The organism is Pseudomonas sp. Eqa60 (genome assembly GCF_018326405.1).
Taxonomy (GTDB): domain Bacteria; phylum Pseudomonadota; class Gammaproteobacteria; order Pseudomonadales; family Pseudomonadaceae; genus Aquipseudomonas; species Aquipseudomonas protegens.
The window spans coordinates 4495396-4721728 of record NZ_AP024342.1 but is presented as its reverse complement, the minus strand read 5'-3'; the positions used below and the strand labels follow the sequence as shown (position 1 = coordinate 4721728).

At 63.3% G+C, this 226333-nt stretch carries 210 protein-coding genes, 3 tRNA genes and 7 pseudogenes (2 of these 220 running past the window's edge); 124 read left to right on the top strand and 96 right to left on the bottom strand.

Annotation, left to right across the window (positions count from 1 at the left end):
* Together KI242_RS21315 and KI242_RS21310 are read right to left on the bottom strand one after the other, a co-directional pair.
* Window positions 1–1037, bottom strand: the 5' portion of a protein-coding gene (locus KI242_RS21315) for a MacB family efflux pump subunit (protein ID WP_212805545.1). 937 nt of this gene lie to the left of the window's left edge; only the first 1037 of its 1974 coding nucleotides appear in the window; the start codon lies at window positions 1035–1037; its stop codon lies beyond the left edge, outside the window.
* Window positions 1038–2210, bottom strand: a complete 1173-nt coding sequence (locus KI242_RS21310; RefSeq protein ID WP_015636412.1) for an efflux RND transporter periplasmic adaptor subunit — start codon at window positions 2208–2210, stop codon at window positions 1038–1040.
* Window positions 2211–2536: 326 nt separating this feature from the next.
* Here KI242_RS21310 and KI242_RS21305 point away from each other — a divergent pair, with 326 nt between their 5' ends.
* The 5 genes from KI242_RS21305 to KI242_RS21285 all read left to right on the top strand — a co-directional run bounded on the left by KI242_RS21305 (window position 2537) and on the right by KI242_RS21285 (window position 9514).
* Window positions 2537–3019 carry a sigma-70 family RNA polymerase sigma factor gene (locus KI242_RS21305; protein WP_026020154.1) on the top strand — a complete coding sequence of 161 codons (483 nt, stop codon included), beginning with the start codon at window positions 2537–2539 and terminating at the stop codon, window positions 3017–3019.
* A gap of 149 nt (window positions 3020–3168) precedes the next feature.
* Entirely contained in the window at window positions 3169–4506 is a 1338-nt protein-coding gene (locus KI242_RS21300) for a SidA/IucD/PvdA family monooxygenase (RefSeq protein WP_212805544.1), read from the top strand.
* Between the two features lie 548 nt (window positions 4507–5054).
* The gene (gene mgtA, locus KI242_RS21295; RefSeq protein ID WP_212805543.1) at window positions 5055–7820 is read left to right on the top strand and encodes a magnesium-translocating P-type ATPase; all 2766 of its coding nucleotides are present in this window, start codon (window positions 5055–5057) and stop codon (window positions 7818–7820) included.
* 204 nt (window positions 7821–8024) lie between these two features.
* Window positions 8025–8741 (top strand): MgtC/SapB family protein, encoded by a 717-nt coding sequence (locus KI242_RS21290; protein ID WP_015636409.1) that lies wholly within the window; start codon window positions 8025–8027, stop codon window positions 8739–8741.
* Between the two features lie 326 nt (window positions 8742–9067).
* Window positions 9068–9514 (top strand): response regulator, encoded by a 447-nt coding sequence (locus KI242_RS21285; protein ID WP_212805542.1) that lies wholly within the window; start codon window positions 9068–9070, stop codon window positions 9512–9514.
* A 76-nt stretch (window positions 9515–9590) separates the two neighbouring features.
* Here KI242_RS21285 and dkgB read toward each other — a convergent pair whose 3' ends face one another.
* Both dkgB and KI242_RS21275 read right to left on the bottom strand, forming a co-directional pair.
* Window positions 9591–10394 carry a 2,5-didehydrogluconate reductase DkgB gene (gene dkgB, locus KI242_RS21280; RefSeq protein ID WP_072444609.1) on the bottom strand — a complete coding sequence of 268 codons (804 nt, stop codon included), beginning with the start codon at window positions 10392–10394 and terminating at the stop codon, window positions 9591–9593.
* A gap of 221 nt (window positions 10395–10615) precedes the next feature.
* Window positions 10616–11524, bottom strand: a complete 909-nt coding sequence (locus KI242_RS21275; protein ID WP_026020155.1) for a LysR substrate-binding domain-containing protein — start codon at window positions 11522–11524, stop codon at window positions 10616–10618.
* Between the two features lie 97 nt (window positions 11525–11621).
* Here KI242_RS21275 and KI242_RS21270 point away from each other — a divergent pair, with 97 nt between their 5' ends.
* From KI242_RS21270 to KI242_RS21260, 3 genes and pseudogenes are all read left to right on the top strand, one after another.
* Window positions 11622–12497 carry a pirin family protein gene (locus KI242_RS21270; RefSeq protein ID WP_103290772.1) on the top strand — a complete coding sequence of 292 codons (876 nt, stop codon included), beginning with the start codon at window positions 11622–11624 and terminating at the stop codon, window positions 12495–12497.
* Window positions 12498–12643: 146 nt separating this feature from the next.
* Window positions 12644–13269: pseudogene (ycaC, locus tag KI242_RS21265) on the top strand (isochorismate family cysteine hydrolase YcaC).
* A gap of 133 nt (window positions 13270–13402) precedes the next feature.
* Window positions 13403–14845 (top strand): mechanosensitive ion channel family protein, encoded by a 1443-nt coding sequence (locus tag KI242_RS21260; protein WP_015636404.1) that lies wholly within the window; start codon window positions 13403–13405, stop codon window positions 14843–14845.
* A gap of 351 nt (window positions 14846–15196) precedes the next feature.
* Here the strand turns inward: KI242_RS21260 and KI242_RS21255 are convergent, their stop codons facing one another.
* Window positions 15197–15961, bottom strand: coding sequence for a helix-turn-helix transcriptional regulator (locus tag KI242_RS21255; RefSeq protein WP_041119235.1), 765 nt, complete (start codon window positions 15959–15961; stop codon window positions 15197–15199).
* 99 nt (window positions 15962–16060) lie between these two features.
* On the opposite strand from KI242_RS21255, the gene KI242_RS21250 reads away from it, so the two are divergent.
* The 3 genes from KI242_RS21250 (at window position 16061) to KI242_RS21240 (ending at window position 19421) form a co-directional block, all read left to right on the top strand.
* A complete protein-coding gene (locus tag KI242_RS21250) occupies window positions 16061–17194 on the top strand; it encodes an MFS transporter (protein ID WP_053152838.1) in 1134 nt (377 codons plus the stop codon).
* 149 nt (window positions 17195–17343) lie between these two features.
* Window positions 17344–18417 carry an NAD(P)-dependent alcohol dehydrogenase gene (locus KI242_RS21245; protein WP_053152835.1) on the top strand — a complete coding sequence of 358 codons (1074 nt, stop codon included), beginning with the start codon at window positions 17344–17346 and terminating at the stop codon, window positions 18415–18417.
* A 92-nt stretch (window positions 18418–18509) separates the two neighbouring features.
* Window positions 18510–19421 carry a universal stress protein gene (locus tag KI242_RS21240; RefSeq protein ID WP_011062349.1) on the top strand — a complete coding sequence of 304 codons (912 nt, stop codon included), beginning with the start codon at window positions 18510–18512 and terminating at the stop codon, window positions 19419–19421.
* Window positions 19422–19435: 14 nt separating this feature from the next.
* Here the strand turns inward: KI242_RS21240 and KI242_RS21235 are convergent, their stop codons facing one another.
* Together KI242_RS21235 and KI242_RS21230 are read right to left on the bottom strand one after the other, a co-directional pair.
* Window positions 19436–20173: a Crp/Fnr family transcriptional regulator gene (locus tag KI242_RS21235; protein WP_011062348.1), complete on the bottom strand. Its 738-nt coding sequence runs from the start codon at window positions 20171–20173 to the stop codon at window positions 19436–19438.
* Window positions 20174–20241: 68 nt separating this feature from the next.
* A pseudogene (locus KI242_RS21230) lies at window positions 20242–28927 on the bottom strand (glucoamylase family protein).
* 497 nt (window positions 28928–29424) lie between these two features.
* On the opposite strand from KI242_RS21230, the gene KI242_RS21225 reads away from it, so the two are divergent.
* The 4 genes from KI242_RS21225 (at window position 29425) to KI242_RS21210 (ending at window position 34292) form a co-directional block, all read left to right on the top strand.
* Window positions 29425–29808 (top strand): DUF2946 family protein, encoded by a 384-nt coding sequence (locus KI242_RS21225; RefSeq protein WP_053152829.1) that lies wholly within the window; start codon window positions 29425–29427, stop codon window positions 29806–29808.
* Window positions 29809–29926: 118 nt separating this feature from the next.
* Window positions 29927–32095 carry a TonB-dependent receptor gene (locus KI242_RS21220; protein WP_053159557.1) on the top strand — a complete coding sequence of 723 codons (2169 nt, stop codon included), beginning with the start codon at window positions 29927–29929 and terminating at the stop codon, window positions 32093–32095.
* Window positions 32096–32148: 53 nt separating this feature from the next.
* Window positions 32149–33627, top strand: coding sequence for a PepSY domain-containing protein (locus KI242_RS21215; RefSeq protein ID WP_212805541.1), 1479 nt, complete (start codon window positions 32149–32151; stop codon window positions 33625–33627).
* Between the two features lie 134 nt (window positions 33628–33761).
* Window positions 33762–34292 carry a DUF3087 domain-containing protein gene (locus KI242_RS21210; RefSeq protein ID WP_011062343.1) on the top strand — a complete coding sequence of 177 codons (531 nt, stop codon included), beginning with the start codon at window positions 33762–33764 and terminating at the stop codon, window positions 34290–34292.
* A 25-nt stretch (window positions 34293–34317) separates the two neighbouring features.
* On the opposite strand, the gene KI242_RS21205 is transcribed toward KI242_RS21210, so the two are convergent.
* Window positions 34318–36918 carry a hypothetical protein gene (locus KI242_RS21205; RefSeq protein WP_212805540.1) on the bottom strand — a complete coding sequence of 867 codons (2601 nt, stop codon included), beginning with the start codon at window positions 36916–36918 and terminating at the stop codon, window positions 34318–34320.
* A 332-nt stretch (window positions 36919–37250) separates the two neighbouring features.
* Between KI242_RS21205 and KI242_RS21200 the strand changes: the two genes are divergently transcribed.
* A complete protein-coding gene (locus KI242_RS21200; RefSeq protein ID WP_011062341.1) occupies window positions 37251–38033 on the top strand; it encodes a sulfite exporter TauE/SafE family protein in 783 nt (260 codons plus the stop codon).
* A gap of 16 nt (window positions 38034–38049) precedes the next feature.
* Here KI242_RS21200 and KI242_RS21195 read toward each other — a convergent pair whose 3' ends face one another.
* The gene (locus tag KI242_RS21195) at window positions 38050–38670 is read right to left on the bottom strand and encodes a LysE family translocator (RefSeq protein ID WP_015636393.1); all 621 of its coding nucleotides are present in this window, start codon (window positions 38668–38670) and stop codon (window positions 38050–38052) included.
* 203 nt (window positions 38671–38873) lie between these two features.
* On the opposite strand from KI242_RS21195, the gene KI242_RS21190 reads away from it, so the two are divergent.
* Window positions 38874–41321 (top strand): PAS domain-containing protein, encoded by a 2448-nt coding sequence (locus tag KI242_RS21190; protein ID WP_015636392.1) that lies wholly within the window; start codon window positions 38874–38876, stop codon window positions 41319–41321.
* A 9-nt stretch (window positions 41322–41330) separates the two neighbouring features.
* Here the strand turns inward: KI242_RS21190 and KI242_RS21185 are convergent, their stop codons facing one another.
* From KI242_RS21185 to ampC, 3 genes are all read right to left on the bottom strand, one after another.
* On the bottom strand, window positions 41331–42026 hold the full coding sequence (locus KI242_RS21185) for a hypothetical protein (protein ID WP_212805539.1): 696 nt from the start codon (window positions 42024–42026) through the stop codon (window positions 41331–41333).
* Window positions 42027–42155: 129 nt separating this feature from the next.
* Entirely contained in the window at window positions 42156–42872 is a 717-nt protein-coding gene (pcsA, locus tag KI242_RS21180) for a phosphatidylcholine synthase (RefSeq protein WP_011062338.1), read from the bottom strand.
* A gap of 296 nt (window positions 42873–43168) precedes the next feature.
* The gene (gene ampC, locus KI242_RS21175; protein ID WP_011062337.1) at window positions 43169–44341 is read right to left on the bottom strand and encodes a class C beta-lactamase; all 1173 of its coding nucleotides are present in this window, start codon (window positions 44339–44341) and stop codon (window positions 43169–43171) included.
* Between the two features lie 227 nt (window positions 44342–44568).
* Here ampC and gcvA point away from each other — a divergent pair, with 227 nt between their 5' ends.
* On the top strand, window positions 44569–45444 hold the full coding sequence (gcvA, locus tag KI242_RS21170; protein ID WP_011062336.1) for a transcriptional regulator GcvA: 876 nt from the start codon (window positions 44569–44571) through the stop codon (window positions 45442–45444).
* Between the two features lie 3 nt (window positions 45445–45447).
* On the opposite strand, the gene KI242_RS21165 is transcribed toward gcvA, so the two are convergent.
* The 5 genes from KI242_RS21165 to KI242_RS21145 all read right to left on the bottom strand — a co-directional run bounded on the left by KI242_RS21165 (window position 45448) and on the right by KI242_RS21145 (window position 47609).
* Entirely contained in the window at window positions 45448–45666 is a 219-nt protein-coding gene (locus KI242_RS21165) for a YXWGXW repeat-containing protein (RefSeq protein ID WP_011062335.1), read from the bottom strand.
* Between the two features lie 91 nt (window positions 45667–45757).
* On the bottom strand, window positions 45758–46237 hold the full coding sequence (locus KI242_RS21160; RefSeq protein ID WP_019094676.1) for a periplasmic heavy metal sensor: 480 nt from the start codon (window positions 46235–46237) through the stop codon (window positions 45758–45760).
* Window positions 46234–46665 (bottom strand): hypothetical protein, encoded by a 432-nt coding sequence (locus tag KI242_RS21155; protein ID WP_212805538.1) that lies wholly within the window; start codon window positions 46663–46665, stop codon window positions 46234–46236. Before KI242_RS21155 ends, KI242_RS21160 begins: the two co-directional genes overlap by 4 nt.
* Window positions 46662–47243: an RNA polymerase sigma factor gene (locus KI242_RS21150; protein WP_015636390.1), complete on the bottom strand. Its 582-nt coding sequence runs from the start codon at window positions 47241–47243 to the stop codon at window positions 46662–46664. Before KI242_RS21150 ends, KI242_RS21155 begins: the two co-directional genes overlap by 4 nt.
* A gap of 48 nt (window positions 47244–47291) precedes the next feature.
* Window positions 47292–47609, bottom strand: coding sequence for a YXWGXW repeat-containing protein (locus tag KI242_RS21145; protein WP_015636389.1), 318 nt, complete (start codon window positions 47607–47609; stop codon window positions 47292–47294).
* Window positions 47610–48149: 540 nt separating this feature from the next.
* On the opposite strand from KI242_RS21145, the gene KI242_RS21140 reads away from it, so the two are divergent.
* Both KI242_RS21140 and KI242_RS21135 read left to right on the top strand, forming a co-directional pair.
* Window positions 48150–48965 carry a helix-turn-helix transcriptional regulator gene (locus KI242_RS21140; protein ID WP_015636387.1) on the top strand — a complete coding sequence of 272 codons (816 nt, stop codon included), beginning with the start codon at window positions 48150–48152 and terminating at the stop codon, window positions 48963–48965.
* Window positions 48966–49167: 202 nt separating this feature from the next.
* Window positions 49168–49584 carry a hypothetical protein gene (locus tag KI242_RS21135; RefSeq protein ID WP_011062329.1) on the top strand — a complete coding sequence of 139 codons (417 nt, stop codon included), beginning with the start codon at window positions 49168–49170 and terminating at the stop codon, window positions 49582–49584.
* 17 nt (window positions 49585–49601) lie between these two features.
* Here KI242_RS21135 and KI242_RS21130 read toward each other — a convergent pair whose 3' ends face one another.
* From KI242_RS21130 to KI242_RS32015, 3 genes are all read right to left on the bottom strand, one after another.
* Window positions 49602–50048: a GNAT family acetyltransferase gene (locus KI242_RS21130; RefSeq protein ID WP_011062328.1), complete on the bottom strand. Its 447-nt coding sequence runs from the start codon at window positions 50046–50048 to the stop codon at window positions 49602–49604.
* A 41-nt stretch (window positions 50049–50089) separates the two neighbouring features.
* Window positions 50090–50536 carry a hypothetical protein gene (locus tag KI242_RS21125; RefSeq protein WP_015636386.1) on the bottom strand — a complete coding sequence of 149 codons (447 nt, stop codon included), beginning with the start codon at window positions 50534–50536 and terminating at the stop codon, window positions 50090–50092.
* Between the two features lie 69 nt (window positions 50537–50605).
* Entirely contained in the window at window positions 50606–51181 is a 576-nt protein-coding gene (locus tag KI242_RS32015) for an XRE family transcriptional regulator (protein ID WP_011062327.1), read from the bottom strand.
* 124 nt (window positions 51182–51305) lie between these two features.
* Between KI242_RS32015 and KI242_RS21115 the strand changes: the two genes are divergently transcribed.
* The 4 genes from KI242_RS21115 to KI242_RS21100 all read left to right on the top strand — a co-directional run bounded on the left by KI242_RS21115 (window position 51306) and on the right by KI242_RS21100 (window position 55617).
* Complete coding sequence (locus KI242_RS21115) at window positions 51306–51458, top strand: hypothetical protein (protein WP_011062326.1); 153 nt, start codon at window positions 51306–51308, stop codon at window positions 51456–51458.
* 92 nt (window positions 51459–51550) lie between these two features.
* A complete protein-coding gene (locus tag KI242_RS21110; protein WP_011062325.1) occupies window positions 51551–52051 on the top strand; it encodes a sigma-70 family RNA polymerase sigma factor in 501 nt (166 codons plus the stop codon).
* Between the two features lie 43 nt (window positions 52052–52094).
* Window positions 52095–53078: a FecR family protein gene (locus KI242_RS21105; RefSeq protein ID WP_053159534.1), complete on the top strand. Its 984-nt coding sequence runs from the start codon at window positions 52095–52097 to the stop codon at window positions 53076–53078.
* A 97-nt stretch (window positions 53079–53175) separates the two neighbouring features.
* The gene (locus KI242_RS21100; RefSeq protein WP_077934523.1) at window positions 53176–55617 is read left to right on the top strand and encodes a TonB-dependent receptor; all 2442 of its coding nucleotides are present in this window, start codon (window positions 53176–53178) and stop codon (window positions 55615–55617) included.
* 110 nt (window positions 55618–55727) lie between these two features.
* Here KI242_RS21100 and KI242_RS21095 read toward each other — a convergent pair whose 3' ends face one another.
* On the bottom strand, window positions 55728–56879 hold the full coding sequence (locus KI242_RS21095) for an MFS transporter (RefSeq protein WP_011062322.1): 1152 nt from the start codon (window positions 56877–56879) through the stop codon (window positions 55728–55730).
* Window positions 56880–57120: 241 nt separating this feature from the next.
* Between KI242_RS21095 and KI242_RS21090 the strand changes: the two genes are divergently transcribed.
* From KI242_RS21090 to KI242_RS21080, 3 genes are all read left to right on the top strand, one after another.
* Window positions 57121–57591 (top strand): Lrp/AsnC family transcriptional regulator, encoded by a 471-nt coding sequence (locus KI242_RS21090; protein WP_011062321.1) that lies wholly within the window; start codon window positions 57121–57123, stop codon window positions 57589–57591.
* 181 nt (window positions 57592–57772) lie between these two features.
* Window positions 57773–58768, top strand: a complete 996-nt coding sequence (locus KI242_RS21085) for a DeoR family transcriptional regulator (RefSeq protein WP_053152801.1) — start codon at window positions 57773–57775, stop codon at window positions 58766–58768.
* Between the two features lie 154 nt (window positions 58769–58922).
* Entirely contained in the window at window positions 58923–59537 is a 615-nt protein-coding gene (locus KI242_RS21080) for a hypothetical protein (RefSeq protein ID WP_041752426.1), read from the top strand.
* Window positions 59538–59550: 13 nt separating this feature from the next.
* Here the strand turns inward: KI242_RS21080 and codA are convergent, their stop codons facing one another.
* From codA to KI242_RS21000, 16 genes are all read right to left on the bottom strand, one after another.
* Window positions 59551–60807, bottom strand: coding sequence for a cytosine deaminase (gene codA / locus KI242_RS21075; RefSeq protein ID WP_053152795.1), 1257 nt, complete (start codon window positions 60805–60807; stop codon window positions 59551–59553).
* Between the two features lie 170 nt (window positions 60808–60977).
* Window positions 60978–62249, bottom strand: coding sequence for a cytosine permease (gene codB, locus KI242_RS21070; RefSeq protein WP_053159528.1), 1272 nt, complete (start codon window positions 62247–62249; stop codon window positions 60978–60980).
* A 172-nt stretch (window positions 62250–62421) separates the two neighbouring features.
* Window positions 62422–62619, bottom strand: a complete 198-nt coding sequence (locus KI242_RS21065) for a helix-turn-helix transcriptional regulator (protein WP_015636377.1) — start codon at window positions 62617–62619, stop codon at window positions 62422–62424.
* Window positions 62616–62990 carry a hypothetical protein gene (locus KI242_RS21060; protein ID WP_015636376.1) on the bottom strand — a complete coding sequence of 125 codons (375 nt, stop codon included), beginning with the start codon at window positions 62988–62990 and terminating at the stop codon, window positions 62616–62618. The genes KI242_RS21065 and KI242_RS21060 overlap by 4 nt, the downstream gene beginning before the upstream one ends.
* 86 nt (window positions 62991–63076) lie before the next feature.
* Window positions 63077–63700, bottom strand: coding sequence for an NUDIX hydrolase (locus tag KI242_RS21055; protein WP_053159526.1), 624 nt, complete (start codon window positions 63698–63700; stop codon window positions 63077–63079).
* 101 nt (window positions 63701–63801) lie between these two features.
* Window positions 63802–64773, bottom strand: coding sequence for an oligopeptide/dipeptide ABC transporter ATP-binding protein (locus KI242_RS21050; RefSeq protein ID WP_077934521.1), 972 nt, complete (start codon window positions 64771–64773; stop codon window positions 63802–63804).
* The gene (locus KI242_RS21045; RefSeq protein WP_011062311.1) at window positions 64770–65765 is read right to left on the bottom strand and encodes an ABC transporter ATP-binding protein; all 996 of its coding nucleotides are present in this window, start codon (window positions 65763–65765) and stop codon (window positions 64770–64772) included. Before KI242_RS21045 ends, KI242_RS21050 begins: the two co-directional genes overlap by 4 nt.
* On the bottom strand, window positions 65762–66661 hold the full coding sequence (ddpC, locus tag KI242_RS21040) for a D,D-dipeptide ABC transporter permease (protein WP_015636372.1): 900 nt from the start codon (window positions 66659–66661) through the stop codon (window positions 65762–65764). The genes KI242_RS21045 and ddpC overlap by 4 nt, the downstream gene beginning before the upstream one ends.
* A 1-nt stretch (window position 66662) precedes the next feature.
* The gene (locus KI242_RS21035) at window positions 66663–67679 is read right to left on the bottom strand and encodes an ABC transporter permease (protein WP_011062309.1); all 1017 of its coding nucleotides are present in this window, start codon (window positions 67677–67679) and stop codon (window positions 66663–66665) included.
* Between the two features lie 118 nt (window positions 67680–67797).
* The gene (locus KI242_RS21030; RefSeq protein ID WP_019095855.1) at window positions 67798–69372 is read right to left on the bottom strand and encodes an ABC transporter substrate-binding protein; all 1575 of its coding nucleotides are present in this window, start codon (window positions 69370–69372) and stop codon (window positions 67798–67800) included.
* A 148-nt stretch (window positions 69373–69520) separates the two neighbouring features.
* Window positions 69521–70078: a D-alanyl-D-alanine dipeptidase gene (ddpX, locus tag KI242_RS21025; RefSeq protein ID WP_015636370.1), complete on the bottom strand. Its 558-nt coding sequence runs from the start codon at window positions 70076–70078 to the stop codon at window positions 69521–69523.
* Window positions 70079–70110: 32 nt separating this feature from the next.
* The gene (locus KI242_RS21020) at window positions 70111–70971 is read right to left on the bottom strand and encodes a MurR/RpiR family transcriptional regulator (protein ID WP_015636369.1); all 861 of its coding nucleotides are present in this window, start codon (window positions 70969–70971) and stop codon (window positions 70111–70113) included.
* Window positions 70972–71111: 140 nt separating this feature from the next.
* Window positions 71112–71618, bottom strand: a complete 507-nt coding sequence (locus KI242_RS21015) for a nucleoside 2-deoxyribosyltransferase (protein ID WP_011062305.1) — start codon at window positions 71616–71618, stop codon at window positions 71112–71114.
* 17 nt (window positions 71619–71635) lie between these two features.
* The gene (locus KI242_RS21010; protein WP_015636367.1) at window positions 71636–72088 is read right to left on the bottom strand and encodes a GNAT family N-acetyltransferase; all 453 of its coding nucleotides are present in this window, start codon (window positions 72086–72088) and stop codon (window positions 71636–71638) included.
* Between the two features lie 83 nt (window positions 72089–72171).
* Window positions 72172–72528, bottom strand: a complete 357-nt coding sequence (gene queD, locus KI242_RS21005) for a 6-carboxytetrahydropterin synthase QueD (RefSeq protein ID WP_011062303.1) — start codon at window positions 72526–72528, stop codon at window positions 72172–72174.
* A gap of 129 nt (window positions 72529–72657) precedes the next feature.
* A complete protein-coding gene (locus KI242_RS21000) occupies window positions 72658–73737 on the bottom strand; it encodes a patatin-like phospholipase family protein (protein WP_212805537.1) in 1080 nt (359 codons plus the stop codon).
* A 161-nt stretch (window positions 73738–73898) separates the two neighbouring features.
* On the opposite strand from KI242_RS21000, the gene KI242_RS20995 reads away from it, so the two are divergent.
* From KI242_RS20995 to KI242_RS20980, 4 genes are read left to right on the top strand one after another with little or no spacing between them, the layout of a single operon-like run.
* Window positions 73899–74207, top strand: a complete 309-nt coding sequence (locus tag KI242_RS20995) for a PepSY domain-containing protein (RefSeq protein WP_011062301.1) — start codon at window positions 73899–73901, stop codon at window positions 74205–74207.
* Entirely contained in the window at window positions 74207–74524 is a 318-nt protein-coding gene (locus KI242_RS20990) for a PepSY domain-containing protein (protein ID WP_011062300.1), read from the top strand. Before KI242_RS20995 ends, KI242_RS20990 begins: the two co-directional genes overlap by 1 nt.
* A complete protein-coding gene (locus KI242_RS20985) occupies window positions 74524–75192 on the top strand; it encodes a response regulator transcription factor (RefSeq protein ID WP_041119167.1) in 669 nt (222 codons plus the stop codon). The genes KI242_RS20990 and KI242_RS20985 overlap by 1 nt, the downstream gene beginning before the upstream one ends.
* A complete protein-coding gene (locus tag KI242_RS20980) occupies window positions 75189–76502 on the top strand; it encodes a sensor histidine kinase (RefSeq protein ID WP_212805536.1) in 1314 nt (437 codons plus the stop codon). The genes KI242_RS20985 and KI242_RS20980 overlap by 4 nt, the downstream gene beginning before the upstream one ends.
* Before the next feature lie 58 nt (window positions 76503–76560).
* Here the strand turns inward: KI242_RS20980 and KI242_RS20975 are convergent, their stop codons facing one another.
* Complete coding sequence (locus tag KI242_RS20975; RefSeq protein WP_212805535.1) at window positions 76561–78708, bottom strand: methyl-accepting chemotaxis protein; 2148 nt, start codon at window positions 78706–78708, stop codon at window positions 76561–76563.
* Window positions 78709–79055: 347 nt separating this feature from the next.
* Between KI242_RS20975 and KI242_RS20970 the strand changes: the two genes are divergently transcribed.
* Both KI242_RS20970 and KI242_RS20965 read left to right on the top strand, forming a co-directional pair.
* Entirely contained in the window at window positions 79056–80372 is a 1317-nt protein-coding gene (locus KI242_RS20970) for a Na+/H+ antiporter NhaC family protein (protein ID WP_161466524.1), read from the top strand.
* Window positions 80373–80563: 191 nt separating this feature from the next.
* Window positions 80564–82243, top strand: coding sequence for a methyl-accepting chemotaxis protein (locus KI242_RS20965; RefSeq protein WP_011062295.1), 1680 nt, complete (start codon window positions 80564–80566; stop codon window positions 82241–82243).
* A gap of 149 nt (window positions 82244–82392) precedes the next feature.
* On the opposite strand, the gene yegQ is transcribed toward KI242_RS20965, so the two are convergent.
* Complete coding sequence (gene yegQ / locus KI242_RS20960) at window positions 82393–83718, bottom strand: tRNA 5-hydroxyuridine modification protein YegQ (RefSeq protein ID WP_125063513.1); 1326 nt, start codon at window positions 83716–83718, stop codon at window positions 82393–82395.
* Window positions 83719–83877: 159 nt separating this feature from the next.
* On the opposite strand from yegQ, the gene KI242_RS20955 reads away from it, so the two are divergent.
* The gene (locus tag KI242_RS20955; RefSeq protein WP_053152773.1) at window positions 83878–84939 is read left to right on the top strand and encodes an AI-2E family transporter; all 1062 of its coding nucleotides are present in this window, start codon (window positions 83878–83880) and stop codon (window positions 84937–84939) included.
* Here KI242_RS20955 and KI242_RS20950 read toward each other — a convergent pair.
* The 3 genes from KI242_RS20950 to KI242_RS20940 all read right to left on the bottom strand — a co-directional run bounded on the left by KI242_RS20950 (window position 84936) and on the right by KI242_RS20940 (window position 86037).
* Window positions 84936–85118, bottom strand: coding sequence for a hypothetical protein (locus tag KI242_RS20950; RefSeq protein WP_011062292.1), 183 nt, complete (start codon window positions 85116–85118; stop codon window positions 84936–84938). The two genes, KI242_RS20955 and KI242_RS20950, sit on opposite strands and share 4 nt — an antisense overlap.
* A 107-nt stretch (window positions 85119–85225) precedes the next feature.
* Window positions 85226–85420 carry a hypothetical protein gene (locus tag KI242_RS20945; protein WP_011062291.1) on the bottom strand — a complete coding sequence of 65 codons (195 nt, stop codon included), beginning with the start codon at window positions 85418–85420 and terminating at the stop codon, window positions 85226–85228.
* A gap of 248 nt (window positions 85421–85668) precedes the next feature.
* On the bottom strand, window positions 85669–86037 hold the full coding sequence (locus KI242_RS20940; RefSeq protein ID WP_015636359.1) for a hypothetical protein: 369 nt from the start codon (window positions 86035–86037) through the stop codon (window positions 85669–85671).
* A 249-nt stretch (window positions 86038–86286) separates the two neighbouring features.
* Here KI242_RS20940 and KI242_RS20935 point away from each other — a divergent pair, with 249 nt between their 5' ends.
* On the top strand, window positions 86287–87105 hold the full coding sequence (locus KI242_RS20935) for a shikimate 5-dehydrogenase (RefSeq protein ID WP_011062289.1): 819 nt from the start codon (window positions 86287–86289) through the stop codon (window positions 87103–87105).
* A 110-nt stretch (window positions 87106–87215) separates the two neighbouring features.
* On the opposite strand, the gene KI242_RS20930 is transcribed toward KI242_RS20935, so the two are convergent.
* Together KI242_RS20930 and KI242_RS20925 are read right to left on the bottom strand one after the other, a co-directional pair.
* Window positions 87216–87866 (bottom strand): DUF480 domain-containing protein, encoded by a 651-nt coding sequence (locus tag KI242_RS20930; RefSeq protein WP_212805534.1) that lies wholly within the window; start codon window positions 87864–87866, stop codon window positions 87216–87218.
* A gap of 220 nt (window positions 87867–88086) precedes the next feature.
* Window positions 88087–90513, bottom strand: a complete 2427-nt coding sequence (locus KI242_RS20925) for an alpha/beta hydrolase fold domain-containing protein (RefSeq protein WP_212805533.1) — start codon at window positions 90511–90513, stop codon at window positions 88087–88089.
* 269 nt (window positions 90514–90782) lie between these two features.
* On the opposite strand from KI242_RS20925, the gene KI242_RS20920 reads away from it, so the two are divergent.
* Together KI242_RS20920 and KI242_RS20915 are read left to right on the top strand one after the other, a co-directional pair.
* Complete coding sequence (locus KI242_RS20920; protein WP_019092847.1) at window positions 90783–91805, top strand: AraC family transcriptional regulator; 1023 nt, start codon at window positions 90783–90785, stop codon at window positions 91803–91805.
* A 72-nt stretch (window positions 91806–91877) separates the two neighbouring features.
* On the top strand, window positions 91878–92387 hold the full coding sequence (locus KI242_RS20915) for a DUF1993 domain-containing protein (protein WP_011062285.1): 510 nt from the start codon (window positions 91878–91880) through the stop codon (window positions 92385–92387).
* Window positions 92388–92469: 82 nt separating this feature from the next.
* Here the strand turns inward: KI242_RS20915 and sstT are convergent, their stop codons facing one another.
* Window positions 92470–93699 carry a serine/threonine transporter SstT gene (gene sstT, locus KI242_RS20910; protein ID WP_011062284.1) on the bottom strand — a complete coding sequence of 410 codons (1230 nt, stop codon included), beginning with the start codon at window positions 93697–93699 and terminating at the stop codon, window positions 92470–92472.
* 341 nt (window positions 93700–94040) lie between these two features.
* Here sstT and KI242_RS20905 point away from each other — a divergent pair, with 341 nt between their 5' ends.
* The gene (locus KI242_RS20905) at window positions 94041–95198 is read left to right on the top strand and encodes an MFS transporter (RefSeq protein WP_053152765.1); all 1158 of its coding nucleotides are present in this window, start codon (window positions 94041–94043) and stop codon (window positions 95196–95198) included.
* On the opposite strand, the gene nhaR is transcribed toward KI242_RS20905, so the two are convergent.
* Entirely contained in the window at window positions 95199–96104 is a 906-nt protein-coding gene (gene nhaR / locus KI242_RS20900) for a transcriptional activator NhaR (protein ID WP_011062282.1), read from the bottom strand.
* A gap of 134 nt (window positions 96105–96238) precedes the next feature.
* On the opposite strand from nhaR, the gene KI242_RS20895 reads away from it, so the two are divergent.
* Both KI242_RS20895 and KI242_RS20890 read left to right on the top strand, forming a co-directional pair.
* Window positions 96239–96490: a hypothetical protein gene (locus KI242_RS20895; protein WP_011062281.1), complete on the top strand. Its 252-nt coding sequence runs from the start codon at window positions 96239–96241 to the stop codon at window positions 96488–96490.
* 30 nt (window positions 96491–96520) lie between these two features.
* Window positions 96521–97276 carry a TerC family protein gene (locus KI242_RS20890; RefSeq protein ID WP_053159514.1) on the top strand — a complete coding sequence of 252 codons (756 nt, stop codon included), beginning with the start codon at window positions 96521–96523 and terminating at the stop codon, window positions 97274–97276.
* A gap of 79 nt (window positions 97277–97355) precedes the next feature.
* Here the strand turns inward: KI242_RS20890 and KI242_RS20885 are convergent, their stop codons facing one another.
* Window positions 97356–97526, bottom strand: coding sequence for a hypothetical protein (locus KI242_RS20885; RefSeq protein ID WP_015636351.1), 171 nt, complete (start codon window positions 97524–97526; stop codon window positions 97356–97358).
* Window positions 97527–97748: 222 nt separating this feature from the next.
* Between KI242_RS20885 and KI242_RS20880 the strand changes: the two genes are divergently transcribed.
* On the top strand, window positions 97749–98423 hold the full coding sequence (locus KI242_RS20880; RefSeq protein ID WP_053152763.1) for a peptidase C39 family protein: 675 nt from the start codon (window positions 97749–97751) through the stop codon (window positions 98421–98423).
* A gap of 53 nt (window positions 98424–98476) precedes the next feature.
* On the opposite strand, the gene pbpG is transcribed toward KI242_RS20880, so the two are convergent.
* The 3 genes from pbpG to KI242_RS20865 form a co-directional block, all read right to left on the bottom strand.
* Window positions 98477–99415, bottom strand: a complete 939-nt coding sequence (gene pbpG, locus KI242_RS20875) for a D-alanyl-D-alanine endopeptidase (RefSeq protein ID WP_011062277.1) — start codon at window positions 99413–99415, stop codon at window positions 98477–98479.
* Window positions 99416–99539: 124 nt separating this feature from the next.
* Entirely contained in the window at window positions 99540–100742 is a 1203-nt protein-coding gene (locus KI242_RS20870) for a tyrosine-type recombinase/integrase (RefSeq protein WP_183001691.1), read from the bottom strand.
* A 566-nt stretch (window positions 100743–101308) separates the two neighbouring features.
* On the bottom strand, window positions 101309–101896 hold the full coding sequence (locus KI242_RS20865; RefSeq protein ID WP_212805532.1) for a hypothetical protein: 588 nt from the start codon (window positions 101894–101896) through the stop codon (window positions 101309–101311).
* Between the two features lie 190 nt (window positions 101897–102086).
* Between KI242_RS20865 and KI242_RS20860 the strand changes: the two genes are divergently transcribed.
* Complete coding sequence (locus KI242_RS20860) at window positions 102087–102869, top strand: hypothetical protein (protein WP_212805531.1); 783 nt, start codon at window positions 102087–102089, stop codon at window positions 102867–102869.
* 8 nt (window positions 102870–102877) lie between these two features.
* Here KI242_RS20860 and KI242_RS20855 read toward each other — a convergent pair.
* The 3 genes and pseudogenes from KI242_RS20855 to KI242_RS20845 all read right to left on the bottom strand — a co-directional run bounded on the left by KI242_RS20855 (window position 102878) and on the right by KI242_RS20845 (window position 106211).
* Window positions 102878–104946: pseudogene (locus KI242_RS20855) on the bottom strand (DNA cytosine methyltransferase).
* 54 nt (window positions 104947–105000) lie between these two features.
* Window positions 105001–105177: a hypothetical protein gene (locus KI242_RS20850; protein ID WP_212805530.1), complete on the bottom strand. Its 177-nt coding sequence runs from the start codon at window positions 105175–105177 to the stop codon at window positions 105001–105003.
* A gap of 275 nt (window positions 105178–105452) precedes the next feature.
* Window positions 105453–106211 (bottom strand): hypothetical protein, encoded by a 759-nt coding sequence (locus tag KI242_RS20845; RefSeq protein ID WP_212805529.1) that lies wholly within the window; start codon window positions 106209–106211, stop codon window positions 105453–105455.
* A gap of 104 nt (window positions 106212–106315) precedes the next feature.
* On the opposite strand from KI242_RS20845, the gene KI242_RS20840 reads away from it, so the two are divergent.
* Window positions 106316–106576, top strand: a complete 261-nt coding sequence (locus tag KI242_RS20840) for a hypothetical protein (RefSeq protein ID WP_212805528.1) — start codon at window positions 106316–106318, stop codon at window positions 106574–106576.
* Here KI242_RS20840 and KI242_RS20835 read toward each other — a convergent pair.
* The 6 genes from KI242_RS20835 to KI242_RS32010 form a co-directional block, all read right to left on the bottom strand.
* Window positions 106573–106938: a hypothetical protein gene (locus KI242_RS20835; RefSeq protein WP_212805527.1), complete on the bottom strand. Its 366-nt coding sequence runs from the start codon at window positions 106936–106938 to the stop codon at window positions 106573–106575. The genes KI242_RS20840 and KI242_RS20835 overlap by 4 nt on opposite strands.
* Window positions 106939–107019: 81 nt before the next feature.
* Complete coding sequence (locus tag KI242_RS20830; protein WP_212805526.1) at window positions 107020–107334, bottom strand: hypothetical protein; 315 nt, start codon at window positions 107332–107334, stop codon at window positions 107020–107022.
* Window positions 107331–107603 carry a hypothetical protein gene (locus KI242_RS20825; RefSeq protein WP_244868151.1) on the bottom strand — a complete coding sequence of 91 codons (273 nt, stop codon included), beginning with the start codon at window positions 107601–107603 and terminating at the stop codon, window positions 107331–107333. Before KI242_RS20825 ends, KI242_RS20830 begins: the two co-directional genes overlap by 4 nt.
* 459 nt (window positions 107604–108062) lie before the next feature.
* On the bottom strand, window positions 108063–108371 hold the full coding sequence (locus KI242_RS20820) for a helix-turn-helix transcriptional regulator (RefSeq protein ID WP_212805525.1): 309 nt from the start codon (window positions 108369–108371) through the stop codon (window positions 108063–108065).
* A 62-nt stretch (window positions 108372–108433) separates the two neighbouring features.
* Window positions 108434–108709: a hypothetical protein gene (locus KI242_RS20815; protein WP_212805524.1), complete on the bottom strand. Its 276-nt coding sequence runs from the start codon at window positions 108707–108709 to the stop codon at window positions 108434–108436.
* A 359-nt stretch (window positions 108710–109068) separates the two neighbouring features.
* Window positions 109069–109833, bottom strand: a complete 765-nt coding sequence (locus KI242_RS32010) for a helix-turn-helix transcriptional regulator (protein WP_280517136.1) — start codon at window positions 109831–109833, stop codon at window positions 109069–109071.
* A 71-nt stretch (window positions 109834–109904) separates the two neighbouring features.
* Here KI242_RS32010 and KI242_RS20805 point away from each other — a divergent pair, with 71 nt between their 5' ends.
* The 38 genes from KI242_RS20805 to KI242_RS20620 all read left to right on the top strand — a co-directional run bounded on the left by KI242_RS20805 (window position 109905) and on the right by KI242_RS20620 (window position 137529).
* Complete coding sequence (locus tag KI242_RS20805) at window positions 109905–110159, top strand: Cro/CI family transcriptional regulator (protein WP_348532652.1); 255 nt, start codon at window positions 109905–109907, stop codon at window positions 110157–110159.
* A 252-nt stretch (window positions 110160–110411) separates the two neighbouring features.
* On the top strand, window positions 110412–111185 hold the full coding sequence (locus KI242_RS20800; protein WP_212806395.1) for a helix-turn-helix domain-containing protein: 774 nt from the start codon (window positions 110412–110414) through the stop codon (window positions 111183–111185).
* On the top strand, window positions 111185–111949 hold the full coding sequence (locus KI242_RS20795; protein ID WP_212805522.1) for a replication protein P: 765 nt from the start codon (window positions 111185–111187) through the stop codon (window positions 111947–111949). The genes KI242_RS20800 and KI242_RS20795 overlap by 1 nt, the downstream gene beginning before the upstream one ends.
* Window positions 111942–112151 (top strand): hypothetical protein, encoded by a 210-nt coding sequence (locus KI242_RS20790; RefSeq protein WP_212805521.1) that lies wholly within the window; start codon window positions 111942–111944, stop codon window positions 112149–112151. Before KI242_RS20795 ends, KI242_RS20790 begins: the two co-directional genes overlap by 8 nt.
* Window positions 112148–113446 carry a site-specific integrase gene (locus tag KI242_RS20785; protein WP_212805520.1) on the top strand — a complete coding sequence of 433 codons (1299 nt, stop codon included), beginning with the start codon at window positions 112148–112150 and terminating at the stop codon, window positions 113444–113446. The genes KI242_RS20790 and KI242_RS20785 overlap by 4 nt, the downstream gene beginning before the upstream one ends.
* 2 nt (window positions 113447–113448) lie before the next feature.
* Window positions 113449–113652, top strand: a complete 204-nt coding sequence (locus tag KI242_RS20780; protein WP_212805519.1) for a hypothetical protein — start codon at window positions 113449–113451, stop codon at window positions 113650–113652.
* A complete protein-coding gene (locus KI242_RS20775) occupies window positions 113649–113966 on the top strand; it encodes a hypothetical protein (protein WP_212805518.1) in 318 nt (105 codons plus the stop codon). Before KI242_RS20780 ends, KI242_RS20775 begins: the two co-directional genes overlap by 4 nt.
* 3 nt (window positions 113967–113969) lie before the next feature.
* A complete protein-coding gene (locus KI242_RS20770; protein WP_212805517.1) occupies window positions 113970–114353 on the top strand; it encodes an antiterminator Q family protein in 384 nt (127 codons plus the stop codon).
* A gap of 320 nt (window positions 114354–114673) precedes the next feature.
* Window positions 114674–114997 carry a phage holin, lambda family gene (locus tag KI242_RS20765; RefSeq protein WP_212805516.1) on the top strand — a complete coding sequence of 108 codons (324 nt, stop codon included), beginning with the start codon at window positions 114674–114676 and terminating at the stop codon, window positions 114995–114997.
* A 96-nt stretch (window positions 114998–115093) separates the two neighbouring features.
* Complete coding sequence (locus tag KI242_RS20760; protein ID WP_348532651.1) at window positions 115094–115453, top strand: HNH endonuclease signature motif containing protein; 360 nt, start codon at window positions 115094–115096, stop codon at window positions 115451–115453.
* A gap of 170 nt (window positions 115454–115623) precedes the next feature.
* A complete protein-coding gene (locus KI242_RS20755; RefSeq protein ID WP_212805515.1) occupies window positions 115624–116112 on the top strand; it encodes a terminase small subunit in 489 nt (162 codons plus the stop codon).
* A gap of 3 nt (window positions 116113–116115) precedes the next feature.
* Complete coding sequence (locus tag KI242_RS20750; protein WP_212805514.1) at window positions 116116–117795, top strand: terminase large subunit; 1680 nt, start codon at window positions 116116–116118, stop codon at window positions 117793–117795.
* A gap of 2 nt (window positions 117796–117797) precedes the next feature.
* A complete protein-coding gene (locus KI242_RS20745; RefSeq protein ID WP_212805513.1) occupies window positions 117798–119012 on the top strand; it encodes a phage portal protein in 1215 nt (404 codons plus the stop codon).
* Window positions 118999–119640, top strand: a complete 642-nt coding sequence (locus KI242_RS20740; RefSeq protein WP_110652689.1) for an HK97 family phage prohead protease — start codon at window positions 118999–119001, stop codon at window positions 119638–119640. Before KI242_RS20745 ends, KI242_RS20740 begins: the two co-directional genes overlap by 14 nt.
* Window positions 119637–120833 (top strand): phage major capsid protein, encoded by a 1197-nt coding sequence (locus KI242_RS20735; RefSeq protein ID WP_212805512.1) that lies wholly within the window; start codon window positions 119637–119639, stop codon window positions 120831–120833. The genes KI242_RS20740 and KI242_RS20735 overlap by 4 nt, the downstream gene beginning before the upstream one ends.
* A 64-nt stretch (window positions 120834–120897) precedes the next feature.
* Complete coding sequence (locus KI242_RS20730; RefSeq protein ID WP_212805511.1) at window positions 120898–121116, top strand: hypothetical protein; 219 nt, start codon at window positions 120898–120900, stop codon at window positions 121114–121116.
* Entirely contained in the window at window positions 121117–121413 is a 297-nt protein-coding gene (locus KI242_RS20725) for a head-tail connector protein (protein ID WP_212805510.1), read from the top strand.
* Window positions 121413–121754 carry a phage head closure protein gene (locus KI242_RS20720; protein WP_212805509.1) on the top strand — a complete coding sequence of 114 codons (342 nt, stop codon included), beginning with the start codon at window positions 121413–121415 and terminating at the stop codon, window positions 121752–121754. Before KI242_RS20725 ends, KI242_RS20720 begins: the two co-directional genes overlap by 1 nt.
* Window positions 121747–122193 (top strand): HK97-gp10 family putative phage morphogenesis protein, encoded by a 447-nt coding sequence (locus KI242_RS20715; protein ID WP_212805508.1) that lies wholly within the window; start codon window positions 121747–121749, stop codon window positions 122191–122193. The genes KI242_RS20720 and KI242_RS20715 overlap by 8 nt, the downstream gene beginning before the upstream one ends.
* Window positions 122190–122555, top strand: coding sequence for a DUF3168 domain-containing protein (locus tag KI242_RS20710; RefSeq protein ID WP_212805507.1), 366 nt, complete (start codon window positions 122190–122192; stop codon window positions 122553–122555). Before KI242_RS20715 ends, KI242_RS20710 begins: the two co-directional genes overlap by 4 nt.
* Before the next feature lie 87 nt (window positions 122556–122642).
* Complete coding sequence (locus tag KI242_RS20705) at window positions 122643–123383, top strand: phage tail tube protein (RefSeq protein ID WP_212805506.1); 741 nt, start codon at window positions 122643–122645, stop codon at window positions 123381–123383.
* A 9-nt stretch (window positions 123384–123392) separates the two neighbouring features.
* Window positions 123393–123752: a phage tail assembly chaperone family protein, TAC gene (locus KI242_RS20700; RefSeq protein ID WP_212805505.1), complete on the top strand. Its 360-nt coding sequence runs from the start codon at window positions 123393–123395 to the stop codon at window positions 123750–123752.
* 29 nt (window positions 123753–123781) lie between these two features.
* The gene (locus KI242_RS20695) at window positions 123782–124060 is read left to right on the top strand and encodes a hypothetical protein (RefSeq protein ID WP_244868150.1); all 279 of its coding nucleotides are present in this window, start codon (window positions 123782–123784) and stop codon (window positions 124058–124060) included.
* A 3-nt stretch (window positions 124061–124063) separates the two neighbouring features.
* Window positions 124064–126916: a phage tail tape measure protein gene (locus tag KI242_RS20690; protein ID WP_212805504.1), complete on the top strand. Its 2853-nt coding sequence runs from the start codon at window positions 124064–124066 to the stop codon at window positions 126914–126916.
* A 44-nt stretch (window positions 126917–126960) separates the two neighbouring features.
* Complete coding sequence (locus KI242_RS20685; protein ID WP_212805503.1) at window positions 126961–127299, top strand: phage tail protein; 339 nt, start codon at window positions 126961–126963, stop codon at window positions 127297–127299.
* Window positions 127296–128756: a hypothetical protein gene (locus tag KI242_RS20680; protein WP_212805502.1), complete on the top strand. Its 1461-nt coding sequence runs from the start codon at window positions 127296–127298 to the stop codon at window positions 128754–128756. Before KI242_RS20685 ends, KI242_RS20680 begins: the two co-directional genes overlap by 4 nt.
* A gap of 1 nt (window position 128757) precedes the next feature.
* The gene (locus KI242_RS20675; RefSeq protein ID WP_212805501.1) at window positions 128758–129144 is read left to right on the top strand and encodes a hypothetical protein; all 387 of its coding nucleotides are present in this window, start codon (window positions 128758–128760) and stop codon (window positions 129142–129144) included.
* The gene (locus KI242_RS20670; protein WP_183001645.1) at window positions 129110–129280 is read left to right on the top strand and encodes a hypothetical protein; all 171 of its coding nucleotides are present in this window, start codon (window positions 129110–129112) and stop codon (window positions 129278–129280) included. The genes KI242_RS20675 and KI242_RS20670 overlap by 35 nt, the downstream gene beginning before the upstream one ends.
* A 59-nt stretch (window positions 129281–129339) precedes the next feature.
* Entirely contained in the window at window positions 129340–130023 is a 684-nt protein-coding gene (locus tag KI242_RS20665) for a phage minor tail protein L (protein WP_072444339.1), read from the top strand.
* Window positions 130024–130025: 2 nt separating this feature from the next.
* Window positions 130026–130796, top strand: coding sequence for a Mov34/MPN/PAD-1 family protein (locus KI242_RS20660; RefSeq protein WP_212805500.1), 771 nt, complete (start codon window positions 130026–130028; stop codon window positions 130794–130796).
* A 42-nt stretch (window positions 130797–130838) separates the two neighbouring features.
* The gene (locus tag KI242_RS20655) at window positions 130839–131180 is read left to right on the top strand and encodes a hypothetical protein (RefSeq protein ID WP_212805499.1); all 342 of its coding nucleotides are present in this window, start codon (window positions 130839–130841) and stop codon (window positions 131178–131180) included.
* A 54-nt stretch (window positions 131181–131234) separates the two neighbouring features.
* Window positions 131235–131807 carry a tail assembly protein gene (locus KI242_RS20650; protein ID WP_212805498.1) on the top strand — a complete coding sequence of 191 codons (573 nt, stop codon included), beginning with the start codon at window positions 131235–131237 and terminating at the stop codon, window positions 131805–131807.
* 57 nt (window positions 131808–131864) lie between these two features.
* Window positions 131865–134954: a host specificity protein J gene (locus KI242_RS20645; protein WP_212805497.1), complete on the top strand. Its 3090-nt coding sequence runs from the start codon at window positions 131865–131867 to the stop codon at window positions 134952–134954.
* A gap of 564 nt (window positions 134955–135518) precedes the next feature.
* The gene (locus KI242_RS20640) at window positions 135519–135938 is read left to right on the top strand and encodes a hypothetical protein (protein ID WP_212805496.1); all 420 of its coding nucleotides are present in this window, start codon (window positions 135519–135521) and stop codon (window positions 135936–135938) included.
* Window positions 135939–136043: 105 nt separating this feature from the next.
* Entirely contained in the window at window positions 136044–136487 is a 444-nt protein-coding gene (locus KI242_RS20635; RefSeq protein ID WP_244868149.1) for a structural protein P5, read from the top strand.
* Complete coding sequence (locus tag KI242_RS20630; RefSeq protein WP_212805495.1) at window positions 136484–136858, top strand: hypothetical protein; 375 nt, start codon at window positions 136484–136486, stop codon at window positions 136856–136858. Before KI242_RS20635 ends, KI242_RS20630 begins: the two co-directional genes overlap by 4 nt.
* Window positions 136855–137142 (top strand): hypothetical protein, encoded by a 288-nt coding sequence (locus tag KI242_RS20625; RefSeq protein WP_212805494.1) that lies wholly within the window; start codon window positions 136855–136857, stop codon window positions 137140–137142. The genes KI242_RS20630 and KI242_RS20625 overlap by 4 nt, the downstream gene beginning before the upstream one ends.
* 168 nt (window positions 137143–137310) lie before the next feature.
* Window positions 137311–137529, top strand: coding sequence for a hypothetical protein (locus KI242_RS20620; RefSeq protein WP_212805493.1), 219 nt, complete (start codon window positions 137311–137313; stop codon window positions 137527–137529).
* Between the two features lie 153 nt (window positions 137530–137682).
* Here KI242_RS20620 and KI242_RS20615 read toward each other — a convergent pair whose 3' ends face one another.
* From KI242_RS20615 to folD, 3 genes are all read right to left on the bottom strand, one after another.
* A complete protein-coding gene (locus tag KI242_RS20615; RefSeq protein ID WP_212805492.1) occupies window positions 137683–138378 on the bottom strand; it encodes an SOS response-associated peptidase family protein in 696 nt (231 codons plus the stop codon).
* Window positions 138379–138411: 33 nt separating this feature from the next.
* Window positions 138412–138729 carry a hypothetical protein gene (locus KI242_RS20610; protein ID WP_212805491.1) on the bottom strand — a complete coding sequence of 106 codons (318 nt, stop codon included), beginning with the start codon at window positions 138727–138729 and terminating at the stop codon, window positions 138412–138414.
* Window positions 138730–139202: 473 nt separating this feature from the next.
* Window positions 139203–140057 (bottom strand): bifunctional methylenetetrahydrofolate dehydrogenase/methenyltetrahydrofolate cyclohydrolase FolD, encoded by an 855-nt coding sequence (gene folD / locus KI242_RS20605; protein ID WP_011062276.1) that lies wholly within the window; start codon window positions 140055–140057, stop codon window positions 139203–139205.
* Between the two features lie 280 nt (window positions 140058–140337).
* Here folD and KI242_RS20600 point away from each other — a divergent pair.
* The 9 genes from KI242_RS20600 (at window position 140338) to KI242_RS20560 (ending at window position 149588) form a co-directional block, all read left to right on the top strand.
* Window positions 140338–140414: transfer RNA gene (locus tag KI242_RS20600), tRNA-Arg, on the top strand.
* A gap of 32 nt (window positions 140415–140446) precedes the next feature.
* A tRNA-His gene (locus KI242_RS20595) sits at window positions 140447–140522 on the top strand.
* A gap of 57 nt (window positions 140523–140579) precedes the next feature.
* Window positions 140580–140664: transfer RNA gene (locus tag KI242_RS20590), tRNA-Leu, on the top strand.
* A 411-nt stretch (window positions 140665–141075) separates the two neighbouring features.
* Window positions 141076–142386: a trigger factor gene (tig, locus tag KI242_RS20585; protein WP_015636350.1), complete on the top strand. Its 1311-nt coding sequence runs from the start codon at window positions 141076–141078 to the stop codon at window positions 142384–142386.
* Between the two features lie 92 nt (window positions 142387–142478).
* Window positions 142479–143114 (top strand): ATP-dependent Clp endopeptidase proteolytic subunit ClpP, encoded by a 636-nt coding sequence (clpP, locus tag KI242_RS20580; protein ID WP_011062274.1) that lies wholly within the window; start codon window positions 142479–142481, stop codon window positions 143112–143114.
* A gap of 112 nt (window positions 143115–143226) precedes the next feature.
* The gene (gene clpX / locus KI242_RS20575) at window positions 143227–144510 is read left to right on the top strand and encodes an ATP-dependent Clp protease ATP-binding subunit ClpX (protein ID WP_011062273.1); all 1284 of its coding nucleotides are present in this window, start codon (window positions 143227–143229) and stop codon (window positions 144508–144510) included.
* Between the two features lie 162 nt (window positions 144511–144672).
* Window positions 144673–147069: an endopeptidase La gene (gene lon / locus KI242_RS20570; protein WP_011062272.1), complete on the top strand. Its 2397-nt coding sequence runs from the start codon at window positions 144673–144675 to the stop codon at window positions 147067–147069.
* Window positions 147070–147217: 148 nt separating this feature from the next.
* A complete protein-coding gene (locus KI242_RS20565) occupies window positions 147218–147490 on the top strand; it encodes an HU family DNA-binding protein (RefSeq protein WP_011062271.1) in 273 nt (90 codons plus the stop codon).
* A 226-nt stretch (window positions 147491–147716) separates the two neighbouring features.
* Window positions 147717–149588 (top strand): SurA N-terminal domain-containing protein, encoded by a 1872-nt coding sequence (locus KI242_RS20560; RefSeq protein WP_015636349.1) that lies wholly within the window; start codon window positions 147717–147719, stop codon window positions 149586–149588.
* Window positions 149589–149657: 69 nt separating this feature from the next.
* Here KI242_RS20560 and KI242_RS32055 read toward each other — a convergent pair.
* Window positions 149658–150621: pseudogene (locus KI242_RS32055) on the bottom strand (AraC family transcriptional regulator ligand-binding domain-containing protein).
* A 66-nt stretch (window positions 150622–150687) separates the two neighbouring features.
* Here KI242_RS32055 and KI242_RS20550 point away from each other — a divergent pair.
* Complete coding sequence (locus tag KI242_RS20550; protein ID WP_015636347.1) at window positions 150688–151566, top strand: sterol desaturase family protein; 879 nt, start codon at window positions 150688–150690, stop codon at window positions 151564–151566.
* A gap of 58 nt (window positions 151567–151624) precedes the next feature.
* Here KI242_RS20550 and KI242_RS20545 read toward each other — a convergent pair whose 3' ends face one another.
* Window positions 151625–152830 (bottom strand): MFS transporter, encoded by a 1206-nt coding sequence (locus KI242_RS20545; protein WP_015636346.1) that lies wholly within the window; start codon window positions 152828–152830, stop codon window positions 151625–151627.
* Window positions 152831–152954: 124 nt separating this feature from the next.
* On the opposite strand from KI242_RS20545, the gene KI242_RS20540 reads away from it, so the two are divergent.
* Together KI242_RS20540 and KI242_RS20535 are read left to right on the top strand one after the other, a co-directional pair.
* Window positions 152955–153854 (top strand): LysR family transcriptional regulator, encoded by a 900-nt coding sequence (locus KI242_RS20540; RefSeq protein ID WP_011062266.1) that lies wholly within the window; start codon window positions 152955–152957, stop codon window positions 153852–153854.
* A 92-nt stretch (window positions 153855–153946) separates the two neighbouring features.
* Window positions 153947–154792, top strand: coding sequence for a DUF2242 domain-containing protein (locus KI242_RS20535; protein WP_015636345.1), 846 nt, complete (start codon window positions 153947–153949; stop codon window positions 154790–154792).
* 5 nt (window positions 154793–154797) lie between these two features.
* Here KI242_RS20535 and aceE read toward each other — a convergent pair whose 3' ends face one another.
* Window positions 154798–157473: a pyruvate dehydrogenase (acetyl-transferring), homodimeric type gene (gene aceE, locus KI242_RS20530; RefSeq protein ID WP_077934514.1), complete on the bottom strand. Its 2676-nt coding sequence runs from the start codon at window positions 157471–157473 to the stop codon at window positions 154798–154800.
* 160 nt (window positions 157474–157633) lie between these two features.
* On the opposite strand from aceE, the gene KI242_RS20525 reads away from it, so the two are divergent.
* Window positions 157634–158104 carry a MarR family transcriptional regulator gene (locus KI242_RS20525; protein WP_053152753.1) on the top strand — a complete coding sequence of 157 codons (471 nt, stop codon included), beginning with the start codon at window positions 157634–157636 and terminating at the stop codon, window positions 158102–158104.
* Between the two features lie 11 nt (window positions 158105–158115).
* Here the strand turns inward: KI242_RS20525 and KI242_RS20520 are convergent, their stop codons facing one another.
* Complete coding sequence (locus KI242_RS20520; protein ID WP_065363211.1) at window positions 158116–159204, bottom strand: pyruvate dehydrogenase; 1089 nt, start codon at window positions 159202–159204, stop codon at window positions 158116–158118.
* 214 nt (window positions 159205–159418) lie between these two features.
* On the opposite strand from KI242_RS20520, the gene KI242_RS32005 reads away from it, so the two are divergent.
* Entirely contained in the window at window positions 159419–159544 is a 126-nt protein-coding gene (locus tag KI242_RS32005) for a hypothetical protein (protein ID WP_011062261.1), read from the top strand.
* Window positions 159545–159572: 28 nt separating this feature from the next.
* Here the strand turns inward: KI242_RS32005 and KI242_RS20515 are convergent, their stop codons facing one another.
* Together KI242_RS20515 and KI242_RS20510 are read right to left on the bottom strand one after the other, a co-directional pair.
* The gene (locus tag KI242_RS20515; RefSeq protein WP_212805490.1) at window positions 159573–160613 is read right to left on the bottom strand and encodes an AraC family transcriptional regulator; all 1041 of its coding nucleotides are present in this window, start codon (window positions 160611–160613) and stop codon (window positions 159573–159575) included.
* A gap of 4 nt (window positions 160614–160617) precedes the next feature.
* A complete protein-coding gene (locus KI242_RS20510; RefSeq protein WP_015636340.1) occupies window positions 160618–161748 on the bottom strand; it encodes a carbon-nitrogen hydrolase family protein in 1131 nt (376 codons plus the stop codon).
* Between the two features lie 509 nt (window positions 161749–162257).
* On the opposite strand from KI242_RS20510, the gene KI242_RS20505 reads away from it, so the two are divergent.
* The 4 genes from KI242_RS20505 to KI242_RS20490 all read left to right on the top strand — a co-directional run bounded on the left by KI242_RS20505 (window position 162258) and on the right by KI242_RS20490 (window position 167955).
* The gene (locus tag KI242_RS20505) at window positions 162258–163325 is read left to right on the top strand and encodes a fatty acid desaturase (protein WP_212805489.1); all 1068 of its coding nucleotides are present in this window, start codon (window positions 162258–162260) and stop codon (window positions 163323–163325) included.
* A gap of 148 nt (window positions 163326–163473) precedes the next feature.
* Window positions 163474–164619 carry an EstA family serine hydrolase gene (locus KI242_RS20500; RefSeq protein WP_011062257.1) on the top strand — a complete coding sequence of 382 codons (1146 nt, stop codon included), beginning with the start codon at window positions 163474–163476 and terminating at the stop codon, window positions 164617–164619.
* A 159-nt stretch (window positions 164620–164778) separates the two neighbouring features.
* Window positions 164779–166818, top strand: a complete 2040-nt coding sequence (locus KI242_RS20495; protein ID WP_011062256.1) for an NADPH-dependent 2,4-dienoyl-CoA reductase — start codon at window positions 164779–164781, stop codon at window positions 166816–166818.
* A 207-nt stretch (window positions 166819–167025) separates the two neighbouring features.
* Window positions 167026–167955 (top strand): pyridoxal-phosphate dependent enzyme, encoded by a 930-nt coding sequence (locus tag KI242_RS20490; protein ID WP_011062255.1) that lies wholly within the window; start codon window positions 167026–167028, stop codon window positions 167953–167955.
* On the opposite strand, the gene KI242_RS20485 is transcribed toward KI242_RS20490, so the two are convergent.
* From KI242_RS20485 to KI242_RS20475, 3 genes are all read right to left on the bottom strand, one after another.
* Window positions 167946–168500: a cytochrome b gene (locus tag KI242_RS20485; RefSeq protein WP_011062254.1), complete on the bottom strand. Its 555-nt coding sequence runs from the start codon at window positions 168498–168500 to the stop codon at window positions 167946–167948. The two genes, KI242_RS20490 and KI242_RS20485, sit on opposite strands and share 10 nt — an antisense overlap.
* Before the next feature lie 179 nt (window positions 168501–168679).
* Entirely contained in the window at window positions 168680–169528 is an 849-nt protein-coding gene (phnX, locus tag KI242_RS20480) for a phosphonoacetaldehyde hydrolase (RefSeq protein WP_212805488.1), read from the bottom strand.
* 101 nt (window positions 169529–169629) lie between these two features.
* On the bottom strand, window positions 169630–170739 hold the full coding sequence (locus KI242_RS20475) for a 2-aminoethylphosphonate--pyruvate transaminase (RefSeq protein ID WP_019095128.1): 1110 nt from the start codon (window positions 170737–170739) through the stop codon (window positions 169630–169632).
* A 110-nt stretch (window positions 170740–170849) separates the two neighbouring features.
* Here KI242_RS20475 and KI242_RS20470 point away from each other — a divergent pair, with 110 nt between their 5' ends.
* Complete coding sequence (locus tag KI242_RS20470) at window positions 170850–171710, top strand: LysR substrate-binding domain-containing protein (protein ID WP_161466494.1); 861 nt, start codon at window positions 170850–170852, stop codon at window positions 171708–171710.
* 170 nt (window positions 171711–171880) lie between these two features.
* Here KI242_RS20470 and KI242_RS20465 read toward each other — a convergent pair whose 3' ends face one another.
* Window positions 171881–172768, bottom strand: a complete 888-nt coding sequence (locus tag KI242_RS20465; protein ID WP_011062250.1) for a LysR substrate-binding domain-containing protein — start codon at window positions 172766–172768, stop codon at window positions 171881–171883.
* 286 nt (window positions 172769–173054) lie between these two features.
* Here KI242_RS20465 and KI242_RS20460 point away from each other — a divergent pair, with 286 nt between their 5' ends.
* From KI242_RS20460 to KI242_RS20450, 3 genes are all read left to right on the top strand, one after another.
* A complete protein-coding gene (locus KI242_RS20460; RefSeq protein WP_015636334.1) occupies window positions 173055–174380 on the top strand; it encodes an MFS transporter in 1326 nt (441 codons plus the stop codon).
* A 98-nt stretch (window positions 174381–174478) separates the two neighbouring features.
* On the top strand, window positions 174479–175870 hold the full coding sequence (locus KI242_RS20455) for an FAD-dependent oxidoreductase (RefSeq protein ID WP_011062248.1): 1392 nt from the start codon (window positions 174479–174481) through the stop codon (window positions 175868–175870).
* A gap of 108 nt (window positions 175871–175978) precedes the next feature.
* Entirely contained in the window at window positions 175979–176683 is a 705-nt protein-coding gene (locus tag KI242_RS20450; RefSeq protein WP_011062247.1) for a YebC/PmpR family DNA-binding transcriptional regulator, read from the top strand.
* 65 nt (window positions 176684–176748) lie between these two features.
* Here the strand turns inward: KI242_RS20450 and KI242_RS20445 are convergent, their stop codons facing one another.
* The 5 genes from KI242_RS20445 to zapE all read right to left on the bottom strand — a co-directional run bounded on the left by KI242_RS20445 (window position 176749) and on the right by zapE (window position 180247).
* Window positions 176749–178062 (bottom strand): leucine-rich repeat-containing protein kinase family protein, encoded by a 1314-nt coding sequence (locus KI242_RS20445; RefSeq protein ID WP_065363217.1) that lies wholly within the window; start codon window positions 178060–178062, stop codon window positions 176749–176751.
* An 89-nt stretch (window positions 178063–178151) separates the two neighbouring features.
* A complete protein-coding gene (locus KI242_RS20440; RefSeq protein ID WP_212805487.1) occupies window positions 178152–178520 on the bottom strand; it encodes a hypothetical protein in 369 nt (122 codons plus the stop codon).
* A complete protein-coding gene (locus KI242_RS20435; protein WP_212805486.1) occupies window positions 178507–178749 on the bottom strand; it encodes a hypothetical protein in 243 nt (80 codons plus the stop codon). The genes KI242_RS20440 and KI242_RS20435 overlap by 14 nt, the downstream gene beginning before the upstream one ends.
* A 98-nt stretch (window positions 178750–178847) precedes the next feature.
* Entirely contained in the window at window positions 178848–179120 is a 273-nt protein-coding gene (locus KI242_RS20430) for a hypothetical protein (protein ID WP_212805485.1), read from the bottom strand.
* Window positions 179117–180247, bottom strand: coding sequence for a cell division protein ZapE (gene zapE, locus KI242_RS20425; RefSeq protein ID WP_212805484.1), 1131 nt, complete (start codon window positions 180245–180247; stop codon window positions 179117–179119). Before zapE ends, KI242_RS20430 begins: the two co-directional genes overlap by 4 nt.
* Before the next feature lie 240 nt (window positions 180248–180487).
* Between zapE and KI242_RS20420 the strand changes: the two genes are divergently transcribed.
* From KI242_RS20420 to KI242_RS20390, 7 genes and pseudogenes are all read left to right on the top strand, one after another.
* The gene (locus KI242_RS20420; protein WP_015636329.1) at window positions 180488–180988 is read left to right on the top strand and encodes a spore coat U domain-containing protein; all 501 of its coding nucleotides are present in this window, start codon (window positions 180488–180490) and stop codon (window positions 180986–180988) included.
* A 102-nt stretch (window positions 180989–181090) separates the two neighbouring features.
* Complete coding sequence (locus tag KI242_RS20415) at window positions 181091–181627, top strand: spore coat U domain-containing protein (protein WP_011062241.1); 537 nt, start codon at window positions 181091–181093, stop codon at window positions 181625–181627.
* Between the two features lie 20 nt (window positions 181628–181647).
* Window positions 181648–182184: a spore coat protein U domain-containing protein gene (locus tag KI242_RS20410; RefSeq protein ID WP_015636327.1), complete on the top strand. Its 537-nt coding sequence runs from the start codon at window positions 181648–181650 to the stop codon at window positions 182182–182184.
* Window positions 182185–182188: 4 nt separating this feature from the next.
* Window positions 182189–182687, top strand: a pseudogene (locus KI242_RS20405) (spore coat U domain-containing protein).
* A 67-nt stretch (window positions 182688–182754) separates the two neighbouring features.
* A complete protein-coding gene (locus tag KI242_RS20400) occupies window positions 182755–183525 on the top strand; it encodes a molecular chaperone (RefSeq protein WP_227454130.1) in 771 nt (256 codons plus the stop codon).
* A 119-nt stretch (window positions 183526–183644) separates the two neighbouring features.
* Window positions 183645–186001: pseudogene (locus KI242_RS20395) on the top strand (fimbria/pilus outer membrane usher protein).
* 32 nt (window positions 186002–186033) lie between these two features.
* The gene (locus KI242_RS20390) at window positions 186034–187023 is read left to right on the top strand and encodes a spore coat U domain-containing protein (RefSeq protein ID WP_011062236.1); all 990 of its coding nucleotides are present in this window, start codon (window positions 186034–186036) and stop codon (window positions 187021–187023) included.
* A gap of 3 nt (window positions 187024–187026) precedes the next feature.
* On the opposite strand, the gene KI242_RS20385 is transcribed toward KI242_RS20390, so the two are convergent.
* Window positions 187027–187752, bottom strand: coding sequence for an anti-sigma factor (locus KI242_RS20385; RefSeq protein WP_077934504.1), 726 nt, complete (start codon window positions 187750–187752; stop codon window positions 187027–187029).
* On the bottom strand, window positions 187749–188255 hold the full coding sequence (locus tag KI242_RS20380; RefSeq protein WP_011062234.1) for an RNA polymerase sigma factor: 507 nt from the start codon (window positions 188253–188255) through the stop codon (window positions 187749–187751). The genes KI242_RS20385 and KI242_RS20380 overlap by 4 nt, the downstream gene beginning before the upstream one ends.
* 167 nt (window positions 188256–188422) lie before the next feature.
* On the opposite strand from KI242_RS20380, the gene KI242_RS20375 reads away from it, so the two are divergent.
* Together KI242_RS20375 and KI242_RS20370 are read left to right on the top strand one after the other, a co-directional pair.
* Window positions 188423–189508, top strand: a complete 1086-nt coding sequence (locus KI242_RS20375; protein WP_053152717.1) for a catalase family peroxidase — start codon at window positions 188423–188425, stop codon at window positions 189506–189508.
* The gene (locus tag KI242_RS20370) at window positions 189505–190044 is read left to right on the top strand and encodes a cytochrome b (protein ID WP_011062232.1); all 540 of its coding nucleotides are present in this window, start codon (window positions 189505–189507) and stop codon (window positions 190042–190044) included. Before KI242_RS20375 ends, KI242_RS20370 begins: the two co-directional genes overlap by 4 nt.
* Before the next feature lie 21 nt (window positions 190045–190065).
* On the opposite strand, the pseudogene KI242_RS20365 reads toward KI242_RS20370, so the two are convergent.
* Window positions 190066–191285 (bottom strand): annotated as a pseudogene (locus KI242_RS20365) (MFS transporter).
* A gap of 104 nt (window positions 191286–191389) precedes the next feature.
* Between KI242_RS20365 and KI242_RS20360 the strand changes: the two are divergent.
* Window positions 191390–191845 (top strand): helix-turn-helix domain-containing protein, encoded by a 456-nt coding sequence (locus KI242_RS20360; protein ID WP_011062230.1) that lies wholly within the window; start codon window positions 191390–191392, stop codon window positions 191843–191845.
* A gap of 36 nt (window positions 191846–191881) precedes the next feature.
* On the opposite strand, the gene KI242_RS20355 is transcribed toward KI242_RS20360, so the two are convergent.
* Both KI242_RS20355 and KI242_RS20350 read right to left on the bottom strand, forming a co-directional pair.
* Entirely contained in the window at window positions 191882–193036 is a 1155-nt protein-coding gene (locus tag KI242_RS20355) for a M14-type cytosolic carboxypeptidase (RefSeq protein ID WP_077934503.1), read from the bottom strand.
* Between the two features lie 488 nt (window positions 193037–193524).
* Window positions 193525–193872 (bottom strand): DUF3077 domain-containing protein, encoded by a 348-nt coding sequence (locus KI242_RS20350; RefSeq protein WP_015636319.1) that lies wholly within the window; start codon window positions 193870–193872, stop codon window positions 193525–193527.
* Window positions 193873–194003: 131 nt separating this feature from the next.
* On the opposite strand from KI242_RS20350, the gene KI242_RS20345 reads away from it, so the two are divergent.
* On the top strand, window positions 194004–194669 hold the full coding sequence (locus tag KI242_RS20345) for a LexA family transcriptional regulator (RefSeq protein WP_011062227.1): 666 nt from the start codon (window positions 194004–194006) through the stop codon (window positions 194667–194669).
* Window positions 194670–194722: 53 nt separating this feature from the next.
* Here KI242_RS20345 and KI242_RS20340 read toward each other — a convergent pair whose 3' ends face one another.
* Genes KI242_RS20340 through KI242_RS20325 form a run of 4 tightly spaced genes read right to left on the bottom strand, consistent with a single transcriptional unit; the run spans window position 194723 to window position 200284 of the window.
* A complete protein-coding gene (locus tag KI242_RS20340; RefSeq protein ID WP_212805483.1) occupies window positions 194723–196669 on the bottom strand; it encodes an acetyl/propionyl/methylcrotonyl-CoA carboxylase subunit alpha in 1947 nt (648 codons plus the stop codon).
* Entirely contained in the window at window positions 196669–197484 is an 816-nt protein-coding gene (locus tag KI242_RS20335) for a gamma-carboxygeranoyl-CoA hydratase (RefSeq protein WP_011062225.1), read from the bottom strand. The genes KI242_RS20340 and KI242_RS20335 overlap by 1 nt, the downstream gene beginning before the upstream one ends.
* A gap of 17 nt (window positions 197485–197501) precedes the next feature.
* Window positions 197502–199109 carry a carboxyl transferase domain-containing protein gene (locus tag KI242_RS20330; RefSeq protein WP_015636317.1) on the bottom strand — a complete coding sequence of 536 codons (1608 nt, stop codon included), beginning with the start codon at window positions 199107–199109 and terminating at the stop codon, window positions 197502–197504.
* Between the two features lie 11 nt (window positions 199110–199120).
* A complete protein-coding gene (locus KI242_RS20325; protein ID WP_015636316.1) occupies window positions 199121–200284 on the bottom strand; it encodes an isovaleryl-CoA dehydrogenase in 1164 nt (387 codons plus the stop codon).
* Between the two features lie 228 nt (window positions 200285–200512).
* On the opposite strand from KI242_RS20325, the gene KI242_RS20320 reads away from it, so the two are divergent.
* Complete coding sequence (locus tag KI242_RS20320) at window positions 200513–202216, top strand: AMP-binding protein (RefSeq protein WP_169893217.1); 1704 nt, start codon at window positions 200513–200515, stop codon at window positions 202214–202216.
* 6 nt (window positions 202217–202222) lie between these two features.
* Window positions 202223–202444: a hypothetical protein gene (locus KI242_RS20315; RefSeq protein WP_125062762.1), complete on the top strand. Its 222-nt coding sequence runs from the start codon at window positions 202223–202225 to the stop codon at window positions 202442–202444.
* A gap of 383 nt (window positions 202445–202827) precedes the next feature.
* On the opposite strand, the gene KI242_RS20310 is transcribed toward KI242_RS20315, so the two are convergent.
* The 3 genes from KI242_RS20310 to KI242_RS20300 all read right to left on the bottom strand — a co-directional run bounded on the left by KI242_RS20310 (window position 202828) and on the right by KI242_RS20300 (window position 205255).
* A complete protein-coding gene (locus KI242_RS20310) occupies window positions 202828–203727 on the bottom strand; it encodes a hydroxymethylglutaryl-CoA lyase (RefSeq protein ID WP_041119081.1) in 900 nt (299 codons plus the stop codon).
* Window positions 203728–203789: 62 nt separating this feature from the next.
* Window positions 203790–204194: a MerR family DNA-binding transcriptional regulator gene (locus tag KI242_RS20305; protein WP_011062220.1), complete on the bottom strand. Its 405-nt coding sequence runs from the start codon at window positions 204192–204194 to the stop codon at window positions 203790–203792.
* Window positions 204195–204319: 125 nt separating this feature from the next.
* Window positions 204320–205255, bottom strand: a complete 936-nt coding sequence (locus KI242_RS20300; protein WP_011062219.1) for a LysR family transcriptional regulator — start codon at window positions 205253–205255, stop codon at window positions 204320–204322.
* Window positions 205256–205434: 179 nt separating this feature from the next.
* Between KI242_RS20300 and KI242_RS20295 the strand changes: the two genes are divergently transcribed.
* The gene (locus KI242_RS20295) at window positions 205435–206664 is read left to right on the top strand and encodes an acyl-CoA dehydrogenase (protein ID WP_011062218.1); all 1230 of its coding nucleotides are present in this window, start codon (window positions 205435–205437) and stop codon (window positions 206662–206664) included.
* A gap of 42 nt (window positions 206665–206706) precedes the next feature.
* Here KI242_RS20295 and KI242_RS20290 read toward each other — a convergent pair whose 3' ends face one another.
* A complete protein-coding gene (locus KI242_RS20290) occupies window positions 206707–208089 on the bottom strand; it encodes a phosphate ABC transporter substrate-binding/OmpA family protein (RefSeq protein WP_011062217.1) in 1383 nt (460 codons plus the stop codon).
* A 294-nt stretch (window positions 208090–208383) separates the two neighbouring features.
* Here KI242_RS20290 and KI242_RS20285 point away from each other — a divergent pair, with 294 nt between their 5' ends.
* The gene (locus tag KI242_RS20285; protein WP_011062216.1) at window positions 208384–208716 is read left to right on the top strand and encodes a YegP family protein; all 333 of its coding nucleotides are present in this window, start codon (window positions 208384–208386) and stop codon (window positions 208714–208716) included.
* A gap of 48 nt (window positions 208717–208764) precedes the next feature.
* On the opposite strand, the gene xthA is transcribed toward KI242_RS20285, so the two are convergent.
* Window positions 208765–209577, bottom strand: coding sequence for an exodeoxyribonuclease III (gene xthA, locus KI242_RS20280; RefSeq protein WP_011062215.1), 813 nt, complete (start codon window positions 209575–209577; stop codon window positions 208765–208767).
* A gap of 176 nt (window positions 209578–209753) precedes the next feature.
* Here xthA and KI242_RS20275 point away from each other — a divergent pair, with 176 nt between their 5' ends.
* The 3 genes from KI242_RS20275 to KI242_RS20265 all read left to right on the top strand — a co-directional run bounded on the left by KI242_RS20275 (window position 209754) and on the right by KI242_RS20265 (window position 215871).
* The gene (locus KI242_RS20275; RefSeq protein ID WP_011062214.1) at window positions 209754–210404 is read left to right on the top strand and encodes a GNAT family N-acetyltransferase; all 651 of its coding nucleotides are present in this window, start codon (window positions 209754–209756) and stop codon (window positions 210402–210404) included.
* Between the two features lie 65 nt (window positions 210405–210469).
* Complete coding sequence (locus KI242_RS20270) at window positions 210470–212197, top strand: autotransporter assembly complex family protein (protein ID WP_015636311.1); 1728 nt, start codon at window positions 210470–210472, stop codon at window positions 212195–212197.
* Complete coding sequence (locus tag KI242_RS20265; RefSeq protein ID WP_212805482.1) at window positions 212194–215871, top strand: translocation/assembly module TamB domain-containing protein; 3678 nt, start codon at window positions 212194–212196, stop codon at window positions 215869–215871. Before KI242_RS20270 ends, KI242_RS20265 begins: the two co-directional genes overlap by 4 nt.
* A gap of 4 nt (window positions 215872–215875) precedes the next feature.
* Here the strand turns inward: KI242_RS20265 and KI242_RS20260 are convergent, their stop codons facing one another.
* The 5 genes from KI242_RS20260 to KI242_RS20240 all read right to left on the bottom strand — a co-directional run bounded on the left by KI242_RS20260 (window position 215876) and on the right by KI242_RS20240 (window position 223601).
* Window positions 215876–218365, bottom strand: a complete 2490-nt coding sequence (locus tag KI242_RS20260) for a fimbria/pilus outer membrane usher protein (RefSeq protein ID WP_212805481.1) — start codon at window positions 218363–218365, stop codon at window positions 215876–215878.
* An 85-nt stretch (window positions 218366–218450) separates the two neighbouring features.
* Complete coding sequence (locus tag KI242_RS20255; RefSeq protein ID WP_015636308.1) at window positions 218451–219200, bottom strand: molecular chaperone; 750 nt, start codon at window positions 219198–219200, stop codon at window positions 218451–218453.
* Window positions 219201–219272: 72 nt separating this feature from the next.
* The gene (locus KI242_RS20250) at window positions 219273–219887 is read right to left on the bottom strand and encodes a fimbrial protein (RefSeq protein ID WP_212805480.1); all 615 of its coding nucleotides are present in this window, start codon (window positions 219885–219887) and stop codon (window positions 219273–219275) included.
* A gap of 280 nt (window positions 219888–220167) precedes the next feature.
* Window positions 220168–220338 carry a hypothetical protein gene (locus tag KI242_RS20245; RefSeq protein WP_244868146.1) on the bottom strand — a complete coding sequence of 57 codons (171 nt, stop codon included), beginning with the start codon at window positions 220336–220338 and terminating at the stop codon, window positions 220168–220170.
* Between the two features lie 86 nt (window positions 220339–220424).
* Entirely contained in the window at window positions 220425–223601 is a 3177-nt protein-coding gene (locus tag KI242_RS20240) for a hybrid sensor histidine kinase/response regulator (protein WP_212805479.1), read from the bottom strand.
* 617 nt (window positions 223602–224218) lie between these two features.
* On the opposite strand from KI242_RS20240, the gene KI242_RS20235 reads away from it, so the two are divergent.
* The 3 genes in view from KI242_RS20235 to KI242_RS20225 are tightly spaced (at most 14 nt apart) and all read left to right on the top strand, a layout consistent with a single transcriptional unit that may run on beyond the window.
* Window positions 224219–224701 (top strand): MarR family transcriptional regulator, encoded by a 483-nt coding sequence (locus KI242_RS20235; RefSeq protein ID WP_011062206.1) that lies wholly within the window; start codon window positions 224219–224221, stop codon window positions 224699–224701.
* Window positions 224691–226160 (top strand): efflux transporter outer membrane subunit, encoded by a 1470-nt coding sequence (locus tag KI242_RS20230; RefSeq protein ID WP_053159455.1) that lies wholly within the window; start codon window positions 224691–224693, stop codon window positions 226158–226160. The genes KI242_RS20235 and KI242_RS20230 overlap by 11 nt, the downstream gene beginning before the upstream one ends.
* 14 nt (window positions 226161–226174) lie before the next feature.
* A protein-coding gene (locus tag KI242_RS20225; protein ID WP_077934493.1) for an HlyD family efflux transporter periplasmic adaptor subunit crosses the window boundary here: on the top strand, window positions 226175–226333 show its 5' portion. Its footprint extends 1044 nt past the window's final position; 159 of the gene's 1203 nt are visible here — the first part of the coding sequence; its start codon is at window positions 226175–226177; the stop codon falls past the right edge of the window.

The window sequence follows — 226333 nt, the reverse complement described above, 5'->3', positions numbered from 1 at the left end:
GCGACGTCATCCAGGGTGACGATGCCTTCCGGGGTGCGCGGGTTGGGCGAGTAGCCGCTCAGGTAAATGATGTTCGAGCCAAACGCCCCCATCTGCGCCATCACCTGGCGCTTGCTGCCTTCGCCCACCGCCAGCATCACCACCACCGAGGCCACGCCGATGATGATCCCCAGCAGGGTCAGGGCGGTGCGGAAGCGGTTGATCCACATCACCCGCCAGGCGGCCTGTATGGCTTCCAGCAGTTCGCCTTTCCAGGCACCGGTGGGCTCGCTGCCGTCGGCCAGGCGCTGGCGCAGGTCCACGGCTTGCAGGGCGCCGGCGTTGGCGCTCAATTGTACCGAGGGATCGCTGGTGGCGGTGTCGCTGATGATCTCGCCGTCGCGGATCTCGATGATGCGCTTGGCCCGTGCCGCCACTTCGCGGTCGTGGGTGATGAGGATCACCACGTGGCCCTGGCTGGCCAGTTCGTCCAGCAGGGCCATGACTTCGGCGCCGCTGTGGCTGTCCAGGGCGCCGGTGGGTTCGTCGGCGAGGATGATGTGGCCGCCGTTCATCAGGGCGCGGGCGATGGATACCCGTTGCTGCTGGCCACCGGACAATTGATGCGGGCGGTTGCCGCTGCGGCTGGCCAGGCCCAGGCGCTCCAGCAGGGCGGCGGCGCGGGCGTGGCGTTCGGCGGCCGGGGTGCCGGCGTAGATGGCCGGCATCTCGACGTTTTCCTGGGCCGAAGCCGAGGGGATCAGGTGGTAGCCCTGGAACACGAAGCCGAAGGCCTCGCGGCGCAGCCAGGCCAGTTCGTCGCTGTCCAGGTGAGCCACGTTCTCCCCGGCGAACAGGTACTCGCCCGAGGTCGGGCGGTCCAGGCAGCCGAGGATGTTCATCAGCGTCGACTTGCCGGAGCCCGAGGCGCCGACGATGGCGACGAACTCGCCGGCGTGGATCGACAGGTCGATGCCCCGCAGGACATCGACCTGCGGGCTGTCGCCGCCGCCGTAGGATTTGCGGATGTTCCTTAGGTCGATCAGAGGCGTCTGCATTCAACCCCCGCTGCTGTTGGCCGGGCCGATCAGCAGATGATCACCTTCGTTCAAGCCGTCGAGGATCTGGATGCGCAGGCGGTCGCTGATGCCGACCCGGACCTTGCGTTCGTCGATCGAGCCGTTCTTGGCCACTACCCGAGCCATCTGCAGGTCCGGCTCGGTACTGCCGTGCAGGGCGGCGATGGGGGCAGTGAGCACATTTTTTGCCTGATTGGCGACGAAGAACACCTGGGTGGTCATTTCCGCCATCAGGGCGTTGTCGGCGTTGTCCACGTCCAGCAGCACGGTGTAGAGCACCACCCGGCCGCTGCCGCTCTTGCTGGTGCTGTTGGGGCTGCCGCTGCCCTGGCTGGATTCGTTGAGGGGCTTGGGCGGGATCGGCAGGATCTGCCGCACAGTGCTGGTCCAGCGTCGGTTGCCGCCGCTCAGGGTGGTGAAGTAGGCGTGCATGCCGGGTTTGACGTGGCCGATATCGGCTTCCGAGACTTCGGCCCAGACGGTCATGGGCGAGAGCTTGGCGATGCGCAGGATCAACGGGGTCTGCTGTTGGGCGTTGAGGGTCTGGCCTTCGCGGGCGTCCACCGCGACCACGGTGCCGGACATGGGCGCATAGATGCGCGTGTAGCCCAGTTCGGCCTGGTCGCTGCGCAGGCTGGCCTGGGCCTGGCGGATCTGCGCCTTGTACATGTCGATCCGCGCCTGGGTGGCCTTGAGTTCGGCCTGGGCGGTCTGTACGTCTTCCTCGCGGGTGGCGCCGCCGGCCGCCAGGTTCTGCTGGCGCTGGTACTTCTGCCGGGCCAGCTGGTTCTGGGCGTACTGCTCCTGCAACTGGGCCTGCAGGTTCTCGATGGAGAAACGGCTGGCGTCGAGTTTCGCCTGCTGGGTGGAGGGGTCGATCTCCACCAGCAACTGGCCTTCCTTGACCTGATCACCGGATTCGACGTGGATCTTGCGGATCTGCCCGGACGCCTGGGCGCCCACATCCACGTAGCGTCGTGGCTGCAAGGTGCCCAGGGCGGTGACGCTGCTTTCTATATCGCCGCGGCTCACTTGCACGGTGGTGAACTGGTCACGGCCTGCCGGGATGAACTTCCAGGCAGCGATGGCAACAACGGGGATCACACACAGTGCGGCAAGCAGGGCGCGTCGGGTAGGGCGAGGACGTTTCATGCAGGGTTCCGGCCAGGGGATATCGGCCCGTCACAACGGCCAGCTGCACAAGGGGCAGCCAGGCTTGCGGCTGCCGCAGGAACGGCAGAGACGGGGAGCTGTCAGGTAAACGAGATGCCGGGGGGGGAATTTAACTGCCGACACATGGCGTTACAGCTGTCGGAACACTGAAAATAAACCCACCGCGGTGCTGCGCTACTTTAAATCTATATGAGAATTACTATAAATTACGCCGCTACTAAACAGCCATCACGAATTACCGGGTGCAATCGGCCATGGCCGGACTTGCTCAAGGACAGAACCGCCCCAGTGGGCGCTCGGGAGCCCTGTTGGAAAACTACTATCGCGAGCTGATGTGCTTCCTCAACGCCAAGCTGGGCAATCGCCAGGTGGCCGAGGATGTGGTGCATGACGCTTATGTGCGGGTCCTGGAGCGCTCCAGCGATACCCCCATCGAGCAGCCGCGGGCGTTTCTCTATCGCACGGCCCTGAACCTGGTGATCGACGGCCATCGGCGCAATGCCTTGCGCCAGTCCGAGCCCCTGGAGGTGCTGGACAACGAAGAGCGTTACTTCAACCCTTCGCCGCAGACCAGCCTGGATCACGGCCAGCGCCTGGAAATGCTGCAACGGGCCCTGGCCGAGCTGCCCCGGCTGTGTCGCGAGAGCTTCCTGCTGCGCAAGCTCGAAGGCCTGTCCCACCCGCAGATCGCCGAACAGCTGGGGATTTCCCGCAGCCTGGTGGAGAAACACATCGTCAATGCCATGAAGCATTGCCGGTCGCGCCTGCGCCAGTGGGATGCTCAATAACGCGTTGCCGTTGAGACGTATTTAGTTAAATTTTTTTTCATTGTCCTCGTCCCTACTCAACAGACGATCTGCTGTCCTGCATGGGCCAGTCGGGTCACCGTGACACTTTATCCCCCGCGTTGAGGCGGTTTATCCAGAGGACACTGGAAATGACACAGGCAATTGCATCGGCCCACGTTCACGATTTGATCGGTATCGGTTTCGGCCCCTCGAACCTGGCGCTGGCCATTGCGCTGGAGGAGCGCGGGCAGGAGCACGGTCCGCTGGACGCGTTGTTCCTCGACAAGCAGGCTGACTATCGCTGGCACGGCAACACCCTGGTAACCCAGAGCGAACTGCAGATTTCCTTCCTCAAGGACCTGGTGACCCTGCGCAACCCCACCAGCCCCTATTCCTTCGTCAACTACCTCAAGCACCACGGGCGCCTGGTGGACTTCATCAACCTGGGCACCTTCTATCCATGCCGCATGGAGTTCAACGACTACCTGCGCTGGGTGGCCGGGCATTTCCAGGAACACAGCCGCTACGGCGAAGAAGTGCTGGCCATCGAGCCAGTGCTGCACAACCAGCAGGTCGAGGCGTTGCGGGTGATTTCCCGGGATGCCCAGGGCAGCGAACTGGTGCGCACCACCCGTTCGGTGGTGGTCAGTGCCGGCGGCACGGCGCGGGTTCCGGAAACCTTCAAGGGGCTCAAGGGCGATGCGCGGGTGTTCCACCATTCCCAGTACCTGGAATGCATGGCCAGTCAGCCCTGTGTCAGTGGCAAACCGATGAACATCGCCATCATCGGCGGCGGGCAGAGCGCGGCAGAAGCCTTCATCGACCTCAACGACAGTTTCCCTTCGGTGCAGGCCGACATCATCATGCGCGGTTCGGCACTCAAGCCGGCGGATGACAGCCCGTTCGTCAACGAAGTGTTCTCCCCGGCCTTCACCGACCTGGTGTTCCAGCAGACCGGCAGTGAGCGCGAGCGCCTGGTCAGCGAATACCAGAACACCAACTACTCGGTGGTGGACATCGACCTGATCGAGCGCATCTACGGGATTTTCTACCGGCAGAAGGTTTCCGGCATCGCGCGCCATACCTTCCGCACCATGACCACGGTGGAGAAGGCCACCGCTACCGACCTGGGCATCGAGCTGATCCTGCGCAACAGTGCCAGCGGCGAGCGCGAAGTGCGTCACTACGATGCGGTGGTGCTGGCTACCGGCTACGAGCGGCAGATGCATCGTCAACTGCTGGCGCCGCTGCAGGCCTACCTGGGCGACTTCGAGGTGGACCGCAATTACCGCCTGGTGACCGACGAACGCTGCAAGGCCGGCGTCTACATGCAGGGCTTCAGCCAGGCCAGCCATGGCCTGAGCGACACCTTGCTGTCGGTGCTGCCGATCCGTGCCCAGGAGATTGCCGATTCGCTCTACGAACACGGCAAGAGCCGCGGTCACAGCCGTTCGGTGCGTGACATGCTGCTGGCCACCGCCAGCTGATCGGCGCCACCTCCGTTCTTGCGGACCTCTTCGCCGGCAAGCCGGCTCCTGCCATTCGGGGCTATCCCGGGTGTTTTTTGTAGGAGCCGGCTTGCCGGCGAAGGCATTCCTGAACCTTGGCTGAAGAACTTTTCGATTCCCTCTGCCAGGGTTTCCCTCCGGTTTACTCTGCAAATAGTGCGGCGTAAGCTGCGCGCGTTTTCAATCAGTGGAGGCCCAGTGTGGGTACTTGTTCGAGTGACAGGAGTCGGCCGGTTTCAGTAACCGGCGCAGTCCCGGCAAGATAGCGCGCAGCCTTTTTCCTGCCGCTGTCTCGCCGTCCAGCGAGATGCGGCATCCCGATCGCGAACTTCTGTGGTTCGCTTCCCGACGCCACTTCCTGGCGACTTCTATTTCCCCTTCGACCCGGCCGGCTGCCGTGTCGTGGTGGCATCGACGCGCAGGTCCAGGACCTGCGGATCAGGCATGCATGGAGGATTACCCTCCGGCAACGCCCGATCGTACCTGCCTGCGGTTTTCCCTACGCCGTTGCTGCAGGAGTCATCATCATGAAGCTCACCCTGTTGAAAGAGTTCTTTGCCGGCTTCCTGCGGACCCGGCATTTCGCCCGGCACTTCCGCCGCCTGGCACTGCTGGAAAGTTTCAGCGATGCCAGCGTCAGCCGCGACGTGCCGCCGACCCTGGCGCAAACCCTGGTGGCGGCGGCCAACAGCGATGCCGCGCAACTGCTGGACCAGCTCGGCAGCCACACCGACGGCCTGAGCACCGAGGAGGCCGATGCCCTGCGTGAGCGTCACGGCCTCAACGAGGTCGAGCACGAGCAGGCGCTGCCCTGGTGGACCCACCTGTGGCACTGCTACAAGAACCCCTTCAACCTGCTGCTGACCCTGCTGGCGGTGATTTCCTGGCTGACCGAAGACATGAAGGCGGCCACGGTGATCTTCTCCATGGTGGTGCTCTCGACCCTGCTGCGCTTCTGGCAGGAGGCCAAGTCGAACAAGGCCGCCGATGCCCTCAAGGCCATGGTCAGCAACACCGCCACGGTCATGCGCCCAGGGTCGGCGCCCCAGGCCGCGCCGATGCTCGGCCGCCTGCTGGGGGCCGCCGCCGAGGTCAAGGGCGCTCAGCGCATCGAGTTGCCGATCAAGCAACTGGTGCCCGGCGACCTGATCGTGCTCTCGGCCGGCGACATGATTCCCGCCGACTGCCGGGTGCTCAGCGCCAAGGACTTGTTCGTCAGCCAGGCGGCCATGACCGGCGAATCCATGCCGGTGGAGAAATTCCCCCGCCAGCAGGACGCCGACACCAGCAACCCCCTGGACCTGGACAACATCCTGTTCATGGGCACCAACGTGGTCTCCGGTTCCGCCACGGCAGTGATCCTGACCACCGGCAATAGCACCTATTTCGGCGCCCTGGCCCAGCGTGTCAGCGCCACCGACCGCGCGCCCACCTCGTTCCAGAGCGGGGTCAACAAGGTCAGCTGGCTGCTGATCCGCTTCATGTTCGTCATGGCGCCCCTGGTGCTGTTCATCAACGGCTTCACCAAGGGCGACTGGATGGAGGCGCTGCTGTTCGCACTGTCGATCGCCGTGGGCCTGACCCCGGAAATGCTGCCGATGATCGTCACCTCGACCCTGGCCAAGGGCGCGGTGTTCCTGTCGCGCAAGAAGGTCATCGTCAAGCGCCTGGACGCGATCCAGAACTTCGGCGCCATGGACGTGCTGTGCACCGACAAGACCGGCACCCTGACCCAGGACAAGATCTTCCTGGCGCGGCACGTGGACGTCTGGGGCGAGGATTCCGACGACGTGCTGGAAATGGCCTACCTCAACAGCTACTACCAGACCGGGCTGAAGAACCTGCTGGACGTGGCGGTACTGGAGCACGTCGAGGTGCACCGCGAGCTCAAGGTCGGCACGGCATTCCAGAAGGTCGATGAAATCCCCTTCGATTTCACCCGTCGGCGCATGTCGGTAGTGGTGGCGGAACAGGACCGGCCGCACCTGCTGATCTGCAAGGGGGCGGTGGAGGAAGTGCTGGCGGTGTGCCGCAACGTACGCCATGGCGAAGCCGAGGAAGCCCTGACCGAGAGCCTGCTGGCGCGGATCCGCCAGGTGACCGCCGACCTCAACGAAGAGGGGCTGCGGGTGGTGGCGGTGGCCGCGCGGCCGATGATCGACGGGCGCGATACCTACAGCCTGGCGGACGAGTGCGAGCTGACCCTGATCGGCTACGTGGCATTCCTCGACCCGCCCAAGGAAAGCACTGCGCCGGCCCTCAAGGCCCTGGCCGAACATGGCGTGGCGGTGAAAGTGCTGACCGGTGACAACGAGCTGGTGACGGCGAAGATCTGCCGCGAAGTGGGCCTGGAGCAGCAGGGCCTGCTGATGGGCAACGACATCGAGCGCATGAGCGACGAGCAACTGGCCAGGGCGGTGGAAACCACCAACGTGTTCGCCAAGCTGACCCCGAGCCACAAGGAGCGCATTGTCCGCCTGCTCAAGGCCAACGGCCACGTGGTGGGCTTCATGGGCGACGGCATCAACGATGCCCCGGCGCTGCGCACCGCCGACATCGGCATTTCCGTGGACAGCGCGGTGGACATCGCCAAGGAAGCGGCGGACATCATCCTCCTGGAAAAGAGCCTGATGGTGCTGGAGGAGGGCGTGCTGGAAGGGCGCCGGACCTTCGCCAACATGCTCAAGTACATCAAGATGACCGCCAGCTCGAACTTCGGCAACGTGTTCTCGGTGCTGGTGGCCAGTGCCTTCATTCCGTTCCTGCCGATGCTGCCGATGCACCTGCTGGTGCAGAACCTGCTGTACGACATTTCCCAGATCGCCATTCCCTTCGATAACGTCGATGAGGAAATGCTGAAAAAACCGCAGCGCTGGCAGCCGGCGGATGTGGGGCGGTTCATGCTGTTCTTCGGGCCTATCAGCTCGATCTTCGACATCACCACCTTTGCCCTGATGTGGTACGTGTTCGACGCCAATACCCCGGACCACCAGACGCTGTTCCAGTCCGGCTGGTTCGTGGTGGGGCTGCTGACCCAGACCCTGATCGTGCACATGATCCGCACGCCGAAGATTCCGTTTTTGCAGAGCCGCGCGGCCATGCCGTTGATGGTGATGACCGGCGTCATCATGGCGGTGGGGATCTTCCTGCCGATGGGCCCGCTGGCGCACTACTTCAAGCTGCAGGCGCTGCCGTCGCTGTACTTCGTGTTCCTGCCGCTGATCCTGCTGGCCTACATGGCCCTGACCCAGGCGGTGAAGGGCTTCTACGTGCGACGCTTCGGCTGGCAGTAATGCTGCCCTGTAGGAGCCAGCTCGCTGGCGAAGGCTGTGTTGCCAGCGAAAGCTCCCCGGCGGGCTAAGGCGCCCTTACGGGCCTCTTCGCTGGCAAGCCGGCTCCTACGGTCAGCCGTGCATCACGGCAGGCCATGAGACGTTCATGGACCGCTGCTAGAGTCCTCTGGTGCCATTCATGCCCTTCGCTCAAGGACAGTCGCCATGCAAGCCCTGCACAACATCAACCTGGACTCGCTGATCGATACCCTGGTCAGCCTCAGCGCCGCCTTTATCCTCGGGGGCCTGATCGGCTTCGAACGCCAGTACCGCCAGCGCACCGCGGGTTTGCGCACCAATGTGCTGGTGGCGGTGGGGGCCGCGATCTTCGTCGACATGGCCAACCGCCTGGGGGGCGCCGAAGGGGCGGTGCGGGTGGTGGCCTACGTGGTCTCCGGTATCGGCTTTCTCGGCGCCGGGGTGATCATGCGCGAGGAGGGTAATGTCCGTGGGCTGAATACCGCCGCCACCCTCTGGGCCTCGGCGGCGGTGGGGGCCTGCGCCGGTGCCGACCTGATCCTCGAGGCACTGCTGGGCACCCTGTTCGTGCTGGCCGCCAATACCCTGCTGCGGCCCATCGTCAACAACATCAACCGCCAGCCCCTGGACGTGGTGTCCGCCGAGGTCACCAATATCGTCTACGTGATCGCCCACCGCTCGAAGCAGAAGGCAGTGTTCGCCCTGCTGGAAGCGGAGCTGGCGCGCTGCAACTACCCCGCCAGCGACGTTGATGTGCACGCCTTCGGTACGGAGGATGTGGAGATCGAGGCGACCCTGGCGACCACCTCGGTGGACGGTGACGAACTGGATGCGCTGGTGGCCCGGCTGTCCACATCGCCCTGGGTGCAGCAGGCGTTCTGGAGCCCGAGCACCACCGAATGAGCATTTTTCGCCTCCGCCAGGGGAGGCATGAGATACGGCTCGGCTTTTCTCGGAAGGGGCTTACCGGACAACAAGACTTTTCCGCGGGCTGGCCCCTGCTAAAAACCGTGGCCGGTGGTTAGGGTAGGGCACGGTTGCACAGCGGGGCCGGAGGGCGAGCCGCGAGCGCCAGGCGGCCGGGGTCGAGCGCCGTCCGCCGGGGGGCCTTGGCAGCGACTTTCAGGTTGTTCCTAGAGCCAACTTCCACCCACTGGCTTAGCCTTCCAGCGGCCCGGGAGTAGGGCCGGTATTCGCAGTGCCGAAGTCTTGTCAGCAGGATCAGAAAAATGTCCAACAGAGCATTGCGCATATTGATTGCCGATGATCAGCACTTTCGTCGCATGCAGATCGAAAGACCCCTGAATCAACTGAACTATTACCGAGTGGCCCCGGTGCACAGGCTGGAGGAACTGCTGACGCTGGTGGAGTATTCCTGCGAGTCGTTCGACCTGCTGATCATCAACGCCAACCTGGCTGTCCGCAGCGATTTCGACCTGCTGGCTTTCTGCCTGGACCACCCGCATATCGAGCAAGCCCTGATCTACGGCAGCCAGCATCTTGCCGCCACTTCCGGCAGCCGGCGGTGCAAGGTGCATGTCAGCCCGGCCGAATGGCCGGACAGCGCGGCGATCAAGCGCCTGATGCTGTGGGTGGACCCGCCATTGCCCGATGCCTCCGGGCCTTCCCGGCAGCGGCTGGTGCAATCGCATGGCCATTGGGGCAGCCCGAACTGACCGAGGTTTGCACACCCCACGCCAAACGGCATCCCCAGGGATGCCGTTTGGCGTTTTTGTCAGCGCCGTTCGCGCTTCAGTCCCACTGCGGGGCAATGCCTGCCGGGCTGGTCAGGCGTTGGCCGCGCTCCAGGCCGGCGATGCTCTCAAGCTCCGCGCTGCTCAGGGTCAAGGCGCAGGCTGCGAGGTTGCCTTGCAGGTTGGCCCGGCGGGTGGAGGAGGGGATTACCGCATAGCCCGACTGCATGGCCCAGGCCAGCACCACCTGGGCCGGGGTGGCCTGGCGTGCCTGGGCGATCTGCAGGATCAGTGGGTCCTTGAGCACTTCGCCATAGGCCAGGGTCATGTAGGAGGTGATGTGAATGCCCTGGCTGCGGGCGAATTCCACCACCTTGCGGTTCTGCAGGTAGGGGTGCAATTCCACCTGGTGGCTGGCGATCTGCTCGGCCCCGACGGCATCAATGGCTTGCTGCAGCAAGGCATTGCTGAAGTTGGACACGCCGATCTGCCGGGTCAGGCCCTGGGTCTTGGCTTCCAGCAGGGCCTGCATGAACTCCGCCACCGGCACCTGGTTGTCTGGCGAGGGCCAGTGGATCAGGGTCAGGTCCAGGTAATCGGTGCGCAGCTTGTGCAGGCTTTCCTTGAGGCTGGGGATCAGGCGCTCCCGGGACAGGTTGGCGATCCAGATCTTGCTGGTGATGAACAGCTGGTCGCGGGGAATGCCACTGGCGGCCACCGCGGCGCCGACATCGGCTTCGTTGTCGTAGATCTGCGCGGTATCGATGGCGCGATAGCCCAGTTCCAGGGCGCTGCTCAGGGAATCGATGAGCACCTGGCCCTGAAGGCGGAAGGTGCCGAGGCCAAAGGCGGGTACAGACATGGGTCACTCCGGGCATTGCAGTGGGATTGGCCGGCAGTATCCGTACCTGCGTTGCCGAGAAAAACCGCCGCCGGCACAAAGGAATATTGCCCCGCGTTCACGAATCCACCTGCCCCTGTAGGAACCCGCTTGCCGGCGAATCGCGCAACCCAGGCACGAACCCCACAGGGAGGCTGCCCAACCGCCACCGCCTGGCCGCTCCAGGCGCTTGCTTCTGAGCCTCAGGCCATGTCGCTGTGGCTGAATTCCTCCCCGAGAAAGTCGATCAGGCTGCGTACCGAAGGCAGCAGCCCTCGGCGCGAGGGGAAGATCGCATGCACGATGCCGCACCTTGGCGCCCAGTCGGGCACCAGTTCCAGCAGTCGCCCGGCCTCCAGGTCTTCACGCACCACCACCTTGGGCAGGTGGGCGATGCCGATGCCCGCCAGCACTGCATGGCGCAGCGCCAGCAGGTCGTCGGTGACCATCCGCGGTCGGTGGCGGATCAGTGCCTCGGCGCCGTCCGGGCCCAGCAATTGCCATTGATATTCACGTTGCGCCGCACCCCAGTGCACGCTCGGCAAACCGCTGAGGTCGGCCGGTGTTGCCGGGCCCGACAGGCGCTGGAGAAAATCCGGGTGGCCCACCAGGCACTGGGTGCTGTTGCCCAGCACCTTCATCACCAGGTCGGTGTTTTCCAGGGGCGGGAAGCGCACCCGCAGGGCGATGTCGAAGCCCTCGTGGATCAGGTCGACCCGGCGGTTGGTGCTCTCGATGAACAGTTCCACCAGGGGGTACTTGAGCATGAAGCGGGTAAGCATCGGCCCCACCCAGGAATTGAGCAGGGCCGTGGGGCAAGCCACGCGTACCAGCCCCTGGGGTTCGGAGCGGTTGCGTTCTATGACCTCCGCCGCGCCCTCGGCTTCCACCCGCATTGCCAGGCAGCGCTGGTAGTACTCCTGGCCGATCTCGGTCAGCGAACAGTGGCGGCTGGTGCGATGGATCAGGCGCACTCCAAGGCGTTCCTCCAACTGGGAAATCCGCCGGCTGAGCTTGGACTTGGGCATGTCCAGGGCCCGTCCCGCGGCGGCAAAGCCACGGTGCTCCACCACCTGGGTGAAGTAGTAGAGGGTGTTCAGATCTTCCAAGATCGTTCTCCAGATAGAACGCTAAGGGTGATTTTTGCAGTCTAGCGCGGCAAAGGTCTGAGTTTTAAGGTGTGTCCATCAGATAGTTCTGGAGGACGACATGAAAAACATCATCGGCATCTACACCAGTCCACGGCCCCATTGGGTCGGTGACGGCTTCCCGGTCCGTACCCTGTTTTCCTACGACAACCTGGGCCAGCACATCAGTCCGTTCCTGCTGCTGGATCACGCCGGCCCCGCGCAGTTCAGCCCCACCAGCGCCCGACGCGGCGTCGGCCAGCACCCCCATCGCGGTTTCGAAACCGTGACCATCGTCTATGACGGCGAGGTGGAACACCGGGATTCCACCGGCAGCGGCGGCAAGATCGGCCCTGGCGATGTGCAGTGGATGACCGCGGCCTCGGGGATCCTCCATGAGGAGTTCCATTCCACGGACTTCGCCCGGCGTGGCGGCAACCTGGAAATGGTCCAGTTGTGGGTCAACCTGCCGGCGAAGGACAAGCTCGCGGCGCCCGGTTACCAGACCATCGTTGCGGCGGACATCCCGCAGGTCCCGCTGCCGGGCAATGCCGGCAGCCTGCGCCTGATCGCCGGCGAGTTCGATGGCCACCAGGGCCCTGCACGGACTTTCACCCCGATCGACGTCTGGGACATCCGCCTGCAAGCCGGCAAGCACCTGGACCTGCCTCTGCATTCGGGGCGTAACAGCGCCCTGGTGGTATTGCGCGGCACGGTGCAGGTCAATGGCCAGGAGCTGGTGCGCGAAGGTCAGCTGGCGCTGCTGGAGCGTGACGGCCAGGACATCAGCCTGGAGGCCAACAACGACGCGATCGTGCTGTTGCTCAGCGGCGAGCCCATCGACGAACCCATCGTCGGCCACGGCCCGTTCGTGATGAACAGCGAAGAAGAGATTCATCAGGCCTTCGTCGATTTCCAATCGGGACGCTTCGGCCAGATGGACGCAACCGGTCACTGACCGGTTGCACTGGCGCGGCGGGCATTGGCCACCAGGCTTTGCCAGTCGCGTGTTACTCCCCGACGCCCGCCGTTACCCCGGCGGAGCGTGCCACGGGTTTCATCCAAGCCGGGTCTTCCGGCATCGATCATTAGCGAGGACTTCACATGACCACTGCATACAAGCGTCTGGACAAGGATAACGCCGCCGTTCTGCTGGTAGACCACCAGGCCGGCCTGCTGTCGCTGGTCCGCGATATCGAGCCCGATCGTTTCAAGAACAACGTGCTGGCCCTAGCCGACCTGGCCAAGTACTTCAAGTTGCCGACCATCCTCACCACCAGTTTCGAAACCGGCCCCAACGGCCCCTGGTGCCGGAGCTCAAGGCGCTGTTCCCCGATGCGCCGTACATCGCCCGCCCGGGCCAGATCAATGCCTGGGACAACGAGGACTTCGTCAAGGCGATCAAGGCCACCGGCAAGAAGCAACTGATCATCGCCGGCGTGGTTACCGAAGTGTGCGTGGCGTTCCCGGCGCTCTCGGCCCTGGAAGAAGGCTTTGAAGTCTTCGTGGTTACCGACGCTTCCGGCACCTTCAATGCCCTGACTCGCGATTCGGCCTGGAACCGCATGTCCAATGCCGGCGCCCAGTTGATGACCTGGTTCGGCCTGGCCTGCGAGCTGCACCGCGACTGGCGCAACGACATCGAGGGCCTGGGCACCCTGTTCTCCAACCACATCCCCGACTACCGCAACCTGATGACCAGCTACAACACCCTGACCCAGGGCCAGTAATCCCTGAGTCGCGGCGGGCCCTGCGCCCGTCGCCCGATCCCGGCCCGGGGCGCACGCCCCGGGCTTTTCCAGCTATACCTGCTCCTGCGTCTTTCGTGCGATCGTGCCGTCTTCGTCATGCCGGAGTGCCTCGATGTCTTCCCTGTTCAGCGATCATCCGTTGTTGGCCGCGCTGTTCCTGCTGTTCCTGGATATGCTGCTCTGGCGCCTGATCGGCAGCCGTGGCGACTACTGGAAGCTGGCGGTACGGGTGCTGATCTTTTCCCTCTACAGCCTGATGCTGTTCAACCAGGGCATGAACCCGATGCAGGCCGCGCCCTGGCCCGACGACGTGCCCCTGCACCTGGCCGCCACCGGCCTGGAAATTGGCTGGTGGCTGTTTGGCGCGCGGACCCTGACGGTGTTGCTGGGCACCCTGATGATGCAGCGGGTGGGGCATACCGGGCGCCTGCTGCAGGACCTGATGGGCGCGGTGATCTTCCTCATCGCCATCATCGCCGCCCTGGCCTATGTGCTGGAACTGCCGGTCAAGGGCGTGCTGGCCACCTCCGGGGCCTTGGCGATCATCGTCGGCCTGGCCCTGCAAAGCACCCTCAGCGACCTGTTTTCCGGGATCGTCCTCAACACCACCAAGCCCTACCAGATCGATGACTGGATCGCCATCGACGGCACCGAGGGGCGGGTGCTGGACATCGACTGGCGCGCCACCCGGCTGCAGACCTCCCAGGGCAGCATGGTGGTGATCCCCAACTCTCTGGCGTCCAAGGCCAAGATCACCAACTTCAGCCGGCCGGTGGATGTTCATGGCCTGTCGGTGAGCGTGCAGGTCAGCCCCCACGCGCGCCCGCAGAAAGTCATCGAGGCCCTGGAACGGGCCACCCTGGGCTGCCGCCTGCTGTTGAGCACCCCGGCGGCCAGCGTGGCGATGAAGAGCACCAGCAGCAGTGGCGCGGAATACGAGATCAGCGGTTTTGTCGCCGACATGGGGCACAAGCGCGAGGTGCGCAACCAGCTGTTCGACCTGGCCTTCCGCCATTTGCAGGCCAGCGGCATCGGCCTGTTGTCCGCCAGCGAGACCAGCGGGCCTGCGCCCCTGTCGCGGCCCCGGGCGCTGCTGGACGCGTCGAGCATCTTCTCCACCCTGCGCCAGGATGAGAAGGACACCTTCAGCCAGAACATGCACCTGCAGACCTACCGTGCCGGCGAGACCATCCTGGCCCAGGGCGAGGTCAGCGATCACCTGTTCATCATCGAATCCGGAGTGGTTTCGGTGACCATGCAACGCGACGGCAAACCCTTCGAGGCCGGGCGCATGGGGCCGGGGGAGGTCATCGGCGAAGCCGGCGTGGTGGCCGATCAAGCCACAGTGGCGCAGTTTGCGGCCAAGACCTTCTGCAGCCTCTACCGCATCGACAACGAGTTCCTCAAGCCCTGCCTGGATGCGCGCCACGACATCAACGAGGCCATGAAGAACCTCCTGGATTTTCGCCGGCACATGGCCCAGACCCTGTCCCAGGCTGCGCCCAAGCCTGTGCCCAGGAAGGGTTTCCTGCAATGGCTGCGCAGCCGCACCTGAGGCGCCGGCCACCCCAAGCCCCGGCCCGGCCCGGGCCTGACAATGTCCCTGACATCGCCGCGTCTGCGCGCAGCCGTTCGCAGCCTGCGGCAGCGGCTACAAAAGTCGCCGAACGGCACTGGCCCTGTAGCCGCTGCTGAGCCTGCGAAGCTGCGCAAAGCCCGAAGGGCCTTGCCTGGCGATCTCCCGTCATGCCTCGCCAAGGCGCTGGGCCGCGACGGCATTGGTCTCCTCAAGTTCCCCGATAGCGGTCATGGGCCTGGGTGCGCGCGGCACGTAACGTAGCCCCACCTCGACCCGTGCTGTAGCGGTGGGCTTTCGCCACATCCCCCAGGAATGAAAGGTGCGGGCTTACTTGAAATACGCCCGCGGCGTGGTGCCGGTCATGGCCTTGAAGAAGGCGATGAAGATGCTGTCGCTGGCAAAGCCCAGTGCGCAGGCGCTGTAGCCGATGCCGCGGCCTGTGGCGAGCAGTTCGATGGCGCGCATCAGCCGCCACTGCTGGCGCCATTGCTGGTAGCTCAGGCCGGTTTCACGCTGGAAGATCCGGCCGATGGTGCGGCTGCTGGCGCCGACCCGGGTGGCCAGTACCTGCAATTGCGGTGGCAGTTGCTCCAGGTCCGCCAGCAGCGGTTGCAGGCGTTTGTCCCGGGGCAGGGGCAGCGACAGGGGCTGGTGCAGGGCCTGGCGGATTTCCTCGATGCACAGGCCCAGCAGGTGCGGGTAGCGGCCCTGGCTCCAGTCGCAGTCGAAGGCGGCCTGGGCCATGGGTTCCAGCACGGCCTGGAGCAGCGGGCTGACCTCGATCACCGCCACTTCGGCCGGCAGGCGCCGGCTCAGTTCGGCGCTGAAGTACAGCGAACGGTAGTCCACGCTCTGCTGCATTTGCGCGCGGTGCGTGACCCCCGGGGGAATCCACGCCGCCCGCGAGGGCGGCAGCAGGCACAGGCGATGGTCCAGGGTGATCCGCGTGCAGCCCTGGCGGGTGTACAGCAATTGCCCGCGGCGGTGGCGGTGCAGGCCGGAGTCGTGGTCGCCGAGGGTCGCGGCGATGCCCAGCAGGGGGGCGTCGAAGCGGTCGGGGTCGAAGAGTGCCTGTGGTTCGAGCCAGGCCATGATTGGCGTACTTCCGATGTTTGTTGGCAGGGTTGCGATAATACGCCAGGCGCCGCTGCCTAGAATCGCCGGCATGTTTTTTTTGCCGAGCACTGCCTGATGAATCCCCGTTCCCTGTTGCCCCTGGCCCTGGCCCTGCTGATGTTCCCGCAGCTCGCCCAGACCCTCTACAGCCCAGCCCTGGCCGATCTTGGCCGGGCCTTTGGCGTGGCCCCCGCGCAAGCGGCCCAGAGCCTTTCGGTGTTTGTCCTGGGGTTTGCCCCGGGGGTGCTGCTGTGGGGGCGCTTGAGCGATCTTTGGGGCCGGCGCCCGGCCTTGCTGGGTGGCCTGACGCTGTACGTCCTGGCCATCGGGCTGCAATTGCAGGTGCAGAGTTTTACCGCGCTGTTGCTGTGCCAGGCCCTCGCCGCCCTGGGCGTGGCGGCGGGCTCGGTGGTGACCCAGACCCTGCTGCGCGACCTGTTTCGCGGCAGTGAACTGGTGCGGGTGTTTTCCCTGGTGGGCATGGTCCTGGCGGCCAGCCCGGCCATTGGCCTGTTCAGTGGCGCCGGGCTGGTGCGGGCCTGGGGCTACCAGGGCGCGCTGGCCGGGTTGCTGGTGCTGGCCCTGGCCTTGCTCGGCTGGTGCGCCCGGGCCTTGCCGGAAACCCGTGCGCCGGCGCCGCACCTGGCGCCTCTGGCCGGGACCTTGTGGCAGATGCTCAGGGACCCGGGCATCTGGCGCTCGGCGCTGCTGGTGGCGCTGTTCAATGTGGCCTTGCTCAGCTACTACAGCCTCGGGCCGTTCCTGTTTCGCGACCTGGGGTGGGGCGAGCAGGGCTTTGGTTACAGCGGTGCGGGCCTGGCCCTGGCTTCGGGGCTGGGGGCCTGGCTCAATCGTCGGCTGCTGGGGCGGGGCTGGTCCGGTGACACCCTGCTGCGGCTGGCGGCCCTGGCGGTGACCCTGGGTGGCCTGGGGGTGACAGCGCTTGGGCACAGCCTGTGGTTGCTGCTGCCCATGCTCGGCGTGGTGCTGGGCTTCGGCCTGGCCATCCCCAATATCCTCGGCTCGGCGCTGGCGGCCTACAGCGACCGGCTGGGCAGCGCCGGGGCCGGGTTCGGCCTGTTCTACTACCTGCTGATTGGCGTCGGGTTGCTGCTGGTGGGCTGGGGCCAGGCCCTGGGGCCGACCCTGGGCCTGTGCGGGGTTGCGGCGCTGTTGTTGTGCCTGGTGCCGCGCCGGCAGCAGGGCTGAAGGGCGAGTTTGCGACACACGGTCGCCCCAGCGGCCGCCAAGGGGCCATTGTTTGACCATGATCAAGCCCTTCCCCGGGGTATCCGCGCAGTCTGTCAGCAGACCTGCGGATTCGCGCAGACCCCTTCCCGGCAATGGAGATCGGCAACATGGCCAAGATGAAAGCAGCGGTATTCGTGGAGAAGAACCGCATCGTGCTGGAAGACAAGGACATCCCCGAAATCGGTCCGCTGGACGCCCTGGTGCGGATCACCACCACCACCATCTGCGGCACCGACGTGCACATCCTGCGGGGTGAATACCCGGTGGCCAAGGGCCTGACCATCGGCCACGAGCCGGTGGGGGTGATCGAGCGCCTGGGCTCCCAGGTGCGCGGCTTCCACGAGGGCCAGCGAGTGATCGCCGGGGCCATCACCCCCAGTGGCCAGAGCTACGCCTGCCTCTGCGGATGCGGCTCCCAGGACGGCCCGGACACCCGTCACGGCTTTCGCGCCACGGGCGGCTGGAAGTTCGGCAACACCATCGATGGCTGCCAGGCCGAATACGTGCGTGTGCCGGACGCCCTGGCCAACCTGTGCCCGATCCCCGACGGCCTGAGCGATGAAGAAGTGCTGATGTGCCCGGACATCATGTCCACCGGTTTCTCCGGCGCCGAGCGTGCCGAGGTGAACATCGGCGACAGCGTGGCGGTGTTCGCCCTGGGCCCCATCGGCCTGTGCGCGGTGGCCGGAGCAAGGCTCAAGGGTGCCACCACCATCATTGGCGTCGACACCGTGGCCGCGCGCATGAGCGTGGCGCGCGGGCTGGGGGCGACCCATGTGGTGGACTTCAAGCAGGGCGACGTGGTCAAGCAGATCATGGACCTCACCGACGGTCGCGGGGTCGATGTGTCGATTGAGGCCCTGGGCACCCAGGGCACCTTCGAGTCGGCGCTGCGGGTGCTGCGCCCGGGGGGCAAGCTGTCGAGCCTTGGGGTTTATTCCAGCGACCTGCGCATTCCCCTGGATGCCTATGCCGCCGGCCTGGGCGACCTGAGCATCCTCAGCACCCTGTGCCCGGGCGGCAAGGAACGCATGCGCCGGCTGATGGAGGTGGTCGCCAGTGGCCAGGTGGACCTCAAGCCGCTGGTGACCCACCGCTTCAAGCTCGACGATATCGAGGCCGCCTACGAGCTGTTCGCCAGCCAGCGCGACGGCGTGATGAAGATCGCCATCACCCCATGATCCGTGCCACCGGGCGCCCTTGATACCGATCAAGGCGCCCGGCAGCACGGCATTCCACACTCAAGCTCACGTATCGCCCAAGGAGGAGCACCATGAGCCAGTACCAGCGTCTGTTGCTGATCGCCGATCCACAGCAGCACCAATCCCCCGCGGCGCGCCGTGCCGTTGCCCTGGCCCGGGCCAGCGGCGCGGCGCTGCACGCCCTGGTGTTCGTCGAACCGCCGGCGCGCACCTACCTGTGGGAAGAACACCTGGAAGACAGCGAGCGCGAAGCCTACCTGCAGCGCCACGAGCGCTGGTTGCAGGTGGAAGCGCAGTGGATGGCCGAGGAGGGCGTGCAGGTCACCACCCAGGTGATCTGGAGCACCCAGGTGCTCAAGGACATGCTCGCCTACATCGACGAGTTCCGGCCTGACCTGCTGATCAAGGACGTGACCCTGGAGTCGGCCCTCAAGCGCGTGTTCGTCACCCCGCTGGATTGCCACCTGCTGCGCGAGGCGCCGGTGCCGGTGCACCTGGTCAACGACGCGCCGCACAAGCTGCCCCGGCGGATTGTCGCCGCGGTGGACCCGGCCCAGTCCGACACCCAGATCCGCGGGCTCAATACGCAGATCATCCAGACCGCCCACGCCCTGGCCCTGCAATGCGACGCCCAGTTGCACCTGCTGTACGCCTACGACCTGATGCCGATGCTCGATGGCGTGGCGCCGGTGGCGTCCACCGCCTGGAGCGTCAACTGCCTGGACGAGTTGCGCGACTCCCTGCACAAGGAATTCGAACGCCTGGGGGATGAGCACAACGTGCCCCAGGAATTCCGCCACTTCATCATGGGCCCGCCGGTGCCGGGCATCGCCCAGTTCGTCGACGAATACCTGGTGGACGTGGTGGTCATGGGCACCGTGCACCGCACCGGCTTTGGCCGCTTGATCGGCAGCACCACCGAACGCGCCTTGTACTCGATGCCGGGGAGCATCCTGGCGGTGAAGGCGTCTGGCGCGGCCTGACACCCACGCCCGTTTCAGTCCGGATCGGCGCGCTTGCTGCCAGGCAGGTACGGCAGCAAGCGCTCGGTTTCCTTGCGCACCACCCCATAGCACTCGCAGCTGTGCTGCTCCAGCCGCGGCCGGTCAAGCACATTGATCCGGCCGCGGCTGTATTCGATGATGCCCTGGCGCTGCAGTTTGCCCGCGGCTTCGGTCACGCCTTCGCGACGCACCCCGAGCATGTTGGCGATCAGTTCCTGGGTCATCACCAGCTGGTTGCCCGGCAGCCGGTCCAAAGACAGCAGCAGCCAGCGGCACAGTTGCTGGTCGATGGAGTGGTGGCGGTTGCACACCGCGGTCTGGGCCATCTGGGTGATCAGCGACTGGGTGTAGCGCAGCATCAGCAGGAGCATTTCGCCGTGGCGGTTGAACTCGTCCTTGAGGCGCTGGCCGGGCAGGCGCAAGGCGTGCCCGGCGCTCTGCACGATGGCCCGGCTGGTGGTGCTTTCGCCGCCCATGACCAGGGCCACCCCCACCAGCCCTTCGTTGCCCACCACGGCGATTTCCGCCGAGGCGCCGTTCTCCATCAGGTACAGCAGCGACACCACTGCATCGGTGGGGAAGTACACGTGGCGCGGTATGTCCCCGGACTCGTAGAGCACCTGGCCCAGGCTCAGGGCCACCGGCTTGAGGTGGGGCAGCAGGCGCTCCTGCACCGCCGCCGGCAGTGCATTGAGCAAGTGATTGGGCCCGTGCCCAAGGTTGTCGAACATCTCAGAACCACCGGATGGCAAGGCGTCAGCGCTCACTCAGGGTAGTCCAGGGTGTGGCCGGGTGTCTGTCATGGTGCCGGCTCCGTATGGGTCGCTGTTGGGGTATGCCCGGCCTGCGCGGGCAGGGCGGCGGGCCAGGTGAGCAGCACCCGGCGCGTACTGCCGTCATCCAGCAGCGGTATGGCCAGCCCCACCAGTGGCCGGCCGTCCAGGCTCAGGCTGAGGGTGGCGCCGGGGTTCTGCCGCACTTCAATACGGTAGAGCGTCTCGCCGAACCGATAGTCCAGGCTGTAGCCCGGCCAATGCGCCGGGATCACCGGTTCGATGTACAGGCTCTGGCCTTCGCGGCGCAGGCCCAGCAGCGACTCGACGATCAGCCGGTAAGTCCAGCCCGCCGAACCGGTGTACCAGCTCCAGCCGCCGCGCCCGGTGTGGGGCGCCACGCCATAGACGTCGGCGGCCATCACGTAGGGCTCGACCCGGTAGGTGGCGACCTGTTCGGCACTGCGCCGGCTTACCGGGTTGATCATGTGCAGCAGCTCCCAGGCCCGGGCACTGTCCCCCAGGCGGGCGAAGGCCATGCTGGCCCAGACCGCGGCATGAGTGTACTGGCCGCCATTTTCCCGCACCCCGGGCACGTAGCCCTTGATGTAGCCCGGGTCCAGGGAGCTGTGGGCGAACGGTGGGTCGAGCAGCAGCACCACGCCGCTGTCGCGACGCACCAGGTGCTGGTCCAGGGAGGCCATGGCCTGGTGCTGGCGGGCATCGCTGGCGGCGCCGGACAGCACCGACCAGCTCTGGGCGATGGAGTCGATGCGGCACTCCTGGTTGCTGGCGCTGCCCAGGATCTGGCCATCGTCGAACCAGGCGCGGCGATACCACTGGCCGTCCCAGGCCTGGCTGTCGAGGGCGGCGCGCAAGGCCAGGGCCTGGGCGCGGCACTCCCGGGCGAAGTCCGGGTCCTGGTGCTGCTCGGCGGTGACGGCAAAGCGTTGCAGCACTTCATGGCCGAAGAAGCCCAGCCACACGCTTTCCCCCAGGCCGTGTTCACCGACTCGGTTCATGCCGTCGTTCCAGTCCCCGGTGCCCATTAGCGGCAAGCCGTGGACCCCGCGCCGCTGGCCGTGCTCGATGGCGCGCCGGCAGTGCAGGTAGAGGCTTTCCCGCAGCCCGCTGGCCTGGGGCAGGTCGTAGTAGGACTCTTCCCCGGAATTGAGCAGGCGGCCTTCCAGGTAACCCACTTCGACCTCCAGCACGCTGTGGTCGCCGGTGATCTGTACATAGCGGCTGGTGGCCAGGGGCAGCCACAGGAAATCATCGGAGCAGCCGGTGCGCACCCCGCGATTCTGTGGCGGGTGCCACCAGTGCTGGACGTCGCCCTCGGGATACTGGTGGGCGGCGCACAGCAACAGGTGCTCGCGGGCCAGGGCCGGCTCGGCGTGGATCATCGCCATGCTGTCCTGCAACTGGTCGCGAAAGCCGATGGCTCCGCCGGACTGGTAGAAACCGCTGCGGGCCCAAAAGCGGCAGGCAATGGTCTGGTACATCAGCCAGCCGTTGGCCATGACGTCGATGGCCGGGTCCGGTGTGCGCACCTGTACCGCGCCGAGGCTGCGCTGCCAATGCTGGTGCACGGCCGCAAGCTCGGCCTGCGCCATCTGGCTGCCGCGGTACTGCAGGACCCGGCGGGTGGCGGCCTTGGCATCCACTTCGGCCCCAGGCGGAACAGCACCTCCCGGCTCTGGCCGTCCTCCAGTTCCAGGCTCACCTGCATCGCCGCGCAGGGGTCGAAACCGGCACCGGAGCGCCCGGACAGGCGCCCCCGAGTCAAGGCTGCCGGCGCCGCGAGGCTGCCGTTGCGGCCGATGAACTCACTGCGATCGCCGGTGAAGCTGCTGACCTCGGCGTCCGTATCGAGAAACGCCACGTGCCCGGAAAACTCCATGTTGTAGGGGTTGCGGGCGAACAGTGCGCCGCTCACCGGGTCGCTTTCGCTGACCACGTGCATGGCCGAGCGGCTGCGGGACTCTCCCAGCACCCATTCCACATAGCAGGTGGCCGACAAGCGCCGTGGCCGACCGCTGAGGTTGCGGATCTTAAGCCGCGAGAACTTGATCGGCGCCTGCAGCGCCACATAAACCGTGAGCTCGCTGTGGATGCCGTCCTCTTCATGCTCGAAGACGCTGTAGCCGAAGCCGTGGCGGGTGCGGTAGCTGCCGCTTCCGGGGCAGGGCTGGGGAGTGGGCGACCAGACCCGCCCGCTGTCTTCGTCGCGCAGGTACAGGGCCTCGCCGCTGGGGTCACTGACCGGGTCGTCGTGCCACGGGCTGAGGCGGTATTCGTGGGCGTTCTCACGCCAGCTGTAGGCGCCGCCGGTTTCCGAAATCACCGTGCCGAACAGCGGGTTGGCGAGCACGTTGGCCCAGGGCGCGGGCGTCGGCTGCCCGGGGTTGAGGGTGATCAGGTATTCACGGCCGTCGCTGCTGAAACCGCCGTAGGGGGTTTCCAGGATCAGCTCTGGCGCTGCAGCGGTGCTGGCTCGGCTGGCGGGTGGTGGCAGGCGTACCAGGGGCGCTTCCAGGCGCGGCAGCGAAGGGTCGGCGCGGCGCCGGTGGACTTGTTCGGCGAGGCTGCCGCGGCTGTCGCTGACCACCAGGCGCGCCACCGCCAGCATCAGCGTGCGGTCCTCGCCGGACAGTTGCTGGGCCGGGCGCACGAAGATGCCCCCGGGCGGTCGATCAGGCTGGCTTCGCTGCCGGAGGTCACCAGGCCCATGATCAGGTCCTGGAGCTGCTGGCGGTAACCCGCCTGGTCCTCGTTCCAGATCACCAGGTCCACCGCCAGGCCTTTTTGCCGCCAGTAGGCGTGGGCCTTGATCAACTGCTGCACCAGGGCAATGTTGGCCAGGTCGCCCACTTGCAGCAGGACGATCGGCAGGTCGCCGGAAATGCCCTGGCCCCAGAGCCCGGACTGGCTGCGCCGGTTGGCCTGCAGCAGGCTGTTGTCGGCGCGCAGGGTGGCGTTGGCGTAGAGCAGCGAGGCCGCCATCTGCTGGAACAGCCGGGCCTCGGCCAGGGATGCGTTGAGCTGGCGCAACAGCACCTGGCTGTGGGTCCAGGCCAGGTCGAAGACCCGGTCCGCCAGGTGCCGGTCGCGGTATTTGTGGATCAGTTGCAGGCAGTGTTCACGGCTTTCGGCGACCCCGGTCACCAGGTCGATGGTGGCGCTCTGGCCGGGGTCGAGGGTGATCCGGCAGCGGATCGCCACGATCGGGTCGAGCACCGGCCCGGCGCTGCCCGAGAGCCGTTCGGTCTGTGGGTCCAGGGCCTGGGGCGCGGCCAGGTCGCGGCCACGGCCGATAAAGCGCGCGCGGTCGGTTTCGTAGGAAATCGCGTCGATGTCCACGCCGTGGGCCGCCAGCAGGTGGCACATCCAGGGCACCGGCTGCTCCTGGGAACGTGGCCGGCGGCTGCAGACGATGGCCTGCCAATCGGGCAGCAGCTCGGTCTCGATGAACAGGTTGCTGAAGGCCGGGTGGGCGGCATCGCTTGGAGCCGGGGCCAGCACCACTTCGGCGTAGCTGGTGAGCTCGATGCTGCGGCGTACCCGGGCGCGGTTGCAGATGTGCAGGCGGCGCAGCTCGATGGGGTCTTCGGGGGACACGACGATTTCCGTGTGGCTGTCGAAGTCCTGTTCACGCACGCGGAATTCGGCCCGGGCGTCGGTGAAGATCGCCTCAAAGCTTGAAGGGTGGCCTCGGGTCGGCTGGTAGGCGGCGGACCAGAACGTGCCGCTGGCCACGTCCCGCAGGTAGCAGAACTGGCCCCAGTGATCGCGGGTCGGGTCTTCGTGCCAGCGGGTCACCGCCAGCTCGTTGCAGCGGCTGTAGCCGCCGCCGGCGCTGCTGAGCATGACGTGGTAGTGGCCGTTGGAAAGCAGTTGCACCGCCGGGCGCTTGCGGTCCGGGTCGGCGAACACCCGCAGTTTGTTCTCGTGGGCCCGGGCGGCTTCGTCGGCCGCCGGGGCACCGGCGGCATGCAGGTACTGGGCGGCGGTTTTCGGCACTCGTTCCTGCAACAGCAGGGCGATGGCCTGGAACTGCGGGTCGGATTCGAAGCGCCGCTGCATGGGCTGGTCCAGCAGCAGCCATGCCAGGGACAGCAGGCTCATGCCCTGGTGGTGGGCCATGAACGATTGCACCACGGCATGGTTCTGGCCCCGGGGCAGGCGCGACTCGGTGTAGTCCACGGCTTCATAGAGGCCGAAGCGGCCCTGCAGGCCCAACTGGGCCAGGCGCTGCAGGTTCTGGCAGGCTGCCTGGGGCGCCACCATCAGCGCCAGGACGCTGGCGTAGGGCGCCACCACCCGTTCCGCGCCGAGGCCACGCTTGAGCCCCAGCCCCGGCACGCCGAACGCCCGGTACTGGTAGTTGAACTGGCTGTCGATGGTGTTGTAGCCCGACTCGGACACGCCCCACGGCAGGCCCAGTTGCTGGCCGTGCTCGATCTGCAGGGCCACGGCGGCGTGGCAGGTCTGGTCCAGCAGGGTGCCCTGGTAACTGGGCATCACCAGCATCGGCATCAGGTATTCGAACATCGAACCGGTCCAGGACAGCAGCACCGGGGTACCGGCGCTGCTGGTGAGCAGGCGGCCGAGGGCAAACCAGCTTTCCTGGGGCAACTGCCCCTGGGCGATGGCGACAAAATGGGTCAGGCGCACTTCCGAGGCCAAGAGGTCGTAGTAGCCGGCATCCAGGCGGTGCTCGTCGGCGTTGTAGCCGATCACCAGCAGATGGCGCCGGGTGTCGTAGAGGAAGCCGAAATCCATCTGCGCCATGCCGGTCACCTGCTCCAGCAACTGGTTCACCGCGGTGCAGCGTTCCAGCGCCAGTTTCCGTAGCGCGGCGATCCGCCCATGGTGACGGGGCAGCCAATAGTCGGTGTCCAGCTCGGCCAGCTGGCGCCAACTGAGGAGGCCGAAGCGGCGACCGTCGGCCATGGGCGGTGGGGTGCGCCAGAGCAATTCGTCATGCAGGTCGCGACATTGCGCGGTCAGCGCCTGGTGCCAGAAGGCGCTGTCATCGGATGCCTCGCCGTGGGAGTCGACGGCGCTCTCGCCAATGCGTTGCAACAGGCCCAGCAGGCCCTCGGCGCTGACCCCGGCATGCAGGCTCAGGTGTTCATGCACGGCGCGGGTTTCCAGGCGCCAGCGCAGTACGGCCGCGGTGTCCTGACCCGCTGCGGTGAGGGCGTCCTGGAGCACGTCGAGGCAGTCCAGCAGGCCGTTGGCGATCTGCACCGGGGACGGCGGGCTGTCCCTCAGGCCCTGCAAGCCCGGGCGCAGGGTCAGCAGCATCCCGGCCAGGTTGCCGCTGTCTACCGTGGACACATAGCGCGGTGGCAAGGGCTCCAGGCTCTGGGTGTCGTACCAGTTGTAGAAGTGCCCGCGATAGCGCTCCAGCCGGCCCATGCTGGCGAGCATCCGTTCCAGGCGCTGCAGCAGCCGGCTGCTGCTCAGGTAGCCGAAGTCATGGGCCGCCAGGTGCGCCAGCAGGGCCAGGCCCAGGTTGGTGGGGGACGTGCGATGGGCTACCCGCTGCTGGGGTTGCTCCTGCAGGTTGTCCGGGGCCAGCCAGTTGTCCTGGGGGCCGACGTACTGGTCGAAAAAGGCCCAGGTGCGGCGGGCCAGGCTCTGCAGGAAACGCCGCTGGCCCGTGTTGGGCACGAAGGCCACCTGGCTGGCGGGGCGGCTCAGCCACCAGGCCAGGGCCGGGCCGGCCAGCCAGGCCAGCAGCAGGGGCACGGCCACCAGCAACTGTGGGCGCGGCCACGACAGCCCGGCCAGGAGCAACGCCAGGGCCGGGCCGACCCACATCCGCCGGTAGAGCTCCAGCAGGCTGTCATCGGGGCCGCGTTCGGCTTCCCGGGACGGTTGCCATTGCAGGCGATACTCCTTGCTGATGCTCATGCGCCATAGCGCGCGGCCCAGGGCACCCAGGCTGTAGGCCACCTCATGGGGCAGCCAGGCCAGGGGCAGCAGCGCCCGGGACAGGTGCTGGCCGGCTGTGCCCAAGGCGGCCACCAGATGTTGTTGCAGGGGTACATCCGGGGTCTTTTCCAGCAGCTCGCGAAAGGCCGCCGACAGTGGCAGCACCAGCAGCAGAATCAGCACCGCCAGGGTCCAGGCCACGGGGTGGGTGGCCCCCAGCCAGCCCCACAGCAGCATGCCCAGCAGGGCCATGGGCTCCAGGCTGCGGCGCAGGTTGTCGAGGATCTTCCAGCGCGCCAGGGGGCTCAGGCGATTGCTTTCCAGGCCTCCACCGGCCTTGGGCGACCAGGGCAGGAGCCACGGCAGCAGTTGCCAGTCACCGCGGATCCAGCGCTGGCGGCGCTTGACGTCGGCGCTGTAGCGGGCCGGGTATTCCTCGAACAGCTGCACATCGCTGAGCAGCCCGGAGCGGGCGTAGCAGCCCTCGATCAGGTCATGGCTGAGGATCCGGTTGTCGGCGAAGCGCCCGCCCAGGGTCTGCTCGAAGGTGTCTACGGCATAGATGCCCTTGCCGACGAAGGAGCCTTCCTGGAACAGGTCCTGATAGACGTCCGATACGGCGCGGGTATAGGGGTCGATCCCGGCGTCGCTGGCGAACAGCCGGGCATAGGCCGAACGGGCGGTGCTCGACAGGCTGATGCCGACCCGCGGCTGGAGAATCCCGTAGCCGCTGACGATGCGCCCGCTCAACGGGTCGGCCAGGGGCCGGTTCAGGGGATGGTCCATGGCCCCCACGCATTGCTGGGCCACGTCCCGGGGCAACTGGGTGTCGCTGTCCAGGGTGATCACGTAGGTGATTTCAGGCAGTGCCTGGATATCGCCGACGATCAGCGAAAAACGCTCCCGACCCCGGCCGCGCAGCAGGGCATTGAGGTCTTCGAGCTTGCCGCGCTTGCGTTCGTGGCCCATCCAGCAATGTTCCGCCGGGTTCCACAGGCGTGGCCGGTGCAGCAGGTAGAAGCGCTCCACGGCTTCTTCGGGGTACTTCAGGTTCAGCGCCTCGATCCGTTGCCGGGCCAGCATCAGCAGGCCGGCATCGGCGTCCAGGGTTTCGCTGGGGGCGTCGAGAAAGTCGCTGAGCAGGGCGAAATACAGCTGGGCGTCGCGGTTGGCCAGGAAGCGCACTTCCAGCCCTTCCACCAGCTCCTCGACATCCGCCGTGCAGCCGATCAGGCAGGGCACTGCCACCAGGGTCCGGGCTCGGGGAGCAATGCCTTCGCTGTAGTCCAGGCGCGGCAGGATGCCGGGGGCCACGGTCAGGGTCACCAGGCCGTTGATCAGGCCGATGGCCAGCCGGCTGGCGAGCAGCAGCGCCGGCACCGCCAACAGCCCCAGCCAGTAGTGGCCGGAAGTCGCTTCCTGATACAGGGCACTGAGGAAGGGCCAGGCGAACAGGGCCGAGAGCAGGATCACCGGCACCAGGAAAAAGCCCAGGGGCGCCTGGGTCAGCAGGCGGCGGCCACGTTCAGCCAGGGGGACTCGGGCGCCGATCTGCTGTTCCAGGGTGCGCCGGCCAGCGCCGATCAGGTAGTGACCGACGTGGCCGGCCACGGCTTCCGGCGCCTCGGCGCGGTACTGGGCGCGGGCCAGCTCGATGCACTGGCGGGCCACCTGTTCTTCACTGTGGCGGCAGTGCCGGGCCAGGCGTTCGAGCACATGGCGGTAATGGTCGCGGGTGGCGAAATCCATGCGTCGGTAGACCCCCGCGGGGTCCTGTTCCAGTACCTGTTCGACCCGGCTCATCAGCTCGACGAACTCGCGCCAGTTGCTGGCCGAGAGCAGGCGCAAGCTGGAGATGCTGTTGCTGATGGAGACCTGGTCGGCGGCCTGCTGCTGGGCGTCGAGCTGCACCAGGCGCTCGATGTTCAGCCCGGTTTCCCCCAGCAGTTGCTCGATCCAGGCCAGGGGCAGCACCAGGGCCGCGTTCTGTCCTTGCAGGCGACGCGCCAGCTCGGCGACGAAGGCGGCGGTCATGGGCGGTGCCGAGCGGGCCATGTCGGCCACCGCCAGCACCACGCTCTTGGCGTCCTGCTCGGCGGTTTCCATCAGGCGGTCGGCCCAGTCGTTGGCCAGGTTGCGCTCGCTCCAGTTGGCCATGACCCGGAAGGCCACCCGGCGCAGGTTCTCGATCAGGGCCAGGCGCAGCATGATGGGGATTGCCCATAGCTCGCCGAGCATCAGCGGGGTGACGCTCTGGTAGCTGTCGACGAAGCGCCCCAGGCTGTCGGTGTCGACCCGGCCGTCGCCGTGGGAAATGGTTTCCAGGGCGATGTCATAGACCCGCGGCAGGCCCGCAGACTGGCCGTTGGCCAGGCGCGGCAACTGCCGGCTGTAGCCCCGGGGCAGGTGGGTGCGGGTGATGCGGATCTGTTCTTCCAGCAGGTAGTAGTTGTCCAGCAGCCATTCCGCGGCGGGGGTGGCCCGGGGTGAGGCGTGGGTGGCGGCGGTCAGGCTCTTGCAGCAACTGGCCAGGGCGCTGGCGTTGTCCGCCAGGCGGGCCAGCAGCCAGTCCGGGGTGCGGCTCGGGCTCAGGCGATGCTGTTGCGCCAGCAGGGTGCCGTGGCGGGCCATCTGTTCAGTGCTGAACAGCTCCGAGCGCAGCGGCGCCTGGTATTCGACGCTGTTGCGCGAGGCCTTCCATTGGCCGTATCGGGCGGCGGGCAGCCGCCAGAACCTCAGGAATGCGTGGGTCCAATGACTGTCCATGTTTTCCTTGGCATAACAGAGCCGTCCCTCGGCACGGGGTGCGAGGGAGGGCCGGGAGCGGGGCGTGCGGTCAAATCGAGGCACCGTCGCGACGAGCGTGTCAGGCAAAAATCTGCAACCTTGAGGTTGCCGGGCAGAGGCGAGGGTTGTCTGTGCGCTGGGGCACATAGCCTGGCGATAAGGATGAAGGGTGACGCTGCTTGTAGCCGCTGCCGAGCTTGCGAGGCTGCGACAAGGGCCGCAGGACCTTCAGCGCTCTCAAGAGCGGCGCCTGCTTCGCAGTCGTTCGCAGCCTGCGGCGGCTACAGGGACCGCATGGGCTGGGAGCTGCTTTGAAGGTGAGGCGATGCGCTTTCTTTTTAGTTCTGGTCCGACACTGCACTCTTCGGGAGTCGGCTATAAAGCTCGCCACAACCTCACCGCTGGCAGGCCCATGAGTCTCGCTTGCCCTGCATGGGTGATTTTCCGCCGCTTTTTTCACTGTTAATCTTGCCGCCATGACCCATGCCTCCCCCCATCGCCCCCACATTGCCTGGACGCTGTATTTCTGCGTGCTGTTCAACGTGTTCGTCTGTGGCCTGGGCCACGGGCAGATGGCCGGGCTGGAGCTCAATGGCGTCGGCGGGCAATTCTGTTCCGCCATGGGCAACCCGGGCCCGGCCCTGGACGGCGACTTCAGCGATCAGGCCGCCGCCGGTGGGTTGAGCACGTTCATGTGCCCATTGTGCTCGGCCGTGAGCCTGGGCATCGCGCTGCTGTTTTGCCTGGGCTGGATGCTGCGCCGCCAACGCCCGCCACGGCTGGGGGGCGAGCAGCGCAGCAAGGCGCCGCCGCGTTCTTGCTGGCCTGCGCTCAATCCCCGGGCACCTCCTCTGGGCTGACTCGCTCCGGCGACCGTCATCGGCGGTCGCGCTTTCTCGTCCTCCGGCACTAGCTGCACGGTCGCTCCGGCGACTGCTGCCGGACGCTGTTCGATGATTTTTTTTCGAGTCCGAGTCCATGAAACACCTCAATCGCTCCCCCCACTGCGCGGCGCTGTGCTGCGCCCTGTCGTTCAATGCCCTGGCCGACTCCCCGCTGGAGTTGCCGCAGATGCGCATCAGCACCGACGAAGAACGCAAGGTCGGCCTGCAACTCGATACCCAGGGCAGCACCGGCTCGCGCCTGGGCCTGACGCCCCGGGAAACCCCGGCTTCGGTCAGTGTGGTCAACCGCCAGCAGATCGAGCAGCGCGGCGCCGCCAATACCCAGGACATCCTGGCCAGCGTGCCGGGGATGAACGCGGCCTCGTCCCCCGGGGTGCCGGGCTTCGTGTCCTATCGCGGCTTCTCCGGGGCGCAGATCACCCAATTGTTCAATGGCATCAGCGTGCAGTACGACTCCATCGCCGCGCGCCCGGTGGACAGCTGGATCTACGACCGGGTCGAGGCCGTCGGCGGGCCGTCGAGCTTTCTCTACGGCGCCGGCGCGGTGGGCGGTTCGATCAACTACATCACCAAGCTGCCGTCGCGCACCGAATCGTTCAATGAAGGGCGGGTCAGCTATGGCTCCTACGACAGCACTGAAACCTCCTTCGGCTTCAACCACGCGCTGAACGAGGGGGCCGGCCCGCGGCATTACGCGCGCCTGGACCTCAGCCACACCACCAGCAACGGTTATGTCGACCGTGAACAGCGCGACGCCTGGACCACGGCCTTCTCCCTGCTGACGGATTTCAACGACCAGCTGTCCCACACCCTGGCCTACGAGTACCAGGACGAGCGCGTCGACAGCCCCTACTGGGGCACCCCGGCGCTGAACCCGTTGGGGGGCAAGATGGAGGTGGACAAGAGCCGGCGCTTCGAGAACTACAACGTCCGTGATGGGCGTTACGAACAGCGGGTGCAGTGGTTGCGCTCGATCATCGACTATCAGGTCGATGACCGTACTTCGCTGCGCAACACCCTGTACCACTACAACGCCGACCGCGAATACCGCAACCTGGAGACCTACGCCTACAACAGCGACAACAGCCAGGTGGTGCGTTCCGGCATCCTGCTCCAGCGCCACGCCCAGGAACTCAATGGCAACCGCTTCGAGCTGCTGCATCACAACACGCTGTTCGGCCTGGACAGCCAATGGTCGGCGGGCATCGACTACAGCCACAACGTGATGAGCAACTTCCCGCGCTCGGTGTCGGGCTCACTGCCCGGCGTTGATCCGGGCGATTTCGACCCGGGCAGCTTCTGGGACTTGCCCGGCATGCAGCGCGGCTTCGACAAGAACCGCCGCAACCAGGTGGACACCTGGGCCCTGTTCCTGGAAAACCGCCTGCAACTGAGCGAGCGCCTGTCCCTGCTCAGCGGCCTGCGCCACGACCAGATCGACCTGCAGGTGACCAACTACCGCGCCGTCACCGAGGCCAACCCGGCGTTCTTCCAGCGTAAATACCGCCCGACCACCGGGCGCCTGGGGCTGGTCTACGAGCTGACCCCGGCGGCCAACGTGTACGTGCAATACAGCACCGCCGCCGACCCGCCGGCGGGCATCCTGACCACCGCCAGCTATGGCCAGGTGCGCGACTTCGACCTGAGCACCGGCAACCAGTGGGAGGTCGGCAGCAAGTTCGATTTCCTCGACGGCCGCGGCTCGGCGACCCTGGCCGCCTACCGCATCGAGCGCAAGAACCTGTCCACCGCCGACCCGAGCAACCCCGGCAGCAGCCAACCGGTGGGGCAGCAGTCTTCCCGGGGCGTGGAACTGGCGGCATCGCTGCGGGTGACGCCCAGGCTGCTGGCCGAAGGCAACTTCGCCTACGTCGATGCCCAATACGACGAGTTCTATGAAAACGTCGGCGGGCGCCCGGTATCGCGCAAGGGCAACAGGCCTACCAACACCCCGGACAAGGTCGGCAACCTGTGGCTGACCTATGACCTGGCGCCGTCCTGGCAGGTGGGCAGCGACGCCCGCTACGTGTCTTCGATGTACGCCAATGCGGCCAACAGCCGCTACGCGCCGGCCTACACGATCTTCGGTGCCTTTGTCGGCTATCAGGTGAACGCCGATACGCGGATCACCGGGCGGGTGCGCAACCTCACCGATCAGGTCTACGCCCGCACCACCGCGCCGAGCCAGCTGTACCTGGGGGCGCCGCGGACCTTCGAACTGGCGCTGCAAACGCGCTTTTAACCTGAGCCAGCGGGGCGCCCGGTGGCGCCCCGCGCATCTGCGAGTTACCCGTGATGAAGCGTTACCTGTACCTCTGGCACCGTTGGCTGGGCATCGTTGCCTGCCTGTTCATGGCCCTGTGGTTTATCTCCGGGGTGGTGATGCTGTATGTCGGCTACCCCAAGCTGACCCCGGCCGAGCACCTGGCCCACCTGCCGGTGCTGCAACTGGAGTCTGCCCCAGCCGACCTGGGGCAGGTGCTGCACGCCGCCGATCCGCACCAGCCGCCCACCCGCATCCGCCTGACCACGGTGGCGGGGCAGCCGCGCTACATCCTTGAATACCCCGGGCCGCGCAAGGTGGCGGTCGACTCCCACAGCGGCCTGCCGGCGGCGCCCCCCGATAGGGTCGAAGCCCTGGCCGCGGCCCGGCAGTTCGCCCCCGAAGCGGTGGCGCGTGATCGTGGCGTCGTGCAGGAAGACATGTGGAGCCTGTCCCGGGCCCTGGATGCCGACCGGCCGCTGCACCGGGTGGCCATTGCCGATGCCGAACGGCGCCTGCTGTATATCTCCGGCACCACCGGCGAGGTGGTGCGTGACGCTACCGCCAGTGAACGCGGCTGGAACTGGATCGGCGCCTGGCTGCACTGGCTGTACCCGCTGCGGGGCATCGGCATCGATGGCGCCTGGGGGCCGATCGTCACCTATCTGTCCCTGGCCGCCACCCTGATGGCGGTGCTCGGCCTGGCGGTGGGCGTGCTGCGCTGGCGCTTCAAGCGCACCTACCGCAACGGCTCGCACTCGCCGTACCAGGGTTTTGCCCGCTGGCATCACCTGGGGGGCATGCTGTTCGGCGTGCTGCTGATCACCTGGATCTTCAGTGGCCTGATGTCGATGAACCCGTGGAAGCTCTTCAGCAGCGCCCAGCCCTTGTCGGTGGCGGCGTACCAGGGTGGTCCACTGGGCGCCCTGGCCTTCCCGCTGAATGCCGGGCAGGTCCTGCAACGCTTTGCCGATGACGGCCTGCAGGCCCGGGAACTGGAGTGGCGGATGATCGCCGGCAAGGGGTATGTGATTGGCTATGACGGCGCCGGGCGTACGCGGATCTTCGACATGGCCGGGGATCGGGTCCAGCGCCGGTTCCACCCCGGCACCTTGCAGCAGGCGGCCTGGGCCATCCGGCCAGGGCAACCGATGCTCGTCGAGCAACTTGCCGCCTACGACTTCTATTACTACGCCCGGGAACCGCAGAGCATGATGGGCCACCTGCAGCAGCGCCTGCCGGTGCTGCGGGTGCGTTTCGACGACCCGGCGCAGACCTGGCTGCACCTGGACCTGCACACCGGCGCCATCGTCGGCCAACTGGACCAGCCGCGCCGCGCCTCGCGCTGGCTGTTCGCCCTGCTGCACAGTTGGGACTGGCTGCCGCTGCTGGCCAACCGGCCGTTGTGGGATCTGTGGATGATCGCCTTCAGCGCCGGAGGTTTGCTGGTCAGCGCCAGCGGGGTGGTGCTGGGCTGGCGGCGCCTGGGGCGGTCGTTGCAGCGGCGTTGACGCGGGGGCAGGGGAATACACCGACCTGGATCAGCCTAATGGGATATTTTTCCCGTTTAACCCACCGGCGGCCGGTCCAGCGGTGATAATGCGCGCCAGCCACTCACGTTCAGCCATTGGAGCCCGTCGCGCCCATGTTCGTCATCACCCCGCAGGACCCTGAGACTTACCGTCGGCAAACCCGGCGCAGCACCTTGATCATCGCGCTGGTGTTCATTGCCCTGGCCATGCTGTTTTCCAGCGCGGCGGTGGCGCTGTTCGGCCAGCCCGGCGGGGACAACCTGCTGTGGAACGCGGCAGGTGTGTTCACCGGCCTGCTGATCAGCGCGGCGTTGTTGCGCAGTGTGTTCTGGAGCAAGCCGTGGATGGCGGCGGCGGTCTATGGCTGGCGCCTCAAGCGCAGCCTGATGCGGGTGACCAACGTCATGCACCAGGTCACCGCCGGGGTTGCGGCGGGTGATCCTGCAGCCCTCAAGCTGCTGCGCTTCTATCACCTGGGGCTGATCCAGATGCACCAGCTGGACGCCAACTCCAGCGCCCACGGGCAGATGCACGGTGAGGTGGAGCGGCATCTGGCGCTGCTGGCCGAGCATGGCATCGACCCGCACCAGGAACGCCTTGAAGCGCAATGGCTGGAAGCGGTGAAGCGGCACAAGACCCCTTGACCGGCAGGCCCCGGCGCTGCCGGGGCTATTGCAGATACCGCCACAACGCCTGGGCAATCTCGCTGGGCTGGCACTGGGTGCCGAAGACTGCCTGGCCAATGCTCAGGCCCAGTTGCCGGTAACTCTCGAACTGCGCCTCGTCGAAAAACTGATCCACGGTGCTCTGGTTGGGAAAGCCCGGATTGGTCCGGGCGTAGTTCAGCACGTCCGGCGTCAGTCCGGCGATCAGCCGGGGCTTGAGCACCAGGATCCGGCAGTGGGGCGTCTGGCACAGGTCATCGTCACTGCCCGGGGAGTGGGCATGGACGTTGAGCAGCAGGGCGCATTTCTGGTTCTCGGCGCTCGGTGGCTGGCGGAATTCCTCAAGGCTGGCAAACACCGTCTTGAGCTGCGGATGGCTCAGAACCCCCGGGTCTTCGCGGATCTCCAGCGCCTGGTCGATGCGCGCCAGGCGCACCAGGTTGGCCAGGTCGTCGAACTGGTAGTCGGGGTCGCAGCCGGCGTCGCAGGTGACGATCAATTCCACCTTGCGCTCCTTGCGCAGCAGTTCGTAGGTACCGGTGTTTTCGAAGTGCCCGCCGTCTGACAGGTACTGGTAGTCGCGGCGGTAGCCGTGAAAGCGCGCGGTCAGTTCATAGAACAGGTAGGCCTGGGTGCCGTAGCGGGTCCAGGGCTTGAGGTCCCGGGGCACCCAGTGCTGTTGCCCGGGGTCGAGGAAGTGGCTGGGCCACCAGATGCCCAGGCGCACGTTGGCCAGCCCCAGCACCAGCGACATGCCGAGGCTGGTGGCGCGACCCAGGCCGGTGCTGAAGGCGGCGCCGGAGACGCCGATCCACTGGCCCAGGGTCAGCGGGCTCATGATCTCCGAGGCCGGGCCATGGTCGAGGTCGCGACGATAGGCCGTGCCATCGAGAATGTAGCGTTCTGCCGGGCATTCGGCGCTGGGGGCCGGGCTGTCGGGTGCCCAGTTCGGCGCGATGCACAGCGGCTTGCCCTTGCGGTCGCGCTGCACCAGTTGTTCGGCCGGGTCGACGGTCAGGTTCATGGTGACGTTGATCAAGTGCACCGGGCCGGCACTGGGGCTGGCGTAGTACTGCTGCAGCGACAGGTCGTCGCTGGACATGGGCTCGGCCACGCTCATGTAGGTGCGGCGCTGTGCGGCCGGGCCGTTGAAGCGTCGGCCATTGGAGGCGCCCAGGTAGGCGCGGATCAGCCGCGCCGAGTAGAAGGCCTGCAGCGATGAGGTATTGAGGAAGCCGATGAAGCGCCCGCTGATGTGGGTCAGCACGGCCGCCAGCAGGCTCAGCGCCGCCAGCCGCCAGGCCACCGCGTGGTCGCCGGACACCACCCCGCCGTCGTGGGCGATCCACTGCACCAGCAAGCCCCAGCACAGGCACAGCAGGCTCAGCAGCAGGCCGCCGGCAATCAGCGCGAGCACGTCCAGCGGCAGCTTGTGCATCCAGCCCGGCAGGCGTTTTTCATCCTTGAGCAGGGCCAGGCGCCGCACCAGCCACACCAGGCCCACCAGCAACAGTAGGCTGCCCAGGGCCCTCAGGTCGTGCAGGTAGCTGTACAGCGCCTGGGCCGCAGTCACCAGCAGGGCGAGAAAACCCAGCACCGCCACCGCGGCCATCGCCCGGCCCAGGGCGCGGGTGATCTGCACCCGATAGTTGCGCACGCTGTTGGCGCAGGCGTTGTCCTTGGCCGGGTCGCGGTTGTCGGCCAGGCGCCGCACCAGTTGCCGGGTGATCAGCAAGGCGCAACTGCCTACCAGGGCACAGCCCAGGGTCAGGGCGCCCACTGCCTGCCACTGGGCCAGCCAGTAGGCCAGGGCGCCGCTGAGCCACAGGCCGATGACTATGCCGAGCATGATCCGGTACGCCGCGTTGCCCATGCTCGGCGGCCGGTCCAGGTCGCCCTGGGGAATGACCAGCCAGTACGCCACGGCGCAGGGCAGGGCGAACAGCACGCCGGCCATCAGCGGCCAGAGCAGCAGGCTGGCCTGGCTCAGGATCTGGAATAGGCTCAGCAGGCTGAGCAGCAGCACGATGGGCAGGCCGATCATGGCCTGCAGCGACAGCCAGTTGCGCCAGGTCATGGCCAGGGCGTAGAGCATGTCGCCGGAGCCGGTGGGGGTCAGGTAGCGGCCGTTTTCCCGCAGCCAGGCCGCGGGGCCCTGGCCCGGTGGCCGAGTGGCGTAGTCGACGCCGGTGCTGATGCGCCCCGGCGGCTCGAAGCGCAGGGCCTGGTAGGCGTTGTGGGCGGCATGGGCCACCGGGTCCTGGGGAGCCTGCGGCTGCAGGCGCCCGGGGAGGAACAGGCTGCTGAAAAAACTGCCGATATAGCCACCGCCGCTGACCGTGGACAGGTAGTCGATGCGCGACAGCAGGCTGTGTTCGCGTGCGCCCGCAGGCTGTGGTTGCGCCACGACGGGGGCCGGAGCCCGGGCCATGGCCTGCAGCACCCCAAGGCCGAAGGTTGCACTGCGAATGCCGCCACCGGACAGTGCCAGCCCCCAGTTGCCCCGGCCGGGTGCGCCGGTTTCGGGGGCTTCCTGTTGCAGGCTCTGGCGCCTGAAGCGGATGCGTTGGTGCTCGATCTGGTACGAGGTGTCGGCAGAGGTCATGGGCCTTCCTTGGAATCGGGTGTGAGGCACGAGCCAGGGGGAGTGCCAGGCCGGGTGCCCCGGCAAGCGACCGGCAGAATACCGGATGCCGCGGCCCTGATGTGCAGCGCAGAGCGTTCGGCGTCTTTCGGCAAGTGTTTTTTTTAGCCGCGTGCCAGGGGCGCCGGGGCATGTGGCGGCTGCAATTGCGCAGGGGCTTCCATGCGCCTTGTGCATGAAAAAAATGGTCCTGGTTATAACGTTAGATTTTATTCATATAAATGGACATAAGCTTTAGCCGCTATGCTGCCGCCAGTTTTTGACCTGGCCGCGTGATTTGTAGGGCTTTATTGATGGATGTGGGTAACTTCGGTTTTGTAGTCGCGGGCCTGGTAGTGGGTTTCATCGTAGGCATGACGGGTGTGGGGGGCGGTTCGCTGATGACCCCGATCCTGCTCTGGTTCGGCATCAACCCGGCCACGGCCGTGGGCACCGACCTGCTGTACGCGGCCATCACCAAATCCGGTGGGGTGCTGGTGCACCAGAAGAACCGCAACATCGACTGGCGCATCACCGGCTGGCTGACCCTGGGCAGCGTGCCGGCGGTGGCGCTGACCCTGTGGTTCCTGAAGAATCTCGACACCGACCCCCAGGCCCTGAACGCGGTGATCAAGCAGGGGCTGGGGTTCGTCCTGCTGCTCACGGCCCTGGCCATTGTCTTCAAGAAGAAACTCATGGCCTTCGCCCAGCGCCATGGCAGCGACTACCAGCCCAGCCCCGGCGGGCTCAATGGCCTGACCGTGGTCACCGGGGTGATCCTGGGCACCATGGTTGCCTTGACCTCCATCGGCGCCGGTGCACTGGGCACCGTGGCGCTGTTCATCCTCTATCCGTTCCTGGCCACCAAGCGCCTGGTGGGCACTGAAATCGCCCACGCCGTACCCCTTACCCTGGTGGCAGGCCTGGGCCACGCCAGCATGGGCAACATGGACTGGCACCTGCTGGGTTTCCTGCTGATGGGCTCGTTGCCCGGGATCTGGATCGGCAGCCACATGACCGGGCGCATTTCCGACGAGATCCTGCGCCCGTGCCTGGCGGTCATGCTGTTTTCCATTGGTTACAAGCTGGCCTTCTGAAACCTGGCGCGGTGTTTCAGCTGCGCCGATACAGCGCTAGAAACCCCGCCAGCGCCAGCATCGCCGCACCGCAGCATTGATTGAGCCGGCGCATGCCGCTGGCGGTCAGGAACTTCGCCGCCTGCACGCCACCCGCGGCGTACAGCCCCATCACCAGCACCTCCACCACCGCAGTGACCAGCGCCAGAGTGGCGTACTGGATGAGGACCGGCTGGGCGGGGTCGACGAACTGCGGCAGGAACGCGGTGAAGAACAGCAGCACCTTGGGGTTGGTCATGGCCACCGAGAAGCTGCGCCGGAACACCTCGACGCGCCGTGACCCGGCCTGCACCTGCTGGGCTCCGAGGGCCTGGGGCGCACTGCGCCAGAGCTGGATGCCGAGCCAGGCCAGGTAGCACACCCCGAGCCATTTCAAGGCCATGAACAACTGCTGCGAGGCCATCAGCATGGCCCCCAGCCCGAGGCCCACGGCAGCGATGATCAGCACATCCGAAAGCGCCGCACCGGCCATGCCTACCGCCACCAGTTGGCGATTGCGCGAGGTGCCGTTGGCCATGGCCAGGAGTGAGGTCGGCCCGGGAATCAGGGCACCGATAAAACAGCTGGAGGTGTAGAGCAGCAAGGTGGTGGTATTCATCGCGCGGTTCTCGGCGGGCAGGTGGCAATGCCGGTGCAGAATGCCCCAGGCCGGCGCGGGTTTAAAGGCATTCGCCGGGCACTTTGGCCGCCGTTGTCGAATCAGCGTTGCCGGTTGCCAACTTCTGCGGATCCACGGGGTCAGTTATCCTGCGCTGGCCATTGGATGGCAGTGTTGCCTTTTTCCTTTTCTGTGATGTGTTCATGACTACTTCCCCACCTCGTGGTGCAGCGCCCAAGACCTCCCGCGGCGGCGAGATCGGTGCTGCAATCCGTCGCTTCGACTGGTCGCAGACCGCGGTGGGCCCTCGTGAAGGCTGGCCCGGCCTGCTGCGCAGTACCTTGAGCCAGATGCTCGAGTCCCCGGAGAGCCTGTACCTGCTGTGGGGGCCGCAGATGCAGTTCTTCTTCAACGATGCCTACCGCCCGGTCCTCGGCCCGCGCCTGGCCAATGCCCTGGGGCAGACCATCCAGACCCTCTGGGCCGATGCCTGGCCGGATGTCCAGCCGATGGTGGAGCAGGCGTTTCTCGGTTACTCCTGCCGCCACGAAGACCTGCCGGTGAACATGCAGCGCTACCCTGGCGAAGAGCTGACCTGGTGGTCGTTCTCCATGAGCCCGGTGTATGACGAGGACGACGAACAGGTGCTCGGAGTGCTGTGCCACACCGTGGAGACCACCGATCGCGTGCTGCTGGCCCGGCACGCCCGGCAGACCGAGGCGCACCTGCGCGAAACCCGCGAGCTCAATACCCGGGTGCTGGCCGCCAGCAACGACTGCATCAAGGTGCTGGACCTCGATGGCCAGCTGTCGTTCATGAGCGAAGGTGGCCTGCGGGTCATGGAGGTCAGTGATTTCAATGCGGTGCGGGGCTGCCCCTGGCCGGATTTCTGGCAGGGCCAGGGCCACCAGGAGGCCCGGGATGCCATTGCTGCCGCGCGCCAGGGCCGCTCGGCGCGGTTCCAGGGCGCCGCCGACACCCTCCAGGGGCGCACCAAATGGTGGGATGTGCAGGTTACGCCGATGCTCGACGCGGCCGGCCAGCCGGAGAAGATCCTCTGCATTTCCCGGGACATCAGCGCCACCCGCGAGGCGCAGGAGGAACTGCGGCGGCTCAATGAGTCTCTGGAGCAGCGGGTCCAGGAGCGTACCCAGGAGCGCGACCGGATCTGGCAGCTGTCCACGGACCTGATGCTGGTGGCGGACTTCAATGGCCGCATCGTCGCCGTCAACCCGGCCTGGACCCAGCTCCTGGGCTGGCAGCGCGAGGAACTGGAAGGCAGCAGTTTCTACGATTTCATCCACCCCCAGGACAGCCTGGCCGCAGCGGGGGCGGCGGCCGATCTGTCCCGGGGCGAGAGCTTTTCGCGCTTCGAGAACCGCTTTCGCCACCGCGACGGTTCCTATCGCTGGATGGCCTGGAGCGCCGTGCCGGACCCGCACCACATTCACGCCGTGGGCCGTGACATGCAGGCCGAGCGCGAGGCCGCCCAGGCGCTGCGCAAGACCGAGGACATCCTGCGCCAGGCGCAGAAGATGGAGGCGGTGGGGCAACTGACCGGTGGCGTGGCCCACGACTTCAACAACCTGCTGACGGTGATCCGTTCTTCCACCGACCTGTTGCGCCGCAACCTCAGCGAAGAGCGCCGGCAGCTGTACATCAAGGCGATTTCCGACACCGTCGACCGCGCCAGCAAGCTCACCGGCCAGCTCCTGGCGTATGCCCGCCAGCAGAACCTGCGCCCGGAGACCTTCGACGTCGGCGCCAGCGTGCAGTTGCTGGCGCAGATGATCAATCCACTGATCGGCGCCTGCATCGAACTGCGTATCGAGTTGCCGCAGCAGCCTTGCTACATCCACGCCGATGCCGGCCAGTTCGACACGGCGCTGATCAATATGGCGGTCAATGCCCGGGATGCCATGCAGGGCGAAGGCTTGCTGGTGGTGGCTGTGGAGCGGGTGGCGCAGATTCCCCCCAGTGCCAGCCAGGGTGCCCAGGCCGGGGACTTTGTCGCGGTATCCCTGACTGATACCGGCGCCGGCATCGACCCCCAGCAGATCGAACGGATCTTCGAACCCTTCTTCACCACCAAGGAGGTGGGCAAGGGCACCGGCCTGGGCTTGTCCCAGGTGTTCGGTTTCGCCCAGCAATCGGGCGGCGGCCTGGCGGTGCACAGCCAGCCGGGGCAGGGCACGTGCTTTACCCTGTACCTGCCGCGCGCGGAGGCCCTGGCCGGCTTGCCGACGCCAACCCAGGCGGTGGTGCCCATGATCGACGGCCAGGGCATGACCCTGCTGGTGGTGGAGGACAATCCCGAAGTCGGTGTGCTGCTGGCCCAGTCCCTGAACGAGCTGGGCTACCAGACCGAATGGGCCACCAGCGCGGCGGAGGCCCTGCGCCGCCTGGGCGAGGAGCGGACCCGATTCCAGGCGGTGTTTTCCGATGTGGTGATGCCGGGCATGAGCGGTATCGAACTGGCCAGCCGGATCCGTTGCGACTACCCGCGGTTGCCGGTCATCCTCACCAGCGGCTACAGCCCGGCCCTGGCCCAGGGCCAGACCCGGGAATTCGTATTCCTGCAAAAGCCCTACTCGGTGGCGGAACTGGCCCTGGCCCTGAGCGCGGCGATCGGCCAGCCCGAGGTGCCGTAGGCACCCGTTTCAACTCAGGCTGGCTTCGATCACCAGGACATTGGCGCTGGCGGTGCGCACGTTAAAGCAACGCGTGGGGCTGATGGTGGAGCCTGCTTCGATCAGCACTTCCTGTTCATGTTCCATGCCGGCGCCGCCTTTGCGATAGACCACGGCCTTGCGGTTGCCGTAGGGCGCGCTGAGGATCCAGATCGCCGGGGCTGGGTTGGGGGCCGGGAGCAGGTCGTTGTACGCATGCCAGGCGGCAATCTGCGGGCACAAAGAGGTCGAGAGCGGTTTGTTGGTGACGAAGGTTGCTACCTCGCTCGGGCGGCAGGAACCACCGTGGAACAGCACCTGGCCGGGGGCGATAAACCGTCCGAAGTGCCTGACCTCGGTATTCAAGGTGTCCGCAGTGAACTTGCCAGATGCTCTTTGATACTCCTTGAGCGGTGCGGAATCCTTGAGGTAGGGCATGGCCGCCTTGGTTTGCCTGAGCTGGGGGTGCACTTGGAGTTGGCGGCGGAATTCGTTGACCACGCCCGAACCGCCGTAGTGGCCCAGGGTATGCAGCACAAAGTCCCTGGCGTTACGCACGGTCTGTTGCACGCCCAAGGGCCGGGTTGGCCAGTTGTTCTTCAGCGCGGCCTCGTGATACAGCCGTTCCCGCTCATCCGGAGGGCTGTCGCTGATGGGGTAGAGGTCGATCAAGGGAAGGTGGGTCATGGGGGGCTGGCCTGGTACTCATCCGCGGCGGGCGGCGGGCAAATAGTCGCCAAGCCTCTGCTGCAGAGGCTTGGGCGCAGGAGTCTTGCATGCTTGCCGGGCCCCGGCAATGGTTCGCGCGGCCCGGGTTCAGCTGGCCTTGCTGAACCATTCCTGGGCCGAACGCCACAGGCACACGCCGAGAAAGTAGGCCGAGGCTGCCAGCCACAAGCCCATGATCGGCGGGCTGTGCAGCGGGTGGCTGAGGATCAGCAATGCGCCGCTGAGCAGCCAGACGAAGGTCACGATGATGTTCAGCCCCATCCACTTGCGTACCCGGAACGGATGCAGGAACTGCACCCGGGTGGCGGTCAGCAGGGCCAGGGCGAAGATGCTCAGCAGGCTCAGCCAGGGGCCGGGCTCGATCAGATAGAAGCACAGGGCGACCACGTTCCAGGCCGCGGGAAAGCCCTGGAAGTAGTTGTCGTGGCTCTTCATGTTGACGTTGCAGAAACACAGCAGCGACGACAGCAGGATCAGCGAGGTGGCCAGCAGCGCGCTGTATTCCGGCAGGGGAATGTAGCGGTAGATGAACAGCGCCGGGATGAACACATAGGTCAGGTAGTCGATCACCAGGTCCAGCACCGAGCCGTCGATGTTGGGCAGCACCGAGCTGGTCTTGACCTTGCGCGCCAGGGAGCCGTCGACGCCATCCACCAGCAGCGCCACCCCCAGCCATAGCAGGCAGGCCTTGGGCTGGTTGTCGAACAGTGCCAGGGTGGCGAGCAAGGCACTGACCACCCCGGTGGCGGTGAAGCCATGGGCGCCCCAGGCTTTGATTCTGGCGATCTGCAGGGTCGATATCACGGACGTTTCTCCAGCGGCTGTGGTGCCCGGGCGATGTCCGGCGCAGCAGCGCCGGCAAGCCTGGCCAGGTTGCAGTTATCGACCGGAAAGCCTGGCAGAAGGTTCAGCGCGAACCTTGAATCAGGCCCGGCGCCGCAAGCGCCGGGCCAGTGGCTGGCCTGGCCCGAGTGCGCGGTCGAGGGGGCTGGTTTGAGTCTAGGCGCCACTCTGGACGAGGCAACAGAAAAAACGCCACGTGACCGAAGGTCAGGTGGCGTTGCGGGCAGGCGCAGGCACCGGAGGGGCTGCCGGGTTGATTACTTCCCGGTCTCCAGGGCCGTGAGGATGGCGTGGGCGGCCTTGATCCGTTCCTCGTTGGGGTAGTTCTTGTTGGCCAGCAGGACAATGCCGATCTGCTGGCTCGGCACGAACACTACATAGGCGCCGAAACCGCTGGTGGAGCCGGTCTTGTTGTACAGCGCGTCGGCCTTGGGGGCTGCGGCCGGGGTCAGCCATTGCACCGGGTGCGGCTCAAGGGCCATGGCCGATGAGTTGCCCGCCAGCAGGCGCGCCAGGGGCACCGGGTAGGCGTAGCGCTCCCAGCCCAGGCCCTGGGTCATGTCGCCAACCTGGTAGTAGCCGCTCTGGGTCGCCACCATGGCTTGTTGCAGGGGGCGGTCGAACTGGCCCGGTTGCAGGTTGCCGGCAATGAATTGCAGCAGGTCCGGGGCGCTGGTCTTGACCCCGTAGGCTTCGGCGTCCAGCGGCCCGGGGCTGAGGCGGATCGGCCGGTTCTGCTTGTCGTAGCCCTGGGCGTAGTGCCCCAGCTGGTCCTTGGGCAGATGGATGTAGCTGTGCTTGAGGCCGAATTTGGGAAACAGCGTCTGCTCCATCAGCCGGTCGAAGGGCTGGCCCAGGCTGCGGGCGGCCAGGTAGCCGAGCAGGCCGATGCTGGGGTTGGAATACTGGCGCTGGGTGCCGGGGCTGAAGGTGGGTTTCCAGGTGTTGTAGTAGTCCAGGGTCTTGTCTTCACCCTGCACCTCGTCGGGGAACTGCAAGGGCAGGCCACCGGCGGTGTAGGTGCCCAGCTGCAGCAGGCTGATGCCGTCGAAGGCACTGCCGCGCAGGGCCGGCAGGTACTGGCTGGCGTGGTCCTCAAGGGCCAGCTTGCCGCTGGCCTGGGCGTAGCCGGCGAGGGTGGCGGTGTAGGTCTTGCTCACCGAACCCACCTCGAACAGAGTGTCGTTGTCCACCGGCTGTTGATTGTCCTTGGAGGCAACCCCGTAGTTAAAGTAATGTCGCTTGCCGTTGGCGATGATCGCCACCGCCATGCCGGGAATGCCCTGCTGGTGCATCAGCGGGCGGATGGTGGCGTCCACGGTGGTTTTCAGAGCGCTGTCCGCGGTGGTCTCGGCGAAGGCGCTGGAGGCGCCCAGTAGCAGTGCGCAGGCGCTGATGACGCTTAGTCCGGTCAAGGTTGTGTGCCGCATGATTGGTTGGTTTCCCTGGGTTCTGGTTATGTACGCCGCGTTTGTCCCAGCGGCTTTGCGGCCCCGGCGTTCTTCGTGGGAACGCTCCAGGCGGCCTGCCCGCGAAGCCTTCCTGGCACAGGAGGGCGTGGCCGGTGCTGCGCGAGCGAGGCCAATGTAGGCAGTTTAGGGCAGATCGACAAACGACCATATTTCGCACGAGCCATTAGAAAAACTAGGGAATGCCCATGCTCCGTCCCCATCTGCCCCTGAATGCGCTGCGGGCTTTCGAAGCCTCGGCGCGGCACTTGAGTTTCACCCGTGCGGCCATCGAGCTGTGCGTGACCCAGGCGGCGGTCAGCCACCAGGTCAAGAGCCTGGAGGCCCAGCTCAACGTCACCCTGTTCAAGCGCCTGCCCAGGGGCCTGATGCTCACCAGCGAAGGCGAGACCCTGCTGCCGGTGCTGCGCGAATGCTTCGACCGCATCGCCCAGACCCTGGGACGATTCGAGGGTGGGCACTATCGTGAAGTGCTGACGGTGGGCGCGGTGGGCACCTTCGCCGTGGGCTGGCTGCTGCCGCGGCTGGAGGACTTCCAGGCACGCCATCCCTATGTCGACCTGCGCCTGAGCACCAACAATAACCGGGTGGACGTGGCGGCGGAGGGCCTGGACTATGCCATCCGCTTTGGCACCGGGGCCTGGCACGGCATCGAGGCGCTGGCGTTGTTGCAGGCGCCACTGTCGGTCTTGTGCGTGCCGGAACTTGCCCGCCAGTTGCACAGCCCGGCGGACCTGCTGGGGCAGACCTTGCTGCGCTCCTACCGCACCGACGAATGGCCGCAGTGGTTCCAGGCGGCGGGGCTGGGGGCCAACAGCCTGTTGCCCCAGAGCGTGGTCTTCGACTCGTCCCTGGGCATGCTCGAAGCGGCGCTGCAAGGCCTGGGCGTGGCCCTGGCGCCGCCCTTGATGTTCCAGCGCCAGTTGGCCAGTGGCGCGGTGGTGCAGCCCTTCGACATCGGCATTGTCACCGGCAGCTACTGGCTGACCCGCCTGCAATCCCGGGCCGAAACTCCGGCCATGGGCGCGTTCAAGGCCTGGCTGCTGGAAGCGGTGGCCGGCTAGCCATCAATAGCGCCAATGCCCCGGTGTCCAGACCCACTGGCCGGCGTGCCAGCGGTAATGCCCGGCAACCCAGTGATAGCTCGGCGCCGGCGCCATCGGAATCACCTCGACAATGGGCGGCGGCGGTGGCGGCCGGCGAGGATGGGCCGGGGCCACCACGCAGCCTGCCAGGGTGGTGCCAAGCAAGGTGGCGATGAGAATGCTTTGGATCGTACGAAGCATGGGCGGTTTCCTGAGGGGGGCAGTGGGCCCGCGGCCATCGCGGGCGGTTGAGGGTTGAACGTGGCCCGGGGCGAAATCCGTCGCCGGGCCTTCAATCTCTATTGGCTGCGCGGTTTTTCCCCGGGCCCCGCAGGTACATGGCGTCCACCAGTTGCTGGCGCTCCTTGAGCGACAGGCTGCCGGCAAAGTCGGCCAGGACCTCGTCGACCCGGGCCCGCAGGGCGATGTCGGCATCCCGGGACTTGCCCAGTTGGGCATCCAGGGCATTGCGGTCCAGTGGTTCGGCCCCCAGTTCACGCACCACCGCCTGGCGCGCCTCGCGCCCGGCGATGATCAGCGGCTGGCTGTCGATGCGAGTCTGGCGCAGCAACTGGCGCAACTGGCGCCGGCGCTCTTCCGGCATCTGCGCCATGGCCTGGCGCAGGCCGTGCTGGGGTACCGCCAGGGCCTGGGCCGGCTTGGGGTGGCCAAGCCACTGATAGAGGCCGCCGGCCACGCCGCCGATCAGGAACACGTTGATCAGCAGCGACAGCACCAGGCAGGTTTTCAGCGCACGCATGGACAGGCTCACTGTTCGGCCTCCTCGGCATTGATGCTCAGGACGAATTCCGCGTCGCTCTGGTCGAACACGCTGGGCAGGGCCTCGGCGGAGGTCGACAGCGGCAGGCTCAGGGCCACCGCAAGCATGCCGGCGGCGACTCCGGTAAGGCCGACCCCGACCCAGCCCAGGGAGGCCAGCCAGCCGGCGTAGCGGCTCCAGAACGGCGCGCCGGGCTGCTGCGCGGCGGCGATGATGCGCTGGGCCAGGGCCGGGCTCGGTGCGGGCACCTGGTAGCGGTCCAGCTGGCTGTCGAGCCAGTGCGCCTGGCGCAGGGCTGCCACGGCCTGGGCATCACCGCAGTAGAGCAGGGCCTGGGCGGCGGCGCGTTCAGCGCTGGGCCAGCGTTGCAGGTCGGCGCCATAGGCGTCGGCTAGGTGCACGAAGCGTTCGGGGGTCATGGTTTTCTCCTTCCTGAGAGGTCCGCGCCGGGGGCCTCGGCGAGGTGGCTGCGCAGGTTGCGCCGGGCCCGCGACAGCAGGCTTTCCAGGGCTTCGACGCTGATCTGCATCAGCGCCGCGGCCTCGGTGTTGGACAGTTCCTGGTAGTACTGCAGGACGATCGCCTCGCGCTGGCGATCCGGCAGTTGGTCCAGGGCCTGGGCCATGCGCCGGCTCTGCGCGCTGGCCTCCAGTTGTTCATCGGGCGCCGGGCGGGTGTCCAGGGCCTCGCAGGCGTGCTCGCTATCGACCGGCACATGTTCCTTGCGCCGGCGCAGGCGGTCGTAGCACAGGTTCAGCGCCACCCGGTGCAACCAGGTGTCGAACCGTGCCTGTTCGCTGCGCCAGCTGGCGGCCTGTTTCCAGATCCGCAGAAAGCTCTCCTGGGCGATGTCCCGGGCTTCGTCGGCATCCCCCAGCAGCCGGCTGGCCAGGGCCAGCAGGCGCGGCAGCTTGCGCGTGACCATTTCCTTCACGGCCTGCGCGTCGTTGTTGCCGATGCGTTTGAGCAACTCCAGATCCGGGTCGGTTTCGTTCAAGTGGGCAAGTCTCGGTGCGCTAACGGGGTAGTCCAGGGCATCACGGCATCAGCGCACCCAGCGGCCTTCGACCCAGTACCAGCGCGGCCCATGGGCCTGCCAATGGCCGGGCATCCAGTGCCCGCGCTGCATCACCGGTTGCCAGTGGCCGGGCACCCAGACGTAGCCGTGCCCGCGCCAGCGCCAGTTGCCGCGGTCCCAGGCGTAGCCGGGGCGGGCCACCGGCATCGGCTCATAGCGCATGGGCGGTGGTGCCTGCTGGATGATGATGGTTTCGGCATAGGAGGGCGTGCTTGCCAGCGCACCAAGTGCCAGGGGGATCAGCAGCAATGTGCGCAGACGCAGCAGGGAACGGACAAGCTTCATGATGACTCCTTCAGGCCTGCGTTCGCTGATGAACGCAGCTGATGGGTTCAACGATAGATGGGCTGGGAATCCGTCGCGGGCAAATGAAATTTTTATCCGCTCCCGGTTCAACCCCGGTTCAGCTGGCGGGGGCAGGGCGCGGGCAGCGGCGGCTGGAAATATTTGTGCAGGGGCGGCGACGGATCTCTGCGCGCTGCGCCGTTGAATCAGTAACCGTGCAGCCACGGCTGGCGATGGTCGCCAGCGGCGCTTGCCGGTCGTATCACTGAACCCATGAGGAATTCACCATGTCCCGTCGCATTGCACTGCTGATTGTCATGGCCACCATGCTCTCCCTGGGCGGTTGCGTGGTTTACCCCGGGCACTACCACGGCTGCTGCTATCGCTATGGCTACTACCGCTAGGGCGCTGGGATGAAGAGCGGTGTGCCCCGCGGTTCTTGGCTAACCCCCAGGGGCCCGGCACAATCCTCGACCTTGCAGGGCTTGCCTGGCCGTCAGACGGATGGCGGGCATGGCCCGATGCCGTGGAGGAAGGTGGATGCCCGTCTTGAACGAACAGGATCAGCCCGAGGATCCGGATGCGATTGCGCGCCCGGTGTGCGCCTTGCGCATCTCGACTCAGGAACAGCGCTGGGAGCGGCCGTGGCACAGCCACCGCAAGGCCCAGCTGCTGTTCCCATTGTCCGGCGTGCTCAGTTGCGAGAGCGCCGAGGGCCTGTGGCTGGCCCCGCCGCAATGCGCGGTATGGATCCCCAGCGCCACCGACCATCGGGTCCAGGGGTTGGAGAACGCCCTGGGCTATTGCCTGTTCGTCGAACCCGAGCATGCCCGCTCACTGCCGCAGGCCTGTTGCACCCTGGCAGTATCGCCCCTATTGCAGGAGCTGCTGCAACGCTGCGCGCAATTGCCCTATCTCTATGACCAGCAGGGTGCCGAGGGGCGGCTGATGGCCGTGGCCCTGGACGAGCTGGCGGCGGCGCCCCGGGAGCAGATCCACCTGCCCATGCCCCGGCATGAACAGTTGCGGCGCCTGGCCGGGCAGATCCTTGAACAGCCGGAACGCCGCCTGAGCCTTGGGCAATGGGCCGAGCAGATCGGCCTCAGCGAACGCAGCCTGAGCCGTCTGATTGTGGCCGAGACCGGCCTGAGCTTCGGCCGCTGGCAGCGCCAGTTGCACATTCTTCTGGGGCTCAAGCAATTGGGCCGGGGCGACTCGGTGGAACGGGTCGCGCTGACCCTGGGCTATGACAGCGCCAGCGCCTTTATCCGCATGTTCAAGAAAGCCGTCGGCCAGCCGCCGGGGCGCTTCTTTGCCGAACGCCGCCAGGCCCTGGAGCACGACCTACCCCTGTAGCCGCCGAGCCCGCGAGGCTGCGCAAAGGCTCGCAGGGCCTTGCTTGACGAACACCAGCGCCTTCAAGGCCACCACGGCCACCTCCATCACTGCGGTCGTTTGGCCGGATTGATCAATAACTTGTCAATCTCGGCTGATGCGGACAGGTTCATACCGGAAGATGATAACCATTCTTGTTTGTCAGCTTTCTTGAGGTGTTCCCATGTACTTCGATCATCAGCATTTTCCCCTGGTCTGGATGCGCCCCGCCAAAGGCGCCGGGCAGCCGGGAGTCGAGCCGTTCCAGCAGTTGGAGGCGTTGATGCAGCGCGGTCAGGCCTTCGTCCTGATGAGCGATGCCATGCCCGATCCTGCGCAGCGCAACACCGAGCAGAGCAAGGCATTGCTCAAGCAGGGGGCGTTATGGATGAAACGCAACAAGGCGGCGATCCGTCGCTGGATCAAGGCCATGATCGTCATCGCCCCGGAGCCCGAGGCCCAGGCCGGGGTCGAGGCCTTTGCCGATACCTATGAAAAGTTCTGGGGTTATCCGCTGTTGCACAGTGCCTCGCCGCTGGCGGCCGCCAGCCTGGCCCAGCAACTGCTGGCGCCACCGCGCAGCAACCGGCACAACTGGTGAGGGCGGGGCGGCGGCCCCTAGCCACGCAGGTGTTCGGGGAGGTTGGCGCTGATCACCTTGCCCATGCTGATCCGCGGTTCGACCTGATAGCCCAGGGCCTGGTAGAAGCTTTGCACGGCGGCGTTGCTGCTGAGGATCTGCAGGTTGATCTTCAGGCAGCCGCGGCCCTGCAGGGCTTGTTCGCCATGACGCACCAGGGCCCGGCCAGTGCCGAGCCGGCGCTGTTGCGGGTCCACCGCCAGGGCGTAGAGCCAGCCGCGGTGGCCGTCATAGCCGGCCATCAGGGTGCCTATGACCTGTCCTTGGTCCAGGGCGACGAAGAACAGAGCGTCATCCACTGCGAGCTTGCGGTCGATGGCCAGGCTCGGGGTGTTGTGGGCCGTGTCGTAGCCGAAGCTGCGGTTCCACAGGTCGATCACGGGCTGGCGATGGTGGGGGTTGCTGTATTCGACGATCTGGATCATGGCGTGGCTCGCTAAAGTGTGGGAGCACAGAAGGGCGGGTTTCAGTCCTGATGGCCGGGCCAGGTTTCGGTGGGGAAATAGGCCTCCAGCCCCGGTTCCTTGTGGTCCACCCCGTCCCGGGTCCAGTAGCAGCTCAAGCGTGAGTAGTTGTCCAGGTCGCCGCGCACCAGGCAGGTGGCGTTGTGCCCCGGCCAGCTGAAACGCAGCACATCGGCCTCGGCCATGGTGGCCCGTTCCACTTTGCCGGTGGCGGTGGTGGTCTTGCCGTCGATGGTCTTGACCAGGGTCAGGGCCTGGTTCTCGTAGCGGATCACCGCGGTGCCCGAATAGGTCGGCCCGCCATCGGGCTCCTTGCCGATCAGCATGAACTGGCCGGGCACCATGCTGTAGTAGATGTGAAGGTCCTGGTCCTGCTTGGGGGCGGCCTGGGCGGCAAGGCTGGCCAGCAGCAGGCCGAGGAGGGGCGCGCGGCGGGAGAAATACGGCATTGATGCTCACTCCTGTTGAGGCGGTGGGGCATGATTCCAGACTTGGCCCTGCAGATAAATGCCCGGGCTCTAGCGATGTTCGATGACCAGGATCGCCGTGGTGTCGGCCTCCAGGGCTTCGAACACGTGGGGCAGGTCGGCGCTGTAGCGGATGTAGTCGCCGGCCTCCAGGCTCACCGGGCTGTCCGCAGGCCCGGCCAGGGCCCGCCCGCTGCAGATCACCAGGTGTTCCACGGTGCCCGGCAGGTGGGCCTTGGACTGGCGCGCCTGGCCGGGTTGCGCCTTCAGGCGATACAGGTCGCGCTGCGCCCCCGGCGGGCAGTCATCGAGCAGGGTCGCCGCGTAGTGGGCATCCTCGGCATGGGCGGTGGTGCCTTCGTGGGCACGGATGACTTTCAGCTGATGCGCCGGTTGCTGGAAAAACCGCGTCACCTGCAAGCCCATGGCCTGGGCTAGGGCCCACAGGGTCTCGATGCTCGGGTTACCCAGCCCGGCTTCCAGCTGGGACAGGGTGGACTTGGCCACCGCAGCCCGCTTGGCCAGTTCCGAAACGGAGAAACCAGCGTTCAGGCGCTCGCGCTTGATGGCCATGGCCAGCAGGCCGATGGGCGACAGGGAGGTTGGGTCGTTCGTTTTATCGTTCATATCTCTATTAAATCATCCTTGATTCTCTTGACGCAGATAAATTTCGCCGTTCATTATATCGGTTAATTGTTCGGTATAAATAAAAAAAGGGCGCCGAGATGAACCGATTGTACAAGGCGGGCCCATGGGCCTGAGCCTGCGCCTGATGGTCATTCCGTACCACGAAATCTACCTGGCCGTGCATTGCCTGGCCCACCTGCAACAGTGCCTGGGGGACTGGCTGGTGGCGGGGCAGACTCACCTGTTTGTCGAGTCGCCGCGCTGGTACAGCCGCTAGGGCCGACCGCCGGCGCGAGGTGGGCGGTGAATCCATTGCCTGCATTAATGCGAAGCATTACTATTCACGCCCCACTTCCCCAGCGCCCCGCGATGACAGCCAAGCCGCCCCGCAGACCAGGCTTTTTCGAGCACTACGAAGAGTTGATCGGCACCTGGACCCGGCGCTTGCGCAATCGCCAGCAGGCCGAGGACCTGGCCCACGACACCTTTGTCCGGGTGCTGGAATCCGATGCCGCCACGGTGCAGCAGCCGCGCGCCTACCTGCATCAGACCGCGCGCAATATCGCCGTGGATGCCTTTCGCCGAGAAGACCGGCGCGGTGCCCTGGAAGAACAGGGGGTCCACCTCAGCGTGTCGCCCAGCGGCGACCCGGAGCATTTCATGCACGCGATCCAGTTGGCCGATTCCATCGAACGGGCGCTTGGCGAGTTACCGGTCAACTGTCGCAAGGTGTTTGTCTGGCAGAAGATCGAGGGCCTGACCCAGGCCGAGATCGCCGAGCGCCTGGGGCTGTCAAAGAACATGGTGGAAAAGTATATGATCCGCACCCTGCGGCATCTGCGCGACCGTCTGGACGGGTCGGCCCCATGATCAGTCGTGGCGATTTCTCACCCTCTGCCAAACAGGAATTTGCATGATGGACAGCCGCGATTGCGCCAGCGCGCAGGCCAGGATTCGTGACGAGGCGGCGGCCTGGTTCACGCGGCTGCAGGAGCCCGAGGTGAGCCCGGAGCAGCAACTGCGGTTCCAGCAGTGGCTGGCCGAGGATCCGCAGCACCGGCACGAGTTTCAGTTGCTCGAAGCCCTGTGGGCGGCCACCGACCTGGTGCCCAGGGCGCGCCTGCAAGCGCTGTGCGCCACCCCGCCGGCCAAGGCCCGGCGGCGCCCGCTGCTGCGCTTTGCCCTGGCTGCCGGGGTGGCGACGCTGGCCTTGGGCCTGGGGCTGTTCAGTGGCCTCAACCAGCCGGTTTCCTACAGTGCGCAATTCGTGACCGCCCTGGGCGAGCGCCGCCATGTGGCCTTGCCCGATGGCTCGCAGATCGACCTGAACAGCCGCAGCCACCTGCAGGTGCGTTATGCCAGGAACCAGCGGCTGATCAAGCTGGTGGAAGGCGAAGCCCTGTTCAACGTCGAGCACGACACGGATCGGCCCTTCGTGGTGGCGGCGGGAGCGGGCAAGGTCACGGTCACCGGCACCCGCTTCGATGTGCGCCGCGATGAGCGCCAGACCCGGGTGGCGGTGGAGCAGGGCCGGGTCAAGGTGCAGGGGCGCGACGCCGCGGCGGATGATTTCATTGCCCTGACCCCGGGCCAGGGCACCCATGTCGATGAGCACGGCAAGGTGGCTCAGGCCTACGCGGTGAACCCCGAGGCGCTCACGGCCTGGCGCAGCGGCAAGCTGGTATTCAACAACGCCTCCCTGGCCGAGGTGGTGGCCGAAGTCTCGCGTTATCGCGAACAGCCCCTGCGGGTGGCCAGCGCCGCAGTGGGTGAGCTGCGCCTGACCAGCGTGTTCAAGTCCGACGACACCCAGGCCCTGCTCAAGGCCCTGCCGAGCATCCTGCCGGTGGAGGTGCGGACCCTTGCCGACGGTAGCCAGGAAATTTTTTCACGTTAGATTCAGGTTTTTTTTCAGTTCATCGTCTTCTTGTCCAACTGCAACTGGTTTGCATTAACAGACGCACCTTTGTGTGATCGACAGGACTGCCGCCGACGTGAAAAAAATAGCCGTTTCTCCCGCCGTATCCCCGTTGCCCGCGCGCTGCTGGCTGCCCCTGGCCCTGGCCCTGGCGGTCAGTGCGGCCTTGCCCCAGGCCCAGGCCGGGCAAGCCGCCGCCATTCACATCCAGGCCCAGCCGCTGGGCCAGGCCCTGAGCCAGTTGGGCCTGCAGACCTCGTTGCAGGTGTTCTTCAGCCCCGAGCTGGTGGCCGGCAAGCAGGCCCCGGCGGTGGACGGCAACCTGTCCCCGGAACAGGCCCTGGGCCAGTTGCTCCAGGGCAGTGGCCTGCAATACCGGATCGACGGCGGTTCGGTGACCCTGAGCCCGGCTCCGGCAGCCACGGGCGGTGCCCTGGAACTGGGCACCAGCAGCATCAGCGTGGTGGGCGACTGGCTGGGCGATGCCGATGTGCAAAAGGTCCAGAACCACCCCGGTGCACGTACGGTGATCCGCCGTGAGGCCATGGTGGAGCAGGGCGCGATGAACGTCGGCGACGTGCTGCGCCGGGTGCCCGGGGTGCAGGTCCAGGATGCCAACGGCACCGGTGGCAGCGATATTTCCCTGAACGTCGGCGTGCGCGGCCTGACCTCGCGCCTGTCGCCGCGCTCCACGGTGCTGATCGACGGCGTGCCGGCGGCCTTTGCACCCTATGGCCAGCCGCAGTTGTCCATGGCGCCGATTTCCTCCGGCAACCTGGACAGCATCGATGTGGTGCGCGGCGCCGGTTCCGTACGCTACGGGCCGCAGAACGTCGGCGGGGTGATCAACTTCGTGACCCGGGCGATTCCGGAAAAGGCCACCGGGGAAATCGGCACCACCCTGGAAACCTCACGGCAGGGCGGCTGGAAGCACATCGACACGGCTTTCCTTGGCGGCACTGCGGACAACGGCCTGGGGGTGGCGCTGCTGTATTCCGGGGTCAACGGCAATGGCTACCGCGAGGGCAACAACGGCAACGACATCGACGACGTGATCCTCAAGACCCACTGGGCACCCACCGAGCAGGACGAGTTCTGGTTCAACCTGCATTACTACGACGCCACCGCCGACATGCCCGGCGGCCTGACCCAGAAGCAGTACGACGCCAAGCCCTACGACTCCGATCGCGACTGGGACAACTTCAGCGGCCGGCGCAAGGATGTGTCCTTCAAGTACCAGCGCCAGGTCGACGACCGCACCCAGTTCGAAGTGCTGACCTACTACTCCGACAGCTTCCGCGGCAGCAACATTGCCGCCAGCGACCAGAAGACCCTGGTCTCCTACCCGCGCACCTACTACACCTTTGGCATCGAGCCGCGGGTGTCCCATGTGTTCGACCTGGGGCCCACCACTCAGGAAGTCAGCGTGGGTTATCGCTACCTCAAGGAAGGCATGCATGAACAGGCCAGCCGCGTGGCCCTGGTGAACAACCAGCCGGTGCTCACCGCGGATTCCGACGGCCATGTCTACCAGGACCGTACCGGCGGCACCGAGGCCAATGCCTACTACATCGACGACAAGATCGACGTCGGCAACTGGACCATCACCCCGGGCATCCGCTTCGAGGACATCAGCACCAACTGGCACGACCGGCCGGTCCCGGGCACCAACGGCGTGCGAGTGCAGGAGAAGCGCCGCAGCATCGACAGCAACGAACCGCTGCCGGCCCTGAGCGTGATGTATCACCTGTCCGATGCCTGGAAGCTGTTCGCCAACTACGAGACTTCCTTTGGCAGCCTGCAGTACTTCCAGCTGGGCCAGGGCGGCAAGGGCGACCAGACGGCCAACGGCCTGAGCCCGGAGAAGGCCAAGACCTACGAGATCGGCACCCGCTACAACGATGATGTGTGGGGCGGTGAAGTGACGCTGTTCTACATCGACTTCGACGACGAGCTGCAATACATCAGCAACGACGTGGGCTGGACCAACCTGGGGGCCACCAAGCACCAGGGCCTGGAAGCCTCGATGCATTACGACCTGGCAGCCCTGGACCCGAGCCTTGACGGCCTGACCGCCAACGCCGGCTTCACCTACACCCGCGCCAGCTATGAAGGCGAGATCCCCGGCTTCAAGGGCCGCGACCTGCCGTTCTACTCGCGCCAGGTGGCCACTGTCGGCCTGCGCTACGACATTGACCGCTGGACCTACAACATCGACGCCTTCGCCCAGTCCAAGCAGCACTCGCCGGGCACCGGGGTGAACGCCAACGGCAGCTTCAACGGCAACTACATCACCGATGGCAGCGCCGATGGCCGGTACGGCGACATGCCGGGCTATGTGCTGTGGAACATCCGTGGTGGCTATGACTTCGGGCCGCAGTTGTCGAACCTGAAGCTGGGGGCCGGCGTGAAGAACGTCTTCGACCGCCAGTACTTCACCCGTTCCAGCGACAACAACTCGGGGATCTACGTGGGCGCGCCCCGGACCTTCTTTGTCCAGGCCAGCGTCGGCTTCTGACCCCCTTCGCTGGCAAGCCAGCTCCTACATGACGATGGCGCCTGTAGGAGCCGGCTTGCCGGCGAATCTCTGACGCAACGCAGAGTTCGGCCCATGGCTGCTTCAGTGGCTCAGACCTTGAGTACCTTGCCGCTGGCGGCCACTGCCAGCAGCAGGACGGCGATCAGGCCGAAGGCCGCGCTCAGGCTGCTGCCATGGGCAATGAAGCCGATCACCGCCGGCCCGGCCAGGATGCCGGCGTAACCCAGGGTGGTGATGGCCGGCACGGCGATGCTTTCGGGCATGACGTTCTGCTTGCCCACGGCGGTGTAGAGCACCGGCACTATGTTCGAGCAACCCGCGCCCACCAGGGCATAACCCACCAGCGCCGCCTCCCAGGCCGGGGCCAGGGTCGCCAGCAACAGGCCAGCGGCGGCCGTGGTGCCGCCGATGATGATCACCCGGCGCGCGCCCAGGCGATGGACGATGGCATCGCCCGTCAGGCGGCCCAGGGTCATGGTCAGGGCGAAGGCGGCGTAGCCCAGGCCGGCGTAGGCGGCATCCAGGTCGCGCTCGGCGGTGAGGAAGACCGCGCTCCAGTCCAGCACCGCGCCTTCGGCGAGGAACACCACGAAGCACAGGCAGCCGATGAACAGCACCACACCATGGGGCACGGCAAAGGCCGGGCCCGAGCTCTGGCTGCCATAGGGCAGCATGTGCGGCGCGGCCTTGAGCAGCGCCAGCAGCATCAGGGCGATCACCACCAGGGTCGCGCCCAGTGGCGACAGGCCCAGGCCGAGCAGGGCGCTGACCCCCGCGGCGCCGACGATCCCGCCCAGGCTGAACAGCCCGTGAAAGCCCGACATCATGGTCTTGCCGCTGGCCCGCTCGACAATCACCGCTTGCAGGTTGACCGTGGAATCCACGCCGCCCAGCCCGGCGCCGAACATGAACAGCGCGGCCATCAGCAGCGGAATCGAGGTCAGGGTGGCCAGCAAGGGCAGGGCCAGGCAGATCAGCAGGGTGCCGCCGGCCATCACTTTGCGGCAGCCGAAGCGCCCGGCCAGGGCGCCGGCAATCGGCATCGCAAGGATCGAACCCACCCCCAGGCACAGCAGCAACAGGCCCAGGGTGCCTTCGTCGAGCCCGGCCCGGGCCTTGGCGTAGGGCACCAGCGGGGCCCAGGCGGCAATGCCGAAGCCGGCGATGAAAAAGGCGATGCGCGTGGACATCTGTTCGAGGCGGCCGGGGGTGGCCTGGAAGTGGGTGTTGCTGGCAGTCATAAAAATCCTTGGCGATCGAACTCGCTGCCGGCCGCCTGATGCCCCCATGGCGTGATGGCGGCCGGGTGGGGATTGTGACAAATCTGGCCCTCGAAGGTTGCAGAAATCCGCAGCGCAGTGCTTCTGCACAGGGTTGCGGGTGAAATAAATTTGCGCAGGCCGGCGGTTTGTTTCGCATAATCGGCGGCTGTGCACAAAAACGTTGCAGTGCGTGCCGTTCCTTCCCGGAGTTTTCCTGCCCATGAATGCCAGCCTCGACGCCTACGACCTGAAGCTGCTCGCCGAGCTGCAACGTGACGCCAGCACCGCGCAAAGCGAGCTGGGGCTGCGGGTCAACCTGTCCACCGCGGCGGTCAACCGGCGGCTCAAGCGCCTCTGCGACGAGGGGGTGATCGAGCGCTACAGCGCCATCGTCGCGCCGGACGCCCTGGGGCACGAACTGAGCATCATCGTCGAGGTGCAAGTGGAGAGTGAGCGCATCGACCAGATCGACGCCCTCAAGCGCAACTTCCAGGCCTGCCCCCAGGTCCAGCAGTGCTACTACGTGGCCGGCGAGTGCGATTTCGTGCTGATTTTCTGCGTGCGCAACATGGCCCAGTACACCCAGCTGACCCGCGAACTGTTCTTCGACAACCCCAACGTCAAGCGCTTCAAGACCCTGGTGGCGATGAACCGGGTCAAGGTCGGCCTGGAAGTGCCCACGGCCGGCTGAGGTTCAGGGGGCCTGCGGGGCTTGCCCGAGAAAGCCACGAACCCAGGGGCTTCTGTGGCAGGTGGCGTCGGCTGGGGTACCGCGCACAGGTCGTCTTGCCGGCCTGAGCCGGTGTTGTCCTCTGGTCGAGCCGCCGGTTTCTCCGTAATGTCAGCGGCTCGGTTTTCCAGGAGGCGGTGTGATGGCGGCGTTCTACGATGCACGGGGCAACATCTATGGGGTGGTGACACCCGCGCGGTTGCGCAGCCTGGGGGTCGCCTTGCCCGGCAGCGCCGCGCAGGCCGCGCGGGACCGGCGCTTGTGGAGCGAGCAGGCCATCGCCGCCCTCTGTGACTGGGCTCCGGGCACCCGCCCGCCGGGGGCCAAGGCCCACCGTAGCGACGGTCTGCTGGTGGGGCCGTTCCAGGACGTGGCGCCCTTCGATCTGCTGATCGTCAACACCGACGGCACCCTGGCCGAGCGCAGTGGCAATGGTTTGACGATCTTTTCCCAGGCCCTGGCCGAGCAGGGGTTGCTGGCCGAGCAGGGGCCAACCCTGTTGCAGGTGCACCATGACCAGCCCACCGGTACCTCGCCGGTGGCCACCGTGGTGGAGCCGGCCCGGGTGGCGGGGGTGCCAGGGTTCTGGCTGGACCTCGGCCAGCCGTCCTTCGGGCCCGAGGCGGTGGCCGCCATTGGCGTCGAGGCGGTGACCTTGAACGGTCGCGAGCTGAGCCGGGTGGCACCGTTGCAGGCACTCGACCCGCGGTGGGAGCACAGCCAGTTCGTGCGCATCGGCAACCCGCACTGCGTGACCCTGCTGGAGGATGCCGAGGCCTTGCCCGGCAACCCGCAGATGCTCGAAGCGCCACTGGCCGAAGGGCTGACGGCCACTGCTTTTGCCTTGCCCCTGGGCAGCGGCGAACCCTGCCCGGCGGGGGTCAACCTGCAATGGGCGGCGCGGGAATCGGCGCAGCGCATCGTCGCCCGGGTGTTCGAACGCGGCGAAGGGCCGACCGCCTCTTCGGGCACCAGCGCCAGCGCCGTGGCCAGCGCGGCGTGGCGGGTGGGCTGGGTCAAGGCCGGACGGGTCGAAGTGCTGATGCCGGGCGGCACCGCGCCCTTGATGTTGCAAGAGACCGACGGGGTGTTGACCCGGGTGAGCCTGTTCGGCACGGCGCTGGCACTGGCTGAGTGAGGACGCCGGAGTCGCGGTGGCGGAGTGCAAAACGGCTGGAGTTTCTATAGCGTGGCGGCAGTTGCGGCTGGTCGCTCGATACAGCCCACATTTACCGAAAGGACTCGACATGCAAAAAAGAACGCCTCGCCGAGCTTTGCTCAAAGGCACGGTTATGGCCCTGGGGGCTGCGGTCGCTGGCAGCCTTGGCGGCTGTCTGACCAGCAGGCTGTACGAAAGCCGGGCCAGCAATGAGGTCTATACGGAAACCGTCAGCCAGTTCTACATCACGGCGGACGCGAAGAGCTTCGTCATTCTTGGCAAGCAGTATCACTACTTCGTGATGGTCGATCCTGAGTTGCTGAAGGCCATCAAGTCGGACCTGCATGGGAAAATGCAGGCCGAGTTTTCGCAGATCCTCGTCAATGCGTGGCAGAACCTGGAGGGTGAGCTGGTCCTGAGGATACCCGGGCTGGACCAGCTCGACGCCCAGCAGATCGATGCAGCCCAGGCTTTGGGCTTCGTTGTTGCAAGGTCGCAAAACGCCCTGTTGCACCGCTATGCCATTCGCGGCAGCCGCTTTGAGTCCAAGCGGGATATCAGCGCCTATCCGGCCAACGCGTTGAACAGCACCTACACCCTGAATTTCTCGGCGTACCGGGAGAAGAGCAAGGTCGGCCAGGTGTTGCTGACGCCGGTTACCCTCACCGCAGACGGTGTATTGACGATCCTCGCCCTGCCGCTGTTGCCGCTGGCGTTCATGGGGGCCCAGCCGTTTCGGGTCAAGTAAGCATCGCCACGGGTCAGTCGCCGGCCAGTTGCACCTGGGCCATCTGCCGTTGCATCAGCACTTTGCCGTGGCGGATGGAGTACAGCGCCAGGCCCTGGCTGCGGATCATTTCGTAATCGCTGTCGGCAGACAGGATCAGCAGGTTCGCCGGGCGACCTTCTTCGATGCCGTAGCGCTCGCCCAGGGCCAGGGCCTTGGCGCTGTTGTCGGTGACCAGGTCGAGGGCGTTCTGCAAGTTGCGGTAGCCGAGCATGTGGCAGATGTGCAGGCCGGCTTCCAGTACCCGCAGGATGTTGCCGTTACCCAGGGGGTACCAGGGGTCGACAATCGAGTCCTGGCCGAAGCACACGTTCATCCCGGCCTCCAGCAGCTCATTGACCCGGGTCACGCCGCGGCGTTTCGGGAAGCTGTCGAAGCGCCCCTGCAGGTGGATGCTTTCGGTGGGGCAGGAGACGAAGCTGATGCCCGAATGCCCCAGCAGGCGGAACAGCTTGGCGCAGTAGGCGTTGTCGTAAGAGCCCATGGCGGTGGTGTGGCTGGCGGTGACCCGGGAGCCCATGCCCCGGCTGCGCGCTTCTTCGGCCAGCACTTCAAGAAAGCGCGAATGCGGGTCATCGGTTTCGTCGCAGTGCACGTCCACCAGGCACCCGCTGCGTTCGGCCAGGTCCATGAGGAACTTCACCGAGCTCACGCCCTGGTCCCGGGTGTATTCGAAGTGCGGAATACCGCCCACCACATCGGCGCCCAGGCCAATGGCCTCTTCCATCAGCTCGCGGCCGTTGCGGAACGATTCGATGCCTTCCTGGGGGAAGGCGACGATCTGCAGGTCGATCAGGTGCGCGCTTTGCTCGCGCACTTCGAGCATGGCCTTGAGGGCGGTGAGGTCCGGGTCGGTGACGTCGACATGGGTGCGTACATGCTGGATGCCGTGGGCGGCCAGGGCGCGGATGGTCTTGTGGGCGCGGGCGCGGGTGTCTTCGGCGGTGATGGTGGCCTTGCGTTCGCCCCAGCACTCGATGCCTTCGAACAGGGTGCCGCTCATGTTCCAGCGCGGCTCGCCCGCGGTGAGGGTGGCGTCCAGGTGAATGTGCGGTTCGACGAAGGGCGGCACCACCAGGTTGCCACCGGCATCCAGGTGCTCGGGGCCGAAGGCCGGCGCGGCGGTGGGGGCGTCCGGGCCCTGCTGGACGATGCGGGCGATGCGGCCGTTTTCCAGGTGCAGTTGGTGCAGGCCTTCACGGTGGCGCAGGCGGGCGTTGGTGATCAGCATCGGAGCGGTTCCTCGGGTCGGGCAATCAGCGGTTCAGCCGTGGGATCCGGGCGGCGGCCCTTGTCCCTCGGTCATTGGGCTGTGCTTCAACCGGTACCGGTCGAAGCAGGCAGGTGGTTCGGGGCGGGTCATGATAGACCCGGAACGCGCCGGGAGGGCAAGGCCCGGGTTCAGGCCCGGGCGTCGAGGGTGGCGCTGGTGCGGGCGCCGAGCCAGGCGCTGAGCAGGACATAGCTCAGGCTTGCTACGCCGATGCCCACCAACGGCGCGACCCAGGGCGAGCAGAAGGCCGCCAGGGTGCCCAGGCCATAGGCGGCCAGGCCCGGCCAGTTCCAGGCCGGCAACTGGCTGTCGGCCAGGCGCGGGTAGCGGCCGCGCCAGCGGTAGAAGAAGTCCGCCATGATCACCCCGCCAATCGGCGGAATCACCGTGCCCAACAGTATCAGGTAGGGCACCAGCAGGTCGTACATGCCGAGCATCGCCAGCAGGGTGCCGATCAGCGCGCCCACCAGGGTCACGGTCTTGCGCCGGTCGGTGCGCAACAGGTTGCAGCCGGCCACGGCGAAGTTGTAGATGGTGTTGTCCTGGGTGCTCCAGATGTTCAACAGCAGCATGGCCATGGCCGCCATGGCAAAACCCTGGAGCAGCAGCACTTCGACCACGTCCGGCTGCTGGTAGACGATGGCGCCGTAGGCACCGATCAGCACCATCAGGCCGTTGCCGATAAAGAAGCCGATCAGGCTGGCGCTCACCGCCACCCGCGCCGAGCGGGAAAATCGGGTCCAGTTGGTGGCCTGGGTGGCGCCGCTGACGAAGGTGCCGAACACCAGGGTGATGGCGCTGGAGAGGTCCAGGCTGTCGCTAGGCGTGACCCCCAGCAAACCGTCGAGGCCGCCGATCTGCCGGGTGGCCACCCACATCGACAGCAGCAACAGCAGGCCCATGGCCGGCACCGCGATCCAGGACAGGATCTCCAGGCCGCGATAACCGATGTAGGCGGTGGCGCAGAAGGCCATGCCGAACAGCAGCATCAGCCCCAGTACCGCACCCGGATCCAGCTGGAAATACTTGCCCAGCACCACCGCGGCGGTGGCGGTGCCCCAGGCGTACCAGCCGATCTGGGTGAAACCCAGGATCAGGTCGCTGAGCTTGCTGCCCCGTTCGCCGAAGCAGAAGCGCCCCATCAGCACCGTGTTCAGCCCGCTCTTGAAGGCGATGTAGCCGAGGCTGGCGGCGTAGATCCCCAGCAGCAGGTTGCCGACGAGGATCACCACCAGCAGGGTGGTGAAGTCGAAGGCCACCCCCAGCTTGCCGCCGGCGAACATGGTGGCAGTGAAGAAGGTGAAGCCCAGCAGCACCATGGCCATGGAGGCCAGGCCCTTGCGGGCGTGCTGCGGAACTTCGCTCAAGGGGTAGTCGTTGCCGGGTTCGTGCTGGGTCATGGGCCTGTCCCTGGTCGCAGTGATGCCACGCTGTTGCAGGCGCCGTGCCAATCCTTGACGGCAGGGCAGGGCGCCCCAGCAGTTATAGCCGATGCCCGTGCCCCTGCACCGGGTGCCTGTGGCCCGGGGGCGAAAGCGGTGCACCCTTGGGCCAGATTGGTTCACCGGCGGTTCAGTCCTCGTCGGGGCTGAAAATGCTTTCGATGGGCAGCTGGAAGGCCCGGGCAATCTTGAACGCCAGGGGCAGGCTGGGGTCGTAGCGCCCGGTCTCGATGGCATTCACCGTCTGCCGTGACACCTCGAGGCGGGTGGCCAGTTCGGCCTGGGACCAGCCTTGCCGGGTGCGCAGTTCGCGCAGTTGGTTGTTCATCGGTAGCGCCGCACGCCAGCCACCGTGGCCAGGGCCCAGACCAGGCCCATCACGGGCCATACGTAGAACATCGAGAGCCGGGGCAGGCCGGCGGTTTCCAGGAAGCCGTAGCTGAAGGTGATCAGCGCGGTGCAGACAAAGGACAGGCCCAGGGCTTCGAGCTGGATGCGCCGGGCCAGTTCGTCCATGCGTCGCAACTGGCGCATCACCGCCAGGGCCATGGCCACCATGGGGATCACCGGCACCAGGGCCAGGGCGATCTTGCCCGGGCCCGGGTTCATGTCCGCCAGCCAGTGGCTGCTCAGCAGCACGCAAGCGATGTAGGCCAGCAAGGCCAGGCCGAATTCCCTGAAATAGCGTTTGGTGCCCATGGGCGATCTCCTTTTAGTAAAGTGTCCTTTACATTAGGCGGGGCGCTTTTTCATGTCAAGGGTGCTTTACATCGGCGCCGTCACGCTCAGTCGAAGAGGGCCACGCTGCGCCGGCCTTCGTGGAAGTCGAAGGCCTCCTGGATATCCCGTTCCACGGTGCGTCCCAGGGACAGCGGCGGCAACTGGTCCGGGGCGAAGAACGCCGCGTCGCTGGTTTCGCTGCCGGCCATCGGGGCCTCGGCGTCTTGCCGTTCGCAGAGGAAGTAGAGCTTGTAGAAGTCCCGGTGGTCGGGCTTGTAGGGCCCCTTGGCCTTGTGCCGCAGGCCATACAGCTGGCGCACCGAAACCTGCAGCCCGGCTTCTTCGTGGATTTCCTTGATGATGTTCTGCGCCGCCGACAGGCCCACATCGGCGTAGCCCCCGGGCAGGGCCCAGAGGCCGTCGTGCTGCTCGCGCACCAGCAGGATCTTGCCGTCCTCGATCAGCGCGCCGCGCACTTCCACCATCGGCGTCGAGTAGCGCTGGGCGAAGTCCGAGACCAGTTCGTTGATGCGTTCCAGGGGCACGTTGCCCAGCTGCGCGAGCATGTCGTGGGCGATCTCGGCGACTTCCTGGTAGCGCTCGCGATCATGCACGTCGCGGCAAAAATGCAGGCCGGTGGAGGCGATGGCTTGCAGGCGTTTGGCGTGGGTCAGCCAGCTGCTTTCCATGAGAGAGGTTCCTGCAACGTCAGAGAGAAGGCGCTTGTTTTAAGCCCTGGGCGCGCCGGGAGCAAGCACCACGCCGTGGCCGGCGGCGTGGCGCGGTGGGATCACCCGGTGAGCTGTTGCCGATGGCAACGCACTTGCTGCGTCGCATCGCCCAGCAGCTGTTGCGGCAGCTCGCAGCCCGGGCCGCGGCGGCTGCAGCGGTCGAGGAAGAAACAGCCGGCGGGCAGCTTGCGGTTGCCCGGCAGTTCGGTGGGCGCCGAGAGCTGGCTGTCCGCCAGCGGCGCGCCCAGGCGCGGCACCGCATCCAGCAGTAATTGGGTGTAAGGGTGGCGCGGGCGCTCCAGCACCTGTTCGGCGCTGCCCAGCTCCACGATCTGCCCCAGGTACATCACTGCCACCCGGTCGGCCATGTGCCGGACCACCGAGACGTTGTGGGAGATCAGCACGAAGGTCAGGCCGCGGCTGCGTTGCAGGTCCGCCAGCAGGTTGAGGATCTGCGCCTGCACCGAGATGTCCAGGGCCGAGGTCGGCTCGTCGAGGACGATGATGTCCGGGTTCGACGCCAGGGCCCGGGCAATGGCGATGCGCTGGCGTTGGCCGCCGGAGAACTGGTGCGGGTAGCGCTCCAGGTATTCGCCGCGGATGCCTACCTGCTGCGCCACCTTGGCGGCGATTTCGCGCATCTGCGCCACCGGGGTGTTGCCCAGGGCGAACAGCGGCTCGGTGATGATCTTCCAGATCGGCAGGCGCGGGTCGAGGGACGATTGCGGGTCCTGGAACACGATCTGCACGTGGCTGTGGCGCTCGCGGTCGCTGGCGTAGGCCCAGCGCAGGTCGCCGCTGCTGGGCTTGACCAGGCCCATGAGCAGTTGCGCCAGGGTGCTCTTGCCGCAGCCGGATTCGCCGACGATGCCCAGGGTTTCCCCGGGGCGCAGTTCCAGGTCGATGCCGTTCAGGGCATGGGCGAAGGCCCGCGGCCGGCCCAGCCAGTCGTTGCTCAGGGGAAAGCGCACCTGTACATCGTTGAGGCGCAGCAGCGGCTCGCTGCCGGCCCGGGGTTGTGAAGCATTCATTGGGCGGACTCCGGGGCAGCCAGCCAGCAGGCGCTCTTGTGCTGCTGGCTGGCGTTGATCGAATGCAGCGGCGGCCGTTGGGCACACACCGCCATGGCCTGGCTGCAGCGCTCGCGGAAGGTGCAGCCGCCGGGCAGGTGGGCAAGGTTGGGCACCTGCCCGGGAATGGTCAGCAGCGGCTCGCCGGGGCGCACTTGCTCCGGCAGGCCGCTGAGCAGGCCGCGGGTGTAGGGGTGCTGCGGGTCAAGCATGACCTGGGCAGTACTGCCTTGCTCCACCACGGCGCCGGTGTACATCACATAGACCCGGTCGCAGAACTGCGAGACCACCGCCATGTCGTGGGTGATCAGGAGGATCGCGGTGCCCCGTTGCCGGGCTTTCTCGCGCAGCAACAGCAGCACCTGGCGCTGCACGGTGACGTCCAGGGCGGTGGTGGGTTCATCGGCGATCAGCAACTGCGGGTCGCAGGAAAACGCCAGGGCGATCATCACCCGCTGGCGCATGCCACCGGACAGCTCGAAGGGGTAGGCCTGCAGCACCTGCTCGGGGTCGGCGATGTGCATGTCGCGCAGCAGGTCGATGGCCTTGGCCCGGGCCTGTTCCTGGCTCAGGCGCTGGTGATGGATGATCACGTCGAGCATCTGCCGGCCGATGCGCCGGGTCGGGTTGAGCGCGGTCATCGGCTCCTGGAAGATCATCGCCGCATCGCGGCCGCGGATCTGCAGCAGCTGTTTTTCCGGGGTGGCGAGCATGTCGCGGCCCAGCAGGCTCAGGCTGCCGGAGGTGATGCGGTAGCTGCGCTCGGGCAGCAGCCGCAGGCTGAGCATGGCGGTCACCGACTTGCCCGAGCCGGATTCGCCGACCACGCCGACGATTTCCCCCGGGTTGACGTGCAGCGACACGCCGTTGAGGGCCTGCACATTGCTGCGGTAGGCGGGGAATTCCAGGCTCAGGTTGTCGATGTTGAGAACGGCGGATGAGCTCATGGTCATTTCCCCTGTTGCCGTGGGTCGAGCAGGTCACGGATGCCGTCACCCAGCAGGTTGAAACCGGTGGCGGTGAACAGGATCGCCAGCCCGGGAAAGGTCGAGTACCACCAGTTGTCGAGGATGAAGTTGCGCCCGGTGGCCACCATCGCCCCCCATTCGGCGGTGGGCTGCTGCGCACCCAGGCCAATGAAGCCCAGGGCCGAGGCCATGAGGATGGCGCTGCCGATGTCCAGGCTCAGTTGCACCAGCAACGGCGGCATGGCGTTGCGCCCCACGTGCCAGCTGACGATGTGCCAGCGCCCGGCGCCGTAGGTCTGGGCCGCCTTGACGTAGCCCATCTGGCGGATGCTAAGGGCCTGGCCCCGGGCCAGGCGCACATAGAACGGAATGCGCACCAGGGTGATCGCCAGCATGGCGTTGAACAGGCTCGGGCCCAGGGCGGCGGCCAGGGCCATGATCAGCACCAGCGATGGCACCGAGAGCATGATGTCCATCAGGCGCATGATCAGGCTGTCGAAGCGCCCGCCGATGATCCCCGACAGGCAGCCCAACAGGCCCCCGGCCAGGCACGAGGCGAAGGCCACGAACAGGCCCACGCCCACCGACTGGCGGCTGCCGTGGAGCACCCGGCTGAACAGGTCGCGGCCCACTTCGTCGGTGCCGAACCAATGGGCGGCGCTGGGAGCGGCCAGGCGCTGGGCCAGGTTCAGGGCATTGGGATCATGGCTCGACAGCCAGGGGGCGAAGGCCATGCACAGCAGCACCAGCAGGGTCATGCACAGCCCGGCGATGGTCAGCGGGCTTTGCCGCACGCGGTAGCCCAGGTAGGCCAGGCGGGTGCGCCAGCCGCTGGCCTGGGCGGTGGGTTGTGGCAGGGGAATGTTCAAGGGAGCGGACATCTCAACTTACCTCGCCAATGCGCGGATCGATCACCCGGTACAGCAGGTCGATCGCCATGTTCAGCAGCACATAAATGAACGACACCAGGATCGCGAAGCCCATCACCGCCGGGAAATCCAGGGCCTGGATCGACTTCACCACGTAGGCGCCCATCCCCGGCCAGGCGAATACCGTCTCGGTCAGTACCGCGCCGTACAGCAAATCGCCCAGGGTCAGGCCGAGCACCGTCACCGAGGGGATCAGGGCGTTGGGCAGGGCGTGGCGCAGGATCACCGCCCAGCGCGACAGGCCGTAGGCCCGGGCGGTGCGGATGTAGTCTTCGCCCAGTTGGTCGAGCATGGCCGAGCGGATCTGCCGCGCCACCACCCCGAGGTTGACGAAGCCCAGGGTCACTGCCGGCAGGATCAGGTGCTGCAGGGCATTGAGGAACAGTGGGATGTCCCCTGCCAGCAGCGAGTCGATCAGGTAGAAGCCGCTGACCGTGGGCGGCGGCTCCAGGCCTTCGTCCAGGCGCCCGCTGCCGGGCAGCCAGCCGAGGTGGCCGTAGAACAGCACGATCAGCCCCAGCCCCAGCCAGAACGCCGGGGTGGAAATGCCGGTGACCGCCAGGGTGCGGGCGATCTGGTCGATGAAGCGGTTGTGATAGACCGCCGACAGCACCCCCAGCGGCACCCCCACCAGCACCGACAGCAGCAGGGCGGCCAGGGCCAGCTCCAGGGTTGCCGGGAAGAAGCTCTGCAGGTCCTCCAGCACCGGGCGGCTGGTGCGGATCGAGGTGCCCAGGTCGCCGTGCAGCAGGTCGAGCATGTAGCGCCCGTACTGCTGGTACAGCGGCAGGTCCAGGCCCAGCTGGTGGCGGATGTTCTGCACGATGGCATCGCTGGCCCGGTCGCCGGCGATCAGCCGCGCCGGGTCACCGGGAATCAGGTGCGAGATGGTGAAGGTAATCAGCGAAACCCCGACCACGACCAGCAACAGGCCGAGCAGGCGTTTGCGCAACATATTCAGGAAGGCCATGAGGCAACCTCGTTAACGCTTGACGAACGGCAGGGGGCACGACGGCCCCTCGCCGGGGACACGGCAACCCGGCACCACCCCGTTTCAGGGGCCGGCGACGGGGAACGCAGGGCCGGTCCTACTTGCTGATTTCAGCGATGTTGAACACCTGTTCCAGCATCGGGTGGAACACGTAGCCCTTCACCGAATCGCGCATCGGCAGGCTGTAGTTCTTCTGGTACAGGTAGGCGTAGACGTTGTCCTTGAGGACGATCTTCTGCGCCTTCTGGTACAGCTCGATGCGCTTGGCGGTGTCGTTGGTGGCCGCCGCCTCGCGGATCAGGCTGTCCACCTCGGGGTTGCTGTAGAACGAGCGGTTGCCCGGCAAGCCCTGCAGGCTGGAGTCGAACCAGAAGTTCATGAACATGTAGGGGTCGGCGAAGTCCGGGCTCCAGGAGCCGATGGCCACGTCGTAGTCGCCCTTGCCCACCCGTTCACGCATGGTGGCGTTGGCCAGCTTCTCCATCTTCAGGTTGATGCCCAGGGGCGCCAGGCCCGCTTGCAGGGTCAGGCCGATGGACTCCCAGTTGGCGTCCTTGTCCGAGTAGAGGTAGGTCAGGTTGCTGATTTTCTGCGGGACCTTGGCCAGGCTGGCCTTGGCGCCGTCCAGGTTCTGCTGCATCAGCGGCAGGCTCGGGTCGTGGGCCCACATGCCGTCGGGGATCGGCCCGTTCATCAGCTTGGCCTGGCCCTTGAGGATGCCGTCGACGATGCCCTTGTAGTCGATGGCCTGGACCAGTGCCTGGCGCGCTTCGACGTTGTCCAGGGGCGCACGCTTGTTGTTCAGGTACAGGTAGTTGACCCGCAGCGAGGGGAAGGTCTGGATCACGATGCCTGGCTTGCCGGCCAGGGTGCCGAGCTGGTCTTCGGGCATGTCCTCGATGATGTCCAGGTCGCCGCGTTCCAGTTGCAGGCGGCGCACAGAGGCCTCGCTGATGATCTTGATCACCACCTTGTTCAGGCTCGGCTTGGGGCCGGCGTAATAGCTGTTGGGTTCCAGCGTCAGCGCCTGGCCCTTCTGCCAGTTGCTCAGGCGGAAGGCCCCGGAGCCGGCGGTGTGGGTCGAGAGGTAGGCGTTGACGTCCTCGCCCTTGTTGGCCACGTCCGGGTTGATGATGCCGCCGCCGTTGTGGGCCAGGGTGTAGAGGAAGGGCGCGTAGGGTTTCTTCAGGGTGAAGCGCACGGTCAGCGGGTCGACCACGGCCACGCTCATGTCATCCGGGAAGGCGCCGGACGGGCCTTGCTTGAGTTGCATCAGGCGGTCGAAGGAGAACTTCACCGCGGCGGCGTCCACCGGCTTGCCGTCGTCGAACTTGTTGCCCGGCTTGAGCTTGAAATCCCAGGTCAGGTTGTCGGCGGAGGTGCTCCAGCTCTCGGCCAGGTCGCCCTGGACTTCGGTGCTGCCCTTGCCGTTCTCGACCTTGTAGGTCACCAGCTTCTGGTAGGCCGGGTAGGTCACGGCCCAGTCGTTGTTGTCGATGGTCACGGCGGGGTCGAGGGTCTGCGGGTCGGCGGCCTTGCCGATCATCAGGGTGTCCTTGGGCGCGGCGGCGCTGGCTGCCTGCCACGCGCCCAGGCTCAGGGCGGCGCACAGCAGGGACAGGGCGACACGGGTGGACAGACGCACATCAGGGTGATTGCGGTTAGGGGTCATGCCGGTTTCCTTGATCATTCGATGTTGGGAAGTTCGTCAGGTTTTTTATAAAAGCTATAACCGGGCAGTTGTTGCTGAAGCAGTGTTGCAGTAGGACCGGCTTGGGGCAGTTAGCTGCCTGTTGTTGTGGCCGGTGGGGAGCGGGAAATCAGTGTTCGAAGGGCTGGTCGTGCTCCTGGATCAGGGGAAAGTCCTCGGCGTTGGGCAGCTCGTAGTGCCACCACTCGGTGGGGATCGCCTCGAAGCCGGCGCTGAGCATGATCCCCAGCAGCATCAGGCGGTTGCGCTGCACCTGGGGCGGCAGGTCGCTGTAGAACTGGTGCGACTTGGGCTCCATGGCGTCGAAGGCGGTGCCCATGTCCAGCGGCTCGCCGGTTTCATCCACCAGGGTCAGGTCCACGGCCACGCCCCGGGTGTGGTGCGAGCCCAGGCGCGGGTCGCGCACGTAGTCCGGGTTGGGCAGGGCCTGCCACAGCAGGTGCTGGGCGTAGGCCGGGCGGTAGGCGTCGTAGATGCGCAGGCCCAGGCCGGCCATGCGTGCCAGCTGGCTGGCCTTGTACAGGCAGGCGGCGGCGTCCTTGTGCAGCAGACAGCGGGCGTTGCGATAGATCACCTGGCCGGCCAGGTTGTCGGCGCTGGCGTAGATCAGGTCGATCTGAAGCTGATGGCGCTGGGCGTCGATTTCGACAAGGGGGCTGTTGTTCACTCACTCACTCCATCTGGGTTAACGCTTGAAGGTCAGGACTCGAACTGGCCGAAGGCTTCCTGCAACTGTCGGTTCTTGGCCAGGCGCTGGTCCAGGCGCTCGCCATAGCCCTCGGCCACGGCGGACACCATCAGGTTGAACAGGCAGGTCAGGGGCGCCAGGGAATCCCAGAACTGGCCGACATCGGTTTTCAGTTGCAGCAGGTCCAGCGGGTAGTCCCGGGCCCAGGGGCACTGCAGGTCGGTGACCAGGGCCAGGGGCAGGGCGTTGGCATTGGCCACTTCGCAGAAGGTCTGGGTGATGCTGGAGTAGGCGCGAAAGTCGGAGATGATCGCGTAGGGCTTGGCAAAGCCGGAGTTCAGGGTTTCGGCGTAGATGCCTGAAAGCCCGTCCACGTAGTAGACCTTGGGCCGGATGTATTCCAGGTGGCTGTGGAAGGCGTTGAGGATGCCCCGGGTCGACTGGATGCCGATGATGAACACCGCATCGGCCTCGACGATCTGTTGCACGATGGCGGCGAAGGGCTGGCTGCGGGCCAGGCCATAGACATGCTGGATGGCCTCGATCTCGCGATGCATCGAGCGCTCCAGGGCATCGTCCTGATGGGCTTCGCTGCGAAAGGCGCCGAGCCGATCGGTGATCAGCCAGGAGGCCGGGGCATCGCCGCGCAGGCCTTGCTTGACGTCATCCAGGTTGCGATAGCCCAGCGAGCGCAGGAAGCGCCCCACGGAAATTCCCGTGGTGCCGGCTTGCTGGGCGATGCTGTCGGCGGTCTCGAAGGGCAACTGCTGGAGGTTGGCCAGCAGGTAGGTGGCGATGCGCTTGCCGGTGGGGGTCAGGCTTGCAAACTGCTGTTCCAGGGTGACTTGGAAACTGTTCTTGTCCATGACCATCTCGCCGGGCGTTCGCTGGAAATGTTATTTGTTTTTCATTTTTGTATATCGTGTTAGAAACATAACATCGGCTTTCGCGACAAGACAAGGCTTTTGTCCGGGGTGGTCGTTTTCGGCAGAAAGTGACGTTGCCGGCTATCTCAGCCCGATGGAGGGGAAGCGCTCAGCCAGCACCCGAGGTCGAAGATGGCGGCTTCCACACTGCTGCTGCGGCCGCTCCAGCTGCAGGCCAGCATCAGGTTGCGCGGCAGGTTGAAGTCCTCCACCGCAAAGCCCTGGGCGTCGCGCCCGGCGTGATCGTGGGGCACCTGCCGGCGCAGGGTGGCGGGGCCTTCGAAGTAGGCCCACACCGGTTTGCCCAGGGCGACCGCCGCGCCCACTTCGAAGGCGGTGCCGGAATCCGGCTCCAGGCCGCGAAAGTCATTCAGGTTGGCCAGCAATGCATCGCAGCCGCGGATCATCTGCAGGTTCTGCCGGTAGATCCACTGTGCGGTGGCTTCTGGCGTGAGGCGAGGTGGCGCCTGGTTATCCAGGGGAAACAGGCCGTGCAGGCCCTGGGCGCTGCACAGTTGCTTGAGGTATTCGCCATGGGCCGGGGCGTCGGCGCGAAACACATCGAAGCCGGCGAGGTAGATACGTGGAGGCATGGAGAGGGCTCCTGGGTTCAGTCCAGTGGCTTGCTCATGTACACCCGGTGCAGGCCGTGCTCCACGGCGCGGTGGGTTTCCACGTAGCCGTGGCGGCTGTACAGGGCGATGTTCTCGCTCATGGCTGCGTTGGTGTACAGGCGCACGCAACTGTGACCGGCGGCCACGGCCTGTTGTTCGGCAAAGGCCAGCAGTTGCCGGCCATGGCCCCGGCCCTGGGCCTCGGGGTGGACCGCCAGGTTGTCCAGCAGCAGGGCTTGATGGGCGTCCAGCAGGACAACGAAACCGGCGATTGCCTGCTGCTCCTCCAGGACCCAGACCTGCCGGGCCAGCACCAGGCACGAATAGTCTTCGAGCATGGGCGCCGGTTCCCGGCCGATCCGCGCGATATAGGGCGCATAGGCGCGCTTGGCGATGCCTTCGATGGCGGCGAGGTCGGGCAGGGCAGCGGGGCGAATGGTCGGCGGCATGGGCGCGAGTGCTCGGGTAACGGCGGGGTGGGGCAATCATAGGCATAAAAAAACCACCCCGTGGGGTGGTTTCTTCGGCGGGCTTATTCGCCGCGGTAGATGCAGCCGCTGGTGCAGGTTTCGTGGATGCGGATCGCACTCAGCTCCGGCAGCAGGGGCTTGAGCTCATTCCAGATCCATTTGGCCAGGACTTCGCTGGTGGGGTTTTCCAGGCCGGGAATGTCGTTCAGGTAGTTGTGGTCCAGGCGCTCGTACAGCGGCTTGAAGATCGCCTTGATTTCCGAGAAGTCGCGGATCCAGCCGGTGTGTGCGTCGACCTCGCCACTGAGGTGGATCGCCACCTTGAACGAGTGGCCATGGAGGCGGCCGCACTTGTGGCCCTCGGGCACGAAAGGCAGGCGGTGGGCGGATTCGAAGGTAAATTCTTTGAAGATTTCCACAGTGTCGGTCAGCTCTGTCAGATGGCTATCGCCCGGGGGCGAGTTGAGGCAGGCGGCGAGTTTATCAGCTTGCCCCGGCGCTTGCGGAAAAACCCTGACTAAAGGGTCAGTGCGCGGCCTGGGGCAGCCTCACAGGCTTTGCAGGCGTTCGCCCAGGCGATTCTGCGCCGCCAGTTCGAGGAATTCGTCGCCCAGGCGCCGGCTTTCGTCCATGGCGTTGCGCCAGTATTTTTGCCGGCCGGCGTCGTCGCCCATGAAGCGCTTGAAGTCGTTGCGGTCCGGCAGTTTGCCGTAGGGCAGGCGCGCCAGGTATTCCTTCGACGGCGCCAGCAGCAAGACGTCCCGCAGGCGCTCCGGGCTGGCCCGGCGCCAGGGCAGGATCTTGTCGAACCAGCCGGGGATCACCCGGTCGGTGAAGTGCGGGTAGAGCACGATGTCGCTGCCGCTGTAGGGCAGGTCCAGGTGGTAGTCCAGCAGGCCGCCGTCGCGGAAGGTGCCGGCCCCGGCGCCGGGCAGATCGCGCACGCCCTGCATGACCATGGGGATCGAGCCCGAGGCCAGCAGCGCCTGGCGCAGGTTGCCGCGGTCCAGGGGCACGAAGCGCGAAGGGAAGTCTTCCAGGGCGTGCAAGGGCGGGGCCAGGCGCGGGTCGTGCAGTACCAGGCGCTCGAAGTGCCGGGCCAGGCGCGCGCGGCCCCGCAGATTGTCGGCGATCACCGAGGACAGCCCCAGGCCGAGGCGCCCGCGATGGTCGTCGGCGAGCAGGCCGTGGCTTTTGACCACCATGATGTTCAGCCGGTAGTGAGGGTTGTCGAGGATCGAAGCGTCGCGGCCCTCCAGCAGGTCCTCGAGCATGCGCCGGGAGCTCTGGCTGATCTGCGCCATGGTCACGCCCTTGGCAAAGCTCTGGGCGTTGTACAACTGGCCGAGGCGGCGGATGCCTTCGGCGGCGTCCGGCAGGCAGGCGCTGGCGAAGCGCCAGGAACCCACCGAGGCGCCGATCAGCGAGCGTTCCCGGGGCGCCGATGGCAGCCATTCACCGAACAGCGCCAGGTCCAGGCCCTGGATGCCCAGGGCCTTGGGGCCGCCGGCGGCGCCGGGCAAGGTGCCGACTTCACGGGGGTGCAGGCCTTGCTGGCGGATGCGGGCCAGGGCGCGGGGGCCGGCCTTGAGGGTCAGGGCGGGAAACTTGATATGGATGGCGGTCATACCGGGCTCACTCTTGAATCAGCCGCCGAGTATAGAGACACCTGGGGCTGTGGGCCGAGTGAAACCTGTGTCAGGCCCATGCTGGCCATTCAGTTTCAATTAAGTTGCCTTGGGTATGGTCTGCGGCATCGGCCTTTGGCCACCGACTTTGGAGAACTGCCATGAAGACCCTTGCCGCGCTGTTCGGCGCCAGCCTTGTCGCCCTGACCGCCAGCCTGGCCCACGCCCGCGACCTGGGGCCGGACGAAGCCCTGAGACTGCGCGACGCTGGTACCATTGTGTCCTTTGAAAAACTCAATGCCACGGCCCTGTCCCGGCATCCTGGGGCGAGCATCAGTGAAACCGAGCTGGAAGAAGAGTACGGCAAGTACATCTACCAGGTTGAACTGCGCGACCCGCAGGGGCTGGAATGGGACCTGGAACTGGACGCCGTGAGCGGCCAGGTACTCAAGGATCATCAGGACACCTAATGAACCGCACTCTGCGCACCGCCGGCAGCCGTGCAGCCCTGGCGCTGCTGCTGTTCTGCTCCCTGGCCATGGCCCGCGACCTGGACCAGGACGAGGCCCTGCGCCTGCGCCAGCAAGGGGTGATCCTGCCCCTGGAGCAACTGCTCAAGCAGGCCATGGACCGTTACCCCGGGGCCAAGCTGCTGGAGGCCGAGCTGGAAGAAAAGCACGATGTGTACATCTATGAAGTCGAGCTGTTGACTGTGGACGGGGTGGTTCGCGAGCTGGACCTGGAAGCCGCCACCGGGCGTTTGTTGAAAGATGAGGAAGACGACTGATGCGCCTGCTTGTGGTGGAAGACCACGTATCCCTGGCCGATGAACTGCTTGAAGGCCTGAACCGCCAGGGCTACGCCGTGGACTGGCTGGCCGACGGCCGCGACGCGCTGTACCAGGGCGCCAGCGAACCCTATGACCTGATCATCCTCGACCTCGGCCTGCCCGGGGTGCCGGGCCTGGAGGTGCTGCGAAAGTGGCGCGCCGATGGCCTGGCAACGCCGGTGCTGGTCCTCACCGCCCGCGGCTCCTGGGCCGAGCGCATCGAGGGGCTCAAGGCCGGCGCCGACGATTACCTGAGCAAACCGTTCCATCCCGAAGAGCTGCACCTGCGGGTCCAGGCCCTGCTGCGCCGCTCCCATGGCCAGGCCAACCAGCAGACCCTGCAGGCCGCCGGGCTGCACCTGGACGAGGGCCGGCAATGTGTGGTCCGCGACGGCCAGGATGTCTTGCTGACCGCCGCGGAGTTCCGCCTGTTGCGCTATTTCATGCTGCACCCGCAGCAGATCCTTTCCAAAAGCCACCTGGCCGAACACCTCTACGACGGTGAAACCGAGCGCGATTCCAACGTCCTCGAAGTTCACGTCAACCACCTGCGGCGCAAGCTGGGCCGCAGTGTGATCGAAACCCGCCGCGGCCAGGGTTATCTGTTCGGCGGAACCACTTCGTGAGATCGATCCAGCGCCGCCTGAGCCTGGGCCTGATCACGGTGATGGTGGTGGTCGGGCTGGTGCTGGCGCAGACCAGCCTCTGGCTGTTCGAGGTGGGCTTGCAACGCTACCTGGAAGCCGGCCTGCGCAACGACAGCGAGAGCCTGCTGCTGGCCCTGGTGCGCGGCCCTCAGGGGCTGCAGCTGGATGAACGGCGTCTGTCGCCGGCCTACCAGCGGCCGTTTTCGGGGCACTATTTCCGTATCGATTTTGCCGATGTGCACTGGCGCTCGCGCTCACTGTGGGACCAGGAACTGCCGCAACTGGAGCGCGCCGGCCTGCAGGGCAACCTGCAACTGGGGCCGGAGGGCCAGCAACTGCTGGTGCTGCGCAGCGACTACAAGCGCCTCGGGCAGTCGATCTCCATCAGCGTGGCCCAGGACTACACCCCGGTGCGTGAAAGCTTCCAGCGCATGCGCCAGATCGGCCTCGGGCTGGGGCTGGCCGGGCTGCTGCTGATCCTGCTGCTGCAACGCCTGACCGTGCGCCGCGCCCTGCGCCCGCTGGAGACCGCCCGCGAGCAGATCGCCCAGTTGCAACAGGGCCAGCGTTCGCAACTGGATGCCCAGGTGCCGGTGGAACTGGAGCCCCTGGTGGCGCAGATCAACCACTTGCTGGCCCATACCGAAGACAGCCTCAACCGTTCCCGCAATGCCCTGGGCAACCTGGGCCATGCCTTGAAGACCCCGCTGGCGGTGCTCCTGAGCCTGGCGTCGAGCCCCAGGCTCGACGGCCACCCCGAGGTGCGCAGGATGCTCCAGGAACAGTTGGAGCAGGTGCAGCAGCGCCTCAATCGCGAACTCAACCGCGCGCGGCTGGCGGGGGATGCGCTGCCCGGGGTGCTGTTCGAGTGCGATGCCGAGCTGCCGGGGCTCCTGGCGACCTTGAACATGATCCATGGCCTGCACCTGGAACTGAGCTACCAGGCGCCACCGGGGCTGCGCCTGCCCTGGGACCGGGAAGACCTGCTGGAGCTCTTGGGCAACCTGCTGGACAACGCCTGCAAATGGGCGGATGCCCAGGTGCGCCTGAGCGTGGAAGAGCGGCCGCAGGGCTTCTGCCTGGCGGTGGACGACGACGGCCCGGGCATTCCCGAAGCGCGGCGCGATGAGGTATTCGGCCGGGGCACGCGCCTGGATGAACAGACCCACGGCCACGGGCTGGGCCTGGGCATCGTGCGCGACATCGTCGACGCCTGCGGTGGAACCCTGAACCTGGGGGAAAGCGAGTGGGGCGGCTTGCGGGTAGAGATCGAACTGCCCAGACGCTGAACTTGCCGGGCGCCAGGTTCGGCGCCCGTGATGGCTATCGCAGCCTGCGGCAGCGGGGTCAGACGCGGAACTGGTCCATCAGGCTCTGTTGCTGGTTGGCCAGGCTGTTGAGCGACTGGCTGACCCGCGCCGATTCATTGGCCTGCTCCGACAGCGATTCGGTGACATCGCGAATGGTCGCCACGTTGCTGTTGATCTCTTCGGCCACCGCGCTCTGCTGTTCGGCGGCGCTGGCGATCTGCAGGTTCATGTCGCTGATCACGGTTACCGCATCGCCGATCTGGCGCAGGGCGGTGACCGCCTGGCCCACTTGTTCGACGCTGCCCTGGGCCTGGCGATGGCTGTTGTTCATCGAACCCACCACCTCCCGCGTGCCGTTCTGCAGTTGCTCGATCACCTGGCGGGTTTCTTCCACCGACTCCTGGGTGCGCTGGGCCAGGTTGCGCACCTCATCGGCCACCACCGCGAAGCCGCGGCCGGCTTCCCCGGCGCGAGCGGCTTCGATGGCCGCGTTCAAGGCCAGCAGGTTGGTCTGCTCGGCGATGGCGCGGATCACTTCCAGCACCGAACCGATCTGCTCGCTGTTGGCGGCCAGGCCTTCGACCTGGGTCATGGCGGCGCTCATGTCGGCGGCCAGCAAGTCGATGCTGCGGGTGGTGTGGTCGATCACGTTCAGGCCCTGGCGGGTGGCCTGGTCGGCATCCCGCGCGGCCTGGGCGGCCTGGGCCGCGCTGCGGGCCACGTCCTGGGCGGTGGCGCTCATTTCATGGGAAGCGGTGGCCACCTGGTCCACCTGGCGATACTGCTGCTCCATGCCGGCGCTGGTCTGGGTGGCGATGGCCGAGGACTGGTCGGCGGTGCCGCGAGCGTCCTGCACCGAGCGTTTTACCTCGGCGATGATCGGCTGCAGCTTGTCCAGGAAGCGGTTGAACCAGCCGGCCAGTTGGCCCAGTTCGTCCTGCTTGTCGTAGGCCAGGCGCCGGGTCAGGTCGCCTTCGCCGCTGGCGATGTCTTCGAGCATGTGGGCCACGCCGAGGATCGGCCGGGTCACGCTGCGGGCCATCAGCCACACCAGCAACAGGCCCACCACCGCGGCCAGCAGGCCCAGGCCGAGCTCGATCAGGGTGCCGCTGTTGTTGCGCGCATCCAGCTCGCTTTTCAGGGCTTCGGCCGGGCCTACCAGGACTTTTTCCGGCACATCCAGCAGTACGCCCCAGGCCTTGCCACCGGGGATCGGGGTGAAGGGCGCCAGCACCTTGAGTTCACGGTTGCTGTGCAGGCTCTGGGTCTGGGTGCTGTTGGCCAGCAGGCGGATCAGCTCGGCGCCGTTGGTGGTGTCGACGCTGTCCAGGCGCTGGCTGAGCTTGCTGGCGTCCGGGCTGTAGCCGGCCAGCAGGCCCGCCGGGCTCAGGATGCTGACGTTGGTCTGGCCGGCATAGAGGCGCTTGCTGGCGCTCTGGCTGATGGCCTGGAGGCTGTTGAGGTTGATGTCCACCGACAGCGAAGCGATGACTTTGCCGTCCACCATCAGCGGGAAGACGATGCTGGTCATCAGCACCTTCTGGCCGTCGATGTCATAGAAGTAGGGTTCGATCACGCAGGGCTTGAGGGTGCTGCGCGGGCAGGTGAACCAGGCGTTGGCCGGCTGGCCGCTGGGGCCGGTGCGGGTGTCGCTCATGTCGCTTTCGGGCAGTGACATGGAGGTCAGCTTGCCCGGGGTGGGTTGGGACCAGTACAGGGCGAAGCGGCCCTTTTCGTTGCTGCCCAGTTCGCTCTGGCCGCCGAACAACTCGTCCTTGCCGTCCAGGGCGTTGGCTTCGAACACCAGGGACAGGCCCAGCAAGTCGGGGTTGGCCTGCAGCGCCGACTTGACCTGGCGGGTCAGGTCCTCGCGCAGGTCGAAGGCGTCGAGGAAGCGTTTCTCGGCCTGTTCCCGCAGGAACAGCACCTGGCGCGAGAAGCCGTGGCCGTATTGATAGGCGTCCATGAATTGCTGGCGAATGCCCAGTGCCTGGACTTCACCCTGGGCCTCGATCCGCGCCTGGGCGGCTTCGTTGAGCATCTCCATGCTCGAGGCCTTCACCAGCTCGGAGCTGTGCTCCATGCGATACAGCGAAAGCCCCACCAACAGCGACACGATGCCCAACAGGCAGAGTCCGGCCAGCAAGGTGATTTTCCATTGGATGGAAAGTTGTCTGAGCGACATGGAGACGTCCTTTATTCGATAAATATCTGAGACTTTGCACTGTAGCGGCCGACCAATGGCGTTCTTTAAACGCTTGTTCGAAATAAACCGCGAGGCGCTGGGGCTGCTGTGCAGCCCAGTGCGAGCAAGCTCCCTCGCCACGGGTACGGGGTTGGTCTTGGGGGCTTTACGAGCAAGCTCGCTCCTGCGGGCGGCGGGGTGCGGGGTTTTGACAAGCCGGGTCGGCTGCTGCAAAGTGCGCCCCCCTAATAAGAACCTCTTTCATTTCGATGTCGGCAGCCCGCTGCCTTCCGGTCGGTCACAGGCTTTTGCGCCATTTTTAGCGGCGCAGTAATGAGGTAACGATGATTAACGCAGTAATTGCCGCGGTTGGCGTAATGCTGGTGCTCAGCCTGTCCCGCGTGCATGTAGTGATCGCCCTGATCATTGGCGCCCTGGTGGGCGGCCTGGCCGGCGGCCTGGGCATCGAGGCCACGCTCAAGGCCTTCAATAGCGGCCTGGGGGGCGGTGCCACCGTGGCCATGTCCTACGCCTTGCTCGGTGCTTTCGCCGTGGCGATTGCCAAATCCGGGCTGGCCCACGCGTTGGCGGACAAGATCCTGCTGCTGGTGGACCGGCAGGACGCCAACGGCGGCGGCCAGGTCAAGTGGCTGCTGATCGGCCTGCTGTGGGTGGTGGCGATTGCCTCGCAGAACATCCTGCCGATCCACATTGCCTTCATTCCGCTGCTGGTGCCGCCGCTGCTGTATGTGCTGACCAAGCTGCAACTGGATCGCCGGCTGATCGCCTGTGTGATCACCTTCGGCCTGATCACCCCCTACATGTTCCTGCCGGTGGGTTTCGGCAACATCTTCCTCAACGAAATCCTCCTGGCCAACGTGGCCCGCAGCGGCGTCGATATCAGCCAGGTCAACGTCACCCACGCCATGGGCATTCCCGCCCTGGGCATGCTTTGCGGCTTGCTGCTGGCGTTCTTCAGCTACCGCAAGAAGCGCGTCTATGACCTGGACCGCATCGAGAAGGTCGAGCAGGTGGCGGTGCAGTACAACCCGCGGACCCTGCTGGTGGCCGCGGCGGCCATAGTCGCGGCGTTCGTGATCCAGCTGCTGCTGGACTCGATGATTATCGGTGCCTTGTGCGGTTTTCTGATTTTCTCGGTGTCGGGCATCGTGCGCTGGCGCGAGACTGACGACCTGTTCACCGAAGGCATGAAGATGATGGCCATGATCGGCTTCATCATGATCGCCGCCTCGGGGTTCGCCGAAGTGATGAAGGCCACCGGCGAGGTCAATTCCCTGGTCCAGGCCTCGGCGGCCTGGATCGGCCACAGCAAGGGCGTGGGCGCCTTGCTGATGCTGCTAGTGGGCCTGCTGGTGACCATGGGCATCGGCTCGTCGTTCTCCACGGTGCCGATCCTCGCGGCGATCTTCGTGCCTTTGTGTGTGCAACTGGGCTTCAGCCCTCTGGCCATCGTCTGCATCGTCGGCACCGCCGGTGCCCTGGGCGATGCCGGTTCGCCGGCCTCGGACTCGACCCTGGGACCGACCTCGGGCCTGAATATCGACGGCCAGCACCACCACATCTGGGACACCGTGGTTCCGACCTTCCTGCACTACAACCTGCCGCTGCTGGCCTTCGGCTGGGTGGCGGCCATGGTCCTCTGATCATCTCGCTCTCGTAGAAGCCGGGGGTTGTCGTAGGAGCTGGCTTGCCAGCGAAGGCATCGCCAAGCTCGGTGCAAGGCTCGAGGGCCCCTTCGCCGGCAAGCCGGCTCCTACGGGTTCAGGCTCAACTTTTTTTTTGGCGTGCCGTTAACCGCATATCACGCCAATAAAAAACCAAGAGTGAGCCCCCTATGCGCTTGAGCCTGAAGGCCAAAGTCCTGTCCCTGGCAGTACTCCCGGTACTGCTGTTCGCCCTGGTGATCAGCCTGAGCACCGTGCTCATGCTGCGCCAGCAGGCACAGAAGGAAGTCGAGGAAACCCGCAACCGGCTGCTGACTGAAGCCAAGGCCACCCTGCAGAGTTATGTGGAAGTCGCGCTGACTACCGTCAAGCCGCTCTACGATGCGGCGGCGCAGGGCGATCAGGCCGCCCGGGCCGAAGTGGTCAAGCTGCTGTCCAATATCAGCTATGGCAAGGACGGCTACTTCTTCGGCTACGACTCCGAGACTGTGCGCCTGTTCAAGGGCAACAGCCCGGACGGTGTGGGCAAGAGCTTCAAGGACAACCGCGACCCCAATGGTGTGTACGTCAACCGCGAGCTGGTGCGGGTCGGCAAGGACGGCAGCCACTATGTGCAATACAGCTCGACCCAGCCGGGCAGCGACGTGCTGGTGCCCAAGCTGGGCTACACCGAGTACCTGCCCAAGTGGGACATGGTGCTGGGCACCTCGGTCAACCTCGATGGCATCGACGCCCAGGTCGCCGCAGTGCAGAGCAGCGTCAACCAGCGCATGGAAGGCATGGTCCTGAGCATCCTCGGGATCGCCGCGGTGGTGCTGGTGGTGATCGCCGCCCTGGGCATGCTGGTGGCCAACACCATGCTGCGCCCGCTGAACCTGATGAAAGCCAACCTCGACGATATCGCCGCCGGCGAGGGCGACCTGACCCGGCGCCTGGCCATTACCAGCCAGGACGAACTGGGGCAGTTGGCCGGCTCGTTCAACCGCTTTGTCGACAAGATCCACGGCCTGGTGCGGCAGATCACCGAGATGACCGGCCAGCTCACCGAGCTGGTGACCCAGGTCTCGGATCAGGCCCAGCGTTCGGAACAGGCCATGGAGCGCCAGCGCCACGAGACCGATCAGGTGGCCACGGCGATCAACGAAATGTCCTCCGCAGCCCACGAGGTGGCCCGCAGCGCCCAGGGCGCAGCCGTTGCCGCCCAGCAGACCGATGAAGAGGGCCAGGCGGCCAAGCGCGTGGTGGATGGCAGCATCCAGCAGATCCATGCGCTGGTCAGCGATATCCGCAACAGCGGCACTTCCCTGGACAGCCTGCAGCAGGACGTGACGTCGATTGTCAGCGTGCTGGACGTGATCCGCTCGATCGCCGAGCAGACCAACCTGCTGGCCCTGAACGCCGCCATCGAAGCGGCTCGGGCCGGGGAGGCCGGGCGCGGTTTTGCGGTGGTGGCCGACGAAGTACGGGCCCTGGCCAGCCGCACCCAGCAGAGCACTCAGGAAATCCAGGGCATGATCGACCGCCTGCAGCAGGGCACCCGGGTGGCGGTGGACGCCATGCGCCGTTCCAGCGATGCCGGCGACGGCACCTCGGTGAAGGCCAACGAAGCCGGGGCGTCGCTGGACACCATGGCCCAGTTGATCGGCACCATCAATTCGATGAACGCGCAGATTGCCAGTGCGGCGGAAGAACAGACTGCGGTGGCCGAGGAGATCAATCGCAGCGTGCATCAGATCGCCGTGGCGGTGGACAGTGTGGCCGATGAAACCCAGCGCGGCGCCCAGACTTCCCGCAGCCTGGCGGATCTGGGTCAGCGCCTGGGGCGGCTGGTGGGACAATTCCGTATCTGAGGGCGGGGCGCCGGTGGCTGGTGTAGCCGCTGCCAAGCCTGCGAGGCTGCGAAAAGGCCCGAAGGGCCTTGCGTGGCGGTCTTTTGGCAGCCCACCAGAATGTCCTACCGCCCCCGTCAACAGCTACATCAGGGTGTTACCTGCACGGCTCAGGCGCTGATATCGCGCATCAGCAGGCCAAAGCGCAGGTCCACCTGATCAGGGATCGGCAGGTACACCGTATGGCCGTCACCTGGCGCCACTTCGATGGCTTCGCCCTTGGCGTTCTGCAACTGGTGCAGGTCGAAGTGGAAGTTGCCCCGAGGGGTCATCAGTTCCATGTGATCGCCCAGGGCGAAACGGTTTTTCACCTTCACTTCGGCCAGGCGGTCGCGGCGTTCGCCGGTCAGTTCACCGACGAACTGCTGGCGCTCCGACACCGAGCTGCCGTTCTGGTAGTTCTGATACTCGTCATGCACATGCCGGCGCAGGAAACCCTCGGTGTAGCCGCGCTGGGCCAGGGACTCCAGATCGCTCATCAACTGGCGGTCGAACTCGCGGCCAGCGGCGGCATCGTCGATGGCCCGGCGATAGACCTGGGTGGTGCGTGCGCAATAGAAGTGCGACTTGGTGCGCCCCTCGATCTTCAGCGAGTGCACGCCCATGCGGGTCAGGCGCTCCACGTGCTGCACCGCCCGCAGGTCCTTGGCGTTCATGATGTAGGTGCCGTGCTCGTCTTCGAAGGCCGGCATCAGCTCGCCCGGGCGATTGGCTTCCTGCAGCAGGAACACCTGGTCGGTGGGGGCGCCCAGGCCCAGGGTCGGCTCCGGCTGGTAGCTCTGCACGATGTCGCCCACGGCATTCTCGGTGGCCGTCTGGGCGCTGTATTTCCAGCGGCAGGCATTGGTGCAAGTGCCCTGGTTGGCATCGCGCTTGTTCATGTAGCCCGACAGCAGGCAACGCCCGGAGTAGGCCATGCACAGCGCCCCGTGGACGAAGACTTCCAGCTCCATGCCCGGCACCTGCTGGCGGATTTCCTCGATCTCCTCCAGGGACAGTTCCCGGGACAGGATGATCCGGGTCAGGCCCTGCTGCAGCCAGAACTCGACGCTGGCCCAGTTCACCGTGTTGGCCTGCACCGAGAGGTGGATCGGCATCTGCGGGAAGTGCCGGCGTACCAGCATGATCAGCCCCGGGTCGGACATGATCAGCGCATCCGGGGCCATCTCGATCACCGGCGCCAGGTCCTTGAGGAAGGTCTTGAGCTTGGCATTGTGTGGGGCGATGTTGACCACCACGTAGAAGCGCTTGCCCTGGGCCTGGGCCTCGCGGATGCCGAGGGCCAGGTTGGCATGGTCGAATTCGTTGTTGCGTACCCGCAGGCTGTAGCGCGGCTGGCCGGCGTACACCGCGTCGGCGCCATAGGCGAAGGCGTAGCGCATGTTCTTCAGGGTGCCGGCGGGGGCCAGGAGTTCGGGTTTGGCGAGGAGCGTCATGGGGCTGTCGGTCGCAAAAGGTCGCGAGGGTAAGCCAGTGCGCTAGGGTATTCATTGATCTGGATCTATGCCGACAGCAGAAAAAACGGCACTCGGCGCCGCGGCCGGGGACTAAGCCTCAGGACGCTGATTTTCCGCGTGACAGACCTGGACCTGTAGATGAACCAAACCAACCTGCAAAACAAAAGCCTGCTGCTGTTGCTGGCACTGGTGACCCTGGCCTTTATCTGGATTCTGCTGCCCTTCTACGGTGCGCTGTTCTGGGCAGTGATCCTGGGCATTGTCTTCGCCCCCTTGCAGCGTCGGCTGCAGGCCCGCTTCGGCTGGCAGCGCAACTTGACGTCCCTGTGCACCCTGTTGATCTGCCTGGTGATCGCGATTCTGCCGGTGATCATCACCAGCGTGCTGCTGGTGCAGGAGGGGGCCGAGCTGTACAAGAAAATCGAAAGCGGCCAGCTGGATATCGCCGCCTACCTGGCTCAGTTCAAGCACAGCCTGCCGCCGTACTTCCAGCACCTGCTGGACCGCTTCGGCCTGGGCGAACTCAAGGGGCTGCAGGAGAAGGTGGTCAAGAGCGCGATGCAGGGCAGCCAGTACCTGGCGACCCAGGCTTTCAGCTTCGGCCAGGGCACCTTCGAGTTCGTGGTGAGCTTCTTTATCATGCTCTACCTGCTGTTCTTCTTTCTGCGCGACGGCCCGGACCTGGTGCGCAAGATCCGCACCGCCGTGCCCCTGGCGGAATACCAGAAGCGCCGCCTGCAATTGAAGTTCAACCGAGTGGTGCGGGCCACGGTCAAGGGCAATGTGCTGGTGGCGGTGACCCAGGGCGCCCTGGGGGGCTTGATCTTCTGGTTCCTCGACATTCCCAGCGCCTTGCTCTGGGCGGTGCTGATGGCGTTCCTGTCACTGTTGCCGGCCGTGGGGGCGGGGATTGTCTGGGGGCCGGTGGCGGCCTACTTCCTGATCAGCGGAGCGATCTGGCAAGGGGTGGTGCTGGGGCTGTTCGGGGTGTTCGTGATCGGCCTGGTGGATAACCTGCTGCGGCCGATCCTGGTGGGCAAGGACACCAAGATGCCAGACTACCTGATTCTGATCTCGACCCTGGGAGGGCTGGCGATCTTCGGCCTCAACGGCTTTGTCATCGGGCCCCTGATTGCCGCGCTGTTCATGTCCAGCTGGGCCCTGTTCGTCGAGACCCGGCCCCGGGTGCAGTTGCCCTAGGGCTGGACGATGCGCAGCGCCAGTTGCCGGGACAGGGTCTGGGCGGCGGGCAGGGAGGTCAGCGGGCCGCTGACCATCTCGCCGTCGCGCACCAGGTACCAGCAAGCCAGCAACCCCAGTTCCCTGAGCGATGCGGGGACCGCGCTGCCAATGACGGACATGATCTGAATCTTGGGCATGACAACCTCCTCGATCTGAGGGGGTTACCTTACAAAGCCCGAAGTGCTACGAAAAATCACCCAATCTGATAGTGGACATTGATGCCGGTGCTACCGCAGCCGGCAGTTCAGTCCACCACCTGGTCGAGCATGTGCAGCACTTCCTGCTCGTTGAGCAGGCCCTTGCGCACCAGGTTCTGGGCCAGCAGCGAGAGGAACTTGGCGCTGCGGTGGCCTTCCAGGTGCTTGAGTTCGGTCAGGGCGTCGTACACCCGGCTGGAGGTGCAGAGGCCGGCGACGCGGTGCGGGTTTTGCGTGGGCATGGATTCGTCCTTGTTGTTATGGGCCTGTGGCGAGCGGACTGTGTCGATCTTGTCGTCCTTGAATGACACAAACATGACAGTCGCATGTCGCTCACCGCAGCCGTGGGATCAGTACACTATTGCCGGATTTAAACGCAAATACTGTTCCAGTCACGACATGCTTGAGAATTATTCAGACATTCGGATAGTGGCAAAATGCAACAAGCCCCGCTTTGGGGGCGGGGCCTGTTGTTTGATTCTGCCAGTGCTTACCAGCGGCCGGGACCCGGGCCGTAGTAGTAATGCGGGTGGCCGTAGTAACCGCGAGGTGGCCCGTAGTACACCGGTGCCGGGCGGTAGTAGACCGGTTGCTGCACATAGACCGGTGCCGGCTGGTAGTAGACCGGTGGTGGCGGTGCGGCATAGACCGGCTGCGGTTGGACATACACCGGCGCTTGCTGCACATAGACCGGGCGATCCTGGTTGGCGATCACCGAACCCACTACGGCAGCGCCGACAACAGCACCCAAGGCGGCGGGCCCGACCCAGCCACCACCACCGTGGGCTGAAGCCTGGCCTGCGACAGCGAGTGCACCAATGAGCAAGGCTATCTTGGGGATTTTGGAGATCATGGTCATTCCTCGGTTCAACCCCAGCGTTTATGGTCTGCACCAGACTCAAGAACTGACGCGGGGATACTTCTAAGACAGCGGTTCCTGCGAAATCTGCACAGCCGCTGAGTAAATATTGTGTAAGGTCTGTACCGGTCTCTTTACCGTCATCCCTGGGCGGTGGCGAAGGCCGGTGAACACGCGCCGATATGATCAGGCCAAGCGGCGCGCCAGACCAATCCCGTCCATCTGAAAGTGCCGAGCGAGGAAACCGATATGCAAATGAACCCCAACAAAGACACTCAGTTGTGCATGTCCTTGTCCGGGCGCCCGGGGAATTTCGGCCTGCGTTTTCACAACCACCTGTATGAGCAGTTGGGTCTCAATTTCTACTACAAGGCCTTCAGCAGCCAGGACCTGCCCGGCGCCGTCGCCGGGATCCGGGCGCTGGGCATCCGCGGTTGCGGGGTGTCCATGCCGTTCAAGGAAGACTGCATCGCCCTGGTGGATGAGCTGGACGCCTCGGCCCGGGCCATTGCCTCGATCAATACCATCGTCAACACCAACGGCCATCTCAAGGCCTACAACACCGACTACATCGCCGTGGCGCAATTGCTCGCGGGCCACGGGGTGCCTCGAGAGTCGAGCTTTGCCCTGCGCGGCAGCGGCGGCATGGCCAAGGCCGTGGCCAGTGCCTTGCGTGATGGTGGTTATGCCAACGGGGTGATCGTGGCCCGCAACGAAGTGGCCGGGCGCGCCCTGGCCAGCTCCCTGGGTTATGAGTGGCAGGCCGAGTTGGGCAGCCTGCGGCCGCAGATGCTGATCAACGTCACCCCGATCGGCATGAGCGGCGGGCCAGAGGCGCAGCAGCTGGCGTTCGACGCCGAGGCGATAAAGGCGGCGCAGACGGTGTTCGATGTAGTGGCGGTGCCGCCGGAGACGCCGTTGATCCTGCGGGCCCGGGCCGAGGGCAAGCAGGTTATCACCGGGCTGGAAGTGATTGCCATCCAGGCGCTGGAGCAGTTCGTGCTTTATACCGGGGTGCGCCCGAGCGAAGAGCAGTTCCAGAAGGCCGTGGCCTTCGCCCGCCCCTGAGGCCGAAGCCCTGTCACCGCTGCCGCAGGCCGCGACAAGGCCCGCAGGGCCAGCAGGGCCCTGAAGCCCCCTTCGAGGTCGATCGCAGCCTGCGGCAGCGGCTCCGGGGTTCAGCATTCGAGTTGGGCCAGGCGCTCTTCCAGGGCAGCGATCCGCGCTTCCAGTTCTTCGATGCGTTCCACTGAAACCGCGCCGCCGGCGCTGCGCTCAACCGGGTTGCTGCGGGCGGCGAGGATTGCCTCGATGTCCGCCGGGTCACCCAGGGCGTGGGTATAACGGTCTTCGCGCTGGCCGGCCTGCCGCGGAATGTGCAGGGCCAGGCCCCGGGCAATCAGGCGTTCGAGCTGGTGCAGGACCTGTTCGCTGTCTTCGAAATCATGCATGCGCCCGCTACGGGTCAGCAGTTCGTTGACCGTCTGCGGGCCACGCAGGAACATCAGGCCGCACAGGATCAGTTGCGCCGGCACCAGTTCCAGGGCCTTGTCCAGGCGCTGTTCCCAGCGATCGGCGCGGCTGCCCATCACCAGGCGGGTGAAGCCCCGGGCTTCGAGGGCACGCAGGCTTTGCCCGACCTGGCCCTGGGTCAGGTTCATCACCGGTTCGCGGCTGGTTTTCTGATTGCAGGCAATCACCAGGGCGTTGAGAGTCAGGGGATAGGTTTCCGGGCTGGTGGCCTGCTTTTCGATCAACGAACCCAGGATGCGGATATCGGTACTGCTCAAGCGCAGTGCTTCACCGGGTGTGTCGTGCTCGCTGCTCATAAGTGCTGGTCCCTTGGTCACTGATGGATGGATCGTGAAAAAAACGCCACCGGGCGCTGGAACAGCGTCCGGGTTTTCTGCGTGGCCGGGTCGGCCACTTTCGAGGGGCTCTGTTTTACCTCCAGAACCCGGATCTTGCCATCAGAACTTGGCGCGGCCCGCGCCGGCGCCGGTTGACCGGGCCGCCCCCGCCACCATGCTTTGGGCGAGGGCGGCCGGTTCAGCTGGGTTGCGGATCTGTTGCAGGCTGTGTCGTACGGGGTGAGTCGGCTGCCTGCGGGGTTTGGCCTGCGGTCTCCAGGCATTGGCGGGCAAACCGGGCGAGGCCCAGCAGGGCGTTTCTCGCGGAGCGCAGGTAGAACGCCTGCAACTGGAACACGTGCCAGCGGCCCTGGTGGATTTCCAACTGGCAAGCCACCCCGGACTGCCTGGCACGCTCAGCCAGGCGCGTGGAGTCGGACAGCAGCAGTTCCTGGTCGCCCACCTGGATCAGCATCGGTGGCAAGCCGCGCAGGTCTGCTTCCAGGGGGCGGTGGCTCAGTGCTTGAACGGGCGCTGCGTAGGCCTTGAGGGCTTGCTCCAGCCAGTCGCGGCGGATCATCGGGTCGGCCTCCTGGTGCGATTGCATGCTGGCGCCGCCCAGGTCCGGATCGGTGACCGGCGACAGCAGCATCAGCCCGGCGGCAATCCCGTCACCACGCTCCTTCAGGGCCAGGGCCAGGGCCAGCACCAGGGCGCCGCCGGCGGAGTCGCCGGCAATCAGCAGCTTGTCCGCCGGGCAGAGCTGGGCGCGGATCGCGTCGTAGCAGGCCAGGCAATCCTCCAGCGCGGCGGGGTAGGGGTGTTCCGGGGCCAGCCGGTAGTCCGGCACCCACACCGCGCAGCCGCTGTCCCTGGCCAGGCGGCTGGTGACGCTGTAGTGAGAGCGCGGGCTGCCCAGGCAGAAGGCGCCACCGTGCAGGTAGAGAATCACCCCCTTGGGCGCCCTGGTTCCGGGGTCGACAATCTGCAACGAGAGCCCGTCCAACTGCATGCTCCGGCGGTTCACGCCCAGGCAGCCGGGCATCAGCCATGACAACCGGTCGACGATCTTGCGCTGGCTGGCCAGGGCCCGGGGCGGGCCGATCAAGGCCCTGAAACTGACCCGCAGGAAAACCCGCAGGAAGGCTGCGTTGGCCCGCTCCAACCAGTCCTGGGGGGCGGCTATGCGTTGCCCGTCGCAGGCTGGGGACTGGGTGTCCAGCGGGCTGGACAGGCGATAGGCCGCCAGCCCGGCATAGCGCGCCAGCCAGCGGTAGGACCAGGTGAAGCCTGGCCAGTTGGTGCTGTTGTGCCCCCGTTCGTCGACATACCAGCTCTTGCAGCCGCTCCACACCGAAGTGGCCAGGCGGCGCTGGATGCCCAGTTGAAAGCGCTGGTGGTGCTGCTCGTCCACTTCCACATGGCTGGCGCCGCTGTCCAGCAGGGCCTGGCGGGCCTGCATGACGTGGGAAATCTGGCTTTCCAGCATATGGATGATGGAGTTGTGGCCCAGGTTGGTGTTGGGCCCGTAGAGCATGAAGAAGTTGGGAAAACCCGGCACGCTGATGCCCAGGTAGGCCGCCGCGCCACCTTGCCAGGCCTGGTTCAGGTCGAGCCCGTCGCGTCCGGTGATGCGCATGGGCGAGAGGAACTCGGTGGCGGCGAAACCGGTGCCATAGATGATCGCGTCCACGGCGTGTTCCTCGCCGTCCAGGGTTTCGATGCCGTGCTCGGTGATCTGCCGGATGCCTCGGGTCAGCAGGTGCACATGGGGCTGGTCGAAGGTCTTGAGGTAGTCGTTGGACAGCAGGATGCGCTTGCAGCCGATGGGGTAGTCCGGGGTCATCTGGCGGCGCAGTTCGGGGCTGGTGACCGAGGTGTGCAGCAGCTTCTTGAACGGGCCACCGACCACCCACTTGGTCAGGCCCTGCAGGCGCGTGAAGCCCAAAGCCCGGGATTCGAAGTGCAGGTAGTGGGCCGCACGCACCAGCTTCATCTTCCAGGGTTGGCGCAGGAAGCGCTGCTTTTCCTCGGCACTGTAGGGGCGGTCGGCCTTGGGCATGATGTAGGCCGGTGAGCGTTGGAAGACCTTGAGTTCGGCCACCTGCCTGGCAACCTCCGGGACGAACTGGATGGCCGAGGCGCCGGTGCCGATCACCGCCACCCGCTTGCCCGCCAGGGGATAGTCATGATCCCAGTGGGCGGAGTGGAAGACCCGGCCGCGGAAGCTGGCCATGCCCGGCAGGTCGGGCAGGGCCGGGCGGCTCAACTGGCCGGTGGCGCTGATCAGCAGGCGGGCGGCATGGCGCTGGCCATCGGCGCAGGTGACATGCCAGCAGGCATTGGCGGTATCGAATTCGGCATGGCGCACCTCGGCGCCGAAGCGGATATGGGGTTTGAGCTCATAGACGCCGGCACAATGTTGCAGGTAACCATGGATTTCTGCCTGGGGCGCGAACACCCGGGACCAGTGCGGGTTGGGTTCGAAGGAAAACGAATACAGGTGCGAGGGCACGTCGCAGGCAGCGCCGGGATAGCTGTTGTCGCGCCAGACGCCGCCCACGTCCTGGCCTTTTTCAAGAATGACGAAACGGTGCACGCCCGCCTTGCGCAGGGCGATGGCCATGCCCAGGCCGCCAAAGCCGCTGCCGATGATGATGGCCTCCAGCGGTGTGGCCGAGTCGGGGCGGGGTGTGTAGCAGGTGCGAATTCGGGCATGACGACCTCGTTGTTATTGTTGTGCGGCGCAGGGTTGATGCTCCCGGGGCCACTTCCTTGTTTCTGCGGTGCAGCCCCGATCAGTGAAGCATGCGGGGAATAAACCGTGGACCCCATGCTGTAACGGGACAAGTGCTTTAGTATTTGGGCCAACACCTTTCTTCACGAGCCGCGCCCATGAGCACTCAGTCGTTCACCCGGGGACCGTCCAGCGCCTTGCTGCTGCTCGGTTTCGGCTGCGAAAAGGGCTTGGCGCCAGCGCGGTTGCTGGCCGGTTGCGGGCTGTCCCGGGAGCAGTTGCAAAACCCCAACAGCCTGCTGTCGGCGGCCCAGGAGTTGCGCCTGGCCAGTAACCTGCTGGCGCTGCTCGGCCAGCCCCGGGGCCTGGGGTATGCAGTGGGTGCGCGTTATCACTTCTCCACCTATGGCCTGTTCGGCTACGGCCTGATCAGCAGCGCCACCCCGGCGGATGCCCTGGCCCTGGCCTTGCGCTTCCTGCCGCTGACCTATGCCTTTGCCGAGATCGGCTACCGGCTGGAGCCGGGGCTCGGGGTGCTGACCTTTGCCGAGCCTCGGGTGGCGGACCCCTTGTTGGCGCAGTTCCTGTTACAGCGGGACATGGCGGCCGCCGCGACGCTGATGCAGGAAATAGTCGGTGCGGATTTTCGCCTGCTGCGTTTCGGTCGCAGTGTCAGCCCTGAGCTGGAAGGGGACGAGCCGGCGCAGATTCTCGGGGTGCCCGCCGACTATCGGGCCGACGCCAATACCCTGGCCTTCGACCGGCGTTTCCTGCACCGGCCCTTGCCCCAGGCCAACCCGCTGACGGTGGCCATGTGCGAGCAGATGTGCGCGCAGTTGCTGGAGCGGCGACAGGCCCATCAGGGGGTTGCCGCGCTGGTCCGCCAGCACCTGGATGCCCTGCCGGCGGCAAGCGTACCGGACTTGCCGGCCATGGCCCGGCTGCTGTGCACCAGCGTGCGGACCTTGAAGCGACGCTTGCAGGAGGAGGGCACCTGCTATCGGCAGGTACTGGCCGGGCATCGAGGCGCCCGGGCCCTGGAGTTGCTGGGCAATCCGCGGCTGAGCCTGTCCCAGGTTGCCGAAAGGCTTGGCTTCAGTGACCTGTCGAGTTTTTCCCAGAGCTTCAAGCGCTGGTTCGGCGTGGCCCCCAGCGTGTATCGCCAGGAGCGCTGCGGATAAAGGCCCCGTGCTGGCGTGCTGTGGTTATAATCGCTGCTCGCTGTATTCCCGCCATTCCCTGTCGAGACTGTCATGACTATTTCCCTGTACGCCGCTTCCGTTCCTGTCTTCAAGCAAATGCTCAATGCCTTGAGCGACGTGCTGCACAAGGCCGAAGCCCACGCCACGGCGAAGAACATCGAGCCCAACGCCCTGCTGCAGGCGCGCCTGTACCCGGACATGTTCCCGCTGGTGCGCCAGGTGCAGATCGCCGTGGACTTCGCCAAGGGCGTATCGGCGCGCCTGGCCGAAGTCGAGCTGCCCAAGTACGACGACACTGAAACCACCTTCGCCGACCTGCAGGCGCTGATCGCCAAGGTCCTGGCCTTTATCGACGGCATCCAACCGGCGCAGATCGATGGCAAGGAAGGCATCGAGATCGTGACCCGTCCGGGCACCCCGAAAGAGAAGCGCTTCAGTGGCCAGTCCTACCTGCTGACCTACGGCCTGCCGCAGTTCTTCTTCCACGTCACCACCACCTACGCAATCCTGCGTCACAACGGTGTGGAAGTGGGCAAGCGCGACTACATGGGCGCGTTCTAAGGCGTTTGGCTACGAGGTTCTCGTAGCGCACAAAAAAGCCCGGCCAGGTTGACCCTGGCCGGGCTTTTTTGTGGCCGTTGGATCAGGCGGCTTGCGCCTTGTCTTCCTGTGCCATGCACGCGGCGGCGGTGAAGAGTACGTCGGTGGAGGAATTCAGCGCGGTTTCCGCCGAATCCTGCAGCACGCCGATGATGAAGCCTACGGCCACCACCTGCATGGCGATTTCGCTGGGAATGCCGAACAGGCTGCAGGCCAGGGGAATCAGCAGCAGCGAGCCGCCGGCCACGCCGGAAGCACCGCAGGCGCAGATGGCCGCGACCACGCTGAGCAGCACGGCGGTGGGCAGGTCGACGGCGATACCGAGGGTGTGCACGGCGGCCAGGGTCAGCACGGTAATGGTGATTGCCGCGCCGGCCATGTTGATGGTGGCGCCCAGCGGGATCGACACCGAGTAGGTGTCTTCATGCAGGCCCAGGCGCTTGCTCAGTTCCAGGTTGACTGGAATGTTGGCCGCCGAGCTGCGGGTGAAGAAGGCGGTGATGCCGCTTTCGCGCAGGCAGGTCAGCACCAGCGGGAAGGGATTGCGGCGGATCTTCCAGAACACGATCAGCGGGTTCATCACCAGGGCCACGAACAGCATGCAGCCGATCAGGACCGCCAGCAGGTGCAGGTAGCCGAGCAGGGCGTTGAAGCCCGAGGTGGCCAGGGTCGAGGCCACCAGGCCGAAGATCCCCAGGGGCGCGAAGCGGATCACCACGCGCACGATGACAGTGACCCCGTTGGACAGGTCATCGAGCACGGTGCGGGTGGTCTCGCCGGCATGGCGGATGGCCACGCCCATGCCAATGGCCCAGGCCAGGATGCCGATGAAGTTGGCGTTCATCAGGGCGCTGACCGGGTTGTCCACCACGCTCAGCAGCAGGCTTTGCAGCACTTCGGTGATCCCGCCGGGCGCGCTGATGGCCACGTCGTGGGTGGACAGCACCAGGGCGGAAGGAAACAGGCTGCTGGCGATCACCGCCACCACGGCGGCGGCGAAGGTGCCCAGCAGGTAGAGCACCAGGATCGGCCGGATATGGGTTTCCTGGCCGTGCTTGTGGTTGGCGATGGAGGCCATCACCAGCACGAACACCAGGATCGGGGCCACGGCCTTGAGCGCCGAGACGAATACCTTGCCGATAAAGGTGGTGGATTTCGCCACCTCCGGTGCCAGCAGTGCCAGGGCGATACCGGCGATCAGGCCGATAACGATCTGCGTGACCAGGCTCAGGCGTTTGAGGGAATGCAGAAAGGAAGGGGGTGAAGCGCTCATAGCGGTATCTCTGTTTTTTTTAATGTGCGGAGCCTGCCGGTCGCCAGCGCCGGTGGTTGAACCGCCAGGCACAGACGCAGTCTGAAAAGGCGACGGGCGATCGAGACGTTTGAAGGGTAGACGAACTCGACAGGGCCTGTTTTCAGCAGGGGGCGGACTTTATCACAGCAGGCCGGGGTTACCGCGTCGATGTGACGATCTGCCACTTGCCCCTTGCAGAGCCGTGCACGCGGTGGTTGCCCGGAGCCGGGCGCACTCTGTTAAGATTCGCCATCCCCTTTTTCTATCCAGTCAGCGGGCCCTTCGGGCTGTCGCTGCTGTCGCTGTTTCTGGAGTTCTGCATGCTGTTGCCCATCCTGCTGTTGTCGGCCGCCGGTTTTACCGTGCTGACCACGGAGTTCATCATCGTCGGCCTGTTGCCGTCGATTGCCCGCGACCTGCAGGTCAGCGTGTCCCAGGCCGGGCTGCTAGTGACCCTGTTCGCCTTTACCGTGGCTGCCTTCGGGCCATTTCTGACCGCCTACTTCGCGCGTTTTCCCCGCAAGAAGCTGTTTATCAGCGTGCTGGTGATGTTCGGCCTGGCCAATACCCTGGCGGCGCTGGCGCCGAACATCTGGGTGATGTCCCTGGCGCGGCTGGTGCCGGCCCTGGGGTTGCCGGTGTTCTGGGCCCTGGCCAGCGAGACGGCGGTGGACATCGTCGGCCCGGACTACGCCGGGCGGGCGATTGCCAAGATCGGCTTCGGCATTGTCTGCGCCACGGTGTTCGGGATTCCCGTGGGCACCCTGATTGCCGATGCGTTCGGCTGGCGCAGCGCCTTCGGCATCCTGGCGGTGGTGGCGTTCGCCAAGGCCCTGTTGCTGTTTATCTACCTGCCGCAAACCCGCCAGCACAACGAGCAGGTGAGCCTGCGGGCGCAGTTTCGCATCCTGCGCAGCCCGCTGATGCAAGGGCATGTGCTGCTGTCGATCCTGGTATTTAGCGGCATGTTTACTGCCTACACCTACCTGGCGGACATACTCGAGCGCCTGGCCGGGTTCGACGGTGCATTGGTGGGCTGGTGCCTGATGGGCTTTGGCGCGGTGGGCCTGATCGGCAATTCCCTGGGCGGCCGGGCGGTGGACCGTCACCCGCTGATCGCCTCCATGGTGTTCTGCGCACTGATGATCGGCGGCATGGTAGCCCTGGTGCCGAGCATTCATTCGACCCTGGGGCTGGCAGCGGCCATGGCCATCTGGGGCGTGACCCAGGCGGCGATGTTCCTGGTGAGCCATGTGCGCTTGATCAAGGCGGCTCCCCAGGCGCCGGCCTTCGCCGCTTCGTTGAACATTGCCGGGGCCAACCTGGGCATTGGCCTGGGGGCAATGGTCGGCGGCCGGGTGATCGATACCCTGGGCCTGGGCAGCCTGGGGTTCGCGGCCTCGGGTTTCATTCTGCTGTCGATCGCCCTGGCGCTGCTGCTGATGAAGCTCAAAGCGCCGAGTGCCTGCGTTTCCTGATCAGAGATTGAGGGGCGTGAACAATTCTCGTCGCGCCCCTTCGGTAATGGCCACGATGCCGGGGTGCTTGACCTTGCGCTCCACGGAAATGGCGTAGAACGACTCGGCCACGGCATCGGTCTGGCCAATCAGTTGCACTCCGTACTGGTGCATGACCTCGTCGGCAATCACGCTGGGGGCGATGAAGATTCCACTGCCGGATTGGCCAAAGGCCTGCATCAGGGCGCTGTCGTCGAATTCACCGATGATCCGTGGCTGCAACTGTTGCTCGGCGAACCAGCGCAGCAGGCGGCTGCGGACCACGGTTTCCTGCCCGGGAATCAGCAGTGGTGCGCCGTGCAGGCCCCGGGGGAAGTCAGCGCCGTGCCGCCGCGCCAGCTCCTCGGTGGCGAAGAAACTGATGCCGCATTCCCCTAGCTTCTGGCTGTAGCCCTTGATGTCCAGGTGCGAGGGCATCGGGCTGTCGGAAATCACCAGGTCCAGGCGCTGGATGGCCAGGTCCGCCAGCAGGCGTTCGAGCTTGTCTTCGCGACAGGTCAGGCGGATCGGCTCGCTGAGCTCCATGGTCGGGGCGATCAGGCGATAGACGATGGACTTGGGCACCACATCCGCCACGCCGACCCGGAACTGGATCTGCTGTTCGTCGGGGCGGGCGCGGAGCATGGCTTCCAGCTCGCCCCCGAGCTGGAACATCTGCTCGGCGTAGGGCAGGGCCTGGCGTCCGGCTTCGGTCAGCTCCAACTGGCGGCCAACCCGGCGAAACAATTCGATGCCGTAAGTCTGTTCCAGCAGGCTGATCTGGCCGCTGATGGTTTGCGGGGTCAGGTTCAACTGGTCGCAGGCGCGGACGATGCTGCCGGTCTTGGCCACAACCCAGAAATAATGCAGCTGGCGGTAGTTGAGCATGGGCACATTCAGTTCGTAAAAAGCGAAGTATAACTGCTAAAAAAACGAATTTTCCTGAAGTATCACTCTCCTTAGAATGCCTCGCTATCGCCGGGGCCCTACTTGGTCCCGTCCGTTCTATCGAGGAATACGGCATGTCTTTCAAAACCTTGGGCGCAGCGTCGCTGCTGGCCCTGTCTATGCTGACCCTGGCGGGTTGTGACCAGGCGGAAAAAAGCGCGCAGCAGATGCTGGGCAAGGCGGCGGAGTCGGCCAAGCAGGCCATCGACGATACCCACAAAGCGGCAGAACAGGCGCTCAGCGATGCGACTCAGAGCGTGACCGGCAAGGAAAAGCCAGAGGACGACAGCGAGAAGAAACCAGCGCCTGCGTCCCAGGAAATCTGATCTTTCATACAACCGAGTCAGGATTGACCCATGGATTACCTTTTACAGCTCGCTGCAAGCCCCACCGCCTGGGTCGCCCTGGCCACCCTGGTGGTGATGGAGATCGTGCTTGGCATCGATAACCTGATCTTTATCTCCATCCTCACCAACAAGTTGCCGCAAAAGCACCGGGCCAAGGCACGACGCATCGGTATCGGCATGGCCTTGATCCTGCGCCTGGCGCTGCTCAGTACCATTGCGTTCATCGTCCAGCTCACTGAGCCGGTGATTGAAGTGATGGGGCAGAGTTTCTCCTGGAAGGACATGATCCTGATTGCCGGTGGCCTGTTCCTGGTGTGGAAATCCACCACGGAAATCCACCACAGCATGGACCCTGAACCTGAGCAGGCCAAGAACGAGACTCCGGGCGTGGCTATCGGCTTTGCCGCAGCGATCGGTCAGATCCTGTTGCTGGACATGGTGTTCTCCATCGACAGCATCATTACTGCAGTCGGCATGACCGAGCATTTGCCGATCATGATCATTGCCGTGGTGGTGTCGGTGCTGGTGATGCTGCTGGCGGCCGAACCGCTGGCCAAGTTCATCAATGACAACCCGACCGTGGTGATGCTGGCCCTGGGCTTCTTGATCATGATCGGCATGACCCTGATCGCCGAAGGTTTCGGCGCCCATGTGCCCAAGGGCTATGTGTATGCGGCGATGGCCTTCTCGGCGGCCATTGAGAGTCTCAACATGCTGGCCCGCCGGGCCCGGCAGAAGCGTCAGGCGGCCCGTAGCGACGCTTGATCCGCAGCCATGACTGGCGGCCGCCTGTACTCCTTGGAGTCAGGCGGCCGCTTTGTTTCAGGGGTAGGGGAAACCTTGATCAGTGGGCAGCGGCAGGACGCCGGGCGCTCTTTCCAGCCTTGATGGCGGGGGCTGCTTGCGGGGGCTGATGGTGGTGGCGGCGGGTGATGCGCAGCACGCCCCAGAGCATAGCGGCGGCTACCGCCAGCCAGCCGAGGATCAGCATCAGGATGGTCGTTGTCAGGCTCATAAGTGCCTCCTTTATGCCCCGTGCGGGGCACACACTCTTAACAATCGACAGTCTAGTAGCCTATGTGTTTCAAGCTATTGACCAATAGTCGAGAGTCTTCGAACACTTCGCTCTATGGTTTTCAATTAACTGGCGCCTAACGCTATACCCTTGCCCGCGGGCGCCCTATTATCAGGGCCCCAGCCGGAGGCGGGTCGCCCGGTGTCTGAATAGAGAGCAAAGATGGTGCGGGTATTTCCTCGGTTTCGAGTGGCGCTGCTGGCCAGCGCCTGTGTCTTGGCCCTGGCCGGTTGTGCCGGTAGCGTACAGCCTGACATCCAGCGCCTGCCGGAACGTGTCGAACTCAACAGCGTGCCGTCTTTCCGTGGCCAGATGTACCAGAGCGGCCCAGGTGCACTGGCCAGCATGCTGTCGCAGCAGGGCGTGGTGATCACGCCCGGTCTGCTGGACAAGCCATTGCATCTGCCGGGTGCCGAGGCGCAGTTGCAGCAGAACATGCAGAACCTGGCGCGTGAATACGGCATGGTCGTCTATCCCCTGGATAACCAATTGTCGGCGTTGCTGACGCAGGTGGCGGCGGGTTACCCGGTGCTTGTACGCTTTACCGAGGGTTCGACATTCTGGGCTGAGCCGCGCTATGCCGTGCTGGCCGGCTATAACCGCGACAAGCAGACAGTGCTGTTGCGTGGGGCGAAAAGCCGTCGGCAACTGATGAGCTTCAGCGAGTTCGAGTCATCCTGGAAGAATGCCGGCAGCTTTGCGGTACTGATCCAGGCTCCCAACCAGTTGCCGGCCAAGGTGGATCGCCAGCGTTGGTTGAAAGCCGTCAATGAATTGGCCCAGGCCGGCCAGGAGCAGGCGGCAGCCCGGGCGAGCAAGGCACTCGACAGTCATTGAGTGTGCTACAGACAACAACGGCGCCTGAGGGCGCCGTTGTTTTTTGCCGGGTATCAGTGTGAGGCCTGGGGAGCGGCGACCTGACGGTTCTTCAGGTTCTTGTCCGCTTTGTAGCGCAGGGCGACGTCCGGTACCGAGCCGCTCTTACCGGTCTCGACCCAATTGCGGATGCGGCTGGCATCGGCGAAGTGGGTGTATTTGCCGAAGGCATCGAGAATCACCAGCGCTACCGGGCGATTACCCATGCTGGTGACCAGCACCAGGCAGTGGCCGGCCTGGTTGGTAAAGCCGGTCTTGGTGATCTTGATGTCCCATTTTTCCTTGTTCACCAGATGGTCGGTATTACGGAAGCCCAGGGTGTAGTTGGGCTTGCGAAAGGCTACGGTCTTTTCCTTGGTGGTACTCAGTTCGCTGAGCAGCGGGTACTTGCGCGAAGCCACCAGCAACTTGCTCAGGTCACGGGCGGTGGAAACGTTGTGGATCGACAGGCCTGTAGGCTCCACGTAGCGGGTGTGGGTCATGCCCAGGGACTTGGCCTTGGCGTTCATTGCTGCGATGAACGCCGCGTAGCCGCCCGGGTAGTGATGGGCCAGGCTGGCGGCAGCGCGGTTTTCCGAAGACATCAGGGCGATCAGCAGGGTGTCCCGGCGGCTCAGCTCACTGTTGAGCTTGACCCGGGAGAACACCCCTTTCATTTCCGGGGTATCGCTGATGTTCATGGAGATGTATTCGTCCAGGGGCAGCTTGGCGTCCAGGACCACCATGGCGGTCATCAGCTTGGTCACCGAGGCGATGGGGACTATCACGTCCGGGTTGCTGGAATAGATGACTTTGTTGGTCTGCAGATCCAGCAGCAGGGCGCTGCCGGACGCGATATGCAATTGTGAAGTGTCTCTTGGCGCCGCGGTGGTTTCGCTGGCGTCGACGCTGTGCGCGATCAGTGTGCCGGACACAGCAAACAACAAGCTGAGAATGGAGAGACGAATTTTCACGCGGGCGGACTCGATAAAGAATGGATATGCCGTTGGGTAACGGGCTTTCTGGGAAAAACGTTACATTTTATGAGTATGTGCCAGAAACTTGCTACGCGCCTTTAACTACTGGCTCCTACTTAAACTATTTTTCATCTTGTACCGTTTTTGTACCAATTCTGCTTTCGAGCTTCCCTAGCTCGGTCCAGTCCGTTGTTGAGCTCAGCCAGCGCGCGTAAGTCGAGAGCAACACCTGCACGCTATGCCCGAGCTGGCCAGCGATGAACGCGGGGTTCATGCCCGACATAAGGCACATCGTAGCGTAGGTGTGGCGGCAGTTGTATTGATTGCGAGGCCTGATCTCCAGGGCCTGCAGGGCTGTGGCGAAGTGCCCGGCGGGAGTGGTAGGGCCCTTGATAAACGGCGAGCTGCCGGACGGCTGGAACACGTAGGGCGACGATTTCGACACCCGGCGCCGGTCACTGTCGCGGCACTGGGCAATTTCCTTGGCCTGGGCCAGGGCGTTCATGGCGCGGGAGTTCAGCATTACCGTCCTTGCGTACTTGGTTTTCGTGCGCTCCTGCACCTTGCCTTTCACGACGATCCGACAGACGTGTGCCGTCCTGGCCTCCAGGTCGATCTCGTCCCAGCGCAGCGCCAGCAGCTCGCCGGTTCTCATCCCTGTGTAGAAAGCAAACTCAAAATAGGCCGCGTAGATCCTAACCACCGGTCGGGTAAAGTTCTCATACAGCCACGCAATGAGCGCGTCGGCCTCTTCCGCAGTGAAAGGATCGACAACCTTTTTATTCCTGGGCGGTAGCTGTATCGACGTTGCAGGGTTGCGGGGAACGACCTCATCCTGCACGGCCGTATTGAACAAAGCATTCACCCGCGATATTGCCGCACGCTTAACTCCAGGACTTGGCCAGTCGGTTGCAGCAATGATCTTGCGCAGCACCATGGGAGTTATATCGCTCATGGGAAGGCCGGCAAGCGCCGGCATCCAGTACAAGTTCAAGCTGCCCTTGTAGTTGTTCCTGGTGCCCTCAACGACTTCCCGGCTGTCCAGCCAGGTCTGGGCGTACTCCCCGAACGTGACGACTGTTGATTCAGTCGTCACCACGTAGCTGGAGTTAGGAAAAAGCTCGGCGTATTTCTCGTCCGTCAGCGCGCCGTGCTTGGCCAGGCTGATTACGTGAGCACGGAGATCTGCGGCCGCTTTGATCCCCTTGGCCGTTTGTGGGTAGGCGAGGGTTTCGCACCGGCGATGCTTCCAGGTGAATCGGATTCGGATTGAATCACCAGCAAATTCAACTCCTGTGGGCAGTCCCATTGGCTTTCTTGCCATGCCTCGTATCTCCTGATGCTGTAAAAAATGCGGTTGTCGATCTTGTTCCAGACGCCTTCGGGGATTCCCCCGCGGGTTCGCTTGCTTTCCAGGGCGCGATGGGTGGTGCCGATGAGCTGCGCCATGCGCTTCTCGGGCACTTTGTCGAAGGGGTACGTTTCGGGTAGTTCGTCTATTTCGGACATGTGCATATCCCGCCCGCCATCGCCGGCAGGCTCCGATTGTTGAGTGGGGTGTTTCAGATGGCACTGATCGCCGCTGGCGTTGCGCCGTGGCACTGTTCAGGCGTTCGCCCGGTCTATGTCTTGCCTACTGCCCTTGGCTGACTGCTCCAGGGCCGGGCGGACTCTTCAGGCCTCGGGAGCTTGTTCCAGCGACTAACGATCGCTTCTTCAGAGCATGCGTGCTGCAGCTTGAACTCGCAGTCACAGCACTGCACCCAGCTTGCACAGTTCGCTGTGCTGTCGACGTCCAGGTCAGTACCTTTGCACTCTGGGCATGGCTTTGGTTTTCTCATGGCCTTGGCCCCGTGTAGATCAGGTAGAGCATGTAGAGGGCGGGGAGGATCATGGCTGCACCTCCCGGGCCGAAACGACTTCATCAATAAAGGACTGCGGGAGCGATGCTGCGAACTCGCCTTGCGACCACGACAGGGGCTCGGATTGGCGGATCATCTCGTTCAATAGCTCGAACGCTGCGACAAGCTGCTGATCCCGGATCTCGCCATCCTCTGGCAGGTCGTCAATGAAGACATCGCTGGGGTCGATTTCGCGCGGCATGTTCGGTTCGCAGATGCAGAGCTGCAGGTCAGCCAAATCGATATCGCGGTCGATGAGGTAATCGCGCAGGCTGTCCTCGTCAAAGAAGTATTCGTCGCCGTCGAAGATCACCAGTGGCTCGCCTGCCCATTCCTTGATCGGCATGGCCGCGAATTTCGCTTGGCGACGTTCCTCGTGACACTGGTGGCAAGAGCTCCGAACCTTGTAGATCGGATGGTCCGGGTTCTTCTCACAGCGGCGATGGGTGGCGCCACACCAGCGCGCCATATGCTCATCTTTACCCCAGAAGCGGCCGTCAGCGGCAACCCAGCCGGTCACGGTCTGGATGCTTGCAGCTTCTGGGGATTCGTACATCACGACTTTTTCTTCAGGCATGACTTCGTCCTTGGCCGCTATAGCGGCTGACTTGAATGTGGGGGAGGGGTGAGGTTTTTGCGGGCGGAGTACAGATGTACTCCTTAGGCGATTGCGACGTTTATTGCTTTTAGTCTCGCCTCAACAACTCGCTGTGCAGAATCGATTCAGACATACTCGAACGGCTCTTACTATCAATGGAGATTATCGCGTGAAGGAATTCTTAAATAGGGACAGCTTTATACTGGCTTCCCTGCCGGTACTTGCATTTGTTGTGTCGTTCATTTTTGAGATGGGGTATGCGGATGCGTTTGGGTACGATTATTATTTTATTGAGGTTGACTTGAAAGTCATGGTAGTTGCGTTGGTTTGCGTGGTTGTCGTCTTGCTTCCATTGTTTGTTTTCCTTTACGCCTTTTTGTTTTTACTGCGATCTGACTCTAAAAAAATACGCGCCGCTGCACTTCCTATGTTGTATCCGGTATTATCGATGTTCGGCTTCTATATTACGGGATTTCAGTCGACAGTGATAAAAGTGCTCCTTTCTGGTTCTCTTGTTTACTTAGCATGGACTCTTATAAAGCTTTCATTTAAGGCTAGATCTAGAGGGTGGGAACACGCATTGAGCGAATATGCAGAGTCGGAGGGGGTGCTCGAACGGAGTAAATCGGAAAGCCCTGCTAGATCTATGATGTTTCGAGACTATCTCTATATGTGGGCAGCTGTGTTGGTTTTTACACTCTCCGTAGTCTTCATGATTCGTGGCATAGGATTCGGTGTTGCACATTGGAAAACAAATTATTCAACCGTCATGCTCGAAGGTGAAGAGTATGCTCTTGTTGCTGCTTATGGGGACAGGTTTGTTGCGGCTGGAATTTTTGAAGATAGATACAATCATAAAATATCAATCATTCCAAAAGACTCAGAAGTTCTTAAGGATATAAAGTCCGCACGTTTTACGGACTTCATTTCTTTAGGGTTGTGGCTTAGATAGCGTTGTGTTTAGGCGGCCACTGATTGAAAAGATGCCAATCGCCAAGGATCGTTGGCCTTGGCCAGTGCAGCCATCGGCGGCGGGCTGACACTGTTGCCGCACATGTGTACCTGCTGGGTTTTGGTGAATGGCTTGCCGTCGGCACCGTGGCTGATGATGTAGTCGGCGGGGAAGCCCTGAGCCTTGTACAGCTCAGAGGGCTGCAGCATCCGCAGACAGATATCGACGATCACATAGGGCGTGCCCTTGATGGTGACAGTGACCAGGCCCAGCCGATCTTTGGTGGTGATGGTTGGTGCTGGCTCGTCCACGCCCTGGCCAACGCTGGCGCTGTAGTAGCTGATCAGGAATGCCGCGACCCGCAGGGCTCCAGCTTCAACTTCAGGTGAGAGCTGCAGCTCGACCAGCGAGCTCTTGCCGCCACCGCCGGCTGTTATGGTTGGTGCTGGCTCGTCCACGCCTTGGCCGACGCTGGCGCCGAACTGGCGCTCCATGAAGGCGGTGACCAGCCCGTGGTGAGTGCCCCCGGCGCTGATCGTGTGCAGGGGATCACCAGCATCCCGCGCATCGCAGTTACCGCGCAGGTGCACCAGGTTTGCCGTCACCAGCTGTTGCTGGCTGCCGGTGTTGGTAACCGTGGTCATTGGGGCTTCGACGCTTTTGGCATGCGTGGCGTTGAAGCCGCCATTCATCTGGGCCATGAACACCGTTGAGATACCCATAGCGTGGGCGGCGCCGGCCGGGCGCTGGTAGTTGCCGCCGCTGGTAATGGTCGGCAGCGGTTCGTCGAGCGCTTTGCCTTCGTCCGCGAACCGGAACTTCACCAGGTGAGCGGCTGCAACTGAATGCCCGCCGCTGGCTGTCACCGTCCCCAGCGGGGCGCCGGCAAACTTGCTGCCGTCGCCCCAGCGTTGAACACCGCCAGGCTTCCCTTCGCCATGCGCAGCAGTGACCATCACCGGACTGATCAACGTCAGCTCGCCGCGATTCGCGCAGGTCACAGTCGGCAGCGGGGCGGACGGGTCGTTGATGCGATCGCTGCCCTGGTGCGTTGCTGGCGCGATGATCGGGCTGGCCATGGCGAACGATCCGCCACGGGGCCAGGACGTCACGGTCCGCAGCGGCTCATGGGCTGACTGCACGCTGTCGCCGGACCAGTTCGCAATAGGCACGATGAACGGGTCAGCAGCATCGAGGACGAATTTCTTCATGCCCTTGGCGATTCGCCGCAGGGTGGCTGGTGCCAGAGGCTTGGGCCGGTCGAAGATGCTTTTGCTCGGGATGGTCCAGTCGATGCACTCGGCTGCGGTGCGCCACTTCTTCTGGCCCTTGGCCGGGTTCTTGGCATGGGTTGGCTCTGGCCACACGATGGGCTGGCCGTCGCAGCGGGCGATCATGAACAGGCGTTCCCGGCTGGTCGGTGCGCCGAAGTCGCACGCCTTGATCACGCGCCACTCGACGGCATAGCCCAGGCGTTGCAGTTCGGCGACGAACACGGCCCAGGTTCGCCCGCGCCGGGCTGGATCTGGTACCAGGAACTGCTGGTGGACCGGAACAACCTCCCCAGGGGCAGCCACACGGCCACCCAGTTTCACTACCCGCCCAGTGGCTTTGTCACGCTTGGCCACCAGGGGCCCCACTGCAGGATCTGCTTGACGTTCTCCAGGCTGATCACCCGGGGCTTTTTCTTGCCTGCCCATTTGAGGCCGATCCACGACAGGTTACGGATCTCGCGCTTGCGTGGTTGTCCGCCGGCGGCCTGGCTGTGGTGTGTGCAGTCCGGCGACATGTGGAACCAGCCTACGGCCTTGCCGCCGCATTCGGTGTCCGGATCACCGTCGAACACGTCGGTAGTGTAGTGCACGGCGCCGGGGTGATTCACGGTGTGCATGCTGATCGCTGCTGGGCTGTGGTTCTTCGCAACGTTCACCGCTCGGCCCAGGCCCATTTCTAGGCCAGTACCGGCGCCGCCACCCCCGCAGAAGAAGTCGACAACGATCTCATCGTCCTGAGGGCTGAAACCGAGTCCGTATTGGGTTTTGAAATCGAAGGGGTGTTTCTTCTGTTGTGCGGACATAGGGGATCCTCGCCTTTGGCGTGATTCGTGAAGGTTTTGAAGAGGAAGTGGTGGCTACAGCGAGACTTCGCCGGTATCGATCTTGCGGAGTTCGAGCACTTCGATTTTCGACGTGCCGTCGGTGATCACCCAGCAGGGCAGCTCAAGGTTTCGAAAGGTGCCGTGGTAGTTCCGGTACGCGCCAAGCGCGGCCTTGAGGAAGGAATCGGCTACGACCTTGCCGATCGGCATCGGGCTGCCCCCCCCCCCAGTAGGCTCAGCTCGAAAACAGATGTGTTGGAGATGCGTTTCTCAGCTGCGCGGATGGTGCCCGGGGAAAGCTGGAACTCCCGGGCTACCTCGATCACACGCTTGTAGATCAGGGCGTCGTGGATCTGCTGGTCGCGGGCGCCGTTACGCAGGCCCGCGTAGATGACTGCTTGCATAGGTTTCCTCCAGGCAGCCGATGGCCGTGGCCTGGCTGGCGTGATCGATGGGGTGGAGTGTTGGCGGGTAGAGCGGGATGGTCAGGCCGCTTTCTCTGTGGACTGCTGGGCAATGATCGCCTTGGCGGCGTGGTTGATCAGATACAGCCGGTTGATCAGACTGTCCCGCGGTTTGTCGATGCTGATTTCCCAGTAGTCACAGCCCAGACCCAGCTCTTCGTGGTGCTCGCTCATGAGCAGGCTTGCCTGCTCGATGGATTCGACGTGTTCGGCCTCGTACAGACGATCATTCAGCTCATCCCAGAAGTCATACCCATCCTCACCAAACTCAAGCGGTTTCAGCCTCGCTTCGATCAGCTCTCGTAGCTCGCTCCAGCGGCCGGCTTCGTAACGGCGGCCATCGTTGCGCACCCACTCTGGCAGATTGCCATGCTCGTCCTCGTCGACGCGCTCACAAATCCTGTTGCACACGCCAGTCACCAGGGCGGAGCGGAAGGCGTCCTCGTCGAATTCGCGCTCCTGGCAGTTCCGCTCCAGCTTCGAGTGGATGTAGTAGCCGATGTCGTCACCAGCGAGGAACTCGATGCCGTAGGACAGGCCAACACTGAAGGTCAGGCCATCGATGTCGCCGACAGTGGCGATGCCGAAGCGCGTCATGAGGATGTCGAAGGCGTAGCAGTTGGTTCCAGGTGCTTTGCAGCGCCAAGCCTTCAGCTGATCGGTGTCGGCCAGGACTGTGTACTGGTGATCCTTCAGGCACTCCGCGGCACGCTCACGGCGCTTGGCTTCTTCAGCTTTGCGCTTAGCGATCCATTCCTGATGGCGTTGTTCGTCGTTCATGCCTTTCTCCATGCATGCGCCACCCTCCGTGGACGGTGGTGGCAATTTGGTTTGGGTTGGGGTATTACGGGTTACCGGCGTCGGGCCGGGCCAGGGAGAGCGGGATGAACATTCAAGAATGGGACATTGAGTTGGCGGACGTTGTGTCGCTGAACTTTTACGACATCATCACCGTCCAGCTCACCGATGGCAGAGAGATACCGATCTGGTCCAAAGACAGTGAGCATCGTCTTGGCGAGGCGGATCCAGACTCGTTCAAATTGGTCTTCATTTCAAAGATGCCAATTTCCATAAAGCAAGCCGAATCCCTTCAAAACTCTCTTCGTGGGCGGATTCAACGAGGGTGGTACCACCAGATCCACTAAGGCGGCTTCAGGACATCGTCCTCCGGCTCTGGCGGATCGTCGGCGAGCGACTTCATCCCTGCCGCCCGAATTAGTCGCGACACCTTTTCGCTAACGACAATAGGTGTCGTGACACATCGCAGCATCGCGGCCTGAGTCTCAAAGTTTGCGCCGATGAGGTTGATCAGGAGGCGCTGGTGGATGTCCTGCTGATTGTTGATACCGTGGGCCTTCATGACCCTCTTGAGGTCACGCTTGAAAACACCGGCTACCTCAATCGTGAACTTCTCGACGCCAAAGGCGACGTTCCTGGCCGCTTCCTTCTCGCGCTTCCTGCGCTGCTTGATGGCTTCCGCCGTTGGCTGTTGTTCTTCCTCGGCCATGGCCGCTCTCTCCAACTTCATGTGCTGGTAAATCCAGCCAGGTCTGCCGGCGCCGGCCGGCTGTCCTGGAGCTGATTCGTCTCAAGTTGTGCCCTCGATGGGTATGTTGTTCTCGGCGGCGATCATCAGAACGCGCTGGACGCGAACCGACATCTTCGTGCCGATCTGCGTTGCGTTAAGCCCGCTCTCGGCGTGCTTGCGCACCTCGGGAGCCAGCCGTGCACGCTCGGCCTTTAGGCGCTCATGATGTGCTGTTGCGCCGAACCCGACCTTTTCCCCGCTGACGCCCTGGGCGACCTGTTGCGCGGTGCCGCCGCGGCTGAAGAACTGGTCGAGCTGGCGATTCAACTCGTTGACGATCGCGTCCCGCGGATTTGGTTGTGGTTGGCCGATCATTTGCCCCAGCCCTCGATGTTGACCTTTGCGCCGTCGGCGCGTGCTTCCAGCACCTGCGCGAGGTTGATCGCTGCCCTCCAGCTGAAGCGAAAACCCTTCACGCGACCGGTCTCGATCTCAATTACGTGATAGGCATTAACGCCCTTGTTCACGACCTGGTAACGCACTGCGCGTTCTGGGGCCGGCTTATTGATCATCCCGTAGAAGGCGGCGGTGGCTACATTAGCGCGGATGCGAAGGGCGTTCATGCCGTCGATACGAGCTTGCATGGCTGGGTGCATTGGCAGTTCCTCTATTGGGAATCAGGGTTGCGATTACTCGTCAGCACTCTGGCCGGCTGCTGGTTGCCGATGGGCGCAGGGGATAGTGCTGACGAGTAATGGCAGGCGAAAAAAAGCCCGGGGTTAGCCGGGCTTTCGTTGCGTCACGTATGCCCCCATATGTGAGCGCAGGAAGGCACTTAGTTATCTACTTCATGGCTGAATCCTCCGGCTGGATTGAACCGGTGCACAATCTGCACGGGTTGGTACTGGGTAATGCAGGGGGCCGCTCTCGCGGTGTGTTCTCGTCCGCATTGGGGTGTGATCTGTCCGGGGCTCAACCGGCATTGAGCGGATGGAGCAGCCCTGAAGACTACCTGTTGGCACATCCGCCGCCCGAGGCTTGGCCTCAGATCACACCCCGATACGGCCTGGCCGATGCACAGCGCCAGGCGCTCGGGCCCACCCTTAAGCGATGAACACGCCATTCTGTGATTCCTCAGTCGGCCGATGCTGAGGGTCCGGGCAGACAGCCTGACCTACGATGATCTCCCGCCGCATGGCCTCCGCGACCAGCGCCGCCTGGCGAGTCACGCCCAGCTTGAACATGGCGCTGGAAATGCGCTTAGCCACCGTCCCTGGCTCAACGCCGAAAGCCCTGGCGATTTGCTTTGCTGTAAACCCCTGGGCCACGGACAGCAGAAACTGCAGCTCTCGCGGCGCCAGGCCTCGGCCAAGATGGCCAATCCATTTGCCGCTCTTGATTATCGAATCCATGTTGCGTCCTCTCGGTTATTTTCCCGCTGCCACCGATCCGGTGGCAGGAGTGAAAAGGTCCTTCATGCTGCGGAGTCGTTCGTTATCCATTCGCTGATATCCGCGTGTGTTAACTCGGTGCGCTTCTTCGCGGGGAGGTGCAGCTCTACGACTTCCAGGCCGCCAAAGCCGCGGCGATTCTCGGATTTAGCGAGGTCGTGGCGCTTGGTTACTGCAGCGAAGAACGTTCTGTGGGAGCTGATGACCACGTTGTTGGCCGTGGTGTCGATCACATAGAGGGTCATGTTGTAATTCCTAGGCTGGTTGTTTTCCCAATGCACCTGGGTAACCAGGTGCATCAGTGAAAAATCCTTGCTGGCCGGCGATCAGCTGCTGGCTACGTTCTCGCTGGCCTTCTTCGTGTTGTTCCTCCAGCCGCGACCCTGGTCCGCCGGATAACTTGTTTCGGTGCTTTACGCTGCACACCCGGGTCAGTTGCCAACCCTCTGAACCGTTGAGGCCGGTTCATCGCTGCCCTGTTGCCGGCCTTGACGGCCTCTTGAGGTCCTCTGCGGCGCCTCGATATGGGTCTAGTAAACGCCATGTTTATAAACACGTCAACACCATTCGTTTATTTTGTTTATTTCAAGGAGGGCGGAGCAGAAATGCAGGCACAAAAAAGCCCGCACTAGGCGGGCTTGGCTGTGGCGCTAAAAATTCACCAGAGCACTGATGACCAGAATACTTTCCCCTTGATATGGATGTTCTGATCAACCATCTCCTGGGCGGTGTATTCCTCATCCGGGTGCTCGTCCCGGTTGAAGCTCCGCATACGGATACCCCCGCCTGGTAAGCGATAGAGGGTTTTTACCCGCAGCTGGCCGTCATGGTCGACCGCGTACATCTTGCCATCAGTGATGGTTGTGCACCCCTGATCTACACCTACTGTGCTCTTATCGGGGAGAACTGGCTCCATGCTGTTGCCACTGACCGTCACGCAAACAGCATCCTCTGGCTGCACGCCTTGACGCCTTAGGGTCAGCCTGCCGAATCGCAGCTTCTGCTTATGTGACTGTTCCACGACTGTTCGACCACTTCCGGCGGATAGCTCAACTTCCTTGAGGAACGGCACATACACCTCATCTTTGTCCAGCGGGGTGTCGTCGTCCCAGGCATCGATTGGCCCGAGCAGAGTTGCGTTTTCCAGGTTTGGAATAATTTGGTCCTGGCGTATTGCGCTCAGCAATTGCGGGCTGGTGTAGAGCAAATCCATTTCCCCTTCTCCTTCCATAAGCCACTCAGGGCGAACTGAGAGGGTGGTGCAGACCCTGTGCAGATTTTTCCCGGGTACACCTCTAGACAGCCAGTTGTTTAAGGCCTGCGGGGATATGGCGAGAGCATCAGCCATCACCTTAGGAGTGATGCCTCGTTTGGTCATGAGCAGGCGGAGCCTGTCACCTGAATTCTCGGTAGTCATAAACATGGAGTTTACGTGGGTTGCCTTGTTTATTAAATAAACGTATCGTTGACTTGTGTTTATTCGCCTAGGGCGGAATGTTTATGCAAATCACCCCTCTTGAGCGCGCTATCCGGGCGGCTGGAACAGGTAGGGCCTTAGCTGATCTGCTGGGTGTCACTCCAATGGCTGTTTCTTACTGGAAGTCGAGAGGCGTACCTGCACGCCAGGCGATTCCAATTGAGAAGGCAACTGGTGTGTCGCGATACGACCTGAGACCAGACCTTTATCCCGTAGAGGATGAGGCTCAGCCAGTGGTGAGCATTATGGGCGACCTGGCCTCGAGCCAGTAGTGAGCTCGTCCAGCTGTTTAGGCATCCAGTACCTAAATCGCAGGCATAAAAAAACCGCCTGGCGGGGCGGCTTCTTCAACAGCAACAACTTGTGAGGTCGATTATGCGCAGCCAGATGCCAGCGGGCAATGCTTGCAGTGTCACGACACCTTTTCTCGGCCATTCAAAAGTGTCGCATGCGGCGATGTCTTCCTGTGAAGTTACCGCCCTTGCACCACAACATCAAGGATCTATGCCGTGAGCGTCCAAGCAATGACCTGGGCGCTTGCGCTGCCCAAAGCTTCGCTAGAAAACCCGGCCGCCCGGCATGTTCTGCTGTGCCTGGCCAATTACGCCGGCAGCGATGGCCGTGGCGCCTTTCCTTCGGCGCTGACCCTGGCCAATGACACCGGCCTGTCTGAGCGCACCGTCCGCCTGAAGCTGGACGAGTTGGAAGCCCAGGGGTGGATCACGGAAGGCAACCAAGCAGTGGCCGCGGCCTACATCGATCGTCGTGATCGTCGGCCTGTTGTCTATGACCTCCAGTTGTCACGGGGTGCAAATGCTGCACCCCGTCAAAAACGGGGTGCAGATGAAGGCACGGGGTGCAGCTCGCAGCAGAACGGGGTGCAGATGACGGCAGAACGGGGTGCAGCAGCTGCACCCAATCCGTCACTTAACCATCAATTACCCGAAGAGCAGCTGCAGCGCGAGATTGAGGCCGCTGTCATCGAGCAAAACAGTGCTGCCATCGAGCAACAGGATGATCGCCAGCGCTTCGCCATGTTTCCCACCTGGGTGCCAAGCGAGAAAGCGCTATCGGATCAGATCGCCATTGCAGGGCTCCCTGTCGATTGCGTGCCAGACGAAGCGGTTCGCAAATTCAAAGGTTTTCACTGCGCCAAGCCCAACACCTTCGATTCTAGTGCCGGCTGGTGCTACCGACTGGTCCAGTGGGTGAAGCGGGAGCGCGTGAGGGCTGAGGGTAAGGGGCAGGTGCCTGATTTCAACGACACAAGCTGGGCCGATGATTTGGGGGATATGTGATGGAATCCAAAGCGCCACGTAACGCCAATCAGCTTTTGAGCAGTATGGGTAACCTGCCGCCCGTTTCGCTGGTTCAGCCGAAACAGCTGCCCCCGGGCACGGCCGACGTAGTGAACGCATTGTTCAAGGAACTGCAGGCCATTTTCCCAGCCTGGAAACAGGCGTGGCCGGATGATGACGCACTCAAGGCAGCCAAGCGCAGCTGGATCAAGGCGTTCATCGCTGCGGGAATCAACAGCCTGGAGCAGATTCGATACGGTCTGCAGAACTGCCGGCAAGTTGGTGGAGACTTCGCGCCCAGTGTTGGCAAGTTCATCAAGTGGTGCCTTCCTACGCCGGAGATGCTGGGCATCCCGGCGCACGACAAGGCGTTTCGGGAGGCTCTGGAGAATTCACACCCCAGCCGATTCGGCGAGCGCGCCTGGTCGCACCCAGCTGTGCGCCATGCGGCGCTCCAATGCGAAATCCATAACCTCGGTGACCAGATTCCCGAGAAAGCCAGCAAGGTATTCGATCGCGCTTACGACATCACCATTCGCCGCCTGGTGCAGGGTCTGCCACTGGAAGATATCGCCGTTGGCATTGGTCATGACAGCCAGAAAACGGCAGCGGAGTCGGCCGCAGAGCTGACTGAGCGTGTTGCACTGGCGCAGGTTCGTAGGATGGGCATTCCGGCGGATGGCCAGACAGCCCGGGAACAGCTGCTACGGAGATTCGGTTTGACGCCTTCCTCGCGGGTTGTAGGTGGATCCAGTCATGCCTGATCGCCGTCTCGCCATCCCAGACCCCCAGCAGTATCGGTTCGCGGTGTACTGCTGCTCTTTCAAACTCGACCTCGGCGATCTTCCTGATCATGCCATGGCGCTGTTCCCTGATCGCGGGATGGCCACTCGGTATGGCGCCTGGATGTGGCCGACGACTTTTCAGGTGGTCGACCTGCAGGCCCATAAGGAGGCCGATCGATGAACACTCAAATCCAGACGCTGACGGTGAAGCTGTCGGACGCTGAAATCCAGCGCAAGGCGAGGCTTGGGCATGTGCGCGATCTGCGCGATGCCAGTCACCCAGCATTGCATTTTCGCTATTGGAAGAACCGGGCCCGGGGCACTTGGTACTTGCTCAGCAAGCGCGGCTGGTATCGCATCGGCTCGTTCCCTGAGCTGGGCACAAAGCAAGTAGTTGCGGCGCTTCCTGACATTCGCCTGCGGGTCGGCGCCGATGCGGGGGCAGGGATCTCCCAATGGGCCACCACGGGCGAGCTGCTTACCTGGTACGCCGAGCGGATGGCCCGTGATCGCAACCTTTCCAGCAAACGCAAGAACACCGCCGCTTCGGTGATGAAATGCCACCTGCTCCCGCGCCTGGGGGATCTCCCTCTGATCAGCGTCACCAAGGCTCAGCTGGATGACCGGCTCATGTGGCCGATGCAGGAAAGCATCTCCATCGACTACGTGCGGCTGGCGTTCCAGCTGCTGGCCCTGGCCTTCCGGCAGGCCCTCAAGCTTGGCCTCATCCAGGCTAACCCGATGGCTGGGATCAAGTTCAGCGACTTCTCCAAGGCCAAGGTCGGCGTCAAGCCTTCTCGGTTGCGGGTGAGTACCGACCTGCCGTACCTGCTGGAGCTGTTCGAGTCGCACCTGCGGTCCGATCCGGCTGGTGGTCTGCTGGCCCTGATGATGCTCTGTCATGGCACCCGGATCGGCGAGACGCGGCAGGCTCGCTGGTCGCACATCGCGCTGGCCGAGCGTGAGTGGTTCATTCCGGCCGAACACACCAAGACAGGCGTCGAGCATCACCTGCCACTGACCGAGCAGGTGTGCGCGATCCTGGTCCGCTACCGCGAAGGGCAGCGCGCCGGCGGCTATGAAGGTCAGTACCTGTTCCCGGCACGCAACGGCAAGCCCTTGAGCGAGGGCCAGGCCTGCGCCGTGTTCTCGCGCCTGGGGCAGGGTGAATGGACCAGCCACGATCTACGCAAGGTGGCCCGTACTGGCTGGGCAGACCTGGGTATCGATCACCTGGTGGGTGAGCTGCTGATCAATCACGCGATGGGCCACAACGTGAAGGTTTACATCCAGTCCGACGTGATGGCGCGCAAACGTGATGCCCTGGAGCAGTGGCACGCCCATCTAGATCAGAAGGGTTTTGCCCTGATTCACGGCTTGACTGGTGTTAGATCTGGAAATTCCGGTAAATCGCTGGAAGCCGCGCAGGACAAGGGCCGCAAGGCCATTCAAGAAACAACCATAGGCGAGGTTTAAAAATGATGATTTTGCTTGAAAGGCACACCGGCCTCGCCGTAAATCCCGCCGATGTGAGCTCGGTAGTGATCCGCAGTTCGAACGGCTGGCAGGTGCTCGACGTGAAGATGTCGACGGGTGAGCGGCACCAGGTGCGGCACACCGCCCACTGTTTCGACGGTGACGACATCTATGCCGTGCACAAGCAGCTGCTGGAGGCCAAATGAAGAAGACACACGGCCCAGCATTCCGCGCCGCCCTGCTGGACCTGGCCAAGTGCCCGGCATGCCATGGTCGAGCAGTGATCAAGGGCGTCTTCCATGAGCTGGCCTGCGTGCAGTGCAACGCCTCGGGCTGGGTCACTGCTGATACCGGTGAGGTCCTGCCGCTGGAAGTGCTGGTGACGCAGTTGAGCATCCGGCTCCAGGCCGCCGAGCATCAAATCGCACAGTTCAACAGCACCAGCCCAGCAGGGGTTGAAGCGCAATACAACGAGAACAACCGCCGCGGCGCCGGCGGCACCAACTACACAGGGGATTAAGTCATGATGATTCGCAAGCCGTTGCACCGTCCTCTGGGCGATACAGAACACATGCTGGAGCAATGGGGCTGGTGGCGTATGGATGGAATGGGTATCCCCAGTTACGCCTCGCCAATGCTGGCCGTGATGCGAGACGCAATGCCTGTAGCTTCCAAGTCCTACACCATCACCGACGAACTGGCAGGCGCTGTAGACGCAGCCCTGGCCCGGCTCTGCAAGCGGGATCAGCAGATGGGCGACATGATCTGGCTCTACTACGGGGCCAAGTGGCCAGCAATTCGGGTTGGCCGTCATTACCAGGTGAGCGAGATGAAAGCGCGGGAGCTGATCAAGGCCGGCGTGGCCTGGATTGACTGCGTTCTTGAGTCTATTCGAGAGGCAGCTTAAAAAAGGGTTGTCCATATGGAATAGCTCTGTTTTTATAGCAGGGTGTTCAGCTGTTACAGCGCGACACCACACATAAAGCCCGGCCATTGCGCTGGGCTTTTTCGTTTATGCAGATGACGCGCCCAGGCAGCTGGGCTAAGTCGGTAGTGGCGTGGATCAAAGCCGTGCGCTCCCTGATCGACTACGCGATGAGAGTCTGGGGTACGTGACCCAGCGAGCCAGACCACTAAGCCGGGTATGCACCGGTCCTCTGCACCCATTCGAGCCTCGGCAATTGCCGGGGCTTTTTCATTCGCGCTCCCAGAAAGGGAGGAATCGAGATGCCGAACATGCCTGAAAAGGATCCTGGTCTGTGGGCCGCAATGATTGCCTGGCTGGTCATGCATCAGCCGCAGCTCTACGCCGCTGGCCTATCGGTCGGTATCGCTGTCCTGCGGGTGATGTACGGCGGCGGCACACGGCGGCAGATGTACCTGGAGGGAGCGCTTTGCGGCTTGGTCACTCTGTCATTGGTGCCGCTCCTCGAGTGGATGGGCTTGCCTCAGAGCATGGCCACGTTCGCCGGCGGCGCTGTTGGCTTCCTCGGCGTCGAGAAGGTGCGCGGTTACTACGATCGCGCAGCAGCCAAGCGGGTTGAGGGCTGATGGCTTGCAGTGGGTGCGCGGCACGCCGTGCCAGGGCGGCCAAGTGGCTGAAGATCGCCGCCGAACGGGCTTCCTCGTTGATCTCGCCGAAATCGAATGCTGGAGCGCTACCTGATGGGAAGGCTAAAGACGCTGGGAAACAGAGTTCAGACTCAGTCTGATCGGCTTCCGGCCGTCAACACGAACTCATGGCGCGCCACGAAGACGACATCAGCTCAGCGAGGCTATGGCTACAAGTGGCAGAAGGCACGCGAAGCCTGGCTCAACGATCACCCGCTCTGTGCTTATTGCCAGCGCCTGGGTCGTGTGACGGCTGGCTGTGTGGTTGACCATATCGCGCCTCACCGCGGTGATATGGCTCTGTTCTGGGATCGATCCAACTGGCAAACCCTGTGCAAACCCTGTCACGACTCGGTCAAGCAAGCTGAGGAGGCCGGTACGGCTCAAGTTTGGTAGGGAATTCGGCTCGCTCGATGTGAATGATAAATATTCTCAATAAAATGCACCAAAAAGGTGCAATAGGACGGGTCTATAGGGGGGGCGGTCAAAATATGGGGCCTCTATCGCTTCTAGACCGCGCCCGATCCCATTCGTACTTTTTTTCCCGACCCTAAGGTTTTTTGTTAATGGTGTTAACAGACAAACAGCGACAGTTTGTTGACGCGAAGGCCCGGGGTGCGTCAAACAAAGAAGCGGCAGAGGCCGCAGGATGTAAGGCTTCCACGGCTTCCGCAGCGGGTTCCCGCTGGGCCAATGATCCCAAGATTGCAAGCGCAATCATTGCTCGCCGTGCCGAGCTCAGTGTTAAGCCTGAGCAATCGCGCAAACGCCGAGAGAAGCCATCCGACCAGGCGCCCGAGGCGGAAGAGGCCGGTGGCGAGTTTCTCGATTGCCTTCCTACCACTGAAGACCCACTGGTCTGGCTACTGGCTCTGATGAACGAGCCTAGGGCCAAGGTTTTTGATAGGCGCAACGCCGCCCAGACGGCTGTGCCCTATGTACATGGCAAGAAGGGTGACGCCGGAAAGAAGGAACTGAAAGAGCAGGCCGCCAAGGAGGCGGGTAAGGGCAAATACTCTGCCGGCAAGCCGCCGCTCACTGTCGTAAGGAAGTAGCCAATGCTTTGGACAACTGCCTGCCCGGACTGGTGGCAGCGCCTCTCTGTGGGCGAGTCAATCATCCCGGCGCCGCTATTTCCGGCAGAAGCCGAAGAGGGGCTGGAAGTATTCCGTTCGCTGAAGATTGTGGACGCCCCGGGTTGTCCGACCATTGAAACAGCATGCGCGCCGTGGGTACTTGACTTCGCAGGCGCGATTTTCGGCAGCTACAACAGCGAAACCGGCCACCGCCTGATCAGCGAGTACTTCCTCTGCATTCCGAAGAAGAACTCCAAGTCGACGATTGCGGCGGCGATCATGCTGACCGCGCTGATTCGCAACTGGCGGCTGGAAGCCGAGTTCATCATCCTCGCGCCGACTAAGGAGATTGCCGACAACGCCTTCAAGCCGTGCGCGGCCATGGTCAAGCACGACGAAGAGCTGAGCGATCTGCTTCACGTCCAGCCGCACCTGAAACTGATCACGCACCGAGAGACGGGCGCGACGTTGAAGGTCGTGGCGGCAGACAGTGACGTCGTTGGTGGCAAAAAGGCCGTGGGCGTTCTGATCGACGAGGCCTGGCTGTTCGGCAAGAACGTCAAGGCGCCGGACATGATTCGAGAGGCCACGGGCGGCCTGCTATCCCGCCCGGAAGGCTTCATTATCTGGCTGACGACTCAGTCAAACGAGCCGCCGGCCGGGATTTTCAAGTCGAAACTGAGCTATGCGCGCGGTGTGCGCGAAGGCCGAATCGATGATCCTCGCTTCCTTCCGGTGATCTACGAATTTCCGCCAGAGATGATCGAGAGCGGGGAGGCTCGACGGCCTGAGAATTTCCACCTGGTGAACCCCAATATGGGGTACTCGGTGGACAGGCCAACCCTTGAGCGCTTGTTCATGCAGGCCGAACTCGACGGTGAAGCAGAGGTTCGAGGCTTCCTCGCCAAGTTCCTCAACATCGAGATCGGTCTGGCGCTGATGTCCGACAGCTGGGTCGGCGCCGATTTCTGGGAGCCGCAAGCAGAGAAGGGGCTGACACTGGATTCGCTCATTGAACGATGCGAAGTGATCGTGGTGGGCGTCGATGGTGGTGGTCTGGATGACTTGCTTGGTCTGGCGGTCATGGGGCGCGTTCGAGAGTCGCGCACCTGGCTGCATTGGGCACACGCTTACGCTCACCCTTCGGTGCTGCGGCGTCGGAAATCAGAGGCGCCACGCTTGATGGATTTGGCCGCGGCTGGCGATCTCACGCTGGTGCAAAAGATCGGTGATGACGTCGAGCACTTGGCCGCCACGGTCGCCCGCATCAATCAGGCGGGGCTGCTCGATAAGGTAGGGCTCGACCCGGCCGGCATCGGTGCTGTTCTCGACGCCTTGGCAGATGCCGGCGTCGAGGAAGACCAGATCATCGGTATTTCTCAAGGCTGGAAGCTGACCGGAGCCATAAAAACCACCGAACGCAAGCTCGCGGAAGGCGCGCTTCTGCACTGTGGTCAGCCGCTCATGGCATGGGCCTGCGGTAACGCAAAGGGCGTGCCGTCGGCTAACGCTTTTTTGATCACAAAACAGGCTTCGGGCACCGCGAAAATCGACCCACTCATGGCCACGTTCAACGCCGTATCACTGCTGTCTCTGAACCCAGAGGCACGCGGGGGCATGGACGACTACCTCAACAACGGATTTTTCGGACTAGTAGGCTGACCATGGCATTCAAATGGTACAACCCCATGACCTGGGGATTCTTCGGCTACACCGACCCGAGCACGGGTGACTATGTCGAAGTTGACCTTGAGGTCGGTGGCAAGCGCACCAAGGCCGGCGTGCGAGTCACCGTCAAGACGGCCCTGTCGATCAGCATGGTCTGGTCCTGCGTCAAGATCCTTTCCGAGTCGCTGAGCGGTTTGCCGCTCAAGCTGTACGAGGATAAGCCGGGCAGCCGGGCGTTGGTCACCGGCAACGACCGAATGTTGAAGCTGCTGCGCAAGCCAAACCCGTACATGACCATGCTGAACTTCCTGAAGTTCGTGGTCGTGAACATGGCCTTGCGCGGTAACGCATTCGCCCTGATCGAGCGCAACGTCAATGGCGACCCGATCGGCCTGGTACCGCTGGATGGCCGGACCGTGAAGATCGATGCCGATGAGGATCTGATCTACCTGGTCACTCCCAAGGAGGGGGAACCGTTTCTGGTATCGCCAGAGCACATGCTGCACTTCAAGCTGTTCAGCCTGGACGGCATCGTCGGTCTGTCCCCGATTGAGTACCAGGCCGAGACCATGGGGCTCGCAAAGGCTGGCCAGCAATGGTCGGCGCGGTTCATGCGCAAAGGCGGTTTTACCGGCGGTTACGTCATCTACGAGCAGTTCCTCACCAAGGCCCAGCAGGCTCAGGTGATGGAGAAGTTCCCCGATGTGCGCAAGGCCGACGCAGACGACATCGGCAAGATGGCGATCCTGCAGGGCGGCCCCAAGATCGAGGCTGCCGGCATCACTCAGAAAGACGCCCAGTTCATCGAGTCGCAGCAGTTCCAGGAGGAAGCCCTGGCGGGTATCTACGGCGTGCCGCTGTGGTTGGCCAATCGTGCGGGCAAGACATCAATCATGGGGTCGAACCTGGAGCAGCAGCTCATCGGGTTCATCACCTTCGGCCTCAAGCCCTACATCGACACCATCGAAGACGAGCTGAATAGCAAGCTATTCGGCAGCACCTCACGCTTCGTGGAGTTCGTGGTCGAGGGGTTGCTGCGTGCCGACAGTGCCGGCCGTGCGACCTATCTGGCGGCTGCCCTCGGCGGCTCAGGTGGCTCTGGCTGGATGACCATCAACGAGGCGCGCGCCAAGGAAAATCTGCCTCTCTTGGAAGGCGATGAATACAACCGGGTGACCCGGTGGGAGGTTCAGAAAAATGGCAACTCTTGAGGTTCCAATCGAACTCAAGTCGGTTGACGACGCGGGCAACTTCGAAGCCTACGCCGCCGTGTTCAACAACGTGGACCTGGGCGACGACGTGATTATGCCGGGCGCCTTTACCCGCGTGAAAGCGATGCGCAACGGCAAGCTCAAGCTGGCGCTCTACCACGACCTGACCCGCCTGGTAGGCGCCGCCGATTACGTCCAGGACGACCACGGCTTGCTACTCAAGGGCCAGGTTAATCTCAACGTCAGCTACGCCCGTGATGCCTATGAGCTGATGAAGGCCGACATTCTCGACAGCATGTCGATCGGCTTCAACACCATCAAGGCAGATTTCGAGGAGCGCGCCGGTCGGCGTGTACGCCTCATCAAGGAGGCTGAGCTCTGGGAAGCCTCCTTCGTCCCGTTCGGCATGAACCCCGAGGCCCAGGTCCTCAGCGTCAAGTCGGATATCAGGCTTTTCGAGAAGGCCCTGCGCGAACGCATGGGCCTCTCGCAGAAGGAAGCGGCTGCGGTCGCTTCGCTCGGCTATACCGCGCTGCGCCGTGATGGCGGCAGCGAGGCCACGGCGATCGTGGATGAGCTGAAAGAACTTTCCACCCTGTTCACCCACCATTTTGGAGTATCGCCATGAGCGAAGTTAAAGAGCTGAAGGATTCCCTGGAGCTGCAACTGAAGAACGGTTTCACCGGCCTGCAGCAGAAGTACGACGCAGCCATGGCTGAGGTCGAGAAAGGTAACCAGGTTGCTGGTGATCTGAAGAAACAGATCGAAGATCAGAAGGGTGAGCTGCAAAAGGTCATCGATCAGGTGCAGGACCTGGAGCAGAAGGGCGTCAAGCTGCGCGGTGGCCCTGGTGAGGGGAAAACCTTCATCGACATGATCAAGGGTGATGAGGCGTACAAAGCGCTCAATCAGAAATCGGCCAGTCGCGCCGAGATCGAGGTCACCAAGTCCGATCTGGCCTCTATGAAGGAAGTGAAAGTCACCAGCGCCGGTATCGTTGCCCCAGTCTATGATCCGGTCATTCAGCCGGGCATCCGCCAGGAGTTGCGCATTCGTGATCTGCTCACTGCGATCCCGGTCACTGGCCAGCAGTACACCTACTTCCGTGAGCTGCTGCACACCCGCGGTGCCGCACCGGTCGCCGAAGGCGGCAGCAAGCCAACCAGCAACGTCACCTTCGAGCCCGCTACCGATCGCGTCAAGAAGATCGCGGTATGGATGCCGGTCACCGAAGAAGCGCTGGACGATATCCCGCAGATGCAGGGTTACATCCAGGAACTGCTGCGCTATGACCTGAAGCTGGAAGAAGAAAACCAGATCCTCAAGGGTGACGGTACCGGCGAGAACCTGAATGGCCTCATGACCCAGGCTACGGTCTACAACAACACCCTGACCAAGGCCGGCGACACTTCGATCGACATCGTGCGTCGTGGCATCTACCAGGTGCGCAAGCAGTCGATGCTGTCGGCCGACGGCGTGGTTATGAGCGAGCTCGACTGGATGAACATCGAGCTGCAGAAGGACGGTGAAAACCGTTACCTGTTCGCCAACCTGCAGGGCCTGGTGACTCCGATCCTGTGGGGTCGCCCAGTGATCACCTCCGACAGCATGGATGAAGGTGACGCCGATGCTGGTGGTGAGTTCCTGATCGCGAACTTCGCTCGTGCCGCCATCCTGTATGACCGCATGACCTACCTGTTCAAGATGGGCTTGATCAACGACATGTTCATCAAGAACCAGGTAGCGCTGCTGGCTGAAGAGCGTCTGGGCCTTGGCGTCCGCCGCAAGGAAGCCCTGGTCAAGGGCAACTTCCCCAAATAGTCCTCATGCGAGGTCTATCACGACAGAGCCGGCATAACGCCGGCTCTTTGCTTCTGGAGGCAATATGAAAATCAGAGCACTGTGGGGGTTCACTGGCACCGCTGCGCTGTTGGGTGCCGAGTCGGCCAAGGTCAAGCGTGGGGATGTCTTCGAAGAGGTCGACGATGAATATGGCCATACCCTGGTGGGCAAGGCGCTCGTCGAAGAGCTGAGCGACGACGGTAAACCCAAGGTCACTAAACCCAAGGAATCGAAGCCAGCGGCGTCGAAAGAGAGCAAGTAAATGCTCGATCTTACCCGCGTAAAACTCCACCTGCGGGTTGACGTTGACGACGAGGACGCCCTGATTGATGGCTACATCGCCGCTGCCAAGTCCCACGTCGCGCAGCATTGCGATCGCGAGCTGGTGGAATCTGGCCTAGTGACCGAACCGGACCAGATGGGCCTGACCGCCGACGTCGAGCAGGCCATTCTGCTGCTGGTAGGACACTGGTTTGAAAACCGGGAAGCGGTCGCCAGCGGCCTTTCCGCAGTTCCTCTGGCCGTTGATCGGCTGCTCTGGTACAGGAAGCGATTCTGATGCAAGCGGGAAAACTGAGGCACCGCATCCAGATTCAGCACAGGGTCTCGGTACAGGATCCGGTTACAGGTGAGCGGTTGACTCAGCAGTGGGTCAAGTTTTTTGACGCCTGGGCGGCGATTGAGGATCTGAGTGCCCGAGACTTCATTGCTGCCAAGGCCGGCCAGGCAGAGGTCAAAAGCCGGATTGTGATTCGGTATCGGGCTGGCATTACCTCTGATATGCGCGTTCTGCTTGAGGATGAGACCGTCTGCAGCATTCAGGGGCCGCCGTTGGCTGATACAAGCTCTCGCCGCGAGTATCTGACGTTGCTGGTGTCTGCGGGGGTGAGCGATGGTTGATTGGGTCACCTACAACCTCAAAGGTGCCGAAGAGTTGTCGGCCAGATTCAAGGCTTTGCCCGAGGAAATGCGCCGCAGGGTAGTAACTCCGGCTGCCAAGGACGCCATGGATATCGTGCTGGTGGATGCCAAGGACCGGGCTGCCAGGATCGACGACCCGGAAACCGCCAACTTCATACCGGCCAACCTGGCTATGGTCGAGCGCAAAGCCCTGGGCCAAGAAATCGGCGCGGTGGTTATCTCTGTCGGCGTGCGTATGCGCAAGCGGGGCGTCGGCGGCGGCAACACTTTTTACTGGTGGTGGGTTGAGCTGGGCACCGAGAAGAACCGGGCCAAGCCATTCTTGCGTCCGGCGCTGGCCAACAATCGCGAGGCGCTGTTCAAGGAGTTTTTGAGCTCTGCCAAGTACCAACTGATCAAGCTGGGGGTGAATGGATGACCGCACCAATTTTCGTCGTGTGCTCGGGCACTCCCGAAGTTACTGCGCTGCTCGGTACTAGCCCTACACGCTTTTATCCGCATGGCGAGGCGCCGGAAGGCACTACCAAGCCCTATGCGGTCTGGCAGGTCGTCAGTGGCTCGCCCATCAACTACGTGAGCGGCGTACCAGACACCGACCGTTACGGCCTGCAGGTCGATGTGTACGCAGAAACAGCTTCATCTGCCGATGCGGTGGTGGGGGCGCTTCGCAAAGCCATTGCACAACAGGCGTACATCACCGGTTTCGGCATTGATGCCCGCGATAAGGATACCCGCAACTACCGCAAAAGCTTCGACGTTGCCTGGCTGGTGAGTCTGTAGCCAGAAACCTGAAAAGAACGACCCGCTACGGCGGGTTTTTTTATGCCCGCTCAATAGTGATTTTCCAAGAAAATCGGGGAGTACAAATTGACCATCAAAACCCAAGGCACGGATCTCTATGCCATCGACCCGGCCGCCAATACCTTGCTGGTGGTTGGCTGTTTCACTTCCCTGGACGGGATCGACACCAGCATCGCGCAGATCGAAACAACCTGCTTGAACTCCGATGCTCGGGAGTACGAGGCCGGCCTGGCTGAGCCCGGGTCTGCCTCCTTCGGTCTGAACATCGACCCGCAGTCGCCTACCCACGTTCGTCTCCACCAACTAAAAACTGCCGGTACCAAGCTTCTCTGGGCGATCGGCTGGTCTGATGGTCGGGTTACTGATACCAGCGGTAAGAGCGTCGGCATCCCTCCGAGCATCAGCCTTGCCGGCGGACTTTCGGCCCTGGCGGTGACCGCAGGCGGCGAGGACTACACCACCGCTCCTACGGTATCGATCACCGGTGGTGGCGGGACCGGCGCAACGGCTACCGCGACCATCGCCGGCGGCGCCGTTACCGGGTTCAACATCACCAACCCTGGCAGCGGTTACACCAGCGCTCCAACCGTCACCCTAACCGGTGGCGGCGGCACCGGTGCCACTGCATCGGCGGTGATCAACGCCGAGGTGGATTTCGAACTGCCCGAAACCCGGACCTGGATCACCTTTGAGGGCTACATGAACAGCTTCCCGTTCACCTTCGCCCTGAACGACGTTGTGAAATCCACCGTTGGCATCCAGGTATCCGGTGACCCGGTGTTTGTTCCGAAAAAAGCCACCCCATAAGGATCTCCCATGGAACTGAGTATCAAGTCTCTGGACGCCGCCGGCGCCTTCGTCGGCCTGCCAGTGAAAAAGGACATCGAGTGGTTTTCGGGTGGCAAGAAGCAGAAAGCCACGGTCTACATTCGCCTGGATTCCTTCCAGGAAATGACCCGCCGCTGGGAAGACCAGGAGCGAGGTGTGGACGTTTTCGCTTCGCGCATTGCCCATGGCATCTGCAAAAAAGACGGCTCACCAGTGTTTACGGTCGAAGACGTGCTGGGTACTGGAGTCACTGGGCGCGGGCCGATCTGTGCGCAGCTGACCCTGGCGCTGTTGGATGCGCTCAATGAAGCCAACGGCATCAAGCAGGACGAAGCAGAAAAAAAATAGGGCCCGCCGATGAGTTCTGGCATGAGCTGGTGCTCAACGGCATCGGCGGGCGATCCATTGCCGAAGCGAAAGCGAACCTCAGCTACAAGGAGGCGCTTTCGTGGATGGCGTATGCCGAGCAGAACGGAACGCTGAATCTGGGCCGAAAGATTGAACATGGCTTCGCGATGCTCGCGACCATGATCAACAGCGTTCACGGCGGAAAGGCAAAGTTCGAAGACTTTCTGCCGCATCGCGGTCCCGATACTGAGTCGGTAGAGGCTTCCGCGCAGGACATTTTCAAGCTTCTGCAGTCGGTCAAGGGGTGATTTATGGCGGTTGATTCGCTTGGCCAGCTGACGGTCGATTTGGTGGCAAACACCGGCGGCTTTGAGAAGGGCATGGATCGGGCCCAGCGCTCGTTGAAGTCTGCCACCCGGGAGGCGGCCTACCAGGCCAAGCAGCTCGATAAGCTTGTGGGGCAGATTGATCCTGTTGTAGGTGCCTATGGGCGCCTCGACAAGATGGAGGAGCAACTGCGGGAGCACCGCAAAAAAGGCCGGCTCCCGAATGATGAGTTCGACATCTACCTGAAAAAGCTGAACGAGCAGCGGGACGCGCTTGGCCAGACCGACAAGGCCATGCTGAAGAATGGGCAGACCGCCAAGCAATATGCGGCGAACCTGCGAGGAGTTCCCGCTCAGTTTACGGATATTGTCGTCTCATTGCAGGCCGGCCAGAACCCCATGACTGTGCTGCTGCAGCAGGGTGGCCAGCTCAAGGACATGTTTGGCGGTATCGGGCCAGCTGCAAAGGCGCTTGGTGGGTACGTCGTCGGTCTTATCAATCCGCTGACGCTCGCCGCGGCCGCGGCTGCAACACTGGGCTTGGCCTATTACCAGGGCTCGAAGGAGTCTGATGCCTTTCGCGAGGCGCTGATCACCACCGGCAATGCTGCTGGCACCAGTTCTTCGCAGTTGGCTGCCATGGCCGAACGGATTGGTTCATCGGTCGGCACTACGGGAAAGGCGGCCGAGGTGCTTGCTCAGCTGGCATCAAGCGGAAAGATTGCCAGTGGCAGCTTCCAGCAGATTGCGACCGCAGCAATTGAATGGGAGAAGGCGACGGGCAAGGCCACGGATGAAACCATCGCTGAGTTCGCAAGGATCGCTGACGACCCGGTCAAGACTTTGGCTGCGCTGAATGACAAGTACAACTTTCTAACCGCTTCAATCTATGAGCAGGTTCGGGCCCTGCAGGAGAGTGGTGATAAGCAGGGTGCGGCCACCATGGCCGAGGAGGCATATGCCAATGCGCTTTCTGAGCGGTCCCAGAAGATCAAGCAGAACTTGGGGTCCGTAGAAAGCGCCTGGAACTTCCTGGCGGGAGCGGCAAAGAAAGGCTGGGATGCAATGCTCAGCGTTGGGCGAGAGCAGTCGCTTGACGAGCAGATCAGCCACACTCAGAAAATGCTTGAGGACCGAAAAAGCGGTTTTCTGGCAAAGATTTTCCCTGATGACCTCGGGGAGAATAGTCAGTCGACTCAGTTCCTGCGGGAAAGACTGAACATACTGGTCAAGAGCCGCGATGTGCTGGCGGCTCAGAGCAAGGCTGAAGGCGATAACGCGAAGGTTCAGCGTGACGGCCAGGTCGCTTATGAGGAGTTCCAGAGGTCGATAGAGGCGAACTTCACAAAGCGCCAGAAGATGAATAAGGCACTTGAGGACGAGGAAAAGCGAATCGCCACGGCCAGGAAGGCCGGATACAAGATTTCTGCGGAGCAGGAGGCTGCATCGCTCAAGGCGATTCGTGAAAACTCGATTTACAAGGAAGCAAAGCCGAAGGAACCGAAAAAGTACGTCGAAAGCGCCGGGGTCAGGGCCCTGGATCAGGCGAAGCAGCAGTATGCAGCCCTACAGGCCCAGGACGCGCTTCTTGGCTCCCAGGGTGACAAGGCCAAAACGCTGGGGCAGCACGCTCAGGCCCTGGCCAAATGGGAGCAGCAGATCGCCGACATCAAGACCAAGAAGGTTCTGACGGCAGATCAGCAGTCGCTGCTCTCGAGTGAGGCGCTGATCACTGCCCAGCTCAAGCGCAACGCCGGGCTTGAAAGTGAAGTTGGGTTGCGCAAGAAGGCCCAGGAAGAGACCAAGAAGCTGCTGGCCTTCCAGGAGAACCTGAACAGCCAGTTGGCCAGTGCTCAGGTAGGACTCGACAACAACCTGGCCGGCGCGGGGCTTGGGCAACAGCAAAAGCAGCGCTTGCAGGAACAGCTGGCTATTCAGCAGTCCTATCAAGCACAGCTCGACCGCCTGGAGGCTCAGCACAACAAGGGCCAGATCAGTGACAGCCTCTACAGCCAAGAAACTAGCGCCCTGCAATCGGCCCTCAATCAGCGCCTGGCGATGCAGACCAAGTACTACGAGGATCTGGATGCTGCGCAAAGTGATTGGTCGCTGGGGGCGAGCTCCGCCTATCAAGACTATCTGGAAAGCGCTAGGAACGTCGCAGAGCAGAGCCGGAACCTGTTCGCTAATGCCTTCAGCTCCATGGAGGATGCGATCGTCAATTTCGCCATGACTGGGAAGCTTTCGTTCGCTGACTTCGCGAAGTCGGTACTGGCCGACATGGCCCGAATTGCTGTGCGCCAGGCGAGTTCGTCCGCGCTTAGCTCGATCTTCGGTATGGCGGCTTCGGCCGCTGGCTCGTACTTCGGCGGCGGCGCTGCCTCCGCGGGCTCTACGACTGCTGGCTACACCGGTGATGCGTTCAAGAACTGGGCTGCCGGTGGCTACTCGGATGGCGGTTACACCGGCGACGGTGGCAAATACGAGCCCAAGGGGGTTGTGCACGGCGGCGAGGTGGTGATCCGCAAGGAAGTGGTCCAGAAGCCCGGTATGCGTGAGTACCTGGAGCGCCTGAACAAGCGGGGCTATGCCGATGGCGGGTATGTCGGTTTGGACTCCGGATCGCCTGCATCTGGCACCGTCTCCGGCGCTGCGGTCCAGGTCAGCGCGCCGGTGAGCCTGACGGTTCAAGACAGGAGCTCAGAGGGCCTGCAACTGGATCAGCAGGCGCTGCAGCAGAACATGCAGAAGCAGATGCTTGCAGCTGCACAGAAGGCTGTCGACGACTCCTGGCGGCCAGGTGGAACCAGTTACATGAAAGCCCGTGGCCGCGGGTAAAGAACCACACCCGCTTCGGCGGGTTTTTTATGCCTGGAGTACTCATGGCAATTGAAACCTTCACCTGGTGCCCTAAGGTCGATCCGGTGGGTACCGTCAGCTTTCGGACCAAGTCCGCAAAGTTCGGCGACGGATATGAGCAGGTGGCTCAGGACGGGATCAACAATCGGTCGCAGTCCTGGCCACTGACGTTCATTGGGCCCGCGGCCAAGATCAAGCCGATCATGGACTTTATCGACGCCCGGGGCGGCACCGATCCGTTTTACTGGGCTCCACCGCTGGGTGAGCTGGGACTATATCGCTGCAATTCCTACCAGCCTTCGGCGCTGGGCGCGGGTATGTATTCACTCGTTGCAACCTTCGAACAGGCATTTCACCCATGAGCATTCGGCTAATCGATGTAGGCGAGGAGGCGAACGACGAGACCGGCGACACGCTTCGTGACGGCGGGATCATCATTAACGAAAACTTCGCGGAGCTTGATACTCGCACAGCGGCAGCACAGACGAAGGCTGAGCAGGGTGTGGCGGACGCTGCTGCAGCCAAGGCCAAGGCGGATGCTGCAGTTCCTAGCGCAGCGCTGGGTATTTCGGTGGCTCAGCTAGTCAGCGGAAAAGTTCCGGTGCCCCAGCTTCCGGAATTCGTTGAACCCGTTGCAGGCAAGGGGTTGTCCTCAAATGACTACACCACGCCAGAGAAAACCAAGCTGAGCACCCTGGTCAACCCAGCCTTCTATGGCGTGGGCGGACCAGCACCATTCATAGACAACATCTACCAAATCAAGGACGGGGGTATCACCTACTGGAACCAGTCGACAACCGGCAGGCCACCCAGCGGAGGCCAGGGCAACCTGATCTCAATGACTTGCGGGGCCAACGGTAGCGCCTCTACCTTCCTTGCGACCTCGCTCGATGAGGACAAGGTTTTATTTGGTCGAGTCAATGGCGCCACTCGCCCGCCATGGAAGCAGTTCTTGCTTGCTGGCGATCAGGGTATTGGCGGGCCCACCATCCCGGTTCCAGAGGGCGACTGCAACAAGGCGGTAGCTGCGGGCAACTATCGCACTATTCCCACCACTCTCAACGGGAGGAACGTGTACGGAGTGCTTGAAGTTTTCGACTACGGCGACAACGGAAACTCCAAGATTCAGCGCCTAACCGCCACTTACGGACACCCTATAGGTGAGGCTATGTGGTTCCGAACCGGGACCGACCAGGGCACGCTATGGGGTAACTGGCAGCGACTTGTAAATACTGGCAACTATGGTGTCGGCTCCGACCCTCGCACCGGCTCGCCTGCCGAGCGTGTAGGGGCAATCAATGACGCCAACGTCCTACTTCCTGGTGGAACATACCTCGTTCACGTCGAAACACTGAACAGCCCGAAGGTTTACGGGACACTCCGCATGGAGTGGTACGACGCGAACGGGTGGACTCAAACCATTACGCAAATCAATGAGCCTATCGTGTGGGTTCGCGGATGCATTAACGGCTCTGTTCAGCCATGGACCCGATTAACCCCAGAGACAATCACAAATGCGAACGGAACCGCCGTAAAGTTTTCTGACGGAACGATGATCTGTTATGGCTCTAGTGGGGCGCAGCAAACAACTGCTAACGCGGTTGGCTCTGTATTTATCAGCACTGCCGAATTGCGAACTTACCCCGTTCCGTTTGCATCGATTGGAGCCGTTACAGCCACTATCGCAACCTCTGTTGGCGGGTATGTTTGGACTTCCGTTGGCTCTGCCAACCTCAATCAAAGCTGGATGAGCGGATACAGTTTCGCAAATAACGTTCAATTCACAATGAGGTATATGGCTATCGGAAGGTGGAAATAACATGGTAACGATCAAATTTTCGCCGGTGTATGCGCCGGAATTGACGCTACTTAAATCGGTGTTCGTCAAGGAACTCACGATCACTATCAACGGCGAGTCCTTCGACTTTTCTCCTCTTCAGCCCGGCTATGAGTTGTCGCTTGAGGCTATCGGCTCCCCGCTGTTCGCCGACAAGGCTGTCATGTCCGCTGACAGTGCTCTGGCAGTCACTCTGCTCATGCCTTACGACGAGGCGACGGCAACCGACGACATTCGCTTTCCTGAGCCTGTGACAGTGACCGCCGATGGCCCGGTGGAGATTCCCACCGATCACCCGGCGCCACCTCCAGAACCCCCTACCATCGAGGCCGTCAATGGACTTCTCGCAGAGCAAGAAAACGGTTACTGAGCAGGACCAAAAGGTGCAGGAGGCGAGGGAGTACCTGCAGCAAACAGACTGGCTTGTAGTGCGCAAGTTGGAAACCGGCAAGGACATCCCGGCGGACATCGCAGAGAAGCGTGCCGAGGCGCGCAACTTGATCTAACACAGCAACACCCGACCCCACCCGCCTAGAGCGGGATTTTTTTGCCTTGAGGAAACACGATGCCAATTACGGCCGATATCCAGACCTTGGAGCCTGGCGCGTGGGTGGAGCTTTTCGAGCTCGACGCTACCGCACTGGGCGCCGAGCTGTACCGCTTTCACGGCTACCCGCAGCAGTCGTCGATCTACTGGCAGGGTGAGGAGTATTCGCCCTGGCCGATCAAGGCCGAGGGCTTCGAAATGACGGGGCAGGGCGCGCAGCCGATGCCGACCCTGTCTGTCGGCAACGTCGGCGGGTTCATCACGGCCTTGGTGCTGTACTTCGAGGACCTGGTGGGGGCGAAGTTGATCCGGCACCGGACGCTGGGCAAGTACCTTGATGGCCAGCCGGAGGCGGACCCCGACGAAGAGCTACCGCCGGACATCTGGTATGTCGAGCGCAAGGCTGCCGAGAACAACGAAACGGTGCAGTTCGAACTGGCCTCGGCCCTGGACTTCGCCGGGGTTCAGCTGCCGCGCCGGCAGATCGTGGCCAACGTCTGCTGGTGGCTCAGTTGCGGCGGTTACCGCGGGCCCTACTGCGGCTACAACGGTGGGCCCGTGGCCGATGAGAACGACATCATCGTCACCGATGCCTCCAAGGACAAATGCGGCGGCCGCCTGAGCAGCTGCAAGCTTCGCTTCGGCGAGAACAACCCTCTGCCTTACGGCTCATTCCCGGCCGCTGGCCTGCTTCGGAGCTGACCATGAACAAGTCCACCTGCGCCGCCATTGAGCGGCATGCGCTGGCTGAGTACCCGCGTGAGTGCTGCGGCCTGGTGATTCGCGAAGGGCGAAAGGAAGTCTATGTGCCTTGCCGCAATACGGCCTCGACGCCCAGTGAGCATTTCCGCCTGGCGCCCGAGGACTTCGCCGCTGCCGAGGACCGCGGCCAGGTGCTGGCGGTCGTGCACAGCCACCCAGACCACCCAGCGGCACCCAGCGAAGCGGATCGCGTCTCCTGTGAGGCCTCCGGGCTTCCCTGGCACATCCTTGAGGTCCGCAAGGGTGATGATGAACGGGTGCGCCCTGGCGAGCTTGTGAACTTCGCGCCGGACGGTTACCAGGCCCCGCTGATCGGCCGCAAGTTCGCCCACGGCGTGCACGACTGCCTGAGCATCATCCTCGACTACTACCGGCGCGAACTTGACATCGACCTGGGCCAGTACGAGCGTGAGGATGGCTGGTGGGAGAAGGGCGGAAACCTGTATCTGGAGAACCTGCCGGCGGCTGGCTTCACACAGGTCAGCGCGCCGCAGAATGGCGACATCGTGCTGATGCAGATCCGGTCGAAGGTGCCGAACCATGCCGGGGTATACCTGGCCGACGGCATCCTGAAGACCGAGCCCGAGCACTTCCCAGCACCTGGGTCGATCCTGCACCACCTGTACAACCGAGACAGTAAACGCGACAACTACGGCGGGTACTGGCGAGAAGTAACCGTCAGCTACTGGCGGCATCGGGAGGTCAGGCCCTGATCAAAATGGTATCGTCTGCCGATCTCACAAGGAGCGGAAAACATGCGGATTTTGATTTGGCTTGCCGTCGCGCTAACACTTGGTGGATGCGTCGGCCCTGGCGATCTTGAGCGGAACGACCCAAGTCTGAGGCTTAGCACTAAAAAGGACCCTAAAAGCTATGCGCTTTGTGTTTTTCCAAAGTGGCAGAACGCACGCAACGACTCGTCAATGAGTGAAACGGAAAGCGGTTACCGATTGCTGGTCGCTAGCGCTATGGCTGACGAGCTTCTTGAAATTCGCAAGACGTCCTCGGGTAGTGATGTAACGCTCTACCAGCGCATGGCCTGGTCTGCAATGCCTGGACGAAGTGCGATAGAGTCGGCAGTGAAATCCTGCCTTTGAAAATGAACGTTCGAAAGCCGCCCTTGAGGCGGTTTTTTTATGCCCGGAGAAAACATGTCGCAATCAGCTGAAAAGATGCAAACCATTCTGCTGTCCGGCTCACTGGCAAAGCTTTTCGGCCGACGCCACAGGGTCGTGACGCGCGGAGGTTGGCGGGACATCATGGGGTACTTCAAGCAGTTCCCGGGCTTTGAGGAGCACATGGCTGAAAGCTCAAGCAAAGGTCTGCGTTATGCAGTTTTCAACGGCAAGGAGAACATTTCCCAGTCGGATCTGGAAAAGCCCACTGGGCGTGATGTTATCCGAATTGTTCCAGTCATTACCGGTTCGAAGCGTGCCGGAATCCTGCAGACAATCGTGGGGGCGGTGCTTTTGGTGGCCAGCATCTGGTTCCCTGGGTTGGCTCCTGCAGGTATTGCCATGGTTGCCGGCGGCGTCATCCAGATGTTGAGCCCCCAAGCAAAAGGCCTGGGCACCCAAGACACCCCCAACAACCGACCCAGCTACAGCTTCAACGGAGCCGTGAACACCAGCGTCCAGGGCAACCCTGTCCCGCTTCTCTACGGCCGGATGATTGTCGGCAGCGCGGTGATCAGCGCCGGGATCTACTCCGAAGACCAGATGTAAACCGAACCCGCCACCAGGCCCGCCATGAGCGGGCTTTTTTACGCCTAAAGGAAAGCCATGAACCAGCACATTACCGGCAGCAAGGGCGGCGAGTCGAAGCCGCGGCCGTCCGTTGAGGCCCCCGACAGCCTGCAGAGTACCGCGTATGCGCGGATCCTTGACCTGGTGAGCGAAGGCGAGATCCAGGGCCTGGTCGCGGGCGAGCGCTCGGTCTACCTCGACGAGACGCCCCTGGCCAATGCCGACGGCACCCGTAATTTCAGCGGCGTCACCCTGGACGCCCGCACCGGCAGCCAGGATCAGCTGCATATCCCGGGCTTTCCGGCGGTCGAAAGTGAAATTGCGGTAGGGGTTGAGCTGAAGTATGGCCAGCCCTGGGTTCGCGCTGTGCAGAACCTGCAGCTGTCGGCCGTGCGCGTGCGTTTGTCTACCCCGCGCCTGGCCCAGACCAACACCAGCAACGGCGACACCAACGGCTACACCGTGCAGTACAAGATCGAGGTTTCCACCGACGGCGGGGCCTATGTCCAGGTGCTCACCTCGGCGTTCAGCGGCAAGACCTCGACCAAGTACGAGCGCTCCCACCGGGTCGACCTGCCGCCGGCCAGCAGCAACTGGCAGATTCGGGTTACCCGCCTGACGCCGAACAGCACCTCTGGAGCGATCGCAGATAAAACCAGCATCGATGCGATCACTGAAGTGATCGACGCCAAGCTGCGCTATCCGGGTTCCGCTGTCGTCGGCCTGCAGTTCGATGCCTCGCAGTTCCAGGCGATCCCCACCCGGTCCTTCGACTTGCGCGGCCGTATTATTCGCGTGCCGAGCAATTACGACCCGGAAAGCCGGCAATACTCCGGCGTCTGGGATGGTTCGTTCAAGACGGCCTGGACCGACAACCCGGCCTGGATCTTCTACGACCTGCTGCTGCACTTCCGCTATGGCCTGGGCCACCTGCTGAACGAGGGCCAGGTGGACCGGTGGGAGCTGTACCGCATCGGCCAGTACTGCGATCAGTTGGTGCCGGACGGGAAGGGCGGCCAAGAGCCGCGGTTCACCTGCAACCTGTTCTTGCAGACCAGGTCGAACGCGCTGGACGTGCTGCAGGACCTGGCCACGACCTTCCGGGGGATGTCCTACTGGGCCGCCGGCTCGGTGATGGCCATTGCCGATATCCCGGAAGATCCGGTTTACACCTACTCGAACGCCAACGTGATCGACGGCAAGTTCGGTTACTTCGGCTCAGCCAAGAAGACCCGTTACACCGTGGCCCTGGTGAGCTGGAACGACCCGGCCGCCTTCTACCGGCAGAAGGTCGAGTATGTGGACGACCAGGCCGGAATCACACGCTACGGCATCCAGCAGACCGAGATCACCGCCACCGGCTGCACGTCCCAGGCTCAAGCCCAGCGCATCGGAAAGTGGGCGCTGTTGACCAACCGTCTGGAAACCGAAAGCGTGGGGTTTTCCGTGGGCTTGGATGGCACCCTGGCGCGCCCCGGGCAGATCATCCGCATCGCGGACAATGATCGGGCAGGGCGCCGCATTGGTGGGCGCCTGCGCTCTTCCACGCTCGACAGCCTGGTACTGGATGCCGACGTGAAGGCATACCCCGGCGACACCATCACCGTGATCATGCCCACGGGCACAGCTGTCTCCCGCAAGATCAAATCGGTCGGGTATCCGCTGACCTGGGACCGCAAGGGAATCAAGTGGTCAAGCGGCCGCGTAACAATGGATACCACCGGGTTTCCTGCTGAAGTCCAACAGGTTGTGCTGGAGAAGAAGCTGGATGAACTGCCGCCCCAGCATTCGATGTGGGCGATTGACTCGACAACCCTGGCCACTCAACTGTTTCGCGTGATGTCGGTGGCGGAGGATTTCTCCGACTCGGAGATCAAGTTCACGATCAGCGCGGTACGTCACAACGCCAGTAAATACGGCGCAATCGACAACGGCACGCGCATTGAGCGCCCACCGGTGACAGTGATCCCGCCGAGCGTCCAGCGGCCGCCGGCGAACGTGACGGTGAGCAATGACCATTTCGTCGACCAGGGTAGCGCGGTCAGCGTCATGACGATTGAGTGGGAAAAGCCAGAAGCCGCGATCGCCTACGAGGTCTACTGGCGCAAGAACGACGGTGACTGGATCTTTGCGGGCCGCACGGGCACAACGTCTATCGATGTGAGCGGGATCTACGCGGGCCGGTATGTGGCCAAGGTGCGGGCCATCAACTCGCTCGACATCGGGTCGGTGTTCGCGACCTCGGCAGAGACTGTTCTGAACGGCAAGACCACTCCGCCGCCGGTGCCGTCGTCCTTCACCGCAGAGTCAATTGTGTTCGGCATCAAGTTGGCCTGGGGCATCCCAGCAGGCCTGAGCACCGCCGACGTGCAGCGAACGGAGATCTGGTACAGCCAGACGAACCAGGTTGGAACAGCTATCAAGTTTGGCGACTATGCCTACCCGCAAACTGACCTGACCATCATGGGCCTGGCCGCCGGTGTGCAGTTCTTTTTCTGGGCTCGGCTGGTGGACCGGATCGGCAACGTAGGGGCGTTCTATGGGCCAGTCACCGGGCAATCATCTTCGGACGCTGGACCGATCCTTGAGTACCTGAACGACCAGATCACCGAGACCCAGTTGAGTCAGCACTTACTGGAAAAGATCGACTCGGGCGGTGGCGCACAGGTTGAGGTTGAGCAGATCAAGACAGAGCTCGCTGCGATGTACTCAATCAAGACTCAGCTCACCGTGGACAATAAGCCATACCTGGCCGGCATTGGTATTGGCGTAGAGAACAACGAAGGGATCATCACCAGCCAGGTGCTGATTGCGGCCAGTCGGTTTGCGGTCGTAGATCCAAACTCAAGCCAGGTCTATTACCCGTTTGTAATTCAAAACGGTGCGGCGTACATCGACACTGCGTTCATCAAGAGCGGAACCATCACAAACGCCATGATCGGTGGTTTTTTGCAGTCTGATGACTACGTTGTGGGCGTGCAGGGGTGGCGCCTGGATAAGGCGGGAAACATCGAGTTTAACGGGCCCGCACCAGGTGGAGGTCGGCTGACCATGACCAATCGGGCGGTGAAGGTCTATGACCAAAATAACGTCAAGCGGGTGCAACTTGGAGACCTTAGTGCATGAGTTTCGGACTACGGATGTGGGGGGCTGACGGAAAATTGCAGTTCGATACAGATACAGTGACATGGCAAGTTGCTCTTTCGCTTGTAGTTTCATTCGACGGATCCCCACCCACTACCCGTCAATACTCAGTGCCAGGGTGTAACCCTAGCAACTCAACTGCTTTCTGCCTGCCACTATCTAATGTCGTTAACACCGATTTAAGGAATCTCCAACTGGAGGCGCAGATGGGGACTGATATTGTTTATGTCCGAAACTTTTTAGGAGGTTTTAGCGGAAGTAGCACTATATCTTGGGCGACGATGAGGCTGATGGTTATGAGGTGGAAGTGATGGCTGGGTTTGGTCTGTCTGTTATCAATGACGCTGGTACAGTAGTTATTGATAGTGAGTTTTCAAGGTTGTGTGTGTTTTATCATGGTCCTTACAGTAGTCCAGGACAGCTTGTTAATATTTACTTTGCGCAGGCCGTGAAAACCCAGGAGCCCCCACTGATATTTCTTCGCCCCAATAACAACGGAGCCACCGCTACCTTTGGTACAGGGTACCTCGGGGGCCTGGCAACTGGGTGGGCGTAACGATTTATGGCAATGGCACAAGTGGAATGGTATTTGTCGCAGCTTTTGACGCCTCACCCGTCAGTGACTTTGGCATGCGCCTTTGGGATGGGGCTGGAAAGTTGGTTTTTGACTCTGGAACTCCTGCTGCATCATTCACCAGAGTTATCCCGAACTGGACGTATACCCACACGACAAAAGACGTCCAAGGTTATTATCTGAATTGGTATGCGATTCCAATTCAGTATGATCTTGGTGATTACTTTCTGTCTAATAATTTGAGGATGTGGATGATGGCTGGCAACAATACAGCCCGGGTTGTCGCTGCTTATTATGATTTTCCAGCGGGTGTAATTCGCTTAAGGCTCACTGCATTGCAGAACCCTTTTTACATGTTGTTGCCTGGAATATTTGGGAAGGTTAACGCCTGATCACTACGAACTGGAGATAGTTATGCCGATTACTGAGCAGCAGTTGCTGCAGATCCTCCCTCAAGCCCGCCAAGTCGCGGGCTTTTTTGTGCCTGGAGTTTGACCATGACTATTCAGAACGCCCGCGGCGTCCGCAACCGCAACCCGGGAAACATCGACTACAACCCCCGCAACGACTGGCAAGGCCAACTCGGCAAGGAGCCGAACGGCCGCTTTGCCATCTTCGACACTGCCGAGAACGGCATTCGTGCCCTGGGCAAGCTGCTACTCAACTACCGAGGCAAAGACGGTATGCCGGGAGTCGGCGGCCCAGGCATCGACACCCCTCGCGAGTTCATCACCCGCTGGGCGCCTGGGAACGAGAACGACACCGAGGCCTACATCGCCGCAATCGCTAAGCGCCTGGGCGTGAAGGCGAACGACGCGATCGACATCAAGAACCCGGCGACCCTGCGCGCCGTGATGCTCGGGATCATCGTGCACGAAAACGGCGGCAACCCTTACTCGAGCGAGGTATTCGAGGAAGGCCTGCGCAGGGCCCTGAAGTGAGCGCCGGTGCCTGGCGGGTGGTTGGCATTCTGCTGGCCGTCGTCCTGGTGCTGGTCGCCGGCGCTGCTCTGGGGGCCTGGATGGCTTCCAGGCATTACCGGCCGCTGCTCGATACCGCCCAGGAGGCTCTGGCCACGGCAAAGGCTGGTCGCAACAATCTGGAAGCCCTGGCGGGTGAGCAGGGCCGGAAGCTGGGTGACCTGGTACTGGCAGGTCAGGAGCGTGAGCGCCATGCTGCCCAGGCCCAGGCCGATGCCCAGGAGCTGGCCAAACACGACTACTCCGCGGCGAATCGTCTCCTGCAGGAACGTACCGGCGATGATCCGGCGCCGGCGGCGGAATTGATCATTGATCAGGAGCTGGGGTTGTGAACGACAAAACGTACAGCAAAATATTCCAGAAGCTATTCCTGGCCGGGCTTTTGTTGTTCCTGGCCGGATGCGCAGCCCGGGAGCCTGAGGTGCGCACCGTGCGGGTGGAGGTGCCGGTGCCAGTACCCTGCAGGGCGCCGGTGGTGCCCGTGCCGGCCTGGGCCACGGACAGCCTCAAGAAGACCGACAGCCTGGAGCTGAAGGTGCGTGCGCTGCTGGCGGAGCGTAGGCAGCGGATCGGATACGAGCGCTTGCTCGTTGCGGCAGTCGCAGCTTGCCAGTGATCAGCAGATTCTGATCAAAGCCGGAGCGGGGCAGTGACTTGTGAGCAGGCTTATGAGGGATTAAGGAGGTGAGTTGACGCCTTTAAAATTGGTTAAGGCGAGATCATCGTGCGAGGGAAAAATTGCTATAACTAAAAGCTGTGATCAGTATTCGATGAGATAGAGCTCATGAAGAATATGACTTTGGCGGATTGGCAAAATCTGCTCGTTGCGCAGATCAGTCCCGAGAGCTGCCTTGATGAGTATTACTTTGATTTGATCTGCACCGCTAACGAAATGTTGCGACTTGGGCTCGTTGACCGTAATGAGTGGCATGGTCAGATTCAACAGGCCGGAGATTGGTTGGTTGCGGCAATTGAGCAAGAGCAAGCGCAGGCTGGAAAATGAAAGAGCCCGCCGAAGCGGGCTAAAGCCGGTAGGGGGATTTTGGCCCGGCTGGAGGATTGTAGAACAATCGCGGCTTGGGGCAAGCCGGAAGTGGATCGGGTATGAGCAGCGTTTGACTATGGCGGTTTTTACATGTCAGCAGTCAGCCGTTGTTCACCGCATCGCCACCGGCGGGCTTGGTCGTGGCTCGATCAGTTCCGGACCGTGATTCCTGACGTTGCCGACGGCGGCGCTAACCTTGAACCACTCGAAAGCCTCGGCGGCTTCTCCCTGGTGCAGCACCATCTGTTCGGCGCGCTCCTTCGGCGTGGCCGGGTCGAGCCATTCACGGGCCAGGTCCGGGGCCAGGACCACCGGCCGGCGGTCGTGAATATCGACCATGCCGCCCTGTGCGTCGGCGGTGATGATCACAAAGCCGTCGTGCTCGCCCTGGTCTTGGGCCGGAAGCTGTCCGATTGAGGCGCAGAGGATAGGTGAACCGTCGCGGTGTCGGATCAGGTAGGGCTGCTTCTTCGGGCCGCCTTCGTCCACCCATTCGAACCAGTTGTCGATCGGGCATATGGCTCGGTGCGGCCAGATCTGGCGAAAGAAAGGCCCATGGGCCACTTTCTCGACCCGGGCATTGATCGGTGCAGCACGATCTGTGGCCCAGTGCGGTCGCCATCCCCAGCGCACGGCGTCGGCATGCAAGGCCTCGCTGGCGACATGGAGGAGGGCGAGTTGCATCGTCGGCGCTGCGTTGTAGCGCTCCAGGGGCTGATCGCCGACGTTATTGATCAGGGCCCCGGGCATGCTCAGGGCTGCGACGAAGTCGTGAATGCCGCGATATTGTGAGAGTCGTCCGCACATAGGCATTTCTCCCGGCAGAGGAGAAAGCATAGATCACGGAGTGGGGTCGCTCGTAGTCATGCCCCAGGTGGGCACCGACCCGTTCCAGCGATTGTTGTTTTCTTTCGACACGCACTCAGCATGCGCGCGATTTGCATCTTGCCTGGCCGCATCACGCTCTGCCCTGATCGCATCGATCTGCGCGTTAAGTTCCTGGTTGATCTCGACGAGCTTGGCGATGCTCTGCCGGCATGCAGCCAGGGCCTGCTGCATTTGTTCGCACTCAGCAGTTACAAGCAGCACATGCTGCCTCAACATTTCTTCATGCGTGGGGATGCCCAGCCAATCTGCTGTGTCGTCTTCGGTGTGCACGGTACTACCTCGATCCAGGTGCTGTATGTGCATACAGTAATCGAGGCTTGGACGGGGCGCGATTTGCGCCGACGAACTGTAGGGGGGAGGGGGTGCAGCTGGGTCGGCAGAACGCCGGAGGCGGGAAAACTGGCTGTACCAATTTTTGTACCACTGGGGGCGGGGCGTGGGTGCTTGGTGCGTGGCGGTGGTGGGTAGAACCCCAGGAAACGCTGGGGTTTATCCCGCTGCGGCCCGCTGGAAACCGCAGAAAACATCTTATGAGTATGGCTGAAGAACTGTCGATTGTTCTTCCACGGTCAGCCGAAAGCCCTTAAAAATAAAGAAAAAACACGTTTTTTTCCTGAACGGTAGGGCTTTGCGCAGCAATGGGCGTGGGCTAAGAGTCAGGGGTGATAAAGAGCCCGGGTGGCCTTTAATTTCAGAATAAAAAAACCCGCCATTGGCGGGTTTTCTGTTGCGGGGCAGCAAACTCAGCTGTGCAGCGATTCGGCTGCGTACAGCGTGTTTTCCAGCAGGCAGGCGCGGGTCATGGGGCCGACGCCACCCGGTACTGGGGTGATCCAGCCGGCGCGGGGCAGGGCGGTTTCATACACCACGTCACCCACCAGCTTGCCGTCGTCCTGGCGATTGATGCCAACGTCGATGACGATTGCGCCTTCCTTGATCCACTCGCCCTTGACCAGGCCCGGCTTGCCGGCGGCTACGACTACCAGGTCGGCACGGCCGACATGACCAGCCAGATCCTTGGTGAAGCGGTGGGTCACGGTCACGGTGCAGCCGGCCAGCAGCAACTCCATGGCCATCGGGCGACCAACGATATTGGAAGCGCCGACAACCACTGCATCCATGCCGTACAGATCGGCACCGGTGCTTTCCAGAAGGGTCATGATGCCCTTGGGGGTGCAAGGGCGCAGCAGTGGAATGCGCTGGGCCAGGCGACCGACGTTATAAGGATGGAAACCGTCCACGTCTTTGTCCGGGCGAATACGCTCCAGTAATAGAGAAGCGTCCAGGTGCTCGGGAAGCGGCAACTGCAGCAGGACGCCATCGATGTTCGGGTCATCGTTGAGGCGGTCGATCAAGCCGGCCAGGTCCTCTTGAGTGGTGTTGGCGGGCAAGTCATAGGCTTGGGAAAGGAAGCCGACCTCTTCGCAGTCTTTACGCTTGTGCGAGACATAAACTTGAGAGGCCGGGTCGCTGCCGACCAGAATCACCGCGAGGCCTGGAGTACGCAGGCCTTGCTGGCGACGCTCGGCGACGCGTTTGGCGATCTGCTGGCGCAGGCTAGCGGCGATCGCCTTGCCGTCGATTAGTTGTGCAGTCATGACGCGTGATTAACCATCGAGAGGGTGAGAAAAAGAGAACGCATTCTCGCATGTCGGAACGTGAGGGCAAAGGCGCTTGGTCTGCAAATTCCCCTAAGCCCTTTAATTAAATGAATTTTTTTCAAAAAAGAGTTGACGACCTAACGGACCGTCTATAACATTCGTCGCACTTGTCGGGCACAGCCTAGCACTGGTTAAGAAGGTCGGGCAGAGTTGATGTTTAACTCGTAACGACTGAAAGCAATTAGTTTGTAATCGTTAAAGAATACAGATTAATAAGGCGCCCGTAGCTCAGCTGGATAGAGCATCCGCCTTCTAAGCGGATGGTCGCAGGTTCGAGTCCTGCCGGGTGCGCCATTAGGCAGCTTTGGCACAAGTAACGCAATATGGTGGGCGTAGCTCAGTTGGTAGAGCACAGGATTGTGACTCCTGTTGTCGTGGGTTCGATCCCCATCGTCCACCCCATATTCGAAGAAGGCGCCAGATTAATAGTCTGGCGCCTTTGCTTTAAAAGCTTGTTACGCGGACGTGGTGGAATTGGTAGACACACTGGATTTAGGTTCCAGCGCCGCAAGGTGTAAGAGTTCGAGTCTCTTCGTCCGCACCAATAAAGTAGCTAGTTAATAGCAGATAACGGCGCAGCACCTGAAAAGGGCTGCGCCGTTTTCGTTTCTGGATTCGATACCTCTAAGTGGCTGCATCCGATGAGCCGGTTGAGTGGCAGAATGTTGTCCTTTGGTCGTTGAGGGTTCCGGGTTTCAGCTATTGGCTGGCGTTTTTCAGGGGTGTGCTGAACGACTCCTTCTATATATAGAAGGGTTGAAGTAGAGGCCCTGGTTTGGTTCGCAATATTTGCTCTCATGGCGAGGCTCAATCCTTTGTCCCCGCCTTCACATTGCCGGCGGTTTTTTACCCGTTTTCAGTAGGGTGACTTCTTGAGTTTGACCCTCTAGAATGCATGCCCTTGATTCTGGGGTCGGAAAACGGCCGGCTAACGTCTGTGCAACGAGGAATATCCATGCAAGTTTCTGTTGAAAATACTTCTGCTCTTGAGCGCCGCATGAGCATCACCGTGCCGGCTGAGCGCATCGAGAGCCAGGTCAACAAGCGTCTGCAGCAGACTGCCCAAAAGGCCAAGATTCCAGGCTTCCGTCCTGGCAAGGTTCCAATGAGCGTGATCCGTCAGCGTTATGAGGCTGATGCGCGTCAAGAAGCAGTAGGTGATGTGATCCAGGCTTCCTTCTATGAAGCCGTTGTCGAGCAGAAACTGAACCCTGCCGGCGCTCCTTCGGTCGAGCCTAAAGTGCTGGAGAAGGGCAAGGACCTGGAGTACGTTGCCACTTTTGAAGTGTTCCCAGAGTTCACTGTTGCCGGCTTCGAAAACATCGCCGTTGAGCGCCTGAGCGCTGATGTGGCTGATGCCGACCTGGATAACATGCTGGAAATCCTGCGCAAGCAGAACGTGCGTTTTGAAGTGGCCGATCGTGCTGCGCAGAACGACGATCAACTGAACATCGATTTCGTTGGCAAGGTTGACGGTGAAGTCTTCGCCGGTGGTTCGGCCAAGGGTACCCAGCTGGTGCTGGGCTCGGGTCGCATGATTCCTGGCTTCGAAGAAGGCCTGGTAGGCGCCAAGGCGGGTGAAGAGCGCGTCCTGAATCTGACCTTCCCTGAGAACTATCAGAACCTGGATCTGGCCAACAAGGCCGCCGAGTTCACTGTGACTGTCAACAGCGTTTCCGAGCCTAAGCTGCCAGAGCTGACCGAGGAGTTCTTCGCTCAGTTCGGCATCAAGGAAGCAGGTCTGGAAGGCTTCCGCGCCGAAGTTCGCAAGAACATGGAGCGCGAACTGCGTCAGGCCATCAAGTCCAAAGTGAAGAATCAGGTCATGGACGGTCTGCTGGCCTCCAACCCGATCGAAGTGCCGAAGGCGCTGCTGGACAACGAAGTTAACCGTCTGCGCGTTCAAGCTGTCCAGCAATTCGGTGGCAACATCAAGCCGGATCAACTGCCAGCCGAGCTGTTCGAAGAGCAGGCCAAGCGTCGCGTGGTACTGGGTTTGATCGTTGCTGAGGTTGTTAAGCAGTTCGATCTGAAGCCTGATGAAGGCCGCGTTCGCGAGCTGATCCAGGAAATGGCTTCGGCTTATCAGGAACCTGAGCAGGTCGTGTCCTGGTACTACAAGAACGAGCAGCAATTGAACGAAGTTCGTTCGGTTGTGCTGGAAGAACAAGTTGTGGATACTGTTCTGCAGAAAGCTAGCGTGACCGACAAATCGGTCTCCTACGAAGAAGCGGTCAAGCCGGTAGAAGCACCTCAAGCCGACTGATTTTCTTCTCGTTCGAAGCACACACCATAAGCCAGCCTTCGCGCTGGCTTATGCGTATTCAAGACGTGACTATTTGGGAGTGACTGCAGAGCATGTTCCGTAATTCGTATATTCAGCAGAACTCTGATATCCAGGCCGCAGGCGGCCTGGTCCCGATGGTTGTCGAGCAGTCCGCTCGTGGCGAGCGCGCCTACGACATCTACTCGCGCCTCCTCAAGGAGCGAGTGATTTTTCTGGTGGGCCCTGTAGAGGACTACATGGCCAACCTGATCTGTGCGCAACTGCTGTTCCTTGAAGCGGAAAACCCGGACAAGGACATCCATCTCTATATCAACTCCCCGGGCGGTTCGGTGACAGCTGGCATGTCGATCTACGACACCATGCAGTTCATCAAGCCTAACGTTTCAACCACTTGTATTGGCCAGGCATGCAGCATGGGCGCGTTCTTGCTGACAGCCGGCGCTCCAGGCAAGCGTTTCTGCCTGCCAAACTCCCGAGTGATGATTCACCAGCCACTGGGCGGTTTCCAGGGCCAGGCATCGGATATTGAAATCCATGCCAAGGAAATCCTCTTTATCCGTGAGCGTCTCAACACGCTGATGGCCAAGCATAGCGGGCGCACCCTGGAAGAAATCGAGCGCGATACCAATCGCGATAACTTCATGAGCGCCGAAGCTGCGCGTGAGTACGGGTTGATCGACGAAGTAATCAACCAGCGCCCCGCTTAAAATAAGCAGCTCAAAATGGGCATGGTCGGTTGTTCCGATCAGTGGCGGGCTTGAAAAAGCCCGCAATAGCCTTCATCTTGTGTTGCAAGCCTATCGGATTTGGATCGAACGAATGACTGACACCCGCAACGGCGAGGACAACGGCAAACTGCTTTATTGCTCCTTCTGTGGCAAAAGCCAGCATGAAGTGCGCAAATTGATTGCCGGCCCCTCGGTCTTTATCTGCGACGAGTGCGTCGACCTGTGCAATGACATCATCCGTGAGGAGGTGCAGGAAGCACAGGCCGAGAGCAGCGCGCATAAATTGCCTTCGCCTAAAGAAATCAGCGGCATCCTTGATCAGTACGTGATTGGTCAGGAGCGTGCAAAAAAGGTTCTAGCAGTAGCGGTGTACAACCACTACAAGCGTCTGAACCAGCGTGACAAGAAGAGTGACGACGTCGAACTTGGCAAGAGCAACATCTTGCTGATCGGCCCTACAGGTTCGGGTAAGACGCTGTTGGCCGAAACCCTGGCTCGCCTGTTGAATGTACCTTTCACCATCGCCGATGCCACCACCCTGACCGAAGCCGGTTATGTGGGGGAAGACGTCGAGAACATCATTCAGAAGTTGCTGCAGAAGTGCGACTACGACGTAGAGAAGGCCCAGATGGGCATTGTCTACATCGATGAGATCGACAAGATTTCCCGCAAGTCTGACAACCCTTCGATTACCCGGGATGTTTCCGGCGAAGGCGTTCAGCAAGCCCTGTTGAAGTTGATTGAAGGCACGGTTGCCTCCGTTCCTCCGCAAGGTGGTCGCAAGCATCCGCAGCAGGAATTCCTGCAGGTCGATACCCGTAACATCCTGTTCATCTGTGGTGGTGCGTTCTCGGGTCTGGAAAAGGTTATTCAAAACCGTTCCACCAAGGGCGGCATCGGTTTCAACGCAGAAGTTCGCAGCAAGGAAGAAGGCAAGAAAGTCGGTGAGTCCCTGCGTGAAGTCGAGCCTGACGATCTGGTCAAGTTCGGTCTGATCCCGGAATTCGTCGGTCGTCTGCCTGTCCTGGCGACCTTGGATGAGTTGGACGAAGCGGCATTGATTCAGATCCTCACCGAACCGAAGAACGCCTTGACCAAGCAGTACGCCAAGTTGTTCGAGATGGAAGGTGTTGACCTGGAGTTCCGTACCGATGCCTTGAAGTCCGTCGCCAAGCGAGCCCTTGAACGCAAGACTGGTGCTCGTGGCCTGCGCTCCATTCTTGAAGGTGTTCTGCTCGACACTATGTATGAAATCCCCTCGCAGTCCGAGGTGAGTAAAGTAGTGATCGACGAAAGCGTTATTGAAGGCAAGTCCCAGCCACTGTACATCTATGAGAACAGTGAGCCGACGGCCAAGGCGGCGCCAGACGCGTAAGCGTCGCGCTGTTGGAATGAAAGAAGGGGCCTTCGGGCCCCTTTGTTTTTAGCGCCTTAAAGTGCTGTCTTTGAGCTTGTTTTTTTTCCAGGCAGCCCCCATCTTGGTTTCAAGCTTACTTCCATCTGTTTACGGCCTTACGGCCGCCGTAGAGGCGAAATCATGAAGACAACCATCGAATTGCCTCTCCTGCCATTGCGTGATGTTGTGGTTTATCCGCACATGGTTATCCCGCTGTTCGTGGGGCGCGAGAAGTCGATCGAAGCCCTCGAGGCAGCGATGACGGGCGACAAGCAGATTCTCTTGCTGGCGCAGAGAAACCCTGCTGATGACGATCCCGGTGAAGATGCACTCTATCGCGTAGGTACCATTGCGACTGTCTTGCAGTTGCTCAAATTGCCTGATGGCACCGTCAAGGTATTGGTTGAAGGCGAACAGCGTGGTGCTGTTGAGCGCTTCAGCGAAGTTGATGGCCATTGCCGTGCCGAAGTCTCCCTGATTGACGAAGTCGATGCTCCTGACCGTGAGTCGGAAGTGTTTGTTCGCAGTCTGCTGTCCCAGTTCGAGCAGTACGTGCAACTGGGCAAGAAAGTCCCTGCCGAGGTGCTGTCGTCCCTCAATAGCATCGATGAGCCAAGCCGCCTGGTGGATACCATGGCTGCGCACATGGCGTTGAAGATCGAGCAGAAGCAGGAAATCCTCGAGATCATCGATCTGTCCGCTCGGGTCGAGCATGTCCTGGCATTGCTGGACGCCGAGATCGATCTGCTGCAAGTGGAAAAGCGCATCCGTGGTCGCGTCAAGAAGCAAATGGAGCGCAGCCAGCGCGAGTACTACCTGAATGAGCAGATGAAGGCCATTCAGAAAGAACTGGGTGATGGCGACGAAGGGCACAACGAAATCGAGGAGCTGAAAAAGCGTATCGATGCCGCAGGCCTGCCAAAAGACGCGATGACCAAGGCTCAGGCCGAACTGAACAAGCTCAAGCAGATGTCGCCGATGTCTGCCGAGGCTACTGTGGTCCGCTCTTATATCGACTGGCTGGTTCAGGTGCCGTGGAAGGCACAGAGCAAGGTTCGTCTCGATCTGGCACGTGCCGAAGATATTCTCGATGCCGACCACTATGGCCTGGAAGAGGTCAAGGAACGGATTCTCGAATACCTCGCCGTACAGAAGCGGGTGAAAAAGATTCGTGGCCCGGTACTGTGCCTGGTGGGGCCTCCTGGGGTGGGTAAAACCTCCCTGGCGGAGTCGATCGCCAACGCTACCAACCGCAAGTTCGTACGCATGGCCCTGGGTGGCGTGCGTGACGAGGCGGAGATTCGTGGGCATCGTCGGACTTACATCGGTTCGATGCCAGGAAGATTGATTCAAAAGATGACAAAGGTGGGGGTGCGCAACCCACTGTTCTTGCTCGACGAAATCGACAAGATGGGCAGCGATATGCGCGGTGATCCGGCCTCGGCATTGCTCGAGGTGCTGGACCCCGAGCAGAACCATAATTTCAACGATCACTACCTGGAAGTCGATTACGACTTGTCCGATGTGATGTTCCTCTGCACCTCCAACTCGATGAATATTCCGCCGGCCTTGCTGGACCGGATGGAGGTGATTCGTCTGCCTGGCTACACCGAGGACGAGAAGATCAACATCGCGGTCAAGTACCTCTCGCCCAAGCAGATTCAGGCCAACGGCCTGAAGAAGGGCGAGCTGGAATTCGAGCCGGATGCGATCCGCGACATCATTCGCTACTACACCCGCGAGGCCGGTGTACGCGGCCTGGAGCGGCAGATTGCCAAGGTCTGCCGCAAGGCGGTGAAAGAGCATGCGATGGAAAAGCGCTTCTCGGTGAAGGTCACTTCCGACCTGCTGGAGCACTTCCTCGGCGTGCGCAAATTCCGCTACGGCCTGGCCGAGCAGCAAGACCAGATCGGTCAGGTGACCGGGTTGGCATGGACTCAAGTGGGCGGTGAACTGCTGACCATCGAAGCCGCTGTGGTTCCGGGCAAGGGCCAGTTGATCAAGACCGGTTCCCTGGGCGATGTGATGGTCGAGTCGATCACAGCAGCACTGACCGTGGTGCGCAGCCGGGCCAAGAGCCTGGGCATTCCCCTGGACTTCCACGAGAAGCGCGACACCCATATCCACATGCCAGAAGGGGCGACCCCGAAAGACGGCCCCAGCGCGGGTGTAGGCATGTGCACGGCGCTGGTTTCGGCGCTGACCGGCATTCCGGTGCGGGCTGATGTGGCAATGACGGGCGAGATCACTCTGCGTGGTCAGGTATTGGCTATCGGCGGGTTGAAAGAGAAATTACTCGCCGCTCATCGGGGTGGAATCAAGACAGTGATCATTCCGGAAGAGAATGTTCGCGATTTGAAAGAAATTCCTGACAATATCAAGCAGGATCTGCAGATTAAACCGGTTAAATGGATTGACGAAGTCCTGCAAATTGCGCTGCAATACGCGCCGGAGCCCTTGCCGGATGTGGCTCCCGAGATAGTCGCAAAGGACGAAAAACGCGAGTCTGACTCTAAGGAAAGAATTAGCACGCATTAGTACGCATTAGCCTGGGGGGCTTCCTTGACAGCTTTTTAGAGCCCTTGTTATAAAGCGGCTCTTAAGTGTCTGTAGGCCATTCAGCACTCGTTTTTGCTTTCACCAAAAAACTTAGAATCATACTCATAGATATATAAGGGGACTTAGAGTGAACAAGTCGGAACTGATTGATGCTATCGCTGCATCTGCTGATCTCCCGAAAGCTGCTGCTGGCCGTGCGCTGGACGCAGTAATCGAATCCGTTACTGGCGCTCTGAAGGCCGGTGACTCTGTGGTGCTGGTTGGTTTCGGTACTTTCTCCGTAACTGATCGTCCAGCGCGTATCGGTCGTAACCCACAGACCGGTAAGACTCTGGAAATCGCTGCTGCTAAAAAGCCAGGTTTCAAAGCCGGTAAAGCACTGAAAGAAGCCGTTAACTAAGTTTCTTCAGGGTCTTTGCCCATCCGGGTCGGGGTCATGCCTGATCTGGCAGCGGGGCGCTAGTCAACCGGTCTACCACCGGTTCACGCCGAGGGTCGCGGGTTTAACCTTCGTCCGCTCCGCCAGTTACGAGAAGGCGCATCCTCGGATGCGCCTTTCTTCTATCCGGACTCTACCCACGCTCCACGGTTGCTCAAATTGAAGTACAACCGTTTCTGGGGGACGCATGCTGCAGAATATCAGGGACAATTCACAAGGCTGGATTGCCAAAACCATCATCGGGGTTATCGTCGCGCTGTTGGCGTTGACGGGATTCGATGCCATTTTCAAGGCCACTACCCACAATCAGGACGCGGCCAAGGTCAACGGTGAGGAAATCACTCAGAACGAGTTGAGCCAGGCCGTCGACATGCAACGTCGTCAGTTGATGCAGCAGCTGGGCAAAGACTTCGATGCCTCCCTGCTGGACGAGAAGATGCTGCGCGAAGCTGCTCTCAAAGGGCTGATCGACCGCAAGCTGTTGCTGCAAGGTGCGCAGGATTCCAAGTTCGCGTTCTCCGAAGGTGCGCTGGACCAGGTCATTCTGCAAACGCCGGAGTTCCAGGTTGATGGCAAGTTCAGCCCCGAGCGCTTCGACCAGGTGATCCGTCAACTGGGTTACACCCGCCTGCAATTTCGCCAGATGCTGACTCAGGAAATGCTGATCGGCCAGGTACGCGCCGGTCTGGCAGGCAGCGGTTTTGTCACCGACGCCCAGGTGCTGGCATTCGCCCGTCTGGAAAAGCAGACCCGTGACTTCGCTTCCCTGACCATCAAGGCCGACCCGGCAGCGGTCAAGTTGACCGACGACGAGGTCAAGGCGTACTACGACCAGCACGCCAAGGAGTTCATGACTCCGGACCAGGTGGTGATTGATTACATCGAATTGAAGAAGGCCGCCTTCTTCGATCAGGTCAGCGTCAAGGACGAGGACCTGCAAGCGCTGTATCAGAAGGAAATTGCCAACCTGTCCGAGCAACGCCGCGCGGCGCACATCCTCATCGAAGTCAATGACAAGGTGAATGAGGCCCAGGCCAAGGCCAAGATCGAAGAGATCCAGGCACGTCTGGCCAAGGGCGAAAGCTTCGAGGCACTGGCCAAGGAGTTCTCCCAGGACCCGGGTTCGGCCAGCAACGGCGGCGACCTGGGTTTCGCAGGTCCTGGCGTCTATGACCCAACCTTCGAGAAAGCCCTGTACGCCTTGAACAAGGACCAGGTATCGGCGCCGGTACGTACCGACTTCGGTTTCCACCTGATCAAGCTGCTGGGTGTCGAAGCGCCGGAAGTGCCGAGCTTCGCCAGCCTCAAGGGCAAGCTGACCCGGGATCTGAAGACCCAGCAGGTCGAGCAGCGTTTCGTCGAGGCCACCAAGCAACTGGAAGACTCGTCGTTCGAAGCGTCCGATCTGGCACAACCGGCCCAGGACCTGAAGCTGACTGTCCACACTTCCGCGCCATTCGGCCGTGAAGGTGGTGACGGCATCGCAGCCAACCGCGCCGTGATACAAGCGGCGTTCAGCACCGAAGTCCTCGATGAGGGTGCCAATAGCACCGCCATCGAACTGGACCCGGAAACCGTGGTAGTGCTGCGTGCCAAGGAGCACCGCAAACCTGAGCAACTGCCACTGGAAAGCGTTGCCAGTGCCATTCGCACGCAATTGGCCAAAGAGCACGCCAGTGCCGCGGCCAAGACCAAGGCTGAAGAGCTGATCGCCAGCCTGCGCGACGGCAAGACCGCGCTGAACAAGCCGGTGGATGGCCAGGACTGGAAAGTCGCGCACGCCGTGACCCGTGGCCAGGAAGGGATCGATCCGACCGTGCTGCAGGCGCTGTTCCGCATGACCAAGCCTGAGTCCAAGGACAAACCGACCTTCACCAGCGTGACCCTGCCTAATGGCAACCTGTTGGTGCTGCAGCTCAATGGTGTCAACGAAGCCGCTGCGCCGACCGAGGAAGAGAAGGCTCAATACCGTCGCTTCCTGGCCTCGCGGGTAGGGCAGCAAGACTTTGCCGCCTACCGCAAGCAGCTGGAAAACCAGGCGGACATCAAGCGTTACTGATGTCTGACCCACAGTGTTGAAAAGACCCCGGCCGCAATGCCGGGGTCTTTTTTTGGGCTGGAAAAAACTTCAGCCAAGGGCGTTCTTCCAGCGTTTGCGTGCATGCAGGTAGGCCGCCTGATCGTTGTAGCCCAACTGCAGGGCAATCTGGGCCCGGGATTCGCCTTGCAGTTGCAGGTGCATTTCCAGCTCGGCGCGGGTCTGGTCGAGCAATTCGCGAAAGCTCAACCCCTGTTCCTCCAGGCGTCGCCGCAGCGTTCGCGGGGTTTGATGCAGTTGCGCGCAAAGGCTTTCCAGGGTTGGTGAGTGGCCGGCGGCCAGGGCCTGGCGACAAGCCGCTGCCACCTTGGCGGCCCAACCGCTCTGTCGCCGGTGCAGGGCCACCCGTCGATCCAGCTCCTCGCTCAGCAGTTCCAGCATGCCGGCGTGGCGGGTTTGCAGCGGCAGTTGCAGGGTTTGCGGGTCGAAGTAGAAACGGTTGGCCGGGCAATCGAATTCGATCCGCTTGCCGAACCAGTGATGGTACTGCGCGTGATAGGCCGGGCGTGGATGGCTGAAGCAGGCCAGTACCGGCTGCACCGCAAGGCCGGTGCCACGGCGCAACTGAGTGATGGACATGACGCCATAGTGCTCGATCAGGTAGCGGCCGAGTGGCGCCGATGTGTCGATATCAACCTCGACACCGGCCCCCGGGTATCCGCCACCAGCTGTACCCGGTCGGTATCCGAACCCAAGGGCGCGTAGCGCACCCAGAACGCCATGGACGCGGCGACATCCGGACAGTACAGGCTGGCGTGGGCGATCACGTGCCAGTCCTGGGGGTGAAGCGTTCGAACAGTTTGAGGCCGATGGCCGGCTCCAGCGCTGCCGCGGCGCGCCACAGCTGCTCCAGCTGCAGCAGGTTGTAGTCCTGCTGGGGGCCGGTGTTCTGGTCATCGAGAAAGCGTTGCAGGACTTCACCCAGGCGCCCGCGATGGAAACGCGGGGCCATGCCCTTGGCCGGATCTCGCGGAATTCTGTCCAGTTCGCGCATAGAGCGGGCTGCCTTGCTGATCTCTAATGGTGGGGCGATGCCCACAAGGATAAGAGCGAGAATGCCATGAACCACGACCTGCTGACCAACAACCCGCTGCTGATCGTTTCGGCGATCTTTGTGTTTTTCATCCTCCTGGAAATCACCTGTTCGGCCTTTGGCCAACCTCGCGGCCAGCGCCGTGATGTGTTGATCGAGGCGGTGGGCTCAAGCCTGTTGCTCGGTGTGACCTTTCCCCTGGTGATGTGGGCCAGCGGCGCGCTCATGCAGCTATCGCTGCCCGAAGCAAAGGGAGCACTGGCACAGATCCCCTGGGTACTCGGCCTGCTGCTGTTCCTGGTCTTCGATGACATGACCCAGTACTGGTGGCACCGATTGACCCACCGCGTACCGGCGCTGTACGCGTTGCATCGCGCGCACCATTCGGCGCCCTACATGAGCATTCGCATCGTCTACCGCAACAACAGCTTCTATTACCTGCTGATGCCCGGCATCTGGTTCTCGGGAGTGCTGATTTATCTGGGGCTGGCGCCGGTCTACTACGGTTACCTGATTCTCAAGATGACGGTGATCTTCGCCGCTCACAGCAGTGTGGCCTGGGATGACAAGCTGTACCGCATCGGTTTTCTGCGGCCGCTGATGTGGTTGCTGGAGCGGGTCTTTTCTACGCCGTCCACCCATTCGGCGCACCACGGCCTGAGCGCCGAGGATGGTGTGACCCATTACAAGGGCAACTTCGGCAACCTGCTGTTCCTCTGGGATGTGCTGTTTGGTACGGCGAAGATCACTCGGCGCCGGCCCGTTGCCTATGGCATCGAACACTTGGCACCCGTGAGCTGGACGCAAGAGTTGTTCTGGCCGCTGGTACGCAGCCGTAAAGCCCGCTCCAGTGCAGGGGCGAAGGTAGAGGGCGCCTTGCCGGCGAACCCTGCTTCGCAAGGCTAGGCATTCTTTCTCGAGCCCTGGTGCTGGAGCCCCGGCCACCCGAGCCGGGAGCCGGATTTTAAGCCCGGGCAGGGAAGCCCTCGCGTCGGGCGTTCATCGCCACTAGCAGGGTCACCAGCAACAGGGCGGCAATCACCCAGGGGAAGGTGGCCACGCCCGGCCCCTGCAGCAGCAGCGCGCCGCCCAGGCCGCCACCGGCGATTGCCAGGTTCCACAGGGTCACCAGCATCGACTGCGCAGTATCGGCGTGCTCGCCGGCGGCCTTGGCCAGCGCAGTCTGCAGCAAGGTGGCCATGCCGCCAAAGGACAGCCCCCAGATAGCGATTGCCCCATAGATTGCCAGTGGCCGGTCGCCGAGCAGGCCCAGCAGCAGGGTCGAGCCGATAAACAGCAGACAGCTGGCCAGTACCAGCTCACGCAGCCAGCGGTCGATCAGCAGGCCCACCAGCCAGATGCTCAGCAAGGCGGCCAGGCCGAACACCAGCAACACCCGCTCGATTTCCCCGCCAAGCCCGGCCGGCTCAAGAAAAGGCGCGATGTAGGTGTAGAGAATGTTGTGGCCCAGCACATAGGCGAAGGTCACGAACAGCACCGGCCGGATCCCCGGCAGGGTCAGGACACGACTCAGCGACAGGCGCTTCTGCGCCCGCAGCCCGGGGAAGTCCGGCACTTGCACCAGTACCCAGCCGATCAGGCCCAGGGTCAGCACAGTCATCACGGCGAAACTCATGCGCCAGCCCAGCAGGGCGCCCAGCCAGGTCCCGGCGGGCATGCCCACCGACAGCGCCAGCGGCGCGCCGAGCATGGCCAGGGTAATCGCCCGGCCCTGCAAGTGTGGCGCCACCATGCGGCTGGCATAACCTGCCACTAGGGCCCAGAGCAAGCCGGCGAAGACTCCGGCAAAGAAGCGCGCCACCAGGATCAGGCTGTATTCGGTGGAGAGGGCCGTGATGCTGTTGACCACGGCGAAACCGCCGATGGCGATCAGCAGCAGGGGCCGGCGCCGCCAGCCCTGGGTGAGGAGGATCAGCGGAATGGCCGCCAGCAGTGAGCCCAGGGCGTAGACGGTCACCAGTTGGCCGATCAGCGCTGCAGACACGCCCAGGTCGGCACTCATCTGCGGTAGCAGGCCGGCGGGCAGGGTTTCGGTCATCAGGGTGATGAACCCGGCAGTGGCCAGGGCCAGCAGGCCGCCGACAGGCAGGCGTTCGTGGGTTGTGGCAGGTACTTGCAAGGGTTCGCAGGCATTGACGCAATTGCTCATGGAAAGGCCCCGATGGGTGGGTTCGGAAGTGAGGGGCCTAGGGTAGGGCGCTGTTCATGGCGGAAAAATAGGCTAAGGTTCCGAACTTATCGGACACAGGTGTCCTTAATTTCGGAGCGACGCGATGGACTGGCTCGGCAGTATCCCGGTGTTTATGCAGGTGGCGGAAACCCGCAGCTTCACCGAAGCGGGGCGCCTTCTGGGAGTCTCTTCCTCGGCGGTTGGCAAAAGTATTGCCCGTCTGGAGGAGCGCCTGGAGACTCGTCTGTTTCATCGCACCACCCGCAGCATCAGCCTCACCGCCGAAGGCGCCGGATTCCTCGAACGCTGCCGCAGGATCGCCGCCGAAGTCGAGGCGGCGGAGTTCCAGCTATGTGACTCTTCCAGCGCGCCGGTGGGCAAGCTGCGGGTCAGCGCGCCGCAGGTCCATGGGTTGTTGATGCCGGTACTGGCCGAGTTCATGCAACGCTATCCGCAGATCGAGCTGGATATCGACCTCTCCGATCGCATGGTGGATGTGGTGGAAGAGGGTTTCGACCTGGTAGTGCGCACCGGCAACCCCAAGGACTCGCGGTTGCTGGCCCGGCAGCTGGGGCGCTTTCGCATGGTGCTGGTGGGCAGCCCCGGCTATTTCCAGCAGCGCGGCGTGCCGCAGACCCCGCAGGAATTGCGCAGTCACTCCTGCCTGCGGCATACCTTTCACCACACTGGCAAGCTCGAGGCCTGGCCCTTCAAGGTTCAAGCGGATGCGCCGGAGCCGGTGCTGCCCACTCGCCTGACCAGCAGCTCCATCGAGGCGGTGGAGCACGCGGCGCGCAGCGGGCTGGGCATTGCCTGCCTGCCGGACTTCATGGTCCAGGCCGCGGTGCGCCGTGGCGAGTTGCAAACCGTGCTCGACCCATACCTGGAGCACAACGGCGCCTTCTGGGTGTTGTGGCCCTCGAGCCGACATGCAGCGGCCAAGCTGCGGGTGTTGATCGAGCACTTGAGCGAGCGACTTTTTCCGGCAAACAGTGGTCAGTAAACTGATGAGAAATTTAAGGCACCAATTACCCGCGCTGCGGGACGCTGATCTGTTGCACAATACGCGCCGGAGCGTTTTCCTCAGGATTCTCGATGTTTAAATCATTTCATCTGCGCGCCACGGCCGGGGTGTTGCTGCTGTCTGCGGTGGCCGGCTGTTCGTCGCACAAGACCGCCATCTACGAGCACGAAAGCTTCGATGATTCCGGCACGTTTTCGCGCAATTACCCGGTGAGCGATGCCGCCTCCTGTGAGGCCGCGCGGCGTGCCCTGCTCAGCCAGGGCTACATCATCACCAGCAACGATCCGAAGCTGGTCAGCGGCCACAAGAGCTTCCAGCAGACCGGCGAGACCCACCTGGAAATCAGCTTCAACGTGGTTTGTGCCCAGGACGGCAGCGGCGACCAGCGTTCGACGATGTTCGCCAACGCCCTGCAGGATCGCTATGCGCTGAAGAAGGTGAACAACTCGGCCAGCCTCGGCGTGGGCGTGCTGGGCTCGGTGTCGATGCCGATCGGCTCTACCGATGATTCGATGGTCAAGGTGGCCAGCGAAACCGTGTCCTCGGCCAAGTTCTATGACCGCTATTTCGCCCTGGTGGAGTTGTTCCTGCCCCAGGAAGCGAAGAAGGCGGCGCATATCGAAGAGAAACCCAAGGCCGACCTCGGGGTTCCCGAGAACAAGCCCGAGGCGCCAGCCAAGCCCGAGCCCAAGGCGCAGCCAGTGGTCGAGCCTGCCCCTGTGGCCGCGCCGGCACCCGCCACCGAGCCTGAGCCTGCGGTCTCGCAACCCCTGGCTCCTCCGGTCGAGGCGGCGCCGATAGTGCCGGCAGCCAGCAGCGAGCCAGCGCCCGCCACACAAACCGTCACGCCGCCACCGGCCAGCAACCTGCCGCCGCCCAGCGAGCCGATTCCGGCCCTGCCGAGCAGCGGGCACTAAGGCTCCTAGACCGAGCTCGGGTCGACTTTTTCAGCGTCGATCCGATAGCGGCTCAAGGCTTCGCCGACCTGGCTGTAGGGTATCTCCCCGTCATCGGCCAGGGCTTTCAACGCCGCCAGGGCGATGAAATGCCGGTCCACCTCGAACAACTGCCGCAGGTTTTCCCGGGTATCGGACTGGCCGAAGCCGTCGGTGCCCAGGGCGACGAAGCGCCGACCCTCGACGAAGGGGCGGATCTGGTCGGCGAACAGTTTCATGTAGTCGGTGGCCACCACCAGCGGGCCTTGATGGCCTTCCAGGCATTGCTCGACATAGGCCGCTCGCCGAGGCTGCTGCGGATGCAGCAGGTTCCAGCGCTCCGCCGCCAGGCCCTGGCGGCGCAGTTCGGTGAGGCTGGTGGCACTCCAGATGTCGCTCTGCACCCCGAAGTCCTTCTCCAGCAGCTGCCCGGCGGCGATCACCTCGCGCAGGATCGAGCCGCTGCCCATCAGTTGCACCCGCGGGGCTTTGGCGCCCTGGGCGGTGCTTGAGCTGAAGCGGTACAAGCCCTTGAGAATGCCTTCGCGAGCACCTTCGGGCATGGCCGGTTGCGGGTAGTTTTCGTTGAGCAGGGTGATGTAGTAATACACATCCTCCTGCTGCACATACATGCGCTGCATGCCTTCATGGATGATCACCGCCAGTTCATAGGCGAAGGTCGGGTCGTAGGAGATGCAGCAGGGGATCACCGAGGCGAGGATATGGCTGTGGCCGTCGTCGTGCTGCAGGCCTTCGCCCATCAGCGTGGTGCGCCCGGACGTGGCGCCCAGCAGGAAGCCCCGGGCCCGCGCATCGCCGGCGGCCCAGGCCAGGTCACCAATCCTTTGGAAGCCGAACATCGAATAGAAGATGTAGAAGGGCAGGGTCATGACCTGGTGGTTGCTGTAGGAGGTACTGGCGGCGATCCATGAGGAAATCGCCCCGGATTCGTTCAGGCCCTCCTGCATGATCTGGCCGTCCTTGCTCTCCTTGTAGTAGCTCAGTTGCCCGGCATCCTGTGGGGTATAGAGCTGGCCCACCGCCGAGTGGATGCCGATCTGGCGGAACAGGCTTTCCATGCCGAAGGTGCGCGACTCGTCAGGCACGATCGGCACCACCCGCTTGCCGATCTGCGGGTCCTTGAGCAGGGTGCCGAGGATGCGCACGAAGGCCATGGTGGTGGAGATCGCCCGGTCGCCGGTGTCCTTGAGCTGGGTGGCGAAGGCTTCCAGGGCCGGGATCTGCAGCGGTGCGCAGTCGTTGTAGCGAGCCGGCACATAGCCCCCCAGGCGGCTGCGACAGGCTGCGAAGTAACGGCCTTCCGTGCTGTCCGCCGCGGGCTTGAGGTAGGGCATTTCAGCCAGTTGCTCATCGCTGACCGGCAGTTCGAAGCGATCACGGAAGGCCTTCACTGCCTCGGCCCCCATCTTCTTCAACTGGTGGTTGATGTTCTGGCCTTCGCCGGCCTCGCCCATGCCGAAGCCCTTGACGGTTTTCGCCAGGATCACCGTGGGACGGCCGCTGTGGCGTACTGCGGCGGCATAGGCGTTGTAGACCTTGATCGGGTCGTGGCCGCCCCGGGAGAGCTTCCAGATCTGCTCGTCCGAGAGATCGGCCACCAGCTCCAGCAATTGCGGGTACTTGCCGAAGAAATGCTCGCGCACATAGGCGCCGTTCTGCGACTTGTAGTTCTGATAGTCGCCATCCACGCACTCCATCATGCGCTGGCGCAGCAGGCCGCTGCGGTCCTTCTCCAGCAGCGCGTCCCAGCCGCTGCCCCAGATCACCTTGATCACGTTCCAGCCGGCGGCGCGATACAGGCTTTCGAACTCCTGGATGACCTTGGCGTTGCCCCGTACCGGGCCATCGAGGCGTTGCAGGTTGCAGTTGACGACGAAGATCAGGTTGTCGAGTTTCTCCCGCCCGGCCAGGGAAATCGCCGCCAGGGATTCGGGCTGGTCCATTTCGCCGTCGCCGAGGAAGGCCCAGACCTTGCGCCCCTGGTGCTGCTTGAGCCCGCGCAGTTCCAGGTAGCGCATGAAACGCGCCTGATAGGCCGCGGTGATCGGCCCCAGGCCCATGGATACAGTGGGGAACTGCCAGAAGTCCGGCATCAGCCTGGGGTGCGGATAGGAGGAAATGCCCTGGCCATCGGCCTCGCGGCGGAAGTTGTCGAGCTGGGCGGCGTTGATCCGGCCTTCCAGGTAGGCGCGGCCGTAGATGCCTGGGGAGGAGTGGCCCTGGATGTACACCATGTCACCGTCGAAGCTGTCGCTGCGGCCGCGGAAGAAATGATCGAAACCCACGTCGTAGAGCACGGCTGCCGAAGCATAGGTGGCGATGTGGCCGCCCACGCCCGAATGCTTGCCGGCGCGCAGCACCATGGCCATGGCGTTCCAGCGGATCATCGCGTTGAGCTTGCGCTCGGTCTCCAGGTCGCCGGGGTAGGGCAGCTGCCGCTCGGGGGCAATGGTGTTGATGTAGGGCGTGGTCACCCGGCCATGGAAGTCGCCGTGGCGTGCCACGTCGAAATCCAGCAACTGGTCGATCAGGTAATGGGCCCGCGGGCGACCTTCCACCGTCAGCACCGACTCCAGAGAGTCGAGCCACTCGCGGGTTTCCTGGGGATCGTTATCGAGGGTTGCACTGTTGTTCTGGGTCATACCTGGCTCCGTGTTGGGCGGGGTTCCAGCGCGCGGATTCTTGTGGAATCGGAGGGTATTCGGCGCCGGGAAAAGTAATTGCAATTGCAACTACATGGCCGAATCTATCCCGGCATGCGCTACTATTGCAACCCTTCTTCAAACCTTCGGATGGTGTGGCATGTCTTCAAAAGAGCCCGATGTCTGGTTCCGTTTTGTCAGGGCTCACCGGACGGTGATTCGCGAAATCGAGCGCCGCCTGGCCCAGGCCGGCTTGCCGGCGTACGCCTGGTACGACGCCCTCTGGGGCCTGGAAAGCGGCGCCGAAGGTACCCGGCGCATGCACGAATTGGCCGATGTGCTGGCCATCGAGCGCTACAACCTCACACGCCTGGTGGATCGCCTGGAAAAAGACGGCCTGGTGCAGCGCTCGCGCTGTGAGGGCGATGGTCGCGCGGCCTTTGTCAGCATCACCGACGAAGGCCGAAAGCTGCGCAAGAAGATGTGGAAAATCTACGAGGCGACAGTGGCCGAGCTGTTTCTCTCGCAACTGGACAGCGAGCAGAAACACGCCTTTGCCGATGCCCTGGAACGCACCGCGACCCTGGCTCGGGCGGCGGCCAATGGTGGCGACACAGGCTCCAGGGGCTGAGCACGGTACCGTCAGGGCAGGCCATAGGTCGCCATGGCCTGTTCCACGCATTGCATGGGCAATTGCCCAGCGTCTGCCAGGCTCTTGAGCGCCAGCACGGCGATCCAGCGAGCCTCGGGGCAGCGGCCGCGTCGCGGGTCGCGGGCGGCATCGAAGGAGTCGGTGCCCAGGGCCACCAGCTCGGCCTTGAGGTGAGGGCGTAGCTGTTCGGCCACCGCCTGGCCGTAGCCAGTCACTGCAATCACGGGCGCCGAGTCATCCGCCAGGCAGCGCTGCAGGTGTGAGCCGCGCTTCTCCTGCCCAGGATGCAGGCGATTCCAATGCTGCGCCGCAGCCGCTTCCCGCGCCAGGCGGGTGTAGCTGGGGCAACTCCAGAGCTGGCTGGCCACCTTCCAATCACGCTGCAGCAGATCCGCCGCGGCCCTGACCTGGGCAAACGCCCGGCCGGCGCCCAGCAGTCGCACGCGCCCCGCCGCTGGGTGGGCAGTGGTGTCCGTCACCTTGTACATCCCCTGCAATGCGGCTTGCCGTTGCTCGGGCGTCAGTTCCAGTTGCAGCTCATGGTCATGCAGGGCCAGGTAGTAGAAGCCTGGCTGGCCCTCGATATACAGGCGTTGCAGGGCCTCCAGGATAATCGCCTCGGCCTCCGCGCCAGTGGCCGGGTCGAATGGCAGGCAGTGCGGGTTGTGGGCCAGCCACAACGCCAGTGACGGGTCGGCACCCTTGGGCCATGGGGAGGTTTGGGTCTCACTGTCGTTGCACAGGATGCCCCGCGCCGCGGTCTCGGCGCTGACCGCGCACAACTGCGCCGAAGAACTGCAGCGGTGCAGATAGAGCAGGGGTTTTTCCGCGCTGTCGGTGGAGAACCACAATGGCCAGGCGCTGATCCGGGTACTCCTTTGTGGTGCGCTGTGGCTGCGCACCACAAAGGACTGGCGTGCGGTGCGCCGGTCCAGCTCCAGGGTATTGGCCATCTCCAGCACGGTGTTGAGTGGCGAACCGCCAGGGGGGCGGGCGCTCCTGAGCAGGTCCAGGCAGGCCTGGGCCGCCTGTTGCGCGAGGGCCTTGTGGCGAGTGGGAAAAAGTGAGGATGGGTTCATGCTCGGCGCCGTCCGCAAGGGGGGAGAGCGGCTACCCTAACGGATTGGCAAATATGATTGCAATTGCAATCGTTGCAGTTGCATCTGTGTTCGAGGGTTAAATTCCTCACGGGCTGTTACGTTTTAATGATAGAAATCCTGACCTGGGGGGTAGTATTTTTTCTGTCATCCCGGCACTTTATGCTGATCCCGATGGTCATTAGGCACAGGGCTATTGAACAAGGTCTTTCAACAACGGAAAAAGGAGTCCGCCATGGACGAATACCAAGAGGAACTGCTGGAGTATCAGGCTTTCGAGCTGGATCCTCTGGAACCTGCAGAAGACGCCACCGAGCTGTAACGCCGGTGGCGTTTTTTTTACCGTTTCTCTAGCCGAATTGTCGGTGGCTGCGGCGAAAATCCCCGGGGGTCTGGCCATTCCAGCGCTTGAAGGCCCGTTGAAACGCCTCGGCTGAGGCAAAGCCCAGCAGATAGGCAATCTCCCCGAACGCCAGTTCAGTATCGCGAATGTAGGTCATGGCCAGGTCGCGGCGGGTGTCATTGAGAATTGCCCGGAACTGCGTCCCTTCTTCCGCCAGCTTGCGCCGCAGGGTCCAGGTCGGCAGCTTCAGGCGCATCGCCACTTCTTCCAGGCCCGGCTCGCGACCGCCATTGAGCAAAGGCCCCAGCATCTGAATGATGCGTTCGCGCAGGCTGCGGGTGCGGGTCAGTTGTTCCAGTTCTCTCTCGCACAACTGCACCAGATGCCGCCAGGTGCTCGGGCAATGCTGCGGGTTGCGCAGGCCCAGGCTGGCCTGGCTCAGGCGCAGCTGGTTCTGTTCGGCGCCGAACTGGATAGGCGTGGGGCCGAGCACCGCATAGGCCTCGTGGTAGTCCGGGCGCTGGAATTCGATATCGATCTGTTCGGCGTGGATCGCCTGGTCGGCGACGCTGGACAACTGCTGCAGCCAGCCGGAGATGATCGAGTCCACCACGAAGCGGTTGTAGGCGTTGTACGGGCTGATGGAGTAGAAGCACAGCCAGGCGCCGCTGGCATCCTCGTGAAAGCTCGACTGGCCGCGATAGTTGGAGCCATACAGAGCTTCGAAGCGGGTCAGGCAGCGGGCTGCTTCGCGCACGGTGGGGGCCTGGGTTGCGGTCACTCCGGCCAGGCCGGCCTGGCTCAGCCGGCTCAGGCGGCCCATGCGCAAGCCCAGGGCCGGGTCTCCGGTCAGCTGGATCGCCCCGTGGCCCAGGCGCATGTAGCGCGGGATTGACAGCCGCGCTCCGGCTTCGCCCAGGCGCGCGGCGTCCAGGGCGTACTGTTCCAGCAAGGGGGTGGGGTCCTGCCCGTAGCTGAGGACCGCGTCCACCAGGCTATGGACGAAGCCCACCGACAAGTCGCCCAGGCGCATCGGTGGGGTTTTCATTGGCCTACAACCAGATGTTCAGCAGGCGGGCGCCGCGGTTGCCGTCGTCGGCAAAGGTCTGGCCGTTGCTGTTGATGAAACTCTGGCCACTGCTGCGTTGGTCCCAGAACTGACCGCGCAGGAACACGCTGACCCCGGCGCTGGCCAGGCTGCTGGGTGCGCGCGCAGTCAGTGTCAGGCGATGCCAGGCCTCCCCCTCGCTGACTTCCTCGGGCTTGAGGCTGACTTCGCTGGGGGTGGCGATGCTCTTGTATCCGCGCCAGGGTTTGTCCCAGCCATCACGGCCCATGACAAAGGCCGGGACCGCCACCAGTTGGGCGTGCTGGTCATTGAGCTTGCGGTAGTTGTCGGGGTACCAGCTGTCGCTGCCGATCAGCACACCGAGGCGCCCGGCCGGGGTGTCGATAACCTCCAGCGCTTTGTCGGCATCGCCCTTCACGTAGCCGCTTTCGGCGTAGGTCGGGTAGATCTGCCGCTGGGGCTGGCCCATGGGCAGGCCATCGCTGCCAAACACCAGGCTGCTGTTGTACAGGGCGCCGCTGCCGATCTGCAGGTTGCCCTGGCTGACACTGGGTTCTGGAAGAATGATGCTGCCGGCCACCAGGGTCACATGAAACTCCTTGGCCAGGCCGCCGAACAACGACTGATAGTCCCGAGCCATCCTCTTGGCCTTCATGCGCAGGTACGCATCGTCCAGGCGGCTGTCACCCCTGGCGCTGATCAGCGCCTTGAGAAACGGCAGCGGGTTGCTCACCGCCAGCCAGTTCATTGCCTCTTTCAGAGAGGTGGCCTGATACAGCTCATTCTTTTCACCACTGACCATCAGCCAGGTGCCGACATGCTCGGGCAGCACGACGATGGTCTTGTCATTGACCAGGCCCTTGTCACGGGCTTGCTGCATGTAGGCCGCAAGCTTGCGATGCAGGCGCTCGATGCTCTGGTAGTCGGTGGGGAACAGCTCGGGCTGGATTGCCAGCAGGTTGCCGTGGTCGGCAGGCACACCCTGGTCCACCGCGAGCTGGATACGCAGGTCCGACAGGTAGTGCGCCCCTGGACGATCACGGGTCCAGATGGCGTAGCTGGTGATGGCGGCAAGCAGGGCCAGGGTGAGGGTGATGTAGAGAAGTTTGCGCATGGGAAAACAGTCAGCGGCCGTGTGCTGGATCGTGACATTTCTCGGATATTTGGACCAAAGGTACAGGAAAACAGTGTGTTAGAGCGGTTTTTTGCATGAAATGGGTCATTTTCCGTAGCGTCTCGGGCTTTTCCCTGGGCTGCGCCTGCGATGTCGCCTCAGGGGGGAGAGGGCTGGCAGGTTGCTGCGGTCCTGCGTCGAGCGAGTCAGGTTTAGTGCAGTTGCCCCTACTTTCGTTGAAGTTTGAGGTTTTGCACGTTGATGGGTTGTTCGACAATGAAGCAATCTTGAAAGTTCTTCAGGACTTATCCGAAGAGGCTCAGTAGTGGCGAACTAATAGTTCCAAAGTGGACTGCTGGGTCATTCATAACAGTTATTAAAAAAACCAGCGGTCCAGGGGGCCACTTATCAGTTGTAGCCGCCGTTTCGGCCCAATTGGTTGTTTTGCTATCGAAGTATGTCTTTCTATTGAAGTTCGCCTCCACTCATTTTCTTCAAAGGATGAAGTGATGAACTCCATAGAAAAGGAACTTGATTGCGGTCGCTCCGTAACTGACCAGCAAAAGATCGAAGAAGTCACCCGCCAAATTACCGAGCATGGTAACGAACTACGCAGACGCTATCCTGTCCTGAACTATCAGAACGCCCTGGGTGCAAGTGCCATGGCTGTTTCGGTGACAGTTATGGTGGTGACTTGTGTGTTGTATGTGAAGGGCATCATGCCCGCGTGGTTGTGCATCTTGGTAAACGCGCTGTCGACCTCGATCATTCATGAACTTGAACATGACCTGATTCACCGTCTGTATTTCCGGAAACAGCCTCTGGCCCATAACTTCATGATGCTGCTGTGCTGGCTGACGCGCCCGGGAATGCCCAGCCCCTGGCTCAGGCGCGGCCTGCACTTTCATCATCACAAGGAATCCGGAACCGCCACCGATGTCGAGGCCTGGATCACCACCAGCGGCAACCCCTGGGGCATTCTCAGGCTGCTGAAGCTGATGGATGGCTTCCTGTTCGGCTTTGTAAATGCGGTCTGCGCGCCGGGCTGGCGGCAGAAAATGAAACTGCTGGCCAGGATCATTCGCCTCAATACCCCTTTCGGGCTCCTGTACTGGGGCAGCTGGTATGTGTTCCTGGGTTATCACTTGTCTACCTGGCTGGGCGGCCTGGCAGGAGTGCCGCCACCAAGTTCGCCGTTAGTGCTGCAAGTGATGAACGTGATTGATTGTGCAGTGGTCATTGTTGTTGCGCCGAATATGATTCGACAGTTCTGCCTGTATTTCATCAGTTCCAATATGCATTATTATGGTGATGTTGCGCCACGCAATGCTCTACAGCAAACCCAAGTAATGAACCATTGGCTGTTGTGGCCGTTCCAGTTGTTCTGTTTCAACTTTGGCAGTACTCACAGTATTCACCATTTTGTCGTGAAAGATCCTTTTTATCTTCGACAGATGACGGCGCCCTATGCCCATGAAGTCATGGGGAAGGCCGGAGTTCGTTTCAATGACTTCGGTACCTACAAGCGGGCAAATCGTTTCAAGTTGGATACGGTCCACTTTCAGTCCAGAGGCTGAAGATCTTTTGCACCTCTATTGCTCTTGTTATCACAGGTTTGCATTGCCGTTGACGAATGCAACCGGCCTCTTGGTTTCGGTTTTTAACTCATGCTGACCCTGGCCGACTCTCGCCAGGGCGGCATGACGATGGATGGGAGTTTTGAGAATGGAAGCGCAAGGAACATGTGCGAAGGGTTTCGAAGCCGTGCTGCACGCCTTCGAGGCAATGTTCGATGATCCCCAGGAGCGCGGCGCCGGGCTCTGTGTGCAGGTCGGCGGCCAGACCGTGGTCGACCTGTGGGCCGGCGTGGCGGACCTGGAGGGCAACAAGCCGTGGCACCACGGCACCCTGGCCAATACCTTCTGCACCATCAAGCCCTTGGCCGCAGTGGCTGCCCTGATGCTGGTGGAGGAGGGCAAGCTGGAGCTCGACGCGCCGGTGGCCCGCTACTGGCCCGAGTTTGCCCAGGGCGGCAAGGGGCGGGTCACCGTGCGCCAGGTCATGACCCACACCTCCGGCATACCGGCGCTGCGCGGGCCCAATCACAACGCCATGATGTATGACTGGGAGCACATGGTTGAGATCCTGGCTGCCGAGCCATTGTGGTGGCAGCCAGGAACCGGGTTGGGGTATGCCACCACTATTTTTGGCTGGGTCATCGGTGAGTTGATTCGCCGGGTCGACGGTCGAGAGCCTTGCACCTTCATCCACGAGCGGATCACCCGGCCCCATGACCTGGAGGTTTACCTGGGGGTCGAGGAACAGGATTTTGAGCGTATCGCGCATTTCGATGCCGCCGAGGGGCGGGTGGGCGACTACTACTCGGAGGACCTGCGCAAGGTGATCATTGCCGAGCCGGAGCATGTCGCGACCCTGGCCTTTACCAACCCGGGCATGGTCCCCCGGCGCACCTGCGACCCCCGCTGGTGGGCCTATCGGCAGCCGGGGGTCAACGGCCACAGCACCGCCCATGGCCTGGCCGGCTTTTACAGCGCATTGCTGGGGGGCCGCCTGATCGGGCCCGACCTGTTGAGTGAGTTCACCCGCGAGCACAGCAATGACATGGATCGCATCTGGCGACGCCCCATGCGCTATGGCCTGGGCTGCATGATGGAGCAACCGGCCGATCCGGCTGCCTCCCTCGGCATGGGGCCCGAGACTTTCGGTCATATCGGCCTGGGCGGCCCGATCAGTTTTGCCGACCCCGAACGCGAGGTGAGCTTCGGCTTTGTCACCACCACCTCGGGCCGGCACACCATGATCGATCCCCGCCCGCAGCAACTTGCCGCGCTGGCCTACGCGGCACTTTAAGTGGAAGGGGGAATGGAAAAAGGGTGTGCGTTCTGATCATTAAGTTGTCAGTTACGGTCATTGAGTGCCCGATGTTCTGCTCTTAGTCTGTGCAGCACTACTGATGGAAGCCGCAGAGCTTCCGCATTTTTCCGTGATTGCCCGATCTGGAGTGACACCATGGCTGGAGCACCTTACCCGCATTTGCTGGCCCCCCTCGACCTGGGTTTCACCACCCTGCGCAACCGCACCCTGATGGGGTCGATGCACACCGGTCTGGAAGAAAAGCCCGGCGGCTTCGAGCGCATGGCGGCGTACTTTGCCGAGCGTGCCCGGGGCGGCGTGGGCCTGATGGTCACCGGCGGCATCGGCCCCAACGATGAGGGCGGGGTGTATTCCGGCGCCGCCAAGCTGACCACCGAAGAAGAGGCACTCAAGCACCAGATCGTGACCCGTGCGGTGCACGAGGCCGGCGGCAAGATCTGCATGCAGATCCTTCATGCCGGGCGTTATGCCTACAGCCCCAAGCAGGTGGCTCCCAGCGCCATCCAGGCACCGATCAACCCGTTCAAGCCAAAGGAGCTGGACGAGGAAGGCATCGAGAAGCAGATTCGCGATTTCGTCACCTGCTCGACCCTGGCCCAGAAGGCCGAATACGACGGTGTCGAGATCATGGGCTCGGAAGGTTATTTCATTAACCAGTTCCTGGCCGCCCACACCAACCACCGCACCGATCGTTGGGGCGGCAGCTATGAAAACCGCATGCGCCTGCCGGTGGAAATCGTCCGTCGGGTACGTGAGGCGGTGGGCCCGAACTTCATCATCATCTTCCGCCTGTCGATGCTCGACCTGGTGGAAGGCGGCAGCACCTGGGAAGAGATCGTGCAACTGGCCCAGGCCATCGAGCAGGCCGGCGCCACCCTGATCAACACCGGGATCGGCTGGCACGAAGCGCGGATCCCCACCATCGCCACCAAGGTGCCGCGTGCCGCATTCAGCAAGGTGACGGCCAAGCTGCGCGGTTCGGTGAGCATTCCGCTGATCACCACCAACCGCATCAACACCCCGGAAGTCGCCGAGCAGATCCTCGCCGAGGGCGATGCCGACATGGTCTCCATGGCGCGGCCATTCCTGGCCGACCCGGACTTCGTCAACAAGGCCGCCGAAGGCCGCGCCGACGAAATCAATACCTGCATCGGCTGCAACCAGGCGTGCCTGGACCACACGTTCGGCGGCAAGCTCACCAGTTGCCTGGTCAACCCGCGCGCCTGCCACGAGACCGAGCTGAACTACCTGCCGGTCAAGCAGATCAAGAAGATCGCCGTGGTCGGTGCCGGCCCGGCGGGCCTGTCCGCCGCTACCGTGGCTGCCGAGCGTGGGCATCAGGTGACCCTGTTCGATTCCGCCAGCGAGATCGGCGGCCAGTTCAACATCGCCAAGCGCGTGCCGGGCAAGGAAGAGTTCTTCGAGACCCTGCGCTACTTCAAGCGCAAGTTGCAGACCAGCCATGTCGAGCTGTGCCTCAACACCCGCGTCGATGTACAGCAACTGGTGGCCGGCGGCTTTGACGAAATCATCCTGGCCACCGGCATTGCCCCTCGCGTGCCGGCGATTCCCGGGGTGGAGCACGCCAAGGTCCTCAGTTACCTGGACGTGCTGCTCGAGCGCAAGCCGGTGGGCAAGAGCGTGGCGGTGATCGGTGCCGGCGGCATCGGCTTCGATGTTTCCGAATTCCTCGTGCACCAGGGTGTGGCCACCAGCCAGGATCGCCAGGCGTTCTGGAAGGAATGGGGCATCGACACCCAGCTCCAGGCCCGTGGCGGCGTGGCCGGGATCAAGCCCGAGCCCCATGCACCAGCGCGGCAGGTGTTCCTCTTGCAGCGCAAGAAGACCAAGGTCGGCGACGGCCTGGGCAAGACCACCGGCTGGATCCATCGCACCGGTCTGAAGAACAAGCAGGTGCAGATGCTCAACAGCGTCGAGTACCTGAAGATCGACGATGCCGGCTTGCATATCCGTATCGGTGAGGCCGGCGAACCCCAGGTGCTGCCGGTGGACAACATCGTCATCTGTGCCGGCCAGGATCCGCTGCGTGAACTGCAGGACGGCCTGGTGGCGGCAGGGCAGAACGTGCACCTGATCGGTGGTGCCGATGTGGCCGCCGAACTGGACGCCAAGCGCGCCATCAACCAGGGTTCGCGTCTGGCGGCCGAGCTGTAACGGCCTGCCGTCCTGTAGCCGCTGCCGTAGGCTGGGCACGAGGCCGCAGGACTCGCCCAGCGGGCAATCGCGCTGCAACCAGCGAGCGCGGTTGCCTGTCTTGCGGGTTCTGCGAATCCGCTCGCAGCCTGCGGCAGCGGCTACAAGGATGAGCCTGGGCCTGGAGCTGATAGACTGCGCAGCTTCTTCCCCGAACCCCCGCTGCCGATGTCCTTCCCCGAATCCTTCGACTGGTTACCCCACGCCCCGCTGCAACGGCTGGAGCTGGACTGGCTGTCGCGGGCCGGGGTCGAGGTGGCGGTGCTGCGCCTGGACCTGATCGACCCGCTGATCAGCGGCAACAAGTGGTTCAAGCTGACCGAACACCTGGCGGCGGCACGTACCGCCGGTGCCCACGGCATCATCAGCCTGGGGGGCGCCCATTCCAATCATCTGCATGCGCTGGCCGCTGCTGGCCGGCGTTTTGCCTTTCCCACCGTGGGTCTGTTGCGTGGCCATCCACAGGACACACCGACGGTGCTCGACCTGCAAGCCTTCGGCATGCGCCTGCACTGGCTGGGCTATGGCGGTTATCGCGCGCGCCACGAGGCGGGTTTCTGGACGCCCTGGCAGGCCCGGTACCCAGAGTTGTACCCGGTGCCCGAAGGTGGCGGTGGCCTGGCCGGCGCAGCGGGCTGCATGACCCTGCGCGATCAGGTGCGGCGGCAGTTGCCGAGCCTGGGCTGGAGCGACTACCACGGCTGGTGGCTGGCCGCCGGCACGGGCACTACCCTGGCCGGGCTGGTGCTGGCGGAGGCCGGAGCGCATCCGGTCTACGGCGCCCTGGCGGTTCCCGAGGATCACGGGGTGGCGCAGCAGGTCGAGGGGATCTTGCAAGAGGCCGGGCAGGGCTGCGGCGGTTATCAGCTGCTGGACAGCAGCCGCGGCGGTTTTGCCAAGGTCGATGAAGTGTTAAGCGGGTTTATCCGGCTCACTGAACAACAATGCGCTCTACCGCTTGAACCCTTGTACACCGGCAAGGCCCTGCTGGCGTTGCAGGAACAGGTCCAGGCCGGGCGTTTCGCCCCGGGTTGCCGGTTGATCTTTGTGCATACCGGCGGCCTGCAGGGCCGCCGCGGGCTGTTGGCTCAGGCCTGACCGCGCTTGCGCCACATGCGTTGCAGAGTGTTGTCGCGCATCACGTAATGGTGATAGAGCCCGGCCAGGGCGTGCAGCCCGATCAGCCAGTAGCCGACCGTACCCAGCAGTTCGTGCCAGCCCTGGAGCTGCTTGGCCAGTGGCTTGTTCTCGGCCAGCAGCAGCGGCAGGTCGAGGCCGTAGAACATCACCTGGTGGCCCTTGGCGCTGGTGGTCAGCCAGCCGAGGATCGGCATGGCGATCATGAACAGGTACAGCGCCCAGTGCATCAGGGTCGACAGCAGCCGTTGCCAGTGGGGCGGGGTGGGCAGGATCTTCGGCGCTACGCCCTGGGCACGAGCGAACAGGCGCAGCCAGACCAGCGCAAACACTGTCAGGCCGAGCATGAAGTGGGCTTCGACAATCAGCGTGCGACCACCGCTGCCTTTGGGGAAGATGCCGCGAAATTCGATACAGGCGTAAACCACGGCCAGTAGCACCAGCATCAACCAGTGCAGGGCGATCGTCATGGTGCTGTAGCGAGACTCAGTGTTTTTCCAGGGCATACGGGACATCCTCGGTCATCAGGTCTGAAGCCTCCGTTCTTGAGCGACGGAGTGCTTTAACTGTAATCCGCTTTATGCCGGTCTGCCTGGAGCTGTAGCGGCTTTTATCGCCCCCCTGTGCAGCGTCGGGGCGGTGGGCGGGTATAAAAAAACGGCGGCCCCGAAGGCACCGCCGTTTTTTAATATTGCTCCGTGCCTGAATCAGTTGCCCTGGGGCATTTCCCCCGGGCCAGGCGCTGGTTGATGTCGGCGATCACCTGGGGCAGGTCGGCGATGGTGTCGATCAGGTAGTGCGGGCGCGAAGCCTCGAACAGCTTGTGGATGCGCTTGCGCTCGCTGGCCAGGGTGTCGCTGGCCAGGGCCCGGTAGCCTTCGTAGGTCAGGCCCAGGGCATTGCCCGAGCAGGTCAGCGCCACGGTCCACATGCCGGCGCGGCGGCCTTCGAGAATGCCCGGTACGGTGTCGTCGATCTTCACGCAGGCGGCCACGTCGTCGATGCCCAGGGCGATCACGTTGGCCAGGGCCTGGGCTGGCCATGGGCGGCCGTTGGGCACTTCGTCGGTGGCCACCACGTGGTCGGCGGTGTAGCCGTTGGTGGCGGCCAGGGCGACCACCTTGTCCATCACCTGCTTGGGGTAGCCGGAGCAGGAGCCGATCTTGATCCCCTGTCCACGCAGCTTGGCGATCACCTCCAGGGCGCCGGGGATCAGCGCCGAGTGCTCGGCGATCTTCTCGATCTGCAACGGCATGAAGCGTTCGTAGATAGCGGTCACATCGGCGTCAGTCGGGGTGCGGCCGAAGACCTTGCGATAGCGCTCGGCCACCTCCGGCAGGTCGCACAAGGTGCGGATGTGATCCCACTTGCCCATGCCCATGGGGCCGCGGGCCTCTTCGATGGACACCTGCACATCGAACTCGGCGAAGGCTTCGACAAAGATCTGGGTCGGGGCAAAGGAGCCGAAGTCGACCACGGTGCCGGCCCAGTCGAGGATCGCAGCTTGCAGCTGAGAAGGGTTGCTGTAGTTCATGGTTTCGATGCCTGTGTAGGAGCGAGCTTGCTCGCAAAAAAGGTTCTGTATCGCGTCGCCTGATTCGCGAGAAAGCTCGCTCCTACAGGCTCGGTGGGGAGTCAGATGTCGAGGACTTCCATCTCTTGCAGCACTTCGGCGATGGCGGTGACGGCAGCCTGCATGCCGCGGCGGTCGACATGGCCGATGCAGCCCACGCGGAAGGTTTCGACCTGGGTCAGCTTGCCCGGGTAGAGGATGAAACCCTTGGCCTTGACCCGCTCGTAGAAATCCTTGAACTGGTAGCGGGGATCTTTCGGGGCGTGGAAGGTGACGATGATCGGTGCCTGGATCGCTTCCGGCAGAAAACTGCGCAGGCCCAGTTCGCCCATGCCGTCGAGCAGTGTCTGGCAGTTGTCGGCGTAGCGGGCGTGGCGCGCCGGCAGGCCACCTTCCTCGGCGTATTGCAGCAGGGCTTCGTGCAGCGCGGCGACCACGTGGGTCGGCGGGGTGAAGCGCCACTGGCCGGTCTTGGCCATGTAGCTGTGCTGGTCGTGCAGGTCCATGGCCAGGGAATGGGCATTGCCGCCGGCCTGGGCCAGGGACGCCTTGGCAGCGAAGACAAAGCCCATGCCGGGCACGCCTTCCAGGCATTTGCCGGAGGCGGCGATCAGCGCATCGAAGGGGATCTCCCGGGCATCGATGGGTAGCGCGCCGAAGGAACTCATGGCGTCGATGATCAGGCGCTTGCCATGGCTGGCCACCACCTGGGCGATTTCCGGCAGCGGGTTGAGGATACCGGTGCTGGTTTCGCAGTGGATCAGCGCCACGTGGCTGATGCTGCTGTCGGCCTGGAGCAGGCGCTCGACATCCGCGGCCGTGGTGGGCTGGTCCTCGGCGGTTTCGAAGGTGCTGAAATCCCGGCCGAGCACTTCGCAGATCTTCGCCAGGCGCTTGCCGTAGGCACCGTTGATCAGCACCAGGACCTTGCCGTCGCGGGGCACCAGGGTGCCGATGGCCGCTTCCACGGCGAAGGTGCCACTGCCTTGCAGGGGCACGCAGTGATGGCTGTCGGCGCCCTGGATGATGGCCAGCAGCTGTTGGCACAGGCTGGCGGTCAGCTGGTTGAAGCGGTCATCCCACGAACCCCAGTCCACTAGCATTGCCTGGCGGGTGCGGGCGGAGGTGGTCAGGGGGCCGGGGGTAAGCAGGATTGGCTCGGCGATGCTCATGCTGTGTCCTCGAAAAGGTGGGGATGACGCTACGGGGACTAAATTGCAGTTTGCCTTGTCATCAATCAAATTGTTTGTTGTTATGCCAGCCATCAGTGAGGCCGATAGCTATGAACCTGTTTCAACTCCGCGCATTCGACGCCGTGGCCCGGGAAGGCAGCTTTACCCGGGCCGCCGGGCGGCTGTTCATCAGCCAGCCGGCGGTCACCGGGCATATCAAGGCCCTGGAAGAGCATTACCAGATCACCTTGCTGCGGCGCACTGCGCGCCGGGTGGAACTGACCGAAGAGGGCATCAAGCTGGCGGCCATTACCCGGGCCATGTTCGGCCTGGCGGAAGAGGCCCAGGCCATGCTCGAGGCCAACCGGCAATTGCTCACCGGGCGCCTGGAAGTGGCAGCGGACGGCCCCCATCTGGTCATGCCGATGCTGGCCAGCCTGCGGGCGCGCTACCCGGGGGTGACGGTCAACCTGCGCCTGGGCAATGCCCAGGAAACCCTGGCGGCGCTGTTGTCCGAGCATGCCGACGTGGCGGTGCTGACCGAGGTCGAGCCGCGCAAGGGCCTGCACCTGCAAAGCCTGGGCGAGTCGCGGATCTGTGCCCTGGTGCCCGATGGGCACCCTTGGCTGGAACTGGCTGAGGGCGTCGCCATCGAGCAGTTGGACCAGGTGATCATGGTGCTGCGCGAACCGGGTTCGATCACCCGCCGGACGTTCGATGAGGCCTGTGGGCTGGCCCAGGTCCAGCCCCGGGTGCTGCTGGAGCTGGACAGCCGCGAAGCGGTGACCGAGGCGGTGGCGGCGCACCTGGGGGCGGGCATTGTCAGTTCGGTGGAGGTTGGCCACGACCCGCGGGTGCGCACGGTGCCGATCCGCGGTGCGGGGCTGGTCAACCGGCACATGATCGGCTGCGTGGAGCGGCGCCGGGACCTGCGCCTGATTCAGGCGTTTTTCGCCCTGGCTCCAGCCTGAGCCCACCTCCACTCTTGTAGGAGCTGGCTTGCCGGCGAAGAGGCCCGAAAGATCGCCTTCGCCGGCAAGCCAGGCTCCTGCGGTAGCGGTGTCTGGGGGATCGCTTTCGCCGGCAAGCCGGCTCCTACGGTAGGGGTGCCTGGAGATCGCCTTCGCCGGCGAGCCGGCTCCTACAGGGCGGTGGGGGAGGCCAGGCTTTCGCGTACCAGGTCGAGGAAGGTGGCGACGATCCGTCGTGAACTCTGTTCGCGCAGGCACACCAGGGTTTCGGTCAGGCGCCGCTGGCAGTCGACGATCGGCAGGGCGCAGACCCGGGCGTCGGCGCCGAACTCCGCCGCCGAGACCACCCCCACGCCGATGCCCACCACCACCGCTTCGCGCGCGGCTTCGCGACCTTCCACCTGGATGGTCGGGCGGATGCGCAGTCCGGCGCGGTTCATTTCCTCTTCCAGGGTCTGGCGGGTTACCGAACCGACCTCCCGCAGCACCAGGGGCGTGTCGTCCAGGTCGGCGAGGCAGATGGACTGGCGGCCGGCCCAGGGGTGGTGACGGGAGACGAACGCCACCATCGGGTCGTTGCGCAGGGTCAGAGACAGCAGGCGCTCGTCGTCCACGGCCCGCCCCAGCAGAGCCAGGTCGGCCTGGTAATTGAACAGGCGCAGCAGCGATTCATCGGTGTTGCCGGTTTCGATCTTCACATTGATCCCGGGGTACAGCTCGCAGAACCGGGCGATCTGCGGCAGCACATGCACCGGGGCATCCACCGCCAGTACCAGGCTGCCGGTCTGCAAGGCCCGGGACTCCTGCAGCAGCTCCTTGGCTTCGGCTTCCACCACGAACAGGCGCTGGGTGATGGCCAGCAGGCGCTCGCCCAGGTCGGTCAGGCGCACCGAGCGCTTGTTGCGATGAAACAACAGCACCCCGAAGCGCTCTTCGAGCTTGCGCACCTGGTCGGAAATCGCCGGCTGCGTCAGGTACAGGCGTTCGGCCGCCCGGGTGAAGCTGCCGTGCACCGCCACGGCGTGGAAGGCTTTCAATTGGGCGTGGGAAACCGACATGGGCCAAACCTCTTACAAGCTGAGCTTATATTTGAAATACGATAAATCGATTTCATTTATTAGTCAGTAATTGCTTCCATCCCTGCAAGCCCAGTGACCGGTCGGTCGACCGGCACCGGGCCCTGAGGCCTGTGCGTGCAGCTTCGGTCCCCGAAACGGGCCGGCAACAGGACTCATCTGACCAGCAGCGCCCGCCGCGAGGGCCCTGCTGCAGTGCTCAAGAATAAAAAACACAGGCGTTTGCTTCGCATCCTGCCGGCACACTCACCCTGAGGTCAGAACCACAATGAACAAGCAGATCGGCACCATCAAACGTTGGCGCGTGCAGATTTTCGCCATCACCTGGATCGCCTACGCGGCGTTCTACTTCACCCGCAAAGCCTTTTCCGTCGCCAAGCTCGGGATCGCCGACGATCCCGACTTCACCCTCGACAAGATGGCCATGGCCAACCTCGACGCCATCTACCTGGCGGCCTACGCCGTGGGGCAGTTCACCTGGGGCATCTTCGCCGACCGCTTCGGCCCGCGGGTGGTGGTGCTGGGCGGCTTGCTGATTTCCGCCGCTGCGGCGCTGGTGATGGGCAGCTTCGCCACCTTGCCGGTGTTCGCCACCTGCATGCTGGTCCAGGGGCTGGCGCAGTCTACGGGCTGGTCGGGGCTGTGCAAGAACATCGGCAGTTTCTTTCCCGCCGGGCAGCGCGGCAGGGTGCTGGGGCTGTGGAGTTCCTGCTACGCCTTCGGCGGCCTGGTGGCCTCGCCCTTTGCCGGCTGGTGGGCCTATACGCTGATCGGCACCTGGCACGCGGCGTTCATTTCCAGTGCGGTGGTGGTGGGCCTGACCGCGGTGCTGTTCTTCATCTTCCAGCGCAATACCCCGGAGGACGTGGGCCTGCCGGCCGTGGAGCCATTGCCCCCGCAGAGCGCCGAAGAAGACGCCGCCGAACGGCGCATGAGCGTCTGGGAACCGCTGCGCGAGATCCTGCGCAACCGCACGGTGCTGATCCTCGGGCTGTCGTACTTCCTGCTCAAGCCGGCGCGCTACGCGATCCTGCTGTGGGGGCCGGTGATCGTCTACGAACAGATGCCGTCGGTGGGCAAGGTGGGGGCGGCGATCGTGCCCACCAGCTTCGAGCTGGCCGGGCTGCTGGGGCCGGTGATGATCGGCCTGGCCTCGGACAAGCTGTTCGGCGCCCGGCGCATGCCGGCCTGTGTCATCAGCCTGCTGGCGCTGACCCTGTCCCTGGCGCTGTTCATGGGCGCTCTGCATACCGGCAGCGTCGTGCTGGTGATGGCCCTGCTGTTTTTCATGGGCCTGACCCTGTACGGGCCGGACTCGATGATCTGTGGCGCTGCAGCCATCGACTTCGGCTCGGCCAAGGCCGGGGCCACCGCGGCCGGTTTCGTCAATGGCTGCGGCTCGGTGGGCGCGGTGCTGGGTGGCCTGCTGCCGGGTTACTTCGACACGGTCACGGTGTTCATCGTGTTTGCCGCCTGCGCCCTGGTCTCGGCCCTGGTGCTGGTGCCGTACTGGAACAGCCGGCCCCAAGGGCTCGATCCGGTGCGCGCACTCGTTCCCAATGGACCTTTGCTGATCAAACCGCTGCGTACCTGACTTTCGGGCCTCTTCGCCGGCAAACCGGCTCCTACGAAGGCTTGTAGGAGCAGGCTTGCCAGCGAACCCACTCGCCGTTTTTTACCTGGAGACTCACCATGCGACCTTTCTGGCTGGAACAGGCCCTGCAACAGCAACCCTCACCGGCGTGCCCGCCACTGTCGGGCGATACCACCTGCCAGGTGGCGATTGTCGGCGGCGGCTACACCGGGCTGTGGACCGCCATCATGCTCAAGGAGCAGAACCCCGGGCTGGACGTGCTGCTGATCGAGGCGGATATCTGCGGCGCCGGTGCCAGTGGGCGCAACGGCGGCTGCGCGCTGTCCTGGTCGGCCAAGTACTTCACCCTGGAGCGGCTGTTCGGTGTCGAGGAGGCCGTGCGCCTGGTCAAGGAATCCGAGCAGAGCATCTATGCCATCGGCGCCTTCTGCGAGCGCTACGGGGTGGATGCCCAGTACCGCCTCGACGGCACTTTGTACACGGCCACCAACCCGGCCCAGGTCGGCTCCACCGACGGCGTGATCGCTGCGCTGGAGCGCCGCGGCATCAACTCCTTCGACAAGCGACCCCTGGCCGACGTGCAGCGCATGGCCGGTTCCAGCCAGCATCTGGAGGGCTGGTATTCGCCGGCGGCGGCCAGCGTACAGCCGGGCCTGCTGGTGCGCGGGCTGCGCCGGGTGGCCCTGCAACTGGGCGTGAGGATTCACGAGAACACCGCCATGACCGGGCTGGAGGAGGGGCGCCCGGCGCTGTTGCGCACACCCCTGGGGCAGATCCGCGCCGAGCGCGTGGTACTGGCGATGAATGCCTGGATGGCCCGGGCCTTCCCGCAATTCGAACGCAGCGTGGCGATTGTTTCCAGCGACATGCTGATCACCGAGCCGCGGCCTCAACTGCTGCAGCAGATCGGCCTGACCAGCGGCGTGACGGTGCTGGATTCGCGGATCTTCGTGCACTACTACCACAACACCCCGGACGGTCGGATCATGCTCGGCAAGGGCGGCAACACCTTCGCCTACGGCGGGCGGATGCTGCCGGTGTTCGACCAGCCGTCGCCCTACGCCGGCTTGCTCAAGCGCAGCCTGGGGCAGTTCTTCCCGGCCTTTGCCGACGTGCCGGTGGCGGCCACCTGGAATGGCCCGTCGGATCGCTCGGTGACCGGCTTGCCGTTCTTCGGCCAGATGAGCCGCGCGGGCAATGTGTTCTACGGTTTCGGGTATTCCGGCAGCGGCGTCGGCCCCTGCCATATGGGCGGGCAGATCCTCGCCTCCCTGGTGCAGGGGCTGGACAACCCCTGGACTCGCTCGCCGCTGGTCAATGGCCCCCTGGGCTACTTCCCGCCGGAGCCGATCCGCTACCTGGGTTCGCTGGTGGTGCGCAACGCCATCCGCCGCAAGGAACGGGCCGAGGACCACGGGCGCCGGCCGCGGCACCTGGATGTGCGCCTGGCGCGTTTCGCTGCGGCGGCCGGCAAGGCCGACAAGGGCTGAAGCCTGCCAGCCACTGACTTTTTGGTCGATCAGGGCCTTGAGGACGTATAAACTTGCCCATCGCGTCGGCCAAATCCAACTCGACGCCATAGATCAAGAGAGTGAGTAATGGGCGCACAGTGGAAGGTTAAACACAAAGAAGCGGCAGCCAATGCCAAGGGCAAGATTTTCGGCAAGCTGGTCAAAGAGATCACCATCGCCGCACGTAACGGCGCCGACACCGCCACCAACGCCCACCTGCGGCTGGTGGTGGAACAGGCGAAAAAGGCTTCGATGCCCCGCGAGACCCTGGAGCGTGCCATCAAGAAAGGCTCGGGCCAGCTGGGCGAGACCGTGCAGTACCACCGCGTGACCTACGAAGGTTTTGCCCCGCACCAGGTACCCCTGATCGTTGAATGCGTGACCGACAACATCAACCGTACCGTGGCGGAAATCCGCGTGGCGTTCCGCAAGGGCCAACTGGGCGCTTCGGGTTCGGTGTCCTGGGATTTCAACCACGTGGGCATGATCGAGGCCTCGCCGGACAGCCCGGACGCCGATCCGGAACTGGCCGCCATCGAGGCCGGTGCCCAGGACTTCGAGCCGGGCGAAGAGGGCGCGACCCTGTTCCTGACCGAGCCTGCGGACCTGGATGCGGTACAGAAAGCCCTGCCCGAGCAAGGTTTCACCGTGCTTTCGGCCAAGCTTGGCTACCAGCCGAAGAACCCGGTCAGCGGCCTGAGCGATGAGCAGATGGCTGAAGTCGAGGCGTTCCTCGAAGGCCTGGACAACCATGACGACGTGCAGGACATGTTCGTCGGCCTGGCAGGCTAAGGCGATTCGCCGGCCAGCCGGCTCCTGCATTCCTCTGTAGGAGCCGACTGGCCGGCGAAGCTGTTTTAAAGCCCCGCCAATTCCTCGCAGACCTGGGTAAAGCCCGGTCGCGCCAGTACCTCCGGCTGGCAGCAGCGCTGCACCAGCGCCGCCAGTTTCTGCTGTTGCCCCAGGCTCAGCGAGCCATCCCCGCGCTCCAGCAATTCCTCCAGCAAGATACCGAAGGCCCGTACTTCCAGGCGTTGCAGCGCCCGGCTTTGCACGGTGTCGTCCTGGGCATGGAAGGACGCTGCGCCAAAATCCCCCAGCAGGCAGTCGCCCTGGGCGTTCCACAAGGTGTTGTGGCCATAGAGGTCGCCATGGGTGATGCCCTGGGCGTGCAGGTGCGCGCCCACCGAAGCAATGCCCCGGGCGATGCCCAGGGTTACGTCGGCGTTGAAGCGGGTGTCGTCCGGGTAGATGTCCCGGGAGCAGGAGTCCAGGCTGGGCAGCGCTGCAAGGTTGGCAAAACTTTTGTCGATCAGCTGCATCACCAGGCCGTTCTGGCCCTGGGGGTGGTCGAGGATGCGGCCTTCGACGCGGATCAGGTTCGGGTGCAGCCCGGCGCTGATGCAGGCGTTCATTTCGTGCAGCGGCGAGCCGTCGCTGGTCATCTCGCCCTTGTACAGCTTGACCGCCACCGCCCGCGGCGGTTGCCCGGCGGGCTGCCACTGCGCCTGGTGAATCACCCCCGAGGCGCCTTCGCCCAGGCGCTGTTCCAGGGTCAGTTCGCTCCAGGGGATGGTCGGCGTGGATTCCAGGGCCGTGGCATCGGCTTCCGATTCCAGCGGGTTGCCGGCATAGGCCAGCCAGGTCAGGCGCGGCAGGGCGAGGAGGAACGGCGGCAGCTCGGTCAGGCGGTTGGCGGCAATCCGCAGCAGTTCCAGGCGGTGGCACTGGCCCAGGCTTTCGGGCAGGCGGGTCAGGCGGTTGCCGGCGAGCATGAGTTTTTGCAGCAGCGGGCGCTGGCCCAGTTCTTCCGGCAGCTCAGCGATGCGGTTATCGGTGAGGATCAGCCAGCGCAGCTGCGGTGGCAGGGCGGCGGCCGGCACCCGCTCGATGCGGTTGGCCTTGAAGCCGATCATGCTCAGTTGCAGGCATTGGCCGAGGCAGGCCGGTACTTCACTGAACCGGTTGTCCGAGCAGAACAGGATGCGCAGGCGAGTGAGCCGGTGCAGGTCCTCGGGCAGGCTGCTCAGGGCGTTGCCACTGAGGTTGAGGATCTCCAGGGAGTCGGCCAGATCGAAGATTTCCCGGGGGAACTCAGTCAGCCCGCAGGACAGGTCCAGGCGCTTGATGCCGGCCAGTTGGCCAGCCCGCAGTTGGGCAAGGGTATCCATGAACAGCGTCAACACTCGAAAGAAGAAAAAGGCGGGCAGAATAAAGCAGTTCGGCGGTTTTTGCTGCCTGAGCGGCCATGGGATGGGGGCTATTGGGTTTCCAGCAGCCTGAAGGCCAACGCGCCCGCTCCTTGAACGTAGTCGGCAATCAGGGTCAGGTCGGTCTTGCGGCCTTTGGACCACAGCAGGCAGGCCACTCTCATGGTCGATGGCTCGGTGCCCAGCGGGTAAAGGTCCAGGGCCACCCGGCCGCTGCGGTCCGGCTGGAATGCCCGGTCATAAGGCGCAAGGGCCAGGTCGCCGGCCTGTTCTCCCGAGCTGTCCAGCTCTTCGAGGATTTCTGCATAAATGGCCGGGCTCACGCCAGCTGCCGCCAATGCCGGCGGCTGGGCATTTTCAATGGCGCGCAAAAGTGCCTCTGCCAGTCGGTAAATCTCTTGGCGGTCAAATGCTTGCATCTTGCAGTGCTCCAGCCAGCCGGCGAAATGCTGCGGGGTGCCTGGAGTTCCGGGCTTCAGCCAGCATCGACTCCAGGCTGTGGTGCTCCAGGGTATTTTTTACCGATCCGGTGGCGGCTCTGCCCAGCGGGCTTTCCAGGTCGAAGTCGCTCTCCAGGGTTGCAAGCAGGTAGGCGCCCTGGCGGCTCCATTGGTTGAAACGCATGACGTGCCGGTCATCCAGAATCACCGCGCCTTCCTGCTTGTCGTCCGAGAAATGGAACGCCAACTGTGAAGGGGGCAGGTTTTGCTGGGCTGCAAGGCGTTTCCTGTACTTGAGCACGGACGTCAGGCGGGCCCCGGGGCCAGGCTGAAGCCACTGCCGACCCGTTGCCGGTCAAGGAAGTAGCACTTGAACAGCACCTCCAGGGTTCGCTGGTGGTAGCGCGTCGTGCAGTTTTTTTCATACTGGTGAAAGTCCTGGGGCTCGCCGACTCGCTCATAGCCTTTGGCCGCCAGTTCGGCTGCCGAGAAACGCTCCAGGCCAAATAGCCGGGAGTGCTTGAGGGTTGAATCTTGCAGGTGCAGGCACACCAGCTCGCAAAAGCTGATCGAACTCATGTGGCTACCTGCTCAAGCGGGTGCTCGGGGCCGATTTCCTGCAACTGCCCGAGGCGGCTACGGGTGCGGGCCAGGTCGATGGCGTGGCCGCCCAGGCTTTCGGCCAGCGGGCGCTGGCCGATCAGCAGCAGGCGCTTGTCCTGGTCGTAGAGCACGTCGATCAGATTGATGAAGCGCTGCTGGGCGGCGATCGAGCACTCCGCCAGTGGCGGCAGTTCATCGATGATCCAGGTGTCGAACTGGCGGCTCAGTTCCAGGTAGTCCATGACTGCCGTGGGCTGCTGGCACAGGTCGTTGAATTCGAAGCGGATGCTGCGCTGCTGGCGCTGGCGGGTGGTCAGCTGGCGGCTGCCGACCTGCAACAGCGTTGCCGGGGCATGGCGTTCGGGCAGCTTGAGCGCCTGGCGCTGGGCCGCGGTGCCGGGCCAGAGATACTGCCCCCGGGTAAAGGTCTGTTGTTCGTGGGTTTGCGCGTAGGTCCGGTAATCCTCGGCACCGCCGACTTCCATGACCTGCATGCGCGCGTTGATCAGTTCGATCACCGGTTTGAAGCGGGCATGGTACAGCGGGTTGGGCAGCAGGCCTTCGGGGGCGTAGTTGGAGGTCACTAGCAGCACGATGCCGCGCTTGAACAGGGCCTTGAACAGCCGGGTGATGAGCATGGCGTCGCCGATGTCGTGGACATGGAACTCATCGAAACACAGTACCCGGCACTGGCGGAGCAGCTCGTCCAGGGTGGTTTCCAGGGCATCGGCCTGCTGCTGGTGGCGAAACATGCCCTGGTGCAGTTGGGCGAAGAAGTCATGGAAATGCAGGCGCTGTTTCTCGGCGATGGGCAGGGCGCGGAAGAAGCCGTCCAGCAGCCAGCTCTTGCCCCGCCCCACGGCGCCATGCAGGTACAGGCTCGGCGCCTGCGGGGTGGCCTGCTCCAGGGCGTCGGCCAGTTGCCCCATGCGCTCGATCACCTGCAACTGGCCATGGCTCAGGGTGTAGCCAAGGTCCAGGGCCTTATGGCGAAAGTAGTCATGGATCAGCGCGCCAGCGGCGCTCGGGCGGCGGGCGGGCCTGGCGAACAGGCGACGCCAGGGAGATCGAGTCTGTGCAGGTTTTGGCGGTAAAGCGGCCAATGTTGATTACCCCGATGGTTCCAGGCCGCTCACCTTAAGAGCGGCGCGCCAATTTAACCAATAGAAAATGCCCCGGCCAGTCATCTCGAAAAGGCATGGCTGCAGCCGTCCCGGCGCAACGCTCATGCCGTGAGCAATTAATACGCTAACTGGCGGTTTCCCCGCGGGTTGCTAACCTGACTTCAGCGAATGCTCCTCATAAGGATTGAGGCCTTGAATGGATATAAGGGTGTGGCAGTGATGAGCGCATTGCTCAGCGCGACAGCAGGGGCCGCGGACTTGCAGGTGCAGGTCCGGGTCGATGTGCTGCGTGGCTGCCAGTTGGTCGGCCAGCAGCGCGAAGCGGGGATCGAACAGCTCGGTACCCTGGACTTCGGCAGCACCGCACGCCTGGACGACCCGGCCGGGCCCTTGTCGGCGGCACTGCCGGGCAGCCGCCAGCCGCGCCTGGAATGCAACCCCGATACCCCCTATCAGATGCGCATCGACGGCGGCCTGCACGGTGGCGTCGGCGAGGTGCGCTACCTGGCCAGCAACACCCGGGCCGGCAAACCCATTCCTTATCGCCTCTACCAGGACCCGGCCCGGCGGATTCCGCTGCCGGTGAATGTACCGGTCAGTGGCCGGGTGCCGGATTCCGGCACGGTGGACCTGCCCTTGTACGGGCGTATCGAACCTTTGGCCGAGATCCCCCGGGCCGGCGGTTATTCCGATGTATTGAAAGTGACCCTGACCTGGTAGGGCCGGGGCATGAATGCTGCCACCAGTAACGGGGCAGAGCAGGGAGGGCGGTTCATGGTGAACGGCCCATGTGGGAGTCCTGATGGAACTGGGATGGCTGCAATGAAAGGCAGGACCTGGACGATTGTCGCCCTGGGTTCGTTGTGCCTGTTGGCGGATGACGCCCAAGCGGCAATCAGCGGGCAGATCCAGGCACGCCTGGTGATTACCGCTGCCTGCCAGGTCAGCAGCGGCGGCGATCCGTCTGCCAGCCCGATCGGCGACCCGGGCATGCTCAACTTCGGCCAGCAGGGCCCGACCTGGGTCGCGCCGATCAAGGCCAGCCTCACCAACAGCGCCGAGGGCCAGCTGCAGGTGGCCTGCAACTCCTCGGTCACCGGCTTCACCGTGACCATCAATGGCGGCCTCAACGGCGACGGCACGACCCGGCGCTTGAGCAATGGCCGCCAGACCATTCCCTATCGATTGTTCGTCGATGCTTCCGGTAGCGACAGCTACAGCATCGGCCAGCAGCGCAATTTCGCAGTGAGCAGCGGCAGACGGATTCCCATCCCGGTGTTCGGCTCTGTGGTCGCGAATACCCGCGCGGTTCCGGCAGGGCTCTACACCGACACCCTGACCATCACGCTGGATTGGTAAACCATGAGAGGACACACATCATGCACGCGCTTGTATCCAGAATCGGCTGGCCTCTGTTGGGGCTGGTCATGGCTTCAACGGCCAATGCCGCCACCACGGTCACCGGGCAGATCAGCTCGACCCTGATCCTCACCAGCAGTTGCCAGGTCAACGGCGTCGGCGGCAGCACCGGGCTGAACTTCGGTGCCCTGAACTTCGGCACCACCAACAGCCTGTTCACCACGGCCACCGGCCAGGTGCTGGGCGGCGGTGGCGGCGCGCTGTCGATCCTCTGCTCCACCGGCACCACGCCGACCCTGACCATCCAGGGCGGCGCCAATGACGGCAAGTCCACCGGTGGCACCCGGGCCCTGTTCGACGGGGTGGCCAACTATGTGCCCTATGACCTGTACACCGACTCCGGGCATTCGCAGATCGTCGCGATCAACGGCGTGATCAACCTGGCGCCAAGCACCGGGGTGGCGCAAACCGTGAACCTCTATGGCCAGGCGGTGGGCAAGGCGGGGCTACCGGCCGGCACCTACACCGATACGGTGTCCGTGCAACTGACCTTCTGATGCCATGGCCAGCCACGCTTGTGCGCTGCTGCTCCTGGCCTGCGCGAGTGCCTGGCCGGGGTGGATCGCTGCGGCCACCAGCCAGAGCTTCCAGGTCAGCGCCACCATCACCGCCGGGTGCCTGGTGGTGGGGGGCGTCAGCAACTACGGCAGCCTGGCCTTCGGCAGCCAGTCGGCGCTGTCCACCAGCACGGTCAGAGTGGCGCTCACCGGGGGCGTGCAGTTGCAGTGCACGCCGGGGTGACCCTGAACATGACGGTGGACGGAGGCCAGTACAACAGCAGCGGCCGGCACATGCAGCTCAATAGCGGCAGTGCGCGGGTGGCCTATCAGTTGTTTCGCGATGCGGGCTACAGCCAGAGCCTGGGGATAGGCCAGAGCGTGGCCGTGGCCTACAGCGATGCCAATAACATCAGCCTGCCGATCTACGGGCAGGTGCAGTTGCCGGGCAATCAGCCTGGGGGACGTACAGCGATGTGCTGCAGGTGCAGCTGTCGTGGTGATGGGGCGCATTCATAACCAGCCGGCAGGCGGACAAGGAGTAGCAGTATGCATTTACCTTTGCAGGGCATGCGGGGGACCGGTTATCTGATCCTGGCGGGGCTGTTGGCAGTTGTACCCAGGGTCCAGGCCGCCAGTTCGGTGCTGATCTGGCCGATCGACCCGGTACTGGAGGCCGATCAGCAGGCCAGCGCGCTGTGGCTGGAGAACCGCGGTACCGAGACCGCCAACCTGCAGATCCGGGTGTTTGCCTGGAGCCAGAGCGGCTTTGCCGACCAGTACCAGAACCAGCGCGATGTCATCGGCAGCCCGCCGGTGGCGAAGATCGAGCCGGGGCAGAAGCAACTGGTACGCCTGACCCGCACCCGCGAGGTGCCACCGGGGCAGGAGCTGGCGTACCGGATCATCATCGACGAGATTCCCTCGGCCAAGCCCATCACCCCGGAAGGGGATGCCAAGAGTGCGGCAGCGATCCGCTTCCAGATGCGCTACTCGGTGCCTTTGTTCGCCTATGGCGCCGGGCTGTGGAGCAAGGAAGACACCTCCCGTCCACGCGATCCCAAGGGGGCCGGCGTGCCGGACCTGAGCTGGCGCAAGGTGGCAGTGGACGGCAAGACGTTTTTCGAGCTGCGCAACCAGGGCGCGGTGCACGCCCGCCTGACCGATGTGGCCTTCAAGCAGGGCGGGCAGGCCCGGCCCGTGGCGCCTGGGCTGCTGGGCTATGTGTTGCCCGGGGCGGTGATGCGCTGGCCGGTGCCGGAAACCCTGGCGGCCGAGTCGACCCTGCAACTGCGGGTCAATGGAGCACCGCAGGTACAGGACCTGGCGCCTACGCACTGAGCCTCGGGCGCAACGCGGCCGCCAGTCGGACGGCCGGTGGGGAGAGGTACGGACGGATGTGAGCGCGGTGGCGCATCCGCCCCGGGATGGAGATGTCCATAGATGGACTTGAGCCCGCAATGAGCCAGGACCCGGCTCGGCGTTTTCGCAGGTGGCAAGGGCTGGTGACCGGCCTGTGTAGCCTGATGCTGGCCGCAGGGGTGCCGGCGGGCGAACTGCCGCCGCCGCCCAGCAGCCTGGAGTCGATGGCCGATGCACAGCTGTTTCTGGAACTGGTGATCAATCAGATGAACACAGGGAAGGTGGTGGCGGTGGAGCAGCGCTCCGGCCGGCTGTTTCTGCCGGCGCAGACCCTGCGTGAAACCGGGATCAAGCTGCCCGAGGGGCTGGGCGCCGAGGTCGACCTGGACAGCCTGCCGGGCCTGCACAGCGACTACGACAGCCAGGGCCAGCGGCTGCTGCTGGACGTGCCGCCCGACTGGTTGCCGGAGCAATTCATCGGCAGCCGCCAGGCCTACCCACGGACCCCGGCCCTGAGCAGCTTCGGCGGGTTGCTCAACTACGACCTGTACCTCAACGACACCGATGACGGCGGCACCTACCTGGCGGCCTGGAACGAGGTGCGGCTGTTCGACTCCTGGGGCACGCTGTCCAACACCGGGCAGTACCGCCAGACCCTGTCGGGGGTGGGAACAGCTCCCTGAACAACGGTTACCGACGCTATGACACCACCTGGCGTTTTTCCGACGATGAACGCCTGCTGACCTACGAGGCCGGTGACCTGATCAGTGGCGCCTTGCCCTGGAGCAACTCGGTGCGCCTGGGCGGGGTGCAACTGTCCCGGGATTTCTCGGTGCGTCCGGACCTGGTGACCTATCCCTTGCCGCAGTTCGCCGGGGAAGCAGCGGTGCCGTCCTCGGTGGACCTGTTCATCAACGGCTACAAATCCAGCAGCGCCGACCTGCAGCCCGGCCCCTACACCCTGACCAACATTCCCTTCATCAACGGCGCCGGCGAAGCGGTGGTGGTCACCACCGATGCCCTTGGCCGGCAGGTGTCCACCACGGTGCCGTTCTACGTCACCAGCACCTTGCTGCAAAAGGGCCTGACGGACTTCTCGGTGGCCGCGGGTACCTTGCGCCGGGACTACACCCTGCGCGACTTCGGCTATGGCCCGGGGGTGACTTCCGGCAGCCTGCGCTACGGCCTGAGCGACAGCCTGACCCTGGAAGGCCATGCCGAAGCCTCGGACTCCCTGACCCTGGGCGGGGTCGGCGGCAACCTGCGGCTGGGGCAGTTCGGGGTAATCAATACCGCCGTCAGCCAGAGCCGTTTCGACGGCGACGGCGGCCAGCAGTTGAGCCTTGGCTATCAGTACAGCAGCCAGCGCTACAGCGTCGCCTACCAGCGGGTGCAGCGGCGTGATCAGTACGCCGACCTGACGGTGGTCGACAGCCCCTACACCAGCCTCAGCCAGCGTAGCGAGCAACTGACCCTGAGCCTCAACCTGGAGCGCTTCGGCAGCCTGGGCGCCGGTTATTTCGACGTGCGCGCCGCCGACTCGACCCGTACCCGGCTGTTGAACCTGACCTGGAGCAAGCCGCTGTGGCACAGCAGCAGCTTCTACCTGTCGGCCAACCGCGAGATCGGCGACAGCCACTGGGCCATGCAGGCACAACTGGTGGTCCCCTTCGACCTGCACGGCAGCCTGAGCCTGAGCAACGAGCGCAGCAAGACCGGGGAAAACCGCCAGCGGGTCAACTTCAGCCGCTCGGTGCCGATCGAAGGCGGGGTTGGCTACAACCTTGGCTACGCCACCGGCAGTGGCGCCGACTATCGCCAGGCCGATGTGACCTGGCGCCTGCAGTCGGTGCGCCTGCAGGCCGGGGTCTATGGCACCAGCGATGCCGAGACCCGCTGGGCCGATGCCAGCGGTTCACTGGTGTGGATGGACCGCCAGGTGTTCGCCGCCAACCAGATCGACGACGCCTTCGTGGTGGTCAGTACCGACGGCTACAAGGACATCCCGGTGCGCTATGAAAACCAGCTGGTGGGCCAGACCGACAAGAACGGCCATCTGCTGGTGCCCTGGAGCAGCGCCTATTACCGCGGCAAGTACGAGATCGATCCGCTGAACCTGCCGGCCAACGTGCAGAGCCCGAATGTCGAGCAGCGGGTGGCGGTGCGGCGTGGCAGCGGCTACCTGCTGGAGTTTCCGCTGACCCGGATCATTGCCGCCAGCGTGGTGCTGGTGGACGCCCAGCAGCGCGAGCTGCCCCTGGGCAGCAACGTCACTCATGAGCAGAGCGGGGCGCGGACGGTGGTCGGCTGGGATGGGCTGGTCTATCTGGAAAACCTCGCGGCCCAAAACACCCTGCACGTGGAACTGGCCGACGGCAAGACCTGCCTGGCGCAGTTCGACATCGACATGCAACAGCAGCAGGTGCCGTTGATCGGCCCGCTGGTCTGTCAGTAACGGCGGTATCACCGGATCAAGGAGCGTGGCGTGTGAATGCGGGCAAGGGATGGCGACAGGCAATACTGGGGCTGCTGGCGAGCGTGCTGTCGTGCACGGCCCAGGCACTGTGCACGACGGTCCCGACCGCGCCGGCAGGCTTCGGTACCGTCAGCTCGATCCTGGTGCGCACCACCTCGCAGCCGGCCTCCACCACCAATGCCGGGCTGAGCTGTACCGGCTCGCTGCTGAGCATTCTGGCCAGCAACGATCATTTCTACGCCACCATCACCTCCACCACCAGCGGCATGGTGGGACCTACCGGCGACGTCATCAGCTACACCCTGTACGCCAACAACAGCACCAGCTATCCGATCACCCGCGGGGTGCAGTTCGACTTCGCCCGCAATTCCATCATCGACCTGCTGGGCCTGCTGGGCAGCCCGACCGTGGCCAAGACGGTGCCCATCTACCTGGGTACGCTCACCGGCAGCAACGTGGCGGCGGGGGTCTATACCGAGAACCTGAGCATTCTCTGGAGCTGGAACTATTGCTCCGGAATCGGCGCCCTGGGGATCTGTCTGGGCCGGGATGTCGGCAGCGGTACCCAGAGCCTGACCGTGAACATGACGGTGTCCAACGATTGCGTGATCACTGCGCCGAACATCAGTTTCGGCAGCGCGCCGGTGATCAGCGCCTTCGCGACGGTGACCGGGCAGACCATCAACCTGGCCTGCACCAAGGGCAGTGCCTACACCGTGGGCCTGAGCGATGGCCAGCACCCGGTGAGTGCGGGGGGGCGCAGGCAGATGATTTCCGGCAGCAACTACCTGGCCTACGACATCTTCAAGAGTGCCGGCAGCACCCGCTGGGGCAGTGTCGGCAGTGCCCGGCGCTCCAGCACCGATGCCGAGGTGAACCCCGGCAACGGCCTGGGCACCGGCAGCCAGATCTTCAACTACAACGCCAGGATCTACACCGACCAGAGCACCCCGCCGGCCGGCACCTATATCGACAACGTGGTGCTGGACGTGGGCTTCTGAGGGCTATAGGGGAATTTCCGCCGGGCCGACCATGGCGTAGTTGTAGCCCTGGCCGGACCAGTACTGCGCCTGCAACGGGCCCTCGCGGCGGCTGCCCGGGGGCAGCAGTTTGTTCTGCGGCCCTGGCGGGCGGATGTAGAAGCTAACCTTGCGCCCCTCGCGATCCTCGTACAGCACCATGGCCGCCGGGCCTTGCTCGGTGCTCAGCAGGCGCCCGCTGACGGCCCTGAACCCGGCCCCCTGCAGATCCGGCAATGGGCTGGCCTGGGTGAAGTAGCGGTCCAGCCAGGCCTGCATGCTCTGATTGCCCTGTACCTTGAAGTCCGCGGGGAGCATGCCCTGCTCGGCAAACAGACGATAGGCCTGCAGGGCGTCGGTCATGGGCAGCACGCTGCTGCCGGCCAGGGTCAGTTCCCGCGCCTGCCAGCCGCTCAGGCCGCCCACGCCCACCGCCATCAGGAGCACCGCGGCACTGGCCAGGCGGCGCAGGCTATGTTGCTTCAGGCGCGCGCGGATCTGCACCGGGTCCAGCGCCGGGTTGGCCGGTTGCAGCAGTGCACCACCCAGGGCCGCCCGCAGGTGCTGGGCGTCCTGCTGCCAGGCCTGGACCCGGGCCGCCACCTGCGGGTGGCTGGCCAGGTAGTGTTCCAGCAACCGGCGGTCCTGCTCACTGAGTTGGTGGTCGACATAAGCGTGCAAGTCGCTGTCGCTGGGGGGCAGGCTGATCATTTGAGTATCCGTAGAGAAGGGCTGCTGATTTCGCCGTCGCTGAGTTGGCGCAGGGCCTGGCGGGCCCGGGACAGGCGCGACATCACGGTGCCGGTGGGCACCTGGAGAATCTCGGCGATCTCCTTGTAGCTCAAGCCTTCCACCGACACCCAGAGCAGCAGGGCGCGCTGTTCGGCATTCAGGCGGTCGAAGGCTTCCAGGGTCGATTGCGCCATCACCGTGCGCTCCACCGAGGGCTGGCTGTCGTCACGGCCGGTGAAGAACTCCAGCATCCGCGCGTAGCGTCGGGAACGCCGGTGGGCATCGAGGAACTGCCGGTAGAGGATGGCGAACAGCCAGGCCCGCAGGTCGCCTTCGGGGCGTTTCTCGGTCCATCCGGCGAGGGCGCGTTCCAGGCAGGCCTGCACCAGATCGTCGGCGCTGCTGGGCTGGCGCGTCAGGGACAGGGCAAAGCGGCGCAGCCTTGGAATCAGCGGGCGTAGCTGTTGGTCGAGATCGTTCATGAAATCCTGCGGATGCTGGGCCAGTCACTAGGCTTGAGGCTAGGAAGACGCGCCGCACAGCAGGTTATTCCAGCCGCAGGAAAATAAATACCGGTCGTGGAATAACCCTGGGCGAGCTGCGTCTGACAGGTCCTTGCCCTCATGGCTATGCGTATTGGAGATGTCCCATGGTTGATCCTTCATCAAAGCCCGACCGCCCACCCCTGGGGCCCGTCAGCCTGACCCTGCGCCTGGGGGCAATCGCCCTGGTGGTGGCCGTCGCTGCGGCGGCTCTGGCCTATGTGCATGGCAGCCTCGATCCCGGTCGCCTGACCCCCAAGGCCCTGGTGGATGTGCTGGAAACCAACAATGGCGTGCACCCGGGGTATCGCCGCAATCACGCCAAAGGGGTGTGCGTCATCGGTTACTTCGAAAGCAGCGGCGAGGCCCGGGCCTACTCCACGGCGCTGGTGTTCAATGAGGCACGCACGCCGGTGGTGGGGCGCTTTGCCCTGCCCAGTGGCAACCCCTATGCGCCGGACAGCAGCGTGCCGATCCGCAGCCTGGCGCTGCGTTTCCTCCAGGCCAACGGCCAGCAGTGGCGGACCGGGATGAACAGCATGCCGGTGTTCCCGGTGGGCACTCCCGAAGCCTTCTATCAGTTGCAACAGGCCGGCTCCCCTGATCCGGCCACGGGCAAGCCGGACCCGAGCAAAGTGCCGGCATTCTTCGCCAGCCATCCCGAGGCGACGCCGTTCCTGCAATGGGTCAAGGGCGCCAAACCTTCGGCCAGCTATGCCAGTGAAAGCTACAACGGGATCAATGCCTTCTACCTGGTGGATGGCAGCGGCAAGCGCCAGGCAGTGCGCTGGGGGGTAGTGCCCGAGACCCGGGATGGGCCTGATGCAGGCAGTGCCCCGCAAGGCGCCGACTACCTGGAGCAGGACCTGGTTCGGCGCCTGGCCCAAGGGCCGCTGCGCTGGCGCTTGCAGATCACCCTGGCGGCGCCCGGTGACCCCACGGATGACGCCAGCAAGGCCTGGCCGGCGCAGCGGCCGGTAATCAACGCCGGGACCCTGGTGCTGCAAAGCACCCAGGCGCAGAACAGCGGCGAGTGTCGGGACATCAATTACGACCCGCTGATCCTGCCCAGCGGCATCCAGGCGTCCGACGACCCCCTGCTGGCAGCGCGCTCTGCGGCCTACGCCAGTTCCTACCTGCGTCGCACCAGCGAAGTCAGCCAATTGCCCGGCGCCCAGGAGCCACGTCCATGAATAGCCAACCTCGACATTTCGCTCCCCTGGCGCGCCTGCTGCACTGGCTGATGGCGTTGCTGATCATCGCCATGCTGTTCATCGGCGCCGGCATGGTGGCCTCGGTTTCCGCGCGTCATGAATGGCTGATCCACCTGCACAAGCCCCTGGGGATCGCCATCCTGCTGTTGGTGCTGGTGCGCCTATGGGTGCGTTTCTACACCCGACAACCGCCGTTGCCGGCAGACCTGCCGGGCTGGCAGGTGCTGGCGGCCAAGGCCTCCCATGTGCTGCTGTACGCCTTGATGCTGAGCCTGCCGCTGCTGGGCTGGGGCATGATCTCGGCGGCCGGCGACCCGGTGATGCTCGGCAGTTCGCTGCAACTGCCGGCGATCCTGCCGGCCAATGCCCAGCTGTTTGCGGTGTTGCGCAAGGCCCATGGTTATCTGGCGTACCTGCTGTTTTTCACCGTGCTGCTGCATCTGGCCGCGGCGCTGTTCCATGGCTGGGTACGTCGCGATGGTGTGCTGCAGAGCATGTTGCGCGGCCGCGGTTGATTGAACCCGGCGGCGCCGGGCTCAAGTGGCGCAACGAACCCTGGCCGCGGCTTTGCCCGGGGCCAGGCTCCACAGCCAGTAGATCAGCGCCACGCCGTTGATCCCGGCCCCAGCAGGCAGACCCCGGTCCAGCCGGCCCAGGCATAGGTGGCGGTGGCGGCGATGGAGCCTGCGGCGCTGCCCAGGGAATAGAACAGCATGTAGCCGGCGGCCAGTCGGCTCTGCGCCTCGGGGCGCACGCTGTAGATCAGGCTCTGGCTGGTGACGTGCACGGCCTGCAGGCCCAGGTCGAAGCTGATTACCCCGAACAGCAGGGCCCACAGGGACGATTGAGTGAAGGCAATGGGCAGCCAGGACAGCAGCATCAGGCCCAGTGCCAGGCCGCTGGTCCACTGCGCCAGGCCGCGGTCGGCCAGGTGCCCGGCCCGTGCCGCGCCCAGGGCGCCTGCCGCGCCAGCGAGGCCGAACAGGCCGATCTCGGTGTGGGACAAGGACAGTGGCGGGGCACTCAATGGCAACACCAATGGCGTCCACAGCACGGTGCCGGCGGCGAAGATCAGCATCGCCAGCACCGCCCGGTCCCGCAGCACTTTTTCCTCCCTGAACAGTTGCAGCAGCGAACCGAGCAATTGCCCGTAACCCTGGGTGGCCTTGGGTTGCTCGCGGGTAGGCAGGGTTTTCCACAGGGCCAGGGCCACCACCAGGGTCAGCCCGGCGGATAACAGATAGACCGAACGCCAGCCCGCCAGGTCGGCCATGGTCCCGGCCACGGTACGGGCCAGCAGGATGCCTACCACCACGCCGCTGGTGACCATGCCCACGGTTCGGCCGCGTTGCTCTGCCGGGGCCAGGTTGGCGGCGTAGGCCACCAGTACCTGGGTTACCACCGCCAGCAGGCCGATGCAGGCCATGCCCAGCAGCAGCCAGGCGCTGCTCGGGGCCAGGGCCACGGTGAGCAGGGCCAGCACCGAGAGCAGGGTCTGGGTCACGATCAGCCGTCGCCGGTTGTACAGGTCCCCCAGGGGCACCAGCAACAGCAGGCCCAGGCCATAGCCGACCTGGGTCAGGGTGATGACGATGCCCACGGTGGCCGGCGCCAGGTCGAAGGTATGAGCCATGGCATCCAGCAGTGGCTGGGCGTAGTAGACGTTACCCACCGCCAGACCGCAGGCGATGGCGAATAGCAGCACCACTTTGGTGGAAAGAGCAGGCGAGGCATGAGGGGAAGAATTGGCTGACATGTTGGGCTCCGGGTTTTGGTTTTATAATGAAACCAGTTGTACGGTAAAGATCGTGGTTTTATATTGCAACCACTTTCCTTTGGCCTGATCGGAGAATGCCCTACATGGTCAAGCGCACCAGCCTGCAAGATGCCGAGTGCCCGGTTGCCCGCTCACTGGACGCCATTGGCGACTGGTGGTCGCTGCTGATCGTGCGGGATGCCTTTGACGGAATCCGCCGTTTTGGCGAGTTCCAGCGCAACCTCGGCATGGCCAAGAACATCCTGGCCACACGCCTGCGGACCCTGGTGGAACATGGGGTGTTCGAGGTTGTCCCGGCGTCCGATGGCAGTGCCTACCAGGAGTACGTGCTGACGGAAAAGGGCAGGGGGCTGTTTCCCCTGATCATCGGCTTGCGCCAATGGGGCGAAGCGTTTTTCTACCAGGAAGGGGAAGCGCATTCACGGATGGTCGACCGGCAGACCGGGCAGCCGTTGCGCGCGCTGGAACTGCGCTCGGCGGACGGGCGCTTGCTGGGGCCGGAGGATTGCCGGCGGGTGCCGGTCGGGGAGGGTGACTGAGGGCTGCGCAACGGGGGGCGCAGCCCTGAGTCGGGTTCAGCGCAGGTGATCCACCAGGTCGGCCAGGGTGCTCAACACATCCTTGCCCAGTTGCATGGAGCGTTTGCCCGACCAGCCGGTGAGCGGGTTGGGGTTGTCATCGTGGTCCTTGAAGGGCATTTCCAGGGTCAGGGCCAGGCAGTCGTACTTTTCCCCGACGGCATTGCAGGCAAGGGCCATGTTGGCCTGGCCGGGTTTGTCCCGGGTGTAGCCGTGGGTGGTCTGGAAGTCCCGGGTCTGGCGTTTCAGGTGGCTGCGGAAATGCTCCTCGAGCTTCTCCAGTCGCGGGGTATAGCCCGGGTTGCCTTCGCAGCCGGCGGTGAACACGTGGGGAATCTCTTCATCGCCGTGCACATCGAGAAACAGGTCGACGCCGTATTGTTCCATCTGCTGCTGGACGAACAGCACTTCCGGGCTGAGTTCCTGGCTGGCGGTCTGCCAGGCACGGTTCAGGTCCTGGCCCTGGGCGTTGGTGCGCAAGTGGCCGTGGAATGCGCCGTCGGGGTTCATGTTCGGCACCAGGTACAGGTCGGCCTTGGCCAGTAGCGCGTTGAGCTCCGCATCATCGTGACGGAACAGGCGCTCGATCACGCCCTCCATGAACCATTCGGCCATGTGCTCACCGGGATGCTGCTGGGCGATGATCCAGATCTTGCGTTGGCCTTGCGCGCCGCTGCCTTTGCGCAGCAACTGGATGTCCCGGCCTTCGACGCTTTTACCCACGGCCAGCAACTCGGTGCCGGCCTTGGTCAGGGCCTGGTCGATCAGCCAGTCGTGGCGGCCACGGCTGTAGGGTTCGAAGTAGGCGAACCAGGCATGGGTCTGGGTGGCTTCCAGGTTGAAGCGCAAGGCGTCGCCTTCGAAGATCGTCGGTACGCGAAACCAGTTCACATGGTCGTAGGAGGCCACTGCCTGGTAGCCGGTCCAGGCTTTGTTGTAGGAGGACTGGCTGGCGTTGGTCAGGCGAAACCAGTGTTCCTGGCCGACATGCAGGCCGCTGACCTTGAAATGAAACCACTGGAAGTGCGGGCTGCGGGTATCCGGGCGGATGGCCAGCAGTGCCTGCAACGGGTTGCTGATATCCAGTACGTCGATGTTGCCACTGTCGAAATCAGCGCAAATATCAAAAGAAGTGTGATTGCCCACGGTCATAATCGATTCCTTATCAGGATTGTTATGAGCGCTACTCTACACAGAAGGGGGGGTAAAAGAAGGGGGGCGTCGTCCTTGACGCAGACGAAGCTTAGTGGCTATGCGATTGATTCTCAAGCGCTACTTTTTGATTTGCGAGGCTTTTACGACGGGCGTTTGCTTGCAAAAGGACATTCTTTTGCTATCATCGCCGCCATTATTTTTTGCGACACCTACAGTCTTCATTAGCCTGAAGCCAAGCCAGAAAAACTGGCAAAAAAAAAGACCCGGCAAAAAGCCGGGTCAAAAACCGTGATTAGCCTGATGAGGAGATAATCCAAAGGTCCGACCTAAGGTCCTTTGGGCTATCGACTGATCTCGCGACCAGTTGCTTGCAATAATAATCATTATCATTTGCAAGTCAAATGTTTTTCCCCGCCTTCCGGAAAATATTTTTCCACTTCCGTTTTTTCCCGTCGCTGGCTTCACGTCCAGCCGTACGCAGGGCTTCAGTTCGACTCAACGCGCTGGCTTTCCAGTGATTTGTCCACCAGGGCCTTGGCCAGATCGATCATGTGCACCACTGAAAACGCCAGGTCGCGATTGGCTCCCCGCAGATTGTCCGCTGCATCGTAGGCGGTGGCCGCTGCACAGCGCAGCAGGTCGGAAGCGTGGATCATGGCTTCCTCGCTGCTCAGGCTGCGCCTGATTTCGAAGAACTTCTCTTCCTTGTCTGACTCGGTAATGGCCGGCTTCAAGTAATAGTCCATTGCGCGTCGGGCAGCCTGGCTGTCCTTGAGTGAGCTTAATGTGGTCTCTGTATCGAGTTCCGGCACGTCCTTGCTGCTTGTGTTCATGAAGTGTTCTGCCCTGTCTGAGAAAGGAAATAGGGGTAGGCCGATGTTAATACACATTGTAATTGTGACGGGATTTCAAATACTACAAGTTGTGTGTTGAGGCTGGAAATACACAACGTATTGTTCGGCCCATGGACAAATGGATCGAGTTGGTCAAAGCCAACATGAAAGGCCGCAAGGTCACACAGGAAAAGCTCGCCGAGCGCCTGGGCATGTCTCAAGGGGGGATCGGTCACTGGTTGAGCAAGCGCCGCCAACCGAAGATCGAAGACATGAACCGGGTGCTGGAAGAGATCGGCATGGGCTTTCTCGAAGTGGCCCTGGTGGTCCGCGAGAAACCCTTGCTAGGAGACGATGGCGAGCCCCTGGCAGACGGGCCTGCGCTGCTCAACAAGTACAACCCGTACTTCCGTTACCCGGTGAGCGATTGGCGGGTGGCCGGCGAGGTTCGCGAAGACGGGCAGCCTGCCTACGTGCCGGAGCGCTACGAGCTTTCCGACTATCAGGCCCGGGGCGCGGCATTCTGGCTGGTGGTGGTCGGCGACGCGATGATCGCTCCCAGCGGTCTGAGCATCAGCCAGGACATGCTGATCCTGGTGGATCCGGCGATTGGCGCCGAACCCGGGAAGTTGGTGGTTGTACAGTGTCCTGGTAGTGACGAGGCGATCTTCCGCAAGTTGGTGCAAGAGGGTGGTTTGCGTTACCTGGTTCCGCTCAATCCTACTTATCCGAAGATGCTCTACAGCGACAAGTGCCGGATTATTGGTGTAGTCGTACAAGCTACTGCGAAGTTTTAACTTTCCCTAGAAGCCCCTTCCTGCAAACAGAAAGGGGCTTTCTTACTTGGGAGTTATTCCAACTCCACCAATGCACTGCCTTCGCTGACCATTTCGCCTTCCTGGCAATACAGCGCCTTGATGACCCCGGCCTGGGGTGCACGAATGCTGTGCTCCATCTTCATGGCTTCCAGCACCACCAATTGCGTACCGGCCTCGACGCTTTGCCCCGGGCTGACCAATATCCGAACGATGCTGCCATTCATCGGCGCAGTCAGCCCGCCTTGCTGGCTATGGCTGGCTTCGGCCGCGGCAATCGGGTCATAGGCGCTGACGGCATGTGTGTCGCCCTGCCAGTTCAGGTACAGGGTGTCGCCGCGGCGGATGGCCCGGTGCTCGCGGCGCAGTCCTTGTTGCTCTGTCCATAGGTGCTCGCCCTGCAGCTCAAAGGCCGCAGTGCGAGCGCCAAGGCTGATGGCCTGATCCTGGCCGGCGCAGCTCAGGTGCAGGCTGGTTTGCGCTGGCAGGCCGTTGCGCCAGCCGTTGATGGCGGACCATGGCGAGTCGGGATCATCGCTTCGTGTGCGTGGCGGCCGGCTCTGGCTGAAGGCGTGGGCGGCGGCTTGCCAGAAGTCTGCACTCAGCTCGCCTGCGACTGGCAGCAACTGCTCCTGATAGCGAGGGATAAAGCCGGTATCCAGCTGCGCTTCGGCAAAGGCCGGGTGGGCAATGATGCGCCGTAGAAACGCCAGGTTGGTCTTCAGGCCACCGATGACGAACTCGTCGAGCATGCTCAGCAACCGCAGGCGCGCCTGCTCGCGGTCTTCGCCCCAGGCAATGAGCTTGCCCAGCATCGGGTCGTAGAAGGGCGAAACGCTGTCGCCTTCCTCGACACCGCTGTCCACCCGCCGACCGGGGCCTGCAACCGATTCGCGGTACAGCTCCAGGCGCCCGGTGGCCGGAAGAAAGTCGTTGGCCGGGTCTTCGGCATACAGCCGTACTTCGATCGCATGCCCGCGCAGTGGCACCTGCTCCTGGCTGATGGGCAGGGTTTCGCCGCGGGCCACGCGGATCTGCCAGGCCACCAGGTCCAGGCCAGTGATGGCCTCGGTGACCGGGTGTTCCACCTGCAATCGGGTGTTCATCTCCATGAAGAAGAACTCGCCACGGGCATCCAGGAGAAACTCCACGGTGCCGGCGCCCACATAGCCAATGGCCTGGGCCGCGCGCACCGCGGCTTGGCCCATGGCCTTGCGCAGTTCGGGGCTGAGGCCCGGGGCCGGAGCTTCCTCGACCACTTTCTGGTGGCGGCGCTGGATCGAACAGTCGCGTTCGTTGAGGTACAGGCAGTTGCCGTGCTGGTCGGCAAACACCTGGATCTCCACGTGCCGTGGCTTGAGTAGGTACTTTTCCACCAGCATCCGCGAATCGCCGAAGGACGACTGGGCTTCGCGCTGGGCCGAGGCCAGGGCTTCGGACAGTTGGCTGACGTCCTCGACGACTTTCATGCCCTTGCCGCCACCGCCCGCGGTGGCCTTGAGCAGCACCGGGTAGCCGATGCGTTCGGCGGCATTGCGGAAGGTTTCCAGGTCCTGGGCTTCACCGTGGTAACCCGGAACCAGGGGCACCCCGGCGGTTTCCATCAGCGCCTTGGCTGCCGACTTGCTGCCCATGGCGTCGATGGCCGCGGCAGGCGGGCCGAGGAAAATCAGCCCGGCGGCTTCGATGGCTCGGGCAAAACCGGCGTTCTCCGAGAGAAACCCATACCCGGGATGGATGGCCTGGGCGCCGCTGGCCCGGGCGGCGGCAATCAGCTTGTCGATCTGCAGGTAGCTGTCGGCAGCCTTGCTGCCGCCCAGGTCCACGCGGATATCCGCTTCACGGCTGTGCCGGGCGTCGCGGTCGGTAGCGCTGTGCACGGCCACGGTGGTCAGGCCCAGGGCCTTGGCGGTGCGCATCACCCGGCAGGCGATCTCGCCGCGGTTGGCCACCAGCAGGGTGTCTAGAACAGGGGCGCTCATCAACGGGACTCCTTGGACGTGGTCTCGGACTGCCAGCTGGGCGGGCGTTTTTCCAGGAATGCCCGCAGGCCTTCCTGGCCTTCGGCGCTGACCCGGATGCGGGCGATGGCGTTTTCGCAATAGCGACGCAGGGCGGTGGTCAACGCGCCGTTGCCCACTTCCCGCAGCAGGTCCTTGCTGGCGCGCATCGCCTGGGGACTGTTGAGCAGCAGATTGTCGACCCACTGCTGGACCTGTTGATCCAGCTCTGCGGCGGGATAGCTTTCTGCCAGGAGACCGATTTCCCGCGCCCGCTGGCCGCCAAAGCGTTCGGCGGTGAGGGCATAGCGGCGGGCAGCGCGTTCGCCGATGGCCTGGACCACGAACGGGCTGATGACCGCTGGTGCCAGGCCGATGCGCACTTCGGAGAGGCAGAATTGCGCCTCGTCACTGCCAATGGCCATGTCGCAGCAACTGATCAGGCCCAGGGCCCCGCCAAAGGCCGCGCCTTGCACCACCGCCAGGGTCGGGATCTTCAGCTTGGCCAGGTTGTACATCAGCTCCGCCAGTTCCCGGGCGTCGTCGAGGTTGGTGTGGTAGTCGAGCTCGGCCGATTGCTGCATCCAGGCCAGGTCGGCGCCGGCGCTGAAATGCCGGCCGCGCCCGCGCAGCAGCAGGAAGCGCAGGCTCGGGTCGCCCTGCACCTGATCCAGGGCGAGGATCAGTTCACGGATCATTTCGGCGTTGAAGGCGTTGTTCTTGTCTTCGCGGCTGAGCCACAGGGTGGCGAAGCCTCGAGGGTCACGCAGCAGTTCCAGGGTATTGAAGTCGCTCATGTTCTTCTCGCGCAGGATTACATGCGGAACACGCCGAAGCGGCTCTGTTCGATGGGGGCGTTGAGGGCCGCAGACAGGGCCAGGGCCAGTACGTCACGGGTTTGCGCCGGGTCGATGACGCCGTCATCCCAGAGCCGTGCGCTGGAGTAGTAGGGGTGCCCCTGATGCTCGTACTGGTCGAGGATCGGCTGCTTGATCTGGGCTTCCTGGGCGGCGTCGAAGCTTTGCCCGCCGCGCTCGGCCTGTTCGCGCTTGACCTGCACCAGGACTCCGGCGGCCTGCTCGGCCCCCATCACGCCGATGCGCGCGTTGGGCCACATCCACAGGAAGCGCGGGTCATAGGCCCGGCCGCACATGCCGTAGTTGCCGGCACCGAAACTGCCGCCGATGATCACCGTGAACTTCGGTACCTGGGCGCAGGCCACTGCGGTCACCAGCTTGGCGCCGTGCTTGGCGATGCCGCCAGCCTCATATTTCTGCCCCACCATGAAACCGGTGATGTTCTGCAGGAACAGCAGCGGAATCCCGCGCTGGCAGGCCAGTTCGATGAAGTGCGCGCCTTTTTGCGCGGCTTCGGCGAAGAGGATGCCGTTGTTGGCGAGGATGGCCACCGGGTAGCCGTGCAGGTGGGCGAAGCCGCAGACCAGGGTGGTGCCGAACAGGGCCTTGAACTCATCGAATACCGAACCGTCCACCAGCCGGGCGATGACTTCACGTACATCGAACGGCTGCTTGGGATCGGCCGGGACCACGCCATAGAGTTCGTCGCGGGCATACAGCGGAGCGATCGGCGTGCGTTGTTGCAATTGGCCCTGTTTATGCCAGTTGAGGTTGGCCACGCTGCGCCGGGCCAGGGCCAGGGCGTGTTCGTCGCTCTCGGCATAGTGGTCGGCGACCCCGGAAATCTTGCAATGCACATCGGCGCCGCCCAGGTCCTCGGCACTTACCACTTCGCCGGTAGCGGCTTTCACCAGGGGCGGGCCGGCGAGAAAGATAGTGGCTTGTTCACGGACCATGATGGCTTCGTCGGCCATGGCCGGAACATAGGCACCCCCGGCGGTGCAGGAGCCCATCACCACGGCGATCTGCGGGATGCCCTGGGCGCTCATGTTGGCCTGGTTGAAGAAGATCCGCCCGAAGTGCTCGCGGTCCGGGAACACTTCATCCTGGCGCGGCAGGTTGGCGCCGCCGGAGTCCACCAGGTAGATGCACGGCAGGCGGTTCTGCTGGGCGATGGTCTGCGCCCGCAGGTGCTTTTTCACCGTCAGCGGGTAATAGGAACCGCCTTTCACCGTGGCGTCGTTGGCCACGATCATGCATTCGACGCCTTCCACCCGGCCGATACCGGCAATCACGCCTGCGGCGGGTACGTCTTCGCCGTAGACCTCATAGGCGGCCAGGGCGCTGATTTCCAGGAACGGCGAGCCGGGGTCGAGCAGGCGGTTGATGCGCTCGCGGGGCAGCAGCTTGCCCCGCGAAGTGTGGCGCTCCTGGGCCTTGGCGCCGCCGCCTTGCTGGACCTGGGCGAGCAGGCTGTGCAAGGCGTCGACCTGGGCCAGCATCGCCTCGCTGTTGGCCACGAACTCCGCTGAGCGCGGGTTGAGCTGGGTATGCAAGATAGCCATGGACAGCTCCGTTAGCGGGTTTCGTTGAACAGTTCGCGACCGATCAGCATGCGGCGGATCTCGCTGGTGCCGGCGCCGATCTCGTAGAGCTTGGCGTCGCGCAGCAGGCGGCCGGCGGGGAATTCATTGATGTAGCCGTTGCCGCCGAGGATCTGGATTGCGTCGAGGGCCATCTGGGTCGCGCGCTCGGCGCTGTAGAGGATCACTCCGGCGGCATCCTTGCGGGTGGTTTCGCCGCGTTCGCAGGCTTGGGCCACCGCATACAGGTAGGCGCGGCTGGCGTTGAGCTGGGTGTACATGTCGGCGATCTTGCCCTGGATCAGCTGGAATTCGCCGATGCTCTGGCCGAACTGCTTGCGGTCGTGGATGTAGGGCACCACCAGGTCCATGCAGGCCTGCATGATCCCGGTGGGGCCGCCGGAGAGCACCACGCGCTCGTAGTCGAGGCCGCTCATCAGCACTTTGACGCCACCATTGAGCACGCCGAGGATGTTTTCCTCCGGCACTTCCACGTCATCGAAGAACAGCTCGCAGGTGTTGGAGCCGCGCATGCCCAGCTTGTCGAACTTGTTGCTGCGGCTGAAGCCTTTCCAGTCGCGCTCGACGATGAAGGCGGTGATGCCGTGGGGGCCTTTCTCCAGGTCGGTCTTGGCGTAGATCACGTAGGTGTTGGCATCGGGGCCGTTGGTGATCCAGGTCTTGCTGCCATTGAGCACGAAATGGTCGCCGCGTTTGTCGGCCCGCAGCTTCATCGACACCACGTCGGAGCCGGCATTGGGTTCGCTCATGGCCAGGGCGCCGATGTGTTCGCCGCTGATCAGCTTGGGCAGGTATTTGCTCTTCTGTTCGTGGTTGCCGTTGCGGTTGATCTGGTTCACGCAGAGGTTGGAGTGCGCGCCGTAGGACAGCGCCACCGAGGCCGAGCCGCGGCTGATCTCTTCCATGGCCACCACATGCGCCAGGTAACCCAGGCCGGCGCCACCGTATTCTTCCGCCACGGTAATGCCCAAGAGGCCCATGTCGCCGAATTTGCGCCACATGTCGGCGGGGAACAGGTTGTCGACATCGATCTGCGCTGCCCGGGGTGCCAGCTCCGCCTTGACGAAGGCCTGGACCTGTTGGCGCAGCATGTCGATGGTTTCACCGAGGGCGAAGTTCAGGGTCGGGTAACTCATGGCGGGGCACCTTCAAACTTGTTTTTATTGAGGGAACAGGATGTCGAGAGCGGCGCAGCCGGGCTCTCACCTTTACGTTAACGTAAACCTGCGACCGGTGGCTGTCAATCGCCCTTTACGTAAACGTCAACTTGCGCCAGAGTAGCGAGGCTTTCGATTGGAGCCAGGCTGTTTTGCACCTTTCGCCTGGCTCCTGCACACCCACTAATAAAGACAATAGGGGTCGTCATGGAACACTCGGGTTTCCAGCCGGATCGCAGTTACACCCGTGGTACGCAAGACCAGCCGCTGCTGGCGTTGACCATCGGCCAGGCTTTCGATAACACCGTCGCCGCCTATCCCCAGGGCGAGGCTCTGGTGGTGCGCCACCAGCAGCTGCGCTACACCTGGCAGCAACTGCGCGAAGCGGTCGACCTGCATGCCCGGGCGCTGCTGGCCCTGGGGCTCAAGACCGGCGATCGCCTGGGGATCTGGGCCCCCAACTGCGCCCAGTGGTGCATCGCCCAGTTCGCCAGCGCCAAGATCGGCGCGATTCTGGTGAACATCAATCCGGCCTACCGCAGTTCCGAGCTGGAGTATGTGCTCAGGCAGTCCGGCTGCCAGTGGCTGATCTGCGCCGGAGCCTTCAAGACGTCCGATTACCACGGCATGCTTCAGGGCCTGGTGCCCGAGCTGGCGGAACAGTCCATCGGCCAATTGCACAGCGAGCGGTTACCCGAGCTGCGCGGGGTGATCAGCCTGGATGCGCAGCCGCCGTCGGGTTTCCTGCCCTGGTCGCAGCTATCGGCGCTGGGAGCGGGGGCCACGGCCGAGCAGTTGCAGGCGCGCCAGGACAGCCTGGATTTCGACCAGCCGGTGAATATCCAGTACACCTCCGGCACCACCGGTTTCCCCAAGGGCGCGACCCTGAGCCACTACAACATCCTCAACAACGGTTACATGGTGGGGGAGAGCCTGGGCCTGACTGCTACCGACCGGCTGGTGATCCCGGTGCCGCTGTACCACTGCTTCGGCATGGTCATGGGCAACCTGGGGTGCATCACCCACGGCACCACCATGATCTATCCCAATGACGCCTTTGACCCGCTGCTGACCTTGACTGCGGTGGCCGAAGAGCGCGCCACCGGCCTGTACGGCGTACCCACGATGTTTATCGCTGTGCTCGATCAGCCCCGACGCAGCGAGTTCGACCTGTCGAGCCTGCGGACCGGGATCATGGCCGGGGCCACCTGCCCGATCGAGGTGATGCGCCGGGTGATCAGCGAAATGCACATGAGCGAAGTGCAGATCGCCTACGGCATGACCGAAACCAGCCCGGTGTCGCTGCAGACCGGGCCGGACGACGACCTGGAACTGCGGGTGACCACCGTGGGCCGGACCCAGCCGCACCTGGAGAGCAAGATCATCGACGAGGCCGGCAATGTGGTGCCCCGCGGCACCATCGGTGAGCTGTGCACCCGGGGCTACAGCGTCATGCTCGGTTACTGGAACAACCCTGAGGGCACCCGCGAGTCCATCGATCAGGCCGGCTGGATGCACACCGGTGACCTGGCCACCATGAACCAGCAGGGTTATGTGTGCATTGCCGGGCGCAACAAGGACATGATCATTCGCGGTGGCGAGAACATTTATCCGCGAGAGCTGGAAGAGTTCTTCTTCACCCATCCTGCGGTGGCCGATGTGCAGGTAATCGGCATCCCCTGCGACAGGTACGGCGAGGAGATCGTCGCCTGGATCAAGTTCCACCCCGGCCATTCGGCCAATGAGCTGGAGCTGCAGACCTGGTGCAAGGAGCGTATCGCGCACTTCAAGACGCCGCGTTACTTCAAGTTCGTTGAAGAGTTTCCCATGACCGTGACCGGTAAGATCCAGAAGTTCCGCATGCGCGAAATCAGCATCGAGGAGCTGCGTGAGCGCATGAACAAGGGGTGAACCCGGATGGAGCGTGCATCGGCGCCGGTGCACGCTTTATGGGCAGCAAAGAGGGATCGCAGAAAGCACAAAGGGGAGCCGAAGCTCCCCTTTAATTTTGTCGTTGCGTGCTCTTTTTTTATTATTGAGGGGCGGTCTATTGTTGTTTTTGGCAACCGTTGCCCTTTACTGCTGTTTTTGGCGATCCCCATCCGGGATCAAGAGCAAACGTATTTTTTTGAGCGCTGATTCAATGTGTCGCCAGGGCGATCCAACCAGTTCGGGAGCTACCTCAGGGTAGTTTTATTGTTCTCTGACCGGTTGCGGGTGGCTCTTGCAAGCCCTCCTGCACAGTGCATCCTCTCCAAAAAAATCTGTTAGCTGCGTCTCTGCCGTGTTGTTTTTGTTATCTCAGAGTCGTTACGTCTTATTTTTATTAGGTTTGCTGCTTTTTATTCTTGTTATGCCATAGAGATAGCAGAAGCCGTGCCAACTTTTTAAAGTCCTTTAAAATCAATGATTTGATAATTTTGTAGGACAATCTGTACCGCAACAAATTCGACAAACTGTTTCCGTGTTACTCGTTCCCGCCCCAGATCGGAGTGGCCGGTAACACCCGGCCGCACAATGCCTCAGCTGGCGTTACGCGCCTTGGCCACGCGGGAGCCGGAGGGGCGCCCCAGCACGTTGCAGATCTGCCGGCCGGCGTCGATCAGGCGGTCCATGTCGATACCGGTATGGATGCCCAGGCCATCGAGCAGGTAGAGCACGTCTTCGGTGGCGACGTTTCCGCTGGCGCCCTTGGCATAGGGGCAGCCGCCGAGGCCGGCGATGGAGCTGTCGAACACCGCGATGCCTTCCAGCAGGCTGGCGTAGACATTGGCCAGGGCCTGGCCGTAGGTGTCGTGGAAGTGCCCGGCGAGTTTTTCCCGTGGTACCTGGGCGCCCACCACCTCGAACATGCGCCGGGTGGCACCGGCGGTGCCGGTACCAATGGTGTCGCCCAGAGAGACCTCGTAACAGCCCATGTCATGCAGCTCGCGGGCGACCATGGCCACCTGTTCCGGGGCCACTTCACCTTCATAAGGGCAGCCCAGCACGCACGACACGTAACCGCGCACGCTGATGCCGTGCTGCTTGGCGGCGTCCATGATCGGCACGAAGCGTTCCAGGCTTTCGCTGATGGAGCAGTTGATGTTGCGCTGGGAGAAGGCTTGCGAGGCCGCGGCGAACACCGCCACTTCCTTGACCCCAGCCGCCAGGGCATCTTCGAAACCCCGCAGGTTGGGCGCCAGTGCGCCATAGACAACCCCGGGCTTGCGCTGGATACGGGCGAAGACCTCGGCTGAACCGGCCATCTGCGGCACCCATTTGGGAGACACGAAACTGCCGACTTCTATGTAGCCCAGGCCGGCGGCGGTGAGGGCATCCACCAATTGCACCTTGTCTTCGACGCTGATGGGCTGGGCTTCGTTCTGCAGGCCGTCGCGGGGGCCGACTTCGATCAGGCGTACATGGCTGGGGAGTGACATTCAGGTTCACCTTCTTATAGGGAGTAGCGGATACCGGCGCCCGGGCGCAGGTGTGCCGATGATTATCGGGCGGTGCTTTTCTGGTTCAGGATGGTCTGTTCCAGCGCCTGGGTGCAGCGCTCTTCGGCGGTGTCCAGTTCCAGCTTCATCTGTTCGATGTCGAGCAATTGCTGTTCGAGCTGTTCGCGACGCTCGGCGATTTTCGCCAGCATGCTGTGCAGCTGCTTCAGGTTGCCGCTGCTCGGGTCGTAGAGCTCGATCAGTTCGCGGCACTCGGCCAGGGAAAAGCCGATGCGCTTGCCCCGCAGGATAAGTTTCAGGCTGACCTTGTCCCGGGGCGAATAGATGCGCTCCTGGCCACGGCGTTCGGGAGCCAGCAGGCCCTGCTCTTCATAGAAGCGGATGGCCCGGGTGGTGATGTCGAGCTCGCGGGCGAGGTCGGAAATGCTGTAGGTCTGGCTGCTCATGGAGGCGCTCAAGAGGGGGCTTGGCGCTAAGCTAAAGGCAGGTTGACGTATACGTCAAGCAGTCCGAGCCGATCCCGTTCGCCGGCAAGCCGGCTCCTGCAGTGAGGGCTTGCCGGCGAAAGGGCTCAGGCGGTCTGCTGGTCGAGCTTCTTTTCGTAGGCCGTGACCTGCTGGCAGAGCTCGATCATCTGCTCGCGCATCCAGCGGTTGGCCGGGTCCTGGTCGGTGCTCTCGTGCCAGTACAGGTGGGTTTCCACCGGCGGGACATCATTGACCGGCAGGTTGAACGCGTGCAGTTCATGGCGACGGGCAAAGCGCTCCGGTACGGTCATCACCATGTCGGTCTGCTGCAGCACCTGGGAAGCCATCAGGTAATGCTGGGAGCGCAGGGCGATCTTGCGCTGGATACCCATCTTGCCCAGGGCCAGGTCGACATGCCCGAGGCCGCTGCGGCGGCTGGAGATATGGATGTGGGTCAGGGACAGGTAATCGTCCAGGCTGAATTTTTCCTTGCCCGCCAGCGGGTGGCCCTTGCGCATGGCGCACACATAGCGGTCTTCCATCAGCTTGACGTGACGCACCTGGGGGTCGGTATTGAGCGGTGCGTCGACGGCAAAGTCCAGGCGCCCGGCTGCCAGCTCCTTGGTGGTTTCCCGACGCTTGGAGAGAAAGCTTTCGATGATCACCGCCGGCGCCAGGCGCCGCAGGCGCTGGAACAGCGGTGGCAGGATCACCGCTTCGGTGAGGTCGGTCATGCTGATGCGGTAGGTCTTGACCGCTTGCAGGGGGTTGAAAATGCGACTTTCCTGGACCGAAACCCGCAGCAGCGACAGGGCATTGCGCACCGGCCCGATGATGTTCTGCGCCATGGGCGTGGGCACCATGCCCTGGGCTGTACGCACGAAGAGCGGGTCGTTGAAGGTCTCGCGCAGGCGTGCCAGGGCGTTGGATACCGCCGGTTGGGTGATGCCGACGATCTGCCCTGCGCGGGTCAGGTTGGCTTCGGTGTAGATCGCATCGAAAACGATGAAGAGGTTGAGATCGACCTTGCTCAGATTCATTGCGCTGCACTCTTATTGTTAGGGCCTGTGGGAGGGCTCGGAAGCCTGTCGGATCAGCCGATCATATATCGGTGATGAATGTTAATACACGCCGAGAATAGGCTAGGTAAATTTTCGTAGCTGATCTAGCATCGATTTCAGTCCTCCAACACCCGATCGTCACAAAGGTAGAGCTGCCCATGGAATTCGCCTATTCCCCCAAGGTTCAGGAACTGCGTGAGCGTGTCACCGCGTTCATGGATGCCTATGTTTATCCGGCTGAAGCGGTCTTCGAGCGTCAGGTTGCCGAAGGCGATCGCTGGCAGCCGACCGCCATCATGGAAGAGCTGAAACTCAAGGCCAAGGAGGCCGGGCTATGGAATTTGTTTCTGCCTGAGTCGGAGTTGGGGGCAGGCCTGACCAACCTTGAGTACGCGCCGCTGGCGGAAATCATGGGGCGGTCGTTGTTGGGCCCGGAACCCTTCAACTGCTCGGCACCGGATACCGGCAACATGGAAGTGCTGGTGCGCTACGCCAACGAAGAGCAGAAACAGCGCTGGCTGGAGCCATTGCTGCGTGGCGAGATCCGCTCCGCGTTCGCCATGACCGAGCCGGACGTGGCGTCCTCCGATGCCACCAACATGGCGGCCCGTGCGGTACGCGACGGCGACCAGTGGCTGATCAACGGCAAGAAATGGTGGACCTCGGGCGCCTGCGACCCACGCTGCAAGATCCTGATCTTCATGGGCCTGAGCAACCCGGATGCGCCGCGCCACCAACAGCATTCGATGATCCTGGTGCCGGTGGACACCCCCGGGGTGAAGATTGTTCGCCCGTTGCCGGTGTTCGGCTACGACGACGCACCCCATGGCCACGCCGAAGTGCTGTTCGACAACGTCCGGGTGCCCTACGAGAACGTGCTGCTGGGTGAGGGCCGTGGTTTCGAGATTGCCCAGGGCCGCCTTGGCCCGGGCCGGATCCACCACTGCATGCGTTCCATCGGCATGGCGGAGCGGGCGCTGGAACTGATGTGCAAGCGTTCGGTGAACCGTACTGCCTTTGGCAAGCCGCTGGCGCGCCTGGGGGGCAACATCGACAAGATCGCCGACTCGCGGATGGAGATCGACATGGCCCGGCTGCTGACGCTGAAGGCCGCGTACATGATGGACACCGTGGGCAACAAGGTGGCCAAGAGCGAGATTGCCCAGATCAAGGTCGTGGCGCCGAACGTGGCCCTGCGGGTGATCGACCGGGCGATCCAGATCCACGGCGGGGCCGGGGTCTCCAACGACTTCCCGCTGGCCTACATGTATGCGATGCAGCGTACCTTGCGCCTGGCCGACGGCCCGGATGAGGTGCACCGCGCGGCGATCGGCAAGTATGAAATCGGCAAGTATGTACCCAAGGAGCTGATGCGCAGCGGGCATTGAGGGCGATGCGGCCGGCCTGTCGAAAGGCCGGCCGCTGGGAGTTCAGTACACCCACACCTCCACGCGGCGGTTCTTGATCCGCCCTTCGTCGGCACTGTTGGCTGCTACCGGCAGCTCGGCGCCAAAGCCGCGAATCTCGCGAAACACCACGCCGCTCTTCACCAGTTCCCGGCGTACCGCCATGGCCCGCAGCTTGGACAGCAGGGCCGCGCGGGCCGGATCGTTCTTGGCGTCACCGAAGCCGGCCAGGGTCACCTGGCGGTTCATCTTGCCGTGCTGGCGCAGGTAATCCAGTACCCGATTGAGGTCCTGGCGGGCCTTGTTGTCCAGGCTGGCGCTGCCCTCCTCAAAACGAAAGTTGACCGTCAGGCGCTGCGCCTGGCGGGTGAGCGCCTGATAAGCCTCCGGCATCTGCGGGCCGGGAGCGACGCGCATGGCCTGCACGGTCTGGGCGATAAAGCCGTTGGCGGCGACGATGGCCTGGCCCTTGCTGCCCTGGGCAAAGCTCACCAGGGCATCGGCCCAGGGGTTCTGCCCATTGGGCGGCAGGTACAGGTACAGGCGCCGTGACAGCGGGTAATCCTCGGTAGCGATCAGGCTGTTGAGCGGCAGCATCGGCTGTGAGTCGCCGTCTACAATGGCCACCGCCTTGGCCTGGCGTACATAGGGCAGGCCGATGAAACCTATGCCCTGGGGGTCATGGCTGACTGCGTCGGACAACTGCTCGCTGGATTCGAAACGTTTCGCGCCGGGCCCCAGGGTCTTACCGCGACGGCTGAGTACCAGTTCCTTGAAGGTGTCGTAGGTGCCGGACTGATCATCCCGGGCATAGAGATGTACCGCGCCGCCAATGCCACCCAGTTCTTCCCAGGTCCTGGCTTCGCCGCTGAACAGCCGGGCCAGTTGCTCGGTGTTCAGTTGGTTCAGCGGGTTGTGCGGATGCAGGATGATTGCCAGCCCGTCGATGGCGATCACCTGTTCGGCGCTGGGGCTTTTCAGATCCCCCAGGCTTTCAAGGTCCACCAGCTCGCTGTCCTTGATCGGCCGTGAAGCGGCGGCCAGGTCGGCCCGGGCGGTTTTCAGAGCGGCAAAGCCGGTACTCGAACCGTGGGCGGCCACTTCCACCCGCACCGCTCGGCCCTGGGCGGTTTGCCCCACCACTTGTTGTTCATTGTCTTTGCCACTGGCGGTGATCCTGATATCGCGCAGGCCCTGTTCTTCCATCAGGCCCTTGACCAGGGCCGGGCCCAGCCGGGCGCCGATGGTATTGGAGCCTTGGATGCGCAGGACGGGCGCATTGTCCGGGGCTGAGGGCAGGGCGGCGAATACCGACCAGGGCAGGGCGTAGCAAACGAAACCGATCAGAAACAGGCTGATGGTCCGGCACCAGATATCTCGTTCGCTGACGGTGGAAGCGCGGGGCATGGCGGCACTGGCCTTCTATATAGAGGGAGGAGGTAAGTGCTGGGGACATTAAGTCAGGGAGGTGACAGGGATGTGACGGACGGGGCTATTTGCAGAGAAATGGCGAAAGTCCTACATCATAAATAGCTGTTTTCTCTAGATTTTTTGAGATTTGTCCTAAAGACCAACCCCGGAACGGTGCGTAGAGTGGGCAACTTTGTCTGGCGGGGATTGGGGCGACTGCCAACGCGTCATCCCCCGCGGATGCCTCGGCAGTGTTGAGCTGCTATTTCGTAGTGTGCAAAGGAGTTACAAATGAGTGCCTGGTTCGAGCTGAAGCAGTATGGCAGTGGTGCATGCAGATTCTTGCTGAAGACAAAGGAGGCGCAGACCATGCTTCAAAGCGACCGCTACCCTTGCCGGGACAGTGCCGAGGCGGCTCTCGGCCTGTTCCGCGCACACTGCGCTTCCCCGGAACGCTACGTCAAGAAAATTTCGTCGGGCGGCAAACCTTTTTTCAAGCTCAAGTCTGGTAAGGAAGTGATTCTGGTCAGCCACTTGTACGATTCGGAAGCCACCCTCGAGAGCGCCATCAGCGCTATCGCCAGTGCCGGTACCACGGAGCGGGTCGAGCACATACAGCTGTAACCGCAAAAAAAAAGCCCATCGGCAGATGGGCTTTTTTGTGCCTGTCGATCAGCCCAGTTCGAGCCAGATCGGCGCATGGTCCGAAGGTTTTTCCATGCCCCGCAGTTCATAGTCGACCCCAGCGTCCTTGACCCGTGGCAACAACCCCTGGGAAGCCATGATCAGGTCGATGCGCAGGCCGCGCTTGGGCTCATCCTCGAAGCCGCGGCTGCGGTAGTCGAACCAGCTGAAGCGGTCGTTCACCTCGGGGTTCAGGTGACGAAAGCTGTCCACCAGGCCCCAGTTCTTCAGGCGGGCCATCCACTCGCGCTCTTCCGGCAGGAAGCTGCATTTGCCGGTCTTCAGCCAGCGCTTGGCGTTCTCGGCGCCGATGCCAATGTCGCAATCTTCCGGGGAAATGTTCACATCGCCCATCACCACCAGGGGCTGGTCATTGCTGAAACGGCTTTCCAGCAGGTGCTGCAGATCCTGGTAGAAGCGCTCTTTGGCCGGGAATTTGGTGGGATGGTCGCGGCTTTCGCCCTGGGGGAAGTAGCCGTTCATGATGGTCACCGGGGTGCCGTTGGCATCGGCGAAGGTGCCCCAGATAAAGCGCCGCTGGGCGTCCTCGTCGTCACCTTCAAAGCCTTTATGCAGGGCCAACGGTGCCTGGCGCGAGAGCAGGGCTACGCCGTAATGGCCTTTCTGGCCGTGGTAATGCACGTGGTAGCCCAGGGCCTGGATGTCGGCAAGGGGGAACTGTTCGTCGGCGACCTTGGTTTCCTGCAGGCCGATCACGTCCGGCTGGTGTTTGTCGATCAGCGCCGCCAGCTGATGGGGGCGGGCACGCAGCCCGTTGATATTGAACGAGACGATTTTCATGGTCGGCGGTCCTGGCAAAACAGCGATGCTAGCTGACAACGCCCGGGCCGGCCAGCGTGGCGGCGTGGCGGATGCGCTGCTAATGTCCCAGGGGCGCGGGAACGATCAGCGGCGCGCAGGGCTCGTACTAACAAGAACGCGGCCATTTGAGCCGGGTCCAGGGGAGAGTGACCGTCATGCCTGATTCCTCCAATGTCATCGCCGATATTCACCAGCTCGACAGCGGCTATTCCCGCGAAGCGCGGTCGCTGCTGTATCAGGCCTACCGCCATGAGCCGACCTTCGGCTTCATTTTCGAAGCCGATCGCCCCGGCTACGAACAGCGGGTACGAGCCACAGTGCGCGAATTGGTGAAGCAGCATTTTCTTCAGGACCTGCCGGCCATCGGCCTGCTGGTCAATGACCGGCTGATCGGTATCGCCCTGATCGCGCCGCCGCAACGGCGCCTGGGCATCACCGAAAGTTGGGCCTGGCGCCTGCGCATGGTGCTCAGCACCGGGTTTCGCTGCACCCAGCGCTATCTGGAGTATCACCAGGCGGTGCAGGCCTGCCTGCCCAATGATGCGGTGCATGTGCTGCCGCTGCTGGGGGTGCATCCGCAGTTTCAGGGCCAGCATTTCGGCGAGCAATTGCTGGCGGCGGTGCACAACTGGTGCGCCGTGGACGAACATTCCCAGGGTGTGGTGCTGGACACCGGCAATCCGCGTTACCTGGAGTTCTACAAGCGTCAGGGCTATGAAGAGATCGGTGAGATTGCGGTGGGGCCGGTGCGTGAGCACGTATTTTTTCACCCCAACCCGCAGCACTTACAAAGAGCAACAGCCTGATATAGAACTTTCCGTGCACCTGAGCGCTCTATCGCCCTCCCAAGCTCGTGATAGCATCCGCGCCTATGAAGTTTCCAGGAAGATTTACCAGCGGCTTTTTGCTGTTGTTCACAAGCTGTGCGGCGCTGGCGCAGAGCGAATTGGATGTCAGGGTCAAGCCCGCCAATGACGAGTTGAAGGCCAATGTGGAGGGTTACATTGGCAGTGTCGGCGATCGCGATGAAGAAGCCCTGCTGCGGTTCAGCCGGGGCGCCGAGGAGCAGGCGAAGAAAGCCGCCCAGGCCCTGGGCTACTACCAACCGCATATCCAGAGTGAGGTGCGTGGCGGTGACAAACCGCGCCTGACGTTGCGGATCGACCCTGGCGAACCGGTGCACCTGCGCAACGTGACAGTCCGGGTCGAAGGCCCGGCGGCTTCCCTCAAGTCGTTTCGCCTTCCCGACGGCGACCAGCTCAAGCCTGGTGCCGTGCTCAATCATGGCCATTACGAAGACGCCAAGCGCCTGATCCAGAACCAGGCTTCGCGCTATGGCTTTTTCAGCGGGCGCTTTACCCAGCAGAAACTGTCGGTGGACCCCCAGGCAGGTGTCGCGGACATCGACCTGGTCTATGACAGTGGCCCGCGCTACGCGCTGGGCAAGGTCAGCTTTAGCGGCGACTCCCTGTTCGATGAAGACCTGTTGCGGCGCATGGTGCCGTTCAAGGCCGGCGCGCCCTACGACTCCGAACTGATTGCCGAACTCAACCAGGCCCTGCAGTCGAGCGGCTACTTCGAGGGCGTGCGGGTGGACGCCGCGCCTACTGCCGCCGAGCACGAGGTGATTCCGGTGGCGGTCCAGCTGGAAACCCGCAAGCCCCGGACCATGGGCCTCGGCCTCGGCTATTCCACCGACGTGGGGCCGCGGGTCAAGGCCAACTGGACCCGGCACTGGGTCAACCCCCAGGGCCACAGTTACGGCTGGGAGGCGGAAGTTTCTGCCCCGCGGCAGAACGTCGGCCTGTGGTACGACATTCCCCTGGACCCGCCTCTGACCGACAAGCTGCGGTTCGCCGGTGGTTACCAGAATGAAGAGATTGCCGGCACCGATACCCTGAGTAAGTTGCTCACCATCGGTCCCGAGTGGCACAGCAAGTTGCCCAGCGGCTGGCAGCGGGTACTGTCGCTTAAGTATCAGCGAGAGGAATATCGCCTCGGGGACGACTCGGGCCTGAGTAATCTGCTGATGCCTGGCCTGACTTATTCCTACCTGCGCAGCGACAATCGCATCGACCCGCATAACGGCTATCGCATTCAGTTCGACACCAAGCTGGCCAAGGAAGGGGTCGGTTCCGACACCAACCTGCTGTATGGCACGGTGCTGCTCAAGGGCCTGACCACGGTCTGGGACAATCACCGCTTTCTCGGGCGAGTGCAGTTCGGTGGCAGTGCAACCAATGGCTACAAGTCGATTCCGCCGTCCTTGCGCTTCTTTGCCGGTGGCGACCAGAGCGTTCGGGGCTACGACTATCAGACCCTGTCACCGGAAAACTCCGAAGGCGATCGCATCGGCGGCCGCTACATGGTGGCCGGTAGCGTCGAGTACCAGTATTCGATCGCCGAGAAATGGCGGATCGCGACCTTTGTCGACCAGGGCAACTCTTTCAACAAGCTGGAGCTGCCTAACCTCAAGACCGGGGTGGGCGTCGGCGTACGCTGGGTTTCGCCAGTGGGACCGATCCGGGTCGACCTGGCCCACGCGATGAATGACGATGGCGGCATCCGCTTGCACTTTTCCATGGGGCCAGAGCTTTGAAGCGTGGTTTGAAGATAACGCTGCTGGCGATTGTTGCGCTGGTGATCCTGATCATTCTGGCCGTGGCCAGCGTACTCGGAACCCAGGCTGGCAGCCGCTGGGCCCTGGCGCGAGTGCCGGGGCTGACCCTGGAAAATTTCGAGGGCCGCTTTGGCGGGCACTGGAGCGCCGATCATCTGCTCTGGCAACAGGAGGGCAACCGGGTCGAGCTCAATGCCGTGCAGTTCACCTGGTCGCCCGGCTGCCTGCTGCGCATGACCCTGTGCATCGAGCAGTTGGAAGCCGATCAGGTCAGCCTGCTGTTCCCTCCGAGCGGCGAAACCGAAACCAGTTCGGAGCCCATCAGCCTGCCGGAACTGAAGCTGCCGTTGGCCATCGAGTTGGGGCAAGTGCGTGTGGGCAGCCTGCTGTTCAATGGCAGTGAAGAACTCAAGACCCTGCAGCTGGCGGCGCACTGGACTGCCCAAGGCCTGCAGATCGACTCTTTGCACCTAAAGCGCGATGACCTGAGTCTGGACCTTTCCGGGCTGCTGCAACCCAGTGGCGACTGGCCCCTGACCGCCCAGGGCAACCTCGGCTTGCCCGCTCCCGGCGGTGGCCCCTGGTCCCTGGCGTTGAAGGTTGAAGGCGACCTGCTCAAGACTCTGCAGCTCAATGCCGACAGCCGTGGCTACCTGCAAGGGCAATTGAGCGGCCAGGTGCAGCCCCTGGTGGAGAACCTGCCAGCCCAGGTGCGAATCACTGCCGATGGGTTCAAGGCCAGCGCCGATCTGCCGGACACCCTGCAACTGGATCAGCTGGAGCTGACTGGCAAGGGCGACCTGAAAAGCGGCTACCAGCTCGCCGGCAAGGCCAGCCTGCCGGCGGAGCAGGGCCCGGTGGCCCTGTTGCTGCAAGGCAAGGTCGACGCCAAGGGCGCACAGATTGCCGCCCTAGACCTGAGCGCCAACGACAAGCAACACCTCAAGCTCAGTGGGCAACTGGACTGGAGCGAAGGTTTTGCCGCCGAGGCCAAGCTGGCCTGGCTGGACTTCCCCTGGCACCGTCTGTATCCGCTGATTGACGAGCCGGCGGTGCGGGTCCGCAGTTTTGATGCCGAAGTGGCTTACCGTGACGGTAACTACCTGGGCAACTTCAAGGGCGACCTGGACGGCCCGGCAGGCGCGTTCAGCCTGAGCAGCCCGTTCAGCGGCGACCTGACGAAAATCTATCTGCCGCAGTTCAAGCTGGCGGCGGGCCAGGGCAAGGCCGAGGGCCACCTGAACCTGCAGTTCGCCGACGGCATTGCCTGGGATACCGCCCTGGATCTGTCGGCCATCAACCCCGCGTACTGGGTGGCGGAGCTGCCCGGAACCCTGGCCGGCCCCCTGCGCAGCCAGGGCGAAATGAAGAACCAGCAACTCAAGCTCAATGCCAACCTCGACCTCAAGGGACGCTTGCGCGGACAGCCGGCGGTTCTCCAGGCCAAGGCCGACGGAGCGGACGAGCAATGGACCCTGGGCGCGCTGGACATCCGCCTGGGAGACAACCGGATCAACGGCTCCGGCAGCCTGCAACAGAAGATCACCGGCCAGCTGGATATCAAGATGCCGCGCCTGGGTCAGCTCTGGCCCGAGTTGCGTGGGCAGCTCAACGGTCGGCTGGACCTGGCCGGCACTCTCAAGGCGCCACAGGGCAAGCTGGACCTGGCTGGGCAGCAACTGGCCTTTGCCGAAAACCGCCTGCAGAACCTCAAGTTGGACGCCACTCTGGATGGCGCGCAAAAGGCCCAGGTGGACCTCAAGGGCAGCGGGATTCAACTGGGCGACACGCAGTTGGGGACCCTGACCCTGGCCGGCCAGGGCGACATCAAGAAACAGAAACTGCAACTGGACCTGCAAGGACCGCTGTTGAAACTGGCCCTGGGCCTGGATGGCGCCCTGGACCAGGGCAGCTGGCGCGGGCGCCTGGCCAGCGGCGATGTACAGACCGGCGGCCAGGACTGGAAGCTGCAGAACCCGGCCCGGCTTGAGCGGCTGGCCAACGGCACGCTGAACTTCGGTGCCCACTGCTGGGCCAGCGGCGATGCCAGCCTGTGCGGTGAAGACCAGCGGCTGATGCCGGACCCGAAACTGCGTTATCACCTCAAGCGTTTTCCCCTCGACAGCCTGGCGCAGTGGTTGCCCAAGGATTTCGCCTGGAAGGGCATGCTCAATGCCGATGTGCAATTGGACTTGCCGGCCAGCGGGCCCCAGGGCCAGATCATGCTGGACGCCAGCGGTGGTACCCTGCGGGTCAAGGAAAAGGACCAGTGGCTGGATTTCCCCTATCAGGCATTGAAGCTCAATACCCGACTCACCCCGAGGCGCATCGACACGCAGTTGCAGTTCGACGGCGGCAAACTGGGTGAGCTGATGCTCCAGGCGCAGATCAATCCCTTGCCGAAAAGCAAACCGCTGTCCGGTGATTTCCGCCTCAGCGGCCTGGATCTGTCCGTGGCGCGGCCGTTCGTGCCCATGGTGGAAAAGCTCAGCGGCAGCCTCAATGGCAGCGGTCGTTTGTCTGGCGGCCTGCTGGCGCCTCAGGTCAACGGCAACGTGCAGTTGTCCGGGGGCGAGGTGTCCGGCTCCGAGTTGCCCATCAGCCTTGAAGACCTGCAACTGAGCGCGCAGATCGCTGGCGAGAGCGTGCAGCTCAACGGCGGCTGGAAAAGCGGCAAGGCCGGGCAGGGCAGCCTCAATGGCAACATCGCTTGGGGCCGGGCGCTATTGGTGGACCTGAGCCTCAAGGGCACCCAACTGCCGGTGACGGTGGAGCCCTATGCGGCGCTGGAGGTGGCGCCGGACCTGAAGATCTCGCTGCAGGAGGAAAAGCTGGCGATTGCTGGCAAGGTGCTGATCCCCAAGGGCCAGATCACCGTGCGCGAATTGCCGCCCTCGACGGTCAAGGTCTCCGACGACACGGTGATCGTCGGCCAGCAGACCGACGACGGCAAAAAGCCCATGGCCATGGCCATGAACATCGATGTGGAGGTGGGCCAGGACAAGCTGGCCTTCAGCGGTTTCGGCCTGACTGCCAACCTGCAGGGGCACGTGCACATTGGTGACAATATGGATACCCGCGGTGAGCTGTGGCTCAACGACGGCCGCTATCGGGCCTACGGCCAGCGCTTGACCGTGCGTCGTGCGCGGCTGCTGTTTGCCGGCCCCATCGACCAGCCTTACCTGGACATCGAGGCCGTGCGCCAGACTGACGACGTGATTGCCGGCATCCGCCTGAGCGGCAGCGCCGAGCAACCGGCGACGCAGATATTTTCGGAACCGGCCATGAGCCAGGAACAGGCGCTGTCCTATCTGGTTCTGGGGCGCCCGCTGACGTCCACCGGTGAAGACAACAACATGCTGGCCCAGGCGGCTCTCGGGCTGGGGCTGATGGGCAGCTCGGAACTGACCGGAGGCATTGCCAAGAACCTGGGCATTCAAGACTTCCAACTCGATACCCAGGGCAGCGGCAACAACACCAGCGTGGTGGCCAGCGGCGCCATTTCCGAAAGGCTCAGCCTGCGCTATGGCGTCGGGGTCTTTGAGCCCGCCAGTACCATCGCTCTGCGTTACAAGCTGAGCAAGAAGGTCTATCTGGAAGCGGCGAGCGGTTTCGCCAGCTCCCTGGATATCTTTTACAAGCGCGATTTCTGAGGAATCAGGGGCGGCACACCAGGTTCGCCCGCTCATAGTTCAGCGCCTTGTCGCGTTCGGGCAAGGCATAAGGCGCTTCACACCTCTGGCCCTGCCAGTGGATAGTCAGGGTACCGGTGTCGGCTTCAACCAGTGCCAGAGCCTTGCCACCAGGGTCAGAGATCGCCAACTGTTTGCCAGTGCTGTCCTCGAGCGACGCGCCAAACGGAATCGGCTGGTGCTTGGCGTCGAACAGCGCAAACTGCACCCGCCGTCCGGTCTTGCTGGTGTAACGCGCCAGCACCACGGCACCACGACGTGGCACCACTTGCCGGGTCCCACTGTCGATCTCGATATCGGCGCCCAGGTCTCGAGTGTCGAGGTTGATCCAGTTCACGCGATAGGGCTGCGCATTGGGGATCACGGCGAAGCCGTTGCTGCCGGTCCTGGCTCCGGAGAAGCTGCCGATTTTCACCCCTTTCACCCCTTCTGCGCCTTCGACTTGCGCCAGCGCGAACGTTTCGCCCACGGTTTGTCCCAGGTTGATTCCGCCGGCATGGCCGACGATCGAACCCGACAGGTTAAGGTTTTGCGCGTTGTAACCGCGCCCCTGGCTGTAACCGGCGCTGATATCCATAAATGAGGTGCGGGTGCTGAGGTTGACTGAGCCGGAGCTGCCGCCGTTGCTGCTGTTGCCGGCTTGCACTGAGTAATAGGTTTCGCTGTCTTGCGCCAGATAGCCGTTGATGCCCATTTGCGTGGTATCGCTGGATTTCTGCGTGCTGGCCGAGACGAAGGCGCGGGGTGCACGAGGCTTGGAGCCCAGCGGGAACGATATGGACAGGTTCACCAGTGTGTCATTGTTCGCCGGCCCGTAGTTGCCGACATCCTTGGAGTAGGTGGCGCCGAGGTTGTAGCTCACATCGCCCCAATAGTTGCTGTAACCCGCCGACAGGCTTTGCGAGCCCCCGCGTCCCCAGTAACGCTGGTCGCTGGCGTTGATGTAGGCGCTGCCGTATCGCTGGTTTCGGCCCAGGCTCTGGTTGACGGTCAGGTCGGTACGGGTTTTCGAGTTGCCGATACGCTTCTGACCGTCGTTGCTCAGTTCCTCGACGTGCTCGGTGAGGGTGCGATAGCCCTCGGTCGAGTAGCGATAGGCGGCGAGGGTGAAGTTGGTGTCGGTGCCGGTGAACGTCTTCGCATACAGCGCGCGCAGGCTGTTGCCGGTGATGGTTTTGCCGAAAGTGCTGCTCATGGAGTGGGTCAAGTCCAGCGAGACGGCACCGATAGTTGTATTGCGGCCAGTCCCCACGGACAGCGCCTTGAAGTTTTCCGAGGCCTGCACCCCGACGATCCCGGACAAGTTACTGCTGATGCCGTATGCCAGGGTGCTGCTGACAAATTGCGGTGACTTCTGGTCAACGCTGTTGCTGTTGTACCGGCCGGCCGAGACGCTGTACTTCAACTGGCCCTCACGGACCATGATCGGCAGGCTGGAAAATGCCTGCACCGTCACCCGGCGGCGGCCATCGGCTTCGATAATCGTCACTTCCAGGTCGCCGTTGGAGCCGCTGGGGTAGATATCGCTGATCTCGAATGGCCCCGGCGGCACGTTGGCGGTGTAGAGGAGGTAGCTGTCCTGGCGAATCTCCACGGTGGCGCTGGACTGCGCAATGCCGCGAATGATTGGCGCATAACCGCGCTCGCTGTCGGCACGCATGCCGTCGTCGGACGCCAGTTTCAGGCCGCGATAGCGCACGCTGTCGAACAGGTCGGCATCTGAAAAAATATCCCCGGCGCTGAACTGGCCCTTCAGGGCAGTCACGTCATGTTGCAGATAGCTGCGGTTACTTTTGAATGTGCTGGGGCGGCCGGTGCTGCTGCTAAAGTTCGATTCGTTACGCAAGCGCCAGGCGCCGAGGTTGATGCCGTTGCGCAGGCCGATGTTGTTGGACAGGGTATTTTCACCCCGAGTGCCGTTGCGGCTGCTGCTCAACTGATAGTTGATGAATGCGGCGGGAACGCCTTCGTCCCATAGGGCCGAGTCGACATAACCACGTCGGCCACGCACCATGGCGCGTTGCGGAACACTGACGATCAAGCGCAGACGGGGTACGTCGTAACGCACGCTGGCGTGATCGATCAAGGCGGGCAAGTCCAGGCAGGCATCGGGATCATCGCTGCTCAGTTTGCCGCTGGCTTGCAGCTTGCCGATGTCGACCCCCAGTTGCTGCACTATTTCCAGAGTCAGGCAGGCCTCGACCTTGCTCGTGCCGGGAGGGCGACGAAAATCGATGTCGCGGCGGCCGACCAGCGTTTCGTTGCCGTACAGGTCCACCCGATAGATGCCGGGCAGCACACGACTGCTGGCGAGCAATGGTTGCAGATCCACAGAAGATGGTGCGCCTAGGAGAAACGAGGTATTGAACTGTTCATCGTCATCGGCTACGCAGGTGGTGCTGAATAAAAGAACAATCGAAAATGGCGCCCATCTGTCGCGCTTGAGTAAAAACATGCAGGAACCCCATATCACCTCCGATACGAACTAACGGAGCGAAGAGAAATACAGTGGAAGTTCAGCCGTCACAGCGGCGCTTAAGTTATGGGGTTTGTTTATTCAAACTGGCTCGGGTATCGGCACTGTTGGAAATTTGTGCTCCATAACGATCTTGTGCGCCATAATCATTAATGCTTTTGAATAAAAGACGGGCTGTATTGGCGTTGTGAAGTTGTTTAAGGGGGAAGCTTTTTTGCTCGCCGGGGGCAATCATCATTGATTCAACGGGTTGCTCACTGACGGTGCCGGATTGAAGTGTGATTTCGGCAATCGACACGTGATACCGGCCAGGGTTGTTCACCACCAACAGGTGCTTGCCGGCTTGTTCTGTCAGGCGCCAGGTCAGTTCGCTCGGTGCCAGATAGGCGTTGTTTTTCAGGCCTGCCGGGCGGAAGAACACCTTGATGCGCTGACGCACGGCCAGTTGCAAGGTGTTCTTGGATTTCGCCGCTTGAGGGATCTCTTGCACATTGAGCCACACCACCGACTCGCGGTCGGATGGCATGCCCGTGCCTTCGTAGATCACCCGCAATATTTGCTGTTCGTCGCCGCTGACGCGCACCAGTGGCGGCGTGACGGCAAAGGGTACTGCTGCGGTTTCGCTGGAGTCGGTGTCGATCCACGACTGGATCAACACGTCTTCACCGCTGTTGCGCACGGTGATTCCGGCCTCCTTGTGCTGGCCGTCGAAAATCAGCCGGGTGCTGCTCAAGGAAATTCCGGCCATGGCCTGATTGACCATGAACAGGCTCAGCAGGCCTGCACAAAAGGATAGTGAGTGACGATAAAACATGAGGGCTACCGCGCAAGTGAATGAGGATGCGGGGCCGACCGGCCCCGCACCGGGCTTGTGTGTTCGCGCGGATTATTCGTATTGCAGCGTGAACGGTAGGGTGGCGTCGCCACGACCGGCAACAGCCTGTGCCGGAGTGCCGGTGGTTACGTAGGCTGCGGAGAATTTGAGGGTGGCGTTGCTGTCTTGCAGAGAGTTTTCGATCTTTGCGGTGCTTGCCGTGCGGAGGTCGATCACCTCGCCATTGGAGTCAAGCAGCGCAATGCCGATACCTTTCGCAGCCCCCAGACCGTCAATCAGACGAAGCACCTTGGTACCGGGCACGAGACCCGAACCTGCGCCCGAGGTTGGTTTGAAGATCATTGCGACCTTAGTACCGGCGTTGCAGTTGATCTTCATGCTGAAGTTTTCGACGTTCAGTGTGCCGTTGCCTTTAGGCGCGCTGGGAGTGCCCATGTCTTTGATCGACACTTCGCCCATTTCGACCGCGATGGTTTTACCCTTGCCAGCACCCTCAACGGAGCAGGCGTCATTGTTGATGGTGCCGGTGAAGTTGATAGTGCCACTACCGGCCTGGATGGGGTTAGCGGGTGTAGTAACGGGGGGAGTAACGGGCTCCTCTGCCAAGGCATTGCCAGCGGCGGCGATGATTGAAAGGGCGAGAAGTGCGCGAGTTAGCTTTTTCATGTTGTTTTCCAGTGGTTAGGTTTAAAACAACAACACGATATAACGCGATTTTTTGGTGGTACATCAGACGATTCCTAGAAGTTAATTGCAGCTGGAATGTAGTTGTCTATTGGTTTGAGTTTTTTCTAGTTATGTTAGTAATCCAGAAGTGTATGGTTGCTGTTGACACCAAGTTTGCTCGTGGCAAGAGTTTTTTGAATGCTTGTTATCTTTTCGCTCTTAAGTCAATTGTTGCTGACTCCCACTCCCGGAACAAATCAACGCACTATTTTATGTTCCTTTAGCAACAAATGAGTAAAACGCTCGGCACTGCTGCGCACCGGCTTGCCACGATCTCTTGCAGGCGCGTCAGGCTCAGCGGGTTGGAAATTATCGTCAGCGCCAGCACCAGCACGTTGGGGAAGTGCCGCGTCAGGTATTCCATCAGCGCGCAAGCATTGGCCACGCTCAACCAGCTCTCGTACCCCCCAGGACGATGGGGTGGTCATTGGCAATGGCAACCTTGAGGGTTTCCATGGCTGATTATCCGCATTGAAATTATTCAAGGGTGTCCAGCAGGTCTTTCAATCGAGCCAGATTCTGGCGCACCTCCAGGTCCAGGGGGCTGGTCACGCTCATGCCGTTCAGGCGACACTCCAGCTCGACGAAGGTTGTGGCCAGTTCCTCGAGCTGTACCGCCGCACCCAATGCACCGGCCATGCTGTGCAGCTGTTGCGCCACGCGATGGGCATCGGCGTTGTCCAGTGCCGTCAGCGTGACCTGCATGTCCTGGCGTAGCGTCGTGACAAAGAGTTCGCGCATGTTCGGTGACAGCTTTAGAGGCGCAACGCTGGTCGCCGGTAGGGCGATTTTGCAATGTCTTTCCAGGTGCGCGCGCAGGGTGGCGAGGTTCAGCGGCTTGACCATCCAGGCGTTCATGCCGACGCTAGCGCAGCGCTCGCCTTCTTCGCGCAAGGCGTTGGCGGTGACGCCGATAATCGGCAAGGCCTGATCCAGTTGTCGCAACGCCGTGGTCAATTGGTAGCCGTTCATGACCGGCATATTGACGTCGGTCAGCAGCAGATCGAAACGTCCGGGCGACCACTGCGCCAGGGCAAGCTCGCCATTGGCCGCGACGACCACCGAGCAGCCCAGCACTTCCAGTTGCTCCTTGATGATCGCCGAGTTGATCACATTGTCTTCCGCCACCAGCACTTGCAGATTCAACTGCCGGGGGGTATCCGGCGACGAAGGTTGGCTGTCGGTGCTGGCGCCGTGCTGGGCCTGGTAAATCGCCCAGGCGATCGCGCGGACATCATGGGCGTCGACTTCTCGGACGGTACCGCGTAATTGCGAAGGGTTGGGGCCATCCGCCGTGGCGACGACCTTCGGACCCGGCCAGGCCGCGGTATTGGCCAGCGAGCAAAGCTCTACCAGCAGTGCCGATGACACTGGTGTACCGGCCGTCAGCGGGTGGCAGTCGAGGCCAAAACGCTTGAGCCAGGCCATCAGGTGTTGGGCCTGTTCAGCGACCTTTGCACGCACATAGACGGCGGCGCTGCCGGGGCCGAACACAGGGCAATCGGCCAGCTCACCGGGTGCGTGTTCCAGCGAGAGTTGAAGGATGAAACTGCTGCCGAGCCCGGGCTCGCTGACCACGTTCAACTGGCCCGCCATCAACTCGCACAGCCATTTGCAAATGGCCAGTCCCAATCCGGCACCGGCTTGCGCGTTGGCGTCGTTGACCTGATAGAAAGGGTCGAACAGTTGCTGTTGTTGCGCCTGGGTAATCCCCTTTCCCGAATCGCTGACTTGCCATTGCACATGGGCGCGGCCGTCGTCGCTTTCCAGCAACTGAACCCGCAGCACCACGCGACCGTTATCGGTGAACTTGATGGCGTTGCTCAGCAAGTTGTTGAGGATCTGGCGAATCCGTATCGGGTCACCGCGCAACCGGTCCGGCAGCGCCGGGTCGATGCAGGCATAGAGCAGCAGGCCCTTGGATCGGGCGAAGGCGCTGTAGGTGCGCACGGTGTCTTCGGTCAGCTCCAGCGGGCAGAAATCCTCAAGTTCGAGGGTCATCTGTCCGGCTTCGATTTTCGACACATCCAGTACATCGCTGACCAGTTGGAACAACGTGGCGGAGGAGCGCTGGATGGTGTGCAGGTAATCCTGCTGGCGCGGGGCGAGCGAGGTCAGGCCAAGCAGCTCCAGAGTTCCCAGCACGCCGTACAGGGGAGTACGGATCTCGTGGCTCATGGTGGCGAGGAAACGGCTTTTGGCCTGGTTTGCCGAGTCGGCGGCCTGGCGCGCCTCTTCCAGTGCCGCTGCATCTTCGACATGCCGGGTCACGTCATGCAACGCACATAACCAGGCGTCCTGGCCCTGATAGCGGGTGGGCACGAAGGCAACATGCAAGTGGCGCCCATTGATTTCAAGATCGGCATGACCGGGGCCCGTAAGGGGCGTGAGCAAGCTCATCAGTTGGCCGTTGTCGTGCCATTGCTGGGCGCGCTGGTTTTCCAGCAGCACCTGGTGATCGCTGCGGCGAATCACGCACAGGCCGGTCGGCGCCGTATCGATCACCGTGCGGCTGAATGCCTCGCTTTCAGCGATGCTGGCGTGGGCGCTCTGCGCGGGCAGGATGACCCGGGCCTGGTACCAGCGATTGATCGCCCGACTGCAACCGAGCAGCGCAAGCACCAGCGCGACCAGGCCAAGCAATGGCCACAGCGCGTAATCGAGGAAGCTGCGCAGGCTGATGAAGTAGATCGCCGTCCAGTGATGCTCCCCGGGGCTGCTCAGTTTGAACACCAGGCCGTCGCGGTTGAAGTTCACCCCTTCATCCAGCACCTCGCCGGGTTTCAGAGCTCCGGTCAATACCACGCCACGAGGGGTGATCAAGGTGAAGTCATCGTAGATCGACCACTGCATCAACCGCTCGATGTTGTTGACCTGAGACAGGTTCATCAGCGAGCCCAGCACCACCCAGGTATCGGCGCCCTCGACGGTCAATGCGGTTTTCGCCAGGTTGATACTCACGTACGCCAGCAGGGTGGGGGCGCTCTTGTCGTCATTGGAAGAGACATAGGGTTCCCAGTGCACCTGAAAATCTGGCAATGGTGAGTTCTGCCCGCGCAGGCGCTTGTTCAAACGGGTCATGGCATCGATCAGATCGCCCATAGGCATTGGTACCCGTCCCGGACCGCGCAAACGCCCGGTGGAGGGTACGGCAAGGTCAAAATTGTCGGGGCCATTGATCAGGGCGACTTGGGGCGACTGATAGTGCGAGGCCGACCAGAACGCACTGTAATAGGCCGCCAAATGGGTACCCAGCGCAAAGATCTTCGGGTATTGGCTGGGGGCAATCCTGTCCGTATTGATCTTCAAGCTATAGGGCAGCGAAAACGGCAGGCCGCGGCCCTCGTAAATATTCGGCCCTTCATCGGGCAGGGGTTTTTGTGAGTAGGGTGGCAACATGAGACTGGGCAGCCGTTCGCTCTTGACGCTTTCCCGGGCGATATCCTGCAGGAACACTTCCTGTTCGTGGACATTCTCCATCAGCCGAGCGAAGTGAAACTGCAAGGTTTCGCGCCGCTCTTCGATCATGCGCGTCACCCCCACATAGCTGATGCCCAGCAACAGCAACAACAGGGCTCCGAGCACCAGCAGGCTCTTGTTCAGGCGCGAGGAACTGCTGGCGAGTTTCTCCAGAAGGGCATTGGGATGTGGCATTAGAGGACCTGGGTAGCAGTGATGAGAGAGCCGTTGGACACAGTGACCACGATGGCAAGTGACGGGCCTAGACACCCGCTTGCCAATCCATACGCGTTTGTCGGCCCGCCATGGGACAGCAACGGCTGGAATTGATCCGAAGATATGGCGTGAAAGATCAGGAAACCCTGAATCTGAGTGCAGTCGATTTTACGCAACAGATCAAGTTCTTGCGCGGTCTCCAAGCTTCCCGTCACCACCGTTAGACCAACGGGGGACCGAGCCTGGCAATGCAGGTCGGCGCCTGCGTCAGTTCCTCGTTGGCGCTGCAGTCGTGCACCTGTATGCGCTCGATCTTCAACTCGCTGAAGGGGGGGATGCCGGGAGCACGTGCGAGCCATGGCCTTTGTCGAAGTCATCGTGGAATAGGGCAATCCCGTTGATTCACAGGCGGCAGGCAGAGGCATGAAGACTACTAATCGTCAGCGGGTTGGTGATGACGCCCGCCTGTTCAGCATAAAGACCCAGTCCATTGGTCAACTAATTACAAAGCAACCTAACTATTGCGTTGACATTCGCTGCCTAGGCAGTAACATCTCGACATATATTCACTGCCTAGGCAGTTATTAGGTGAGCACATGAAGCATTTCACCCCGGACGAATTCAAAACCTGCCATCTCGGCCTGTTGCTGGGCCGCGCCGCATTGCTCAAGGACCGGATCATCGACACCCACATGGAACCCCACGGCATCACTGCCGCGCAGTTCAAAGTGTTGATCATCATGGCCCAGTTCGGCGTCGATACCCCGGCCGAGCTGTGCCGGCACCTGTCGCTGGACAGCGGTTCGATGACACGCATGCTCGATCGTCTGGAGCAAAAGGGCTTCCTGGCTCGCCAACGCAGCGAAGGTGATCGCCGCCAAGTACAACTGACCCTGACCGAACAGGGCCAGCAGTTGACGGATCGGCTGCCGCAGATCGGCGCCGACGCGATGAATGAACTGGCTGGCGCGATCTCCCCGGACGAGTTGAAGACCCTGGAATACATCCTCAAGAAAATCCTGCTGGCCGCCGGTGACCCGATCACCATCCAGCGCTTAGGTGAACACAATGAGCAGTAAAACCTTGCGCAGCAGCCTGACGCTGGTGCTGTCGGCGATGATCCTTGCCGGATGCGCCAATTACAGCGGCCTCGATACCCAAGGCAAAAATCTCGACGCGAAAAGCCTGAAGGCCGGCCAATCCCTCAACGGTGTGACCCTGTCGCCTGCGGCATGGCCGAAAAGCGACTGGTGGACCAGCCTCGGCGATCCACAGCTTGACGGTTTGATCCGCGAAGCCCTGCGCGACAGCCCGGACATGCAGATTGCCGCCGCCCGCGCCCATCAGGCCAGCGCTGCCGCGTATGCCGCCGATGCCGAACGCTATCCGACCCTCGACGCTAGCGCCGGCATCAGCCGTTCGCGCCTGGCCAAGGATCAGGATCCGCTGGGGCAGGGCGATGCCTACGCCACCGTGCGTAACATCAGCGCTGGCTTCAATTACAACTTCGACCTGTGGGGCGGCCAGCGTGATGCCTGGGAAGCCGCACTCGGCCAGGCGCGTGCTGCTGAAGTTGACCGTCAGGCCGCGCAATTGACCCTCGCCGCCGATGTGGCCCGGGCCTACAGCGATCTGGGGCAAGCGCACATCGTCTATGACCTGGCCAGCGACGACCTCAAGCGCACCAGACAAATGCTCGATCTGAGCCAGCGTCGCTTGAGCGCCGGGATCGACAGCCAGTACCAGTTCCAGCAAACCCAGAGTCTGGAAGCCAGTTCCGAAGCCAGCCTGATCGACGCCGAAAAACGTCTGAGCAGTGCGAAAATCGCCCTGGCCGTGCTGCTCGGCAAAGGCCCGGATCGCGGCAGTGAAATCGCCCGGCCCAAAGTATTGCAAGCCAGCGCCGTGGCTGTGCCCTCGGTTCTTCCGGCAGAGCTGCTTGGCCGTCGCCCGGACCTGGTCGCCGCCCGCTGGCGTGTAGAGGCCGCGAGCAAAGACATCGATTCGGCGAAAACCCGCTTCTATCCCAACCTGAACCTTACGGCGTCCGCCGGTGCCGAATCCTTGTTGGGTGACGCAATGTTTGGTTCGGCCAGTCGCTTCTTCAGCATCGCCCCGACCATTTCGCTGCCGATCTTCGATGGTGGGCGCCTGCGCGCCAACCTCGATTCGCGTGACGCCGATTACGATCTGGCGGTGGCGCAGTACAACAAAAGCCTGGTGAAAGCGCTGGGTGATGTCAGCGACACGATCAACCAGTTGCGTGACATCGGCCGGCAAATCGGCGCGCAACAGCACGCCACCGATATTGCTCAGGATTCCTATAACACCGTGGTCCAGCGTTACGGTTCCGGCATCGGCAACTACCTGGACGTGCTCAGCATCGAGCAGCAACTGCTGCAGGCCCAACGTCAGTTGGCCAACCTCAATGCCGAGCAGATCGATCTGTCGATTCAACTGATGCAAGCGCTGGGCGGGGGCTTTCAGGGCGAGACCCTGAGCGCAGCCAACGCCATTCCAGCCACGCCGCACAACTAATTCAGGTATTTGTCATGGCCACTGCCGAAAACACCCAAGCTCAAGACAACTCGCAAGACACCGGCAATCCGCGCAAGCGCAAAGTGATGCTGCTGGTGCTGGCCATCGTTGTAGCCCTCACCGCTGCCGGTGTCTGGGCTTATCACGAATTCATCGGGCGCTGGAATGAGAGC

Coding starts and splice junctions, on each gene's coding strand:
- KI242_RS20865 (WP_212805532.1), bottom strand. CDS start 101,896: ATGCCTGAAGAAAAAGTCGTGATGTACGAATCCCCAGAAGCTGCAAGC.
- KI242_RS21045 (WP_011062311.1), bottom strand. CDS start 65,765: ATGACCATGAGCTCATCCGCCGTTCTCAACATCGACAACCTGAGCCTG.
- KI242_RS21185 (WP_212805539.1), bottom strand. CDS start 42,026: ATGACCCACCTTCCCTTGATCGACCTCTACCCCATCAGCGACAGCCCT.
- KI242_RS20235 (WP_011062206.1), top strand. CDS start 224,219: ATGAAGCATTTCACCCCGGACGAATTCAAAACCTGCCATCTCGGCCTG.
- nhaR (WP_011062282.1), bottom strand. CDS start 96,104: ATGCTCAACTACCGCCAGCTGCATTATTTCTGGGTTGTGGCCAAGACC.
- KI242_RS20260 (WP_212805481.1), bottom strand. CDS start 218,365: ATGTTTTTACTCAAGCGCGACAGATGGGCGCCATTTTCGATTGTTCTT.
- KI242_RS20345 (WP_011062227.1), top strand. CDS start 194,004: ATGGACAAATGGATCGAGTTGGTCAAAGCCAACATGAAAGGCCGCAAG.
- KI242_RS21300 (WP_212805544.1), top strand. CDS start 3,169: ATGACACAGGCAATTGCATCGGCCCACGTTCACGATTTGATCGGTATC.
- KI242_RS20975 (WP_212805535.1), bottom strand. CDS start 78,708: ATGTCGCTCAGACAACTTTCCATCCAATGGAAAATCACCTTGCTGGCC.
- KI242_RS20650 (WP_212805498.1), top strand. CDS start 131,235: ATGTCGCAATCAGCTGAAAAGATGCAAACCATTCTGCTGTCCGGCTCA.
- KI242_RS21235 (WP_011062348.1), bottom strand. CDS start 20,173: ATGTTCGACAACCTTGGGCACGGGCCCAATCACTTGCTCAATGCACTG.
- gcvA (WP_011062336.1), top strand. CDS start 44,569: ATGCTCCGTCCCCATCTGCCCCTGAATGCGCTGCGGGCTTTCGAAGCC.
- tig (WP_015636350.1), top strand. CDS start 141,076: ATGCAAGTTTCTGTTGAAAATACTTCTGCTCTTGAGCGCCGCATGAGC.
- KI242_RS20720 (WP_212805509.1), top strand. CDS start 121,413: ATGCAAGCGGGAAAACTGAGGCACCGCATCCAGATTCAGCACAGGGTC.
- xthA (WP_011062215.1), bottom strand. CDS start 209,577: ATGAAAATCGTCTCGTTCAATATCAACGGGCTGCGTGCCCGCCCCCAT.
- KI242_RS21155 (WP_212805538.1), bottom strand. CDS start 46,665: ATGACCCCCGAACGCTTCGTGCACCTAGCCGACGCCTATGGCGCCGAC.
- KI242_RS21240 (WP_011062349.1), top strand. CDS start 18,510: ATGAGCCAGTACCAGCGTCTGTTGCTGATCGCCGATCCACAGCAGCAC.
- KI242_RS20750 (WP_212805514.1), top strand. CDS start 116,116: ATGCTTTGGACAACTGCCTGCCCGGACTGGTGGCAGCGCCTCTCTGTG.
- KI242_RS20415 (WP_011062241.1), top strand. CDS start 181,091: ATGAAAGGCAGGACCTGGACGATTGTCGCCCTGGGTTCGTTGTGCCTG.
- KI242_RS21225 (WP_053152829.1), top strand. CDS start 29,425: ATGACCCATGCCTCCCCCCATCGCCCCCACATTGCCTGGACGCTGTAT.
- KI242_RS20500 (WP_011062257.1), top strand. CDS start 163,474: ATGGAAGCGCAAGGAACATGTGCGAAGGGTTTCGAAGCCGTGCTGCAC.
- KI242_RS20920 (WP_019092847.1), top strand. CDS start 90,783: ATGAGCACTCAGTCGTTCACCCGGGGACCGTCCAGCGCCTTGCTGCTG.
- KI242_RS20930 (WP_212805534.1), bottom strand. CDS start 87,866: ATGAGCAGCGAGCACGACACACCCGGTGAAGCACTGCGCTTGAGCAGT.
- KI242_RS20540 (WP_011062266.1), top strand. CDS start 152,955: ATGGACTGGCTCGGCAGTATCCCGGTGTTTATGCAGGTGGCGGAAACC.
- KI242_RS21030 (WP_019095855.1), bottom strand. CDS start 69,372: ATGACCCCTAACCGCAATCACCCTGATGTGCGTCTGTCCACCCGTGTC.
- KI242_RS20845 (WP_212805529.1), bottom strand. CDS start 106,211: ATGAACGACGAACAACGCCATCAGGAATGGATCGCTAAGCGCAAAGCT.
- KI242_RS20355 (WP_077934503.1), bottom strand. CDS start 193,036: ATGACCGTGGGCAATCACACTTCTTTTGATATTTGCGCTGATTTCGAC.
- KI242_RS20410 (WP_015636327.1), top strand. CDS start 181,648: ATGCACGCGCTTGTATCCAGAATCGGCTGGCCTCTGTTGGGGCTGGTC.
- KI242_RS20885 (WP_015636351.1), bottom strand. CDS start 97,526: ATGAGCCTGACAACGACCATCCTGATGCTGATCCTCGGCTGGCTGGCG.
- KI242_RS21190 (WP_015636392.1), top strand. CDS start 38,874: ATGACTACTTCCCCACCTCGTGGTGCAGCGCCCAAGACCTCCCGCGGC.
- KI242_RS20790 (WP_212805521.1), top strand. CDS start 111,942: ATGCCTGATCGCCGTCTCGCCATCCCAGACCCCCAGCAGTATCGGTTC.
- ampC (WP_011062337.1), bottom strand. CDS start 44,341: ATGCGGCACACAACCTTGACCGGACTAAGCGTCATCAGCGCCTGCGCA.
- KI242_RS20815 (WP_212805524.1), bottom strand. CDS start 108,709: ATGCACCTGGTTACCCAGGTGCATTGGGAAAACAACCAGCCTAGGAAT.
- KI242_RS20505 (WP_212805489.1), top strand. CDS start 162,258: ATGAACTCCATAGAAAAGGAACTTGATTGCGGTCGCTCCGTAACTGAC.
- KI242_RS20870 (WP_183001691.1), bottom strand. CDS start 100,742: ATGGCAAGAAAGCCAATGGGACTGCCCACAGGAGTTGAATTTGCTGGT.
- KI242_RS20700 (WP_212805505.1), top strand. CDS start 123,393: ATGGAACTGAGTATCAAGTCTCTGGACGCCGCCGGCGCCTTCGTCGGC.
- KI242_RS32010 (WP_280517136.1), bottom strand. CDS start 109,833: ATGTTTATGACTACCGAGAATTCAGGTGACAGGCTCCGCCTGCTCATG.
- KI242_RS21085 (WP_053152801.1), top strand. CDS start 57,773: ATGGCGGCGTTCTACGATGCACGGGGCAACATCTATGGGGTGGTGACA.
- KI242_RS21195 (WP_015636393.1), bottom strand. CDS start 38,670: ATGAATACCACCACCTTGCTGCTCTACACCTCCAGCTGTTTTATCGGT.
- KI242_RS20275 (WP_011062214.1), top strand. CDS start 209,754: ATGCCTGATTCCTCCAATGTCATCGCCGATATTCACCAGCTCGACAGC.
- KI242_RS20350 (WP_015636319.1), bottom strand. CDS start 193,872: ATGAACACAAGCAGCAAGGACGTGCCGGAACTCGATACAGAGACCACA.
- KI242_RS20760 (WP_348532651.1), top strand. CDS start 115,094: ATGCTGGAGCGCTACCTGATGGGAAGGCTAAAGACGCTGGGAAACAGA.
- lon (WP_011062272.1), top strand. CDS start 144,673: ATGAAGACAACCATCGAATTGCCTCTCCTGCCATTGCGTGATGTTGTG.
- KI242_RS20515 (WP_212805490.1), bottom strand. CDS start 160,613: ATGAAAACCCCACCGATGCGCCTGGGCGACTTGTCGGTGGGCTTCGTC.
- KI242_RS20660 (WP_212805500.1), top strand. CDS start 130,026: ATGAACAAGTCCACCTGCGCCGCCATTGAGCGGCATGCGCTGGCTGAG.
- KI242_RS21035 (WP_011062309.1), bottom strand. CDS start 67,679: ATGGCCTTCCTGAATATGTTGCGCAAACGCCTGCTCGGCCTGTTGCTG.
- KI242_RS20820 (WP_212805525.1), bottom strand. CDS start 108,371: ATGGATTCGATAATCAAGAGCGGCAAATGGATTGGCCATCTTGGCCGA.
- KI242_RS20525 (WP_053152753.1), top strand. CDS start 157,634: ATGTCTTCAAAAGAGCCCGATGTCTGGTTCCGTTTTGTCAGGGCTCAC.
- codA (WP_053152795.1), bottom strand. CDS start 60,807: ATGCTGATCACCAACGCCCGCCTGCGCCACCGTGAAGGCCTGCACCAA.
- KI242_RS20560 (WP_015636349.1), top strand. CDS start 147,717: ATGCTGCAGAATATCAGGGACAATTCACAAGGCTGGATTGCCAAAACC.
- KI242_RS20710 (WP_212805507.1), top strand. CDS start 122,190: ATGACCGCACCAATTTTCGTCGTGTGCTCGGGCACTCCCGAAGTTACT.
- KI242_RS21285 (WP_212805542.1), top strand. CDS start 9,068: ATGTCCAACAGAGCATTGCGCATATTGATTGCCGATGATCAGCACTTT.
- KI242_RS20290 (WP_011062217.1), bottom strand. CDS start 208,089: ATGCCCCGCGCTTCCACCGTCAGCGAACGAGATATCTGGTGCCGGACC.
- KI242_RS21110 (WP_011062325.1), top strand. CDS start 51,551: ATGACAGCCAAGCCGCCCCGCAGACCAGGCTTTTTCGAGCACTACGAA.
- KI242_RS21250 (WP_053152838.1), top strand. CDS start 16,061: ATGAATCCCCGTTCCCTGTTGCCCCTGGCCCTGGCCCTGCTGATGTTC.
- KI242_RS20420 (WP_015636329.1), top strand. CDS start 180,488: ATGAGCGCATTGCTCAGCGCGACAGCAGGGGCCGCGGACTTGCAGGTG.
- KI242_RS20375 (WP_053152717.1), top strand. CDS start 188,423: ATGGTTGATCCTTCATCAAAGCCCGACCGCCCACCCCTGGGGCCCGTC.
- KI242_RS20520 (WP_065363211.1), bottom strand. CDS start 159,204: ATGAACCCATCCTCACTTTTTCCCACTCGCCACAAGGCCCTCGCGCAA.
- KI242_RS20440 (WP_212805487.1), bottom strand. CDS start 178,520: ATGCAAGCATTTGACCGCCAAGAGATTTACCGACTGGCAGAGGCACTT.
- KI242_RS20230 (WP_053159455.1), top strand. CDS start 224,691: ATGAGCAGTAAAACCTTGCGCAGCAGCCTGACGCTGGTGCTGTCGGCG.
- KI242_RS20325 (WP_015636316.1), bottom strand. CDS start 200,284: ATGAGTTACCCGACCCTGAACTTCGCCCTCGGTGAAACCATCGACATG.
- ddpC (WP_015636372.1), bottom strand. CDS start 66,661: ATGTCCGCTCCCTTGAACATTCCCCTGCCACAACCCACCGCCCAGGCC.
- KI242_RS21020 (WP_015636369.1), bottom strand. CDS start 70,971: ATGGTCATGGACAAGAACAGTTTCCAAGTCACCCTGGAACAGCAGTTT.
- KI242_RS20880 (WP_053152763.1), top strand. CDS start 97,749: ATGGTGCGGGTATTTCCTCGGTTTCGAGTGGCGCTGCTGGCCAGCGCC.
- KI242_RS20740 (WP_110652689.1), top strand. CDS start 118,999: ATGGCAACTCTTGAGGTTCCAATCGAACTCAAGTCGGTTGACGACGCG.
- clpP (WP_011062274.1), top strand. CDS start 142,479: ATGTTCCGTAATTCGTATATTCAGCAGAACTCTGATATCCAGGCCGCA.
- KI242_RS20295 (WP_011062218.1), top strand. CDS start 205,435: ATGGAATTCGCCTATTCCCCCAAGGTTCAGGAACTGCGTGAGCGTGTC.
- KI242_RS20340 (WP_212805483.1), bottom strand. CDS start 196,669: ATGAGCGCCCCTGTTCTAGACACCCTGCTGGTGGCCAACCGCGGCGAG.
- yegQ (WP_125063513.1), bottom strand. CDS start 83,718: ATGACGCTCCTCGCCAAACCCGAACTCCTGGCCCCCGCCGGCACCCTG.
- KI242_RS20460 (WP_015636334.1), top strand. CDS start 173,055: ATGAACAAGCAGATCGGCACCATCAAACGTTGGCGCGTGCAGATTTTC.
- KI242_RS20915 (WP_011062285.1), top strand. CDS start 91,878: ATGACTATTTCCCTGTACGCCGCTTCCGTTCCTGTCTTCAAGCAAATG.
- KI242_RS21140 (WP_015636387.1), top strand. CDS start 48,150: ATGCCCGTCTTGAACGAACAGGATCAGCCCGAGGATCCGGATGCGATT.
- KI242_RS20940 (WP_015636359.1), bottom strand. CDS start 86,037: ATGACCATGATCTCCAAAATCCCCAAGATAGCCTTGCTCATTGGTGCA.
- KI242_RS20450 (WP_011062247.1), top strand. CDS start 175,979: ATGGGCGCACAGTGGAAGGTTAAACACAAAGAAGCGGCAGCCAATGCC.
- KI242_RS32015 (WP_011062327.1), bottom strand. CDS start 51,181: ATGAACGATAAAACGAACGACCCAACCTCCCTGTCGCCCATCGGCCTG.
- KI242_RS20925 (WP_212805533.1), bottom strand. CDS start 90,513: ATGGCCATCGCCCTGCGCAAGGCGGGCGTGCACCGTTTCGTCATTCTT.
- KI242_RS20485 (WP_011062254.1), bottom strand. CDS start 168,500: ATGCCCTGGAAAAACACTGAGTCTCGCTACAGCACCATGACGATCGCC.
- KI242_RS20680 (WP_212805502.1), top strand. CDS start 127,296: ATGAGCATTCGGCTAATCGATGTAGGCGAGGAGGCGAACGACGAGACC.
- KI242_RS20715 (WP_212805508.1), top strand. CDS start 121,747: ATGGTTGATTGGGTCACCTACAACCTCAAAGGTGCCGAAGAGTTGTCG.
- KI242_RS20725 (WP_212805510.1), top strand. CDS start 121,117: ATGCTCGATCTTACCCGCGTAAAACTCCACCTGCGGGTTGACGTTGAC.
- KI242_RS21090 (WP_011062321.1), top strand. CDS start 57,121: ATGAATGCCAGCCTCGACGCCTACGACCTGAAGCTGCTCGCCGAGCTG.
- KI242_RS21260 (WP_015636404.1), top strand. CDS start 13,403: ATGTCTTCCCTGTTCAGCGATCATCCGTTGTTGGCCGCGCTGTTCCTG.
- KI242_RS20765 (WP_212805516.1), top strand. CDS start 114,674: ATGCCGAACATGCCTGAAAAGGATCCTGGTCTGTGGGCCGCAATGATT.
- KI242_RS21220 (WP_053159557.1), top strand. CDS start 29,927: ATGAAACACCTCAATCGCTCCCCCCACTGCGCGGCGCTGTGCTGCGCC.
- KI242_RS20300 (WP_011062219.1), bottom strand. CDS start 205,255: ATGAATCTGAGCAAGGTCGATCTCAACCTCTTCATCGTTTTCGATGCG.
- KI242_RS20735 (WP_212805512.1), top strand. CDS start 119,637: ATGAGCGAAGTTAAAGAGCTGAAGGATTCCCTGGAGCTGCAACTGAAG.
- KI242_RS21135 (WP_011062329.1), top strand. CDS start 49,168: ATGTACTTCGATCATCAGCATTTTCCCCTGGTCTGGATGCGCCCCGCC.
- KI242_RS20935 (WP_011062289.1), top strand. CDS start 86,287: ATGCAAATGAACCCCAACAAAGACACTCAGTTGTGCATGTCCTTGTCC.
- KI242_RS20455 (WP_011062248.1), top strand. CDS start 174,479: ATGCGACCTTTCTGGCTGGAACAGGCCCTGCAACAGCAACCCTCACCG.
- KI242_RS21165 (WP_011062335.1), bottom strand. CDS start 45,666: ATGCTTCGTACGATCCAAAGCATTCTCATCGCCACCTTGCTTGGCACC.
- KI242_RS20755 (WP_212805515.1), top strand. CDS start 115,624: ATGGTGTTAACAGACAAACAGCGACAGTTTGTTGACGCGAAGGCCCGG.
- KI242_RS20730 (WP_212805511.1), top strand. CDS start 120,898: ATGAAAATCAGAGCACTGTGGGGGTTCACTGGCACCGCTGCGCTGTTG.
- KI242_RS20635 (WP_244868149.1), top strand. CDS start 136,044: ATGACTATTCAGAACGCCCGCGGCGTCCGCAACCGCAACCCGGGAAAC.
- KI242_RS20675 (WP_212805501.1), top strand. CDS start 128,758: ATGGTAACGATCAAATTTTCGCCGGTGTATGCGCCGGAATTGACGCTA.
- KI242_RS21255 (WP_041119235.1), bottom strand. CDS start 15,961: ATGGCCTGGCTCGAACCACAGGCACTCTTCGACCCCGACCGCTTCGAC.
- KI242_RS21055 (WP_053159526.1), bottom strand. CDS start 63,700: ATGGAAAGCAGCTGGCTGACCCACGCCAAACGCCTGCAAGCCATCGCC.
- KI242_RS20615 (WP_212805492.1), bottom strand. CDS start 138,378: ATGTGCGGACGACTCTCACAATATCGCGGCATTCACGACTTCGTCGCA.
- clpX (WP_011062273.1), top strand. CDS start 143,227: ATGACTGACACCCGCAACGGCGAGGACAACGGCAAACTGCTTTATTGC.
- KI242_RS20620 (WP_212805493.1), top strand. CDS start 137,311: ATGAAGAATATGACTTTGGCGGATTGGCAAAATCTGCTCGTTGCGCAG.
- folD (WP_011062276.1), bottom strand. CDS start 140,057: ATGACTGCACAACTAATCGACGGCAAGGCGATCGCCGCTAGCCTGCGC.
- KI242_RS21050 (WP_077934521.1), bottom strand. CDS start 64,773: ATGAATGCTTCACAACCCCGGGCCGGCAGCGAGCCGCTGCTGCGCCTC.
- KI242_RS21215 (WP_212805541.1), top strand. CDS start 32,149: ATGAAGCGTTACCTGTACCTCTGGCACCGTTGGCTGGGCATCGTTGCC.
- KI242_RS20775 (WP_212805518.1), top strand. CDS start 113,649: ATGAAGAAGACACACGGCCCAGCATTCCGCGCCGCCCTGCTGGACCTG.
- KI242_RS21115 (WP_011062326.1), top strand. CDS start 51,306: ATGGGCCTGAGCCTGCGCCTGATGGTCATTCCGTACCACGAAATCTAC.
- KI242_RS21010 (WP_015636367.1), bottom strand. CDS start 72,088: ATGCCGCCGACCATTCGCCCCGCTGCCCTGCCCGACCTCGCCGCCATC.
- KI242_RS20895 (WP_011062281.1), top strand. CDS start 96,239: ATGTCTTTCAAAACCTTGGGCGCAGCGTCGCTGCTGGCCCTGTCTATG.
- KI242_RS21245 (WP_053152835.1), top strand. CDS start 17,344: ATGGCCAAGATGAAAGCAGCGGTATTCGTGGAGAAGAACCGCATCGTG.
- KI242_RS20780 (WP_212805519.1), top strand. CDS start 113,449: ATGATGATTTTGCTTGAAAGGCACACCGGCCTCGCCGTAAATCCCGCC.
- KI242_RS20535 (WP_015636345.1), top strand. CDS start 153,947: ATGTTTAAATCATTTCATCTGCGCGCCACGGCCGGGGTGTTGCTGCTG.
- KI242_RS20785 (WP_212805520.1), top strand. CDS start 112,148: ATGAACACTCAAATCCAGACGCTGACGGTGAAGCTGTCGGACGCTGAA.
- KI242_RS20955 (WP_053152773.1), top strand. CDS start 83,878: ATGAACCAAACCAACCTGCAAAACAAAAGCCTGCTGCTGTTGCTGGCA.
- KI242_RS20805 (WP_348532652.1), top strand. CDS start 109,905: ATGTTTATGCAAATCACCCCTCTTGAGCGCGCTATCCGGGCGGCTGGA.
- KI242_RS20495 (WP_011062256.1), top strand. CDS start 164,779: ATGGCTGGAGCACCTTACCCGCATTTGCTGGCCCCCCTCGACCTGGGT.
- KI242_RS20400 (WP_227454130.1), top strand. CDS start 182,755: ATGCGGGGGACCGGTTATCTGATCCTGGCGGGGCTGTTGGCAGTTGTA.
- KI242_RS20890 (WP_053159514.1), top strand. CDS start 96,521: ATGGATTACCTTTTACAGCTCGCTGCAAGCCCCACCGCCTGGGTCGCC.
- KI242_RS20670 (WP_183001645.1), top strand. CDS start 129,110: ATGGACTTCTCGCAGAGCAAGAAAACGGTTACTGAGCAGGACCAAAAG.
- KI242_RS20255 (WP_015636308.1), bottom strand. CDS start 219,200: ATGTTTTATCGTCACTCACTATCCTTTTGTGCAGGCCTGCTGAGCCTG.
- KI242_RS20690 (WP_212805504.1), top strand. CDS start 124,064: ATGGCGGTTGATTCGCTTGGCCAGCTGACGGTCGATTTGGTGGCAAAC.
- KI242_RS20385 (WP_077934504.1), bottom strand. CDS start 187,752: ATGATCAGCCTGCCCCCCAGCGACAGCGACTTGCACGCTTATGTCGAC.
- KI242_RS20985 (WP_041119167.1), top strand. CDS start 74,524: ATGCGCCTGCTTGTGGTGGAAGACCACGTATCCCTGGCCGATGAACTG.
- KI242_RS20850 (WP_212805530.1), bottom strand. CDS start 105,177: ATGCCGATCGGCAAGGTCGTAGCCGATTCCTTCCTCAAGGCCGCGCTT.
- KI242_RS20465 (WP_011062250.1), bottom strand. CDS start 172,768: ATGTCGGTTTCCCACGCCCAATTGAAAGCCTTCCACGCCGTGGCGGTG.
- KI242_RS20490 (WP_011062255.1), top strand. CDS start 167,026: ATGTCCTTCCCCGAATCCTTCGACTGGTTACCCCACGCCCCGCTGCAA.
- KI242_RS20835 (WP_212805527.1), bottom strand. CDS start 106,938: ATGGCCGAGGAAGAACAACAGCCAACGGCGGAAGCCATCAAGCAGCGC.
- KI242_RS21065 (WP_015636377.1), bottom strand. CDS start 62,619: ATGAACAACCAACTGCGCGAACTGCGCACCCGGCAAGGCTGGTCCCAG.
- KI242_RS21125 (WP_015636386.1), bottom strand. CDS start 50,536: ATGCCGTATTTCTCCCGCCGCGCGCCCCTCCTCGGCCTGCTGCTGGCC.
- KI242_RS20655 (WP_212805499.1), top strand. CDS start 130,839: ATGCGGATTTTGATTTGGCTTGCCGTCGCGCTAACACTTGGTGGATGC.
- KI242_RS20335 (WP_011062225.1), bottom strand. CDS start 197,484: ATGAGCGACTTCAATACCCTGGAACTGCTGCGTGACCCTCGAGGCTTC.
- KI242_RS20285 (WP_011062216.1), top strand. CDS start 208,384: ATGAGTGCCTGGTTCGAGCTGAAGCAGTATGGCAGTGGTGCATGCAGA.
- phnX (WP_212805488.1), bottom strand. CDS start 169,528: ATGAACTACAGCAACCCTTCTCAGCTGCAAGCTGCGATCCTCGACTGG.
- KI242_RS20645 (WP_212805497.1), top strand. CDS start 131,865: ATGAACCAGCACATTACCGGCAGCAAGGGCGGCGAGTCGAAGCCGCGG.
- KI242_RS20370 (WP_011062232.1), top strand. CDS start 189,505: ATGAATAGCCAACCTCGACATTTCGCTCCCCTGGCGCGCCTGCTGCAC.
- KI242_RS20545 (WP_015636346.1), bottom strand. CDS start 152,830: ATGAGCAATTGCGTCAATGCCTGCGAACCCTTGCAAGTACCTGCCACA.
- KI242_RS20800 (WP_212806395.1), top strand. CDS start 110,412: ATGACCTGGGCGCTTGCGCTGCCCAAAGCTTCGCTAGAAAACCCGGCC.
- KI242_RS21105 (WP_053159534.1), top strand. CDS start 52,095: ATGATGGACAGCCGCGATTGCGCCAGCGCGCAGGCCAGGATTCGTGAC.
- KI242_RS20840 (WP_212805528.1), top strand. CDS start 106,316: ATGAACATTCAAGAATGGGACATTGAGTTGGCGGACGTTGTGTCGCTG.
- KI242_RS20250 (WP_212805480.1), bottom strand. CDS start 219,887: ATGAAAAAGCTAACTCGCGCACTTCTCGCCCTTTCAATCATCGCCGCC.
- KI242_RS21290 (WP_015636409.1), top strand. CDS start 8,025: ATGCAAGCCCTGCACAACATCAACCTGGACTCGCTGATCGATACCCTG.
- KI242_RS21210 (WP_011062343.1), top strand. CDS start 33,762: ATGTTCGTCATCACCCCGCAGGACCCTGAGACTTACCGTCGGCAAACC.
- KI242_RS20380 (WP_011062234.1), bottom strand. CDS start 188,255: ATGAACGATCTCGACCAACAGCTACGCCCGCTGATTCCAAGGCTGCGC.
- KI242_RS20360 (WP_011062230.1), top strand. CDS start 191,390: ATGGTCAAGCGCACCAGCCTGCAAGATGCCGAGTGCCCGGTTGCCCGC.
- KI242_RS20445 (WP_065363217.1), bottom strand. CDS start 178,062: ATGGATACCCTTGCCCAACTGCGGGCTGGCCAACTGGCCGGCATCAAG.
- KI242_RS20965 (WP_011062295.1), top strand. CDS start 80,564: ATGCGCTTGAGCCTGAAGGCCAAAGTCCTGTCCCTGGCAGTACTCCCG.
- KI242_RS21015 (WP_011062305.1), bottom strand. CDS start 71,618: ATGCCTCCACGTATCTACCTCGCCGGCTTCGATGTGTTTCGCGCCGAC.
- KI242_RS20270 (WP_015636311.1), top strand. CDS start 210,470: ATGAAGTTTCCAGGAAGATTTACCAGCGGCTTTTTGCTGTTGTTCACA.
- KI242_RS20745 (WP_212805513.1), top strand. CDS start 117,798: ATGGCATTCAAATGGTACAACCCCATGACCTGGGGATTCTTCGGCTAC.
- KI242_RS21080 (WP_041752426.1), top strand. CDS start 58,923: ATGGCCCTGGGGGCTGCGGTCGCTGGCAGCCTTGGCGGCTGTCTGACC.
- KI242_RS20990 (WP_011062300.1), top strand. CDS start 74,207: ATGAACCGCACTCTGCGCACCGCCGGCAGCCGTGCAGCCCTGGCGCTG.
- KI242_RS20950 (WP_011062292.1), bottom strand. CDS start 85,118: ATGCCCAAGATTCAGATCATGTCCGTCATTGGCAGCGCGGTCCCCGCA.
- KI242_RS20825 (WP_244868151.1), bottom strand. CDS start 107,603: ATGCAAGCTCGTATCGACGGCATGAACGCCCTTCGCATCCGCGCTAAT.
- KI242_RS21310 (WP_015636412.1), bottom strand. CDS start 2,210: ATGAAACGTCCTCGCCCTACCCGACGCGCCCTGCTTGCCGCACTGTGT.
- aceE (WP_077934514.1), bottom strand. CDS start 157,473: ATGACCCAGAACAACAGTGCAACCCTCGATAACGATCCCCAGGAAACC.
- KI242_RS20470 (WP_161466494.1), top strand. CDS start 170,850: ATGAACCTGTTTCAACTCCGCGCATTCGACGCCGTGGCCCGGGAAGGC.
- KI242_RS21060 (WP_015636376.1), bottom strand. CDS start 62,990: ATGGGCACCAAACGCTATTTCAGGGAATTCGGCCTGGCCTTGCTGGCC.
- KI242_RS20995 (WP_011062301.1), top strand. CDS start 73,899: ATGAAGACCCTTGCCGCGCTGTTCGGCGCCAGCCTTGTCGCCCTGACC.
- dkgB (WP_072444609.1), bottom strand. CDS start 10,394: ATGTCTGTACCCGCCTTTGGCCTCGGCACCTTCCGCCTTCAGGGCCAG.
- KI242_RS20320 (WP_169893217.1), top strand. CDS start 200,513: ATGGAACACTCGGGTTTCCAGCCGGATCGCAGTTACACCCGTGGTACG.
- KI242_RS21205 (WP_212805540.1), bottom strand. CDS start 36,918: ATGACCTCTGCCGACACCTCGTACCAGATCGAGCACCAACGCATCCGC.
- KI242_RS20240 (WP_212805479.1), bottom strand. CDS start 223,601: ATGCCACATCCCAATGCCCTTCTGGAGAAACTCGCCAGCAGTTCCTCG.
- KI242_RS20665 (WP_072444339.1), top strand. CDS start 129,340: ATGCCAATTACGGCCGATATCCAGACCTTGGAGCCTGGCGCGTGGGTG.
- KI242_RS20550 (WP_015636347.1), top strand. CDS start 150,688: ATGAACCACGACCTGCTGACCAACAACCCGCTGCTGATCGTTTCGGCG.
- KI242_RS20830 (WP_212805526.1), bottom strand. CDS start 107,334: ATGATCGGCCAACCACAACCAAATCCGCGGGACGCGATCGTCAACGAG.
- sstT (WP_011062284.1), bottom strand. CDS start 93,699: ATGAGCGCTTCACCCCCTTCCTTTCTGCATTCCCTCAAACGCCTGAGC.
- KI242_RS20770 (WP_212805517.1), top strand. CDS start 113,970: ATGATGATTCGCAAGCCGTTGCACCGTCCTCTGGGCGATACAGAACAC.
- KI242_RS20315 (WP_125062762.1), top strand. CDS start 202,223: ATGGAGCGTGCATCGGCGCCGGTGCACGCTTTATGGGCAGCAAAGAGG.
- KI242_RS21095 (WP_011062322.1), bottom strand. CDS start 56,879: ATGACTGCCAGCAACACCCACTTCCAGGCCACCCCCGGCCGCCTCGAA.
- codB (WP_053159528.1), bottom strand. CDS start 62,249: ATGACCCAGCACGAACCCGGCAACGACTACCCCTTGAGCGAAGTTCCG.
- mgtA (WP_212805543.1), top strand. CDS start 5,055: ATGAAGCTCACCCTGTTGAAAGAGTTCTTTGCCGGCTTCCTGCGGACC.
- KI242_RS21270 (WP_103290772.1), top strand. CDS start 11,622: ATGAAAAACATCATCGGCATCTACACCAGTCCACGGCCCCATTGGGTC.
- KI242_RS20330 (WP_015636317.1), bottom strand. CDS start 199,109: ATGGCTATCTTGCATACCCAGCTCAACCCGCGCTCAGCGGAGTTCGTG.
- KI242_RS20795 (WP_212805522.1), top strand. CDS start 111,185: ATGGAATCCAAAGCGCCACGTAACGCCAATCAGCTTTTGAGCAGTATG.
- KI242_RS21000 (WP_212805537.1), bottom strand. CDS start 73,737: ATGACCGCCATCCATATCAAGTTTCCCGCCCTGACCCTCAAGGCCGGC.
- KI242_RS20310 (WP_041119081.1), bottom strand. CDS start 203,727: ATGTCACTCCCCAGCCATGTACGCCTGATCGAAGTCGGCCCCCGCGAC.
- KI242_RS20475 (WP_019095128.1), bottom strand. CDS start 170,739: ATGAGCATCGCCGAGCCAATCCTGCTTACCCCCGGCCCCCTGACCACC.
- KI242_RS21200 (WP_011062341.1), top strand. CDS start 37,251: ATGGATGTGGGTAACTTCGGTTTTGTAGTCGCGGGCCTGGTAGTGGGT.
- KI242_RS20305 (WP_011062220.1), bottom strand. CDS start 204,194: ATGAGCAGCCAGACCTACAGCATTTCCGACCTCGCCCGCGAGCTCGAC.
- KI242_RS21145 (WP_015636389.1), bottom strand. CDS start 47,609: ATGAAGCTTGTCCGTTCCCTGCTGCGTCTGCGCACATTGCTGCTGATC.
- KI242_RS20945 (WP_011062291.1), bottom strand. CDS start 85,420: ATGCCCACGCAAAACCCGCACCGCGTCGCCGGCCTCTGCACCTCCAGC.
- KI242_RS20430 (WP_212805485.1), bottom strand. CDS start 179,120: ATGAGTTCGATCAGCTTTTGCGAGCTGGTGTGCCTGCACCTGCAAGAT.
- KI242_RS21130 (WP_011062328.1), bottom strand. CDS start 50,048: ATGATCCAGATCGTCGAATACAGCAACCCCCACCATCGCCAGCCCGTG.
- KI242_RS20685 (WP_212805503.1), top strand. CDS start 126,961: ATGGCAATTGAAACCTTCACCTGGTGCCCTAAGGTCGATCCGGTGGGT.
- KI242_RS20510 (WP_015636340.1), bottom strand. CDS start 161,748: ATGCGCAAACTTCTCTACATCACCCTCACCCTGGCCCTGCTTGCCGCC.
- KI242_RS20905 (WP_053152765.1), top strand. CDS start 94,041: ATGCTGTTGCCCATCCTGCTGTTGTCGGCCGCCGGTTTTACCGTGCTG.